Source organism: Flavobacterium johnsoniae, from assembly GCF_030388325.1.
Taxonomy (GTDB): Bacteria; Bacteroidota; Bacteroidia; order Flavobacteriales; family Flavobacteriaceae; genus Flavobacterium; species Flavobacterium johnsoniae_C.
Genome location: NZ_CP103794.1, coordinates 1,730,148 through 1,960,833 on the forward strand (window position 1 = coordinate 1,730,148; position 230,686 = coordinate 1,960,833).

At 32.9% G+C, this 230,686-nt stretch carries 200 protein-coding genes and 7 tRNA genes (2 of these 207 only partly in view); 118 read left to right on the top strand and 89 right to left on the bottom strand.

Translation table 11 applies throughout. The features are described 5' to 3' along the window. The 3 genes from NYQ10_RS07645 to NYQ10_RS07655 all read left to right on the top strand — a co-directional run. Positions 1–123, top strand: the 3' portion of a protein-coding gene (locus tag NYQ10_RS07645) for a hypothetical protein (RefSeq protein WP_184157847.1). It extends 66 nt beyond the left edge of the window; only the last 123 of its 189 coding nucleotides appear in the window; the start codon falls outside the window, past its left edge; the stop codon is at positions 121–123. Between the two features lie 163 nt (positions 124–286). Continuing rightward, a complete protein-coding gene (locus tag NYQ10_RS07650; RefSeq protein ID WP_289879706.1) occupies positions 287–1,522 on the top strand; it encodes a metallophosphoesterase in 1,236 nt (411 codons plus the stop codon). Between the two features lie 73 nt (positions 1,523–1,595). Beyond that, positions 1,596–1,898 carry a thioredoxin family protein gene (locus NYQ10_RS07655; protein WP_184157845.1) on the top strand — a complete coding sequence of 101 codons (303 nt, stop codon included), beginning with the start codon at positions 1,596–1,598 and terminating at the stop codon, positions 1,896–1,898. Between the two features lie 21 nt (positions 1,899–1,919). Here NYQ10_RS07655 and NYQ10_RS07660 read toward each other — a convergent pair whose 3' ends face one another. Both NYQ10_RS07660 and NYQ10_RS07665 read right to left on the bottom strand, forming a co-directional pair. Next, positions 1,920–2,561, bottom strand: a complete 642-nt coding sequence (locus NYQ10_RS07660) for a polysaccharide deacetylase family protein (RefSeq protein WP_229354738.1) — start codon at positions 2,559–2,561, stop codon at positions 1,920–1,922. Positions 2,562–2,656: 95 nt separating this feature from the next. Beyond that, positions 2,657–5,935 carry a glycosyltransferase family 117 protein gene (locus NYQ10_RS07665; protein WP_289879707.1) on the bottom strand — a complete coding sequence of 1,093 codons (3,279 nt, stop codon included), beginning with the start codon at positions 5,933–5,935 and terminating at the stop codon, positions 2,657–2,659. A gap of 245 nt (positions 5,936–6,180) precedes the next feature. On the opposite strand from NYQ10_RS07665, the gene NYQ10_RS07670 reads away from it, so the two are divergent. Then, a tRNA-Gln gene (locus tag NYQ10_RS07670) sits at positions 6,181–6,251 on the top strand. Positions 6,252–6,360: 109 nt separating this feature from the next. Next, positions 6,361–6,431: transfer RNA gene (locus NYQ10_RS07675), tRNA-Gln, on the top strand. 63 nt (positions 6,432–6,494) lie between these two features. Here NYQ10_RS07675 and NYQ10_RS07680 read toward each other — a convergent pair. Then, the gene (locus NYQ10_RS07680) at positions 6,495–7,319 is read right to left on the bottom strand and encodes a universal stress protein (protein ID WP_289879709.1); all 825 of its coding nucleotides are present in this window, start codon (positions 7,317–7,319) and stop codon (positions 6,495–6,497) included. Positions 7,320–7,493: 174 nt separating this feature from the next. Here NYQ10_RS07680 and rimP point away from each other — a divergent pair, with 174 nt between their 5' ends. The 4 genes from rimP (at position 7,494) to NYQ10_RS07700 (ending at position 12,802) form a co-directional block, all read left to right on the top strand. Then, positions 7,494–7,958 carry a ribosome assembly cofactor RimP gene (gene rimP / locus NYQ10_RS07685; RefSeq protein WP_057117677.1) on the top strand — a complete coding sequence of 155 codons (465 nt, stop codon included), beginning with the start codon at positions 7,494–7,496 and terminating at the stop codon, positions 7,956–7,958. Positions 7,959–7,977: 19 nt separating this feature from the next. After that, a complete protein-coding gene (gene nusA / locus NYQ10_RS07690) occupies positions 7,978–9,231 on the top strand; it encodes a transcription termination factor NusA (RefSeq protein ID WP_223707140.1) in 1,254 nt (417 codons plus the stop codon). A gap of 59 nt (positions 9,232–9,290) precedes the next feature. Next, on the top strand, positions 9,291–12,167 hold the full coding sequence (gene infB / locus NYQ10_RS07695; RefSeq protein WP_289879711.1) for a translation initiation factor IF-2: 2,877 nt from the start codon (positions 9,291–9,293) through the stop codon (positions 12,165–12,167). Positions 12,168–12,292: 125 nt separating this feature from the next. Then, positions 12,293–12,802 carry a DUF4920 domain-containing protein gene (locus NYQ10_RS07700; protein ID WP_289879713.1) on the top strand — a complete coding sequence of 170 codons (510 nt, stop codon included), beginning with the start codon at positions 12,293–12,295 and terminating at the stop codon, positions 12,800–12,802. Positions 12,803–12,869: 67 nt separating this feature from the next. On the opposite strand, the gene NYQ10_RS07705 is transcribed toward NYQ10_RS07700, so the two are convergent. Further along, the gene (locus NYQ10_RS07705) at positions 12,870–13,259 is read right to left on the bottom strand and encodes an SPOR domain-containing protein (protein ID WP_289879714.1); all 390 of its coding nucleotides are present in this window, start codon (positions 13,257–13,259) and stop codon (positions 12,870–12,872) included. A 219-nt stretch (positions 13,260–13,478) separates the two neighbouring features. Between NYQ10_RS07705 and NYQ10_RS07710 the strand changes: the two genes are divergently transcribed. The 31 genes from NYQ10_RS07710 to NYQ10_RS07860 all read left to right on the top strand — a co-directional run bounded on the left by NYQ10_RS07710 (position 13,479) and on the right by NYQ10_RS07860 (position 61,525). Further along, positions 13,479–14,813 (top strand): c-type cytochrome, encoded by a 1,335-nt coding sequence (locus tag NYQ10_RS07710; RefSeq protein WP_289879717.1) that lies wholly within the window; start codon positions 13,479–13,481, stop codon positions 14,811–14,813. Positions 14,814–14,845: 32 nt separating this feature from the next. Further along, complete coding sequence (locus NYQ10_RS07715; RefSeq protein ID WP_289879720.1) at positions 14,846–17,902, top strand: TAT-variant-translocated molybdopterin oxidoreductase; 3,057 nt, start codon at positions 14,846–14,848, stop codon at positions 17,900–17,902. A gap of 34 nt (positions 17,903–17,936) precedes the next feature. After that, complete coding sequence (nrfD, locus tag NYQ10_RS07720) at positions 17,937–19,340, top strand: NrfD/PsrC family molybdoenzyme membrane anchor subunit (protein ID WP_109191792.1); 1,404 nt, start codon at positions 17,937–17,939, stop codon at positions 19,338–19,340. After that, positions 19,333–19,857, top strand: coding sequence for a DUF3341 domain-containing protein (locus NYQ10_RS07725; protein ID WP_229354752.1), 525 nt, complete (start codon positions 19,333–19,335; stop codon positions 19,855–19,857). The genes nrfD and NYQ10_RS07725 overlap by 8 nt, the downstream gene beginning before the upstream one ends. A gap of 8 nt (positions 19,858–19,865) precedes the next feature. After that, positions 19,866–20,411 carry a c-type cytochrome gene (locus NYQ10_RS07730; protein ID WP_057117453.1) on the top strand — a complete coding sequence of 182 codons (546 nt, stop codon included), beginning with the start codon at positions 19,866–19,868 and terminating at the stop codon, positions 20,409–20,411. Positions 20,412–20,438: 27 nt separating this feature from the next. Beyond that, positions 20,439–21,833, top strand: coding sequence for a quinol:cytochrome C oxidoreductase (locus tag NYQ10_RS07735; protein ID WP_289879722.1), 1,395 nt, complete (start codon positions 20,439–20,441; stop codon positions 21,831–21,833). Positions 21,834–21,852: 19 nt separating this feature from the next. Beyond that, on the top strand, positions 21,853–23,043 hold the full coding sequence (locus NYQ10_RS07740) for a cytochrome c oxidase subunit II (RefSeq protein ID WP_289879724.1): 1,191 nt from the start codon (positions 21,853–21,855) through the stop codon (positions 23,041–23,043). 30 nt (positions 23,044–23,073) lie between these two features. Further along, the gene (locus NYQ10_RS07745) at positions 23,074–24,876 is read left to right on the top strand and encodes a cytochrome c oxidase subunit I (protein WP_289879725.1); all 1,803 of its coding nucleotides are present in this window, start codon (positions 23,074–23,076) and stop codon (positions 24,874–24,876) included. A gap of 110 nt (positions 24,877–24,986) precedes the next feature. Continuing rightward, positions 24,987–26,009 (top strand): Holliday junction branch migration DNA helicase RuvB, encoded by a 1,023-nt coding sequence (ruvB, locus tag NYQ10_RS07750; RefSeq protein ID WP_289879727.1) that lies wholly within the window; start codon positions 24,987–24,989, stop codon positions 26,007–26,009. Between the two features lie 11 nt (positions 26,010–26,020). After that, positions 26,021–27,367, top strand: coding sequence for a cytochrome P450 (locus NYQ10_RS07755; protein ID WP_289879729.1), 1,347 nt, complete (start codon positions 26,021–26,023; stop codon positions 27,365–27,367). Next, positions 27,367–28,290, top strand: a complete 924-nt coding sequence (gene queG, locus NYQ10_RS07760) for a tRNA epoxyqueuosine(34) reductase QueG (RefSeq protein WP_289881014.1) — start codon at positions 27,367–27,369, stop codon at positions 28,288–28,290. The genes NYQ10_RS07755 and queG overlap by 1 nt, the downstream gene beginning before the upstream one ends. A gap of 504 nt (positions 28,291–28,794) precedes the next feature. Beyond that, positions 28,795–34,035: an HYR domain-containing protein gene (locus NYQ10_RS07765; RefSeq protein WP_289879731.1), complete on the top strand. Its 5,241-nt coding sequence runs from the start codon at positions 28,795–28,797 to the stop codon at positions 34,033–34,035. Between the two features lie 325 nt (positions 34,036–34,360). Further along, positions 34,361–38,320, top strand: coding sequence for a gliding motility-associated C-terminal domain-containing protein (locus tag NYQ10_RS07770; RefSeq protein ID WP_289879732.1), 3,960 nt, complete (start codon positions 34,361–34,363; stop codon positions 38,318–38,320). A gap of 48 nt (positions 38,321–38,368) precedes the next feature. Further along, positions 38,369–39,280 carry a PorP/SprF family type IX secretion system membrane protein gene (locus NYQ10_RS07775; protein WP_289879734.1) on the top strand — a complete coding sequence of 304 codons (912 nt, stop codon included), beginning with the start codon at positions 38,369–38,371 and terminating at the stop codon, positions 39,278–39,280. Positions 39,281–39,288: 8 nt separating this feature from the next. Beyond that, entirely contained in the window at positions 39,289–41,298 is a 2,010-nt protein-coding gene (locus NYQ10_RS07780; protein WP_289879736.1) for an OmpA family protein, read from the top strand. Positions 41,299–41,569: 271 nt separating this feature from the next. Further along, on the top strand, positions 41,570–41,995 hold the full coding sequence (locus NYQ10_RS07785; protein ID WP_276175220.1) for a CBS domain-containing protein: 426 nt from the start codon (positions 41,570–41,572) through the stop codon (positions 41,993–41,995). 154 nt (positions 41,996–42,149) lie between these two features. Beyond that, positions 42,150–44,441: an NADP-dependent malic enzyme gene (locus tag NYQ10_RS07790; RefSeq protein WP_289879738.1), complete on the top strand. Its 2,292-nt coding sequence runs from the start codon at positions 42,150–42,152 to the stop codon at positions 44,439–44,441. A 77-nt stretch (positions 44,442–44,518) separates the two neighbouring features. Next, complete coding sequence (gene ruvA, locus NYQ10_RS07795) at positions 44,519–45,100, top strand: Holliday junction branch migration protein RuvA (protein WP_276175217.1); 582 nt, start codon at positions 44,519–44,521, stop codon at positions 45,098–45,100. Positions 45,101–45,124: 24 nt separating this feature from the next. Beyond that, positions 45,125–52,375, top strand: coding sequence for a cell surface protein SprA (gene sprA, locus NYQ10_RS07800; RefSeq protein ID WP_289879739.1), 7,251 nt, complete (start codon positions 45,125–45,127; stop codon positions 52,373–52,375). Positions 52,376–52,460: 85 nt separating this feature from the next. Further along, positions 52,461–52,841: a glycine cleavage system protein GcvH gene (gcvH, locus tag NYQ10_RS07805; RefSeq protein WP_276175215.1), complete on the top strand. Its 381-nt coding sequence runs from the start codon at positions 52,461–52,463 to the stop codon at positions 52,839–52,841. Beyond that, a complete protein-coding gene (locus tag NYQ10_RS07810; RefSeq protein WP_289879741.1) occupies positions 52,834–53,217 on the top strand; it encodes a VanZ family protein in 384 nt (127 codons plus the stop codon). The genes gcvH and NYQ10_RS07810 overlap by 8 nt, the downstream gene beginning before the upstream one ends. A 114-nt stretch (positions 53,218–53,331) precedes the next feature. Next, positions 53,332–54,075, top strand: a complete 744-nt coding sequence (deoC, locus tag NYQ10_RS07815) for a deoxyribose-phosphate aldolase (RefSeq protein WP_289879742.1) — start codon at positions 53,332–53,334, stop codon at positions 54,073–54,075. 16 nt (positions 54,076–54,091) lie between these two features. Further along, positions 54,092–56,215 (top strand): energy transducer TonB, encoded by a 2,124-nt coding sequence (locus tag NYQ10_RS07820; RefSeq protein WP_289879744.1) that lies wholly within the window; start codon positions 54,092–54,094, stop codon positions 56,213–56,215. Positions 56,216–56,374: 159 nt separating this feature from the next. Then, on the top strand, positions 56,375–57,277 hold the full coding sequence (cyoE, locus tag NYQ10_RS07825; protein ID WP_289879745.1) for a heme o synthase: 903 nt from the start codon (positions 56,375–56,377) through the stop codon (positions 57,275–57,277). Between the two features lie 2 nt (positions 57,278–57,279). Then, entirely contained in the window at positions 57,280–57,867 is a 588-nt protein-coding gene (locus tag NYQ10_RS07830; RefSeq protein WP_289879747.1) for a cytochrome c oxidase subunit 3, read from the top strand. A 42-nt stretch (positions 57,868–57,909) separates the two neighbouring features. After that, positions 57,910–58,896, top strand: coding sequence for a cytochrome c oxidase subunit 3 (locus tag NYQ10_RS07835; protein ID WP_276175209.1), 987 nt, complete (start codon positions 57,910–57,912; stop codon positions 58,894–58,896). Positions 58,897–58,915: 19 nt separating this feature from the next. Then, positions 58,916–59,266: a cytochrome C oxidase subunit IV family protein gene (locus tag NYQ10_RS07840; RefSeq protein ID WP_276175208.1), complete on the top strand. Its 351-nt coding sequence runs from the start codon at positions 58,916–58,918 to the stop codon at positions 59,264–59,266. Between the two features lie 78 nt (positions 59,267–59,344). Next, entirely contained in the window at positions 59,345–59,986 is a 642-nt protein-coding gene (locus NYQ10_RS07845; RefSeq protein WP_289879750.1) for a hypothetical protein, read from the top strand. An 11-nt stretch (positions 59,987–59,997) separates the two neighbouring features. Continuing rightward, a complete protein-coding gene (locus NYQ10_RS07850; protein ID WP_276175206.1) occupies positions 59,998–60,684 on the top strand; it encodes an SCO family protein in 687 nt (228 codons plus the stop codon). Positions 60,685–60,687: 3 nt separating this feature from the next. Next, a complete protein-coding gene (locus NYQ10_RS07855) occupies positions 60,688–61,272 on the top strand; it encodes a DUF420 domain-containing protein (protein ID WP_289879752.1) in 585 nt (194 codons plus the stop codon). Positions 61,273–61,348: 76 nt separating this feature from the next. Beyond that, the gene (locus NYQ10_RS07860) at positions 61,349–61,525 is read left to right on the top strand and encodes a hypothetical protein (RefSeq protein WP_343593192.1); all 177 of its coding nucleotides are present in this window, start codon (positions 61,349–61,351) and stop codon (positions 61,523–61,525) included. 17 nt (positions 61,526–61,542) lie between these two features. On the opposite strand, the gene NYQ10_RS07865 is transcribed toward NYQ10_RS07860, so the two are convergent. Beyond that, positions 61,543–62,949, bottom strand: coding sequence for a DUF4403 family protein (locus NYQ10_RS07865; protein WP_289879753.1), 1,407 nt, complete (start codon positions 62,947–62,949; stop codon positions 61,543–61,545). Positions 62,950–63,126: 177 nt separating this feature from the next. On the opposite strand from NYQ10_RS07865, the gene NYQ10_RS07870 reads away from it, so the two are divergent. The 7 genes from NYQ10_RS07870 to tsaB all read left to right on the top strand — a co-directional run bounded on the left by NYQ10_RS07870 (position 63,127) and on the right by tsaB (position 71,039). After that, complete coding sequence (locus NYQ10_RS07870; protein WP_289879755.1) at positions 63,127–63,828, top strand: ABC transporter ATP-binding protein; 702 nt, start codon at positions 63,127–63,129, stop codon at positions 63,826–63,828. Beyond that, positions 63,821–65,065 (top strand): ABC transporter permease, encoded by a 1,245-nt coding sequence (locus NYQ10_RS07875; protein WP_289879757.1) that lies wholly within the window; start codon positions 63,821–63,823, stop codon positions 65,063–65,065. The genes NYQ10_RS07870 and NYQ10_RS07875 overlap by 8 nt, the downstream gene beginning before the upstream one ends. 2 nt (positions 65,066–65,067) lie before the next feature. Continuing rightward, a complete protein-coding gene (locus NYQ10_RS07880) occupies positions 65,068–66,333 on the top strand; it encodes an ABC transporter permease (RefSeq protein ID WP_289879759.1) in 1,266 nt (421 codons plus the stop codon). Positions 66,334–66,371: 38 nt separating this feature from the next. After that, on the top strand, positions 66,372–67,493 hold the full coding sequence (locus NYQ10_RS07885) for an efflux RND transporter periplasmic adaptor subunit (protein ID WP_276175199.1): 1,122 nt from the start codon (positions 66,372–66,374) through the stop codon (positions 67,491–67,493). An 86-nt stretch (positions 67,494–67,579) separates the two neighbouring features. Further along, a complete protein-coding gene (locus NYQ10_RS07890; RefSeq protein WP_289879760.1) occupies positions 67,580–69,031 on the top strand; it encodes a TolC family protein in 1,452 nt (483 codons plus the stop codon). Between the two features lie 6 nt (positions 69,032–69,037). Next, a complete protein-coding gene (locus NYQ10_RS07895) occupies positions 69,038–70,330 on the top strand; it encodes an efflux RND transporter periplasmic adaptor subunit (RefSeq protein ID WP_289879763.1) in 1,293 nt (430 codons plus the stop codon). Between the two features lie 37 nt (positions 70,331–70,367). Beyond that, positions 70,368–71,039, top strand: coding sequence for a tRNA (adenosine(37)-N6)-threonylcarbamoyltransferase complex dimerization subunit type 1 TsaB (gene tsaB, locus NYQ10_RS07900; RefSeq protein ID WP_289879766.1), 672 nt, complete (start codon positions 70,368–70,370; stop codon positions 71,037–71,039). A gap of 4 nt (positions 71,040–71,043) precedes the next feature. Here the strand turns inward: tsaB and NYQ10_RS07905 are convergent, their stop codons facing one another. From NYQ10_RS07905 to NYQ10_RS07915, 3 genes are all read right to left on the bottom strand, one after another. Further along, a complete protein-coding gene (locus NYQ10_RS07905; protein WP_289879768.1) occupies positions 71,044–71,856 on the bottom strand; it encodes a mechanosensitive ion channel family protein in 813 nt (270 codons plus the stop codon). Between the two features lie 87 nt (positions 71,857–71,943). Further along, positions 71,944–72,330 (bottom strand): YtxH domain-containing protein, encoded by a 387-nt coding sequence (locus tag NYQ10_RS07910; protein WP_289879770.1) that lies wholly within the window; start codon positions 72,328–72,330, stop codon positions 71,944–71,946. Positions 72,331–72,473: 143 nt separating this feature from the next. Then, on the bottom strand, positions 72,474–73,373 hold the full coding sequence (locus NYQ10_RS07915) for a NifU family protein (protein WP_289879772.1): 900 nt from the start codon (positions 73,371–73,373) through the stop codon (positions 72,474–72,476). 143 nt (positions 73,374–73,516) lie between these two features. Between NYQ10_RS07915 and NYQ10_RS07920 the strand changes: the two genes are divergently transcribed. Both NYQ10_RS07920 and NYQ10_RS07925 read left to right on the top strand, forming a co-directional pair. Further along, on the top strand, positions 73,517–74,506 hold the full coding sequence (locus NYQ10_RS07920; protein ID WP_289879773.1) for a PorP/SprF family type IX secretion system membrane protein: 990 nt from the start codon (positions 73,517–73,519) through the stop codon (positions 74,504–74,506). Positions 74,507–74,516: 10 nt separating this feature from the next. Further along, a complete protein-coding gene (locus tag NYQ10_RS07925; RefSeq protein ID WP_289879774.1) occupies positions 74,517–75,035 on the top strand; it encodes a gamma carbonic anhydrase family protein in 519 nt (172 codons plus the stop codon). Between the two features lie 79 nt (positions 75,036–75,114). Here NYQ10_RS07925 and NYQ10_RS07930 read toward each other — a convergent pair whose 3' ends face one another. The 5 genes from NYQ10_RS07930 to NYQ10_RS07950 all read right to left on the bottom strand — a co-directional run bounded on the left by NYQ10_RS07930 (position 75,115) and on the right by NYQ10_RS07950 (position 79,259). Continuing rightward, positions 75,115–75,828: a LytR/AlgR family response regulator transcription factor gene (locus NYQ10_RS07930; RefSeq protein WP_289879776.1), complete on the bottom strand. Its 714-nt coding sequence runs from the start codon at positions 75,826–75,828 to the stop codon at positions 75,115–75,117. A 143-nt stretch (positions 75,829–75,971) separates the two neighbouring features. Continuing rightward, positions 75,972–77,078 (bottom strand): sensor histidine kinase, encoded by a 1,107-nt coding sequence (locus tag NYQ10_RS07935; protein ID WP_289879780.1) that lies wholly within the window; start codon positions 77,076–77,078, stop codon positions 75,972–75,974. Next, positions 77,079–77,408, bottom strand: a complete 330-nt coding sequence (locus tag NYQ10_RS07940) for a DUF4907 domain-containing protein (protein ID WP_289879782.1) — start codon at positions 77,406–77,408, stop codon at positions 77,079–77,081. Beyond that, positions 77,398–78,405 (bottom strand): Kelch repeat-containing protein, encoded by a 1,008-nt coding sequence (locus NYQ10_RS07945; protein WP_276175187.1) that lies wholly within the window; start codon positions 78,403–78,405, stop codon positions 77,398–77,400. The genes NYQ10_RS07940 and NYQ10_RS07945 overlap by 11 nt, the downstream gene beginning before the upstream one ends. 14 nt (positions 78,406–78,419) lie before the next feature. After that, positions 78,420–79,259, bottom strand: a complete 840-nt coding sequence (locus NYQ10_RS07950; RefSeq protein WP_289879783.1) for a DUF6268 family outer membrane beta-barrel protein — start codon at positions 79,257–79,259, stop codon at positions 78,420–78,422. Between the two features lie 231 nt (positions 79,260–79,490). Here NYQ10_RS07950 and NYQ10_RS07955 point away from each other — a divergent pair, with 231 nt between their 5' ends. Both NYQ10_RS07955 and NYQ10_RS07960 read left to right on the top strand, forming a co-directional pair. Continuing rightward, positions 79,491–80,819 carry a DUF4270 family protein gene (locus tag NYQ10_RS07955; protein ID WP_289879785.1) on the top strand — a complete coding sequence of 443 codons (1,329 nt, stop codon included), beginning with the start codon at positions 79,491–79,493 and terminating at the stop codon, positions 80,817–80,819. Next, positions 80,820–82,055 carry an aromatic hydrocarbon degradation protein gene (locus NYQ10_RS07960; RefSeq protein WP_289879787.1) on the top strand — a complete coding sequence of 412 codons (1,236 nt, stop codon included), beginning with the start codon at positions 80,820–80,822 and terminating at the stop codon, positions 82,053–82,055. It begins immediately after the preceding gene. Positions 82,056–82,058: 3 nt separating this feature from the next. Here the strand turns inward: NYQ10_RS07960 and murI are convergent, their stop codons facing one another. The 8 genes from murI to NYQ10_RS08000 form a co-directional block, all read right to left on the bottom strand. After that, positions 82,059–82,835 carry a glutamate racemase gene (murI, locus tag NYQ10_RS07965; protein WP_289879788.1) on the bottom strand — a complete coding sequence of 259 codons (777 nt, stop codon included), beginning with the start codon at positions 82,833–82,835 and terminating at the stop codon, positions 82,059–82,061. Positions 82,836–82,982: 147 nt separating this feature from the next. Continuing rightward, positions 82,983–83,486 carry an OmpH family outer membrane protein gene (locus tag NYQ10_RS07970; RefSeq protein WP_276175182.1) on the bottom strand — a complete coding sequence of 168 codons (504 nt, stop codon included), beginning with the start codon at positions 83,484–83,486 and terminating at the stop codon, positions 82,983–82,985. Between the two features lie 14 nt (positions 83,487–83,500). Further along, positions 83,501–84,544, bottom strand: a complete 1,044-nt coding sequence (locus NYQ10_RS07975) for an OmpH family outer membrane protein (protein ID WP_289879790.1) — start codon at positions 84,542–84,544, stop codon at positions 83,501–83,503. 42 nt (positions 84,545–84,586) lie between these two features. Then, the gene (locus NYQ10_RS07980) at positions 84,587–87,337 is read right to left on the bottom strand and encodes a BamA/OMP85 family outer membrane protein (protein WP_289879792.1); all 2,751 of its coding nucleotides are present in this window, start codon (positions 87,335–87,337) and stop codon (positions 84,587–84,589) included. Further along, positions 87,270–88,010: an isoprenyl transferase gene (locus tag NYQ10_RS07985; protein WP_289881016.1), complete on the bottom strand. Its 741-nt coding sequence runs from the start codon at positions 88,008–88,010 to the stop codon at positions 87,270–87,272. The genes NYQ10_RS07980 and NYQ10_RS07985 overlap by 68 nt, the downstream gene beginning before the upstream one ends. Before the next feature lies 1 nt (position 88,011). Then, on the bottom strand, positions 88,012–88,704 hold the full coding sequence (locus NYQ10_RS07990; RefSeq protein ID WP_289879793.1) for a DUF6089 family protein: 693 nt from the start codon (positions 88,702–88,704) through the stop codon (positions 88,012–88,014). Positions 88,705–88,877: 173 nt separating this feature from the next. Beyond that, positions 88,878–89,762, bottom strand: coding sequence for an NAD kinase (locus NYQ10_RS07995; protein WP_276175178.1), 885 nt, complete (start codon positions 89,760–89,762; stop codon positions 88,878–88,880). Between the two features lie 97 nt (positions 89,763–89,859). Beyond that, a complete protein-coding gene (locus tag NYQ10_RS08000) occupies positions 89,860–90,519 on the bottom strand; it encodes a CBS domain-containing protein (protein WP_289879796.1) in 660 nt (219 codons plus the stop codon). 116 nt (positions 90,520–90,635) lie between these two features. Between NYQ10_RS08000 and NYQ10_RS08005 the strand changes: the two genes are divergently transcribed. The 3 genes from NYQ10_RS08005 to NYQ10_RS08015 all read left to right on the top strand — a co-directional run bounded on the left by NYQ10_RS08005 (position 90,636) and on the right by NYQ10_RS08015 (position 94,558). After that, complete coding sequence (locus NYQ10_RS08005) at positions 90,636–91,349, top strand: pyridoxine 5'-phosphate synthase (RefSeq protein WP_289879798.1); 714 nt, start codon at positions 90,636–90,638, stop codon at positions 91,347–91,349. Positions 91,350–91,428: 79 nt separating this feature from the next. Beyond that, a complete protein-coding gene (locus tag NYQ10_RS08010; RefSeq protein ID WP_289879801.1) occupies positions 91,429–93,699 on the top strand; it encodes a TonB-dependent receptor in 2,271 nt (756 codons plus the stop codon). A gap of 4 nt (positions 93,700–93,703) precedes the next feature. Further along, positions 93,704–94,558, top strand: coding sequence for a DUF4249 domain-containing protein (locus NYQ10_RS08015; RefSeq protein ID WP_289879802.1), 855 nt, complete (start codon positions 93,704–93,706; stop codon positions 94,556–94,558). A gap of 48 nt (positions 94,559–94,606) precedes the next feature. Here NYQ10_RS08015 and NYQ10_RS08020 read toward each other — a convergent pair whose 3' ends face one another. Beyond that, positions 94,607–95,956: a hypothetical protein gene (locus NYQ10_RS08020; RefSeq protein WP_289879804.1), complete on the bottom strand. Its 1,350-nt coding sequence runs from the start codon at positions 95,954–95,956 to the stop codon at positions 94,607–94,609. Positions 95,957–96,167: 211 nt separating this feature from the next. On the opposite strand from NYQ10_RS08020, the gene NYQ10_RS08025 reads away from it, so the two are divergent. The 6 genes from NYQ10_RS08025 (at position 96,168) to NYQ10_RS08050 (ending at position 101,774) form a co-directional block, all read left to right on the top strand. Next, the gene (locus tag NYQ10_RS08025) at positions 96,168–96,932 is read left to right on the top strand and encodes an alpha/beta fold hydrolase (RefSeq protein ID WP_289879805.1); all 765 of its coding nucleotides are present in this window, start codon (positions 96,168–96,170) and stop codon (positions 96,930–96,932) included. A gap of 54 nt (positions 96,933–96,986) precedes the next feature. Further along, complete coding sequence (locus NYQ10_RS08030; protein WP_276175174.1) at positions 96,987–97,331, top strand: phage holin family protein; 345 nt, start codon at positions 96,987–96,989, stop codon at positions 97,329–97,331. Positions 97,332–97,444: 113 nt separating this feature from the next. Further along, positions 97,445–98,767, top strand: coding sequence for a trigger factor (locus tag NYQ10_RS08035; RefSeq protein ID WP_289879807.1), 1,323 nt, complete (start codon positions 97,445–97,447; stop codon positions 98,765–98,767). 320 nt (positions 98,768–99,087) lie between these two features. Then, entirely contained in the window at positions 99,088–99,762 is a 675-nt protein-coding gene (gene clpP / locus NYQ10_RS08040) for an ATP-dependent Clp endopeptidase proteolytic subunit ClpP (protein WP_276175172.1), read from the top strand. A gap of 171 nt (positions 99,763–99,933) precedes the next feature. Next, on the top strand, positions 99,934–101,166 hold the full coding sequence (gene clpX, locus NYQ10_RS08045) for an ATP-dependent Clp protease ATP-binding subunit ClpX (protein WP_276175171.1): 1,233 nt from the start codon (positions 99,934–99,936) through the stop codon (positions 101,164–101,166). 161 nt (positions 101,167–101,327) lie between these two features. After that, the gene (locus NYQ10_RS08050) at positions 101,328–101,774 is read left to right on the top strand and encodes a hypothetical protein (RefSeq protein ID WP_289879809.1); all 447 of its coding nucleotides are present in this window, start codon (positions 101,328–101,330) and stop codon (positions 101,772–101,774) included. Positions 101,775–101,865: 91 nt separating this feature from the next. On the opposite strand, the gene NYQ10_RS08055 is transcribed toward NYQ10_RS08050, so the two are convergent. Further along, positions 101,866–102,831, bottom strand: coding sequence for a GlxA family transcriptional regulator (locus NYQ10_RS08055; RefSeq protein WP_289879812.1), 966 nt, complete (start codon positions 102,829–102,831; stop codon positions 101,866–101,868). A gap of 141 nt (positions 102,832–102,972) precedes the next feature. On the opposite strand from NYQ10_RS08055, the gene NYQ10_RS08060 reads away from it, so the two are divergent. The 7 genes from NYQ10_RS08060 (at position 102,973) to serB (ending at position 107,096) form a co-directional block, all read left to right on the top strand. Next, complete coding sequence (locus NYQ10_RS08060; protein ID WP_289879814.1) at positions 102,973–103,383, top strand: VOC family protein; 411 nt, start codon at positions 102,973–102,975, stop codon at positions 103,381–103,383. Positions 103,384–103,397: 14 nt separating this feature from the next. Then, entirely contained in the window at positions 103,398–103,802 is a 405-nt protein-coding gene (locus NYQ10_RS08065) for an SRPBCC domain-containing protein (protein ID WP_289879819.1), read from the top strand. Between the two features lie 33 nt (positions 103,803–103,835). Continuing rightward, positions 103,836–104,240 carry an SRPBCC family protein gene (locus tag NYQ10_RS08070; protein ID WP_289879820.1) on the top strand — a complete coding sequence of 135 codons (405 nt, stop codon included), beginning with the start codon at positions 103,836–103,838 and terminating at the stop codon, positions 104,238–104,240. Between the two features lie 134 nt (positions 104,241–104,374). After that, positions 104,375–104,785 (top strand): VOC family protein, encoded by a 411-nt coding sequence (locus NYQ10_RS08075; protein WP_289879822.1) that lies wholly within the window; start codon positions 104,375–104,377, stop codon positions 104,783–104,785. Between the two features lies 1 nt (position 104,786). Then, positions 104,787–105,224 (top strand): SRPBCC domain-containing protein, encoded by a 438-nt coding sequence (locus tag NYQ10_RS08080; RefSeq protein ID WP_289879823.1) that lies wholly within the window; start codon positions 104,787–104,789, stop codon positions 105,222–105,224. 48 nt (positions 105,225–105,272) lie between these two features. Continuing rightward, a complete protein-coding gene (locus NYQ10_RS08085; RefSeq protein ID WP_289879825.1) occupies positions 105,273–105,713 on the top strand; it encodes a VOC family protein in 441 nt (146 codons plus the stop codon). 153 nt (positions 105,714–105,866) lie between these two features. Beyond that, positions 105,867–107,096 (top strand): phosphoserine phosphatase SerB, encoded by a 1,230-nt coding sequence (serB, locus tag NYQ10_RS08090; RefSeq protein ID WP_289879827.1) that lies wholly within the window; start codon positions 105,867–105,869, stop codon positions 107,094–107,096. Between the two features lie 265 nt (positions 107,097–107,361). Here the strand turns inward: serB and NYQ10_RS08095 are convergent, their stop codons facing one another. From NYQ10_RS08095 to NYQ10_RS08105, 3 genes are read right to left on the bottom strand one after another with little or no spacing between them, the layout of a single operon-like run. Continuing rightward, positions 107,362–107,763 carry a hypothetical protein gene (locus NYQ10_RS08095; RefSeq protein WP_289879829.1) on the bottom strand — a complete coding sequence of 134 codons (402 nt, stop codon included), beginning with the start codon at positions 107,761–107,763 and terminating at the stop codon, positions 107,362–107,364. Positions 107,764–107,775: 12 nt separating this feature from the next. Further along, complete coding sequence (locus NYQ10_RS08100; protein ID WP_289879831.1) at positions 107,776–108,018, bottom strand: redox-active disulfide protein 2; 243 nt, start codon at positions 108,016–108,018, stop codon at positions 107,776–107,778. Positions 108,019–108,039: 21 nt separating this feature from the next. Beyond that, the gene (locus tag NYQ10_RS08105; protein WP_289879833.1) at positions 108,040–109,551 is read right to left on the bottom strand and encodes a GH3 auxin-responsive promoter family protein; all 1,512 of its coding nucleotides are present in this window, start codon (positions 109,549–109,551) and stop codon (positions 108,040–108,042) included. 242 nt (positions 109,552–109,793) lie between these two features. Between NYQ10_RS08105 and NYQ10_RS08110 the strand changes: the two genes are divergently transcribed. Together NYQ10_RS08110 and NYQ10_RS08115 are read left to right on the top strand one after the other, a co-directional pair. Further along, entirely contained in the window at positions 109,794–110,588 is a 795-nt protein-coding gene (locus NYQ10_RS08110; protein ID WP_289879835.1) for a DUF2797 domain-containing protein, read from the top strand. Positions 110,589–110,756: 168 nt separating this feature from the next. Continuing rightward, positions 110,757–111,803, top strand: a complete 1,047-nt coding sequence (locus NYQ10_RS08115) for a glycosyltransferase family 9 protein (RefSeq protein WP_289879836.1) — start codon at positions 110,757–110,759, stop codon at positions 111,801–111,803. Positions 111,804–112,173: 370 nt separating this feature from the next. On the opposite strand, the gene NYQ10_RS08120 is transcribed toward NYQ10_RS08115, so the two are convergent. The 3 genes from NYQ10_RS08120 to sppA form a co-directional block, all read right to left on the bottom strand. Further along, on the bottom strand, positions 112,174–114,777 hold the full coding sequence (locus tag NYQ10_RS08120; RefSeq protein ID WP_289879837.1) for an AsmA-like C-terminal region-containing protein: 2,604 nt from the start codon (positions 114,775–114,777) through the stop codon (positions 112,174–112,176). A gap of 167 nt (positions 114,778–114,944) precedes the next feature. After that, positions 114,945–115,892: an alpha/beta hydrolase family protein gene (locus tag NYQ10_RS08125; RefSeq protein WP_289879840.1), complete on the bottom strand. Its 948-nt coding sequence runs from the start codon at positions 115,890–115,892 to the stop codon at positions 114,945–114,947. A gap of 8 nt (positions 115,893–115,900) precedes the next feature. After that, the gene (gene sppA / locus NYQ10_RS08130) at positions 115,901–117,658 is read right to left on the bottom strand and encodes a signal peptide peptidase SppA (protein WP_289879842.1); all 1,758 of its coding nucleotides are present in this window, start codon (positions 117,656–117,658) and stop codon (positions 115,901–115,903) included. A 138-nt stretch (positions 117,659–117,796) separates the two neighbouring features. Here sppA and folK point away from each other — a divergent pair, with 138 nt between their 5' ends. Further along, positions 117,797–118,930, top strand: a complete 1,134-nt coding sequence (gene folK, locus NYQ10_RS08135; RefSeq protein ID WP_289879843.1) for a 2-amino-4-hydroxy-6-hydroxymethyldihydropteridine diphosphokinase — start codon at positions 117,797–117,799, stop codon at positions 118,928–118,930. Between the two features lie 93 nt (positions 118,931–119,023). On the opposite strand, the gene NYQ10_RS08140 is transcribed toward folK, so the two are convergent. The 3 genes from NYQ10_RS08140 to NYQ10_RS08150 all read right to left on the bottom strand — a co-directional run bounded on the left by NYQ10_RS08140 (position 119,024) and on the right by NYQ10_RS08150 (position 123,125). Beyond that, entirely contained in the window at positions 119,024–121,969 is a 2,946-nt protein-coding gene (locus tag NYQ10_RS08140; protein WP_289879845.1) for a T9SS type B sorting domain-containing protein, read from the bottom strand. Positions 121,970–122,075: 106 nt separating this feature from the next. Next, positions 122,076–122,618, bottom strand: a complete 543-nt coding sequence (locus NYQ10_RS08145) for an RNA methyltransferase (protein ID WP_289879847.1) — start codon at positions 122,616–122,618, stop codon at positions 122,076–122,078. A 75-nt stretch (positions 122,619–122,693) separates the two neighbouring features. Continuing rightward, positions 122,694–123,125 carry a DUF1573 domain-containing protein gene (locus NYQ10_RS08150; protein WP_289879850.1) on the bottom strand — a complete coding sequence of 144 codons (432 nt, stop codon included), beginning with the start codon at positions 123,123–123,125 and terminating at the stop codon, positions 122,694–122,696. 157 nt (positions 123,126–123,282) lie between these two features. On the opposite strand from NYQ10_RS08150, the gene mutS reads away from it, so the two are divergent. The 4 genes from mutS (at position 123,283) to NYQ10_RS08170 (ending at position 126,746) form a co-directional block, all read left to right on the top strand. Continuing rightward, positions 123,283–125,889 (top strand): DNA mismatch repair protein MutS, encoded by a 2,607-nt coding sequence (mutS, locus tag NYQ10_RS08155; RefSeq protein ID WP_289879852.1) that lies wholly within the window; start codon positions 123,283–123,285, stop codon positions 125,887–125,889. Between the two features lie 160 nt (positions 125,890–126,049). After that, positions 126,050–126,122 (top strand) — tRNA-Gly (locus tag NYQ10_RS08160). A gap of 14 nt (positions 126,123–126,136) precedes the next feature. Further along, a tRNA-Leu gene (locus NYQ10_RS08165) sits at positions 126,137–126,222 on the top strand. A 140-nt stretch (positions 126,223–126,362) separates the two neighbouring features. Continuing rightward, positions 126,363–126,746, top strand: coding sequence for a DUF1508 domain-containing protein (locus NYQ10_RS08170; protein WP_289879853.1), 384 nt, complete (start codon positions 126,363–126,365; stop codon positions 126,744–126,746). A 120-nt stretch (positions 126,747–126,866) separates the two neighbouring features. Here the strand turns inward: NYQ10_RS08170 and NYQ10_RS08175 are convergent, their stop codons facing one another. Next, positions 126,867–127,082, bottom strand: coding sequence for a PG1828 family lipoprotein (locus tag NYQ10_RS08175; protein WP_091492463.1), 216 nt, complete (start codon positions 127,080–127,082; stop codon positions 126,867–126,869). A gap of 354 nt (positions 127,083–127,436) precedes the next feature. Then, entirely contained in the window at positions 127,437–128,666 is a 1,230-nt protein-coding gene (locus NYQ10_RS08180) for a 3-deoxy-D-manno-octulosonic acid transferase (protein WP_289879856.1), read from the bottom strand. Between the two features lie 134 nt (positions 128,667–128,800). Here NYQ10_RS08180 and NYQ10_RS08185 point away from each other — a divergent pair, with 134 nt between their 5' ends. Both NYQ10_RS08185 and galE read left to right on the top strand, forming a co-directional pair. Then, positions 128,801–129,931 carry a DegT/DnrJ/EryC1/StrS family aminotransferase gene (locus NYQ10_RS08185; RefSeq protein ID WP_289879857.1) on the top strand — a complete coding sequence of 377 codons (1,131 nt, stop codon included), beginning with the start codon at positions 128,801–128,803 and terminating at the stop codon, positions 129,929–129,931. Positions 129,932–129,976: 45 nt separating this feature from the next. Next, positions 129,977–130,990: a UDP-glucose 4-epimerase GalE gene (galE, locus tag NYQ10_RS08190; protein WP_289879859.1), complete on the top strand. Its 1,014-nt coding sequence runs from the start codon at positions 129,977–129,979 to the stop codon at positions 130,988–130,990. 224 nt (positions 130,991–131,214) lie between these two features. Here the strand turns inward: galE and fabD are convergent, their stop codons facing one another. Beyond that, a complete protein-coding gene (gene fabD / locus NYQ10_RS08195) occupies positions 131,215–132,087 on the bottom strand; it encodes an ACP S-malonyltransferase (RefSeq protein ID WP_289879861.1) in 873 nt (290 codons plus the stop codon). A 73-nt stretch (positions 132,088–132,160) separates the two neighbouring features. Then, complete coding sequence (locus tag NYQ10_RS08200) at positions 132,161–132,523, bottom strand: DUF983 domain-containing protein (RefSeq protein WP_289879864.1); 363 nt, start codon at positions 132,521–132,523, stop codon at positions 132,161–132,163. Between the two features lie 95 nt (positions 132,524–132,618). Here NYQ10_RS08200 and NYQ10_RS08205 point away from each other — a divergent pair, with 95 nt between their 5' ends. Next, complete coding sequence (locus NYQ10_RS08205) at positions 132,619–133,479, top strand: helix-turn-helix domain-containing protein (RefSeq protein ID WP_289879865.1); 861 nt, start codon at positions 132,619–132,621, stop codon at positions 133,477–133,479. 166 nt (positions 133,480–133,645) lie between these two features. Here the strand turns inward: NYQ10_RS08205 and NYQ10_RS08210 are convergent, their stop codons facing one another. From NYQ10_RS08210 to NYQ10_RS08225, 4 genes are all read right to left on the bottom strand, one after another. Further along, on the bottom strand, positions 133,646–134,179 hold the full coding sequence (locus tag NYQ10_RS08210; protein WP_289879866.1) for a YceI family protein: 534 nt from the start codon (positions 134,177–134,179) through the stop codon (positions 133,646–133,648). Between the two features lie 252 nt (positions 134,180–134,431). Beyond that, a complete protein-coding gene (locus NYQ10_RS08215; RefSeq protein ID WP_289879868.1) occupies positions 134,432–135,148 on the bottom strand; it encodes a pirin family protein in 717 nt (238 codons plus the stop codon). A gap of 440 nt (positions 135,149–135,588) precedes the next feature. Next, on the bottom strand, positions 135,589–135,948 hold the full coding sequence (locus NYQ10_RS08220; protein ID WP_289879869.1) for a hypothetical protein: 360 nt from the start codon (positions 135,946–135,948) through the stop codon (positions 135,589–135,591). Positions 135,949–135,954: 6 nt separating this feature from the next. Continuing rightward, positions 135,955–137,436 (bottom strand): helix-turn-helix domain-containing protein, encoded by a 1,482-nt coding sequence (locus NYQ10_RS08225; RefSeq protein ID WP_289879871.1) that lies wholly within the window; start codon positions 137,434–137,436, stop codon positions 135,955–135,957. A 209-nt stretch (positions 137,437–137,645) separates the two neighbouring features. Here NYQ10_RS08225 and aceB point away from each other — a divergent pair, with 209 nt between their 5' ends. Further along, positions 137,646–139,247 carry a malate synthase A gene (gene aceB / locus NYQ10_RS08230; RefSeq protein WP_289879874.1) on the top strand — a complete coding sequence of 534 codons (1,602 nt, stop codon included), beginning with the start codon at positions 137,646–137,648 and terminating at the stop codon, positions 139,245–139,247. A gap of 213 nt (positions 139,248–139,460) precedes the next feature. After that, the gene (aceA, locus tag NYQ10_RS08235) at positions 139,461–140,741 is read left to right on the top strand and encodes an isocitrate lyase (RefSeq protein WP_289879875.1); all 1,281 of its coding nucleotides are present in this window, start codon (positions 139,461–139,463) and stop codon (positions 140,739–140,741) included. 120 nt (positions 140,742–140,861) lie between these two features. Here aceA and NYQ10_RS08240 read toward each other — a convergent pair whose 3' ends face one another. The 9 genes from NYQ10_RS08240 to NYQ10_RS08280 form a co-directional block, all read right to left on the bottom strand. Next, entirely contained in the window at positions 140,862–141,437 is a 576-nt protein-coding gene (locus NYQ10_RS08240; RefSeq protein ID WP_289879877.1) for a Crp/Fnr family transcriptional regulator, read from the bottom strand. After that, a complete protein-coding gene (locus NYQ10_RS08245) occupies positions 141,437–141,757 on the bottom strand; it encodes a DUF6370 family protein (protein WP_289879879.1) in 321 nt (106 codons plus the stop codon). Before NYQ10_RS08245 ends, NYQ10_RS08240 begins: the two co-directional genes overlap by 1 nt. Positions 141,758–141,760: 3 nt before the next feature. Continuing rightward, entirely contained in the window at positions 141,761–142,921 is a 1,161-nt protein-coding gene (gene purT / locus NYQ10_RS08250; protein WP_289879881.1) for a formate-dependent phosphoribosylglycinamide formyltransferase, read from the bottom strand. Between the two features lie 483 nt (positions 142,922–143,404). Further along, entirely contained in the window at positions 143,405–145,273 is a 1,869-nt protein-coding gene (locus tag NYQ10_RS08255; RefSeq protein WP_289879883.1) for a peptidase U32 family protein, read from the bottom strand. Positions 145,274–145,419: 146 nt separating this feature from the next. Next, a complete protein-coding gene (locus tag NYQ10_RS08260; RefSeq protein ID WP_289879885.1) occupies positions 145,420–146,466 on the bottom strand; it encodes an RHS repeat domain-containing protein in 1,047 nt (348 codons plus the stop codon). A 54-nt stretch (positions 146,467–146,520) separates the two neighbouring features. Next, on the bottom strand, positions 146,521–147,096 hold the full coding sequence (locus NYQ10_RS08265; protein WP_289879888.1) for a hypothetical protein: 576 nt from the start codon (positions 147,094–147,096) through the stop codon (positions 146,521–146,523). Between the two features lie 131 nt (positions 147,097–147,227). Next, positions 147,228–147,683, bottom strand: a complete 456-nt coding sequence (locus tag NYQ10_RS08270; protein ID WP_289879891.1) for a ferritin-like domain-containing protein — start codon at positions 147,681–147,683, stop codon at positions 147,228–147,230. 479 nt (positions 147,684–148,162) lie between these two features. Beyond that, positions 148,163–149,353, bottom strand: a complete 1,191-nt coding sequence (locus tag NYQ10_RS08275; protein ID WP_289879893.1) for a pyridoxal phosphate-dependent aminotransferase — start codon at positions 149,351–149,353, stop codon at positions 148,163–148,165. 75 nt (positions 149,354–149,428) lie between these two features. Further along, positions 149,429–150,526: a fatty acid desaturase family protein gene (locus NYQ10_RS08280; protein WP_289879895.1), complete on the bottom strand. Its 1,098-nt coding sequence runs from the start codon at positions 150,524–150,526 to the stop codon at positions 149,429–149,431. A 107-nt stretch (positions 150,527–150,633) separates the two neighbouring features. On the opposite strand from NYQ10_RS08280, the gene rsmG reads away from it, so the two are divergent. After that, a complete protein-coding gene (rsmG, locus tag NYQ10_RS08285) occupies positions 150,634–151,263 on the top strand; it encodes a 16S rRNA (guanine(527)-N(7))-methyltransferase RsmG (protein ID WP_289879897.1) in 630 nt (209 codons plus the stop codon). Between the two features lie 74 nt (positions 151,264–151,337). Here the strand turns inward: rsmG and NYQ10_RS08290 are convergent, their stop codons facing one another. The 7 genes from NYQ10_RS08290 to map form a co-directional block, all read right to left on the bottom strand. Beyond that, a complete protein-coding gene (locus NYQ10_RS08290) occupies positions 151,338–152,069 on the bottom strand; it encodes a hypothetical protein (RefSeq protein WP_289879899.1) in 732 nt (243 codons plus the stop codon). Between the two features lie 265 nt (positions 152,070–152,334). After that, positions 152,335–153,960, bottom strand: coding sequence for an L-glutamate gamma-semialdehyde dehydrogenase (gene pruA / locus NYQ10_RS08295; protein WP_289879901.1), 1,626 nt, complete (start codon positions 153,958–153,960; stop codon positions 152,335–152,337). Between the two features lie 219 nt (positions 153,961–154,179). Further along, a complete protein-coding gene (gene apaG / locus NYQ10_RS08300) occupies positions 154,180–154,566 on the bottom strand; it encodes a Co2+/Mg2+ efflux protein ApaG (protein ID WP_110348906.1) in 387 nt (128 codons plus the stop codon). 80 nt (positions 154,567–154,646) lie between these two features. After that, the gene (locus NYQ10_RS08305; RefSeq protein WP_289879903.1) at positions 154,647–155,900 is read right to left on the bottom strand and encodes a DUF5103 domain-containing protein; all 1,254 of its coding nucleotides are present in this window, start codon (positions 155,898–155,900) and stop codon (positions 154,647–154,649) included. Between the two features lie 74 nt (positions 155,901–155,974). Continuing rightward, positions 155,975–158,878, bottom strand: a complete 2,904-nt coding sequence (locus NYQ10_RS08310; protein ID WP_289879905.1) for a DEAD/DEAH box helicase — start codon at positions 158,876–158,878, stop codon at positions 155,975–155,977. 122 nt (positions 158,879–159,000) lie between these two features. Beyond that, positions 159,001–159,774 carry a class I SAM-dependent methyltransferase gene (locus NYQ10_RS08315; protein ID WP_229354420.1) on the bottom strand — a complete coding sequence of 258 codons (774 nt, stop codon included), beginning with the start codon at positions 159,772–159,774 and terminating at the stop codon, positions 159,001–159,003. A 19-nt stretch (positions 159,775–159,793) separates the two neighbouring features. Further along, positions 159,794–160,612: a type I methionyl aminopeptidase gene (gene map / locus NYQ10_RS08320; protein ID WP_289879907.1), complete on the bottom strand. Its 819-nt coding sequence runs from the start codon at positions 160,610–160,612 to the stop codon at positions 159,794–159,796. Between the two features lie 234 nt (positions 160,613–160,846). On the opposite strand from map, the gene NYQ10_RS08325 reads away from it, so the two are divergent. Continuing rightward, positions 160,847–162,097 carry a DUF445 domain-containing protein gene (locus NYQ10_RS08325; protein ID WP_289879909.1) on the top strand — a complete coding sequence of 417 codons (1,251 nt, stop codon included), beginning with the start codon at positions 160,847–160,849 and terminating at the stop codon, positions 162,095–162,097. Between the two features lie 238 nt (positions 162,098–162,335). On the opposite strand, the gene gpmI is transcribed toward NYQ10_RS08325, so the two are convergent. Together gpmI and NYQ10_RS08335 are read right to left on the bottom strand one after the other, a co-directional pair. After that, positions 162,336–163,853 (bottom strand): 2,3-bisphosphoglycerate-independent phosphoglycerate mutase, encoded by a 1,518-nt coding sequence (gpmI, locus tag NYQ10_RS08330; protein ID WP_289879910.1) that lies wholly within the window; start codon positions 163,851–163,853, stop codon positions 162,336–162,338. Between the two features lie 140 nt (positions 163,854–163,993). Further along, the gene (locus tag NYQ10_RS08335; RefSeq protein ID WP_289879913.1) at positions 163,994–164,161 is read right to left on the bottom strand and encodes a DUF5916 domain-containing protein; all 168 of its coding nucleotides are present in this window, start codon (positions 164,159–164,161) and stop codon (positions 163,994–163,996) included. Between the two features lie 377 nt (positions 164,162–164,538). Here NYQ10_RS08335 and NYQ10_RS08340 point away from each other — a divergent pair, with 377 nt between their 5' ends. After that, positions 164,539–165,264 (top strand): murein L,D-transpeptidase catalytic domain family protein, encoded by a 726-nt coding sequence (locus tag NYQ10_RS08340; protein ID WP_289879914.1) that lies wholly within the window; start codon positions 164,539–164,541, stop codon positions 165,262–165,264. Here NYQ10_RS08340 and NYQ10_RS08345 read toward each other — a convergent pair. Then, on the bottom strand, positions 165,253–166,836 hold the full coding sequence (locus NYQ10_RS08345) for a L,D-transpeptidase family protein (protein WP_289879916.1): 1,584 nt from the start codon (positions 166,834–166,836) through the stop codon (positions 165,253–165,255). The two genes, NYQ10_RS08340 and NYQ10_RS08345, sit on opposite strands and share 12 nt — an antisense overlap. Positions 166,837–167,411: 575 nt before the next feature. Here NYQ10_RS08345 and NYQ10_RS08350 point away from each other — a divergent pair. Continuing rightward, positions 167,412–167,484: transfer RNA gene (locus NYQ10_RS08350), tRNA-Gly, on the top strand. Between the two features lie 71 nt (positions 167,485–167,555). Continuing rightward, a tRNA-Gly gene (locus NYQ10_RS08355) sits at positions 167,556–167,628 on the top strand. A gap of 137 nt (positions 167,629–167,765) precedes the next feature. On the opposite strand, the gene pepE is transcribed toward NYQ10_RS08355, so the two are convergent. After that, positions 167,766–168,473: a dipeptidase PepE gene (pepE, locus tag NYQ10_RS08360; protein ID WP_289879919.1), complete on the bottom strand. Its 708-nt coding sequence runs from the start codon at positions 168,471–168,473 to the stop codon at positions 167,766–167,768. A 163-nt stretch (positions 168,474–168,636) separates the two neighbouring features. Here pepE and NYQ10_RS08365 point away from each other — a divergent pair, with 163 nt between their 5' ends. The 8 genes from NYQ10_RS08365 (at position 168,637) to NYQ10_RS08400 (ending at position 175,493) form a co-directional block, all read left to right on the top strand. Next, the gene (locus tag NYQ10_RS08365; protein WP_289879920.1) at positions 168,637–169,404 is read left to right on the top strand and encodes a carboxypeptidase-like regulatory domain-containing protein; all 768 of its coding nucleotides are present in this window, start codon (positions 168,637–168,639) and stop codon (positions 169,402–169,404) included. Beyond that, positions 169,391–170,155 (top strand): carboxypeptidase-like regulatory domain-containing protein, encoded by a 765-nt coding sequence (locus NYQ10_RS08370; RefSeq protein ID WP_289879922.1) that lies wholly within the window; start codon positions 169,391–169,393, stop codon positions 170,153–170,155. Before NYQ10_RS08365 ends, NYQ10_RS08370 begins: the two co-directional genes overlap by 14 nt. Further along, positions 170,142–170,870, top strand: a complete 729-nt coding sequence (locus NYQ10_RS08375; protein ID WP_289879924.1) for a carboxypeptidase-like regulatory domain-containing protein — start codon at positions 170,142–170,144, stop codon at positions 170,868–170,870. The genes NYQ10_RS08370 and NYQ10_RS08375 overlap by 14 nt, the downstream gene beginning before the upstream one ends. Beyond that, positions 170,860–171,615: a hypothetical protein gene (locus NYQ10_RS08380; RefSeq protein ID WP_289879925.1), complete on the top strand. Its 756-nt coding sequence runs from the start codon at positions 170,860–170,862 to the stop codon at positions 171,613–171,615. The genes NYQ10_RS08375 and NYQ10_RS08380 overlap by 11 nt, the downstream gene beginning before the upstream one ends. Continuing rightward, a complete protein-coding gene (locus NYQ10_RS08385) occupies positions 171,612–172,118 on the top strand; it encodes a DUF6702 family protein (RefSeq protein ID WP_289879926.1) in 507 nt (168 codons plus the stop codon). The genes NYQ10_RS08380 and NYQ10_RS08385 overlap by 4 nt, the downstream gene beginning before the upstream one ends. A 66-nt stretch (positions 172,119–172,184) precedes the next feature. After that, positions 172,185–174,428: a M1 family metallopeptidase gene (locus tag NYQ10_RS08390; RefSeq protein WP_289879928.1), complete on the top strand. Its 2,244-nt coding sequence runs from the start codon at positions 172,185–172,187 to the stop codon at positions 174,426–174,428. A 154-nt stretch (positions 174,429–174,582) separates the two neighbouring features. Beyond that, a complete protein-coding gene (locus tag NYQ10_RS08395; RefSeq protein ID WP_229354399.1) occupies positions 174,583–174,930 on the top strand; it encodes a Sec-independent protein translocase subunit TatA/TatB in 348 nt (115 codons plus the stop codon). Further along, the gene (locus tag NYQ10_RS08400) at positions 174,930–175,493 is read left to right on the top strand and encodes a phosphatase PAP2 family protein (protein ID WP_289879929.1); all 564 of its coding nucleotides are present in this window, start codon (positions 174,930–174,932) and stop codon (positions 175,491–175,493) included. The genes NYQ10_RS08395 and NYQ10_RS08400 overlap by 1 nt, the downstream gene beginning before the upstream one ends. 261 nt (positions 175,494–175,754) lie before the next feature. Here the strand turns inward: NYQ10_RS08400 and NYQ10_RS08405 are convergent, their stop codons facing one another. The 6 genes from NYQ10_RS08405 to NYQ10_RS08430 all read right to left on the bottom strand — a co-directional run bounded on the left by NYQ10_RS08405 (position 175,755) and on the right by NYQ10_RS08430 (position 180,495). Then, positions 175,755–176,396 (bottom strand): O-methyltransferase, encoded by a 642-nt coding sequence (locus tag NYQ10_RS08405; protein WP_289879931.1) that lies wholly within the window; start codon positions 176,394–176,396, stop codon positions 175,755–175,757. 115 nt (positions 176,397–176,511) lie between these two features. Beyond that, positions 176,512–176,877, bottom strand: coding sequence for a hypothetical protein (locus tag NYQ10_RS08410; protein ID WP_276175108.1), 366 nt, complete (start codon positions 176,875–176,877; stop codon positions 176,512–176,514). Positions 176,878–177,042: 165 nt separating this feature from the next. Beyond that, positions 177,043–177,594, bottom strand: a complete 552-nt coding sequence (locus NYQ10_RS08415) for a YceI family protein (RefSeq protein WP_289879934.1) — start codon at positions 177,592–177,594, stop codon at positions 177,043–177,045. Positions 177,595–177,605: 11 nt separating this feature from the next. Then, positions 177,606–179,057, bottom strand: a complete 1,452-nt coding sequence (locus NYQ10_RS08420; protein ID WP_289879935.1) for a hypothetical protein — start codon at positions 179,055–179,057, stop codon at positions 177,606–177,608. Between the two features lie 5 nt (positions 179,058–179,062). Then, positions 179,063–179,629, bottom strand: coding sequence for a YceI family protein (locus tag NYQ10_RS08425; protein WP_289879939.1), 567 nt, complete (start codon positions 179,627–179,629; stop codon positions 179,063–179,065). A gap of 305 nt (positions 179,630–179,934) precedes the next feature. Continuing rightward, the gene (locus tag NYQ10_RS08430) at positions 179,935–180,495 is read right to left on the bottom strand and encodes a YceI family protein (protein ID WP_289879941.1); all 561 of its coding nucleotides are present in this window, start codon (positions 180,493–180,495) and stop codon (positions 179,935–179,937) included. Between the two features lie 330 nt (positions 180,496–180,825). Between NYQ10_RS08430 and rlmN the strand changes: the two genes are divergently transcribed. Continuing rightward, positions 180,826–181,872, top strand: a complete 1,047-nt coding sequence (gene rlmN / locus NYQ10_RS08435; protein ID WP_289879942.1) for a 23S rRNA (adenine(2503)-C(2))-methyltransferase RlmN — start codon at positions 180,826–180,828, stop codon at positions 181,870–181,872. 167 nt (positions 181,873–182,039) lie between these two features. Here the strand turns inward: rlmN and NYQ10_RS08440 are convergent, their stop codons facing one another. Beyond that, positions 182,040–182,900 carry a hypothetical protein gene (locus NYQ10_RS08440; RefSeq protein ID WP_289879944.1) on the bottom strand — a complete coding sequence of 287 codons (861 nt, stop codon included), beginning with the start codon at positions 182,898–182,900 and terminating at the stop codon, positions 182,040–182,042. A 158-nt stretch (positions 182,901–183,058) separates the two neighbouring features. On the opposite strand from NYQ10_RS08440, the gene NYQ10_RS08445 reads away from it, so the two are divergent. Continuing rightward, the gene (locus NYQ10_RS08445; RefSeq protein ID WP_289879946.1) at positions 183,059–184,036 is read left to right on the top strand and encodes a polyprenyl synthetase family protein; all 978 of its coding nucleotides are present in this window, start codon (positions 183,059–183,061) and stop codon (positions 184,034–184,036) included. Positions 184,037–184,040: 4 nt separating this feature from the next. Here NYQ10_RS08445 and NYQ10_RS08450 read toward each other — a convergent pair whose 3' ends face one another. Further along, positions 184,041–184,598 (bottom strand): hypothetical protein, encoded by a 558-nt coding sequence (locus NYQ10_RS08450; RefSeq protein ID WP_289879949.1) that lies wholly within the window; start codon positions 184,596–184,598, stop codon positions 184,041–184,043. Positions 184,599–184,924: 326 nt separating this feature from the next. Between NYQ10_RS08450 and NYQ10_RS08455 the strand changes: the two genes are divergently transcribed. From NYQ10_RS08455 to dnaG, 4 genes are all read left to right on the top strand, one after another. After that, on the top strand, positions 184,925–185,485 hold the full coding sequence (locus NYQ10_RS08455; protein ID WP_276175100.1) for an RNA polymerase sigma factor: 561 nt from the start codon (positions 184,925–184,927) through the stop codon (positions 185,483–185,485). Continuing rightward, entirely contained in the window at positions 185,472–186,212 is a 741-nt protein-coding gene (locus NYQ10_RS08460) for a hypothetical protein (protein ID WP_289879952.1), read from the top strand. The genes NYQ10_RS08455 and NYQ10_RS08460 overlap by 14 nt, the downstream gene beginning before the upstream one ends. A gap of 110 nt (positions 186,213–186,322) precedes the next feature. After that, on the top strand, positions 186,323–187,351 hold the full coding sequence (locus NYQ10_RS08465) for a hypothetical protein (protein ID WP_289879953.1): 1,029 nt from the start codon (positions 186,323–186,325) through the stop codon (positions 187,349–187,351). Between the two features lie 127 nt (positions 187,352–187,478). Further along, on the top strand, positions 187,479–189,545 hold the full coding sequence (dnaG, locus tag NYQ10_RS08470; RefSeq protein WP_289879955.1) for a DNA primase: 2,067 nt from the start codon (positions 187,479–187,481) through the stop codon (positions 189,543–189,545). Positions 189,546–189,638: 93 nt separating this feature from the next. Here dnaG and NYQ10_RS08475 read toward each other — a convergent pair whose 3' ends face one another. Then, complete coding sequence (locus tag NYQ10_RS08475) at positions 189,639–190,268, bottom strand: response regulator transcription factor (protein ID WP_008467169.1); 630 nt, start codon at positions 190,266–190,268, stop codon at positions 189,639–189,641. Between the two features lie 92 nt (positions 190,269–190,360). After that, positions 190,361–191,167: an NAD(+) synthase gene (nadE, locus tag NYQ10_RS08480; RefSeq protein ID WP_289879957.1), complete on the bottom strand. Its 807-nt coding sequence runs from the start codon at positions 191,165–191,167 to the stop codon at positions 190,361–190,363. A gap of 99 nt (positions 191,168–191,266) precedes the next feature. Between nadE and gldB the strand changes: the two genes are divergently transcribed. After that, positions 191,267–192,226 (top strand): gliding motility lipoprotein GldB, encoded by a 960-nt coding sequence (gene gldB, locus NYQ10_RS08485; protein WP_289879960.1) that lies wholly within the window; start codon positions 191,267–191,269, stop codon positions 192,224–192,226. Next, a complete protein-coding gene (gene gldC / locus NYQ10_RS08490; protein ID WP_289879962.1) occupies positions 192,226–192,558 on the top strand; it encodes a gliding motility protein GldC in 333 nt (110 codons plus the stop codon). The genes gldB and gldC overlap by 1 nt, the downstream gene beginning before the upstream one ends. Positions 192,559–192,644: 86 nt before the next feature. Here the strand turns inward: gldC and yihA are convergent, their stop codons facing one another. Beyond that, positions 192,645–193,265 carry a ribosome biogenesis GTP-binding protein YihA/YsxC gene (gene yihA, locus NYQ10_RS08495; RefSeq protein WP_276175093.1) on the bottom strand — a complete coding sequence of 207 codons (621 nt, stop codon included), beginning with the start codon at positions 193,263–193,265 and terminating at the stop codon, positions 192,645–192,647. A 39-nt stretch (positions 193,266–193,304) separates the two neighbouring features. Continuing rightward, complete coding sequence (locus NYQ10_RS08500; RefSeq protein ID WP_276175092.1) at positions 193,305–194,069, bottom strand: alpha/beta fold hydrolase; 765 nt, start codon at positions 194,067–194,069, stop codon at positions 193,305–193,307. A gap of 378 nt (positions 194,070–194,447) precedes the next feature. Here NYQ10_RS08500 and mraZ point away from each other — a divergent pair, with 378 nt between their 5' ends. The 15 genes from mraZ (at position 194,448) to NYQ10_RS08575 (ending at position 211,325) form a co-directional block, all read left to right on the top strand. Further along, complete coding sequence (gene mraZ / locus NYQ10_RS08505; protein WP_184157698.1) at positions 194,448–194,921, top strand: division/cell wall cluster transcriptional repressor MraZ; 474 nt, start codon at positions 194,448–194,450, stop codon at positions 194,919–194,921. Continuing rightward, positions 194,896–195,804 (top strand): 16S rRNA (cytosine(1402)-N(4))-methyltransferase RsmH, encoded by a 909-nt coding sequence (rsmH, locus tag NYQ10_RS08510; RefSeq protein ID WP_289879964.1) that lies wholly within the window; start codon positions 194,896–194,898, stop codon positions 195,802–195,804. The genes mraZ and rsmH overlap by 26 nt, the downstream gene beginning before the upstream one ends. A gap of 21 nt (positions 195,805–195,825) precedes the next feature. Further along, positions 195,826–196,173: an FtsL-like putative cell division protein gene (locus tag NYQ10_RS08515; protein ID WP_289879966.1), complete on the top strand. Its 348-nt coding sequence runs from the start codon at positions 195,826–195,828 to the stop codon at positions 196,171–196,173. Next, a complete protein-coding gene (locus tag NYQ10_RS08520; protein WP_289879968.1) occupies positions 196,164–198,173 on the top strand; it encodes a penicillin-binding protein in 2,010 nt (669 codons plus the stop codon). Before NYQ10_RS08515 ends, NYQ10_RS08520 begins: the two co-directional genes overlap by 10 nt. Continuing rightward, positions 198,170–199,633, top strand: a complete 1,464-nt coding sequence (locus NYQ10_RS08525) for a UDP-N-acetylmuramoyl-L-alanyl-D-glutamate--2,6-diaminopimelate ligase (protein WP_289879970.1) — start codon at positions 198,170–198,172, stop codon at positions 199,631–199,633. The genes NYQ10_RS08520 and NYQ10_RS08525 overlap by 4 nt, the downstream gene beginning before the upstream one ends. Before the next feature lie 78 nt (positions 199,634–199,711). Continuing rightward, on the top strand, positions 199,712–200,944 hold the full coding sequence (mraY, locus tag NYQ10_RS08530; RefSeq protein WP_289879972.1) for a phospho-N-acetylmuramoyl-pentapeptide-transferase: 1,233 nt from the start codon (positions 199,712–199,714) through the stop codon (positions 200,942–200,944). Beyond that, positions 200,945–202,276 carry a UDP-N-acetylmuramoyl-L-alanine--D-glutamate ligase gene (murD, locus tag NYQ10_RS08535; RefSeq protein WP_289879973.1) on the top strand — a complete coding sequence of 444 codons (1,332 nt, stop codon included), beginning with the start codon at positions 200,945–200,947 and terminating at the stop codon, positions 202,274–202,276. Positions 202,277–202,364: 88 nt separating this feature from the next. Further along, positions 202,365–203,675: an FtsW/RodA/SpoVE family cell cycle protein gene (locus NYQ10_RS08540; RefSeq protein WP_289879975.1), complete on the top strand. Its 1,311-nt coding sequence runs from the start codon at positions 202,365–202,367 to the stop codon at positions 203,673–203,675. Between the two features lie 45 nt (positions 203,676–203,720). Further along, positions 203,721–204,815 (top strand): undecaprenyldiphospho-muramoylpentapeptide beta-N-acetylglucosaminyltransferase, encoded by a 1,095-nt coding sequence (gene murG, locus NYQ10_RS08545; protein ID WP_289879977.1) that lies wholly within the window; start codon positions 203,721–203,723, stop codon positions 204,813–204,815. Between the two features lie 105 nt (positions 204,816–204,920). Beyond that, positions 204,921–206,270, top strand: coding sequence for a UDP-N-acetylmuramate--L-alanine ligase (gene murC, locus NYQ10_RS08550; RefSeq protein ID WP_289879978.1), 1,350 nt, complete (start codon positions 204,921–204,923; stop codon positions 206,268–206,270). Next, a complete protein-coding gene (locus NYQ10_RS08555; protein ID WP_276175081.1) occupies positions 206,257–206,979 on the top strand; it encodes a cell division protein FtsQ/DivIB in 723 nt (240 codons plus the stop codon). Before murC ends, NYQ10_RS08555 begins: the two co-directional genes overlap by 14 nt. A gap of 6 nt (positions 206,980–206,985) precedes the next feature. Beyond that, on the top strand, positions 206,986–208,398 hold the full coding sequence (gene ftsA, locus NYQ10_RS08560) for a cell division protein FtsA (RefSeq protein ID WP_289879980.1): 1,413 nt from the start codon (positions 206,986–206,988) through the stop codon (positions 208,396–208,398). Between the two features lie 87 nt (positions 208,399–208,485). Further along, on the top strand, positions 208,486–210,462 hold the full coding sequence (gene ftsZ, locus NYQ10_RS08565; RefSeq protein ID WP_276175079.1) for a cell division protein FtsZ: 1,977 nt from the start codon (positions 208,486–208,488) through the stop codon (positions 210,460–210,462). 266 nt (positions 210,463–210,728) lie between these two features. Then, complete coding sequence (locus tag NYQ10_RS08570; RefSeq protein WP_289879982.1) at positions 210,729–211,178, top strand: GatB/YqeY domain-containing protein; 450 nt, start codon at positions 210,729–210,731, stop codon at positions 211,176–211,178. Between the two features lie 73 nt (positions 211,179–211,251). Beyond that, positions 211,252–211,325, top strand: a tRNA-Arg gene (locus tag NYQ10_RS08575). 115 nt (positions 211,326–211,440) lie between these two features. On the opposite strand, the gene NYQ10_RS08580 is transcribed toward NYQ10_RS08575, so the two are convergent. The 16 genes from NYQ10_RS08580 to NYQ10_RS08655 form a co-directional block, all read right to left on the bottom strand. Beyond that, positions 211,441–211,812, bottom strand: coding sequence for a hypothetical protein (locus tag NYQ10_RS08580; RefSeq protein ID WP_289879986.1), 372 nt, complete (start codon positions 211,810–211,812; stop codon positions 211,441–211,443). Between the two features lie 56 nt (positions 211,813–211,868). Beyond that, positions 211,869–212,234, bottom strand: a complete 366-nt coding sequence (locus NYQ10_RS08585; protein ID WP_289879988.1) for a hypothetical protein — start codon at positions 212,232–212,234, stop codon at positions 211,869–211,871. 8 nt (positions 212,235–212,242) lie between these two features. Next, positions 212,243–212,665, bottom strand: coding sequence for a hypothetical protein (locus NYQ10_RS08590; RefSeq protein WP_289879989.1), 423 nt, complete (start codon positions 212,663–212,665; stop codon positions 212,243–212,245). Positions 212,666–212,704: 39 nt separating this feature from the next. Next, positions 212,705–213,385 carry a 3-keto-disaccharide hydrolase gene (locus tag NYQ10_RS08595; protein ID WP_289879990.1) on the bottom strand — a complete coding sequence of 227 codons (681 nt, stop codon included), beginning with the start codon at positions 213,383–213,385 and terminating at the stop codon, positions 212,705–212,707. Next, positions 213,382–213,564 (bottom strand): hypothetical protein, encoded by a 183-nt coding sequence (locus NYQ10_RS08600; protein ID WP_289879992.1) that lies wholly within the window; start codon positions 213,562–213,564, stop codon positions 213,382–213,384. Before NYQ10_RS08600 ends, NYQ10_RS08595 begins: the two co-directional genes overlap by 4 nt. 42 nt (positions 213,565–213,606) lie before the next feature. After that, a complete protein-coding gene (locus NYQ10_RS08605) occupies positions 213,607–214,467 on the bottom strand; it encodes a hypothetical protein (protein WP_289879995.1) in 861 nt (286 codons plus the stop codon). A gap of 129 nt (positions 214,468–214,596) precedes the next feature. After that, positions 214,597–215,085 (bottom strand): hypothetical protein, encoded by a 489-nt coding sequence (locus NYQ10_RS08610; RefSeq protein ID WP_289879996.1) that lies wholly within the window; start codon positions 215,083–215,085, stop codon positions 214,597–214,599. Between the two features lie 58 nt (positions 215,086–215,143). Next, entirely contained in the window at positions 215,144–216,988 is a 1,845-nt protein-coding gene (locus tag NYQ10_RS08615; protein ID WP_289879998.1) for a TlpA disulfide reductase family protein, read from the bottom strand. A 154-nt stretch (positions 216,989–217,142) separates the two neighbouring features. Continuing rightward, a complete protein-coding gene (locus NYQ10_RS08620) occupies positions 217,143–218,009 on the bottom strand; it encodes a class I SAM-dependent methyltransferase (protein ID WP_289879999.1) in 867 nt (288 codons plus the stop codon). 6 nt (positions 218,010–218,015) lie between these two features. Beyond that, the gene (locus NYQ10_RS08625; RefSeq protein WP_289880001.1) at positions 218,016–218,480 is read right to left on the bottom strand and encodes a DUF962 domain-containing protein; all 465 of its coding nucleotides are present in this window, start codon (positions 218,478–218,480) and stop codon (positions 218,016–218,018) included. A 94-nt stretch (positions 218,481–218,574) separates the two neighbouring features. Continuing rightward, positions 218,575–219,804, bottom strand: a complete 1,230-nt coding sequence (locus NYQ10_RS08630) for a TMEM143 family protein (RefSeq protein WP_289880003.1) — start codon at positions 219,802–219,804, stop codon at positions 218,575–218,577. Positions 219,805–219,980: 176 nt separating this feature from the next. After that, positions 219,981–220,826 (bottom strand): hypothetical protein, encoded by an 846-nt coding sequence (locus NYQ10_RS08635; RefSeq protein WP_289880005.1) that lies wholly within the window; start codon positions 220,824–220,826, stop codon positions 219,981–219,983. A gap of 99 nt (positions 220,827–220,925) precedes the next feature. Next, entirely contained in the window at positions 220,926–221,771 is an 846-nt protein-coding gene (locus tag NYQ10_RS08640) for a hypothetical protein (RefSeq protein WP_289880007.1), read from the bottom strand. A gap of 448 nt (positions 221,772–222,219) precedes the next feature. Next, complete coding sequence (locus NYQ10_RS08645) at positions 222,220–222,684, bottom strand: hypothetical protein (RefSeq protein WP_289880010.1); 465 nt, start codon at positions 222,682–222,684, stop codon at positions 222,220–222,222. A 354-nt stretch (positions 222,685–223,038) separates the two neighbouring features. Next, positions 223,039–223,752, bottom strand: a complete 714-nt coding sequence (locus tag NYQ10_RS08650; RefSeq protein ID WP_289880012.1) for a LytR/AlgR family response regulator transcription factor — start codon at positions 223,750–223,752, stop codon at positions 223,039–223,041. Next, on the bottom strand, positions 223,725–224,723 hold the full coding sequence (locus NYQ10_RS08655; protein ID WP_289880013.1) for a sensor histidine kinase: 999 nt from the start codon (positions 224,721–224,723) through the stop codon (positions 223,725–223,727). The genes NYQ10_RS08650 and NYQ10_RS08655 overlap by 28 nt, the downstream gene beginning before the upstream one ends. 340 nt (positions 224,724–225,063) lie before the next feature. Here NYQ10_RS08655 and NYQ10_RS08660 point away from each other — a divergent pair, with 340 nt between their 5' ends. Both NYQ10_RS08660 and NYQ10_RS08665 read left to right on the top strand, forming a co-directional pair. After that, on the top strand, positions 225,064–225,309 hold the full coding sequence (locus NYQ10_RS08660; RefSeq protein ID WP_289880016.1) for a hypothetical protein: 246 nt from the start codon (positions 225,064–225,066) through the stop codon (positions 225,307–225,309). A gap of 243 nt (positions 225,310–225,552) precedes the next feature. Then, positions 225,553–227,082 carry a SulP family inorganic anion transporter gene (locus NYQ10_RS08665; RefSeq protein WP_289880018.1) on the top strand — a complete coding sequence of 510 codons (1,530 nt, stop codon included), beginning with the start codon at positions 225,553–225,555 and terminating at the stop codon, positions 227,080–227,082. A 158-nt stretch (positions 227,083–227,240) separates the two neighbouring features. Here the strand turns inward: NYQ10_RS08665 and NYQ10_RS08670 are convergent, their stop codons facing one another. Next, positions 227,241–229,619: a hypothetical protein gene (locus NYQ10_RS08670; protein WP_289880020.1), complete on the bottom strand. Its 2,379-nt coding sequence runs from the start codon at positions 229,617–229,619 to the stop codon at positions 227,241–227,243. A 373-nt stretch (positions 229,620–229,992) separates the two neighbouring features. Between NYQ10_RS08670 and NYQ10_RS08675 the strand changes: the two genes are divergently transcribed. Further along, a protein-coding gene (locus NYQ10_RS08675; RefSeq protein ID WP_289880022.1) for a helix-turn-helix domain-containing protein crosses the window boundary here: on the top strand, positions 229,993–230,686 show its 5' portion. 215 nt of this gene lie beyond the right edge of the window; the window shows 694 of its 909 coding nt (coding positions 1–694); the start codon lies at positions 229,993–229,995; its stop codon lies off the right edge, out of view.

Consider the following 230,686-nt stretch of genomic DNA (forward strand, 5'->3'; position numbering starts at 1 on the left):
ACTCCAGCAGCAGCGCCAGCAAAAGAGGTAAAAGTCGCTAAACACGATAAAAAAGGAAATAAAAAAGCAAAAGGAGAGAAAAAAGCTGAAGCTGTGAAAGCTGAAGCTCCAAAAGCAAAATAAAAACAACATTACTTGTTGAAGATTAAATAGTTTTAAAAAGGTTGGTAGGGAAAAAGCTAAAAGAGTATTCTTTTGGCTTTTTCTATTTAATAGCGTTAAATTTTTTATAATAATAAGCGATAGGATTTTCATTCTTTGTTACTTTTGTTTAAAACTATAACAAATGATCTTTCGTTTTGTAATTCTATGCGCTCTTTTTTTATTTATTGAGTTATATTCTTATCAAGCTTTTCGAACCTTAATTAAAGTAAGGTGGGCCTTGGTAAGTTATCAGATTATTAGCTTACTGCTTTTAATTTTTATCATTTATTCTTTTACGCAATTTGACAGATCTGTTGGGCAGACCAAACAAACCATGTTTACTATGGGGCTAATGCTTTTGGTTTATGTACCAAAGATTGTGCTTACATTGGTGATGTTTGGAGAAGATATTTTTAGAATAGGGGCGAGTCTTTTAAATTATTTCATGTATAATACTCCTAGAAAAGAAATGATGCCTGACAGAAGGCGATTTATTAGTCAGGTTGCACTAGGATTGGCGGCAGTTCCGTTTTTGTCTTTGATTTACGGAATTTTCGAAGGAAAATATAACTTTAAAGTTTTTAAACAAACTATCTTTTTTCCAGATCTTCCAGATGCATTCGATGGCTTTAAAATCACGCAGATTTCGGATGTTCACAGCGGAAGTTTTGACAATCCAGAGAAAATAAATTATGCGATTGATTTGATAAATAAACAAGAATCTGATTTGATTTTATTTACTGGAGATATCGTAAATACGCATGCAAAAGAAATGCATCCTTGGTTGGAGACTTTTAATCGTATTAAAAATTATAAATACGGGAAATTTGCAGTTTTAGGAAATCACGATTATGGAGAATATGTAACGTGGCCTTCTGAAAAAGAAAAAGATGAAAATTTCCAGCAAATTAAAAAACTTTATGGTCAAATTGGTTTTAAACTTTTGTTGAATGAACATACTTATATTCAGAAAGGCGATGATAAAATTGCACTTATCGGAGTAGAAAACTGGGGTGTAAATTTCAAGAAAGCGGGAGATTTAAATAAAGCTTCAGAAAATGTACATCAAGACGATTTTAAAATTTTGATGAGTCACGATCCAAGTCATTGGGATGCCGAAATTAAAGAACATCCAAAGAATTTCCATTTAACATTTGCAGGCCATACGCACGGAATGCAGTTCGGAATTGAAATTCCAGGATATTTCAAATGGAGTTTAGCGCAATATATTTATAAACAATGGGCGGGCTTGTACGAAAACCTCGGAAGATACGTTTATGTTAACCGTGGGTTTGGTTTTCACGCTTATCCAGGACGAGTTGGAATTATGCCTGAAATAACAGTCATTGAACTAAAAAAAGGCCGTAATGTCGCTTAATTCGTTAAAAATGCTAAATTTGTATTATATTTAATTCTATTAATAGATTTAAAAACTTAAAATTTTTGGTTTTATGTCAAAATTTGGAGAACTAATAAATGCTCAAGTTCCAGTGTTAATTGATTTTTACACCGATTGGAATGAATCTTCAGTTTCTATGCATCCTGTAATTAAGGATGTTGCTGCGGCGCTTGGTGATAAAGCCAAAGTGATTAAAATTGATGTAGATAAAAATCAGGAACTAGCAGAAGCGCTTCGTATAAAAGGACTTCCGACTTTAATGATTTATAAAGATGGACAAATGATCTGGAGACAATCTGGAGAACTCGACGCGAATACTATTATCGGAATTGTTCAAGATCAATTCAACGTTTAAATGACTTCTTATTGATGTTATTTAGTGAATAATATCAAACTTATATCCGTTTTCTTTTAAAAAATGCAGTGTTCTAGGTAAAGCGAATCTCAAATTTGGAGAAGCTTTAATGCTGTCATGAAAAACAATTACGCTTCCCGATTTTACATTTTTTGTTACGTTTTCTAAACACTTTTCTGGAGTAATGCTTTGATCAAAATCAGCGCTCAAAACATCCCACATTACTATTTTATAGCCTAATTTTCTAAGAACCTTAGATTGTGCTTTTTTGATTTTCCCGTAAGGAGGACGAAATAATAAACGGCGTGGGGCTTTTTCTTGTTCGTCTAAAACTTCAGCGCAATTTTTTACGTTTTCGATATAATCATTAGTATGGATTTTCCATCCGTTTACATGATTCATCGTGTGATTGCCAATAGAATGTCCTTCAGTTATTAGTTTTTCGAATAAAGCTAAGTTGGCTTTTATATTTTTTCCGATGCAGAAAAAAGTGGCTTTTGCATCAAATTTTTTCAATTCAGATAAAACCCAGTCTGTAATTTCTGGAGTTGGGCCGTCATCAAAAGTTAGGTATATTTTCTTTTCATTGTTAGGAATGTCCCAGCAATATTTAGAAAATACCCTTTTAATAAATGAGTTCGTTTTTACCCAATAAAAGCTCATCTTGAATTGAATTTAATTGTATGCATAAAATTAAAAAATGCAGCGCTATTTATCAAACAGTGCTGCATTTTTTTAATTGTTAAAAATTCAGTATATTATTCTTTCTCACGTCCAAAACGCTCAAAAACATTTACATAAGTGTTAAACGTTGTTTTGTGTTTGTTGTAGAAAGCATTGTCTTTGTTTTCCTGCATTACATGCAACAAACTTCTGTAACGCTCAATATCTGTAATAATATCAATTGCCAAATCAGATTGATCAGAAGGAGTTAGTGTACTGTAATAGTTTAGGTTTTCCTTGTATTTTTCAACTAATTTATTCAAAAGATCTTGCGCTTTAGCAGTTTCTCCAACTTTATAGTAACCGCCTGCAAAAGGTTCAACTAGAGAATAATAGCCATACTTGTCTAAAGGCATTTTTGTCATCGCTAAATTGATTACATTTTTAGCCTTGTCAATTTTACCTTCTTCAATAAGCTGATTCATTAATCTAGAAAGATTAGTGCGGTATGTAATGCTGTTTCTTCTTGTTTCTGGATCGTGATAGATATTTCCGTTGCTATTTCCCCAATCCCATTTCATTACAATGTCATACATTTTTTCCGAATCAATTTGTCCCATATCTAATGGACCGCCATCTTTAGAAGGAGTAGTTTTTATAGGAACCAATTTGTAAACCATTCCATCTAACTGTAAATAGTCTTTTAGCCATAAATAATCCTCATCGTCAAACGCACCTCCGCTAAAGTAAATTGGTCTTTTCCAATTATTATTAGCTAAGATATCCAGCATCATCAAGCGGTTTTTGTATAAAGCGCTTCCTTTGATGTCAATATCTAAATAAGGAACAATAGAATCATTGTATTTAGGATTAACAATTTTATTTTGAATGATGGCATTCTTGTCAACATTCACTCTAATTTTATTTGTTGGATAAAAATGAATTGTTTGTCCATTTTGTAATCCAACTGTAGATTTAGGATTTTTAATAAAATCAATAAAGTCCTTAATATTCCAACGAGTATCAATTTTTTGAATGTAAGCTGTATAATCTAAGTTGTCTCCTACGTATTGCTTGTGTTCAAAAGAAATAGGAAGTGGATTAGATTCGTATGATTTAGCTTTCATTTGATCGATATACCAATCTGTCATAAATAAACTCGTATTTACAATCTTAACATCCGTTCTAAAATGCTCAATTTCTTGTGCATACCAAAGCGGGAAAGTGTCATTATCTCCGATTGTAAATAGAATCGCATCTTTATCGCAAGAGCTTAAATAAGCTTTTGCCATTGCAACAGCTGTGTACCTGCCAGATCTATCGTGGTCATCCCAGTTTTGAGAAGCCATTAAAATAGGAGCGGCCAACAAACTTCCGGCAATAATAACTGGACCTGCGATTTTTGGAGCGACATATTTCTGGAAACTTTCGTAAAGCGAATAAACTCCAAAACCAATCCAGATGGCAAAAACATAGAACGAACCTACAAGTGCATAATCTCTTTCGCGAGGCTCAAAAGGTCTTTCGTTTAAGTATATTTTTAATGCAATTCCTGTAAATAAAAACAGCGCTAAAAGCACATAGAAGCTTTTCAAATCTTTATTTGCGTGATACATTAAACCAATTAAACCTAAAATGAAAGGAAGGAAATAATAAACGTTTCTTCCCTTATTATTCAATACGTCTGCTGGTAAATTATCCTGAGAACCTAAATGAATTGAATCTAAAGGTTTGATACCGCTAATCCAGTTTCCATCCAGATTATCATATTTGCCCTGAATGTCATTCTGACGTCCAACAAAATTCCACATTAAATATCTCCAATACATATATCCGAACTGATATTCGAACATAAAACTAAAGTTGTCTCCTGCAGAAGGTTTTTCAATAATTAAATAATCTTTATAACTGCTTAAGAATTTAACATAACCTTCATTGTCGATTTGTTTTTGAGCGTAAGCTTTTCTAAATTCAGAAACCGTTTTTTCAACTTCGTTACGTAATTGAGCTGTAGCTTTATTGTATTCGTCTTCGCTTAATTGACTTGCATCAATTCCGTATTTTGCCAATTCTTCATCATAATTGTAATTTGGGTTGATTCGGAATTTAGGAGGACTTGTAAAGTTGATGTAATTTTGAATATGGGCTGTTTCGGTGCTCCATAATCTAGGCAAAAATGTTTTTTGATTGTCGTCAGAATTCTGATCTGCATTTTTGTAGTTATTGGTAATAACATATTTGCCAGTTTTATAATCTCTTTCGTAGTTTGGTTTTTTGTCTAAATATGGCGTTTTAGCATCAAGTCCTGCGTAAACCTCAGTATATTGTGGGCCATAAAATAATGGATTAACCCCATATTGCTCACGATTGTAATAAGCCAAAACCTCTGTGGCGTCAGAAGGTTTGTTTTCATTAATAACTGTATTGGCGTTTGCACGAACTGGAAGCATTAACCAAGTTGAGAAACCGATCAGAATGAATAAAATACATAATATAATAGTATTGTAGAATATTAATCCTTTTTGTTTAGTGTATTTTAATCCAAAATAGAAGAAAGCAATAAAAAGCAAGGCAACGAAAATAGTTCCTGAATTAAAAGGAAGTCCCATGCTATTTACCATGAAAATTTCGGTTTTTCCGAAAAATGCCATAGTTAATGGAAGAAGTAGAATGAAAATAAACAATAAAATTCCAACAACCACAAGGTTTGCAATGATGAAATTTTTAATTGTAACTTTTTCGTAGTGCTTAAAATAGTATAAAAATCCGATTGAAGGAATTGTTAGTAGAGCCATAAAGTGAACTCCAAAAGAAAGACCAACAACTAAAGAAATAATCAAAAGCCATTTGTTGCCTTTCGGTTTGTCCATGTCTTGTTCCCAACGTAAACCAAGCCAGAAAAGCAATGCAATTAATAAAGAAGCCATCGCGTAAACTTCAGCTTCAACTGCATTAAACCAGAAACTATCAGAAAATGTGTAAGCTAAAGCTCCAACAAAAGAACTTCCTAAAATAACAATAGAATTGTTTTGGTCAATTTCTGCAAAACGAGCCACAATCTTTTTTAAGATCATAGAAGAAGACCAGAACATAAATAATATGGTAAATGCACTAGAAAAAACAGACATCATGTTAACCATAAGAGCGACATGTTTGGCATCTATTGCAAACATTGCAAAAAATGCACCCATCATCTGAAAAAGTGGAGCTCCTGGAGGGTGACCTACTTCAAGTTTGGCTGCGGTTGCAATATATTCTCCGCAATCCCAAAAGCTCATTGTAGGTTCAACTGTTAATGTGTAGGTAATTAAAGCGATTGCAAATGCAAACCAACCAATAATTGTATTCCATTTATTGAAATTGAATTGTGCCATATTTAGGTGTTAAAAATTTGAAAGTTTTCTATCCTACAAAGAAAATGTTTTTTTATGTAAAGAATAGAGCATTAACAAAAAATTCTATAAAAGTATCTAGCGATAGTAATTTATTGTGTATGAAGTGTTTTGCATGTTGAAGAAAATTTGAAAGTAAAAAAAAGCTAAAAAAAATATTTTTTTTAGCTAAAAAGTTTGCGAAAACTAAATAAAGCCTTAAATTTGCACTCGCTTTACAGTACTGCTGGTCTATGGTGTAATGGTAACACTACGGTTTTTGGTGCCGTCTTTCTAGGTTCGAGTCCTAGTAGACCAACAGAAAAGTCTCTCAGAAATGAGAGACTTTTTTTTATGCAAAAAAAGTTGTTTTAAAATTTGCATAAACTAAATAAAGTTTTAATTTTGCACCCGCTTAACCGCACTGCTGGTCTATGGTGTAATGGTAACACTACGGTTTTTGGTGCCGTCTTTCTAGGTTCGAGTCCTAGTAGACCAACATAAAAAGCCTCTCAGAAATGAGAGGCTTTTTTTTATGTGCTAAATTTGGTTTTTTATTCCTTTATATTTTTAAAGTGATCACTGGTCTAACGGCATGATTAACTAGTCCTTCACTAATACTTCCGTTAAAGAAATGCGCAAAACCAGTTCTGCCGTGTGTACACATTCCGATGATGTCGGCATTTATTTTATTTGAGAAATTTATAATTCCTTTTTCGATATTAGTGTCATTATAAATTTGAGTTGTATAATTGCTGATGTCAAAATGAGAAGCGAAATCATTCATTGCTTTTTCTGCAATATGAGTAGGTTTAAAGCTGTTTGGAGTGCAAATGTTTACTAAGTGTAGTTTTGAGTCAAATAATTGAGTAAAATTTAAAAGTTTTTTAAACGGTTTTTTTGCTTCTTCAGAAAAATCAGATGCAAATACAATATTAGCGGCGTCGAAATTTGAAATGTTTTTCTTTATGATTAAAACAGGAATTTCAGAATTGCGGACAACTTTTTCGGTGTTAGAGCCAATAAGTAATTCTTCGATGCCAGACGATCCGTGAGATCCCATTATGATTAGGTCAACTTCGTAATCTTTGCTTATTTGTGTTATACCGTGTATTGGTTTGTCCATTTTTACAACTTCTGTTATCGATATTCCGTCAAGATAAGATCTTGAAGAAACTTCGTCAAGCATCTCGTTTGCTTTCTTCATAAAAAGCATGCTTTCAGGAATGCTGATTCCGCCCATAATAGCATCGTTTGATTGATGCGGTAATTCAAGCATGTGTAGGATGATGATCTCAGAATTATTTTTTTTTGCGATTTGGGCGGCAACTTTTAAAGCATCTTCTGCGTGTTCTGAGAAGTCGGTAGGTACTAAAATTCGTTTCATAATTTTAAAGTTAAATAATATGAATAATTCTCTGTTTTAATGCTCTTATAAAGGTAAGAAATATTTTTAGAGCAATCTATTTATTTGATTTATAAAAAAAACACTATATTTGCACAGTTATTTATTAAAATCTAAATAATGAGGGGACTAAGTGTCCCCTCTTTTTATAAAATTATGACATTCAAAGAAAAAGTAAACGGATTAATTACAGAAGCTCTTCTGGAAAAGCCATCAATCTTTTTGATTGATCTTGCTGTTTCGGATTCTTTTAAAATTAGCGTTGGTTTAGACGGAGATAATGGAGTGGCACTGCAGGATTGTATTGATATTAGTCGTGCAATCGAGAATAATCTAGATCGTGAAGAACAGGATTTTTCGCTTGAAGTAGCGTCAGTTGGAGTAGGATCGCCTTTGAAATTGATAAGACAATACAAGAAAAATATTGGTAGAACGCTGATTGTTACTACAAATACTGAAAAAATTGAAGCAGAATTGATAGAAGCTAACGATGTTTTTATAATTTTGTCTTGGAAAGCAAGGGAGCCGAAAAAAGTAGGAAAAGGAAAAGAAACAGTTCAAAAAGAGCAACAAATACCTTATACAGAAATTAAAGAGGCAGTTGTTACAGTAACATTTTAATTTTAATTAAAGAATTCGCATGGAAAATTTAGCATTAATCGATTCATTCTCAGAGTTTAAAGATAATAAACTTATTGATCGTGTAACGCTTATGGCAATTTTAGAGGATGTGTTTAGAAATGCATTGAAGAAAAAATACGGATCTGATGATAACTTCGATATTATTATAAATCCTGATAAAGGAGATATGGAGATATGGAGAAGAAGAGTAATCGTTGCTGATGAAGATCTGGATTTTGAAAACGAAGAAATTACCTTGACCGAAGCAAGAATGATTGAGGCGGATTTTGAAATTGGCGAAGAAGTTTCTGAAGAAGTTAAATTGATTGATTTAGGAAGAAGAGCTATTTTAGCGCTTCGTCAAAACTTAATATCTAAAATTCACGAACACGATAATACTAATCTTTACAAACAGTTTAAAGATATTATCGGTGATATCTATACTGCAGAAGTACACCACGTGCGTCCAAGAGTTGTTATTTTGGTGGATGATGAAGGAAATGAAATTGTTCTTCCAAAAGAAAAACAAATTCCATCTGATTTCTTCCGTAAAGGAGATAATGTTCGTGGAATCATTGAAAGTGTCGAATTAAAAGGAAATAAACCTCAAATTATTATGTCTAGAACTTCAGAAAAGTTCTTAGAAAAATTATTTGAGCAAGAAATTCCAGAAGTTTTCGACGGACTGATTACAGTTAAAAATGTAGTTCGTATTCCTGGAGAAAAAGCAAAAGTAGCTGTTGATTCTTATGATGATAGAATTGATCCAGTTGGAGCTTGTGTGGGAATGAAAGGTTCTCGTATTCATGGAATTGTTCGCGAGTTAGGAAATGAAAATATTGACGTTATAAACTATACAAACAATATTCAATTGTTTATTACAAGAGCATTAAGCCCTGCAAAAGTTTCTTCTATTAAAATTGATGAAGAAAATAAAAGAGCTGAAGTTTTCTTGAAATTAGAAGAGGTTTCTAAAGCAATCGGTAGAGGAGGTCACAATATTAAATTAGCAGGTCAATTGACAGGTTATGAATTGGATGTAATCCGTGAAGGTGATGTTGCTGGTACAGTTGCAGATGAAGATGATGTTGAATTAACAGAGTTTTCAGATGAAATCGAAGAATGGGTAATTGAAGAGTTTGCTAAAATAGGTTTGGATACTGCAAAAAGTATCTTGAAGCATGACGTAGAAGATTTAGTAAGAAGAACAGATTTAGAAGAGGAAACTATTCTAGATGTTATGAAGATACTAAAAGAAGAGTTTGATAGTTAAGCAATAGCTGAACATCTGCTCTAACAACACAACGAAAAAGGTAATAATAAAAAGGTTATATGTCTGAAGAGAGAGTAATAAGAATAAACAAGGTTTTAAGGGAATTAAATATTTCGTTAGAAAGAGCTGTAGATTATCTAAAAGATAAAGGAATTGCTATTGATGCAAATCCAAATGCAAAAATTTCTGATAGTGAATTTAATATCCTTCAAAGCCAATTTGCGGGCGATAAGGGGAATAAAGAGGCTTCTAAAGAGGTTGGAGAAGAGAAAAGAAAAGAAAAAGAAGCATTACGTGTAGAACGTGAGAAAGAGATTGAAGACAAACGCAGACAAGAAGAAGAGCGTCAAAAACAGCAAGAAATAATCAAAGCGAGAGCGGTTGTTTCGGGACCTGTGCAAGTTGGAAAAATTGACTTAAATCCAAAAAAACCTGCGATTACTCCTTCTGAAGAAACAGTTAAGGCTGAAGAACCAAAAGCTGTTGTTGCACCTGTGCAGCCAGAGAAACCTGTTCAAAATGAAACGGTGAAGTCGGAACCGGTGGTAACTCCAGTTCCAGAAGCCAAAAAAGAAGAACCTGTTATTACTGAGAAAAAAGAAGCTAAAGTTGAATCTTCTAAAGTAGCACAAGAACCGATTGTGTCTACTGATCCAACAACTTCGGAAGAAACGATTACAACGCAATATCAAAAACTTTCTGGAACTACTCTTACTGGACAGACAATTGATTTGTCTCAATTTAATAAGCCTAAGAAAAAGAAAGAAGATCCTAAAGCGGCTCAAAACAATAAGCCTGGAACTCCTGGAGTAGGCGGTAATAACGCAAATAAAAATAAGCGTAAAAGAATAGCTCCAAAACCAGGTACGCCTGGAGCGCCAAAACCTGTTGGGGGTAATAACGCGCCGGGAACGCCAAATCCAAATAAAATTACGCCAAATAATAATGGTGGAGGCTTTAATGCAAACAGAAGCCAGAGACCAGGTTTTGTAAAAGGAAACCGTCCTGCAATTGTTGCTAAAGTTGAGCCGACAGAAGAAGAAGTAAAAAACCAAATTAGAGAAACTCTTGAGAAACTTCAAGGGAAAGGAGGTAAATCTAAAGCGGCTAAATATAGAAGAGATAAAAGAGAAACACACCGTCAGAAATCTGATGATGAGCAAAGAGCTCTTGATGAAGGAAGTAAAACTATTAAAGTTACAGAATTCGTTACAGTTGGTGAAATTGCTATTATGATGGATGTGCCGATTACTAAAGTAATTGGAACTTGTATGTCTCTTGGAATCATGGTTACCATGAACCAACGTTTAGATGCTGAAACGTTAACGATTGTGGCAGATGAGTTTGGTTATGAAGTTGAATTTATCACAGTTGATATCGAAGAAGCTATTGAAGTAGTTGAAGATAGAGAAGAAGATTTAGTAACTAGAGCGCCGATTGTTACTGTAATGGGTCACGTCGATCACGGTAAAACATCTTTACTGGATTATATTCGTAAAGAAAATGTTATCGCTGGTGAGTCTGGAGGTATTACACAGCACATTGGAGCTTATGGTGTAACTTTAGATAATGGTCAAAAAATTGCATTCTTAGATACACCAGGTCACGAGGCGTTTACCGCGATGCGTGCACGTGGAGCTCAAGTTACGGATATTGCTATTATTGTTGTTGCGGCGGATGATGATATCATGCCACAAACGAAAGAAGCAATTTCTCACGCACAAGCTGCGGGAGTGCCAATTATATTTGCAATCAATAAAATTGATAAACCAAACGCAAATGTTGATAAAATTAAAGAGCGTTTGGCTGGTATGAATTTACTTGTTGAGGATTGGGGTGGAAAAATTCAATCGCATGATATTTCTGCAAAAGTCGGAACAGGAGTAAAAGAATTGTTAGAGAAAGTTTTATTGGAAGCTGAAATCTTAGATTTAAAAGCAAATCCAAATAAAGCGGCTCAAGGAACAGTTGTTGAAGCTTTCCTTGATAAAGGAAAAGGATATGTTTCTACAATTTTAGTTCAACAAGGGACATTGAAAATTGGTGATTACATGTTGGCTGGAAAACACCATGGAAAAGTTAAAGCAATGCATGATGAAAGAGGACATACAGTTTTATCTGCAGGTCCTTCAACTCCAGTATCGGTTTTAGGTTTAGATGGGGCTGCAACAGCTGGTGATAAATTCAATGTTTTTGAAGATGAAAAAGAGGCTAAACAAATTGCTTCTAAGCGTTCTCAATTAATGCGTGAACAATCAGTTCGTACACAAAGACATATTACTCTTGATGAGATTGGTCGTCGTATTGCTCTTGGACAGTTTAAAGAATTGAACGTAATTCTTAAAGGAGACGTTGATGGATCTGTTGAAGCATTATCAGATTCGTTCTCTAAACTTTCTACTGAAGAAGTTCAAATTAATATCATCCATAAAGGAGTTGGTGCAATTACAGAAACCGATGTTAACTTGGCTTCTGCATCAGATGCAATCATTATCGGATTTAACGTTCGTCCTGCAGGAAATGCTAGACAACTTGCTGATAAAGAAGAAATCGATATTCGTTACTATTCTATTATCTATGCAGCTATCGATGATTTGAAAGATGCAATGGAAGGAATGTTAGCGCCAGAAATGAAAGAAGAAGTTTTAGGTAATGCAGAAATTCGTGAGATTTTCAAAATTTCTAAAGTGGGTTCAATTGCTGGATGTATGGTTACAGATGGTAAAATCTTAAGAACTTCTAAGATCAGAGTTATTAGAGACGGAGTGGTAGTTCATACAGGTGAACTTGTGGCTTTAAAACGTTTCAAAGACGATGTTAAAGAGGTAACGAAAGGTTACGATTGCGGTATTCAAATTAAAGGATTTAATGATATTGAAATTAATGATGTTATTGAAGCATACCACGAAGTAGCAATTAAAAAGAAATTGAAATAATATTCAATAAGCATATAAAAAGAGTCTCAGTGAAAATTGAGACTCTTTTTTTTGTTAAAGAATTTGTTTTGAGTGATTACTTTGGACTTTTAATTCTATTTTTGATATAACTAAATTAATATAAGATGAAATTAGGAATATATTCAGTTGTTTTGCTTTTAAGTTTTTCTTCTTTTTGTTTTGGTCAAGAAGATGTAGAAAAACCTGCTCCGCCTAAAGGAGATGCTTTGGTGGGAGATTACTATGGGACGGATGTTTCGGCATCTTCGGTAGGTAATGCTATTTCGGTTAGTGAGCTAGATGATAAGTTGAAAAAAGATGATAAGATTGAAAATGTCATTGTAAAAGGAGAGGTGACAGGTGTGTGTCCAAAAAGAGGCTGTTGGGTAAGTATTAAGACGGAAGATGGTTCTTCTTTCTTTGTTAAGATGAAAGATTATGCTTTTTTTGTGCCTACTGCTGCGAAAGGAAAAAATGTTGTTTTAGAGGGTGTAGCGGAGAAAAAAGTTACTTCTGTCGAGGAATTAAAGCATTATGCAAAAGATGCTAAAAAAACAAAAGCAGAAATTGATGCGATCAAAGCGTCAAAGGAGGAAATACGATTTATGGCAAGTGGTATAAAAGTTGTGAATTGATCACTTTTGGCTATGTTTAAAATAAAAAAAGCGGGATAATTTCCCGCTTTTTTTATTTTAGAATATTTTATCTTCCTGGTTTAAGTAGGAAAACAGTTTTGTATCTTTTTTTAATTTCGGCTAAATTTCTTTCTGCTTCAATTCGAGTTTTGAAATTACCTACAATTACCTTGTAGTTTGGTGTGTTAAAAATTATTGTCCCATCGATATTAGAATTTTCTCGTTTAAAATCTGAAAGTGTTTTCTTGGCTTCGTCGCTTTTGCCGCTAAAGATTTGAATTCTGTAAGTATCGTTTGTATTTATTGACGTGTTAATTTTACGCTTCTCATTTAACAATTGCTCAAATTTGGTGTCTTGGTTCAATGTTAAATTTTGGTCTTGTGCGTTAATATTGTGTGAGAAAGCAATCGTTGTAATTGCTAATAACATTTTTTTTGAAGGACTTAAAATTCTCATAATGTGATGGTTTTTATGCAAAAATACTATTTAAAGTTTGAGTGTAAAATTTTAATATTATTTAGAATTGATATAAATTGATATTTAAGGGTATTTTAAGGTTTTGAGAATAGTTCATAAGTCGTATTTTTGTGCAAGTTTTAAAAGAGGGTGTGTGTTTTTACTGCTTTAGTACAGAAAAAATCATACCAAAAATTAGTAGACAATTATTTATACTATATGAAAAAGGTGGGTAACCATAATTCGATCTCAAGAAAATTGCTGTTTGGCTTATCGCTGACGTTAATTTTCTCCCTAACTTCATTTGCTCAAGATGCTGCTGCTCCGGCGGCGCCTGAAGCTGCGGCTGCTGCTCCAGCTGCGGGAGGCGGTGATCCAGTAAAAGGGAAGGAACTTTTTAATGCAAATTGCGCTGCATGTCACAAATTAGATGCTAAATCAACAGGTCCTGCTTTAAGGGGTGTTGCTGCTAAGCATGATATGGCTTGGATTTACAAGTGGGTGCATAACAGTTCTGACATGATTAAGTCAGGTGATCCTGTTGCTGTTAAACTTTTTGAGGAAAATAACAAATCTGTTATGACTTCTTTTCCTCAATTGTCTGAAGGTGATATTGATAATATTATCGCTTATACTTCTGAAGTTAAAAAAGATCCAGTTCCAGCTGCTGGTACAGCTGCAACTCCTCCTGGTACTAATGTTGAAGGTGGCGGAATTTCAAACAATATTATTTTAGGAGCTCTTGCTCTGGTAATGGCTATCTTAGTTGTGATGTTGTTCATGGTGAACAAGGTTTTAACTAAGGTTGCAAATAAGAATGGTATTGAGGTTGCTCCTAAAGAGGCTAGAACTCCAATCTGGAAAGCTTTCGTTAAAAATCAATTTTTGGTTTTAGTAACTTCTATCTTTTTGCTTTTGGCAAGTGGTTATTTTGTTTACGGTTACTTAATGCAAGTAGGTGTAGATCAGAATTATGAGCCAATTCAGCCAATTCATTATTCTCACAAAATTCACGCTGGTGATAACGAAATCAATTGTAAATATTGTCACTCTGCTGCACGTGTAAGTAAAACAGCTGGTATTCCTTCTTTAAATGTTTGTATGAACTGTCATAAAAATATTTCTGAAGTTGCTGAAACAACTGCTACTCCTGAGTACAGCAAAGCTTTTTACGATGCGCAGATTCAAAAATTATATGATGCTGTTGGATGGGATAAAGCAAAACAAGCTTACACTGGAAAAACGCAGCCTGTTAAATGGGTTCGTATTCATAACCTTCCTGATTTTGTTTACTTCAATCACTCACAGCACGTTTCTGTTGCTGGAATTGAATGTCAAACTTGTCACGGACCAGTTCAGGAATTTGAGATCATGAAGCAATACTCTAAATTAACAATGGGATGGTGTGTTGATTGCCATAGAAAAACTGATGTTAAGATGGAAGGTAACGCTTACTATGACAAAATTCATGCTGAGCTTTCTAAAAAATACGGTGTAGAGAAATTAACTGCAGCGCAAATGGGAGGTTTAGAATGTGGTAAATGCCACTATTAATCGATTTATTAAGATTTTAATATATATATACAATGTCATCAAACAAAAAATACTGGAAAAGTGTTGAAGAGCTAGAAAATAGCTCTATTGTTGAGGCGCTTAGAAATAACGAATTTGTTGAAGAAATTCCTACTGATGAGTTTTTAGGTAATGCTGATGCTTTATCTACATCAGGAACTTCACGTCGTGACTTTTTAAAGTACGTAGGGTTTAGTACTGCAGCTGTTACTTTGGCTGCTTGCGAAGGTCCAGTTCACAAGTCTATCCCTTATGTTTTACAACCAGAACAAATCATTCCTGGTGTTGCGGATTATTATGCAACTACTGTTTTTGATGGTTTTGATTTTGCTAACCTTTTGGTTAAAACTCGTGAGGGTCGTCCAATTAAAATTGAAAACAATACAATTGCTGGTGCTAAATTTGCAGCGAATGCAAGAATTCATGCTTCTATTTTAGGATTGTATGATAGTGGTCGTTTAAAAGAGCCTAAAGTAGATGGTAAAAATTCTACTTGGTCAGCAGTTGATTTAAAAATTAAATCAAGCTTAGCTGATGCAAAAGCTAAAGGAGGACAAGTTGTATTATTGACTAATACTTTAGCTAGTCCATCTACAGAAAAGTTAATTGCTGAATTTATTGCTAAAAATCCAAATGCAAAACATGTGGTTTATGATGCAGTTTCTTCATCAGAAGCTTTAGATGCTTTTGAATCAGTTTATGGTCAAAGAGCTTTAGTTGATTACGATTTTTCGAAAGCTTCATTAATCGTATCTGTTGGTGCTGATTTCTTAGGAGACTGGCAAGGTGGTGGATATGATTCTGGATATGCAAAAGGCCGTATTCCTCAAAATGGAAAAATGTCTCGTCATTTTCAGTTTGAATCAAACATGACATTGTCTGGAGCGGCTGCTGATAAGCGTGTTCCGATGACTAGTGCTGTTCAAAAACAGGCTTTAGTTCAAATTTATAATATTATTACAGGTGCTTCTGTTCCTGTTGCTTTAGACGGAAACGTTAAGGCTGAAGTAGTAAAAGCTGCACAACAGCTTAAAGCTGCTGGATCAAAAGGAGTTTTAGTATCTGGAATTGAAGATAAAAATGCTCAATTATTAGTTTTAGCTATCAATCAAGTATTAGCTAGCGAAGCTTTTAGTACTGCAGGAGCAAGACAAATTAGAAAAGGTTCTAATGCTGTTGTTTCGCAGTTGATTAAAGATTTGAATGCAGGAAGTGTTCATACTTTAATTATGAGTGGTGTTAATCCGGTTTATACATTAGCTGATTCTGCTGCTTTTGTTTCTGGATTGAAAAAAGTTAAAACTTCTGTTGTTTTTGCATTAAAAGAAGATGAGACTGCATCAATTGTAAATGTTGCAGCTCCAGCTCCTCATTATTTAGAGTCTTGGGGTGATGTTGAAATTACAAGCGGAACTTATAGTTTAACTCAACCAACTATCCGTCCTATTTTCAATACAAAACAATTTCAAGATGTTTTATTGTCATTAAATGGTGCTGCTGGTACTTTTTATGATTACTTAAAAGCTAACTCAGGAATATTTACTGCAGGTTCTTCTTGGAATAAAGTTTTGCATGATGGTGTAGCTGTTGTAGGATCTACAGCATTATCTGGAGGAGCTATTGATGCTGCTTCTGCTGCAAATGCTGTTGCTAAATCTAAATCAGCTGGAGAGTATGAGTTAGTGTTATACACTAAAACAGGTTTAGGAGACGGACAACATGCAAACAATCCTTGGTTGCAAGAGTTTCCAGATCCAATTACAAGAGTTTCTTGGGATAACTATGTTACAGTTTCTAATGCAGATGCTAAAAAACTTGGTTTGTCAAACGAAATTGTTGCAAACGGAGGTTTAAATGGTAGTTATGCTACTATTACTGTTGACGGAGTTAAATTAGAAAATGTACCGGTTATCGTTCAGCCAGGTCAAGCGGTTGGTACTGTTGGTCTAGCTCTCGGATATGGACGTAAAGCTTCTCTAAAAGAAGAAATGCAAGTAGGTTTAAATGCTTACGCTTTATATAAAGGATTTAATGGAGTACAATCTGTATCTATAGTAAAGGCTGGAGGAGAACATGAATTTGCTTGTGTTCAAGGTCAGAAAACATTAATGGGTAGAGGAGATATCATTAAAGAAACTACTTTAGAAGTATTTAATACTAAAGATGCAGAACATTGGAATGAAAAGCCAATGGTATCTTTAGATCACCAAGAAGTTGAGGCAACAACTGTTGACTTATGGGAATCCTTTGATCGTACTACGGGTCACCACTTCAACTTATCAATTGACTTAAATGCTTGTACTGGATGTGGTGCTTGTGTTATTGCTTGTCATGCTGAAAACAACGTTCCAGTTGTAGGTAAAGCTGAAGTTAGAAGAAGCCGTGATATGCACTGGTTGCGCATCGATAGATACTATTCTTCTGAAAGTACATTTGAAGGTGATAATGAAAGAAAAGAAGGAATCGCTGGTTTATCAAGTTCATTATCTACATTTAATGAAATGGAAAAACCTGGAGATAATCCACAGGTAGCATTCCAACCAGTAATGTGTCAGCACTGTAACCACGCACCTTGTGAAACAGTTTGTCCTGTTGCTGCTACATCTCATGGTCGTCAAGGTCAAAACCATATGGCATACAACAGATGTGTTGGTACTCGTTACTGTGCAAATAACTGTCCTTATAAAGTACGTCGTTTTAACTGGTTCTTGTATAACAAAAACAGCGAATTCGATTATCATATGAATGACGATTTAGGTCGTATGGTGTTAAACCCAGACGTAAACGTTCGTTCTCGTGGAGTTATGGAAAAATGTTCTTTCTGTATCCAAAGTACTCAAGCTGTAATTCTTCAAGCAAAACGTGAAGGTAGAGTAGTGGCAAAAGATGAGTTCAACAATGCTTGTGCTTGTTCTGCTGCTTGTTCTTCTGGAGCTATGGTTTTTGGAGATGTTAATGATAAAGAAAGTGAAGTTGCTAAACTTGCTGAAAGCGAAAGAGCTTATCACTTATTAGAGCATGTGGGTACAAAACCAAATGTTTTCTATCATGTAAAAGTTAGAAATACTTAGAAAAATTATTAATTAAGAAACAATATAAAGGATTATGTCGTCTCATTACGAAGCACCCATTAGAAAACCTTTAGTTATAGGTGATAAATCATATCACGATGTAACTGTAGATGTGGCAGCGCCTGTTGAAGGACCTGCAAATAAACAATGGTGGATTGTATTTACAATCGCATTAGTAGCCTTCCTTTGGGGGTTAGGTTGTATAATTTACACCGTATCTACCGGTATCGGAACATGGGGATTAAATAAAACAGTTGGTTGGGCTTGGGATATCACTAACTTCGTTTGGTGGGTAGGTATTGGTCACGCCGGAACATTAATTTCTGCGGTATTATTACTTTTCCGTCAACGTTGGAGAATGGCTATTAACCGTTCTGCAGAAGCAATGACTATCTTCTCGGTAGTTCAAGCGGGGCTATTTCCAATCATTCACATGGGACGTCCATGGTTAGCATACTGGGTATTGCCTATTCCAAACCAGTTTGGATCTCTTTGGGTAAACTTTAACTCACCATTACTTTGGGACGTATTTGCGATTTCAACGTATCTTTCAGTATCATTAGTTTTCTGGTGGACTGGTTTATTACCTGACTTTGCAATGCTTCGTGATAGAGCTATAACTCCATTTAACAAAAGAGTTTATTCTATTTTAAGTTTTGGATGGAGCGGTAGAGCAAAAGACTGGCAGCGTTTTGAAGAGGTGTCTTTAGTGTTAGCTGGTTTAGCGACTCCACTTGTACTTTCTGTACACACAATTGTATCTATGGACTTTGCTACTTCTGTAATTCCTGGATGGCATACAACAATTTTCCCTCCATACTTCGTTGCTGGAGCGGTTTTCTCTGGATTCGCGATGGTAAATACATTGTTGATTGTTATGAGAAAAGTTTCTAATCTTGAAGCATACATTACGTTACAGCATATTGAGTTAATGAATATCATTATCATGATTACTGGATCTATTGTTGGTGTAGCTTACATTACTGAGCTGTTCGTAGCTTGGTATTCAGGAGTAGAGTATGAGCAATATGCATTTTTAAACAGAGCTACTGGACCTTACTGGTGGGCATATTGGTCGATGATGACATGTAATGTGTTCTCTCCTCAGTTCATGTGGTTCAAAAAATTAAGAACAAGTATCATGTTCTCATTCATTATTTCGATTGTTGTAAACATCGGTATGTGGTTCGAAAGATTTGTAATTATTGTTACTTCTTTACATAGAGATTACCTTCCATCTTCGTGGACAATGTTCTCACCAACATTTGTTGATATTGGAATTTTCATTGGAACAATTGGTTTCTTCTTCGTATTGTTTTTATTGTATTCAAGAACTTTCCCTGTAATTGCTCAGGCAGAGGTTAAAACAATTTTGAAAGGAACAGGAGATAATTATATTAGAGAAAGAGCAAACAGTAAAGATTCACATCATGAGTAATAAAGTTATATACGCCATTTATAATGACGATGACGTTTTGATGGATGCAGTAAAGAAAACTAGAGCTGCTCATCATCATATTGAGGAGGTTTTTACTCCATTCCCAGTTCACGGATTGGATAAAGCAATGGGATTAGCACCAACAAGATTAGCAATATGTGCTTTTTTATATGGATGTGTTGGTATCTCTGTTGCAACAACAATGATGTCTTATATCATGATTCATGATTGGCCTCAAGATATTGGAGGTAAACCAAGTTTTAGTTTTATTCAAAACATGCCTTCATTCGTGCCAATTATGTTTGAGATGACTGTATTTTTTGCAGCTCACTTAATGGTAATTACTTTTTACATGAGAAGTAGATTATGGCCATTTAAAGAAGCAGAAAATCCAGATGTAAGAACAACGGATGATCACTTCTTAATGGAAGTTTCAGTAAATGATAACGAGACAGAATTGGTTTCTTTTTTCGAAGCAACTGGTGCTGTTGAAGTTAAAGTAATAGAAAAGAATTAATTGTAGCTATGAAAAGGATATATAAAATAACACTTTTAGTTGGTATAACTATTTTAGTTTCTTCTTGCCACAATAATTCGGCACCGAACTATCAGTATTTTCCAAATATGTATGAGTCTGTTGCTTATGAGCCATACACAGAAGCAAAAATATTTAAAGGAGGAAAAGAAGGACAGCTTCCTGTTGCAGGAACTATTAATAGAGGTTTTGAGCCTTACGAATATGAAAATTCAACTGCTGGTTACGAATTAGCAAAAGCTAATTTAAAATCTCCTTTGGATTCTATTGAGAGAAATTCTGGAAAAGGAAAAGAACTTTTCGAAATTTACTGTATCAGCTGTCATGGTGCAACTGGTAACGGTAAAGGTAAATTGGTTGAAAGAGAAAAATTTCTTGGGGTACCTAGCTATAAAGACAGAGAAATCACTGAGGGAAGTATCTTTCACGTTGAGACTTATGGTTTGAATGCAATGGGTTCACATGCAAATCAATTAAGTGCTCACGAACGTTGGTTAGTTGCTGACTATGTTCTGAAACTAAAAAGCCAATTATAATTGTTGAACAAACTGATCGTAATAGATATGTATACATTTTCAAGTAAATTAAAAACTTTTTCTATCATCTTAATGGCCGTTGGTTTATTAGGAATTGGGTATGGTTTTTTAAGTGCACCAAAAGATATTCAAGAAGTTGAAAAAATACTAGCTGCAGATGAACATGGTTCTCATGGTGCTGCACATGAAGAAAAAGCGGAGGCATCTCACAAAGAAGCAGGTCATCATGAGGCTGCTGAAGCATCACATGATTCTCACAAAGTTGCTGAGCATGCTGAAGTTTCTGGTGCAAATGAGCACGAAAAACATTTAGAGCATGTACTGCACCAATTACAAAATAAACCTTGGTCTGCAGTTTATGTTGCTTGTATTTTCTTTTTACTGCTTTCTATGGGAGTTTTAGCTTTTTACGCTATTCAACAAGTTGCTCAGGCAGGTTGGTCTCCAGTTTTGTTTAGAGTTATGCAAGGTATTACAGCTTACTTGCCAGCTGGTTCTGTAATTTTCTTTATACTTTTAGTATTATGTGGATTACATTTTAATCATATTTTCGTTTGGTTAGGTGAAGGTGTAACAGATCCTAAGAGTCCAAACTACGATGCTATTATTGCAGGTAAGTCAGGGTATTTGAACTTTCCTTTTTGGATTGCAAGAGCTTTCATCTTTTTATTAGGATGGAATATTTACCGTCATATTTCTAGAAAAAACTGTTTAGCACAAGATGAAGCAAATGATGATCTTTACTACAAAAAGAATTTCAAAGCTTCTGCTGGATTTTTAGTTTTCTTTATCGTTTCTGAGTCTATTATGTCTTGGGATTGGATTATGTCTTTTGATCCACACTGGTTCAGTACGTTATTTGGATGGTATGTATTCGCCTCTTTCTTTGTAAGTGGTATTACTACTATTGCTTTGGTAACTATATATTTAAAATCAAAAGGATATTTAGAGTATGTAAATACAAGTCATATTCACGATTTAGCTAAATTTATGTTTGGTATTAGTGTTTTCTGGACTTATTTATGGTTCTCTCAATTTATGCTAATCTGGTATGCTAACATTCCAGAAGAGGTTACTTATTTTGTAACAAGAATTCAATTGTATAATTTGCCTTTCTTTGGAGCGGTTGTTATGAATTTTGTTTTCCCATTATTAATATTAATCAATACTGACTTTAAACGTCTTAGCTGGGTTATTGTTATGGCGGGTGTTGTAATATTATTAGGCCATTATGTTGATTTCTTTAATATGATTATGCCTGGTACAGTTGGAGACAAATGGTTTATTGGAGTTCCTGAAATTGCATCGATTCTTTTCTTCTTAGGGTTGTTTATATTTGTTGTATTTACTGCATTAACTAAATCTCCTTTGCTAGCAAAAAGAAATCCTTTCATCGAAGAAAGTAAACATTTTCATTATTAATATTTAAAGAAATAAACAGATGACAAGTTTGTTGGTAATTATAGTTGTAGTTTTATTAGCAGTTGCATTATGGCAATTGACCAAGATATTTGATCTTACTCAAGTAGGAGCATCTTCGGACGATTCTCAAGTTGCATCGGATAATGATAATAATATTCAAGGATATGTTATGTTTGGCTTCTTGGCATTCATATATATATTTACTATTTATGGTTTGCTAAAATGGGGTGGTTTAGCGCTTCATACTCCTGCTTCTGAGCATGGACTTTTAGTAGATAATTTAATGAATATTACTTGGGTTTTAATTTTTGTAGTTCAATTTATTACTCAAGGTCTACTATATTGGTTTTCTTTTAAAAATAGAGGAAATAAAGATAAAAAAGCATTGTTTTTTGCAGATAGTAATAAGTTAGAAGCAATTTGGAGTATTATTCCTTCAGTAGTTTTAGCATGTTTAATTCTTTATGGATTATATGCTTGGAATAATATTATGTTTGTTGATAAAGATGAGGATGTTATTGAAATTGAACTATATGCTCAGCAATTTAAATGGACTGCAAGATATGCAGGTGCAGATAATACTTTAGGTAAAGCAAACGTAAGATTAATTGAGGGTGTAAATACTTTAGGAGTTGATATGTCTGATAAAAACTCTCAAGATGATATTGTAGTTTCTGAATTACATATTCCTAAAGGAAAAAAAGTTCACTTTAAAATGCGTTCTCAAGACGTTTTACACTCAGCATATTTTCCTCACTTTAGAGCACAAATGAACTGTGTTCCTGGTATGGTTACTGAATTTGCTTTCGTTCCAACTTACACTACAGCAGAGTATAGAGAATTACCATTTATGGTTGAAAAAGTTGCGCACATCAATAAACTTAGAGCTGAAAAAAGCGTTGAGTTAGTTGCAAAAGGTGGTACAGCTTTAGATCCTTACACATTTGATTACTTGTTATTATGTAATAAAATCTGTGGAGCTTCTCATTACAATATGCAAATGAAAGTTGTTGTTGATACTCCAGAAGACTATAAAAAATGGTTAAGTGAGAAAACAACTTTAGCTCAAGATATTAAAGCGGCAGCTGCTGCTGAGAAACCAGCTGAAGGAACTGCACCAGCTACAGATAGTGCTGCAAAAGTAATCGATACTGTTAAGGCAGTTGTTGATACAGTAAAAGCTGCAGTAGCTAAAGTTGCAATGAAATAATATTATTTAGAAAATTTAAAGTACACATATATGTCAGCAGAAGCGCACGATCACGATCACGGACACGATCACGAGCACGAACATCATCATAAAGATACGTTCATTACTAAATATATTTTTAGTATTGATCATAAAATGATTGCTAAGCAATACTTGATTACTGGTATTATTATGGGGATCATTGGTATCGCAATGTCTTTGCTTTTCAGAATGCAATTAGCGTGGCCAGAAGAGTCTTTTAAGATATTTAATGTTTTATTAGGAGATAAATTTGCACCTGATGGTGTAATGGCAAATGATATTTATTTAGCTTTAGTTACAATCCACGGTACCATCATGGTATTCTTTGTACTGACAGCGGGTTTGAGCGGAACTTTTAGTAATTTACTTATTCCACTTCAAATTGGAGCAAGAGACATGGCTTCAGGATTTATGAATATGATTTCATACTGGTTATTTTTCTTATCAGCAGTTATCATGTTATGTTCTTTATTTGTTGAGTCAGGACCAGCTTCTGCGGGATGGACAATTTATCCTCCTTTAAGTGCATTACCACAAGCAATTCCAGGATCTGGAACAGGTATGACTTTATGGTTGGTTTCAATGGCAATTTTCATCGCATCTTCTTTGATGGGATCTTTAAATTACATTGTTACAGTAATCAATTTAAGAACTAAAGGAATGTCTATGACTAGACTTCCATTAACTATCTGGACATTTTTTGTAACAGCTATTATTGGTGTTATTTCATTCCCAGTATTATTATCTGCAGCTTTATTATTAATTTTCGACAGAAGTTTTGGTACTTCATTCTTCTTGTCTGATATCTATATTGCTGGAGAGGTTTTACATTACCAAGGTGGTTCTCCTGTATTGTTTGAGCACTTATTCTGGTTCTTAGGTCACCCTGAGGTTTATATCGTAATCTTACCAGCGATGGGTCTTGTTTCTGAAATTATGGCTACGAATGCTCGTAAACCAATTTTCGGATATAGAGCGATGATTATGTCTGTTCTTGCAATTGCATTCTTATCAACTATCGTTTGGGGTCACCACATGTTTATCTCTGGTATGAATCCTTTCTTAGGATCTGTATTTACATTTACAACTTTATTGATTGCAATTCCATCTGCTGTAAAAGCATTTAACTGGATTACAACTTTATGGAAAGGTAACTTACAATTCAACCCTGCAATGTTATTCTCTATCGGAATGGTTTCTACTTTCATTACTGGAGGTTTAACAGGAATCATTTTAGGAGATAGTACTTTAGATATTAACGTTCACGATACTTACTTCGTAATTGCTCACTTTCACTTAGTAATGGGTATTTCTGCACTTTATGGAATGTTTGCTGGTATTTACCACTGGTTCCCTAAAATGTACGGAAGAATGTTAAACAAAAATTTAGGTTATATTCACTTCTGGATTACAGCAGTTTGTGCTTATGGAGTTTTCTTCCCAATGCACTTTATCGGATTAGCTGGTTTACCAAGACGTTACTATACAAATACTAACTTCCCATTATTTGATGATTTGCAAAATGTGAATGTTTTAATTACAACATTTGCTCTTGTAGGAGGTGCATTCCAATTAGTATTCTTATACAACTTCTTTAGTAGTATTTTCTACGGTAAAAAAGCAATTCAGAATCCATGGAAATCTACAACTTTGGAGTGGACTACTCCAGTTGAACATATCCACGGAAACTGGCCAGGAGAAATTCCTCATGTATATCGTTGGCCGTATGACTACAGTAACCCAAATCATGATGTAGATTTTGTCCCTCAAAATGTACCTATGAAAGAAGGTGAAGAAGTTTTACACCACTAAAATATTTTCAAAGAGACCGTCAGATATGACGGTCTTTTTTGTTTAGTTAAAGTTTTAAACGTTCAGTTTTACAATTTTACAAAACTAATTAGTTTCTATATCTTTGTAGAATGAATGAAAATTTAGATCCTACAACAAAAGGATATAATTCGGAAGAATTAGATCTTGAGAAAAGACTGCGTCCACTGTCATTTGATGATTTTGCTGGACAAGATCAAGTTTTGGAAAATTTGAAAGTATTCGTTGCTGCCGCTAATCAAAGAGGTGAAGCACTTGATCATGCTTTATTTCATGGTCCTCCCGGTTTAGGAAAAACGACTTTGGCAAATATTCTTGCGAATGAATTAGAAGTTGGAATAAAAATTACTTCTGGTCCTGTTTTAGATAAACCAGGAGATTTAGCTGGTCTACTAACCAATCTAGATGAAAGAGATGTTTTGTTCATTGATGAGATTCATCGTTTAAGTCCTGTTGTAGAAGAGTATTTGTATTCTGCAATGGAAGATTTCAAGATTGATATTATGATTGAATCGGGGCCAAATGCGAGAACTGTTCAAATTAATTTGAATCCATTTACATTGATTGGTGCAACAACTAGATCTGGATTATTAACAGCACCTATGCGTGCGCGTTTCGGAATATCTTCTCGTTTGCAATATTACACTACAGAACTTTTAACTACGATTGTAGAAAGAAGTGCTTCTATATTGAAAACACCTATAGATTTAGAAGCTGCAATTGAAATTGCAGGAAGAAGTCGTGGAACTCCTCGTATTGCAAATGCATTGCTAAGAAGGGTTCGTGATTTTGCACAAATTAAAGGAAATGGTAGAATTGATTTAGAGATTGCTAGATATGCTTTAAAGGCGCTTAATGTAGATGCTCATGGCCTAGATGAGATGGATAATAAAATTTTATTAACCATTATCAATAAGTTTAAAGGAGGTCCGGTTGGACTTTCAACTTTGGCTACAGCAGTAAGTGAAAGTAGCGAAACTATTGAAGAAGTCTATGAACCATTTTTGATTCAAGAGGGTTTCATTATGAGAACACCTCGCGGGCGAGAAGTCACAGATAAAGCCTATAGGCATCTGGGAAAAATAAACACTAATATTCAGGGTGGATTATTTTAATTTGTAATAGAATGTCTGCTACCAAAAAATACAATTATCCTCCAAAACTTTCTATTTTTAGATTTTTTGTTGATGCGGAGGGTATTCGTAAAAATCCGATACCTTATCATAAAAGATATTTTGAAAGTTTTGGTGATTCTTTTTCTATAAGAATTGGAAAGTCACAACATATTATTTTGTCGAGAGATAATGAAGTGGCGCAATATATATTGCAGAAGAATCAGAAAAATTATTATAAGTCTAAATTTCAATCTGTTTATCTTTCTAAATATTTAGGAAAAGGGCTTTTGACTGTTGATGGTGAATTTTGGTTAAAACAGAGAAGACTTATTCAGCCTGCTTTTCATAAACAAAAAATGAATCAGTTGGTCGAAAATATGAAAGCGACTATTATCGGTGAGTTAGATGAACTTATTGTAGATAAAGAAATAGATCTTTTTCCTGTAATGAGTGAATTGGCGTTTAATGTTGTGGCTAAATCTTTGTTTCAATTTTCTATTGCCCAAGAAAAACTAAATCGGATTAAATATATAATTGAAGCTGTCCAACAATTTTTGATCAAAGAAATTAGACTTCCTCACAAAGGATGGTGGTTTTCAATTAGTGGTCAAGTGAAAAAACATCTTGAACTCGCTAAAGAAAATGATGAAATTATTAAAGAAATTATTTTAGAGCGTGTTGCTTCAAAAGATGAAATAAATGATTTGCTTAATATGCTACTCGAAACTCGTTATGATGATACTGGTGAGGGAATGTCGGTTGAGCAATTGATCGATGAAATAAAAATTCTTTTTATCGCAGGTCATGAAACTACTGCAAATTCTTTGACCTTTACATTGCATTTATTAGGAAATCATCATGATGTGCAACAAAAGGTTTTTGATGAGATTAAAACAATAGAATCAGAAACTGATGATGTTGTGGAACAGCTTCAAAAAATGATTTATACGAATGCTGTTTTAAATGAATCTATGAGATTATATTCGCCTGCATGGATTACAGATAGACAGAATGTTAAAGATGATAATTTGGGAGAGTTTAACATAAAAAAGGGAACATTAATTGGTGTTTCTTTTTACGAATTGCATCGAAATCCAAAATATTGGGAATCTCCAGATAGTTTTAACCCAGAGAGGTTTTTAGGAGAACAGAAAAAACACTCTATGCAATACTTTTATCCATTTGGAGCTGGACCTAGAATGTGTATTGGAGCAGGTTTTGCTATTTATGAAATGTCACTTGCAATTGCATATATTATTAAAAAATATAAAATTAAATCTGTCAATTCCGAAGTTGATTTTAATCCATTAATTACATTGAAACCTGTCGGTGTTAAAGTGGTATTTTCCGAAAGATGATGATTAATTCTAAAGAAAAATATTCGAAATTTATTAAAGAAGAAGCTAAAAGACTTGGTTTTCTATCTTGCGGAATATCGAAAGCAGGTTTTTTGGAACAGGAAGCGCCAAGACTTGAAAATTGGCTTAAGAATAATCGTAATGGACAAATGGCTTATATGGAAAACCATTTTGATAAACGATTAGATCCGACTTTATTAGTGGATGACGGAAAAAGCGTAGTTTCTCTTTTGTTGAACTATTTTCCTCAAGTTTCTCAAAATGAAGAAAGTTTTAAAATATCAAAGTATGCCTATGGGCAGGATTATCATTTTGTTATTAAAGATAAATTAAAAGAATTTTTACATTCTATTCAGGAAAATATAGGAGAGGTTTCGGGCCGCGCTTTTGTTGATTCTGCACCGGTTTTGGATAAAGCTTGGGCAGCGAAAAGCGGTTTGGGATGGATAGGAAAAAACAGTAATTTAATTACTCAAAAAGTCGGCTCTTTTTACTTCATAGCCGAGCTAATTATAGATTTAGAATTAGAATATGATTATGCTGTTACTGATCATTGCGGTTCTTGTACAGCTTGTATTGATGCTTGTCCAACAGAGGCAATTGTGGCGCCCTATATTGTCGATGGCAGTAAATGCATTTCTTATTACACTATTGAATTAAAAGAAAATCTTCCTTATGAAATGAAAGGAAAATTTGATGAATGGATGTTTGGTTGTGATACTTGTCAAGATGTTTGTCCATGGAATAGATTTTCTAAACCTCATTCAGAACCTCTTTTTAATCCAAATCCCGAGTTGTTTTCTTTTGGCAAAAAAGATTGGATAGAAATTACAGAGGAAACATTTAAACTTGTTTTTAAAAATTCTCCAATTAAAAGAACAAAATTTGACGGATTAAAGCGGAATATCAAATTTTTACAATAATTTACTTATATCGTAACTTGTTGTTTGTTAGTTATTTGTGTTTTAAATTATAAGTTTAAACTTATTTTTTAGTCTTCTGTTTTATTGAGTATTTGTCAATAAATACTGTCAAAATTACTTTTATTCATAATTCTTTAAGAATTTATGACCTCTTCATTATCAAATAATTATATTTTTTTGTTATAAATAACACTGAACAGTTGTTAAATACTGCTTTTTGACGAGTTTATATGCATTTTATCGACTAATGTATCTGATAGTTGATGATTTATCTACTTTCGTTTCTCCAAAACTACATTTTATAAACTTAAAACACGATTTTGTGTATTGAACCTATCATGACTATGGTCCAAGCGCTACTATGTTCATTTAGAAATCATTCCAAGATTTCTAATGATTTTTCGAAAACCAATTATTTGAATTTTTCGTATTTCACCAATACGCTAAAGATGATCATCCATTTTTTAGTGTATTGTTTTTCTGTTCCACAAACTCAAGTTGTCTATGCGTAACTTTACTTTTAAAAAGTTTAATTTATTTAAACTGTTTTTACTTATTTCATTATTTTTTATCACGGCTCAAACTAGGGCACAATTTCCTTATTCACAATCATTTAAAAATTCTACAGCTCCAGGTGTTTTGTTTGGAGGTGAGCCAATAGCTTTTTTAACTGGCGGAGCTGGCCTTAGAGACGGTTATAATGATGCAAATGGCTCTGGATATTTGCGATTAACAAATAGACAAGGTAGCCAGAAAGGAATTGTTTATTCGGATATGTATTCATTTCCGTCTGCTTATGGAATGACTATTACATTTGAATACTATACACATAGTGGAAACGGTGCCGATGGTATTGCTTTTATTTTGTTTGATGCTACGGCTTCTCCAGTTGCGGCAGGTGCTTTTGGAGGTTCCTTAGGTTATGCACAACGAAATTCTGAGACGGGTTTCTCTAAGGGGTATCTAGGTATTGGAATTGACGAGTATGGAAATTTTTCTGCAAATAATGAAGGAAAGAATGGTGGGGCGCCAGGTGGTGTTTTACCTAGTAATGTTACTTTGAGAGGTGCAGGAACAGGTACAACGGGATATCCGCATTTAATTTCGGTTAGAACAACAGATTTAGCAAGTTCTTTCAATGTTGCAGGTGGGGATAGAGATGCTACGGACAATTCTAAATCTGGTTTTAGAAAAATGGAAGTTATTTTAAAACCGAGATCTGGCGGTGGTTTTTTTATTGATGTTTACTTAACTCATGGTACAGTAAGAGAGTTAATCATTAACAATTATGAATATAAAGTAGGAGCACCTTCTAATCTAAAATTTGCAATTTCTTCTTCTACAGGAGGATCTAATAATTTCCATGAGATTAGAAATTTAAATATTACAGTTGATAAATCAACGCTTTTAACTCCTGTTGCTAATGCAGATACCTTTACAGGTTGTATCGGATTAGCAGCTACTTCTGGAGATATTACTGCAAATGATAACGGATCAGTAAATACTTTAGGTACAATTAATAAATCTACAGTTGACTTAGATCCTGCGCTGACAGGAATTCAAACTTCCAAGACAGTTGCTGATAAAGGGACTTTTACCTATAATTCATCAACTGGAGCTGTAACTTTTACTCCGCTAAACAATAATGTTGTTGGTCCTGTTCAAATCAATTATACTTTTAATGATACTTATGACAAGACTTCTAATTCTTCAACAATAACATATAACACATATACAGCTATTGCTAATAATGCGATTACGGCTCCTGCAACTAGTACTTTTTGTACAGCACCGCATGATCCAGGTGTTATAACAGGTTCTACAGCTACTGGTGGAGGTTCTGGATTAACTTACCAATGGGAAAGCAGTATAAATAATATAGATTTTAATCCTATTTCAGGAGCTACAAGTATAAGTTATGATCCGCCTAGTACAAGTACAACTGCTTATTACAGAAGAGTTGTTTCTTCTACAACTTGTAAAGACGTAAGTAATACAGTTTCTATTGTTTTTGGACAAGCGAGTACTCCAACTGCAACAGCAGCTACAGCGGTAACATGTAATAGTTTTACAGCAAATTGGAATGCTGTTGCTAACGCAACTTCTTATGGATTAGAGGTTTCTAGCAATTCAAATTTTAATACTCACGAAGGAAATTTAGATGGAAGAAATCTTAATTCATCTTCAACTTCTTTTAATGTTACAGGTTTAACTTCTGGACAAACTTATTATTTTAAGGTTTGGTCTTACAATTCTTGTGGAGTTGGACCAACAGCCTCTAATGTAATTACTGTAACTGTAGGAAACGGCTCAGTAGCTGGAACAGTATCTTCTGCGCAAACAATTTGTTCAGGGACTGCTCCACAAGATTTAACATTAACAGGTTATACAGGAACTATTCAATGGCAGTCATCTACAAATAATAGTACATTTAATGATATTAATGGAGCTACAAATGCTGTTTTAACAAGTGCCCAAATGGGAACACTTACTGCAAATACATATTATAGAGCAGTTGTAAAAAGTGGCTCATGTACGGCAGCAAATTCAGCATCAGTTTTAATTACAATAAGTCCAGTTCCAAGTTTGGGAACGATATCGCAATTTGCAACAACTTGTGAAGGTGCTCCTGCTAGAATAAACTTAAAAGGATTATTGCCAAATACAACATCTACTATTGCATATTCTATTGATGGAGTTGCACAAACACCTGTAACTGGTGTTGCAGCAGACGGATCTGGGGATGGATTTTTTGAAACTGTAAATTTAACGGCAGCAAATAATGGAAAGACATTAAGAGTAACAACTGTTACTAGAACAAATGCAACTCCAAGCTGTACTAGTACTGTTAATAAGGATGTTACATTAAGTGTAAATGCTTCTTCAGTTGGAGGAACAATTGCTTCAGTAGCAGCGATTTGTTCTGGAACTTCGCCTGCTAATTTGGTATTAAGTGGTAATAACGGTTCAGTTTTAAGATGGCAAAAATCAACAGATTCAGGTTTTTCAACTCGAACGGATATTAATATAACTTCAACAACATTAACAAGCGCTAATATCGGAAACTTAACAGCAAGCACTTATTTTAGAGCAGTTGTTCAGAATGGAGATTGTGCTGCTGTTTTTTCAGATGCTGTTTTGGTAACTGTTAACGCTTTGCCAGCAGTTCTTTCTTTAACAGGAAGTACTATCTGCGTTTTACCAGGAGGAAATGGTACTATCGCTTCTTCAACTTCAGCAAGCGGAATAAGTTATCAATTATATAATTCAAGCAATACAGCTGTTCAATCTGCAAAATCAGGAAATGGATCTGCATTAACTTGGACTAATCTTGTTGCAGGAAATGGTTATTATGTAATTGGAAGAAACACGACAACTTCTTGTACATCTACAAGTGCTACAGTAAATGTTGCTACCAATCCTAATCCAGACGCTCTTGTTTTAACAGGAAGTACAATTTGTGTTTCGCCAGGCGGAAATGGAACGATTACGTCTTCAACTTCAGCAACAGGAATAAATTATCAATTATATAATTCTAGTAATACAGCAGTTCAGTCTGCAAAATCAGGTAACGGATCTGCATTAACTTGGACAAATCTTGCAGCAGCAACTGGCTATTATGTAATTGGAACAAATACTACAACTACTTGTTCTTCTACTAGTAATAGCGTGAACGTTGCTACTACTTCAAACCCAACAGCACTTGCATTAACAGGAAGTGTGATTTGCGTTTCACCTGGAGGAAATGGAACTATTTCTTCAACAACTTCAGTAAATAATGTAAATTATCAGTTATTTGATTCAAATGATACTGCTGTACAATCAGCAAAATCAGGAAACGGATCTGCATTAACATGGACTAATCTTAATGCAGGAAATGGATATTATGTAATTGCAACCAATGCGGCCAATTGCACTGTAAAAAGTAATGTAGTTAATATTACAACTAATGCAAATCCGACAATTTCTATTGGAGGTACATTAACGGCTTGTTTAACAACTACTTTAACTACCACAACTAATGCGAGTTCGCCAACTTATGTTTGGTATAAAGATAATGTTGCAATTTCTGGACAAACTTCATCTTCATTAGTGGTAAATTCTGATGGAGATTATAAAGTAAAAGTTACGAATACTTCAACAGGATGTGAAGCTACTTCTGCTGCTTCAACAGTAAAAGTGAGTGATACTGAAAAACCAGTTAAACCAGTTCTAGCTGATATTACAGCAGAATGTTCAGCAACAGTAACAGCTCCAACAACAACAGATAATTGTAGCGGAACTGTAACAGGAACAACCAGCGATCCATTGACTTATTCTGCTCAAGGTACTTACACTGTCAATTGGAGTTTTAATGATGGAAATGGAAACACAGAAACTGCAACTCAAAAAGTAATAATTAAAGACACTCAAAAACCATCAATTACCTGCCCTGCAACGGTTACAGTTTCTGCTGATGCAAATTCATGTACAGCAACAGGTGTAATTTTAGGAACTCCTGTAACTTCGGACAACTGTAGCGGAACTGTGACAGTGACAAATAATGCACCATCAAGTTTTCCAATCGGAAACACGACAGTAACTTGGACTGCTACTGATGCAGCAGGAAATACGCAAACTTGTACGCAGACTGTAACAGTAAATGATACTCAAAAACCATCAATTACTTGCCCAACAACAGTTGTGGTTTCTACTGATGCAAATTCATGCGTTGCAACAGGCGTAACTTTAGGAACTCCTGTAACCTCAGACAATTGTAGTGGAACTGTAACAGTGACTAATGATGCGCCGTCAAGTTTTCCAATCGGAAACACGACAGTAATTTGGACAGCGACAGACGCAGCAGGAAACACTCAAACTTGTACTCAAGTAGTAAAAGTTGTAGGTCCGATTATAGCTAATAAAGATACAGCTTCGATAAATGGATATAGTGGAGGAACTGCGGTTTCAAATGTTTTATCAAACGATTTGCTTAATTGTAATCCAGTAGTTAGAAATGAAGTTGTTTTAACTTTGGATTCTACTTTACCTTCAGTTTTAACTTTTGATACTGCAAGTGGAGAAGTTAAAGTCAAACCAAATACGCCAGTAGGAAAATATACATTTGATTATAAAATTTGTGAAGTTGCAAATACGTCAAATTGCAATTCTGCAACTGTAGAAATTACAGTAACTGCACCGGCAATTTTAGCTGTAAAAGAAAATTTAGGTCCGATTAACGGAAGCATCGGCGGGACAACAGCATCGCTTATCGCTTCAGATAAACTGAACGGAGTTCAGGCAGTTATCGGAACAAATGCTGGAGAAGTTGCCTTAACGGGAACAGCGCCTTCAGGATTAACGGTCAATTCAGACGGAACGGTAACGGTAAGCAAAGGCACAAAAGCGGGAGACTACGATGTTGAATATACAATCTGCGACAACAACAATGCAGGAAACTGCTCAACTGTTACTTCGACTGTAACTGTAACAGCGGCTGTTTTGGTTGCGAACTTGGACAATGCAGGTTCGGTAGTGGGAGGAAATTCATCCCAAACCCTTATCAATGTTTTTGACAATGACACTAAAAACGGAGCAAAGTTAGATCCGTCAGAAGTTAAGCTTACGCCGGGCACAGATCCGAAAGGATATTTAACGATTGATGCCGACGGAAAAGCGGTTTTGGCAGCCAATGCACCGGCAGGAAATTATGAGATCACTTATGAAATCTGCGAGCTTCTGAATCCAGGAAACTGGCACAAATAAAGTTCAGGTTACAGTTACGGCACCGGTAATTTTAGCTGTAAAAGAAAATTTAGGTCCGATCAACGGAAGCATCGGCGGAACAACGGCATCGCTTATCGGTTCAGATAAACTGAACGGAGTTCAGGCGGTTATCGGCACAAATGCTGGAGAAGTTGCCTTAACTGGAACAGCGCCTTCAGGACTGACAGTCAATTCAGACGGAACGGTAACGGTAAGCAAAGGCACAAAAGCGGGAGACTACGATGTTGAATATACAATCTGCGACAACAACAATGCAGGAAACTGCTCAACGGCTACTTCAACTGTAACCGTAACGGCAGCTGTTTTGGTTGCGAACTTGGACAATGCAGGTTCGGTAGTGGGAGGAAATTCATCCCAAACCCTTATCAATGTTTTTGACAATGACACTAAAAACGGAGCAAAGTTAGATCCGTCAGAAGTTAAGCTTACGCCGGGCACAGATCCGAAAGGATATTTAACGATTGATGCCGACGGAAAAGCGGTTTTGGCAGCCAATGCACCGGCAGGAAATTATGAGATCACTTATGAAATCTGCGAGCTTCTGAATCCAGGAAACTGCAGCACAAATAAAGTTCAGGTTACAGTTACGGCACCGGTAATTTTAGCTGTAAAAGAAAATTTAGGTCCGATCAACGGAAGCATCGGCGGAACAACGGCATCGCTTATCGGTTCAGATAAACTGAACGGAGTTCAGGCGGTTATCGGCACAAATGCTGGAGAAGTTGCCTTAACTGGAACAGCGCCTTCAGGACTGACAGTCAATTCAGACGGAACGGTAACGGTAAGCAAAGGCACAAAAGCGGGAGACTACGATGTTGAATATACAATCTGCGACAACAACAATGCAGGAAACTGCTCAACGGCTACTTCAACTGTAACCGTAACGGCAGCTGTTTTGGTTGCGAACTTGGACAATGCAGGTTCGGTAGTGGGAGGAAATTCATCCCAAACCCTTATCAATGTTTTTGACAATGACACTAAAAACGGAGCAAAGTTAGATCCGTCAGAAGTTAAGCTTACGCCGGGCACAGATCCGAAAGGATATTTAACGATTGATGCAGACGGAAAAGCGGTTTTGGCAGCCAATGCACCGGCAGGAAATTATGAGATCACTTATGAAATCTGCGAGCTTCTGAATCCAGGAAACTGCAGCGCAAATAAAGTTCAGGTTACAGTTACGGCACCGGTAATTTTAGCGGTAAAAGAAAATTTAGGTCCGATCAACGGAAGCATCGGCGGAACAACAGCATCGCTTATCGGTTCAGATAAACTGAACGGAGTTCAGGCGGTTATCGGAACAAATGCTGGAGAAGTTGCCTTAACTGGAACAGCTCCTTCAGGACTTACGGTCAATTCAGACGGAACGGTGACTGTAAGCAAAGGCACAAAAGCGGGAGACTACGATGTTGAATATACAATCTGCGACAACAACAATGCAGGAAACTGCTCAACGGCTACTTCAACTGTAACCGTAACGGCAGCTGTTTTGGTTGCGAATTTGGACAATGCAGGTTCGGTAGTGGGAGGAAATTCATCCCAAACCCTTATCAATGTTTTTGACAATGACACTAAAAACGGAGCAAAGTTAGATCCGTCAGAAGTTAAGCTTACGCCGGGCACAGATCCGAAAGGATTTTTAACGATTGATGCAGACGGAAAGGCGGTTTTGGCAGCCAATTCACCGGCAGGAAATTATGAAATCACTTATGAAATCTGCGAGCTTCTGAATCCAGGAAACTGCAGCACAAATAAAGTTCAGGTTACAGTAACTGCACCGGCAATTGATGCAGTTGTAGATTCAATAAATTCAATTAACGGAAATATTGGCGGAACAACAATCTCATTAATTGCAAATGATAAATTAAATGGAAATCCGGTAATTGCAGGAACAGCTCCGGGAGAAGTTACATTTAATATTATAGGAACACTTCCAACAGGATTAACATTAAATCCAGATTATACTATTACTGTTGCACCAAACACACCAGCAGGAAATTATAATGTAGAATACCGTATTTGCGATAATATTAATTCAGGAAATTGCGATTCAGTGATTACAGTAATCACAGTAACAGGTTCAAATTTAGTAGCAAATCAGGATATTGTTCCTTCAGCAGTTGGTTCAAATGTTCCTCAAACATTAATTAATGTTTTTGCAAATGATACTAAAAATGGAAATGCTTTAGTTCCTTCAGATGTAAATCTTACTGTAACAACAGCTGATCCAAAAGGATATTTAACAGTTGATGCAGACGGAAATGTAATTCTAGCTCCAAATGCACCGGCAGGAGATTATGAATTGACTTACACAATTTGCGAAAAATTAAATCCATCAAATTGTAATTCAAATATTGTAAAAGTAACTGTTGATATGCCAGTTATTGATGCAGTTGTAGATTCAGTAAATCCAATTAACGGAAATATTGGAGGAACAACAATATCATTAATTGCAAATGATAAATTAAATGGAAATCCAGTTGTTGTTGGAACTGCTCCAGGAGGAGTAACTTTTGGATTAATTAGTACGCTTCCAACAGGATTAACATTAAATCCAGATTATACTATTGCTGTTGCGCCAAACACACCAGCAGGAAATTATAATGTTGAATATCGTATCTGCGAAAATACAAATCCATCAAATTGCGATTCAGTGATTACAGTAATCACAGTAACAGGTTCAAATTTAGTAGCAAATCAGGATATTGTTCCTTCAGCAGTTGGTTCAAATGTTCCTCAAACATTAATTAATGTTTTTGCAAATGATACTAAAAATGGAAATGCTTTAGTGCCTTCAGATGTAAATCTTACTGTAACAACAGCTGATCCAAAAGGATATTTAACAGTTGATGCAGACGGAAACGCAATATTAGCTCCAAATGCACCGGCAGGAGATTATGAATTGACTTACACAATTTGCGAAAAATTAAATCCATTAAATTGTAATTCAAATATTGTAAAAGTTACGGTTGCAGCATCGACAATGATAAAAGCGAATGATGATGAAGCTGGACCAATAAATGTGAAAAAAGGAACAGATACTTCACTTAATATCTTTAATAATGATATTTTAAACGGAGTAAAACCAACGCCATCAAGTGTTGTTTTATCAACTGTTGTAGCAAATCCGAATTTAATTCTAAATGCTGATGGTTCAGTAAGTGTTGTTGCAAATACGCCAAGCGGAATTTATGAATTGACATATCAAATTTGTGAAGCAGCAAATACATCAAATTGCAGTCAAGCTGTAGTTAAAGTTACAGTATTAAATAGCGCTGATCCTGCTCCTCCAACAACAAACGGAATTACATTAGTAGATGACATTAATGTTATTGCTGACGGAATCAATGGTGATATTGAGTTTGTAAATGTTTTAAATAATGATTTAATCAACGGACAGCCAATCAATCCGGCAGATGTTACGATCAAACCATTAGGAAACAATTCTTATTTTGAATGGAATGCAGACGGAACTGTAAATGTTAAGCCAAATACACCTGGAGGAAATTATGCAATTACTTATCAGGTTTGCGAAAAAACAAATGCATCAAATTGTTCAACAGCAGTTTTAAATGTTTTTGTTGAAGTTCCAGCAATAGCTATTATCAAAAAAGCAGAATTTAATGATGAAAACAATAGTGGTTTTGCTAACGCAGGAGAAACAATAACGTATACGTTTACCATAACAAATACAGGAAATGTTCCGCTAAATAATGTAATAGTAAAAGATCCATTAACAGGAGTAGTGGTTTCTGGTCAAGCAATTTCTTTAGCAGTTGGAGAATCTAACAGTTCTAATTTCTCAGCAAAATATACGATAACGCAAGAAGATATTAATCTTACTAAAGTAACAAACCAAGCTACTGCGCAAGGAAGCAGTTCAAAAGGAGTTGTGGTTGAAGATTTGTCTGACCATTCAAGTAATACTGGAGATAATCCAACTGTAACAGAATTAGACGGTTGTGCAATCAAAGTATTCAAAGCTTTCTCTCCAAATGGAGACAACAAGAATACAAGATTCTACATTAGAGGTATCGAATGCTATCCGAATAATACAGTCGAAATTTATAACCGTTGGGGAGTATTGGTTTACAGTGTAGACGGATATAATAACAATGACAGAGCTTTTGTTGGATATTCTAACGGACGTTCTACAATCAAACAAACAGAAGGTCTTCCGGTGGGAACTTATTTTTACATCTTGAAATATCAAGATAATGCTAATGCACCACATCAGGAATCAGGATATTTATACATCAACAAATAATATAAGATTACGGCTTAGTAAAGCTAAGCCGTTTTTAAAGCTTTAAAAATGAAAAAATTAATCATATTTTTTATGTTTTTTTCGATTGTGTCAAATGCGCAGCAAGATGCACAGTTTACGCAATATATGTACAACACAATCGAAGTCAATCCAGCTTACGCAGGTTCGAGAGGAGTTATGAGCGTTTTTGGTTTGTACCGTACACAATGGGTTGGGTTAGAAGGTGCGCCTCAAACAAGTACTTTTTCTGTAAATACACCTTTAAATAATAGCGATTTAGGACTTGGAGTTTCTTTGGTTAATGATAAAATCGGACCAACAACAGAAAACACTTTATCTGCCGATTTATCGTATACAATTCCAACTTCAGAATCATGGAATTTGTCTTTTGGTATAAAAGGAACAGCAAACCTATTCAATTTAGATGTAAATAAATTGAGTATGGAAGATCAAGACGATCAGCAATTTCAGAATCTAAAAAATAAGTTTTCTCCAAATGTTGGTGCAGGGCTTTATTTTCATTCAGATCGCGCTTATATCGGATTATCTGTTCCAAATTTTATCGAAACAAACCGTTATGATTCAGATGACACAGCTATCTTCAAAGAAAAAATCAATTATTATTTAATAGCAGGTTACGTATTTAATCTAGATCGATTAGAATACATTAAATTCAAACCAGCTTTAATGACCAAAATGGTCGAAGGAGCTCCTTTGCAAGTTGATGTTTCGGGTAATTTTATGTTCAATGATAAATTTGTTTTAGGTCTTGCTTATCGTTGGAGCGCTTCTGTAAGTGCAATGGCAGGATTTCAAGTTACAAAAGGAATGTATTTAGGTTACGGTTACGATCATGAAACAACTCAATTAAAAAAGTACAATTCTGGATCTCATGAAATCTTTCTAAGATTCGATTTCTTTAATAATTATAATAAAATGATATCTCCAAGGTTCTTTTAATGAAAACTATGAAACTCAAGAAAATAATTTTAATCGTTTTACTGTGTAACTTTTTTTCAAATGTGAATGCTCAAAATCCATTCACAAATATGAACGTAAAATATGCAGACAAAAAATATGAAGAATACGCTTACGCGGATGCTATAAAAGCGTATGAAAGTGTTATCGAAAAAGAAAGTGCAAACGAAGGAGTTGTAAAACGTCTGGCAAATTCGTATTATTTTAATGGAGAATTGACAAGTGCCTTAAAATGGTACGATCAATTATTTCAAATTAATGCAGACCAAGAAGCAGAATATTTTTATCGTTATGCACAATGTTTAAAATCTTCTGGCAATTATCGTAAATCTGACGAAGTTTTAGAGAAATTCAATCAAAAAGCAACTTTAGAAAAAAGATCTGATTTAATCAGAAATGATAAAAATTATCTTGAAGTAATAAAAGAGAACTCTGGAAGATTTCAAATAGCAGATGCAGGAGTTAATTCTCGTTTTTCAGATTATGGAAGTACGGTTTATAACAACAAAATAATTTTTACTTCTGCGCGTGATACAGGCGGAGTTGTAAAAGCTAATTTTCAATGGACAAACAGATCTTTCTCAAGATTATACAGCGCTGTCTTATTGCCTGATGGAAGTGTTGGAACGCCAGAACTTTTTATAAAAAGAAAAAAAGATAAGTTCAATGAATCTACTCCAATTTTTACAAAAGACGGAAGAACAATGTATTTCACGCGAAATAATTTCACTGATGGAAAAAGAGGACAGAATGATAAAAATGTTACGCTTTTAAAATTATACAAAGCAGATTTAATTGATAACGAATGGAAAAACATCAGAGAACTTCCTTTTAATAGTGATCAATACAGTACCGCACATCCTGCTTTAAGCGTTGATGAGAAATTTTTGTATTTCGCATCAGATATGCCTGGAACATTTGGTCAGTCTGATATTTATAAAGTTGCAATTAATGAAGATGGCACTTTTGGTAAACCAGAAAACTTAGGTCCAGAAATTAATACAGAAGGCAGAGAAACCTTTCCTTTTATTTCTGGCGAAAATGAACTTTATTTTGCTTCAGACGGACGTCCAGGTTTAGGAGGTTTGGATATTTTTGCTTCTAGAATAAAAGCAAACGGAAGTTATGATGAAGTTTTAAATGTTGGTGAACCTGTAAATAGTAAACAAGATGATTTTGCTTTCAGTATAGACAGCAGAAGCAGAAGTGGTTATTTTTCTTCAAACAGACAAAATACTTTAGGTTTAGACGATATTTATAGATTTACAGAAACTAGAAGATTAATTTGTGAGCAAAATTTATCAGGAACTGTTACAGATGCTGAAACAAATGCTGTTTTAGCAAATACATCTTTGACTTTGTTTAATGAAAAATTTGATCCAGTTGGAACAATTGTTACAGACGAAAAAGGAAATTATGTTTTTCCAACCGTAAAATGTGGCAAAAAATATACTATCAGAACTTCTAAAACAGATTATAATGCCAAAGAAGCTTCAGTAAACATTTTAAGAGATCAAGAAACAACTTTAATGATAGCATTAAATAAAGTATTTGTTCCTTTAACCGCAAAAACAATAGCAATCAAAAAAGTGGCTATTAGTCCCGTAAAATTAGGTTCGATGAAAGTTGGAGTTGACATTGCTAAACTTTTAAATCTTCCTATGAACTTTTTTGATTTAGGAAAAGCTACTATCAAAAAGACATCAGAACCGCAATTGATGAAAGTAGTAAATCTTTTAAAAGAATATCCAGACATGAAACTTGATATTCGTTCGCATACAGACAGCCGTTCTTCTTCAGAAAGCAATCAAATTCTTTCGGACATGAGAGCGTTGTCAACAAAAAAATGGCTAGTGCAAAAAGGAATTAGCGAAGACCGATTATCAGCAAAAGGTTACGGAGAAACACAATTAGTAAATAAATGTGCAGACGGCGTAAAATGTACCGAAAAACAACATATGCAAAATAGAAGAAGCGAGTTTATAATTGTAGCAATGTAAAATGACTTTTTTTAAAATTATAAAAACCCTTTTCTAAATTTTAGAAAAGGGTTTTTTTTTGAGGTTATATTTTTGTTTCTCAAAAAGTTAAAAAACCAAATTTTCATCAAAAAACAATTCTAAATGATTTGATTCTTTGCAGTATAATTTTGAATTTTTATTTTTTGTTTTATTATGTTTAAAATGAGTGAGTTGTGTTTTTAAAAAATCGATTTCGTTGCAAATTGTGTTTGTTTTTGTTTTAACTTTATAAATCTAAAAATTTTTCATTATGACTGTAGATCAAATACTTAAAGCAAAAGGAAGAAATGTTTATTCGATTTTCTCTAATTTAACAGTTTATGATGCCTTAAAGGTAATGGGAGAAAAGAATATCGGAGCAATTTTAATTATTGATGATAATGTTTTAAAGGGAATATTGTCGGAAAGAGATTATGCTCGTAAAATCGTTCTAAAAGATAAATCTTCTAAAGAAACTTTGGTAAATGAGATTATGGAAAGCAATGTTTTTACAGTAAAACTTTCAGATAATCTTGAAGATTGTATGCAATTGATGAGTGAAAAAAGAATACGACATCTGCCTGTTGTAGAAGATGAAACAGTTGTTGGAATAATTTCAATCAGCGATGTAGTGAAGGCGATTATAGAAACTCAAAAAGATACTATTCAGCATTTGAATTCTTATATTTCTCAATAAAAAGGATATAAAAGCAATAAAAATTTAAAAGGAGTCCAATTTTTATTGGACTTTTTTTATTTCTGAGAATGGATTTTCAGAAAAGAAAATACTAAAAATACGCCTTTTTAAAACAAGACTTATATCTTTGTAAGCTAGAATAAAAGCTAAAATAATGAACAAAGAGAGTAAAAAAAGAGAAGCGTTACTGTACCACGCAGAACCAACTCCAGGAAAAATTCAGGTAGTTCCAACAAAAAAATATGCAACCCAAAGAGACTTATCATTGGCTTATTCGCCAGGAGTTGCAGAACCATGTTTAGCAATTGCAGAAAACATTGATGACGTTTATAAATATACAGCAAAAGGAAATTTAGTAGCAGTAATTTCAAACGGTACAGCGGTTTTAGGACTTGGGAATATAGGACCTGAAGCAGGAAAGCCAGTGATGGAAGGAAAAGGTTTATTGTTTAAAATTTTCTCTGATATTGATGTTTTTGATATCGAAATCGGTACCGAAAATGTTGAAGAATTTATTCAGACTGTAAAAAATATTGCTCCAACTTTTGGAGGTATTAATTTAGAAGATATTAAAGCTCCAGAATCTTTCGAAATAGAAAGAAGATTGATCGAAGAATTGGATATTCCAGTAATGCACGACGATCAGCACGGAACTGCAATTATTTCTTCGGCAGCTTTAATTAATGCTCTTGAATTGGCAGGAAAAAAAGCAGAAGATGTAAAAGTAGTAGTTTCTGGCGCAGGTTCTGCAGCAATTGCTTGTACAGATTTATATGTATTATTAGGCGTAAAAGTAGAAAACGTTTTAATGTACAACAGTAAAGGACTTTTAACAAAAGACAATCCTTCACTTTCAGATTTACAATTAAAATATGCTATTGACGGACCTAAAATTGCTTTGACAGATGCTGTAAAAGATGCTGATGTTTTCATCGGATTATCTTCTGGCGATATTCTTTCTCCAGAAATGTTACTTTCAATGGCAAAAAGCCCGATTGTTTTTGCAATGGCAAATCCGAATCCGGAAATCGATTATAATTTAGCTGTAGAAACTCGTAAAGACGTTATTATGGCGACAGGACGTTCGGATTTTCCTAATCAGGTAAATAACGTTTTAGGTTTTCCATATATTTTTAGAGGAGCATTAGACGTAAGAGCGACTAAAATTAACGAAGAAATGAAAATGGCAGCTGTAAAAGCTTTAGCCATTTTAGCAAAAGAACCAGTTCCAGAGCAAGTTAATGTTGCTTACGGAGCTACAAAATTAGGTTTCGGACAAGAATATATTATTCCAAAACCATTCGATCCTAGATTAATTACAGTCGTAGCGCCTGCAGTTGCAAAAGCGGCAATGGAATCTGGAGTTGCAAAAAATCCAATTACAGACTGGGCAGCTTATGAAGATGTGCTTCGTGAGCGTATGGGGAATGATAATAAAATGGTTCGTTTAATTACAAACCGCGCTAAACTTGATCCAAAACGAATTGTTTTTGCAGAAGCAGATCAATTAAATGTGTTAAAAGCTGCTCAAATAGTTTACGAAGACGGAATCGGTTTTCCGATTTTATTAGGAAACAAAGAACAGATTTTAGAACTAAAAGAAGAATTAGGTTTTGATGCTGATCTAGAAATCATTGATCCTAAAACAGATGAAGAATCAGAAAGAAGAAATCGATTTGCAAAATCATTCTGGGAAACAAGAGGACGCAGAGGCGTTTCGAAATTAGACGCTGAGAAATTCATGCGCGAAAGAAATTATTTTGCGGCAATGATGGTTAATGAAGGAGAAGCAGATGCATTGGTGACGGGACATTCAAGAAGTTATCCTTCTGTCGTAAAACCAATGATGCAGCTTATTCCAAAGGCACAAAATGCCTCTCTTATTGCAACGGCAAACATGATGCTAACTTCACGCGGTCCAATGTTTTTATCAGATACTGCAATCAACATTAATCCATCTGCTCAAGATTTGATTAATATTGCAATTATGACTTCTAAAACGGCAAGAATGTTTGGTATTGAGCCAGTTATTGCAATGGTTTCTTTCTCAAACTTTGGTTCTTCAACTAGCGAAAGTGCTTCAAAAGTTAGAGAAGCGGTAGCTTATTTGCATAAAAATCATCCAGAAATGATTGTTGATGGAGAGATTCAGGCGGATTTTGCTTTAAATCAAGAAATGCTTGAAGAGAAATTCCCATTCTCTAAACTGGCAGGTAAAAAAGTAAATACATTGATTTTCCCTAATTTAGAGTCGGCAAATATCACTTACAAATTATTGAAAGAACTGTATAAAGTAAATTCAATAGGACCAATTATGATGGGAATGGGCAAGCCAGTTCACATTTTTCAATTAGGTGCAAGTGTTGAAGAGATGGTAAACATGGCTGCAATCGCAGTTATTGATGCACAGGAAAAAGAAAGTAAAAAGAATAAAATAGTTCAATAGACGTTCTAAAAGGATTGAGCAAATTTGTCGTAGTTTTATGGCATTTTTGTTATATTTGATACTAAGAAATTACATTTATGATAGCACATTTGCAAGGCAAATTAGTAGAAAAAAATCCTACGGAGGTTGTAATTGATTGTGGAGGTGTTGGTTATCAGGTGAATATATCCCTGCATACCTTCTCCTTAATTCCAAATTCTGAAAATATAAAACTGTATACGCATCTTCAAATCAAAGAAGATGCGCATACTTTATACGGTTTTGCCGAAAAATCAGAAAGAGAGATTTTCAGAATGTTGCTTTCTGTTTCAGGAATCGGAGCAGGAATTGCCCGAACGATGCTTTCGTCGATCGAGCCAAAACAAATTATTAATGCCATTGCGTCGGGAGATGTTGGTATAATACAATCTATCAAGGGGATAGGAAACAAAACAGCACAAAGAGTTATACTTGATTTAAAAGATAAAGTGTTAAAGTTGTACGATTTGGACGAAGTTTCGGTAGTTCAAAACAATAGAAATAGAGATGAAGCGTTATCTGCTTTGGAAGTTTTAGGTTTTGTTCGAAAAGCTTCTGAAAAAGTAGTAGAAAAGATTGTAAAAGAAGATCCAGAAGCTACTGTAGAAACAATCATTAAAAAGGCTTTAAAAAGCTTATAAATTCATTTTATATAAAAGAATTCTATGCGTAAAATTTGTATTTTGTTGCTGGTTTTGCTCTGCGGTACAGTTTTGCGTGCGCAGGTAAACCCGCCAACTCAAGATACAACTAAAACTCAGTTTTCAGTTGGTAAAATTGAGCTTGAAGATCCTCCAAGTGTAATGTCGGCTTACCGATACGATCCAATTACAGATCGTTATATCTACACCAATTCAGCTGATGGTTTTTCTATAAACTATCCTTTAATTTTAACTCCAAAAGAATATGAAGATTTAGTTCTAAAAGAATCCAGAAGGAATTATTTTAGAAAAAAATCGGATGCAATTGATGGTAAAAAAACAGGTGCCGAAGCTGCAAAAAAAGATTTGCTCCCAAGATATTATGTGAATTCAAGTTTGTTTGAAAGCATTTTTGGAAGTAATACAATAGACGTAAAACCTACAGGATCAGTAGAAATGGACTTAGGTTTACGGTATACTAAACAAGATAACCCTTCTTTTTCTCCTAGAAACAGATCTAGTCTTACTTTTGACTTCGATCAAAGAATCAGTATGAGTTTGATGGGTAAAATTGGAACACGTCTTGAAGTTAATGCCAATTACGATACCCAATCAACATTTGCTTTTCAGAATTTATTTAAACTAGCTTACACACCTTCAGAAGATGATATTGTTCAGAAAGTAGAAGTTGGTAATGTTAGTATGCCGTTAAATAGTACCTTGATTCGAGGTGCACAAAGTTTATTTGGAGTTAAGACACAATTGCAATTTGGTAAAACAACTATTACGGGTGTTTTCTCAGAACAGAAATCTCAAACCAAAAGTATAGTCGCAGAAAGTGGAGGAACAGTTCAAAACTTCGATTTGTTTGCATTAGACTATGATAATGACCGTCACTTTTTCTTGTCTCAATACTTCAGAAATAAATACGATGCTTCCTTAAGAAACTATCCTTTAATTGACAGCCGAGTTCAAGTAACAAGAATAGAAGTTTGGGTAACTAATAAGCAAAATAGAGTTACAACTAGTAATAATAACTTAAGAAATGTTATTGCACTTCAGGATTTGGGAGAAGGACAAGTTACTGGTGTTCCTGATAACGAAGTGGTTGTAATAACAAATCCGACAGGTTTTTTTAATAATCCAATAGATTCTCCTACAGATAATACCAACAATAAATACGATCCTGCGTCGATTGGAAAAGCAGGAAGCTATTTGAATAATAATATTAGAGAAATTGTTACTGCAAAAACTGGATTTAATAATGCAAACGTTGCAGAAGGTACAGATTATTCTGTTTTAGAAAATGCTAGAAAATTAACCACACAAGAATATACTTTTAATCCGCAACTAGGTTATATCTCATTGCAGCAGCGTCTGGCAAATGACGAAATTTTAGCTGTAGCTTTTGAATATACGGTTGGAGGTAAAGTTTATCAAGTTGGAGAATTTGGTAGCGATGGTGTAGACGCAACCGTAGTTACTGGAAGTAATACAAATGGAAACCAAGCGATTGTTACACAAAGTTTAGTTTTAAAAATGCTGAAAAGCAGTTTGACAAACGTTAATAATCCAGTTTGGAACTTGATGATGAAAAACGTTTATCAGATTCCGCAAGCTTATCAAATTAAACAAGAAGATTTTAGACTTAATATTCTTTATACAGATCCTTCGCCAATAAATTATATTACGCCAGCAACAGGAAGTGCTTTTCCGCCAAATCCTGCACCGAATGATGTGGTAGAAAATACACCTTTACTTAATGTATTTAATTTAGATCGTTTAAATTACAATAACGATCCGCAGACCGGCGGTGATGGTTTCTTTGATTATGTTCCGGGAGTAACTGTAGATGTTCAAAATGCACGAATTATTTTTACCACAAAAGAGCCTTTTGGTGAGCTTTTATTTAGAAAATTAAATACAGGATCTGGAGAAAATTATAACGATCCAGCAACATACAACGCGAATCAGCGTAAATATGTATTCCGAACCATGTATAGGAGTACACAAGCTGGCGCATTACAAGATAGCGATAAAAACAAATTTTTATTAAGAGGAAAATACAAATCGTCGGGCAGTAATGGTATTCCAATTGGAGCATTTAATGTTCCTCAAGGATCTGTTGTCGTAACCGCAGCAGGAAGAGTTTTGGTTGAAGGAATCGATTACAGTGTCGATTATCAATTAGGAAGAGTACAGATTTTAGATCCTTCGCTGCAAGCTTCAAATACGCCTATTGAAGTTTCTTTGGAAAACAATTCAATTTTTGGACAGCAGACTAGAAGATTTATGGGATTGAATGTTGAGCATAAAATTTCAGATAAATTTGTTGTTGGAGGAACTTTCTTAAAAATGACAGAGCGTCCGTTTACACAAAAATCTAGTTATGGACAAGAGTCTGTAAATAATACTATTTTTGGTTTCAACGGAAATTACGCAACTGAAGTTCCATTTTTGACAAGGTTGGCTAACAAGCTTCCAAATATTGATACCGATGTTCCTTCGAACCTTTCTATTCGTGGAGAAGTTGCCTTTTTGAAACCCGATGCGCCAAAAGCTAGTGATTTTGAAGGAGAAGCAACTATTTATATAGACGACTTTGAAGGTTCTCAGACAACAATCGATATGCGATCTGCTTATGCTTGGAGTTTGGCTTCAACACCTTTTATAAATTCTGCTACAGATAATACTTTTAATGCAGGTTCAAATACATTAGCATACGGTTACAAACGCGCAAAATTAGCTTGGTATACCATCGATCCAATCTTTTATACGTCTAAGCCATCTGGAATTTCAAATGATGATTTGTCTCTTAATACAACAAGAAGAATTTATAGCAGAGAACTTTATCCTAATACAGATATTGCTCAAGGACAGATTCAGGTTGTAAATACGCTTGATTTATCTTATTATCCATCAGATAGAGGGCCTTACAACAATAATCCAGATTTTGCGACAATGAGTCCTTCTACAAACTTTGGAGGTATTATGCGTGCTTTGAATTCGACAAATTTTGAACAAGGAAACGTTGAGTACATTCAGTTTTGGGTATTAGATCCTTATGTTGGAAATGGAGAAGCTCAAGCAAGCAATACAGGAAAAATCTATTTTAACTTAGGTGAAATTTCTGAAGATATTTTAAAGGATGAGAGAAAACAATACGAAAACGGATTAGGACCAGGTCAAATTATGGTAAATCCGCAGCCGCAATGGGGAGATGTGCCAGCGTCGCAATCTCTGATTTATGCATTTGATACAAATCCAGAAAACCGTAGAAATCAGGATGTTGGTTTAGATGGTCTTCCGAGTTCGAGAGAAGGAGCAATCTATACCAATTATGCTGGTGAAAATGATCCTGCAGCTGATGATTATACTTATTATCTAAATACAGACGGTGGTATTTTAGATCGTTATAAAAATTACAACGGTACAGAAAACAATTCAGCAGTTAGTGTAGATGATCCAAATCGTGGTTCTACAACTCTTCCAGACGTAGAAGATATTAACCGTGATAATACCATGAGTACAATTAATGCTTATTATGAATATAGTATTGATTTAAGGCCAGGTATGCAGATTGGAGACAATTATATTACAGATATTCGTGAGCCAGAAGATGTTGGAAATGTAGAATTGCCAAACGGATCGACTACACGCGCAAGATGGATTCAGTTTAAAATTCCGGTTTCTCAGCCTAAAAATACAATTGGAAATATTACCGATTTCAGATCGATTCGTTTTATGAGAATGTTCATGACTGGATTTAACGATCAGATGACGGTTCGTTTTGGAGCATTGGATTTAGTAAGAGGAGAATGGAGAAGATATACAGGTACATTAGATGCTAATGATACAACTCCAGATGATGACGGAACTGAATTTGATGTTGCAGCAGTTAATATTCAGGAAAACGGAACAAAATGTCCTGTAAATTATGTTATTCCGCCAGGAGTACAAAGAGAACAGCTTTATAATAACAACACGATTATTAATCAAAATGAACAATCTTTAGCAGTAAGAATTGCAGGTACAGGATTAGAATATCGAGATTCGAGAGCAGTTTTCAAAAATGTGAGTGTTGATATGCGTCAGTATAAGAAATTGAAAATGTTTCTTCACGCAGAATCACTTGTAAATGAAACTCCGCTTGAGAATGACGAAATGGTAGGTTTTATTCGTTTTGGTAACGATTTTACCCAAAACTTCTACCAAGTTGAGATTCCATTGAAAGTTACAGCAACTGGAGGTTCTTGTACAATAAGTCCGGATCAGGTTTGGTTAGATCAAAATAATATTGATTTGGCATTGTCTTTATTAACAGCAATGAAAATTAAGGCGATGACAATAGATCCTACTTCTTCAAAAAGAGATATTAACGGTATCTATTATCCTGATGATGATCCAGAAGCAAGCGGAGGTGATGGTGACAGTAAATTAAGATTAGGTATTAAAGGAAATCCGAATTTTGGTTTAGTTCGAAATTTAATGGTCGGAGTAAAAAGTACGGCCGAACATAAAAATATCAAAGGGGAAGTTTGGTTCAATGAACTTCGTATGTCCGATTTGGAAAACAAAGGCGGTATGGCGGCGCTATTAAATATTGATACCAATATGGCTGATTTTGCAACTTTGTCTGCTTCTGGAAAAAAGAGTACAATAGGTTTTGGCTCTCTAGAACAAGGCGCAAATGAAAGAGATAGAGAAGATATTCAGCAATATAATATCGTTACCAATATGAATCTTGGAAAATTGCTTCCTAAAAAATGGGGAATCAATCTTCCGTTTAATTATGCAATTGGAGAAGAAGTTATTACGCCAGAATATGATCCGTTTAATCAAGATATTAAGCTAAGCCAATTAATAGCTGAAACTACAGATCCAGCCGAAAAAGATAACATAAGAACTCGCGCGGTTGATTATACAAAACGTAAAAGCATCAATTTTATCGGAGTTCGAAAAGATAGAGCTTTAGAGCAAAAACCTCATGTTTATGATGTAGAGAATTTCACATTCTCGCAATCTTACAATCAGGTAGAACGACATGATTATGAAGTGGAAAATTATAACGACGAACAATCGAGCACGGCTGTAAACTATGCTTACACATTCCAGCCGAAAGAAGTGGTTCCGTTTAAAAATAACCAATTCATGAAAAAAAGTGATTATTGGAAAATGTTAAGTGACTTTAATTTTAATTATTTGCCATCAAATATTTCCTTTAATAGTAATATTTTAAGACAAAGTAATCGTCAGCAATATAGACAGGTTGAATCTGTAGAAGGAATTGCATTAGATCCGCTTTACAGAAGAAATTTTGCATTTAATTATCAATATGGTTTTGGATTTAATTTGACAAAATCATTGAAATTGAATTATACAGCAGCTTCTAATAATATTGTAAGAAACTTTTTGAATGATGATAATACGCCAAAAGAAGACTTTAATATTTGGGATGATTATTTTGATATTGGAACACCAAATCAGCATTTACAGCAATTGATTGTCAATTATGATATTCCAATTAATAAAATTCCAATTTTTAGTTTTATAAAGGCAAACTATTCGTATACCGCAGATTACAACTGGCAGCGTTCTTCTACTGCATTTTCTCAATATGTAGAGGATGATACGACATATAATTTAGGAAATACAATTCAAAATGCCAATTCGAATACTTTTGCGGCAACTTTGAACATGAATTTGCTTTATAAATATTTAGGTCTAACTCCTGGCGCAAAACCTGCAAAAGCAAAACCTGCAGCGCCGCCAAAACCAGGCGAGAAAATTGTAAATACAGCTAAACCAACGGTAAGCAGAAGTCCTTTTTATGATGGAATGATTGGAGTTCTGACAAGTATCAAAAATGTTCAAATTAATTATACTGAAAATAGCGGAACGGTTCTGCCAGGTTATATACCTGGAGTTGGTTTCTTCGGAACATCAAAACCTTCGTTAGGATTCGTTTTTGGTAGTCAAGATGACGTTCGTTATGAAGCAGCTAAAAATGGTTGGTTAACCGATTATCAAAATTTCAATCAAAACTTCTCGCAAGTAAATACTAAGATGTTAAAAGTGACTGCCAATCTTGATGTACTTCCCGATTTGAAAGTAGATTTATCAATGGATCGTTCTTATTCTGAAAATTCTTCAGAACAATATACAGTTAGAGATTCTATTGGAAGATTGTTTTATCAGCCATTATCTCCTTATACTTATGGAATGTTCTCTATTTCTACGGTATTGATAAAAACTGCTTTTTCAACAAGTAATGAAACACAGTCGGCAGCCTTTGAGGATTTTAGAAATAATCGTTTGATAATAGCAAATCGCTTGGCAGAAGAACATTATGGAGCGGGAATGCCAATTCCGAGATACGATGCATCGACTCTTCCTCCGGAAGATACTTCTGTGCCAGTAGATAATATTGCAAATCCTAATAATACGGAAAGAAAGTTAATTCAGTCTAATGATGGTTATCCGATTGGTTTTAGTAAAAGTAATCAGGCCGTATTGCTTCCTTCGTTCTTAGCAGCGTACACAGGAAGCGATGCTTCTAATGTTTCAACGGGTATTTTTAGAAGTTTCCCTATTCCGAACTGGTCGATAAAATATAACGGATTAATGCGCTATAAATATTTTAAAGATCATTTTAGACGTTTTTCATTACAGCATAATTATAGAGCTTCTTATACTGTTAGCCAGTTTAGATCGAACTTTGATTACCTTGAAAATCCAAATGGACAAGATGTAAATTCAAATTTCTTCAACAAAACAGTGATGTCAAATGTTAACTTAGTGGAGCAATTTAGTCCGCTTATTCGAGTTGATTTTGAATTGAAAAGTTCGCTTCGATTGCTGACAGAAATTAAGAAAGATCGAGCTTTATCAATGAGTTTTGATAATAATTTGTTGACAGAAGTAAAAGGAATAGAATATGTTGTCGGATTAGGATATCGTTTTAAAGACGTCATTATATCTTCTCGACTTGCAGATAATCCAACAGGAATTATTAAAAGTGATATTAATATAAAAGCAGATTTTTCATATAGAAATAATGAAACATTAGTTCGTTATTTAGATTACGATAATAATCAGCTTGCAGCGGGACAAAATATTTGGACATTAAAGCTAACAGCAGATTATGCTTTCAGTAAAAACTTAACAGCAATATTCTACTACGATCATTCGTTCTCGAAAGCAGTTATTTCAACTTCATTTCCTTTAACGAATATTAGATCTGGTTTCACACTTCGTTATAATTTCGGAAATTAATTTTTAGTTTCTAAACTAGATTTCATTAGAAGATTATTACATTTGTGGCTTAAATTTTAAATTATCAATTTTCAAACATACTATTATGAGCATACCAGCAAATTTAAAGTACACAAAAGATCACGAATGGGTTAGCATCGAAGGAGATGTTGCGACTGTAGGAATTACTCATTTTGCACAAAAAGAGTTAGGAGATATCGTGTATGTTGAGGTAGAAACTTTAGATCAGACACTTTCAAAAGATGAGGTTTTTGGAACTGTTGAGGCTGTAAAAACAGTTTCAGATTTATTTTTACCATTAACAGGTGAAATCATTGCTTTTAATGAAGATTTAGAAAGTGCTCCAGAAACTGTAAATTCTGATCCTTATGGAGCAGGATGGATGATTAAAATTAAAATTTCAGATGCATCAGAAATTGATTCTTTATTGTCTGATGAAGCTTATAAAGAATTAATCGGTGCCTAAACAACTGCTATTAATTTGGGCAATTATCTGCTCTGGAATTATTGCTTATCTGTGTCTAACAGATTCGGGCAATTTGCCAGCAGTTAATTTTCCAAGTTTAGATAAAATTGTACATTTCTGTTTTCATTTTGGATTTACAATTTCTTGGATTTTGTTTTTCAAAAAAGAATTGAAAGGAAAAGAAGCAGATGATTATAAGGCTTATTTGATTTCGTTTATATTCTCTGTTTTTTTTGGAATTACAATCGAGATTATGCAAAATGCTCTTACAGTTACCAGAGCGGCAGATATATCAGATGTTTTAGCAAATGCTCTTGGAGCGTTTACGGCAGTTTTTTCTGCTATTGCTTTTAAAAAGCAGATGGATAAGATATAAATATTGAAAACCCACTTCGGTGGGTTTTTTTATACAATAAATCAAGCTTTTAAAATCTGTTTTTTTTGAATATAAAATGTACTTTTGTGCTGGTTTTCTGCAATTTCGATCATTATGAATGTAAAACAATATTTAGATTCTACTTATTTAAAAACTGCTTCTCAAGCTGGTCTCTCTGATGCAGAAAATGTTTTGGTGGTAAAAAACACCATTGTTGAGGCAATTAAGGAAGAATTTAAATTGGTAATGATTCGTCCTGAATATGTTGCAATGGCGAAAGAAATGATCACAGAAGCTAAATCTGTTTTGTTGGTCGGAACTGTAATTGATTTTCCAGAAGGCAAGTCAAGTCTTGAAACTAAAATAAAAGAAGCCAATGAAGCTATTGCAAACGGAGCCGACGATTTGGATTTTGTTTGTAATTATGAAGCTTTTAAAAATGGGGAAATAGATTTGGTGAAAAATGAAATCTTAATAGGAACTCAGATTGGCTTGGCTCACAACAAAACAGTAAAATGGATTATAGAAGTTGCGGCTTTGACTGATAAAGAAATCATACAATTATCTGCTTTGATCAAAAATGTTGTGGTATCTCATTTCGATGAAGAAGATTTTTCTTCTGTGTTTGTTAAGTCATCAACAGGATTTTATAAAACAGAAAACGGACTTCCGAATGGAGCAACTGTCTCTTCAATAATTATAATGCTTGAAAATGCTTCCCCTTTGCCAGTAAAAGCAGCGGGTGGTGTTCGTTCGTATGGGGAGGCAATAGAAATGATTAATTTAGGAGTACAGCGAATTGGCACTTCGGCGGCGAAAGCAATTGCAAACGGACAAATTTCCCCAAATCAATATTAAATAAATACCTGTTTTAGTGAATAAGTTTTTTTTATCCCTTGTTTTAATTTTTTTGTTTTTAAATGCTTCGGCACAGCAAAATGGCAATCCTTCAATTCAGCCTGGTTTTACTGCTGAGATGTTTCCTGTTTTTCCAAATTGTGAAAATTTAGATGGCAAAAAACTAGAAAATTGTTTTTATAAAGAAGTTCAGGATTTTGTGTTTGGTAATTTTCAAGTTCCTGAAAACTTAAAAGAAAAAAAATACAAAGGAGAAGTAAAAGTTCTTTTTGAAGTTGACGCGACTGGTGAATTTAAAATAATTTATGTTTCGGCTGTAAGCGAAGAATTATCAACAGAAGCAAAACGTGTTTTTGGAAAATTTCCTAAAATAAAACCCTCAACTTATAATGGAAAACCAACATATTCAAAATATACTATTTCAATTGATATACCTTTAAAAAGTTCAGAACAAATTGCGGCTGAAGCTTTGGCTGCGTCAGAAATTTTAAAACCAATTGAAAAACCAATGACAGAATTGGATAGCATTGTTTATAAAAAATACAATAATCCAGAATTCGACAGTCATTTAAATATTCCGTTTTCACATAGTTATTACGCTCAGTTTGATGGCGCAATGAATCAGGTTGGAAGTAATAACCATACTGCTTCTAAACCTTTTACTTACGAAGAAGTTTCGAAATATTATAATTTGAAAGCAGTTAACCAATCATTACAGAAAAATGTTTCGAGTTGGTTAGGAAGAAAATGGTGGAATGAAAACATGGTGCAGATTCAAGGCGAAGGATATTGGCTTGCTTTAAATCCGATTGTGGATTTGCAATTAGGAAAAGCTTCAGATATTGATGCTTCTTACACTTACGTGAATACTAGAGCGTTGAATTTTAGAGGAGGCTTAGGGAAACAAATCAATTTTACGACAACATTTTTTGAAAGTCAAGGAAGATTTGCTGGATATTTTAATGATTATGCAGAATCTATAAAACCTTCTGGAGGAAATCCGGCGATAATTCCAGGTGTTGGAATTGCGAAAAGATTTAAAACCGATGCATATGATTTTCCTTTAGCGGAAGCTAATATTACTTATACGCCAAGTAAAATCTTTGACTTGCAATTGGGTTATGGAAGAAACTTTATTGGAGATGGATATCGTTCTCTTTTGGAAGGAGATGGAGCAAGTCCATATCCTTACTTTAAAATTAATACCAAATTTTGGAAAATCAAGTACACGAATACCTATATGTGGCTGAAAGATGTTCGTCCGGATGTGACGGTAGATAGGACCTATGCAACTAAATTTATGGCGAACCATTATTTAAGTTGGAATGTTTCGAACAGATTAAATTTAGGTTTCTTCGAATCGGTAGTTTGGACAGATACAAATAATAGAGGTTTTGATATTAATTTTGTGAATCCGATTATTTTTTACCGCGCCGTAGAATTCGGTTCTTCTTCTAGAAGCGGAAATGCTCTTTTAGGAATTACAGGAAAATATAAATGGAATAACAGCATTAATTTGTATTCGCAATTTTTGATTGATGAATTTTCGGTTTCTGATGTTGGAGCAGGAAACCAAAGCTGGAAAAATAAATTCGGATTTCAGTTAGGAGCAAAATATTTTAATGCATTTAATGTAAAAGATTTATTAGTTCAAGTAGAATTTAATCATGTGCGTCCGTATGTTTATTCGCATAGTGCCGTTATTACAAATTACGGACATAATAACCAAAGCATTGGACATCAATGGGGAGGCAATTTTAAAGAGCTTTTATTAATCGGACGTTATCACAAAGGGCGTATTTTTGGAGACGCAAAGTTCACGATTGGTACAAGAGGTTTAGATTTTGATACTGCCGAAGATTCATATAATTATGGAGGCAATATTTATAAAAGCTACGACGAAAATCGTCCGTATGATACAGGTGTAAAAGTAGGGCAGGGAAACAAAACAAGTGTTTTTATTGCAGATATTCAAGGCGGTTATCTGATAAATCCAATGACTAATTTAAAATTATTTGGAAGTCTTATTTACCGAAATTTTGATCCGACGCAAGAGACGGCATCTACTTTTAAGCAAAGTACAACGTGGTTTAGCATTGGTTTGAGATCTGATATTTTTAATTGGTATTTTGATTACTAGGATTTTTAATAAGATTTTTCGAAATAATAGTGTTAAAGAATGCTGAGATCTTAGTTTGTAAAGGTTTTATTGAAAAAAATCTAATTTTATAGGCCTAAATTCTACAATCTAATTTGTACATTTGCACCACTCAAAAAAAATACACAAATATCAACGATATTGAACGCTGCAAAAAATACATTATCAATCAAATCAATATTTCTAGACTTTAAAGAGATTACTAAAGCCGGCTTGGCTATTAGTGTTTTGTTCTCTTCTATTGCAGGATATTTATTAGGTGTTGATTCTGAACACCCATTTAGTTGGAGTGTTTTGGCAGTTTTAGCAGTTGGGGGATATTGTATGGTTGGGGCTTCAAATGCTTTTAATCAGGTAATTGAGAAAGATATTGATTCTTTAATGGATCGTACTAAAAATCGTCCAGTTCCTTCAGGACGTATGAGTCCAAAAGTTGCTTTATTAGTTGCAAGTTTGCTAACTATTATCGGTATAGCGCTGCTTTATACTATAAATGCTAAGTCGGCAATGTTTGCGGCAATTTCTATATTCTTGTATACAAGTGTTTACACGCCATTAAAAACAGTTACTTCGCTATCAGTTTTTGTTGGAGCATTTCCTGGAGCAATTCCTTTCATGTTAGGTTGGGTTGCGGCAACTGGAGAATTTGGTATTGAAGCTGGGACTTTGTTTTTGATACAATTTTTTTGGCAATTTCCACATTTTTGGTCTATTGGATGGTTCTTGTATGAAGACTATGAAAAAGCAGGAATTTTTATGTTGCCTACAGGCAGAAAAGATAAAGGAACTGCATTACAGGTTATTTTGTATACAATTTGGCTGATAATTGCTTCATTGTTGCCAGTATTAGGTTTTACTGGGCAATTGTTCATTTCGCCAATTGCAGCAGTTTTAGTATTTCTTTTAGGAATCTGGATGCTTTTTTATGCAGTGAAACTGTATAAATTGAGAACAGCAAAAGCAGCAAGAACATTAATGTTGGTAAGTGTTTCTTATATTTCGCTTTTACAGATTGTATATATAGTAGATAAATTTTTAAGATAGTTATGGAAATGACGTTGAAAACAAATGATGAACAAGCACAAAAGTCAAAATCAGCAAAACTGATTCTGCTTTTTGCAATGGTTAGTATGACCATGATGTTCGCAGGATTAACAAGTGCATTTGTAGTAAGTAAATCAAGAGCGGATTGGTTGAAGAATTTTGAACTTCCTTCTGCATTTTATTGGAGCACAGCAGTAATTATTGCCTGCAGTGTTACTTTTCATTTAGCAAAGAAAGCCATTCAGAAAGATAATAGAAGCGCAGTTACAAGCTTGCTTTTAGGAACTTTGGCTTTAGGGATTTTATTTATTGTACTTCAATTTCAAGGATTTGGACAAATTGTTGAGCAAGGGTATTATTTTACAGGACAAGGTAGCTCAATTACTACAACTTTCCTTTATGTGGTAACAGTTACACACTTGTTGCACTTAGCTGGCGGATTAATTTCACTTTTAATTATAATTTATAATCATTTTAAACAAAAATACAATTCGACTCAAACTCTTGGTATAGAACTAGGTGCGATGTATTGGCACTTTTTGGATTTATTATGGGTATATTTATTTTTATTTTTATTTTTCTTTAAATAAGAAAAAAACGTAAATTTGGGAACTTTTTAACGAATATCTTTTATGGGAGCGACAGTTACTACTGCAAACAACGACGAAAAAACTTGGGGAGGCGGTCATGAGATCCAGCCACTAGGATCAAGTTATGGTAAAATGATGATGTGGTTTTTTATCGTATCAGATGCCTTAACATTCTCTGGATTTCTAGGAGCTTACGGTTTTTCTAGATTTAAATTTATTGAAACTTGGCCTTTGGCTGATGAAGTGTTTACTCACTTTCCATTTATGCATGGTGTTGCGGCTCCAATGTATTATGTAGCATTAATGACTTTTATTTTGATCTTTTCATCTGTAACAATGGTATTAGCTGTTGATGCAGGACACCAATTGAAAAAGACAAAAGTTGCTATTTATATGTTCTTAACTATTATTGGAGGTCTTATTTTCGTTGGTTCTCAAGCTTGGGAATGGAAAAACTTCATTAAAGGTGAATATGGAGCAGTTGAAACAGTTGGAGGAAGTTTACTTCAATTCGTAGATAAAGACGGAAAAAGAGTTGCTTTAGCTGATTTCGCTGTTAAATTGCCAGAACAAAGAGAAGCTTTAACAAGAAGCCATTCAACTTGGTTTATGGAAGATGCTCAATCACTTCCAACTTATACAGTTGCTGAAGTTCAAGCTGGATTTAAAGCACATCCTGAAATTTTAATTAGAACAGAAAAACTTACTGATAAAAAGAAAAAAACAGTATTATCAAGAGAAGAGTCTGAAGCGCATTTAGCATCTGCTAAATATGTTGTAGAAGGAGCTAACTTGATCAGAAACGAATACGGTAATAAATTATTTGCTGATTTCTTCTTCTTTATTACAGGTTTCCACGGATTCCACGTATTCTCTGGAGTTATCATCAATATCATCATTTTCTTTAATGTATTGTTAGGTACTTATGAGAAGAGAAGAAGCTACGAAATGGTAGAGAAAGTTGGTTTATACTGGCACTTCGTAGATTTAGTTTGGGTATTTGTATTTACAGTTTTCTACCTAGTTTAATTTTTAGCATTTAATTATTATGTCACACGAGCACGTATCAAATACAAAAAGAATCTGGTTTGTTTTTGGATTACTTTCATTAGTAACTACAGTAGAAGTTATTTTAGGTATCTACAAACCTGCATCATTAGAGTTTACGCATTTTATCGGTTTGAATTTGTTAAACTGGATTTTCTATATCCTAACAGTTTTCAAAGCATACTATATTGTATGGGCATTTATGCACATGGAAGGTGAAAAAAGCAGCCTTAGATGGTCTGTTGTTTCTCCTGTTATCTTCCTAGTTTTATATTTATTGTTTATTCTGTTGACAGAAGGACATTATATTTATGGGGTTTTTAAAGATTCTACTATTAAATGGAATTTTTAACATGATATTAATTCGAAAAGAGTCCCGATAACATCGGGATTTTTTTATTTTTGTACCTCAATTATTTCCGTTAATACAATGAAAAAAAATATAGTTCTATTTGTACTTTTTGTTCTTCCAATTGTAGCTTATTTATTTTTTGCTTCTGGTGTAAATAGTTTTACGACACTTCCTGTAATAACACCAAAAGTTGCTGACTTTGGAAATTGGGAATCCCTAAACGGAAAAAAAATCTCATTAGATAAAAAAATAACTGTTCTTGGTTTTGCAGGTTCAAATATTTTAGAAAATCGAGGAAACTATTTCAACTTAAATGAGAAAATCTACAAGCGTTATAATGGCTTTGAAGATCTTCAGTTTGTAGTTTTGTGTCCACTTGGAACAGAAGCTGAAGCACAGAAAATAGTTGATGCCTTGTCTCCTTTTACAGATGTAAAAAACTGGAACTTCGTATTTGCATCGAAAGAAGAAATTCAGAAATTTTATGATGGGCTTCATTTAAAAGAAAAACTAAATGAAAATCTTGGCACCTCAAATGTTTATATCATTGATAAAGAACGTAATTTAAGAGGAAGAAAGGATAAAAAAGAATATAAAGAAGGTTATGATACTTTTCACCCATCAGAGTTGAGCAATGAAATGTTGGATGATTTTAAAATTATCCTGTATGAATACCGTGCAGCTTTAAAGAAGAATCATAATGCTACAAAACAACTTTAAAATCATTTATAATGTTTAAGAATAAATCATATATAGGAATCTCTTTTATCATTTTGATTTTTGGGATTTACGCCATTCCTAAAATTGTTGATCGTGTTAAAAATGGTGATGTTGTTAAGGGAAATCGTTTGGATAATGTTGGGGCTAAAACTCCAAAAGACACAAAGCTTTTGACAATTGGTCCAGCTCCAAAATTCGAATTAACAAATCAGGATAACGCAAAGGTTTCTAATGAAACGTATAAAGGAAAAGTATATGTTTTAGAATTTTTCTTTACAACTTGTCCATCAATCTGTCCAAAGATGAATATGAGTATGTTGGAGATTGAAAAGACTTTTTTTGGAAATCCTAACTTTGGTATTGTTTCGATAACTATTGATCCAAAACACGATACTCCGCAAGTTTTAAAGGACCACGCTAAATTATTGGGCGCGAAATCGTCAAATTGGAACTTTTTAACAGGTGATAGAGATGTAATAATGGATTTGTCTAATAAAGGATTTAATCTATATGCAGGCGCAAATGATAAAGTAAGCGGTGGATTTGAACATTCAGGTTTGTTTGCTTTGATTGATAAAGAAGGTAATATTCGTTGCAGAAAAGATGAATTTGGGAATCCGAATATTTATTATGATGGTTTAGACAAAAAAGGTGTACGCGATATTCAAGAGGATATTAAAATTTTATTAGCAGAATAAGTGATGGAAGATAATTCTTTAGAAAAAAAATATAATAAATTAATTGTTGCAGTTTCAATTATAATACCGGTTGTCGTTGCAATTTTGTTTGGAGTTAAGCTTAAAGATTTCGGTTTTAATGTAGAACCATTATCATTTTTACCGCCAATTTATGCTACCACAAACGGAATAACTGCTGTAGTATTAGTAGGGGCAGTTTTAGCAATTAAAAACGGAAAACAAAAATTACATGAAAGGTTGATGACTTTTGCAATTGCATTGTCTGTTGCTTTTTTGATTATGTATGTTGCTTATCACATGACTGCAGATTCTACTAAATTCGGAGATTCGAATCATGATGGGGTTCTTGATGCTGTAGAAAGCGCTAAAGTTGGATCACTGCGATTAGTGTATTTTATTATTTTGATCACGCATATTTTGCTTTCGATAGCAATTATTCCGCTTGTTTTAATTACTTATGTTAGAGCACTTGGGCAACGATTTGATAAACATAGAAAAATAGCTAAAATCACTTTTCCAATTTGGCTTTATGTAGCTGTAACAGGAGTTGTGGTATTTTTAATGATTTCTCCTTACTATGCACACTAAAAATAATATTCAAAAGTCAAAAGTCAAATTTCAAAGTTTTGTTTTTGGAATTTGTTTTTTCTTCATTGGAATTTCAATGAATGCGCAATGTGCGATGTGTCGGGCAGCTTTATCTGGAGATTCTAATATTAAAAAAGCTGAAGCAGTAAACGATGGAATAGTTTATTTAATGGTAATTCCTTATCTATTGGTAGCAGTAATTGGCTATCTGATTTATAAAATGTATACATCTAAAAAGAAAAAAGCAGTGTAATTTTACACTGCTTTTTTTTATTTCAATCCATTTACAGAAACATTGACCGTTCCATTTATTTTGATGAAAGCGATAATGGCCTGATTAGTTAACTGAATTTTATCAAACTGTATATCTTCCATTTTTCCATTTACAAAAACACCTGGCATTGGAGAATAATTTTTCAAGTAACCTGCCATGCTTTTTTTGCCTTCTTCTAAATTGGGTTGAATGGAATATCTGCAGCTTTCTTCCATTTTTCGTAAAATGTATCCTTGTCCGAGCCAGCTTGCAGTTCTCATTAATTTACTTTTGGTATCTAACACATAATCTAGTTTGTCAAAATAAATTTCTTTAGTTTGAGGATTATATTGTGGAAATCCATTTAAGTAAAGTGTTCCGTTTATTGATCCTAAAACATCAAGCGCAATAACCATTTTTCCGTTTTTATGCCAAATCGATACATTTTTCACTGTTACTTTTTTGCTGCCAGATCCAAATTCTTGTCCGGCAAAATTCTTGGTCATAATCTTCGAAGCATCTACATAACTTGAAATTGCGGCAATGTTGGCGGAAATTTGGTTTGGAATTTTCGTAGCAGGTTTTAAAACAATTTTATTTGCATTAAATTTTGATTCCGGTTGTTTGCCAACAATTGTTTCCATGTTGCACTTCATTCCCATGTCTAATAAAAATGAATCGTTTTTAAGTTTGGCATTAGTCGAATAAATTTCGATAGGAACAATTCTTAACCAGCTTTCGTAAGTCTCGCTCATTTGAAAAGGAGTGCAAATTTTTTCGACAGCCTGAAGAACATTCGGTTTGAAATCCATTGATTTTTCAATTGCTTCATCAATTTTCTTTTCTAATTTATTTTTAAAAATAGAAATTGCTGGATTAATTAAATAGGTAATCGGCATATTTTTACCAAAAACGTTCATAGTTGGGCTTTCGCTCCAATCGATAGATTTAAATTCAGTTTTTGTGGTAAGTTTCCAATTTGTCAAAGCAGCTTCGCTAGACAATGTGATAGTTCCATTTAAATTAAACTCTCTAACATCGTACAATTCTACGCCTAGTTTTTTGGTTCCGATTCGATATTTAATATTCGCTTTAAGCGGTAAAATCGTTTTAAGTTTTTTATCTGGATTTGAAGGATCGTTTTGAATTTTGATTGGAGCTTGTTTCCAAATTTTCATTTCGATATCATCATCATCAATCGTATTGTCTTCATAAATCAATCCGTTTAAAACTGCATTGGTTTGGTTTTCAATATCAGTCAATTTTATAGTAATCGGCAGATTGATAAATGAAGGGCTAATGTCGTAAATCAGCGGACTTGCATCGTCTGGTTCTGGCTTTAATGTTTCTAATTTTTGAGAGGAAGAACAGCCTATAAGCAAGATATAGGCAGTAAGTATTGTAATGATTGAAGTAAGTTTCATTAATATGAATTTTTAATACTGGAGTAAAATTACAAAAACATTCATATTTTCTTAAAAAAGTGTAACATTTAGTAAAGATTGAAGTCTTATACAAAAATGCTAACGAAAGTATTAACTTTTTATTATCATAAATTACTTAATAAAAATGTTATTATTGTCTAAAAATTTAACAATACCATGATTGAAATTAAAGATTTACACAAGTCCTACAAAATGGGAAGTTCCGAATTGCACGTATTAAAAGGTATAAATTTTAATATCGAAGAAGGTGAATTAGTTGCAATCATGGGTTCATCTGGTTCTGGTAAATCGACACTCTTAAATATCTTAGGAATTTTGGATGAAGCAGATTCTGGAAGTTATATTTTAGATAAAACACCAATTAAAAAATTAAACGAAACCATTGCTTCAAGATATCGAAACAAATTCTTAGGTTTTGTTTTTCAGTCTTTTAATTTAATCAATTATAAAAGTGCATTAGATAACGTTGCAATGCCTTTATATTATCAAGGTATAAAGAGGAAAGAGCGTTATGAGATTGCCATGAAATATTTAGAAAAAGTGGGTTTAGGAACTCATTCGCATCATTTACCAAGTGAACTTTCTGGAGGACAGAAACAGCGTGTGGCTATAGCTAGAGCATTGGCTTCGAATCCGAAAGTTTTGTTGGCAGATGAGCCTACAGGAGCTCTTGATACGAAAACTTCTTACGAAGTAATGGAACTTATTCAGGGAATTAATGATGAAGGAAAAACAATTCTGATTGTTACACACGAACCTGATATTGCTGCAATGTGCAAAAGAAACGTAGTCCTGAAAGACGGACTTATTATTGACGATAAAAAAGTAGAACAAGTTAGAGCTTCGTCTTATGTTTAATATCGAACGTTGGCAGGAAATATTTGAAGCCATTTCTAAAAACCGTTTAAGAACGTTCTTAACCGGAATTTCTGTGGCTTCGGGAATCTTCATTTTAGTGATTTTACTTGGAGCGGGTAAAGGTCTTCAGAACGGAATTGAAAAACAATTTGAACGTGATGCTGCCGGAATTATTGAAGTTTGGTCTGGAACAACAACTAAAGAGTATAAAGGATTAAATCCTGGACGTCAAATTCAGTTTAGAAATAGCGATTACAATCAATCTGTTCAAAAGTTTGAAGATAAATTAGATTTGAGAGCTTCGACACAGAATTATTGGGGGCAGTCTTTTGCTTATGGTAAAGAATCTGGTAATTATCAGTATCGTGGCGTTAATCCAGATTATGGCGGAATTGAAAATTTAACCATTGTTCAAGGTCGTTATGTAAATGCTAAAGACATAGAAAGTAATGCAAAAGTGGCTGTTATCGGAATGAAATTGAAAACAGATTTGCTTAAAGATAAAAATGCTATCGGAGAAGAAATCTTAATCAATAATATTAGTTTCAAAGTAGTGGGAGTTTTTACCGATCCAGGAGGAGAAAGAGAAGAAACTCGTGCGTATCTGCCATTGACTACTGTTCAGAAAACGTTTGGTGCGGGAGATAAGATTAGCAATTTGTTTTTTACATTAAAAAAGACAGATAACTATGATGAAGCATTGGCGCAATCTGAAAAGTTTACACAAGACTTAAAAAACCTGCTGAAAAGCAAAAACATGGTTGCTCCTGAAGATGATAGTGGTATTGGTGCGTATAATTCTGTTAAAGATGCCAAACAGTTTTATGACTTGAATTTATATATCAGACTCTTTTTCTGGTGGGTTGGTATTTGTACCATTATTGCTGGAGTTGTAGGAGTTAGTAATATTATGCTAATTATAGTGAAAGAACGTACAAAAGAAATTGGAATTAGAAAAGCACTTGGCGCTTCGCCATTTTCTATCATTTCTATGATTCTTCACGAATCGATATTTATTACAACAATTGCTGGTTTTGTTGGTTTACTTGGAAGTTTGCTATTGTTAGAATTTGTTGGGCCAATGGTTCAGAGCGAATTTTTTAGAAATCCAGAAGTAGATTTTAGTGTGGCATTAACCACCTTAGTATTGCTTGTTTTTGCAGGCGCAATGGCTGGATTTTTCCCAGCTTACAGAGCGGCCAAAATTAAACCTATTGTAGCACTTAGAGACGAATAATTATGTTTAGTAAAGATAATTGGGACGAAATTTTACAGGCTTTAACAGCAAATGTATTCAGAACGATACTGACTGCTTTTGGTGTGTTTTGGGGAATATTTATTTTGGTAATATTACTTGCAGCAGGAAATGGTCTGGAAAATGGTGTGAAAAAAGGATTTGATGGAATTGCCACAAATACAATGTTTATGTGGAGTCAGACAACGTCTAAAGCATACAAAGGTTTGCCAAAAATACGTCGTTACGATTTTAGAAATAGCGATGTCGCAGCGTTAAAACAAGCGATACCTGATTTGTTGTATGTTTCGCCGAGAAATCAACTTGGAGATTTTAACGGAACAAATAATGTTGTTAGAGGAACAAAAACTTCTGCTTTTACAATTTATGGCGATTATCCAGAATTGATTAAGCAACAGCCAATGGACATTATTAAAGGGCGTTTTGTAAATCAGCAAGATATTAATGAACGAAGAAAAGTAGCTGTAATCGGGAAAGGCGTTATTAGCGAACTTTACGGAAAAGAAGAAGAAGCTGTTGGAACTTATATAAAGATTAATGGGATTAATTTTATGGTTGTTGGAGTTTACAGGTCTAAACAGCAAGGAGGAAATGCCGAACAAGAGCAAAAGAATATTTTTATTCCATTTACAACCTTTCAGCAGGCTTTCAACTATGGAGATAAAGTTGGTTGGATGGCATTGACGGCAAAAGATGAATCTTCTATAACAGAGTTAAAACCAAAAATTTTAGAGATTATTAAAGCTTTACATTCAGTTAATCCGACGGATGAGCGTGCAGTCGGGAATTTTGACTTGTATGAGCAATTTAACAAAGTGCAAAGTCTATTTAATATCCTAAAAGTGATTGCTTATTTTGTTGGAACCTTAGTTCTGATTTCTGGAGTAATCGGAATTTCTAATATCATGCTTATTGTGGTTAAAGAACGTACAAAAGAAATTGGAATTAGAAGAGCTTTAGGAGCAACACCAGCAAATATTAGAGCGCAAATATTATCAGAATCTATATTTTTAACCATTATTTCTGGAATGCTAGGAATAGCCGTCGCCACAGGAATCATTGCACTTTTAAACATGGCGTTAGATTCCATGCCCCCCGGCGGAGACACTATGTTTGCAAATCCGAGTGTAGATTTAAGAGTAGTGTTTGTGGCGTTATTAATATTAGTAGGTTCAGGATTGCTTGCCGGATTTATTCCAGCCCAGACTGCCATTAATGTTAAACCAGTAGATGCTTTAAGAACAGAATAAAATTATCAATCAAAATAAATCGATTAAACCAAAAACAAATGAAAAAAGGAGTAACGGTAACCATTTTAATATTTATTGCAATTGTATTTTTTGGCGCACTTTATTATTTGTATGCTAAAAATCAAGAACCGCCAGTTGTATTTAAAACGGAGAAAGCAGAAATTAAAACTATCGTAAAGAATACCATTGCGACAGGAAATATTCAGCCTGATGAGGAAGTTCTAATCAAACCAAATATCTCAGGAATTATTGAAGAAGTTTATATTAAAGCGGGAGAAAAAATCAAAGCGGGAGATATGATTGCTAAAATTAGAGTTGTAGCAAATGTTTCTAATGTAAGCAGTACTCAAAATCAAGTTACAACGGCAAAAATTGCTTTAGATAATCAAGAAAAACTTTATAAAAGACAAAAAACATTGTTTGAAAAAGATGTTATTTCTGCAAATGATTTTGATGCCGCTCAAGTTGCTTACAATCAGGCAAAACAAACTTACTTGGCTGCAAAACAAAGTTTAGATATTGTGAAAACAGGAACAACTTCTTCATTCGGAACTTATGCAAATACTTTGATTCGTTCGACAGTAAACGGAATGGTTCTAGATGTTCCAGTAAAAGTTGGGAATCAGGTAATTGAAAGTAATAATTTTAACGAAGGAACAACAATTGCTAGTGTTGCAGATGTTGGAAGAATGATTTTTATTGGAAAAATCGATGAATCTGAAGTTGGAAAAATCAAAGAAAAAATGCCAATTGAAATCACAATTGGAGCTATCGAAAATAAAAAATTTGAAGCAGTTTTAAACTACATAGCACCAAAAGGAGTAACTGAAAATGGCGCAATTCAGTTTGAAATAAAAGCGCAGATGATCAATAGAGATGATACTTTTATCAGAGCTGGATTGAGTGCAAATGCTTCTATTATTTTAGAAAAAGCAGATAAAATTCTAGCTATTAAGGAATCATTGGTTCAATTTGACAAAAAAACACAAAAGCCTTATGTGGAAATTGAAACAGCTCCGCAAAAATTTCAGAGAAAAGATTTGGTTCTTGGAGTTAGCGACGGAATCTACGTTCAAGTTAAAAGTGGGATAAAAGATACAGATAAAATTAAAATCTGGAATCAAGGCTTAATTAATGAAACGGATAAGGAAAAAAAATAAGCTAATTTGAAAGTTTAAGGATCTTTTTGGTTTTAAAAAATGTTAAATTTGCGTGGTTCGGTTTACTGCGCTTTCATTAAAAAAATATGAAAATAAATAAATATAATAGTCTGGTTTTTGCGATGTTATTCGGTTTCGGATTAACTAGCCAAGCGCAATCAAAAAAATGGACTTTGGAAGAATGTGTTCGATACGCATTAGAAAATAATATTACGATAAAATTGACAGAGTTAGATTTGAAATCTGCTGCAATTGATAAAAAAGGTGCAATTGGAAATTATCTTCCGGCTGTAAATGCAAATGCATCTCACTCTTGGAATATCGGTTTGAACCAGAATATTACCACAGGTTTACTTGAAAACCAAACTACACAATATTCTTCTGTAGGAGCTTCTGTAGGAGTTGATATTTACAAAGGACTTCAAAATCAGAATAATTTAAGAAGAGCAAATCTTTCTATTGTCGCTTCAAAATATCAATTGTTAAAAATGCAAGAGGATATTTCTTTGAATGTTGCAAGCGCATTTCTACAAATTTTATCTAATAAAGAAGATTTAAAAGTTAAAAAAGAACAATTAGCGATTGATGAAAAACGCTATACACGTTCTGAAGAAATGGTAAATGCCGGAACAATTCCGCGTGGAGATTTGTTCGATTTAAAAGCAACGGTTGCTACTGACAAGCAAAATATTGCAGTTTCTGAAAATAACTTATTGATTTCGAAATTAAGTTTAGCGCAGCTTTTGCAATTAAAAGAATTTGCTGATTTTGATGTAGTTGAGGATAATAAATTGGATGATCAAAATAATATTTTATCGCAATCTCCAATTGAAATTTATGATAAAGCGAAAGAAATTAGAACAGATTTAAAATTAGCACAAACCAACCTTGAAATTGCAGAAAAAAATGTCGCTATAGCAAAAGGAGCTTATCAACCAACATTAAGTGCTTTTTATAATTTTAATACCAGAGCGAGTTATTCTGATATCATAACAGGTTCTACTTTAAACACAGCAAATCCAACGACTCAGATTGGATATGTAGAAGGAACAAATCAGCCAGTTTTAAGAGATAATTATTCGTCTGTTTTAGGTAATGCACAGCCTATTTTGGATCAGTTTAATGATAACAAAGGACAATCTTTTGGATTACAGCTTTCTGTTCCGATTTTTAATGGTTTTTCGGCACGAAATAATGTTGAAAGAAATAAGGTAAGTTTAGAGAAATCTAAAATAGATTTAGAACAAAAAAGTTTAGATTTACAGCGTAATGTTTATACTGCATTTACAGATGCAAAAGCAGCTTTAAACACTTACGAGGCTTCGACAGTTACTTTAGAAGCTAGACAGCAAGCATATAATTTCGCTAAAGAAAAATATGATGTAGGTTTGATGAACGCATTTGATTTTACGCAAGCGCAAACATTGCTGACTAATGCACAATCTGATGTAATTCGAACAAAATACGATTACATGTTTAAAATTAAAATACTTGAATTTTATTTCGGAATTCCAATTGTTCCAATTATTACAAAATAATTTATTATGTCAAAAAAAACAATTTATTTCTTAGTAGGTGGAGCTGTAGTGCTCATTATAGCTTTAATCGGTCTTTCTAAGGCAGGAGTAATAGGAAATAAGGAAGAAGGAAAAGAAGTAGAAACAGCAAAAGTAATGGCTTCAACAATTGTTGAAACGGTTTCTGCAACAGGTAAGATTCAACCAGAAATTGAAGTTAAAATTTCGCCAGAAGTTTCGGGAGAAATTATTTTGCTAAATGTAAAAGAAGGACAAGTTGTTAAAAAAGGAGAATTATTAGTAAAAATTAATCCTGATTTATATACTTCTAGCTATAATCGTTCAGTTTCTAATTTATCTGGTTCTAAAGCTGGCTTAACACAGTCTGAGGCGAGCTTTAAAGAAGCTAAAGCTAATTATGATCGTAATAAAACATTGTACGACAAAGGTGTAATTTCGAGATCGGATTGGGATAAGGCAATCGCATCTTTTGAAGTAGCAAAAGCAACAAAGCAGAATTCCTACTATAATGTTCAAAGTGCTTCTGCTTCGGTAAATGAAGCCAGAGATAATTTAGGTCGTACAACTATTTATTCTCCGGCAGACGGAACAATTTCTGTTTTGAATGTGGAATTAGGAGAAAGAGTTTTGGGAACACAACAAATGGCAGGAACAGAGCTTCTACGTGTAGCAAACCTTAATAATATGGAGGTTGAAGTAGACGTAAACGAAAATGATATTGTAAAAATTAAAATTGGAGACGAAGCAAATGTTGAAGTAGATGCCTATTTAAAAAAGAAGTTTAAAGGAATTGTAACTAGCATTTCTAACTCAGCAAGTACAACACTTACTTCAGATCAGGTAACTAATTTCAAAGTAAAAGTTCGTATTTTAAAAGAATCTTATCAGGATCTTTTGGAAGGAAAACCAAATACATATTCGCCTTTTAGACCAGGAATGACCGCAACGGTTGATATTATTACAACAACAAAATCGAATGTTTTGGCAGTGCCTATCAGTTCTGTTGTTGTAAAATCGGATACTACAGCGGTAAAAGAAATTACCATAGAAGTTCCAGACGATGAGAAAAAAACAGCTCCAAAGAATGATAAAAAATTCGAGTGTGTTTTTGTGAAAGTGGGTGACAAAGCTCAAATAAGAGTAATTAAAACAGGAATTCAAGACGATACAAATATTGAGGTAATGTCTGGATTAAAAGCTGGCGATGTTGTTATTACTGGACCTTATACAACTGTTTCTAAAGATCTTAATTCTGGAGATAAGGTAAAACTTAAAAAAGCAGAAGCTCCTAAAAAATAATAAAAAGAATTCAATAATATTTTAAAAATTTAATACTTTGTCTTTTATTCTCAACATCGAAACTGCTACTAAAAATTGTTCTGTATCTGTCGCAAAAGATGGAAAAACAATTGCTTGCAACGAGCTAGCTGACGAAGGATATTCGCATGCAGAAAAACTTCATGTTTTTATTGAAGAAGTAATTGCAAAAGCAGAAATTTCAGTTCAAGATTTAGTCGCAATCGCTGTAAGTCAAGGTCCAGGATCTTACACTGGATTGAGAATTGGTGTTTCGGCTGCAAAAGGTCTGTGTTATGCTTTAAATATTCCTTTAATTGCTGTAGATACACTTCAAACGTTGGCTTCTCAAGCTGAAGTTACAGATGGAAAAATTATTCCGATGTTAGATGCTCGCAGAATGGAAGTTTATAGCGCGATTTTTAATTCAGATTTGACAATCGATAGAGCTATTAAAGCGGAGATTATTGATGAAAATTCATTTCAAGAATTTAATGATAAACTCTATTTTGTTGGAGATTGTGCAGACAAATGTAAAGCTGTCTTAACAAAAGAGAATTTTGTGTTTTTAGAAGATGTAAAATACCCTTCAGCAAACGCGATGAGTAAAATCAGTTATGATAAGTATCAAAAAAGCGACACTGTAGACGTCGCTTATTTTGAACCTTATTATTTAAAAGATTTTATGATTGCTCCTCCAAAAAAGCAATAATATTTTATTTCTGTATCGTATACGGCTGGATCGAAATTCCAGCTTCATCCAAAGCAGTTTTGCAGTTTTCTAAGGTTTCAGAAAAAACAGCTCCGTAATTGGCATTTTTAGCCCAAGGACGAACTGCAAAATCTATTGAACTTGCAGATAAATTTTTTACAAAAACTTCTGGTGCAGGCGTTTTCAATATTTTTGGATTCTTATTTAAAACATCCAAAAGAACATCTTTAGCTTTTTTAATATCTGAGTCGTATGAAATTGAAAAGGTCAAATCAGCTCTTCTTTCTCCCTGCATAGAATAATTGATAATATTTCCGTTTGATAAAGCACCATTTGGAACAAAAACAGTTTGGTTATTTCCAGTTAGCATCTTGGTTACAAAAATCTGAATTTCAAGAACTGTAGCAATAACGCCTTGCGCTTCTATTGTATCACCGACTTTAAATGGTTTAAAAACAATAATAAGCATTCCGCCCGCAAAGTTAGAAAGCGAACCTTGCAATGATAAACCAACTGCAAGTCCCATTGCTCCTAAAATAGCTACGAAAGATGAAGTTTCAATACCTAATTTAGAAATAAAAGTGACAAATAATAATATTCGTAAAGCCCACAATAAAATATCGGCTAAGAATTTTGTTAGCGTTGGATCCAGATTTCGCTGAATCATTACTTTTCTCATAATGCGATTAATCAATCTGATGGCGTATAAACCAACAAATAAGATGATGAATGCAGAGATTAATTTTGGTGAATAATCAACTAAAATGTCAATAAATCTGCTAATGTATTTACTGACTTGTTCGGGATTAAGATTCATGATTTTAAAATAAAAAAACCTTCTCAAAAGAGAAGGTATATTAGAGCTGCAAATATAAAAATATTTACATTATAAGAAAATTGTGTTTTATGCTTTACCGTCGTCTTCGTCGCCAATTTCGCTTGCATCGACTACAGTTTCTGTTACAACTTTTGGACTTTCGTCACTAGTTAAAGCTGCTGCTTTTTCTTTAACAGTATCAATAACATCGCTTACAGCTTCAGTTGCTTTTTCGGCGTATTCTGTTACCGTTTCTTTTGCCTTGTCTGCATATTCTGAAGCGCGATCAATAATTGGCTCAGACACTTCTTTTACCTTATCAATCGTTTCTTCTGCAAAAGTTTCTACTTTTTCGATGTACGGAGCAGCAGCTTCTTTTGCTTGTTCTAAAGTGCTTTCTGTACTATTAGCCAATTCTGTTGCAGACTCTTTTGTTGAGCCAAATAAATTTTTAAAAAATGAAGATAATCCCATGGTTATTAATTAATTGGTTATAAGTACAATATTAATTAATTTTATAGAATTAGTCCTTTTTTTATTGGTAAATAATTGATAATAAGTAATTAAAAACAAAAAGCGCCTTAAATAAGGCGCTTTTTGTTTTATAAGATCAACATTTATGCATTAGAAGCTTCAACTTTAATAGCTTCATCATTCAACATGCTTTTTAGCATATTTTCAATTCCGCTTTTTAAAGTAAATGTTGAAGAAGGACAACCGCTACATGCACCTTGTAAAAGTACTTTTACCGTTTTATCCTCTTCATTATAAGATTCAAAAGCAATGTTTCCACCATCTGCGGCTACAGCTGGTTTTACATATTCTTCTAAGATATTAATGATTTGTTGAGAAGTAACATCCAATTTATCAAATGCTTCGTCTTTTGTAACTTCATTTTTAGTAGCAGTTTGGATAAGACTTTCGTCTAATACTGTTCCTCCGTTTTCGATAAACTGTTTAATGAAAGTTCTTAATTCTAAAGTAATCTCAGACCAATCGTTGATTTCGTATTTGGTAACTGAAATATAGTTTTCATCAATAAAAATTTCTTTTACATAAGGAAATTTGAATAATTCCTGAGCTAATGGAGAAGAAGCCGTTTGATCGATATTTTTATATTCTACAGCGTTGCGAGTCAACATTCTGCTTACGACAAATTTCAATGCAGAAGGATTTGGAGTTGTTTCTCCATAAACCGTAATAGGCTGTTTTTTTGCTTTGTTTTCGTCAACTTTAATAATCACGCCACCTTTTTCAACAAAAGCGCTAATTTGTTCAGCTACAGCATCTTTTACATCATCCCAATCTACAATACTATATCTTTCTATAGCGATAAAATTTCCAGAAATGTAAACAGTTTTAACAAACGGTAAGTAGAATAACTGCTGCGCTAGAGGAGAAGCTTGAGCTTCATCAATGTTTTTAAATTCAAAATTTTGATTCTGTGTAATAAAGTCTTCAAATTCAAACTTTAAAATAGTTGGATTTTGAGTCTCTTTTATAGTGATTTTTGTCATGATTGTATATTTTTTGCAAATTTACTAAAGTTATTTTCTACTAATAACTATATTTGATTTTTTAATGAAATAATTAAGACTCTTCTCAAAGAAATCGTGTTAAATTGCAGGAGTGAAAATTATATCGATACAAAATTGTCTTTATGAAATTAAAAATCAGGGTTTTATTAATTTTTCTCATTACAACATTTTATTCTTACTCTCAAGAAGGAATACCTGTTTATTCTGATTATTTGTCTGACAATTATTACTTAATTCACCCGTCTATGGCTGGTGCGGCGAACTGTGCTAAAGTTCGATTAACTGCCAGAAAACAATGGTTTGGGCAAGAAGATGCTCCAACTTTGCAGACTTTAAGTTTTAACGGAAGACTTGGTGAACGTTCTGGAGCTGGTATAATTATTTTTAATGATAAAAATGGGTATCATTCTCAAAAGGGAGTAAAATTAACTTACGCTCATCATATTATGTTTTCTAGAGATGAAGTTGATTTGAATCAGTTGTCTTTTGGAATTAGCGGCGGTTTGATACAAAATCAATTGGATGAAACTAAATTTGGAGGAACTTTTGATCCTGCGGTTTTCGGTTCAATTCAAAAAGATTCTTATTTTAATGTAGACGTCGGAGCTTCTTATAATTATCTGGATTTTTATGCACATGCAACAGTTCAGGGATTGTTAGAGACTAGAAGAGAGTTGTATACAGATTATGAAAGCGATAATCTAAGAAAGTTTTTATTGAGCGCAGGTTATGTTTTTGGTAAAAATGATAATTGGACTTGGGAGCCTTCTATTCTTTTTCAGTTGTTTGATCAAACGAAAGAGAAAACGCTCGATTTGAATATGAAAGCCTACAAAAACATGGATTTTGGAAGTCTTTGGGCTGCATTATCTTATAGAAGAAGTTTTGATGGCGCTCAATACGTTTCGGGAACGGGAGTGGCATCTCAAAAATTACAATATTTTACTCCGATTGTTGGAGTTAACTTTAAGAATTTCATGTTTGCTTACACTTATTCTCAAGTAACGGGAGACGTGAAATTTGATACAGGCGGTTACCATCAAATTACTTTAGGAGTTAACTTATTCTGTAGAAAAGAACGTTACGATTGTAACTGTCCAGCAATTAATTAAATTTTATTTTATGCTGATTAAATCTGTAAACGGAAAATCACCTTCAATTCCAGAAGATTGTTACGTTGCCGAAAATGCAACTATTGTTGGAGATGTAACTTTTGGAACATCTTGTAGTGTTTGGTTTAATACCGTTATTCGTGGAGATGTTAATTTTATTAAAATTGGAAATAAAGTAAACATCCAAGACGGTGCTGTTGTTCATTGCACTTATCAAAAACATCCAACTATTATTGGGAATAATGTTTCAATCGGACATAATGCAATTGTTCACGGTTGCACAATTCATGACAATGTTTTAATCGGAATGGGCGCGATTGTTATGGATAATTGTGTTGTCGAAAGTAACGCTATTATTGCTGCTGGAGCTGTAGTAACTCAAAATACAGTTGTAGCTTCAGGAAGTATTTATGCAGGCGTTCCGGCTAAAAAAGTAAAAGATATCGATCAGTCTGATTTTGCAGGAGAAATTGAGCGTATTTCAAATAATTATGTAATGTATTCTGGTTGGTTTAAAAACGAAGAATAATTATAAAAAAATAAAGAAATTCCAAATTCTGAAAAGTTTAAACTTATCGGAATTTGGATTTTTTTTTGGAATTTAAAAACTAAAGGTTGATTTTTTCAAAGAAAGTGTTTTTATAACTTTCACTAATTGGAATTCTCTTATCGCTTATCAAAACCTTATTTTTCTGAATCGATTTTACATGTTTGATATTGATAATATACGATCTGTGAATTCTAGCAAAACCTTTACTAGAAAGTAGATTTTCAAGTTTAATCAAGCTAATTAAAGTTAGCGTAAATTTATTATCTGTTGTATATATTTTTACGTAATCTTTTAATCCTTCGATAAAAAGAATATCAGCAAAGTTTAATTTTACATTTTCATATTCGGCTCTCACAAACATGAAATCTTGTTCGATTTCTGGTGCATTTGTATTCTCAGAAATAACCTGAGGAGCTGATGGCTGCAGAGCTTGCTGCGCTCTAACAACTGCTTTTAAAAAACGATGAAAAGGAATTGGCTTTACTAAATAATCAACTGCACCAAGATTAAACCCTTCAACGGCATAATCAGAATAGGCAGTAGTAAAAATTACCAAAGGCTTTTTTTCGATTGTGTTTAGAAAATCAATTCCTGAAAAATGTGGCATCTGAATGTCCAAGAAAACCAAATCAACATTATTCTGATTGATAAATGAAACCGCGTCAATTGCATTATTAAAAGAATTGATCAATTCTAATGAGTCTACTTTCTTGACAAAATCCTGCAATAATTCTACTGCTAAAGGTTCATCATCAATAATTACACATTTCATTTTTTCAGAATTAGGTTTATAATTTGTTTCGGCATTCAAAAGTAATTTTAAACCAGTGAATTAAGTTTTAAAATTTTCATAAAATACTGATTAAGAAATTAAAATTATGCATTAATGTTAATAGTTATCTTAATTAGTTTTGTTTAATGCATTGAGGTCTTTATTTCATCCAATTTTAAATTCAAATGAACTCGATAATAAGCACTATCTTGAGTAATCGTTAGTTCGTGCGCGTTTGGATAAAGCAAATCAAGACGATTTTGGATATTTACTAATCCGATTCCTGAATTTTCAGGATCTTTCACATAATTTTCGATAGAATTTTCAATCCAAAAATCAAGATTGTTATCAGTAATCAGGATTTTAATTTTTACGTGAGCAGCGCCTTTGTAGTCAGTTCCGTATTTAAAAGCATTTTCGACAAAAGAAATCAGTAATAATGGTTCAATAAACTTGTTTCTAGTATCGCCGTGCACATTAATCACAATGTCTTCAATATTGTTTAATCGTAGTTTTTGTAATTCTATATAGTTCTGAATATAATTGACCTCTTTTTCTAAAGCCACCGTTTTATTGTCTGTCTCATAAAGCATGTAGCGCATAAGCTCAGACAAAGTCACGATGGCATCAGGGACCAAATCAGATTTTTTGTGTGCCAAGGAATAAATACTATTTAAAGAATTGAATAAAAAATGCGGATTGGTTTGTTTTCGCAGATAAATTAATTCAGTATTTGTTCTGTGCGTTTCGGCAATCAGTTTATTTTGCTGATTATTATAAAATTCAGTTAATGTTCTGATAATCGCAGAAATGGTAATAATCAAAATATAGAAAAATGACGGACCAATTTTAAAGAAAAGCGGTTGTCGCATTTCGATTCTTCTGTGCGGACCTTTATCAAAAATCCTCACATCGGTTGGCATCATTCTTGGCGTTATATTTTCAGGTCTTAAATGTCTAAACTCTGGAATAAAATAATTCAGTCGAATAATCATAAATACAGCAATTAGGATAAAGACAGATGAAAAGTAAAGCCAATATTTTTTTTGCAGTAAATAATTTGGAACCAAATAAAAATAGTTCAAGTAAAACAATACAATTCCTGTTGACCATTGAGCGTAGAAGTCATTATTTATCTTAAACGGACTTTCGTAAAATTGAATTAAAGAAGTTAAAATAAAGAATATCCAAATGGCGCAGTGGAATAAAATTTTGTTATAGCCAGTATTTTTAATGGTATCGATCTGCATTTAGAATTTTATTTTTAATAAAATTAAGTCATTTTTGGTTACCGTTGGAGATAAGTTTTGTTTGAGTTTTTGCTTTACAAAATCGGCTACTTTTAGAGCGTCGCTTTCTGTTTCAAAACTTTTATTATCGCTTATTACCGGAATAACCGATTGCTTAATTAGAACTTTTTCTTTGTAAGCAATTGTATATCCCCATCCTGAATTTATTTTAAAAACATTAGTTTTTAGAGCCTCTTTTTTAGTGCAAGAAGCAAAAATTACAAGGATCGTAAAAATCATTAAATTCTTCTGGATTTTACTCCAGAAGAATTGTTTGGTATTAGTTGTCATCGTCATTTTGCTCTTCCAGTGGTTTAAATTCCCAAGCGTCATCAAAGTAAGTAGAACCAACTCTTCCTAACATATAAAAACCACGATTATTGATTGCAAAACCAACAGCATCGGTTCTTGTAGCGCCTTCCATTGGAGTTCTTTCAGTCCATAAGTCAGTTGTTGGATTATATTCCCAAACAGTTTTGATGTTCTCTCCACCAACAATATAACCTAAACCGCTCATAGAAAAACTTGAAGCATTTGCACGAACAATTGCATATTCGTCATTGTAAGTGTAATCGTCGTCGGTATCTTTATCAACATCTCTTTTTCTTGTCCAAGTATCATTTGAAGGGTCAAATTCCCAGAAATCTTCTTGATAAGTTCCGTTGTTTACACCCGTTACTAAGTATGCTTTGTCTGCAATTACAAAAACGGTAGCGTTACGTCTTTTGTTTCCGCTAAAGCCGTTTACAAGTGTCCAAGTGTTGGCTTGATCATCGTATTGATAGAAATCTTTAAGATAATTTCCGTCATAACCCGTTCCAAAATAGGCTTTTCCTCCAACTTGAAAACCAACAGCAGCATAACGAGCTGTTCCGCCAAAATCTGCTTTTTGTGTCCAGCTGTTTGCAGAAGGATCGTACTGAAAGAAATCTTTTAATTTGTTTGTTCCATCATAACCAAGTCCTACGTAGCCTTTTTCGTTTAAAGCAAAACTAGAAGCAGAACTTCTTCCTACGCCTGTAAAATCGGCCTTTTGTTCCCAGTAATCGCCATTTGAATTATAAATCCATAAATCTTTTAAATAGACATCTCCTGTATAACCGCCAACAATGTAAGCGTAATCTCCAATAACAAAACTTGTTGCACTAGATCTTGCTGGGCCATCAAAAGCTGATTTTTTTATCCAGTTCCCAATTAAATCATCGTCATCATCGTCATTGCTGCAGCTTACAAAAAAGAGGCACGAAAAAAGCGCTGTGAATAAAATTCCTTTTTTTAGATTAATCATAGTGTATTTAATATTTATTGTTTGTATTTGATCCCTATTCCTAAAACGTAACCATTACCGCTATTATAGTCGTAAACTTTGTGGTCACTACTGTCTAACAAATTGTATTTTTTATTAAAATCATAACCAGCTTTAAAATTTAAAAACCAATTATTGCTTACATTTCTTTCGTATTCTAACGCTGATGTCATTTGAGACAAAACAGCTTTTTCTGCTTTGTCGGTATTGTTTATTTCATTTAAATGATAAAAATTTCCATTAAAACTATTTGTCAAACTGAACTTGTTTCTTTCATTGTTTGAATAAGAAACTTTCGAATCTGGAAATCCAATTCTAAAATTTGTTTTCTCATTCATTTTATAATCAAAAGCTGCAATTGGAGTAAATTTTGGTGCTCCAAAAACTGATGTTCTTCCGGCTCCAAGTATTACTTTTATTTTAGAACTTAATTGTTGTTCAACTTCTAGATTTCCTAAAACGGTTATATCTTTAAAATCTAAATTTTCCTGAAAATTTGCTGTCGGTATAACCGAGATTCTCAGTTTTGTTTTTTCTAATAATTGATTCGAATATTGAAAGTTGTTTTGAATTTGAGTGAATCGTTCCTGATCTGCATAAAAATCATATTGATTTAAATCATAATTTACTTTCAGACTAGAATATTCTAATGTATTCGAGATTTGATTTTTTGTTCCCAGTTTTTTTTGATAGAAAATACCAATGTTGGTTTCGCTGAAATTTATTTTTTCTGTTGGCTCCATTTTGATGTTCGCGTAAGCGGCAAAATTTTCCTGAGCCTTGATACTTAAAACAGAAATCAAAAAAAGAGAACAAATTAAAAACCTTACTTTCATTATTTATTTTATTGGCTCAAAATTAGGCGTATGACCGTCTTAAAAAAAAGAAGATATATATATGACGTGTTTTGATAGACAAATCAGGCTTTTTTAAGGTCGAATTAATTTTTATAAACGCAATACCGCTCATAGATGGTTTTCTATGATTTATAGCCAGAAAAAGGGCGGTAGTATATGTTATAGTGTGTCACGAAAGCTTGCATTTTATATTTGCTCAAAAAATAAATTATGCACAAGTTTATATTGATATTGCTTTTTGTACTAACACTATTTTCATGTGGTACAGACACCGATACAGGTGAGTTTACAGTTGGATCAGATTATTTGGCGTTAAGCAATAAAGTTATTATGATTGATACCGTTACGGTAGAAATGTCAACAATTAATTTTGATTCGCTCGTAACCTCAAACCGATCAAGAATTTTAATTGGTAATTATGAAGATCCTGTTTTTGGAAAAGTAAAATCAGATAGTTATTTCCAACTTTCTACAACTACTTATGCCTTAAATAATACGGGTTCAGATACCCAGGCAGTAAATTATGTTTTCGATTCAATTTCGATGATTCTTAAATATGATAATTATTATTATGGTGATACAACAAAAGTGCAAACTTTTAATATTCATAGATTAACGCAGAAAGTTAAGCCTAATACCGATGATAGTAATTTTTATAATAATTCGACTTTAGCATACGATTCTCAAAGTTTAGGAACTATATCTTTTAAACCTAGACCAACAGAAAAAGATTCGATTAATATTAGAATGAATGACGAATTTGGATCGGCTCTTTTTCAAAAAATAAAAAAAAGGGAAATTACAGATTTTGACAGTTTTACCGAATATCTAAAAGGATTGGTTTTAGTGCCAGAAACTTCTAATTCTGCTAATGTTATTGGTTTTAGCGTTTCTACAAGCAAAGTCAGAATGTATTATTCAAAATATCAGGCAGAGGCAGATGAAGTTCCTTTTATAATCGATTTTACTATTGCAGACGTGGCAAAACAGTTCAATTCGATTTCTCTGGATAGGACGGGAACAATTCTTCAAAATCTCCCCATTTCTAGTAGTAAGTTATCCAGCTCATTGACAAATAATCAAGGATTTATTCAATCTGGAACTGGTGTAGCCTGTAAAATAGAATTTCCAAACATTAAACAGTTTAAAAACATTGCCACCAATGGAGCTATTGTTGATGCGCAGTTAATTCTGAAGCCCGTAAATAATTCTTATTCAGATCAATATCCGTTGGCGGATTCTTTAAGTGTTTATGTTGGAGACAATTTAAATAGGATAAGTTCAACATTAGTAAATTCTGCGAATTCTACAGTTTATGGAATATTAAATAAAAAAAGTGACGAATTTAATGAAAACATCGGCTACACAATTCCGATCGGAAATTTTCTGCAGAAAGAAATGCTGAAACAGTCAGATTCAAGGTCTTCACTTATACTAACCTTGCCATCAATTTCTAAATCAGTCAATAGAATTGTTTTAGGCGATCAGAAACATTTGAACAATAAAATTCAGCTCAAAATTTATTACATCTCTTATTAAATGAAAAATAAAATTGTCTTATGGAGCTGCTTCATCTTGATGTCGCTGACTTCGTTTTCTCAAAGTATTTCCAGTTCGCCATATTCTTTATACGGTGTCGGAAGTTTATACGATTCCAATTTTGGATATTTATCTTCAACCAGTTTTTCTGGAATGGCTTTGCCTTCGGATAGTTTTATTAATAATTTGAATCCAGCATCGCTTGGGTTTATGTATCAAAATCATTTTCTTTTTGATATTGGTGGAAAAGCTATTGCAACTACATATCAGAGTAGTTCGCGTACAGAAAAACGAAATAATTTTCAGTTTTCGCATATAGCTTTAGCGTTTCCTGTAACTAAAAATTCTGGTTTCAGTTTTTCGCTTCAGCCTTATTCTAGTTCTGTTTTTAAAATTTCAAATTTGAAATTGCCAATAGCAGACAGTCAGGAATATTATTATGTAAGCGCACAAGGTTCAGGAGGGTTGAATAACTTGGATTTTTCATACGGTTATCGATTTGGAAAAAAATTAAGTTTAGGAGTAACGGCAACAGCACTTTTTGGGAATACCGTTGACGAACGTGCTTTTTTAATTTCAAATGCGATTACTACAATAAATAAAAAAACAAACTATTCAGGGGTTCGCGCTACTTTGGGAACGCAGTTTAAAATAGATTCAACCTTTATTATTGCATCAACTGTTAAGGCTCCAACAAGAGTAAGGGCGTCCAAAATTCAATCGGTAACCAGCATTGCTGATGAAGTTGAAACAACTGTAGAGTCTGAACAGCCTTCAGATACCGATGATTATTACATGCCGCTTGAGATAGGTTTTGGAGTTAGTAAAAGATTCAAAAACAACTTAAATGCAACATTGGATTATGAGAAAAGTTTTTGGAACGATACAAAACAATCTGAATTGTACGGTAATTTTGTAAACCAAGATCGTTTTGCGCTTGGATTTACGTATAGTGCTAAAAAGAATGTTCGAAAATATTGGGATAGAGTAGGATATGCCGCGGGTATAAGTTATGATACAGGATATCTTGAAGTGAATAAAGAACGTATCAATAATGCTTCATTTTCGATTGGACTTAATCTACCAATTGACAACACTTTTTCTTCTCTAAATGTTTCCTATTCATATGGACAAAAAGGAAGAATAGCTAATGATTTAATAAAAGAGAATTATCATAAAATATCCCTCAATTTATCTTTAGACGGAATTTGGTTCGTCAAGCGAAAAATTGAATAATAATTAAAAGTCCTTTTTGATTACCGAATATTTATGTTCTAAAATTGATTCTAAAACAGCTGGATTAGAATTGACATAAAAAACGGGATTATTTTCTAAACTATCTGAAAAACCAACTTTATCTCGAAGTAAATTTTTAGTTTGTCTTGCAACAGCTTCTCCTGAATCTATTATTTTAATATGATCTGGGAGAATTTTTTTTATCTGCGGAATCAAATACGGATAATGACTGCATCCTAAGACAAGATAATCGATATTGGCATCAATCATTGGCTGTAAATAAGACTCTAATAATTGCGTCATTTCTGGAGAATATAGATTTCCGTCTTCAATAAGTTGTACAAGACCATAACCAACTTGCTCAATAATTGTGGTGTTTTGGAACATTTCTGCAGTCTTATTAAACAGCTCACTGTTTAAAGTTCCTTTCGTAGCCAAAATTCCAATAACTTGTGTCTGTGAATTATTTGCAGCAGGCTTTATAGCGGGTTCAATTCCAACAAATGGAATATCATAATCAGCACGTAATTCTCGTATTGCATTTGTTGTCGCAGTATTACAAGCAACAACAATTAATTTACAATTATTATCGAGTAAAAACTCAACATTTTTTTTACTCAATGCAACAATTTCATCTTTGCTTTTTTGCCCATAGGGAGCATTTTTGCTGTCAGCCAGATATATAGTTTTTTCGTTTGGAAGCAAGTCATGAATGGCGCTCCAAATGGAAGTTCCTCCAATACCAGAATCAAAAACGCCTATAGGATTGTTGTTTGTCATAAAGCAAATTTAATATTTTTTACAATAATTTTTTACTCTAAGTTAATTCAAAAATTGAAATATTATTGTAGCTAAGTTTTAATTTTTTGTAAAAAAAAACTGCTCAAATTATAAAATTGAGCAGTTTAATTATGAGGATTTAATTTCTTAGAATCCTAAATCTTTTTTAACATCAGCAGTAATGTTTGGACCATCAGCTAATAATAAAGTAGAACCATCTAAAACATATTGGAAACCTTTAGCTTTTCCAACTTTTTGGATAGAAGCTCTTACTTTTTCCATTAATGGTTTTACGATATCAGTTTCTTTTTGTTGTAGCTCTTTTTGTGCATTGTCTCTGTAGTCAACAATTCTTTTTTGCATGTCTTGAGCTTCTTTAGAACGATCATTATTAACCGCTTCTGTTACAGTAGTAACTTCAGCTTCATACTTTTTCATTTTTGTTTGGTACTCATCAACCATTTTTTTGTATTCAGCATCGTATGTACCACTTAATTTTTGCAGTTGATTTTGAGCATCTAGCATAGCAGGCATTTTCGACATGATCTCGCTTACATCAACATGAGCTACCTTCGCTTGTGCGTTCATTGTGTTACTTGCTCCTAAAATAAGAATTGCAGCAATTAGTAAAGTTTTGATTTGTTTCATCATTTTTAAAATATTAATTAATTATTGGTCGTATTTGTTTTTTGTGTTTCGGCTTCTTTTGCTTTTTTAGCCGCTTCTCTTTCTTCTAAAATTTTCTTTCTTTTCTCTTCCAACTCTTTTTTACGCTGTTCATAAAGCATCTGTCTTTCTTCTGCCTTAGTCATTGTTGGCTCAGCGGTTGGCGCTTGTTCAGTGCCATTTGTGCTAGGTGCGGCTGATGTAGCGGCAGGTTTAGCAGTTGTACATGTTTTTGCAGCTTCTGTTGTTGGCGTTTCTGTTGTTTTAGCTGTTCCAGAAACCGTGCCATTTTTTTTAGCTTCTCTTTCTGCTGCTAAAGCATTTCTTCTATCCTCATATTCCTTTCTCTTAGCTTCCTGCTCAAGCTTTCTATCTTGAATCAATTTTTCTCTAGCCGCTTTTTTCTCGTCTAGTGCTTTTTGACGATCTGCCATTGCTGGATTTTCATCAATTGCATTTTCAAGATTTTCTTTTGCTTCCTGATCTTTTAATTGTTTTTTAGTAAGCTGTTCACGTTTTTCAGAACGATTTATAACTCTTAAAACTTGATCACTGATGTCAAATCTTTTATTGCTAAAAAGCATCGTCAAATCTGATGACTTATCAAAAATGAAATCGTAATTTTTAGCTTCCGCAATATCTTGAACAGCAGTAAAAACTTGATCTTGAATTGGTTTTGCTAAAGCTGCTTTTTGTCGCATCAAATTACCGTCAGAACCAAATTGCTTCTGCTGATAATCTATCATTTCCTGTTCAAGAAACTTGATCTCAGTTTCTCTTTCTTCTATTAATTCTTTGGTAAGTAAAGCTTTTTCTGTTTTTAAGCTTTCCTTTAAAGTATTTATATTTAATTTTTTAGCCTCAACTTCCTGTTTCCACTTTTGAGCTTTTTGCTCTAATTGTGATTTAGCTTCTTTGTAATCGGAAACATTTTCTAAAATATACTCCATGTCGATGTAGCCAATTCTAGTCGTCTTACCTTGTGCCTGACTTGTATTTGCTACAATCAAGGCTAAAAATATAAATAAAAATTGTTTTCTCATAACATAACTTTATTTGATGATTTTTAACCAAACGTAATTTCTTTAAAATTGTTGTCCAATAATAAAGTGTGTTTCCCAACCATTAGGTTTTGTTTGTCCTGGAAGAGCGTCAAATCCGTAACCAAAGTCAATTCCTAATAATCCAAATGCAGGCATGAATACACGTAAACCAGCACCAGCAGAACGATTTAAGTCAAACGGGTTGTAATCTTTAAAATTAGGATAAGATGAACCTGCTTCTAAGAATGTTAATGCATAAATAGAAGCCGATGCTTTTAAAGTAATTGGATAACGAAGCTCCATAGAGAACTTGTTGTAAACAGTTGCTCCAATTGGATCTCCAGCTGCGTTCACAGGAGTCAAAGAGTTGTTTGGATAACCTCTCAACTGAATAGTCTCTCTACCATCCATTGAGTACTGTGCCATACCATCACCTCCTAAATAAAAACGTTCAAAAGGAATTACACCCCTATCCTGATTATAAGCTCCTAAGAAACCAAATTCTGTAAGGGTTCTTAATACTAACTTACCGTATACTTTAGTATACCAATCTGCTTTAAATTTAACTTTATAATATTCTAACCAATTGTATTTCTTCTGATCGACTTTTGCAATATCTGTATCTGCACTTGAAAAATCTGATCCAACACTTACAGTTCCCGATTGACCATTTACTGTTTCAGTCTTGGTGTAATCACCTGGATTTATTGCCTGTCCGTCAATACCAGTTGTAGTTGTTGTTCCTGTATATTTTGTTTTATATTCTTTTTGGTTCTGCAAATCAGCATAATCAATTCCGTTAAACAATGAGTAAGGCGGAGTAACTTTAGCAGAAATACTGAATTCAGATCCGTAAGTAGGGAAAATTGGATTTACACCTTTATTACTTCTTGAAAGCCCAATAGTGTATGCTAAGTTTCTAGATGCACCATTACCAAAAGTAAATAGACCTGTATTATAATTGTTCAAATCATAATGCTGATAACTTACAGATTGTGAAAGTACAAAATAATCATCTGGAACAGTTAATCTTTTTGCTAAACCAACTTGTAATGTAAGAATGTTAAAACTTCTGGTTTTATCAACAGTTCTAGTGACGAAATTGTTTAGAAATTGCTTACTGTACGAAATTGATGAACTAAATTGGACTGGTTTTTTTCCTCCAAACCAAGGCTCTGAAAATGATAAACTATACGTTTGGAAATAGGTACTACCTTGTAAACGAAGTGCTACTTTTTGCCCGTCTCCCATTGGTAAAGGTTTGTAGGCTTCTTTATCAAACATCTTTCTTGCGGAGAAGTTGTTAAATGAAAGTCCTAATGTTCCAATGAAACCTCCACCGCCGTAACCTCCTTGGAGCTCTACTTGACTAGATCCTTTTTCTACTACGTTATATTCAATATCAACCGTTCCTGCCCCAGCATCAACATTTTTAAACTTAGGATCAATTGCCTCTGGATCAAAGAAACCTAATTGTCCAATCTCACGAATGGTTCTTACTAATTGTTCTTTGCTGTATTTTTCTCCTGGTTTTGTTCTTAATTCACGATAGATTACATGGTCATTTGTTTTGTCATTTCCAACAACAGTAATTTTGTTGAAATATGCAATTGGCCCCTCTGTTACTCTAATTTCAAAATCGATAGTATCATTAACCGTTTTTACCTCCACAGCGTTAATGTTTGAGAACAAATAACCGTTGTTTTGATATAAGTTGGTAATGTCTTCTGCGTCTGGTTTTGACTTGTCTGCAATTCTTTTTTCTAATAAAACTCCGTTGTAAGTTTCTCCCTTTTTAATACCTAAATAACGGCTCAAAAGTTGATCTGAATAAACGGTGTTTCCTAAGAACTTAATATTTCCGAAGTAGTATTTGTTTCCTTCTTCTACATTAATTTTGATAGCAAGAGTGTTTTTTTGCTTGTTGTATTTAACAGAATCGTAAATAATACGAGCATCACGATATCCTTTTTCCTTGTACGCTGCAATTACCTTTTCTAAATCGGTTTTGTATTTTTCTGGTATAAATTTCGAAGCTTTAAAAACACGAATGAAATTCTTTTGCTTAGTGTCTTTCATGGCCGCGCGTAACTGAGTGCCAGTTAGCTGTTTATTTCCAGTAAAATCAATACTGCTAATTTTAACTTTATCTCCTTTATCAATTCTCACAAGCATATTAACTTGGTGCCCATTGATGGTATCTGGAGTATTAGTTATGGTAACTTTTGTGTTATAAAAACCTTCTTTTTTATATTTATTTTCAATGTAATTTTTTGTCGTAGTAATTAAATTTTCGTTAACAATCTTGTTCTTTGTCAGGTTGTTGTCTTTAATTAAGCCTTCTATTTTGCTCTTTTTAACACCAACGATTTTAACTTCGTTTAATTTTGGAAGCTCAACTATATCTAAGTCTAAATAGATACTGTCATTTTCTACCTTATTAACGTAAAAAGAGATTTCGTCAAAAAGTCCTAGTTTGCCTAATTTCTTAATTGCACTACTGATCTCTTCTCCAGGAACTGTAATTTCCTGACCTTTTTGCAGACCAGAAAAAGTTACAACCGTCTGCTCGTTAAAGCTTATTTTACCAACAACAGAAACTTTGGCTAGAATATATTTTTTCCCTTGATCAAAAGGAACTCTTTCTTGTGCTTTAATTTGTGAAAAACTACCCAAAAGTAAAAGGGTAAGGACTATTTGTATTTTTTTTTGCAACACTAAAAAATTATTTAATTTGTTCACTGGTTTTTCCAAATCTACGTTCTCTTTTTTGATAACTAATAATAGCCTCATATAAATCTTGGTCTTTAAAGTCTGGCCACAAGACATTAGTAAAATATAATTCTGCGTAAGCTATCTGCCACAGCAAAAAATTACTTATTCTATGTTCTCCACTTGTTCGTATTAATAAATCTACGTCTGGTAAATTTTGCGTGTAAAGATGCTCATTTATAATTGAATCGTCAATAGTGTCTATTGAAATTATATTATTTTTAACTTTATCGCTGATGATTTTCACGGCATTTACTAATTCTTCTCGTGATCCGTAACTTAAAGCCAGTGTTAGTGTTAATCTCGTATTATTTTTGGTTTTTTCAATTACATCCAAAAGTTCTTTTTGAGCTGTTTTTGGCAATTTTTCAAGATTTCCAATTGCATTAAGTCTTATATTGTTTTCTTGAAGGGTAGTTAGTTCTTTTTTTAATGAATTAATCAATATTTTCATCAATGCCTGAACTTCTAATTTAGGGCGATTCCAGTTTTCTGTAGAAAAAGCATATAGCGTTAAATATTCAATTCCGAGCTTTGCAGAGGTTTTGATTATTTCTTTTACAGATTTTGTTCCATTTTCATGGCCAAACGCACGCAAAAAGCCTTGCTGTTTTGCCCATCGTCCGTTACCGTCCATAATAATGGCTAGGTGTTTAGGTAAGTTCGTGTGATCTATTGATTCTAGTAAATTCATTTTATTCTGCGCAATAGCAAGGTTTTTTTCCAAAGGTATACGTTAAGGTAAGACCCGAAAAAACGTACCAGTCATTGTTGTTTAGATTTCCAAATTTTAAAATATTCGTATTACTCGTCTTCGGATTGCTTCCGTCTATGTTATCTGTAAAAGTATAACGTACTCCAGCTTCGGCTGCTAAAATAAGACGTGGCGTTATATTCGATTTTATACCTAATATAATAGGTATAGCAAAAGAATGCGTATTCTTTTGAGAATATATTACATCCGGAGCTGTGTCGAATCGATATAAATTATCGTAGAGAAAGAAACTTAATCCAGAGAATATATAAGGTGTTATTTTTGGATGATAATCGTGCAAGTTGAAATCAAAGAAATTAAATTCTAAACCAGCAGAAAGCTCTTTAATGTCATTATCAAAACGGTATCCTCTTTGGTTTCTTCCAGTTTCATCCGATTTAAAATCATTTCCGCTAACATTTGACTGTGTGTAAGAGAAGCGCCATGAGTGTCTCGGACTTCTATTCCATTTGTAAAGAACACCAAAAGCTAGTTTTTCTGGGGCAATGTAAGTTGTTTTACCTACGTCACCAACAACGTTGCTTCCGCCAAGAAAAACACCTATCTCGTTAATCTGAGCGTTAAGTGTAATAAAGGGGAAAAAACATAACAATAAATTAAAAATTTTCTTCATTTAATTCAAAATTGCGTGCAAATATAATAATTATCAATACGAATCAAAGTTCCTTTGGTTAAATGTGCTTTTTTTTCAATTTATAATATGATTTTGAGCCATTTAATGATGATTCACTACAAGCAGAACGAGAAAATGTGCTATTATCGTATAGTGGGTATTCAGAAAAGATTTTAATTTCTTTTATCCTCTCCCCAGAGCAATTTATTTCTTAAAGTTTTTAGGAAAGTTTCGCCTGGTATTTCGACCATTTTAATTTTGTAATCGGTCTTTTTTATTTTTAAAATAGATTCGTTTTTTACCGAAGAAATTCTAGAGTCTAAAGAAACTAAATATTGATCTTCTCTTCCTGTTACACGCAAAGTAATTTCGGTGTCATCTGGAATAACAAGTGGTCTGGCAGTTAAATTATGCGGGGCAATAGGCGTAATTACAAGGCTTTTTACATCTGGAGTCAGAATAGGTCCGCCGCAACTTAAAGAATATCCTGTAGAACCAGTTGGCGTTGAGATAATTAGTCCATCTGCCCAATAAGAATTTAAATATTCATTGTTTAAATAAGTCTCCACAGTAATCATCGAAGTTGTATCTTTTCTACTTACGGTAACTTCATTCATTGCAAAATTAAGTTCTTCAAAAGCATCATTTTTAGGATCAGCGGTTAATCCTAACAAGGTGCGTTCCGAAGTAGTGTAATTTTGATCAATAACATATTGAAGTAAAATGTCGATATTTTCCTTTTGAACTTTGGCAAGAAAACCCAGTCTTCCTGCATTAATACCTAACAAAGGAACGCCCGAATTACGAACAAAAGCTGCGGCTCTCAAAATAGTACCGTCGCCACCAATACTAATAAGCATTTCGAAACTATTGTCTAAAGCAGAATTGGAAGGAAATGTTTTGTATTCTTTTTTTACCAGCTGCTTTTCATAAAGCATTTTCAGAAAGTTTTCTTCAATTACCATTTCTACATTATTGGAATTGAAAAACTTGAAAATGTCTTTTATAATAGGTTCTGTACTATTTTGATAATATTGTCCGTAAATGGCTATTTTCATTAGTTTTAAATTAGATAATTTGTCAATGTGTCGATTAGATAATTGGAAATGCGAAAATTGTCTAATTAACTAATTTTCTCATTGGCACATTCATAACTTATATATTAAGGTATTTGTCTAAATAATCTGAACGTTCTTTTAAACTATTAATATAGGTGTCTTCTTGATGTTCTGAAATAATTTCATATCCATATCTTCTATAGGTCTGAATAATTTCATTTATTGCTCCTAGACCAATTTTTACAGTAATTTGAACATTTTCTGTATCTGCCTCAGACACGAAACACCCTAAAACCCTTCCATTATTACTTTCTACAATCTGATTTACTTCGCTCATAGAATAATCTAAAAGACCTTTTTGTACAATAATAATAGCTCCGGGTTCTTTTAAAAATGGAGTTTCCTGAAAAAACTTCATAATGTCTTCCATTTCATAGTAACCAACATAAAGGTTGTTTTCGTCAAGAACAGGAATTGTATTGGTGTGGTTTTTTGAGAAAACCTCCAAAACGTCTAGCCAAATCATAGATTTTCTGGCAAAAAAACGTTCTAAAGTATATTTGTAGTCAATCGCTTTTTTGTCGACATCAAATGTTTCAACATCATCAGAAGAAATGCTTCCGATAAAAATCCCATCTTCTAAAATCGGAAAATGAGAAAAATTTACATCAATAAAAAAGTCTTGAATCGATGCTATCGTTTCTTGACTATCAATCGCTCTGAAATCGTTTGTGATATAGTTCGTAATTTCTGTCATAAATCAATTGAAGATATTTAGATGCAAAATAATCAAAAAATACCGAAAACCGCTCTGTTTTACTTTGTATTTTTGTCGTAACAAATATAAGTTACTAGAATTAATTATCTATTTATATGACAAAGTTAAGTGTAAATATCAATAAAATTGCAACCCTTAGAAATGCTAGAGGAGGAAATGTTCCTGATTTATTAAAAGTAGCTGCAGATATTCAGCGTTTTGGTGGGCAAGGAATTACGATTCACCCGCGTCCAGACGAGCGCCATATTCGTTATCAGGATGCGCGAGATTTAAAATCGGTTGTTACAACAGAATATAATATTGAAGGAAATCCGCAGCATAATTTTATTGATTTGGTTTTAGAATGCAAGCCAGATCAAGTAACCTTGGTTCCAGATGCAATTGGTGCAATCACTTCTTCTGCTGGTTGGGATACGATTAAAAATCAAGAATATTTAACAGAAGTTATTCAGGAATTTCAAAGAAACGGAATCAGAACTTCAATTTTTGTTGATCCTGTTTTAGAAATGATCGAAGGTGCAAAAAAAACGGGAACAGACAGAATTGAGTTATATACTGAAGCTTTTGCGCAACAATATGATTTAGGAAACAAAAAAGGAATTGAACCTTATACAAAAGCTGCCGAATTGGCAAATGAATTAGGTTTAGGAATAAACGCTGGACACGATTTAAGTTTGGATAATATTCAGTTTTTTAAACAAAATATTCCAGGATTATTAGAAGTTTCGATTGGACACGCTCTAATTTCAGAGGCGCTTTATCTTGGTTTAGATAACGTTGTAAATATGTATTTGAATAAATTGAAGTAACAATAAAGTTAAAACAATTATAACCTGATGCAATTGGGTTATAATTGTTTATTTTCGCACTTTTCTTATTAAAATTTAAGTGTCGAAATCTGCCATTATCTTTTTTTTATTGTGTTTTTCTAATATTTTTGCTCAGTCAGATGTAAGGATAACAGGAATTATAACATCTTCCGATAATCAAAAGCTCGCTAGAGCAAGTGTCTCTTTAGAGATTAATAAAAAACATTTTTATACAGTTGCTGATAGTTCAGGAAGTTTTTCTGAAGTCATACCTTCAGGAAATTTAGTAATTAGAATTACTCATTCTGATTTTTTACCAAAAACACTTTACTGCAATGTTATAAAAGACACCTTAATTTCGATTTTTTTAGAAAAAGATGTTTCGGAATTAAAAGAGGTAATTGTTCCAAATGGTAAAAAAAGCGCTATAAAAACTTTATCCGCAGGAAAGCTTTCTCTTAATTTGAAAGAATTAAATGCTGTGCCAACAGTTTTAGGAACTACAGATGTTATAAAATTACTGCAATTAATGCCTGGGGTTCAGAACTCAGGAGATGCAAATGGATATTTGTACGTTCGTGGAGGAGATCCAGGTCATAATGCAATTCTTTATAATGAAGCGCCTATTTATGGGATGTCTCATTTGTTAGGAATCTTCCCTTTTTACAATACAGATCATATTAAAGATGTAGAATTTGATAAATCGAGTTCCAATCCAAAATATGGTGGTCGTTTAAGTTCTACGACACTTTTGAATACCAATAAAAAAGTACCATCCGAATTTTCAATTCAAGGAAATGCTGGTGTTTTGGCTTCGCAATTGACTTTGGCAGTTCCTTTAAATGATAAGGCAGGATTCTATCTTTCTGGAAGAAAAACATATATCGACGAGGTTATGGGACCAATGTTAAAATCGGGTTCAAACAATGATGTTCAAAATATGAAATATGGTTTTTCTGATGCTAATTTTACTTTTCTATTTCAGATTTCTAAAAATAATTTACTTTCATTAAACGGCTTTGTGAGCGGAGACGAATTAAAAATAAAAGATGGAAATCTTGCACTGAAAACCGATTTAAAATGGAGTAATTTTACCGTTTCACCATCTTTAAATACTGTTTTTTCTCCTAAAGTAAGTATGTCTAATTCTTTTTACTTTAGTCAATATTCGAATAAACTGAATATGGAACAGGCAACAATTCAATTTGGAGTTTCTTCGTTTGTGAAAGATTTTGGTTTTACAAATTCTATAAAATTTTCAATAGGAAACATTCCGTTTGAGTCTGGATTGCAATATGTTTATCATGATTTGCAACCTCAAAAAGTAAACGTAGAAAATCTGACAACGGCTGATAATTATTCGCAGAGAACAATTTCTGCAAATGAAGCTGCAATTTTTGTGAGTGCTAACCCTAAATTATTTGAAAAGATTACTGCAGATTTAGGACTTAGGATTAATTATTATAATGCAAAATCAGATTCTTATTTGCATTTTCAGCCTCGCATGGTTTTGAACTATTATGCAAATGAAAATTATTCGTTTTATGTTTCTTATAACAGACAATATCAATATTTAAGTTTAATTACGACTTCAAGCGTTGGTATTCCTACTGATTTCTGGATTGCAAGTTCTGATGGGATAAAGCCGCAATCTTCGAATGAATTTTCTATAGGTTCAAATCAAAATATTACTAGACAATTTTCTTCATCTTTTGGTGGCTTTTACCGTTCAATGAAAAATCTTCTTGAATATCCTTATGGAATAACTCAATTCAATGAAATTACCACTCTTAAAAATGATTTGTATGTTGGAGAAGGAAAAGCTTATGGATTTGAATTAATGTTGAAAAAAAACAGCGGAAAATTTAGCGGTTGGCTTAGTTATACTTTAAGCTGGTCTGATCGCAATTTTGACGAATTGAATGGCGGGAAAACTTATTTTGCAAAATATGACAGAAGACATAATCTTTCTGTAGTTGGAATGTATGATTTAAATGCCAAATGGAATTTTGGAATAACGCAGATATTTGGTTCCGGAAATAGATTTACAATGCCGACTTCTTGGTATTTTATAAATAATAATCCAGTCAAAGAATATTCAGGATATAATAATGCGCAAATGCCAAACTATATTAGAACAGATCTTTCTGCAAATTACTATTTCGTGAAAACTTCCAAGAAAGAAAGCGCTTTGAATTTTTCAATCTATAATACATTTAATATCTCAAATCCTATTTACGTAGTTTTAGATGTGGAAGTAAACGAAAACAAGGATAAAGTTGTTGTAAAACAAGAAGAGAAAGTATTATACAGAATTCTTCCATCTGTAAGTTGGAGATTTAAATTTTAGAAAGATGAAAAAATATTTATTGTTTCTTTTCGGTTTAACGATAATCAGTTGTTCAAATGATAATTTTAGTGAGCAAAAAAATCTAGAATCAAAAATAGTGGTCGAAGGCTGGATTGAAGAAGGTGATTTTGCTAATGTTTTATTGTCAAGTAGTATTCCGGTAGCCGATGTTATTGATTCTACAAATGTCTTAAATCATGTTATTAGATCTGCAAAAATTACAATTTCGGATGGTCAGAACTCAGAAGTTTTAAGAGTGAAAAATGATAAAAACAGGATTCCGCCTTTTGTGTATTTTGGTTCAACTTTAAAAGGAGAAGCTGGGAAAGAATATACCATTAAAATTGAATATTTAAATCGTATAATTGAAGCTGTAACTTCAATTCCAAAATCAGTGCAGTTAAAAAGTGCCGAATATATAAAGAAGAATGCAACGGATACAACGGGTTATGTTTTTGTGAAATTTGATGATCCTGTAAATGAAAAAAACTACTATCAAATCGCTACTAAGATTGATGGAGAAGAGCCGATTTTTGTTCCTTCTTTTTATGGGAATTTAGATGATAAAAATTTCGAAAGTGCTTCTGTTTCAGTACAGATAAATAGGGGAGTTCTATTGTTTCCTAAAACAAAATTTACACCTTATTTTGCTGACGGAGATTTGATTTATGTAAAACTAAGAACCCAAACTAAAGAAGCGTTAGATTTCTGGAACAGCTGGCAGAACGAAATTGTAAATAGCAAAAATCCTATTTATCCATCCAACACTAGCTTAAAATCGAATATAAAAGGAGGAATTGGTATTTGGGCAGGATACGGTCAGAGTACTATAATTGTAAAAACTCCTCCAAAAAAATAAGCCGATTTGAATATTTCAAATCGGCTTTAAGAATAATTTTAAAGGCTATTATTTTTCGAAAGCTTTAATGAAATCTTCAAATTTAGTTTCAAATGTTTCAAAACCTTTAGAGAAATAAACACTCATTTCTACTTCAGTGTTATCGTTGAATTTTAGGTAATAAGCTTCGTAAAGATATGGCTGTGTGAAAGATTCTCCATTGCTATTCCATGAACTCCAATAGCCGTTTTGAGCATTCCAAGTAGGTAAATTAAATGTATATTCACCATCTTTTTCTGAATGTTGAATGATATCAGCGATTTTGGTTCCGTCTTTCTTAGAAACTAAAATTAACTTCATGTTTTTGTTGAAATTAGCAGCGTTTCCGTCAGATATTTTTTTCTCGTATGCGTTCGAAGCAGTGTAATATGCTTTGTAATCACTTTTTGGATTGCTAGAATCTAAGTAAGCAGGAGGAGTGTTGTTTTTGTATAGAGCATTCTTATCAGCCGCTTCAGTTGCTAAATCCATATCTGCAATAATAACAAAGTTCTCCATTAATTTAAACAATCCGTTAGCTTTTCCTCTGTATTGGATTAGCTCCTTGTTGTCTAATAATTTATCAATTTCAGAATTACTTCCTCCATTAAAATCGATTAAGGTCTTTCCGTTATAAGTTAAGGTTGCTTTTGCGTTGTTTGTTGCGGCTTTTAAGCTGCTCATTTCCCAAGTGTAGCCATCATTTAGAATCAGTTTGAAAGCAGATTCTGTAGGTATTTCTTTTCCGTTAGAATATTTTGCAGTTTGTGTAAATGTAGCGGCTTCTTTGTTGTCAATTGTTAGGATTGCATCTGAAGAAGTTGGAAGGAAAATCCAATCATTTACATCTACAGTCGCATTACCATTATAGACATAACTATCATGATACTTTACTTTAATGTCAGAAGAAATACTTTTAGAAGTAAAAACTGCATTATTTGCTGTTTGAGATTTTTTCGCAGGAAAAACAAACTTTAATTCTGTACTTGAAGCAGTTTTAACCCAAATTTGATTTGTATTATTCCAAGTGTATACTCCGTATACTCCAGAAATATTCAAAATGTCTTCTACTTTGTTACTGTTTTTTCCACTAAAAATATCAATTTTGTTAACACCTAACAATCTTGATAAATTTTCTAAAGCCTCAATGGCTCCAGAAGTTTTTGTTTTTTCTAATTGTGTAAGCATTTCATTAGCTTCAGCTTCTAATTTTGTTTTTTGCTGGGCTGGAGTAAGACTTGAGTAAGGCTGTTTTAATAATTCAGCAATTTGTTCTTCAATGGTTTGTTCTGTTTCTGGCTTATCATTACTGTCGTCGCTAGAACATGAAATCATAAGTTGTGAAGCAACTAAAGATAACAAAATGAATTTTTTAATCATGATTTAAGGTTTTTAATTGTTTTTTAAATAAAGATTTTTCTGACTTTATTTTCTGTTGCAAGATACATTTTAAGTTTGAAAATGGATTACGGGAAACCGTAAAAATGTAGAATATTTTTTGTTAAATATGTTAACTTGCTGACAATGTGTTTTGTTTATTAATTGGGATAAGTTTTCTACTTTTGTAATGTTTTAAAATCAAAATATATATATGCTTTACTCAAAAATAGAAGGCGAAGGAAAACCATTTATCATCATGCACGGATTTCTAGGAATGTCTGACAACTGGAAAACTTTAGCAGGTCAATATGTAGAAGCTGGATTTCAGGTTCATATTTTAGATTTAAGAAACCACGGACGCAGTTTTCATTCGGATGAATGGAGTTATGAAGCGATGGTTCAGGATGTATACGAATATTGTCAAGCTAATAATTTAACTAGAATTGATATTCTCGGACATTCGATGGGCGGAAAAGTTGCCATGCTTTTTGCAACAACACATCCTGAAATTGTAGATAAATTGATTGTGGCAGATATTGGTCCGAGATTTTATAAACAACATCATCAGGATATTTTGGCAGGATTAAATGCTGTCGATTTTTCGGTAAAACCAAGCCGAAATGATGTAGAAGAAATAGTGTCGCAATATGTTTCAGATTTTGGAACACGTCAATTTTTATTGAAAAATCTATATTGGAAAGAACCGGGACAATTGGCTTTTAGATTTAATCTGGAAGTTTTCAATAATAATCTCGATGCGATTGGTAAACCTTTGCCTGAAGGTTTAGTTTTTGATAAATCTACATTATTTATTCGTGGAGGAAATTCGGGTTATATTCAGGATTCAGATTTAGATGAAATTCGTAAGCATTTTCCAAGTTTTAAATTAGAAACAATTCCAAACGCTGGGCATTGGCTTCATGCCGAAAACCCAAAAATCTTTTTTGAACTAACAACAGAGTTTTTAAAAGAATAATCAAATTTGATAAAAATTTTAGTATTTTTAAATAAATTTTAAACCTGAATAACCATGAAATTATTACTTAGACTCCTTGTTACTGCTGCCCTCGTTTTATTGTTGTCTAACATTTTAACTGGAGTGCATGTTGCAAGTTTTGGTACAGCTGTAATTGTTGCAGTAGTTTTAGGATTGCTGAATGTTTTTATAAAACCAATTTTAGTATTGCTGACCTTACCGGTTACCTTCGTAACGCTTGGATTATTTTTATTAGTAATCAATGCTATAATTATTTTATTATGTACTAAAATTGTTGGAGGCTTTGAGGTCAATTCTTTCTGGACAGCATTGATTTTTAGTGTTATTTTGTCGATTCTGCAATCTATCACTTATAAAATACTGGGAGACGATAAATAAGACAAATCGAGCAGATTAAAACTGCTTCAAATACAATAGATTAAAAACTTGGTTGGGTTGCAAAAATTTTATAATTTTGCAACCCAATTTTATTATGTAAATTAAAGAAGAAGATGGATATTAAAAGAGTAGCAATAGACGCTGTTAACGAGACAATTGTATTGAACGTTGTTCATATGGATTACAAAGGTCAGGTAGCAAAAAGAATTAACGAAAAAATGCCTTTAGCGCAAGTAAAAGGATTTAGAAAAGGTGCTGTGCCTAAAGATCTTGTTGAAAAACAATACGGAAAAGCTATTAAGCAAGAAGAGATCAAAAAAGTAGTTGATTTGGCTTTAGAGCGTTATATTCAATCTGAAAGATTAAATCTTTTAGGAACTCCTCTTGCTAAAGAAAATGAAAACCTTGATTGGAATGCAGAAGAATTAACTTTCGAATATGAAATTGGTTTAGTGCCAAACTTCGAAATTGATCTTGAAGCTAAAAATAATATCGTAAAATATATCGTTACTGCTGACGATAAATTAATCGACGGACAAGTTGAGCGTATCCAAAAGCAATTTGGAAAAGCAATTCCACAAGAAGTATCGGATGCAAAATCTGACTTAACTGGAACTTTCTCAAGCGAAGCAAACGGAATCAATAATACAACTACAATCTCTGTAGATGCATTCAGCAAAAAAGCTCAAAAACAATTCACAGGTAAAAAAGTTGGAGATGTTGTTACAGTAAGCACAAAAGGTTTATTTGAAGACGATCACCAATTAATGGATTACCTAAAAGTTGGTCACGAAGGTGTTCACGGTTTAGATGTTGAAGTTAACTTTACTATCGAAGCTATCAACGGTTCTGAGCCAGCTGAATTAAACCAAGAATTATTCGATAAACTTTTTGGTGAAGGAAAAGTAGCTTCTTTAGAAGATTTAAAAGCTAAAATTAAAGAAGATGCAGAATCTCAATTCGCACAACAAGCAGACCAAAAGTTATTATTAGATGTTCAAGATTTCTTAATCGAAAACACAAAATTCGATTTGCCAGCTGAATTCCTTAAAAAATGGTTGCAAACTGTTGGAGAGAAAAAACTTTCTGCAGAAGAAGCTGAAGTTGAATACGCAAGATCTGAAAAAGGTTTACGTTTCCAATTAATCGAAGGAAAAGCATTGGCGCAAAGCAATATCCAAATTACATTTGAAGACTTAAAAGAGTTTACATCAAACGCTATCAGACAACAAATGGCTCAATTTGGACAAACAAATCCAACTGACGAAGAAGTTCAAGGAATCGTGGCTAGAGTTTTATCTAACCAAGACGAAGTGAAAAGACTTTCTGAGCAAGTTGTAGCAGCTAAAATGTTAGATATCTTCAAAGAAAAAGCTAACCCAACAACTAAAGAGGTTACTTACGAAGAATTTATTGCTGCTTCTTACGGAGAATAAATTTAAGTCTGAAAGTCAAAAGTTGTAAAGTCGAAAGCTAAGAAGTATACTTTTTAAAAATTAAGATTTTATTACAGAAACTGAAAGATAAAAATAATTATATTTGAACGTCAATGGAATTTTTTATTCTGTTGACGTTCTTTTTTGTTTCAAGTTTAAGGTTTCAGGTTTCACGTTTTCTTCAGTTAACTTGAAACCTTAAACTTGAAACAAAAGAAACGTTTCAGACAAATTGGCATCCTTTATAAAAAGGTATGAACTTTGTTTAATTTGTTTAGGTCACTTGTTGGCTTTAGACTTTTCAACTTTAAACTAAAAATATGAACTACGGTAAAGAATTCAAAAATTTTGCTACAAAGCACCATGGAGTAAATAGCTTATATTATGATAAAATCATCAGCGCAATGACGCCGACGAATTTAACTCCAAATATTATTGAAGAACGTCAATTAAATGTTTCAATCTTAGACGTTTTCTCAAGATTAATGATGGACAGAATTATCTTTTTAGGAACTGGTATCGATGACCAAATTGCAAATGTTGTACAAGCGCAGTTATTGTTCTTAGAAAGTGCTGATGCATCAAAAGATATCCAGATTTATTTAAACTCTCCTGGAGGAAGTGTTTACGCTGGTTTAGGAATTTACGATACAATGCAATACATTAAACCAGATGTTGCTACAATCTGTACAGGAATGGCAGCTTCTATGGGTGCAGTCTTATTATGTGCAGGTGCAGCAGGAAAACGTTCGGCTCTGCCGCATTCTCGTGTAATGATTCACCAACCATCTGGAGGAGCACAAGGAGTTGCAACAGATATGGAAATCAACTTACGCGAAATGTTGAAATTAAAAGATGAACTGTATCATATTATTTCACAACATTCTGGCCAGTCTTTCGAAAGAGTTCACAAAGACAGTGAGCGTGATTACTGGATGATTGCTGACGAAGCAAAAGAATACGGAATGATTGATGAAGTATTAAGAAGAAGTTAAAAAAGTTTCAGGTTTCAGGTTTCAAGTTATAGCGATTAACTTGAAACCTGAAACAAATAAAACTTGAAACAAAAAAATAAATATTAAGCTGTAAAGATACTAAGTTTTTAAGTTTTAGATTAAAAAGCTTAGAAACTTAGTATCTTTGCAGCTTAGTAACTTAAATAAAGAATGGCAAAAGTAGTATTAGAATGTTCGTTTTGTGGAAGAAAGAAGCCAGAAACTAATTTATTAATTGCAGGTATCAATGCCCACATTTGTGATAAGTGTATTGAGCAGGCGCACGGAATTGTTTTAGAAGAATTAAAATCTAGCGGAAGCACAAAATTAGTTGGCGACTTAATCTTAAAGAAACCAAAAGAAATTAGGGCTTTTCTAGATCAATATGTTATTGGTCAGGACCAGACTAAAAAAGTGATGTCGGTTGCGGTTTACAATCACTACAAACGTTTAATGCAACAGCAATTAGACGATGAAGTGGAGATTGAAAAAAGTAACATCATCATGGTAGGTCAAACCGGAACAGGAAAAACGTTAGTAGCAAAAACTATTGCAAAAATGTTAGACGTTCCTTTGGCTATTGTTGATGCAACTGTATTAACAGAAGCAGGTTACGTTGGAGAAGATGTTGAAAGTATTTTGACTCGCTTGCTTCAAGCTGCAGATTATGACGTAGCTAAAGCAGAAAGAGGAATCGTATTTATTGACGAAATTGATAAAATTGCGCGTAAGAGCGATAACCCATCAATTACACGTGACGTTTCTGGAGAAGGAGTTCAACAAGCTTTATTGAAATTATTAGAAGGAACAGTTGTAAACGTGCCGCCAAAAGGAGGACGTAAGCACCCGGACCAGAAATTTGTTGAGGTAAATACTCAAAATATCTTGTTTATTGCAGGTGGTGCTTTTGATGGAGTTGAGCGTATTATTTCTAAACGTTTAAATCGTCAGGCAGTTGGTTATTCAACTTCTAAGAATGTTGATAATATTGATAAAGACAATTTACTGCAATATATCATTCCAAAAGATATTAAAGATTTCGGATTGATTCCAGAAATTATTGGGCGTTTACCAGTTTTAACGCATATGGATCCTTTGGATAAAGAAACGCTTCGTGCCATTTTAACACAGCCTAAAAATGCTCTAATAAAACAATATCAGAAATTATTTTTAATGGATGATGTTGAGTTTACTATTACTGATGAAGCTTTAGATTTTATTGTAGATAAAGCTTTAGAATACAAATTAGGAGCTCGTGGATTACGTTCTTTATGCGAAGCAATCTTAACAGATGCGATGTACGAATTGCCAACTTCAGATGATACAAGTTTGTCAATTGATAAAGAATACGCAGAACATACTTTGAGTAAAAATTTATTGAAGCGAATGGAAATTGCTTCTTAAAACTATATTTCACTTTGTCAAAGTTTTAAACTTTGACAAAGTTTACTTCTAAAAACCTGTTCATTTTTGAGCAGGTTTTTTTATGGATGACAGTAATTGATTTTAAGCGAAATAGATTACGAAAAATTAAAAAATATCTATATTAGTTTAAAAATAGAATTATGAAAAAAATAAAATTACTGCTTTCATTTTTAGTTATGTTTTCTACAATATCTGTTTTCGGTCAGGAGAAAACGGCTGTAATCAATGATTTTGTAAAGGCAGTGTTTATTGAAAATAAATCAGCGCAGTTTATTGCCGATCAATATATTTATTTTGAGCCCGCTACTGATTCTAAAGTTTCTATTGCTGAAAGAATAAATTTTATCGAAATGCTTTTATCGAATTTAAGGACGGAAAAAAGTAAAGCATTTGATCCTTCTAATTTTCAAATTGTAAATTACAATGATTTCAGGGGAGATAAGGTAAAGTTTTTGCATGAAACGAACGATTCTTATATTGTTATCACTAAAAATTTTCCTCTAATTTATATTTATTTAAAGGAAAATAAAATCTTCTCTTTTAATTATGTTTTAAAAGGAGGAGAGGCACTCTTTATAACTTACTAGAAAAACGTTCTGTTTGAATGTTCACAACAAAAAATATTGTGCAGAGCAGGACGAAATGTTCTTTTAAAAACAGAATTTCTGGTTCTGAAAATTACTGAACCCTAAATTTTTCTCGATATTCAATAGGTTTCATTCCAACCATTTTATAAAATACTTTTCTAAAAGCTTTTGGATCGTTATAACCTGTTTTTTCTATAATTTCTGAAATTGAAAGTTGTGTTTGTTCCAGATATTTCTTCGAACTTTCAACTCTTATATTTTGCAGATATTCAATTGGCGGAATTCCTGTCACTTGTTTAAAACGGCGTGTCATGTTTCTGGCGCTAGTCGGAATATCTTTGGTAATTTCTTCCAGCTTTTCTATAGAATGATATTGGCTTTCAATTTTTTGTTGCAACATGGCGACCAAAGAATCATTGTGCAAATGATTCGGTCTAAAAGTGCTGAAATAACTTTGTTTATAACGATTCAAATCAATAGAAAATATCTTGGCAATATTAACCGCCATTTCATTCCCGCAGAATTTTTGAACCAAAAGAATCAATAAATGAAAAGTTGAGGTCGATCCGCCGCTAGTATATAAACTTCCATCGGCTGTTAAGGTTTCTTCCGCTTTTAATTTTACCATTGGAAAAGCTTTCGTAAAAGCACTGCAAGCGTCGACATGCGTTGTGGCTAATTTTTCGTTTAACAAACCAGAAGCGGCAAACAAAAATGCTCCCGTACAAAAACTTGCCAATTCGGCTCCGTTTTTATGCTGTTTTTGTAACCACGGAATGAAATTTCGATTCTTCTTTATCATTTCGCTCATATTATCAGTCGTAAAAGCTGGAATCAAAATCAGGTCTAAAACAATATTTGAAGTTTCAATTTCGTTAGAAGTATAACCAAAAACACTTCCTTGATCCGATTGTTCTTTAGATTGAAAAATCATAATTTCAAATGGTTTTTCGGTTCCAGAACTCAATTTATTGGTAGTTTCAAATACTTCTAAAATGGCTGCAATACTTAATAATTTGTAGTCGTGAGGCACGATTAATCCTAACTTCTTGCTCATGATTTTTGTGGTTTTTGAAAATTTACTGCCTAACAAAAATAAACATTTTGTCTTAAATGCCCCTAAAAATGACTTTTATTGTCGTTTTAAACTAATCTTAAAAAATTAAATTTGTTTTAATTAATTCGTAATTTTATAAAGATGAAAACAAAAATCTTCTTAAATCTTGCCGTAAAAGATTTAAACAAAGCAGTGTCATTTTATAACGGACTTGGTTTTTCGACCAATCCAAAATTCACAAACGATAAAGGAGCTTGTATAGTTATTGACGAAAATATATTTGTAATGATTTTGGTAGAAGAGTTTTATCAAACTTTTACAAATAAAAAGATTTGCGATTCTGCAACAACTAGCGAAGTTCTTATTTCAATTTCTCTGGATTCTCGCGAACAAGTTGATGAAATGATTGATAAAGCTGTTAAAGCAGGCGGAGCAGATTATATTCCTGCAAAGGATTATGGATGGATGTATCAAAGAACTTTTCTCGATTTAGACGGACATCATTGGGAAGTTTTCTATATGGATGAAAGTCAGATTCCTCAGGATATGTAATTTAAGTTAAAGACATGATAAAAGTTCAAAACACTATAAATGCCTCAATAGAAAAAGTTTGGAAATTGTGGACATTACCAGAACATATTATGAATTGGAATAATGCTTCTCAGGATTGGCATACTCCATATGTCGAAAATGATTTGAAAGTAGGGAGTAAATTTAAATTTACTATGGCTCTTAAAGACGGTAGCGACAGTTTTGACTTTGAAGGTATTTATACTAAAATAGAAAAGTTTTCATTAATCGAATATAAACTTTTTGACGATAGAATTTCAAGCGTGCGTTTTGAAATCGACAATGATGTTGTAAGAATTACGGAATCATTTGAACCAACAACATCGGAAAACGCAGACATGGAAAAACAATTTTGTTCTGCAATTATTCAAAATTTTAAAAACTACGTCGAATCATTTTAAGGAATAAATTTTATAAACATAAAAACAAGAATAATGATAACAATAAAAAGTACTGTAAAAACTTCATTAGATAAAGTTTGGAATTTCTGGAATGCGCCTGAACATATAACAAAATGGAGTTTTGCTTCACCAGATTGGCATACGCCTTATGCAGAAGCTGATTTAAGAGAAGGAGGAAAATTCAAATCGACTATGGCGGCGAAAGACGGAAGCATGAGTTTTGACTTTGAAGGCGAATTTACTTTGGTAAAACCAAATGAAGCGCTTTCGTACGTTATGGCAGACGGAAGAAAGGTTGAAATTACTTTTAATGAAACTGCAGACGGAGTTGAAATAATTGAAAGTTTCGATCCAGAATCGCAAAATCCAGAAGAAATGCAACGCGCAGGCTGGCAAGCAATTTTGGATAATTTTAAAAATTACGTAGAGAATAATTAATATCCTATAAACTCTAAGTTGCAAAGAAGCAAAGTGACAAAGGTTCAAAGATTAAAAACTTAAAATAGCTTACATTATTTATATGGTTTAAAAAAGAAAAAAATAAATATCTAACCCAACAAAAAAAACAAAAAATGACAAAGCAAATATGGTTGAATCTTCCTGTAAAGGATGTAGCAAAAGCGAAAGATTTTTTCTGGAAAATAGGTTTTTCGTTTAATGAACAGCATGACACACCAAGTTCTACGTGTATGGTTGTAGGTGAAGGGCATTTTGTGGTAATGCTTTTTGAAGAAATGCTTTTTTCTAGTTTTTCGCAAAACAGTATTACAGATACCAAATCAAGTTCTGAAGTATTGATTTCGATTGATGCAGAAAGCAGAGAAGAAGTAGACGAATTGGCAGAAAAAGTCAAAGAAGCGGGCGGAACTGTTTTTGCTCCTCCTGCAGAAAGCCAAGGCTGGATGTACGGCTGTGGTTTTACCGATTTAGATGGTCATCGTTGGAATGTTTTATTTATGGACTTTAGTAAATTACCAAGTTAAAATGGAAAAATTAGTATTTAATATAGATATAAAAGCTTCTAAAGAAAAGATTTGGAAGGTTTTATGGGATGACGAAACGTACAGAAAATGGACAAGTGCTTTTTGTGAAGGAAGTTATGTGGAAACGAGTTGGAACGAAGGAGATAAAATTTATTTTTTAGGCCCAACTGGAGAAGGAATGAATAGTATTATTGAAACTAAAATTCCAAATGAATATATGGCATTTAAGCATGTTGGCGAAATCAAAGATTTTAAAGAAGTGCCGCCCACAGAAGAAACCTTAAAATGGGTAGGAGCAATGGAAACTTACAGATTGACTCAAAAAGGTGATGTCGTAGATCTTCAGGCAGAAGTAGATGTAATTGAAAAACACATCGATTATTTTAAAGAAGCTTTTCCAAAAGGAATGGAAAAAATAAAGGAATTATCTGAAGAATAGAATTCCAAGACATTAACAATTTATAATCAACAACTAACAATTAAAAAAATGGCAGCAATTAATCCTTATTTAATGTTTAACGGAACTTGCGAAGAAGCATTTTTGTTTTACAAATCAGTTTTTGGTGGAGATTTTCCATATATGGGAAAATATAAAGATGCGCCAGCAGAAGAAGGAGAAGTTCTTTCTGAGGAAGCTCTAAACCGAATTATGCATGTTTCACTTCCAATTGGAAATACTATTTTAATGGGAAGTGACAGTCATCCAAGATACGGAGACGTAGGTTTTGGAGATAACTTTTCTATTTCTATCAATACAGAAAGCAGAGAAGAAGCAGATAAAATCTTTAGCGGACTTTCGGCTGGAGGACACGTAGAAATGGCGATGGACGATACTTTCTGGGGATCTTATTTCGGAATGTTTAAAGACAAATTTGGTGTAAATTGGATGGTAAGTTTTGATAAAAATCCGCCAGCAGGAGAATTTTAAAGTTAAGTTATTTTAATACTAAAGCATAATTGTTAAATTACTCAAAAAAGCACATGAAAATGTGCTTTTTCGTTTTAAAAAAACAATGATTATTCTTTTTTATCAACAAGAGATTGCCGATTTTTGTCGCTTCATAAAATCAAGAAAGATAAAATGGCAGCAGAAGATAAAGAGATAATTTTATTAAAAGTTTCAGGACACGATAAAATTGGGGTTACGGCAGGTTTAACAGCTGTTTTGGCAGCTTACGACGCTAATATTTTAGATATTGGTCAAGCCGATATTCACGACACACTTTCTTTAGGAATCTTGTTCGAAATTGAAGCTGGATCTTCCTCTGCACCAGTCTTAAAAGATTTATTGTTTAAAGCCTACGAATTAGAAATCAAAGTAAAATTTATTCCGATTTCTATCGAAGATTACGAAAAGTGGGTAAAATCACAATCTAAACAGCGCTACATCATCAATATTTTGGGCGAAAAACTGGCGGCTTCTCAATTGTCAGCAGTAACTCAAATAATGTCAGATCAAAACTTAAATATCGATTCGATTATTCGTTTAACAGGAAGAACTTCTGTTGTCGAAAAAGAAGAATATCCGCGTTCTTGTATCCAATTGTCTGTAACGGGCGAAATTGTAAACAAGATCATTATGACAGCGAGTTTTATGGAAATTTCCAGAACACTTAATGTTGATATTTCTTTCCAAGAAGATAATATTTATAGAAGAAACCGCCGTTTGGTTTGCTTCGATATGGATTCTACTTTAATCCAAACCGAAGTAATCGATGAATTAGCAGAACTTAATGGAGTAGGAGATCAAGTTCGTGCTATAACAGAATCTGCTATGAACGGTGAAATTGATTTCAATGAAAGTTTCAAAAAACGTATGGCGTTACTTGAAGGTTTAAGCGAAGAAGTTTTGCAAAACGTTGCGATTAATTTACCAATCACACAAGGTGCGCATCGTTTGATGAAAGCCTTAAAATACTACGGTTATAAAACCGCAATTCTTTCTGGAGGATTTACTTATTTTGGAGAATACCTTCAAAAAGAACTCGGAATAGATTATGTTCACGCCAATAAATTAGAAATAAAAGACGGAAAACTAACTGGTAAATATATCGGCGATATAGTTGATGGTCAGAAAAAAGCAGAATTCTTAAAAGCAATCGCCGAAAAAGAAGGAATTCATATCAACCAAACCATTGCAGTTGGAGACGGAGCAAACGATTTGCCAATGCTAAATTTAGCTGGTCTTGGAATCGCTTTTCACGCAAAACCAAAAGTAAAAGAAAGCGCTTCAACCTCAATCTCAAGTTTAGGTCTTGATGGTGTTTTATATCTTTTAGGCTACCATGACCGATATATTGATATGATGTAAATCTAGTTTGTCACCCTGAGCGAAGTCGAAGGGTTCAACACAATATTGTCATTTCGACGAAGGAGAAATCTCCACAAGAAACTCGACAATCAAAATAAAAACAAAAACCTCAGTCTTTCAAATTAAGAGCTGAGGTTTTTTTTATGGGCATGTCCCGCCAGAAAAAGGCGGGTCGGGCTATCCGTTCCAATCTTTTTGTCCGCCGCGGCGGACAAAAAGGATTTTCACTGCTATCCCTCATGCGGATTTAGTGGAATTAGCGTTATTAAATTATATCAATAGTAAAATCAACTTTAGTTCTAACGTGATATCCTTCATGTTCTCCACAAAGCCATTTTGGAGATTTCAAAATCACATTTTTAAGATCTTGTTTTACTTTGTTTTCAATCTTTTTATTAAAAACAATATTGGTTAGTGATCCATCAATCTCAACAATAAAGTTTAAAGAAATTGATCCTTTGAAATTTTTACCAGCTTTTGTCTTTTTAAAGTTTTCTAAAATATATGCTGTAAATTTATCTTTACCACCATTAAATTCAGGCTTTACTTGAACTGTTTCAAAATCATAAAGTTTTTTCTGAATCGGACTTAATGGTTCAATCTCTTGAGAAGTTGATTTGTGTGCTAAAAAAACAAAGAATAAAAACAACAAGATTCTTTTAGTCATGAAGATTAATTTTTATTTTCTCGATTCCAATTCTTTCTTAATCTCCTTTAAATTGCTCAAATTCAAAAAAAGTATCGGAAGCAAAGCAATCGGAACAACATTCATTGCGCTAAAACCTTTCATAAAAACAATGAAAATATTAAGAGCAAAAAGCATAAATAATACAACAGCAAAAATAGTATTCACCGTTTTCAATGTTTTCTGGTTTTTAATGAGTTCTTCAGTGCTCATATCGCTGAATTTGGTATTTTTCATATTTCTAATAAATATAATTGTTTAACACATTTCCTTCAATTGCTCCAAATAATCTCTCTGATTTGAAAGTCTCGGAATTTTATGCTGTCCGCCTAATTTGTCTCTTTCTTTCAGCCAATCATAGAATAAATTCTCACGTGCAACATTAATTACCAAAGGATTCAAGGTCATATTATTGTAGCGTTTTGCTTCGTAATCAGAATTTAAAGTTTGCAAAGTTTCATCGAGAACTTTTTGAAAAAGACCAACATCAGCTGGTTTTTTCTTGAATTCGATCATCCATTCATGCGCACCTTTTTCTTTGTCTTGCATAAAAATAGGGGCAACCGTATAATCTATAACTTCTGTTTGAGTAACCTGACACGCTTTTGCAATTGCCTGATCGGTGTTTTCAACCATTAATTCTTCGCCAAAAACATTAATATGGTGTTTAGTTCTTCCTGTAACTCTAATTCTATATGGATTTAAAGAAGTAAAACGAACCGTATCTCCAATTAAATAACGCCATAAACCAGAATTTGTAGTAATTACAATAGCGTAATTCTTGTTTAATTCAACATCCGCCAGACGAACGACTTTTTGGTTTGGAGTTCCAAAAGTATCCATTGGAATAAATTCATAGAAAATTCCATAATCAAGCATTAACAATAAATCACTAGAATAATTTAAATCCTGAATGGCAAAAAAGCCTTCAGAAGCATTGTAGATTTCGTAATATTTAAAATCTGAACTTGGCAGAATTTTTTTGTATTGTTCTTTGTACGGAGAAAAACTCACGCCACCATGAAAATAAACTTCAAGATTTGGCCAAAGTTCCAGTAAGTTTTGTTTGCCAGTATTTTCTAAAACTTTATTCATTAAAACCAGCATCCAAGATGGAACGCCTGCAAAACTTGTTACATTTTCATTCTTAGTTTCATTAATAATAGCAGCAATTTTAGTTTCCCATTCGCTCATTAACGAAGTTTTGCTGCTTGGTGTACTGCTGAATTCAGCCCAAATTGGCATATTTTCAATCAAAATTGCCGATAAATCACCAAAGAAAGTATTGTTGTTTTCGTAAATCTGAGAGCTTCCTCCCAAGCGAAGACTTTTTCCTAAAAACAATTCAGAATCTTCATTATTATTCAAATAGAGACATAATAAATCTTTACTTCCTTTATAATGACAATCTTCCAAAGCTTCATTACTTACAGGAATAAATTTACTTTTTGCGTTTGTTGTACCGCTCGATTTTGCAAACCATTTAATTGGCGTTTCCCAAAAAACGTTTTGTTCGCCCAAACGCGTGCGTTCAATTAGCGGTTGTAATTCTTCGTAAGTCGAGATTGGAACTCTTTCTGCAAATGTCTGATAGGAATTGATACTTGAAAAATCGTATTGTTTTCCTATAATTGTATTTTCAGATGCCGTCAATAAGTTGTGCAATAATTCTTCTTGAACTTCATTTGGGTATTTTAAAAAAAGCTCTATTTGATGAATTCTCTGTTTAAGAACCCAAGATGCAAACGAATTGATTATTGATAAAGGCATGAATTTGGTTTTTAGTTAACTGATTTTAGGTTTTTAAGTCACGCAATAAATGCAAAAACAAAAAACTTAAAATTTGAATATCGATAGACAAATAGTAACTTTGTCTTCATATCAAAAATAATGTTTTTTTGTAAAAAACAATTCTATTTAGAACAATTATTCTAGTCGATAAGTAGAATTTTAACACTAAAATTTTTAATTCTTTGATAAATCTAAATCAGCAATAATAAATAAAAATACGAATGCAATATCAAGGTGTCCTGACAAAAATGCAAACCGAACTTGGAAGTCCAATTCAATATTATTTGGTTTTCGAAGATAGTTTTTTAAATGTCAATCAGTTATTAGATAAAGAAATTGAAATTAACTTTATTGGATATCAATGTTTGAATTGCAATAAAAAGAAAAAAATATACCGACAAGGTTTTTGTTACGACTGTTTTTATTCAAGTCCAGCAGTTGGAGACTGGATTATGCGACCAGAATTGAGTACGGCGCATTTAGGAATTGCGGATAGAGATTTAGATTATGAATCTAAAGTTCAATTGCAGCCTCATATTGTTTATTTGGCGGCGGCATGCGAAATAAAAGTTGGTGTTACGCGCAAAACGCAAGTTCCAACACGTTGGATCGATCAGGGCGCTTCGCAAGCAATTGCGGTTGTAGAGGTTCCAAATCGATATTTGGCAGGAATTACAGAGGTTGCTTTAAAAAATCATTATACCGATAAAACCAATTGGAGAAAAATGCTGCAGAATTCAGTTGAGGTTTTTGATTTGGTTGCCGAAAAAGTCAAAATTGAAAGTTTAATTCCAGATGAGGTTAAAGAATATTTCTACTCGCAAAAGAATGACCTTTATGATTTACAATATCCAGTTTTGAGTTATCCCGCAAAAGTAAATAGTTTGAATTTGGATAAAATGCCTTCTTTCAGCGGAAAATTAACTGGAATTAAAGGTCAATATTTGCTTTTTGAAAACGGAACAGTGTTTAATGTTCGTGGTTCCGAAGGATATGTTGTTACGGTAAACGTGTAAGGTTTTATTACTAAATTGTTATCTTTTTTTAGATTAAAATTATTTTAATTTAAAAATTACAATTTATTTGATGGTTTTGTGTTAATTAATTGATGAATAATTATAGCTTTGGGTTGCTAAAGCAAATAAAGTTTTCAAAAAACAATTAGTTTAAAAAACAAATACCACATGAGCAGCAAAAAAAAGGTCAACGCTTTTAGGCGTTCTCTAATGCAGAGTTTAACCAAGAATGTTGGGAATTTAGACATTAGAAATATCGAACCAATTGATAAAAGCAAGATAAAAAAAGTTTTAATCTGTAGACCAAACGGCAGATTAGGAAACATGCTGTTAATTACTCCTTTGGTCGAAGAAGTGACGAAAACCTTTCCAGGATGTACAATTGATGTATTTGTAAAAGGTTTTTTGGCTCCTATTGTTTTTGAAAATTACGACAATGTTGATAAAATTATTCCACTTCCAAAAAAACCTTTTAAAGAACTAGTAAAATACTTTAAGGTTTGGACTTTGATTAGAAAACAAAATTATGATCTCGCTATAAATGTAGATCAGAATTCTTCTTCTGGAAGGCTTGGAGTAAAATTTTCAACTGCTAAATATAAGTTTTTCGGAAATCTGCCTGAAGGAGTTAATTTAAATCATGAAGATTACGAACACATTGCAAAATATCCAGTCTACAATTTGAGGTATTTTTTAAGTCAGGTTGGAATCGAAGATAAAAATGAGCCTGTTGCTCTAATTGATTTAAAATTATCAAAAGAAGAAATTGCAAACGGCAAACAAATTTTAGATAAAATTATTGATCCAAACAAAAGGTCAATTGCGATTTTTACCTTTGCTACAGGAGAAAAATGCTACAGTACAGATTGGTGGGCAGAATTTTATACCGCTTTGAAAAACGAATTTCCAGACGAAAATATTTTTGAAGTTTTACCAGTCGAAAATGTTTCTCAAATCAATTTTGAAGCACCTACTTTTTATAGTAAAGATATTAGAGAAATTGGTTCTGTTTTAGCAAATGTAGATGTTTTTGTCGGAGCAGATAGCGGTATTATGCATCTTTCAAGTGCAGCAAAAGCGCCTACATTAGGTTTGTTTTCTGGTTCGAATATTAAAAAATATGAACCTTACGGAAACGGAAGCAAAGGTTTAGATACAAATGTTTTAGGTGTTTCAGATTTTATAAAAGCGATAAAAGAAGTTCTAAATAAATAAAATTTAAATAAACCAAAAAGAAAATCCTGTTCGAAAGAACAGGATTTTTTTATTAATATAAAACTGATTTTAAAAAAGCTTCGGAGAAGCAAAATGTTTATAGATGTCTAATGTAAAAGTTAAAAAAGCTCCAGAGGATCGAAATATTATAGATAAGGGGGATTATGTACCGCTCCGCTGGAGCTTATATTGTACATGCGAATTCTTTTTCTATAAATATTTTGCTTCTCCGAAGCATTTAAAAAATAAAATGGGAACTAAATTTGTTTAGTTCCCATTTTATTAAGTTCAAAATGAGCCGAAACATTAGTTGAATTTGGTCAAAAAAACTTAGAATCTTAGCCTCTTAGAACCTTAGTATCTTAAAAAATTACGGATTCTTTTTCTTGAAAAGACCATTTAACAAGTCGCTTGCTTTTTTAGTCGCTTCTTGAGTTTTTTGCTCTTTCTCTGTTTTTGCTGCCTGAGTTGTATCTTTTGCTTTTGTGTTTTTGTTTATTAAATCCGTAAGTGCTGAAGTTCCTTTTTGAGTCAGTTTTTCTTTCTGCTGATTTACCAATTGCGTGGTTAAATTACTTACAGCAGTTTTCATGTCAGTACTTATTTTAGGATTCGAAAAGTTTCCAGTCAAAGTCGCATTAATCGGAATGTTATCTAATTTTGCTGCATCTGCAGGAGATAATTTTGCGATTAAATTATTGGCTTCCGTACCTAAATATTTCGCAGGAACATCAAATTTTAAATTGTAATTCATCGTTTGGTCAAAACCGTGAGTTCCGCCAACTGTTACTTTAATGTCTTGGTATTTAATGTCAAAAGGTTTGATATTTACTTTTCCGTTATCAAAAGTTAAAGCTGCTTTTATGTCGTTTAGATTTACTTTATTTAAATCAACAAATTTCACATTTGAACTTAAAGCTTTCAGTAAAGTTGAATTTTGAGAATTTACAGTTGTAGAAAGCAATTGACCAATTAAATCTCCAGAAATCGATTTTAAATCTGGCGTTAATTCTTTTGCGTCCAGATTTCCATTCAATTTAATAGTCGAATTTAATTTTCCGTTAATGATTCCAGCAATTGGAGCAATTTTTTTCATCATGTCCAATTGCGTAAAAGTTTGTGCAATATCAACTTGATTAAAGCCTAAATTCATGTCAAACGTTGGCACTTTTTCTTTTGTAGAAACCGCTCCGTTAAGACCAATTGATCCTCCAAAAATATTGGTTTTGAAGTTTTCTAAAGTCGCTTTTTCGTCTTTAATAAGCAGTCTTCCAGAAACATCTTTCAGTTTTAAATTGTCATATAAAACCGTTGTCGCTTTTGCATTTAAAGTACAATTTAAGAAAGCTGGAATTTTCATTGCTTCTGCCGGTTTTGCAGCAGTTTTGGTTTCTGCTTTTGCAGGTTCTCCAGCGGTCATGAAATCGTCAACCGCCAATTGATTTGAACTCATATTGAAGTTTCCTCTCAATTCTTGTTTTTTAAACATAAAACCATAGAAATTCTCCAAAACTCCATTAATGCTAATGTCACTTTTTCCAGTTGTAGCATCAAATTGTTTTAAGTTGATTCTACTCGGATTGAATTCTACCAAAGCGGTACTGATGTTCATTGATTTGTTGTTTTCATCAGTATATTTAAATCCTGACAAACTCATTGTACCCGCATTTTTGATGTTTTGGTATTGACTTTTTTCTACAGAAGCCATATCAAAATTTGTAGTAACATCGGCTTTTAAAATACCTGCCAAAGGTTTGTCCATTTTAATTGGATATGCTTTTGAAAGATTCGCCAAGTTGATTGTTCCTTTTAAAGCTGCATCAACAATCGGATTTACGGTAATATTTTTAATATTCGCTTTAGCGTTAAAAACATCTTGATCAATTCTAAAAGACAGCTTATCTAAATTCACATAAGTGTCATTTAAAATTCCAGTTTCGTTAATGATTTTAGTGTCAATAACAATATTCTGAACTGATTTTGGAAGATTCGGATATTGGAAAGAAGCATTGTTTGATGCGATTTCTACATTAAATTTCGGAACCGTAGTTTCTGTTAATTCTCCTTTTGCAAAACCTTTTACCGTAAAATCTCCAGTCGTTTTTACGCCATCTAAGCTAGAAGAATAAGCAGAAGGAATCAAACCTAAAAAGTTTGTAAAAGAAGAAGTCGGGGTTTTAAATTTCAAATCGTAAATCTGTTTGTTATCAGCCATTTGAATAAATCCGTCGAACTCTAAAGGCAATTGGTTGATTAAAGCTTTATTTTCCTTAAAAGTATATTTGCTTTTATCTAAATCAATTCCAAGAATAGCGTCTAAAGTAAGTTTTACATTTTTCATGTAATTCATTTTATCCATGTCTAATGAAACTTTTGCAGTAGTTTTTGTATTCAAATCTAATTTTGAATTGGTAAAATCTCCAGTTCCTTCGTGGTTTAAACTGTCAATTACCATTTTAATTTTAGAACCTTGATCGATGTATCTAAAAGTAAAATTCTCGATTTTATAATTCTGGATTTTTAAAGAAAGCGGTTTGCTTGCTTCGTCTTTTTTGTCTTCTTTTTTATCTTTTAATGCGATATCAAAGTTTCCAACACCGTCTTTATTGAAAATAATATTTACTAATCCGTTTGTAGAACTAATTCCTTGAATGTTTAATGGTTCGTCTTTTCCTTTAAAAAGTTCTTTAACACTCATTTTTAAGTTTAATTCGCCTAGCGAAACCAAAGTGTCCCCTTCAAAAGGCGCTTTGTTTATAATAACAAGTTTTTCAATCCCAACGGTTGCGTTCGGGAAATTTTTAAACAAACTTAAATCAGCATCTGTAAAACTAACTTTAGCATCAACACTTTCGTTAATAGCTTCGACAATTTTGGCTTTGATCTGATCTTTAAATAAAAAAGGTAAGGCAAATAATGCGGCAACAAGAACCACAATTACAATGGCGCTTATTTTTAAAACTTTCTTTAGCATATAATTAGATTTGAGGGTTTCTTAAAATCGACCTTGCAAAAATAGTTTTTTTTACAAGAGTCTCAAGATAAAGTTTTCTTAAATTGTAAGAATATTACTTTATTTTGTTAAATAAAAAAATCCGTTTGAAACTACTTCAAACGGATTTTACATCTTGTTTATTTTAATTATTTCTTAATAAATGAAACAATTTTCTCTATGAGTGTTTCCGAAAGCGGAAGTGTTTCATTATTATAACTTGCCATATTTGCATTTTGATCGCCGTCAATAATTTTCATCATATGATTCATTTTATCAATAATTGCCATTTCAGCACTTTTATTGGCTTTAGATAAATTTTCAGCGTCTTTAACAGCAATCTGCAAATCATTGTTTCCCTGTAAAATTAAAATCGGAATAGTCAATTTACTAATTTCTGTTTGCGGATTGTATTTGAACCATGAAATTAAATAAGGTTGCACACTTGGTCTGAAAAGAGCATTCAGCATTGGATCTACTTTTTTTACTTCAAATCCGTTTTTTAAACTATCAATAATTGGAAAAGTCATGTCGTCCAATTGTTTCATTTTTTTTGCAGCAATCTGCGTTTTTATAATCTGATCTGCTGGTTCGCCCGCGCCTGCAATCGAAACAAATTTATCGGCTTTTGCACTGGCAACCATTCCGATTAACGAACCTTCGCTATGACCAATTATAATGATTTTTGAAAAACGTTTATCTAGTTTTAAATAGTTTATCCAGCTTTTTGCGTCTTGAATATAGTTTTCGAAAACCAAACTACTCTCAGAACCTCCAGCAGCTTTACTTTCTCCAATTGCTCTTTTATCATATCTTAATGATGCAATTCCGTTTTTAGCTAACGCTTCTGCCAACATTTTTAACGAATTGTTTTTCATCATCGGATTATTTCCGTTTCTGTCTGTTGGTCCAGAACCTGCAATAATCAAAGCAACGGGAACTCTGCCAGTTAAATCTGGCATAGTCAATGTACCAAATATTTGGTCATTATTGATTTTAAGTATCGCTGGACTTTCCTTAAAAGTGATTTCTTTTTTGGTTTGAGCATTTAAAACGCTCAAAAACAAAACCGTCAAAAAAAGAATTATTTTGTTCATTTTTTTACTTAATAAATATTAATTCCGTACGGCATAATCGCTTGAACGCCTTTTTGTTTCTGAAATTTCTTTACTTGTTCAATTAGAAGATAATTTTCCTCTCCAATTTCTTCTTTCAAAAAAGCTTCTTTAGACTTCGCAAAAGGTAAACCTGAAAGCAAATCATTAAAAGTCTTTTCGTATTCTGGGTAATTTTGAGTGCTGTAATTTTTTACTTTAGCAATTCGAGCAGCTTCTGTAATGGCATCATTTAATCCGCCGATTTTGTCTACTAAACCTAATTTTAAGGCTTCAGTTCCAGACCAAACTCTTCCTTGAGCGATGGCGTCAACTTGGTCGAAAGTCATTTTTCTGCCTTCCGCTACATGCGTAACAAAAGTGTGGTAAATTTTTTCAACTCCTTCTAAAGTAAAAGCTTTAAATTTTTCATCAACAGCCACAAACGGACTGTAATTTGCTGAATTCTCGTGAGTTTTAACTTGTTCGGAATTAATTCCTAATCTATTCGCAAGCGGACTAAAGTTCGGAAGCATTCCGAAAACCCCAATAGAACCTGTAATTGTATTATTTTCAGCAAAAATTGTATTGGCATTGCAAGCAATGTAATAACCTCCAGAAGCTGCATAATTTCCCATAGAAACCACAACTGGCTTTACTTTTTTAGTAATTTCAATTTCTCTCCAAATCAAATCAGAAGTTAGAGCGCTTCCACCTGGACTGTCAATTCTTAGCACAATTGCTTTTACATCGTCATTTTTTCTTGCTTCTTGCAAAGAACGGCGCATTGAACCTTCACCAATAGTATTTACATCGCCTTCGCCGCTTCCGATTTCGCCTTGAGCGTAAATAATCGCGATTTGATCGGTTGCTGTGTTGGCTAAAGCTGTAGTAACATTATTTTGAGTGTAATCTGAGATTGAAATTTTATTGTAATCTTCATCTTCTTTTACTTTCAGCGCTTTTCTGATTGCATTATGATAAACATCTTCATAAGCTATAATATCTACTAAATGCTGTTGTTTTGCCATTTCTGGAGTTCTAGCAAGAAGTCCGTTTGCGATTTCGTTTAATTTTGGCAATGGAATATTTCTACTTTTTGAAATATCAGTTGAAACGGTTGTCCAGATAGAGTTCAAAAGAGCTGTCATTTGTTCTCTATTGGCGTCGCTCATTTTATTTTCTAAGAAAGGTTCAACGGCACTTTTGTATTTTCCATGACGAATAACTTCCATATGAATACCAGATTTATCCTGAAAATCCTTGAAAAACATTACTTCAGAAGAAAGACCTTTAAAATCTAAATCTCCCGCTGGATTGATGTAAATCGTGTTGGCAACAGAATTTAAATAATATTCTTTCTGCGAATAAGTATTCGCGTAAGCCCAAACAAATTTTCCTGATTTTTTGAATCTTTCAAGTGCATTTCTCAAGTCTTTATATTGAGCAAGACCAAGAGAAGATTCGTCATTTAAAATTGAAATTCCTTTGATGTTGTCATCCGTTTTAGCGGCATCAATTGCATTGATTACGTCGGTTAAACCGATGCCTTTTTTATCTGAGAAAACACTTACCCACGGATCTTTATATTTTCCTGCGTAATCGTTCTTGATTTCTTTTAAATTCAATTCAATAACCGAATCAGATTTGACAGAAACGGTGTCATCGCCACCAAAAAGAGCGCCGATAAAAATTACTCCAAAAAAGAAGAGCATCATAAAAACAAAAATACCAATAACGGTGGCAAGTACATTTCCTAAAAACTTCATATGTATATTTTTTTAATAAGTCGTGAAAAATGGTAAAATGTTACAAATTAGAAATCTAAAATTTATGATTAAATCTAGACGTCGTTTCACAAATATATTGGTTAATTCTAAAATAGTTTTAGTTAATTTGCATTAATTATGAAATTACAGCATCAAGTCGTTTTATCGATAGGCAGCAACCAAGGCAGCAGACTAGAAAACATCCAAAATTGTATTGATTTAATTCATCAAAAAGTTGGATCTGTTGTAAAAGTTTCTAAACTTTATGAAACTCCCGCGTGGGGTTTTGAAAGTGATGCTTTTTATAATTGCGCACTTCTCTTATACACGAATTCATCTGCGCAAAAGATTCTAAATCAGATTTTAAAGGTTGAAAAAGAATTGGGTAGAATCCGCTTGAATCAAGAAGGTTATCAATCTAGAATTATAGATATTGATTTGATTGTTTTTGATGATGAAATTATTGATTCAGAAAAATTGAATGTTCCGCATCCTTTAATGCAGAATAGAAATTTTGTTTTGCTTCCGATGCAGGATTTGAAATTAAATTGGAAACATCCCATTCTGCAAAAAACAATTTCTGAGCTAATTGCAACAACACCAGACGAAAGTGTTTGCGCAATAGTTCAAGATTTGAGAAGTCCGTTGGATGAAATTCCGTTAAACCAATTTAATTATGTTGCTTTTGAAGGAAATATTGGTGCGGGAAAAACCACTTTAGTTCATAAAATAGCAGAAGATTTTAATGGAAAAACCGTTTTAGAAAGATTTGCTGATAATCCGTTTTTGCCTAAATTTTATAAGGATCAAAATCGATATGCTTTTCCTTTAGAAATGTCTTTTCTGGCAGATCGTTACCAGCAATTGTCAGATGATTTAGCGCAGTTTGATTTGTTTAAAGATTTTATTGTTGCCGATTATCATATTTTTAAATCTTTGATTTTTGCTAAAATTACGTTGCAGGAAGATGAATATCGATTGTACAGAAATCTTTTTGATATCATTTACAAAGAAATGCCAAAGCCAGATTTGTATGTTTATCTGTATCAGAATACAGAACGTCTTTTGCAAAACATCAAAAAACGCGGACGTTCTTACGAGCAAAATATTGAAGCTGCTTATTTAGAAAAAATTAATAACGGATATTTAGAATACATAAAATCGCAAACAGATTTAAATGTTCTAATCATTGATGTTTCTGATCGCGATTTTGTAAAAAAACACGAAGATTACATTTTTATCTTAAACGAAATCAAGAAAAAGCTATGCTAATGTGTTAATTAGAAAATGAGTCAATTAGATAATTTCCTAAAAACACTGTTTGAATTATCTAATTATTAAATTGACATATTCTCTCATTAAAAACTATCTTTTTAAAGTAAAATGTCCTCTTAAAATAGGCATGGAATCGTCTACTTTTAAAGCATACCAATAATCTGAAGAGGGAAGCGGAACTTGGTTTGAAGTACCATCCCAGCTCATTTTAGATTTGCTTAATACTGCAACCAATTTTCCGTATCGATCAAAAATGGTTACTTGTGCTTGCGGATAATTTTCCATTCCAGTTACTTCCCAAACGTCATTGAAGGTGTCATTGTTTGGAGTGAAAAATGGAGGGAAAACAAGAACAACAAACTGTTTGGTAACTTCTCCGCATCCGTTTTTTTCTCTTATATATGCAGTTTGCAATCCCGCAGGAACATCATAAAAAACATTATAAGCTTGGTAGTTAATTCCATCTACAGAATATTCAAAGTATTCCTCTGCTTTTACAGGAAAAATAATGGCTCTTGTTCCTTCAACATTTATGCGGTCTATTTGCGGAATTTTATGTTCTTCAACAACGATCGTTTTTCTGCTCGTACAATTTTCTGGTGATGGACTTGTTACATCAACGGTATAAGTTCCTCCAGTATTTATGGTTGTAGTTTGAGTTGTTGCTCCATTAGACCATAAATAATTCATTCCCGAAATTCCAGCATCGAGTGTTATCGTTTCAAACTCGCATAAAGTCAAATTTTCATCTGTAACAACAGGCGGCGTGTAAATAATAATATTTACAGCGGTTCTATTAGGATTTATGCATCCATTACTCGAAGCTTCAGCATAATAAGTTGTATTCGAAGAAATAGAAGGAGTTGTGAAATTGCTTCCTGTAAAAATACTGGTTCCGCCAGTTGGGGCAGTAAACCAGTTAATTGTTCCAATATTCGATGTTGCTTCTAAAGTTACTGTTCCTGCTCCGCATCTTGAAACATTAGCGTTGGCAACAGTTGGATTATTTGGCGTTTGATTTATTGTAGCAATAACAGGTTTACGATTTGCTTCGCAGCCAGCATCTACGTAATAAGTTGTTGTTGTGGTTATTGTTGGAGTTGTGTAAGTATTTCCAGTTCCTAATAAATTTCCTCCAGTTGCAGCGTCGTACCAACTAATTGTTGCTCCAGCAGTCGCAGTTGCACTAAGATTAAAGCTTCCAAAATCACAAAGCGGACTCGGATTTGCAGCAGGCATTGCAACTGGAATTGTGATTTTGGTGCTCGCGGCAATTTTCAATGGAGCTTCGCCTGGCATTCCTCCAAACTCAACTACATAACCTTTTGGCTGGTAATTATCTCCAGGAATCAATGATCCTGTATCTGATAAATCGTTCCACGAACCTTTTATTCCAACTCCGGGCTGAGTAATGTGTGCGTAATCTTCATTGCCTTGATTATTTGGTTCTCCAGTATTCCAAAAAGTATAACTCATTACAGTTCCTGCTTCAGGACCGGTAACCCATTTCCAAACACCTTCAGTTTCGGCATCACTTCCGCCAATCCATCCAGTTCCAGAGGCTTGTTCTCCAACTAGTTTTGCTTCATCTGCAGATAAAATTGTTGCCAAATATCCTTTAAGTCCGTAATATACTAGGGTTTCTGCTTCTGCTTTTGCAGTTGTCCATCTAATGCCAACCGTTGGTATGTACATATAGAAGTGACCTGTAGAAGCTAAATAATTTGCTTTTCCAATTGTTATTGAAAAAGTTTTTACTCCAGATATTGTTGCAGAAGGATTTGAAAACACAACATCTTTTATAATCGATTCTAAATCAGAGTATAATATTTCGCTTCCGTTTGATTTGGTAATTGTTAATTTTCCAGCAACCGGATCCCACTGCGTTACGATTGTTGGATACGCAGTCGAATTTGAAAGCGTAAGCAGATCTCCGCTAGAATAACCAGAAGAAATTTGAACATAACCAGCTGTTGTTCCTGTTTCATTTGGATCATGAGTAACAGAAAATGTTTCTACAATTTTTATTTCAGAACCAGGACAATATGTTTGGTCTCCTGTAGCGTTTAATTCTGGTATGCTATAAATAACTTTGCTGCAATCGTTAGAATAAAAAGAAGTTGCATCTTTATAGGTTGACCAATTCGTCATAGAATAAATCTCGTTATCAACATCTATACAGGTAAGGGAACTATTTATTTTAAAATTACCAATAGAAAGCAACGTGTTTTTTCCGTTTCTTAAATCCAATTTAGTAAGCTGATTGTCATCTATTAATAAACGTTCAATAGCTATGTTTTTAGAAAAATCTAACTCAGTTATTTGGTTGTGACTACAATAAATGTTAATTAAATTAGGGCTGTTAGTAACGTCTAAGCTTGATAATTTATTATTACTGCATTCTAAATTGGTTAAAATTGTGCTCGAACTTAAATTGAGACTTGTTATTAGATTATCGCCACAGCTTAAACTATTTAAAACGGCACAAGTCGAAACATCTAAGAAGGTTATTTGATTTTTGTTACATTGAACAAAATCTAGCAATGTATTTTTAGATAAATCTAAAGAAGTTAATTTATTCTCTGCGCAATATAGTTTTGTAAGGGCAATATTTTTTGAAAGATCTAAACTGGTTAAATTGGTCTTTTCACATTCAAGTTCTTTTAATAAAATATTATTAGAAAGATCTAAACTCGACAACTGAGTTAGACTGCAACTCAAATTGGTTAAAGCGATATTTTTAGAAAGATCTAAAGTAAATATCGGATTTTGAACACAATACAATTCTTTTAAAGAAATAAAATCTTCTATACCGCTTAAGTTTGTAATTCCTCTATTAGAAATATTTAAGCTAATTACGCTTGCTGCACTTGATGTTAAAACTCTACCGTCTCTAGGAGCAGAATCAATTCCGAAATCAATTAAGGCTTGCTCAAAGTTGACATCAGGAATGGAAGTATATTGTGCGAATCCAACAGTGCTGGAAAGCAGTAAGATAAATAAAGTTGATATTTTTAAGAAAATGTATTTTTTCATTTTATAAAAGTATCAATTTTATAATAATAAAAAAATATTTTTATATTTCTAACATTTAATGTATTAGAAATATGTTAAAATCACATTTATAATGTAAAAATATTCTTTAATTGTTATTTGGCCAATTTATTTTTTGAAACAAATCCCAAACTACAATTCCTGCACTTACAGAAATGTTAAGAGAGTGTTTAGTTCCTAGCTGCGGAATTTCGATGCATCCGTCGCAAATTGCAACTGCTTCTTGAGAAACTCCAAAAACTTCATTACCAAAAACTAAAGCATATTTTTGGTCTTTTTTAATTTCGAAATCCTGAAGAAAAACCGAACTTTCAACTTGTTCAATTGCCATTGTCAGAACATTTTCTTTTTTCAGATTTTCAATTACTTCCAAAACATTTTCATGATGTTCCCAAGCAACAGTTTCTGTAGCGCCAAGTGCGGTTTTGTGAATTTCTTTATTGGGAGGAGTTGCAGTGATTCCGCATAAGATTATTTTTTCAATCAAAAACGCATCTGCTGTTCTAAAAACAGAACCAATATTATGCAGGCTTCTAATATCGTCTAAAACTAATATTAAAGGTGTTTTTTCAGATTTCTTAAAATCTTCAATTGATTTGCGGTCTAGTTCACTATTTTCGAGTTTTCTCATTTGTTTTGAATTCTAGTCATAAAAAAAGCTTCCAAAGGTAAGGAAGCTTTTTGATTATTTTAAATGTTTTTCAGATTAGCTTTTTACTGGATCTGGTAAAACAGTACCTTTAATAGTAAGGATTTTTGTAGGTTGTCCTTCAGCATTAGAACTAACAGTTACCGTTTTTGTAAATGCACCAACTCTGTCAGTAGCATATTTTACACCAATAATACCTTTAGCTCCTGGAGCGATTGGTTCTTTTGGAATAGATGGAACTGTGCATCCGCAAGATCCTTGAGCGTTAGTAATGATTAACGGTTTTGTTCCGTTGTTTACAAGAACGAATTCACGTTTTCCATCAGCATTGTGAGCGATAGTTCCGTAATCGATAGTTTCGTTTTCGAAAACCATTCCAGCTCCTTCAATTTTAGCCACTTTAGTAGCTTTAGCTTTTTTAGTTGTTTGCGCATTAGTAGCTGTGATACCAGCAACAGCTAACATAGCGAATAAGATTATTTTTTTCATCTTTAAGGGTCTTTTTTTAAATGATAAACAAAGCTATGTAAAAAACTTAAATCACAACCTAAAAATATCTTAAAATATTTTAATTTTTGAAGCTTTCCATATTCCTCCAAAAAATCATAAATTCGCTGTCTTAATTTTTCATTTAAAACATAATAATTTGGCAGCTAAAGAGAAAGTGGTGAAAGAAACACCTTTAATGAAACAGTACAATGAAATCAAGGCAAAATATCCTGATGCATGTCTGCTTTTCAGAGTAGGAGATTTTTATGAAACCTTTGGAGAAGACGCCATTAGAGCTTCTAAAATTTTAGGTATTACTTTAACTAAAAGAGGGGCGGGGTCTGATACTGAAACGGCTTTGGCTGGTTTTCCTCATCATTCTGTAAATACTTATTTGCCAAAATTGGTAAAAGCGGGACTTCGTGTTGCAATCTGCGACCAATTAGAAGATCCAAAAATGACAAAAACAATCGTAAAAAGAGGCGTAACGGAGCTTGTAACTCCTGGAGTTTCTTTGAATGATGAAGTTTTGCATTCTAAATCAAATAACTTTTTAGCATCTGTTTATTTTGCTAATAAAAATATCGGAATTTCTTTTTTAGATGTTTCAACGGGAGAATTTTTAACAGCTCAGGGAAATGCAGAATACATTGATAAATTATTGCAGAATTTTAACCCGAGCGAAGTTCTAGTTCCAAAGAATAATAAAGGTGATTTTAAAACTGCTTTTGGAGAAGATTTTCATAGTTTTTACTTAGAAGATTGGATTTATAAAGAAGATTATGCTTTAGAAACCTTGACAAAGCATTTTCAAACCGTTTCTTTAAAAGGATTTGGAGTTGAAGAATTAAAAGAAGGAATCATTGCTTCTGGTGCAATTTTGTATTATCTGTCAGAAACACAACATAATCGCGTGCAGCATATTACGGCAATTCAACGCATTGCAGAAGATGCTTATGTTTGGATGGATCGTTTTACAATTAGAAACTTAGAATTATATCACAGTTATAATCCGAATGCGGTTACGCTTTTGGATGTTATTGATAAAACGCTTTCTCCAATGGGAGGACGTTTGTTAAAACGTTGGTTGGCATTGCCTTTAAAAGATGCAAATAAAATAAAAAGCCGTCATGAGGTTGTGGCGTATTTAAAATCGAACCCTGAAATTCTGCATAATATTCAATACCAAATTAAGCAGATTTCAGATTTAGAACGTTTAATTTCTAAGATTGCGGCTGGAAAAGTTTCGCCTCGAGAAATTGTTTATTTGAAAGAATCTTTGGATGCAATTATTCCAATAAAAACTCTAGCGCTTCAAAGTCCGCAAGAAGCTGTAAAAGTAATTGGAGATAGTTTGCATGCTTGCGATTTGCTTCGCGAAAAAATTAAAAATACACTAAATCAAGACGCGCCTGTTGCCATTGCAAAAGGAAATGCGATCGCAAGCGGAATTAGTGCAGAATTAGATGAATTGCGCGCTATTTCAACTTCTGGAAAAGAATTTTTAGAAGGAATTGAAAGAAGAGAATCAGAAAGAACGGGAATTTCTTCATTGAAAATTTCTTTTAATAATGTTTTCGGATATTATATTGAAGTTAGAAATACGCATAAAGATAAAGTTCCAGAAGAATGGATTCGTAAACAAACTTTGGTAAATGCAGAACGCTATATTACAGAAGAGTTAAAAGAATACGAAACCAAAATTTTAGGTGCTGAAGAAAAGATTTATAAAATCGAATCTGAACTTTTCGAGCAATTAGTAGCTTGGATTTCAACTTATATCAAACCAGTTCAAATGAATGCGTATTTGGTTGCGCAATTAGATTGTTTGTGTTCGTTTACGCAAATGGCTGTGGAAAATCAATATGTGCAGCCTGAAATTGATGAAACTTATGAATTAGATATTAAAAACGGAAGACACCCCGTAATTGAAAAACAATTACCAGTTGGAACTCCATATATTGCCAATGATGTTTTCTTGGATAGAGAAACTCAGCAAATTATCATGATTACCGGTCCTAATATGTCGGGTAAGTCGGCTATTTTGAGACAAACAGCGCTAATTGTACTTTTGGCTCAAATGGGAAGTTTTGTTCCTGCGGATAGTGTTAGAATGGGAACTGTGGATAAGATTTTTACCAGAGTTGGAGCTTCGGATAATATTTCGATGGGAGAATCTACTTTTATGGTCGAAATGAATGAAACGGCTTCTATTTTGAATAATATTTCAGACAGAAGTTTGGTTTTATTGGATGAAATTGGAAGAGGAACCAGTACGTATGATGGAATTTCGATTGCTTGGGCAATTGCGGAGTTTTTGCACGAGCATCCTTCGAGAGCCAAAACATTATTTGCAACGCATTATCATGAATTAAATGAGATGACCGAATCGATGCCGAGAATTCAGAATTTTAATGTCGCGGTAAAAGAATTAAAAGATACAGTTCTTTTTGTTAGAAAGCTTGTAAAAGGTGGAAGCGCACATAGTTTCGGAATTCATGTTGCTAAAATGGCGGGAATGCCTCAGCTTGTGATAACTAAAGCTCAGAAACTTTTGAAAAAGCTAGAGAAGAATCATTCAAGTGATGCTTTGAACGGAATAAAAGCAGCTAACGATGAAATGCAAATGAGTTTCTTTAATCTTGATGATCCTTTGTTGGAAGAAATAAAAGAAGAAATTTTAAGTCTCGACATTAATGCCATCACTCCGGTAGAAGCGTTAATGAAATTGAACGAGATTAAAAGAATGTTGGTTAAAAAATAAATTCTAGAAAATTTAAATTTTAAAGTTTTTGTTATCAGAATGTTATAAAATAAGTCGATTTTTTTTTCGAAAAACGCTTGTGTAATTGAATAAATGTCCTAAATTTGCACTCGCAATACGAAACAAATCAAGTGTTGCGAGTTCTTTTAAGATTTAAAATGCGAAAATAGCTCAGTTGGTAGAGCGCGACCTTGCCAAGGTCGAGGTCGCGGGTTCGAGCCCCGTTTTTCGCTCAAAACCATATAATGCTCGGATGGTGAAATTGGTAGACACGCTGGACTTAAAATCCAGTGAACAGCAATGTTCGTGCGGGTTCAAGTCCCGCTCTGAGTACTAAAGCCTCTTCTTTTGAAGAGGCTTTTTTTATTTGCGGACTTGCAGAAAATAAATTTACGCAGTAAATTTATTAGAATCTTGGAGTTTAAGAATCTCGAAAAATCTAAAATCAACAATCTAAAATCTAAAATTTATAAATGGGTGCTTTTGTAATTAGCAGGCGATTTAATGACGAATATAAATTTACTTTTACTTCGCGAAGAGGTAAAATTATTTTTACGAGTTTGAGTTATGAATTAAGGTTTGAATGTGAAGAGGATATTGAAAAGTTTAAAGCGAATATTGAACTTGCGAAATTCTTGAAATTTAAAGGCTCTGGAGGAAAGTATTTTTTTAAATTGATGCTTGGGGATGTGCATTTCGCAACAAGTCGAAAATACAGTACAGAATTGCTTTTGCAAAAAGGGATAAAAGAAATTGTAACTTATGCTTCGAGATCGGAAATTTTAGATTTCTCGTCAAATGAATTGATTTTTGACGATGAAGAATCTGAAGAAGAGTTGGAGGAAGCAGTAGAGTAATAAAAAAAAGCGTTTACAATTTGTAAACGCTTTTTTTATTTGAAGTTGACTTATTTTGCAATTAGTCAAAAAAAAACCATCTCAATGATGGTTTTAAAATCGTTAGAACTTAGGTTCTAATTATTTTTTTACTTCTTCTACTTTAGCAGCAGCAGAATCAACTTTAGCAGCAGCAGAATCAACAGTTGCAGCAGCAGAATCAACAACAGCAGCAGCAGAATCAACAGTTACAGCAGTAGAATCTACAGCAGCTTCTGTAGCAGCAGCGTCAGCTTTTTTACAAGATACAACAGTTAAAACAGCAACAACAGCTAAACTTAAAAATACTTTTTTCATCTTACTTTATTATAAAAGGTTAATTATTAATTCGTGGCAAAGATATAAATTTTTTAATATGTAAAATATTTTTTCACTTTTTTTTTAAAATATTTTCCTTGCTCACGATTATCTTATTTATCAAATAATATGCCAAAATAGGAAAAATAATTGATATTGCGGTATGTTTTGTCAATTTTATTTTTCATTGAAAATTCTATGGTGTTTTTGGCTCTTTGAATGTATTTGTTGTAGTTTGTTTTGTTTTTTGGGAATTATTTCGATTTGTAAATAATTACAGAATGATGGTTTTAGGTTATTTAAATAGACGGAAAAAGTCTTTCAAATGATTTATAAATCAAAATTTACAAGTAATTATGAAATGTTTTTCATAATTGTTTCTGTTGCACCTTTATTATTTTGGATAAAAGAACGGCAAATTTCGCTCTTTTCTGCAAAGTAAGAATGGTCAGATAAAAGTTTGTCTAGAGCATTTTTCAGCTCTTCGCTATTTGTAATTACATTACAGCCTTTTAAATCGACAAGAGATATTGCTTCGGCAAAATTAGAGTAATTAGGTCCAATTACAATCGGAATTCCAAATGTTGCTGGTTCTAGAATATTATGAATACCAGGGTTTCCAAAACCGCCTCCAACATAGGCGATAGTTCCATAACTGTATATTTTAGTTAATAAGCCAACAGTATCAACAATCAAAACATTGTATTGCGCTAAGTCTTTGTTTTCTTTTTCAGAATATAATATAGTAGATTTTTTTATCTGAGATTTGAGATTTGAGATTTGCTCGTCTTTAATATTGTGCGGCGCAATGATGAATTTTACGTTTTCTGTTGCTTGATTAATATATTCGGCAAGAATAGCTTCATCTTTTGGCCATGAACTTCCAATAACAATTACGGGTTTGTTGTTTTTGAAGTTTTCTATAAAATCTAGCGTATTGTCGCGTTCTAAGATGGCATTCACTCGATCAAATCTTGTGTCGCCAGAAAGAATTACATTATTAAAACCTAAACTTTCGACTTTTTGTTTCGATTTTTCGTTTTGTACAAAGAAATAAGTAAATGCTTTTAATGCTTTTCTGTAGAATCCGCCATACCATTTAAAAAACATTTGATTGTCTCTGAAAATTCCAGAAATCAGATAAGTTGGCGTTTTTTTGGTTTCTAATTCTTTTAAATAATTTAGCCAGAACTCATATTTAATAAAAAAAGCAATTTCAGGATGAACTAATTTGAAAAATTTTTTCGCATTCTTTTTTGTGTCCAAAGGAAGATAAACAGTAACATCTGCAACTGTGTTATTTTTACGCACTTCATATCCAGATGGCGAAAAAAAGGTTACAATTATTTTGTGTAAAGGATATTTTTCTTTGATTTTTTCTATAACAGGAAGTCCCTGCTCATATTCGCCTAATGAAGCCGAATGAAACCAAATTGTTTTGTCTTCTGGTTTTATTTTTTGTTCTAAAATTGAAAAAACGTTTTTTCGGCCTTCGACAAAAAGCTTAATTTTCGGACTAAATAAGGCTGTGATTCTTAAGAAAAATCCTGCGACGTGTATGGCTAAATTGTATAAAAAAAGCATGTAATTTTTTTTGCAGCTAAATTACATTTCTTTCGACTATTTTCATTGGTTTGAAGCTATTAATAACTATTTTTGTTCCTCCTTTTAGAGATTTCTGTATGAAAACGGTGTCTTTAATTTAAAATAAATTCAAAATGAAAAAAATTCAAATGGTTGACTTAAAAAGTCAATATGAAAAAATAAAATCTACTGTAGATGCTTCTATTCAAGAAGTTTTAGACACAAATACTTATATTAACGGACCTTTAGTTCATCAGTTTCAAAAAAATCTTGAAGATTATTTAGGTGCAAAACATGTTATTCCATGTGCAAACGGAACTGATGCTTTACAGATTGCAATGATGGGGCTTGGTCTTCAGCCAGGAGATGAAGTTATAACTGCCGATTTTACTTTTGCGGCTACAGTTGAGGTTATTGCTTTACTGCAACTAACTCCAGTTTTGGTTGATGTTGATATGACTAATATGAATATCGATATTGACGCAGTAAAAAAAGCAATTACACCAAAAACAAAAGCGATTGTTCCGGTGCATTTATTTGGTCGTGCTGCTAATATGGACGCGATTATGGAAATCGCCGCGCAATATAATTTATATGTAATTGAAGATAATGCGCAGGCAATTGGAGCAGATTATATTTCTAAATCTGGAACAAAATCAAAAGTTGGTACAATTGGTCACGTTGCGGCAACTTCATTCTTTCCATCTAAAAACTTAGGTTGTTATGGAGACGGAGGAGCAATTTTTACAAATGATGATAATTTAGCTCATATCATCCGCGGAATCGTAAATCACGGAATGTACGAGCGTTATCACCACGATGTTGTAGGAGTAAATTCGCGTTTAGACAGTATTCAGGCAGGTGTATTAAATGCTAAATTGCCATTATTAGACGAATACAATGCAGCGCGTCGTTTAGCGGCAACAAAATATAATGCAGCTTTTGCTGGAAATGCAAAAATTATAACCCCAGATTTTGATGCAAACGAAAATGATCACGTTTTTCATCAATATGTATTAAGAATTATCGATGCTGATAGAAATGCTTTAATGCAGCATTTATTAGATAAAGGAATTCCATGTGCGATTTATTATCCAATTCCGTTGCATTCGCAAAAAGCTTATTTGGATCCGAGATACAAAGAAGAACAATTTCCTGTTACAAATCAATTAGTTCAAGAAGTAATTGCGTTGCCAATGCATACAGAACTTGATGATGAGCAGATTAAATATATTACAGACAGCGTAATTGAATTTTTGAAATAATAAAAAGCTTATTAGCCGAAAAATAACCACAAACAAACCCATAAAATGAAAGTATTAGTAACAGGAGGATTAGGATTTATAGGTTCTCACACCGTTGTCGAATTGCAAAATGAAGGCTTTGAAGTTGTGATAATTGATAATCTTTCAAACTCTTCAGAAGATGTTTTAAAAGGAATTACAGCGATTACAGGAAAAACGCCTTTATTCGAAAAAATTGATTTAAGAGAAAAAAGTGCCGTTCGGGATTTCTTTAAGAAACACAATGATGTTACTGGTGTGATTCATTTTGCAGCTTCAAAAGCGGTTGGCGAAAGTGTTGAACAACCTTTGTTGTATTATGAAAACAACATTAGCAGTTTGGTTTATCTTTTACAGGAATTACAGCAAAAACCTGAGGCAAGTTTTATTTTCAGTTCTTCTTGTACGGTTTACGGTCAAGCCGAAAAAATGCCGATTACAGAAGATGCACCAGTTCAAACGGCGATGTCTCCTTACGGAAACACAAAACAGATTGGTGAAGAAATTATTACCGATACTGCAAAAGTTACCAATATCAGTGCAATTTTGTTACGTTACTTTAACCCAGTTGGAGCTCATGAATCAGTTCAAATTGGAGAATTGCCTTTGGGAGTTCCTCAGAATTTGGTTCCGTTTATAACGCAAACAGGAGTAGGATTACGTCAGGAATTATCTGTTTTTGGGAATGATTATCCAACGCCAGACGGAACAGCAGTTCGCGATTATATTCACGTTGTCGATTTAGCAAAAGCACACGTAATTGCTTTGCAGCGTTTGTTGAACAAAAAGAATTTGGAGAAAGTAGAAACTTTCAATTTAGGAACAGGAAAAGGAAGTTCTGTGTTAGAAGTAATTAATAGTTTCGAAAAAGTAAGCGATAAAAAATTACCATACGTAATCAAACCACGTCGCGAAGGTGATATTACAGAAGCTTACGCAAACACAGATAAAGCAAACAATGTTTTAGGCTGGAAAGCAGAACTAAGTTTAGACGAAGCAATGGCTAGCGCGTGGAAATGGGAGCAGAAAGTTCGTTCTTAAATAAAATACACAAAGATATTTCGTAGAGACGCGCTGCAGTGCGTCTAACCTATGTGAAAAAATCCCAAATAATCAATTTAGATTGTTTGGGGTTTTTATTTTGATTTAAGATTATTTTGTAAGATAATATAAAAGCAAAATCCTCATAAACTGATTAAAGTCTATGAGGATTTTTTTTATTGATATAGTTTTTAACTGATTACTAAAAACTGAATACTTAAAAATTAAGCATTCGCAGTAACCGCTTCTTTATCGATTTTATTAATCAAACCAGCTAAAACTTTTCCTGGACCAACTTCAGTAAACAAAGTAGCGCCGTCGGCGATCATTTGTTGTACAGACTGAGTCCATTTTACAGGAGCTGTTAATTGAATGATTAAATTCTTTTTAATTTCATTTGCATTAGAAACTGCATTTGCAGTTACGTTTTGGTAAACTGGACAAATAGGAGTAGAGAAAGTAGTTGCTTCAATTGCTGCAGCCAATTCTTCTCGTGCAGGTTCCATCATTGGTGAATGAAATGCTCCACCAACAGGTAAAATTAAAGCACGTTTTGCTCCAGCTGCTTTCATTGCTTCACAAGCTTTTTCAACAGCAGTTGTTTCTCCAGAAATCACTAATTGTCCTGGGCAGTTATAATTTGCCGCAACTACAACACCGTCAATAGAAGCACAAACTTCTTCAACAACATTATCAGCTAAACCTAAAACGGCAGCCATTGTAGATGGAGTAATTTCACAAGCTTTTTGCATTGCAAGAGCACGTTGAGAAACTAATTTTAAACCATCTTCAAAAGATAAAGTTCCGTTGGCAACCAAAGCAGAGAATTCTCCTAAAGAGTGTCCTGCAACCATTTCTGGTTTGAAATTTTCTAAAGTTTTAGCTAAAATAACAGAGTGTAAAAATACAGCTGGTTGTGTAACTTTAGTTTCTTTTAGTTCTTCGGCAGTGCCTTCGAACATAATATCTGTAATTCTGAAACCTAAAATTTCATTGGCTTTTTCGAATAATTCTTTGGCTAAAGCCGAGTTTTCATAAAGGTCTTTGCCCATTCCTGTAAACTGTGCGCCTTGACCTGGAAATACGTATGCTTTCATTTGTCTAATTTAATTTTTTATTTTTTTTAAAATTGAAAATTAGTTTCAATTGGAAGGCAAAAGTACTATTTTTTTATTTCGAATAATCCTTAAACATATAAATCCATGCTAATCTTGAAAATCGGAGATTAAAAGAGGTCAGTAAAGTAATGACAACAGCAATAATTGGAATGATTCTCAAATCGAAATTTTTCTCAAAGAAAAACTGTGCTACACAATAAGTTGCAATTCCCTGAGCTACTGTTAATCCATAATTTACATACATGGCGCCGAAGAAATAACCAGGTTCTTTTTGAAATTTGTAATGGCAATGACTGCAGTATTCATTCATTTTTGGAAGACCGAAAGTCAGAAAGATATTTTTATCTGTAAAAACTTTTCCTTTGTGACAAACAGGACATTCGTTCTTAAAAATATGAGTTAATGCGTGTGACATGATCTTGCTATTTTTTGTTTATACAAAGGTAAATCAGAGTGTTGTAAAAGTCTTTTTAGTATCTTCGCTTATTATAGCACAATAAAGACATTTTTATGAAAAGATATCCTATTTATAGTGTTCAGAATTTCAGTTGTAATGATATTCACAGGGATTTTTATGTCAATACATTTAAAGAACATTTAAAAAACCACAGTTTTGTCGAAGAACCGCATCGACACGATTCTTATTTGATGGTGTTTTTCACAAAAGGTTCGGGATTGCATGAAGTTGATTTTGATCAATTTGATATTAAAAGAGGAAGTCTTTTTGTGCTTCAGCCAGGACAAATGCATCATTGGAGTTTATCCGAAGACATTGAAGGTTTTGTAATTATCTTTTCGCAGGAATTGTACAATTTATATTTCGGACAGAAAAATATAAATGATTATAATTTTTACCATTCCATTCATAACCGACCAGAAATGGTTTTTGAAGAAAATGAAATTCCGAAAATCCAGCCTTATTTCGATTTGCTGATTCAAGAAAATATTCAAAATAATAAATATCAATTAGATAAATTGTTGAATTTATTAGACTGCATTCACATTGAAGTAGCAAGGAAATATGGAGAAACCTATTCGCATCAAACGCATTCGTACAATATTAAAATCAACAAGTTTGAATCGCTTCTAGAAGAATATTTCAGAACCGAAAAATTGCCGTCATTTTATTCAGAAAAACTAAATATCACGTTGAAGCATTTAAATAGAATCTGCAATGAAATTCTCCAAAAAACAGCCACAGAAGTAATTACAGACAGAGTAATTCTAGAAATAAAAAGAATGTTGATGGATAAACAATTAGCAGTAAACGAAGTAGCCTTTAAAGTTGGTTACGAAGATTACTCGTATTTCTCCCGTTTCTTCAAAAAACAAACGGGAATGTCTCCAACAGAATTTAGAAATATAAAGTAAAAAAGGGACTTCGACTTCGCTCAGCCTGACAATCGTATTCTTAAAGATATCGTATGTCAGGCTGAGCGAAGTCGAAGCCTCCGCTCCTAAAAGCAAAAAAGCCTGCACTCCCGAGAAAAGATGCAGGCTTCTTAACCAACTAAATTAAAACCTAATTTATAAAGTATTAAGCTTGTTTTACAAATTGTAATTCAATGTTTAATTTTACTTCTTCACCAACCAAAACACCACCAGTTTCAAGAGCTGAGTTCCAGTTTAAACCCCAATCTTTACGATTGATTTTTCCTTCTATGCTTAAACCTACTTTTGTATTTCCCCAAGGATCAGTTAAGATTCCGCTATATTCTACAGGAAAAGTAACGCTTTTAGAAACACCTTTAATGTTTAAATCTCCGGTGATTTCATAGCTTCCTTCGTTGATTTTTTTGAAAGAAGTAGCTTTGAAAGTTAATTTTGGATGATTTTCAGCATCAAAGAAATCGCCGCTTCTTAAATGTCCGTCTCTGTCTGCGTTTGCAGTATCGATTGAAGCTACGTCAGCAGAAAATTCGATTGCTGCATTTTCAAAATTATCTCCGTCTGTAGTAATTGTAGCATCGTAAGTTCCAAATTTTCCTGAAACATTTGTAAACATCATGTGTTTAACTTTAAAACCAATTTCTGAGTGAGTTGGGTCAATTGACCATTTTGTAGTTGCCATAATTTTATTTTTTAATAATTAATTTATTTCATTTTGATAGGACAAAGTTACGCTGACAGTTGTCCTGGAGCACTTAACCTAGATTAAGAAATGAAAAATTTAGATCTCTTTAAAAGAAACTTATACCTATAAATTTAAGTTTTCTTTTTCGGTTTAGTGTAAAGTTTAAGTAAAAAAATAAACGATAACTATCTGATAAACAGATTTATTATCGTTTCGGCATACAGGTATTAATTGTTTTTTGTTTTCGAATTAATAATTCATCGGAATATCCATTAATAAAAATTCAGCATCTGTGTTGGCTTTAATGTTTAAAGTATCAGTTCCTGAAATTCCAACTGCATCACGAGAATTTAATTCCTGACCGTTGATCGTAACATTTCCTTTTAAGATGAAAGCATAAACTCCGTTTCCTTCTTTTTTGATTTTATATTCGGTAGTAACACCAGCATCAAAATTCCCCATGTTAAACCACGCATCTTGATGAATCCAAACTCCTTCATCATCCGCATTTGGAGATAAAACTTGTGCCAATTTATTATGTCTGTCAGCAACATTTAAAGTAATTTGCTGATAACGTGGCGTTACATTTCTTTTGTTTGGAAACAACCAAATTTGCAATAATTTAGTCTGCTGATCTGCATTCGGATTAAATTCGCTATGCTGAATTCCAGTTCCCGCACTCATCACCTGAATATCCCCATTTTTAATAACTTCAGTATTTCCCATGCTGTCTTTGTGAGCCAAATCACCTTCAAGCGGAATCGTAATAATTTCCATATTATCGTGAGGGTGAGTTCCAAAACCCATTCCAGCTGCAATCGTATCATCATTCAAAACACGAAGCGCTCCAAACTGAATTCTGTCTGGATTGTACCAGCTCGCAAAACTAAAACTGTGATAAGCGTTTAACCATCCATGATTTGCATTTCCTCTTGTGTCTGCTTTGTGCAATACTATATTTTCCATGATTTTGTCCTTTTGTTAATTTTATAGTACAAAGATACAGCCGAGGTAAAGGAAAAGCACTTAATGTAGATTAAGAAAAGATTCTAAGCTGAGACGTTAAGTTTTTTCTGGAGCAGAAATTTTGGTTTTCAAAAGACGTCTAGTCCCGCTATCCGTTGCAATCTTTTGTGCCGAACCCCGTCACAAAAGGATTTCCACTTCTATCGGGGCTAAATTAGAAGTTTTTGTTTTCAGAAGAAGTTCCGAAGGAACGAAAGATATTGTAGGGATGGATTTCAATCCATCATATGTTCAAAGTAACCACACAGTTTTGTCATTCCGAGGAACGAGGAATCTCCGCAAGTAACTCCGAATAGCATGTCGCCAATCTTTGTCGAGCCTCTCACGAAGATTCCTCGTTCCTCGGAATGACAAGATTGTGTAGAATAATAAAAAATAAACTATTTAATCCTAACCAATTTCCCTTTTCCTATTATTACATCAAGATAATTCGCAGCTGGACTTTGTTTATCGTGCATATAAAAAGGAATAGTATCTTTTGTAATTTGATCTTTTGGAATGCTGATAGTCAAATCAGTATTAATGAAGTTATCCAATAATATTACATTGCCATATGAAATTTTTCCTTTTGGCAGATATTTGTTATCAAACTTAAAAACGCTATCGCTAAAAGTAATTTTATCTTTCAGAATATAAGAACCTTCGTCTTCAATCAAATAATTGTAACGGCCAGTAAGTTTATCTGTTTTTTGATTAAAGTTGATGAAAAACAGAGTCATTATTAAAGCAAAATATTTCATAAGATTCTAACTATATTGATTGATAAACTGCTGCACCACCAAATCGGTATTCTCATGACGTTTCTTTCTTTCTAGAACAATTGGCGGAGCAGCTCTTTCTAAACAATCCTGAACAGCGCAAGTTTCGCAAGTTACACCAACAATTCTTTTCACTAAAGGTTTTCCTTCAATAAATTTAAACTTCTTTTTCATTGTTGGATTGATTAAAATTCCAACCGAAATACTCCGAATAGTATCTTGCAAAAAAGGATCTTTTGTGGCCGATGAAAAAACCAAATATTCGTTTCCGCTATTGGCGTAACTAGATATTTGCGCATCAAAAAAATGAGATTTATTTTGTTTGATCGCTTCGTCAATTGTTTTAACCGAAACCCATCTTCTGCAATAATGTTCGTTAGTTTCGTTGGCGTGCGGTTCTTGCTGATGCGTGATGTGTAATTCTTTATTTATTTGATAAAAATCAGAACCAATTTTATGCGATAATCTTAAAAAGAATAAGTTTTTCAATTGAAAATCTTTTGGCAATAAATTAGTCAATCGCTGATAAAAAGATTCAGGCGAAACTTCAAAACTTTCAATTAATTGAACAAATTCCTCAGGTTTTGGATTTTCATTTTCTAAAAAAGAATTGATTTTATCGACTACTAATTTTCTAGGCAATATTAAAGCACCAGCAAAATAAGAAGCGTAAAAATTGTTTAAAACCTGATCAAAATTGTCAAACTTAATCCAGCTAAAAGTTAGCAGGCGATCGGAAATTTTTAAATAATTATAAGCAATTTCTTTAGCTAAAATAAAAGCTTTCTGCGGATCATCTAATTCGGTAGAAAGTAATAAAGTTTTGCTTTTCGGAACGTAAATCGAACGTAAATCTCCCAATGCTTCCTGATCGGTAAAAGCAATTTCTTTAATAATATACTCGTATTCTTCTTTTAAAATAGCTTCCAATTCTTCAACGCTGATTTTGGAATCGAGATTAATCTGAAAAGACTTCGAAAACGCAATGGCTTTTTCTTCTAAATCTTCAAAATAATTGCTGTGCGCTTCCTGATATGAACGCAGAGAAGCTAAAAAGAAACTTTCGCGACTTAAATTATAATGCTGGGCGATTTCGAAAATCGTGCTGATAAACGCATTAACTTTTGCTGGAGCATTCGCAATAATATCAATTAAATCAGCTTCCTGAATTCCGAAAAGCTCTAGCGGAATCTCTTTTAAAATGCCTGATTTTAAAATTTCGCCAATCGGAGCGAGGTTATTATCAAGTTTTAAAGACACCATTTGGTCGTAAGTCACGTCCAAATGTTCACAGAGAAGCAAAATTTTATCTGTTTTTGGATATTTTTTTCCCTTTTCAATCTCGTTTAAATACGATTTTGAAAGATTAGTCAATTTGGCTAAGCCAAAAAGCGAAAGATTTTTTTGTGTTCTGACTTGCTTCAATTTTAGTCCGAAGATCAGCTTTATATAGTCTTTTTCGATATCCATGAACCAAATATAGTTATTCTAAAAATAATCGCCAAAAAATTATTTTTCATTTTTAGCGAACGTTCGCTTGTTTTGTAAAAAACTTTTTTCTAATATTGTGGTGTAGAAAATATTAAAAATCAAATTGTTACGGTTTTAATGTTCTAAAATGAATAGAAGATAAGTAAACAATCAGATTTTTTTTCTTATAAAAATTAAAAACCACAGCTATGAAAAACCAATTAGAAATTACCGAAACGGCAATGGAATTTTTAGCCGAAAAGAAGCTTCGTTATCCAAAAATCTGGACAGAAGAGGCGATTGTTTTTATAACTGAATTGCATAGAAAATTCGAATCACAGCGAAAACTATTGCTTTTACAGCGCGAACAGAAACAAGTCACTTTTGATCAGGGAATTATGCCGGTTTTTATTCCTGAAACTAAAAGCATCAGAGAAGGAAATTGGACAGCTGGTGAAATTCCGAAAGATTTATTAGACAGAAGAGTAGAAATTACTGGACCAGTTGATCGTAAAATGATTATTAATGCGTTGAATTCCGGAGCGAAAACTTTCATGGCAGATTTTGAAGACAGCACTTCTCCAACTTGGCAAAATTTAATGGACGGACAAGTGAATTTAATCGATGCGGTGAACAAAACAATTACGTTTACCGACTTGGTTAAACAAAAATCATATCATTTAAATGAAAAAATAGCAACGTTAATTGTACGTCCGAGAGGTTTGCATTTGCCGGAAAAACATGTTCTAGTTGAAGGAAATGAAGTTTCGGGTTCTTTGATAGATTTTGGGTTGTATGTTTTTCATAATCATAAACGACTTTTAGAAAACAATTCAGGACCATATTTCTACATTCCGAAATTAGAACATTATCTGGAAGCGCGATGGTGGAATAATGTAATTGATTTTACTGAGGATTATCTGAATCTAAAACGCGGAACTATAAAAGTGACGGTTTTAATTGAAACTATAACGGCAAGTTTTCAGTTAGACGAAATTATTTATGAATTGAAAGAACATATTGTTGGCTTGAACTGCGGACGCTGGGATTACATTTTCTCTTACATCAAAAAGTTCAGAAAAAATCCAAAATTTATTGTTCCAGATCGTGATCAAGTAAATATGATTTCGCCTTTTATGAATGCTTATTCAAATCTGGTAATTCAAAGATGTCATAAAAGAGGAATTCATGCTATTGGCGGAATGGCAGCGCAAATTCCAATCCGAAATAACGAAGAAGCAAATGCAGTCGCTTTCGCGAAAGTAAAAACCGATAAAGAACGTGAAGTTAGAAATGGTCATGACGGAACTTGGGTAGCGCATCCAGATTTAGTTTCAATTGCAAAAGAAGTTTTTGATAAAGGAATGCCGACTCCAAATCAGATTCATATAAAAAGAGAACATCGAAAAATTACGGAAGCCGATTTAATCGAACCGCCAATTGGACTTATAACTGAAAATGGCGTTAGAAAAAATATCAATGTAGCCGTTCTATATCTGGCCTCATGGCTAAACGGACAAGGCGCCGCAGCTTTACACAATTTAATGGAAGATGCTGCAACGGCCGAAATTTCGAGATCACAATTGTGGCAATGGCTTCAGAATAAAGTGATTTTGGATAATGGTCGAAAATTAGATTTGGCTTATTATCACAAATTAGCTTTAGACGAATTCAGAAAAATCAAGGAAGAATTAGGTGAAGAAAACTATGAAAAACAACAGTTTCCATTAGCAGAAAAAATGCTGGAAAGATTAGTGGTAAACCTGCACTTTGTAGATTTTCTAACGATTCCTTGCTATAAGTATTTATAATAAACAGATGAGTTTAATCTCGCAAAGACGCAGAGACGCCAAGTTTTTTTATTCTTTTCAGTACAATTTTGCGACTTGGCGACTTTGCGAGCAATTTTCGTTCGTAAATAAATCTTTTAAAATCATTTCGTAGCACAAAAGCGAAATATGTTTAAAAATCTCGGTTTAAACCGAAAACTATACACTTACTAACCACTTTAACTAAACTATATTATGAAAACAACAGAAGACAGAATTCAGGAATTGATTAACGATTGGATTACAAACCCGAGGTGGAAAGGTGTTGAACGTCCTTACACTGCGAGTGAAGTAGTAACGCTTCAAGGGTCTTATAAAATTGAGCATTCTATTTCAAAAATAGGTGCAGAGAAATTATGGAGAAAGTTAAAAAGTCAGGATTATGTTGCGGGTTTGGGAGCGTTGACTGGAAATCAGGCGATTCAGGAAGTTGATGCAGGTTTAGAAGCGATTTATTTAAGCGGATGGCAGGTTGCAGCTGACGCAAATCTGGCGGGAGAAATGTATCCTGACCAATCGCTTTATCCAGTAAACAGCGTTCCGATGGTGGTAAAAAAAATCAACAACGCTTTATTGCGCGCCGATCAGATTCAGACTGTAAATAATATTGAAGATAAAAAAGATTATTTGGTTCCGATTGTGGCCGATGCCGAAGCAGGTTTTGGGGGAAATCTAAATGCTTTCGAATTAATGAAATCTATGATTGAAGCAGGAGCTTCTGGAGTGCATTTTGAAGATCAATTAAGTTCTGCTAAAAAATGTGGGCATCTGGGCGGAAAAGTTTTAGTTCCAACGCAAGAGGCGATTAATAAATTAATTGCAGCGCGTTTGGCTTCAGATGTTATGGGAGTTTCAACTTTAATTGTTGCCAGAACAGATGCCGACGCTGCAAATTTATTGACGAGCGATGCAGATCCAAGAGATCATAAATTCTTAACGGGAGAAAAGACTACTGAAGGTTTCTTCTACGTAAAAAACGGAATCGACCAAGGAATTGCGAGAGGTTTAAGCTACGCGCCTTATGCCGATTTAATTTGGATGGAAACCAGTAATCCAGATTTAGATTATGCGAGAAAATTTGCAAAAGCAATGAAAAAAGAATTCCCAGATAAAATGCTGGCGTATAATTGTTCTCCATCTTTTAATTGGGCAGCAAAATTATCTGTTGCTGAAATGGAAACATTTAGAGAAGATTTGGCCGCAATGGGATACAGTTTCCAATTCATCACTTTGGCAGGATTCCACGCTTTGAACACAAGTATGTTTGAATTGTCTAAAGCCTACAAAGAACGAGGAATGGCTGGTTATTCTGAATTGCAGGAAAGAGAATTTGCTTTACAGCAAAATGGATTTAGAGCGGTAAAACATCAAGCTTTCGTTGGGACTTCTTATTTCGACGCTGTTCAAAATACAGTAATGTTAGGAAAATCAGCAATAACTGCAATGGAACATTCTACTGAGGTTGAGCAATTTTAATTTTTTTTTTTTTTTTTTTTTTTTACCATTAAGATATTAAGAAAGTTAAGCTTTATATCCTTAAACGATAAGAAAAATTAAGTCTAGCTTAATGAATCTTAATATCTTAATGGTTTAATTTTACTTTTTCAAAAGTCTAGCTTTCATTTTACTGAAGAATTCTGGTGTTACACCAATGAAAGAAGCGATTTGTTTTTGAGGAACTTTGTGAACCAATGTTCCGTATTTTTTTGTGAATTTTTCAAAACGTTCTTCCGCAGGCAAACTCAAGTTATCCATTAATCGCTGTTGGTTGGCAACTAAAGAGTTTTCAATTAAAATTCTGAAAAAGCGTTCCAGTTTTGGGATTTCAAGATACAATTGTTCCTGATTTTCTTTGGATAAAGAAACAACTTCAGCTTCTTCTAAAACCTCAATAAAAAGCTGACCTGGTTTTTGCGAAAAATAACTATACATATCGCTCATCCACCAGCCTTCGCAGGCAAACGATAAAACATGCTCCACAATATTATCGTTAATATTGAAGCTTCGTAAAATTCCTGAGTTCACAAAATAAGAATGTTTACAGACTTCTCCAGCATTTAATAAAAGCGTTTTGGCTTTGTATGTATGAGTTTCTAATTTAGATAAAAAAAGTGCTTGTTCTTCTGGTGTCAGAGAAACGTGTTTAGCAATGTTTTCAAGAATTAATGCCATTATTTTTTATCGTCGATTAAGGTAAATGAAGTTGCTATAAATCGGTTTCCTTTGATTTCGCCAGTAACAGAAGCTTTTCTGATAGCATTGCAGAATCCGTCTTCGGCATGTGCGTCACCATGTTCGTCAATTTTTGTTCCATCAACAAAATACGATTTTCCATCAATACGAATGGCTAAATCACAGCTTTTACCTTTCATCCCAAATTTACATTCTCCGCAAGAAGCTTCTACGATTGTTGGTTTGTCAAATTTCTTTTTAGACTGAGCTTGTACCGCAATTCCAATAAAAAGGAAAGTTGCTAATATTATATTTTTCATAATTTAAGAATTTACAGTTATTAATTTTGCAGTTTCTTTGGCGCGTTTTATTACTTCGTTAATTGGGGTTGAAAGTGCATCATGACTTAAAACAACTCCCATTCTTCGGTAAGGTCTTGAAGTTGGTTTTCCGAAAATCCTAAAATCGGTTTTGGGTAAAGCTGCTACTTTTTCGATTCCGCTAAAAGTTGGATTTGTTGAATCTTCTGAAGCTAAAATTACAGCACTTGCTCCAGCTTTTTCTAAAGTAATTTCGAAAATAGGAAGACTTAGGATCGCTCTTAAATGCAATTCGAATTCGTTGAAATTCTGAGTTCCAGCTAAAGTTACCATTCCAGTATCGTGAGGACGCGGAGAAAGTTCGGAGAAATAAACGCCTTCTTTCGTTAGGAAAAATTCAACACCAAAAAGTCCAGCGCCTCCGAGTGCTTCGGTAATTTTTTCGGCCATATCCTGTGCTTCGTATAAATCAGCTTCAGAAACTTGTGCCGGCTGCCAGCTTTCCTGATAATCGCCACGTTCTTGTCTGTGTCCAATTGGTGCGCAAAATAAAGTTGGATTGTTATTTTGAGTAATCGTTAAAAGAGTAATTTCTGAATGGAAATCGACAAAAGCTTCAACAATAACTTCAATAACATCGCCACGGGAACCTGCAACAGCATACTGCCATGCTTTTTCTATATCGCTTTCTGTTTTGATTGTTGATTGTCCTTTTCCTGATGATGACATTAAAGGTTTCACTACGCACGGAATTCCAACTTCCTGAACAGCTTTTTGCAGTTCTTCGGCTGAAGTTGCGTATTCATATTTTGCTGTTCTTAATCCCAATTCTTTTGCTGCTAAGTCACGAATGGCTTTACGATTCATAGTAAAGTTTGCCGCTTTCGCTGAAGGAACAACAGTGATTCCCTGTTTTTCATAATCGTAAAAACGTTCGGTGCGAATGGCTTCTATTTCTGGAACTATAAAATCAGGTTGGTGTTTGGCTACGATTCTGTCAAGCGCTTCGCCGTCAAGCATATTGATGACTTCAAAACCGTGCGCGACTTGCATTGCCGGTGCATTTTCGTAACTATCAACTGCGATTATGGTTTGTCCGATTCGTTGTGCGGCAATGACAAATTCTTTGCCTAATTCGCCTGAACCTAGGAGTAATATTTTCATTTTGGAGTAGTGTATTGTTTGAGTAGTAAAAGTAACGAAAAAGGTTTTTTTAACCGCAAAGTTCGCAAAGAATTACGCAAAGAGCGCTAAGTTTTTGCTTTTAAGTTAAAGAAAGGTTTCTCGCAGATTTTGGAGGTTGAGCAGATTTAATTTTGTTTGGAATTTTAATTTTAAGACAAAGTAACCTTACAGTTTGTCATTTCGAGGAACGAGAAATCTCCATGAGTAGCTCTACAAAGATTGGCTTATTGGAACGGAGTTACTTGCGAAGATTTCTCGTTCCTCGAAATGACAAGATTTCGGAAAGTTTGAAATGAAATTATAAACGTAAAAGTTCTTATGAAACTGTTTGCGTGAGGGATAGAAGTGGAAAGCCCGGAGCCTGACGAAGGAAGTGCGAGGACTTGCAACGGATAGCCCGACCCGGAGGGGCACGCCCAAAATAAAAAACCGATACTTCTTTTTAAAGTATCGGTTTGTCTATTAATGAAAATGATCTTCTTCAATTTCGAATTCAGCATCTTTTTCCCAGATTTCCATTTCGCAGGGTTTGCAGTTGAATTTTAGTTTGTATTCTAATTCTCCCTGTTTTAAAACCAATGGTTCTTTTACTTTAACGCCTACGATATCTTTTTGGTGTATCGGGCATTTTTTCAATTCGTATTTGATGCAATATTTGGTTGTCATTACACGAGATTTTCCTGGATCCCATTGTAATTCGAATGCTTTTTCGATTTCGGTAACACCGTGGCGTTCGTAGAATTTACGAGCGGTTTTGTTTGAAACGTTGTACATGAAATCCAGTTTTGTTTCTGGATAAGGATGTGATGTTTTTACTAATTGATGCTCTTCGCGAACGTAATTTGCTAAACGAATTTCTGATAATTGTTCGAAGACATTTCTTCTCATTTCGTTGATTTTTGAAATAGGAAGGAACCAGTTTTGAGAAAACATAATGTTGATTTCGTCAGCGCTGTAAGGTGTAAAACCTGTTTTGGCCAATTGAACTTTTATGTTTTCTTCGATAGATTCGCCGGTTTTTGTCTGTTCTTTTGTGTGCTCTAATTTTACTGTACTTACGTTTCCGTCTTCGTCGGTTGCGATTAACTCAAAACCGTTTTCGTTTTCAGTAAGTAATAAAGTAGTTCCGATTTTACGGATTGCACTGTCTTCTCTTTCAACAATTTTGATAAAAGCAATGTCGTTGTTACGGTAAATGAAAGTTCCGTCTTTGATTTCTTTTAGAACGTTTGGATATACTTTTCCGTTTTCGGCTTTGTTTACGTAAATTCCGTCAGCTTCGTTATTTTCGTTGATGAAGCAAAGTCCGTCACCGTTGTTTAATAATTGGCCGTTTTCGATTTCGTAAGCGTTTCCAACAGTTCTAAGTAATTTACCAATATATTGACCTTTTGATTTTGGACTTTCCCAAGAACCAATCGAACTGTGTCTTTCGTTTACGAAATAATCGGTGTAACCTCGATTAAAAGTTCTGTTTAAAGTAGAGTCAAAAGTATAAGTGCATTTTCCAGAAGAAGCTTTTGTGTATTTATCGCTTCCTTCTAAATAACTGTCTAATTTTTGACGTAAATAAGAAACGTTATTTTTAACGTAAGCCACGTCTTTTAAACGTCCTTCGATTTTAAAAGAAACAATTCCTGCTTCAATCAAATTCGGAATCTGATCTGAAACGTCTAAATCTTTAATTGAAAGCAAGTGACTGTTTCGGATTAAAGTATCTCCGTTTCCGTCAATTAAATTATAAGGTAAACGACAGTTTTGCGCGCAAGAACCACGGTTTGCACTTCGTTCTCCGTTTGCTACACTCATATAACAGTTTCCGCTGAAAGAAACGCATAAAGCTCCAGTTACGAAAAATTCTAGTTCAACATCAGCGTGGTCGTATATTGTTTTAATTTGATGCAAGTTCAATTCACGTGCTAAAACGACACGTTTGATTCCTGCATCTTTTAAGAATTTAATTTTATCGGCATCACGATTATTAGCTTGTGTACTGGCGTGAAGAACGATAGGAGGCAAGTCCATTTCCATAATCGCCATATCTTGAATAATCAAGGCATCAACACCAATATCGTATAATTCCCAGATCATCGCACGACAAGTTTCTAATTCGTTGTCGTACAAAATGGTATTCATAACTACAAAAACCTGTGCGTTAAATAAGTGAGCGTATTTTACAAGTTCAGCAACATCTTCAATTGAGTTGTTGGCATTAGAACGTGCTCCAAATTGCGGTGCACCAATATATACAGCATCGGCACCACTATTTATGGCTGCGATTCCTCCAATTAAATCTCTAGCAGGAGCTAATATTTCGATTTTCTTCTTCATTTCTAAAACTTTAGACTTTTGTGGTATTCCCGAAAAAAAGTGTGCAAAGGTCTAATAAATTATTCGAGTTTGCTAGCGATAAAGCGATTTTTTTGAATTTGTTAACTTAATATGGAATGAGTTAATTTTAATTTACAATATCAAGTTTATTCATACTCAAATAATGTTATTGAAGATGCAATACCATTGGTATAATTGGTAGTTGTTATTTGCTTGATAAGGTAACCTTCTTTATCATAGATATAATATTCTTTTATTGGTCTGCTGGCATACCATAACCAATCTTTTATATGAGTTGTAGGGGTGCATAAGTACGTATTGTAGTCTTCACCCTGAGTTTTCATGTAAAACAAAATCGGATAACCAGAAATTTTATACCAAGCTTCATTTGCATATATTCCTGGTTTTGTTGTGTCAATATTATATTCGTCATTATTTAGATTATAATGTTCCTGTCCTGGTACAAGATGGCCTGATTTATCATAGGTAGCCATCCAATAAACCGCAACAACCCTTGTTGTGCTTTCGTCAATGTTTACATATGCAAAATCAATTGTATATCTGTAGCCAGAAATGTTTGGGAAATTGACATTATCATAAGGGACATAACTTTCGGCTTTTTTTAATCGGTCTAGATCGTCATAAGAATATTGTACACTTACACCATTACTTACCTTTTGATCGGTAATGTTTCCTCTAGCATCATATAAATATTTATTTTCGGTAGTGGTGCTAACTTTACCGTTAGAATAGGTAAAAGTATCCATGAAATCAACTTTTGTACTGGCTTGGTTTCCATTAAAACCAGCAGAATATTTTTTTGTAGATTTTAATTGTTTCAATTCATCATATTCATAATCAGTTCTGCTTCCCCACCAACGAGTCAAGGTGTCTCTAAATGTGTTTAATGAATCTCTGATTGCTGCTTCTTGAGATAAATTAGCTACGTTTTTATAATAGTATACTTTTTTAACTAATTTTAAAGGGGTTTCATCCAGTTTTTTTCCTGTTGTTGATTTTATATTATTAGTAATTGCTGGTTTGAGTTTTACTTTTATGACTGGAGGAATACTTGGCGTAATTGGTGTCACAGTCCCAGGAACGGTAACTTCAGGAGTTGTAGTAGGAGATTCTTCGCTCGCGCAACTAATTATGTTAAATGTTATTAAAAGTCCGAGTATAGTTTTCTTCATTTAGAATTAATTTTTTGGGGTTGAATATGTTTTTTATTTTTCTTATATTAATTGTTAATCCAAAGGAAAAGTATAACCAGCGGTAAAACCTCCGAAAGACTGTTCGGTAGATAAATTGGAATAAAAAGAAACTCCAAGTTCTATATTGTTTTTTCTACCAACAGCAAGTCCGAAGCTAATAGGAACGTGTGCTACAACGCCACTTTTTTTCTCATTTACATATTCTGTGTAGGTTTCGAAAGAGCCAATAGAAGCGCCAATGCCAGTTTCTACAAAAGGAGCGACCCACGGAATTGGAGCACACAAACGGACTTTTCCACCAAGAAAAAAGGCTTTAGTTTCTACTTTGTAATTTTGCGGATTTCTTATTTTATCTTCGTCAGTAGAGGTTATAATTAATCCGGCATAAGGCCTGACACTAAACCATTTTTTTATTCCAATTATATATTCTGCTTGTGTGTAAAAACCAAAACCATCAATAATTTCGGGATTTTCTTCTTCATAATGTGAGGTGCTTGATCCAAATCCGATAGAAGCTTTAATGAATTTGCCTTCTGTTTGTCCTTGAATTAAGGATGAAAATAAGCAAGCAAATAACATTATTATAAAACCGCGTAAATTTAGATTCATATTGTTTTTTTGGGTTAAAAAATTGGTTGAGGCGAATGTAAGAATTATTCTTTTATTTTAGCAAATAAAAAAACTGCTCAATCCGAAGACCGAGCAGTTCTCAAAAAAAAAAGCATGAATCGATCGATCGATTAATTCACTCTCATTTTAATTTGTGATAAAGTGTTTTGAATACTGTTTAATTGTTTAGAAACAACATAAACTTGGCTGTGTTCCAATTCATTTTCTTCGAGTGCTTTTTTGTATTTTTCAATTGCAGCTTCTTCTCCTGTAATACATGCATTAATGATAGCTTTTGTATCGCCACCCGTAAATGATGATTTAATGTCAATCCAAGTTCTGTGCAAAGCTCCTAATGGTCCTCCGCCAGAAGTATCTGTTGATTTTCCCAGTTTGTTGATTTCGTCTTGTAATTCTACAATAAATAAAGCTCTTTCTCGTGCATATTCTAGAAAATCAGTTTTCATTGCAGGATTTTCTACATGTTCTGCTGCATTTGTATATCCTAGTTTTCCATCTTCAAGAATTGAAATTAATCCTTCTAAAGTTTTAACCGCTTCTTTTGTGGTTTCATCTGTATGTATCATGACTAATAGTTTTAAAATTAATACATTACAAAGTTGGCGATTTCTAAAGTGTTATGTTTTACAGGATTACAATTGTTGTTTTATAATATTGTAGAATGGGAATTTTGAAAGTTGTATTTTATTCATACGTTCTTAAGTTTCAATTTCCTCCAGCTTTAGCTGCAGGAAGTTAAAATGGATCAAGTTCATGGCTTTAGCCGAATGCATAGTTTGGCTAAAGCCTTTATAGAAGTTTGATTATAATCTCCAGCTGAAGCTGGAGGCAATTGATTAGATTTTGATTTCTTTTGAAAATGATTTTTCTCGTTTAACGTTTTGCGTGAGGGATAGGAGCGATATCCTTTTGTGGCGGGGTTCGCCATAAAAGATATAGCGGATAGCCCGGCCGTAGGACACGCCCACATAAAAAAAACAGCTTAAAGTATAAAAGTGATGAAACTTTTGAACCTTAAGCCGTTTTAATAAAACTTAGAATATTGTTATGCAGTCAAAGCTTCTTTGATTCTGCGTAATGCTTCTTTTAAAATGTCGTTGCTTGTTGCATAAGAGAAACGAATACAGTTTGGATTTCCAAAAGCGTCTCCAGTTACTGTTGCAACGTTTGCTTCTGCCAAAAGATACATTGAAACATCGTTTGCATCTTTAATTTCGTGTCCTTTTAAAGTTTTTCCGAAGAAAGAAGAAACGTCTGGGAATACGTAGAATGCTCCTTCTGGAACATTGATTTTTACTCCTGGAATTTCTTTTAATAATCCAACAACTAAATCTCTACGTCCGTGGAAAGCTTGAACCATTTCGTTTAATACACTTGGATCTGCATCTACAGCTGTAATTGTAGCACGTTGCGCAACAGAATTTGCACCAGATGTTACTTGCCCTTGAATTTTTGTACACGCTTTTGCGATAAATTCAGGAGCTCCGATGTAACCAATTCTGTATCCTGTCATTGCGAATGCTTTTGCAACTCCGTTTACAGTGATTGTTTTTTCTAACATTCCTGGAATTGAACCGATACTGCAAAAAGTTCCAGAGAAATTGATGTGCTCATAAATTTCGTCTGCAACTACGTAAATATTTGGGTATTTTTCTAAAACTTTTGCTAAAGCTGTTAATTCTTCTCTGCTGTAAACAGATCCAGATGGGTTACAAGGAGAAGAAAACCACATCATTTTTGTTTTTGGTGTGATAGCCGCTTCTAATTGTTCTGGTGTAATTTTGAAATCTGTTTCAACAGAAGTTGGAACTTCAACAGGAACTCCGCCAGAAAGTTTTACGATTTCGAAGTAAGAAACCCAGTAAGGTGCTGGTAAAATAACTTCATCACCGTCGTTTAACATTACTTGTGCAATGTTGTATAATGATTGTTTTGCTCCTGTAGAAACTACGATTTGAGATGGTTTGTACTCTAAATCATTGTCTCTTTTGAATTTTCTGCAGATAGCTTCTTTTAAATCTTGGTATCCATCAACTGGAGAATATGTGCTATAATTATCGTCGATTGCTTTTTTTGCAGCTTCTTTAATAAAGTCTGGTGTATTGAAATCTGGCTCACCTAAACTTAAACTGATAATATCTTTTCCTTGTGCTTTTAATTCTCTTGCCAAAGCGGCCATTGCTAATGTTTGTGAAGTAGCAAGATTGTTGATTCTGTCCGAAAGAATATGATTCATTATAAAAATTTTGAATGTCCTTAAATTTGCTGTGTTGTTTAAGGAAGGTTATTATTAATAGATTTTTTTTAGTTTTTAAACTGATAATTCTGGTTTCATTCCCAATTCACGTAAATGCTTAAAGTGAGCTACAATGGCACTTCTCATTGTTTTATATTCGTAATAGGGTAAATTACATTCTTTTGCCGTTTCCTTCACGATTTTTGCAATTTTACCATAATGAATATGACTAATATGTGGGAAAATATGATGCTCGATTTGATGGTTTAATCCGCCTGTATACCAATTTACAATTGCATTTTTTGGCGCAAAATTAGTTGTAGTGTACAATTGGTGGATAGCCCAAGTATTATCCATTTCGCCTAATTCATTAGGTGCTGGATTTGTTGTGTGTTCTACAACGTGCGCTAATTGAAAAACAATGCTTAAAATTAAACCTGTTGTATAGTGCATTACAAAAAATCCAAGAAGCACTTTCCACCAAGTAATTCCAATTACCATTGGTAAAACAATCCAGATTGAAACGTAAATGATTTTTGTAATAATTAAAGTTGTCCAAAGAATTTTTGGGCTTTTTGGTTCTCCGTAAGATAATTTTCTTCTTAGATAATTACGCATTTGCTTAAAATCGGTTGTAATTGCCCAATTGAAAGTCAATAATCCGTATAAGAAAACAGAATAATAATGCTGAAAACGGTGAAAACTATGCCATTCTGCATGTTCTGTAAAACGAATAATTCTTCCTGCGTCTAGATCTTCATCATGCCCAGGAATATTGGTGTATGTATGGTGCAATACATTATGTTGAACTTGCCAGTTGTAAACATTTCCGGCTAAAACATAAATGGTACCGCCCATAAATTTATTGATCCAGTTTTTGTTAGAATAAGAACCGTGATTTCCATCGTGCATTACGTTCATTCCAACGCCAGCCATTCCGATTCCCATAACAATAGATAAAAGTAACATTACCCAAAAAGGCATATTAAGTGTAAGAATCAAAAAATAGGGCGTAAGGAAAACCGCAAAAAGAATAACAGCTTTTAAATGTAACTTCCAGTTTCCAGTCTTCTGAATGTTGTTCTCCTTGAAGTAATTGTTTACCCGTGAGTTAAGTGTTCTGAAAAACTTCAGATTGTCTTGCCTAGCAAAAATTGGAGCGTTGTTATTCATAATTAATTTAAATAGTTTTCAAAGGTAATTATTATAAATTTTCAATTTGCAAAATTGAGTTAAATATTTCAATCGTAAAGTAGTACTTTTGTTAAAAATTTACAGCAATGGATGAGATATTGAAATATTTTCCCAATTTGACCGATCTTCAAATCGAACAATTTCAAAAATTAGACTTTTTATACCACGATTGGAATGAAAAAATTAATGTGATTTCACGCAAAGACATTGATTCTTTATATACAAAACACATTTTGCATTCGTTAGGAATCGCAAAAATCATGAAGTTCGAACCTGGAACAACTGTTTTGGATGTTGGAACCGGAGGAGGTTTTCCTGGAATTCCGTTAGCCATTCTTTTCCCAGAAACGCGTTTTTATCTAATTGATGTTATTGCAAAAAAGATAAAAGTGGTGCAAGGTGTTGCCGATGCTTTGGAATTAAAAAATGTAAAAGCAGAACAAAAACGTGCAGAATTGGTAAAGGGTGATTTCGATTTTATCGTAAGTCGCGCCGTAACCAATATGCCTGATTTTGTTTCTTGGATTAAAGATAAAATCAAAAAACAGCATAAACATAAATTGAAAAATGGAATTCTTTATTTAAAAGGTGGAGATTTGACTGAGGAATTGAAAGATTTTCCAAATGCTACTTTGTATGATTTGGCTGAAATATTTGATGATGAATTTTTTGAAACTAAAAAAGTGGTCCATCTTCCTTTAAAGTTTAGACCTTAGATTTTATATAAAAAAAATAACCCGATCAGAAATTTTTTGATCGGGTTATTTTTTGAATTAATAAACAATTATAATTATGATGCTTTTTTAGAAAAATTTAAAAACGTATTTGCTTTGTGATCTAAATTATCAATAAAATTATGGATTGCATTTTCTGATGCTTCAACTGTATATTCAAATTCTGAGTCGAAGAAAAATTCGCGTGAAATTACAGGTTCGTTTGAAGAATCATAAACAGCTTCATCTGTTTCGTCTAATTCCATATTCTTATAAGGGCATGGATATAAGTGAATTAATTCTGCTGCAATCTGACTGAACCAATTATCAAATTTTTTCTTTCTAGGTGTAATATGACGTGCTAGTAAAACCAACCCGAGAAGCTCATTTTGTAAAAAATAAGAACCTTTTCTGTATCTCACATCAATCATTCTAACATTCATTAAAGCAATCCATAAAGCTCCGTTTACAGAACCAGATGCTGGAATTTCAAGATCTGTATCAAATAATAAAGGGTTTGTTTGTTCGCGATCATTAATAGAACACCAAAGCGCTTCGATACGTTTTTGAGTGTCGTTTGTTGCCTGAGTATATCCTGTAAAACGCCAATAAACCCATTCTAATAATGCGGCAGTTAGACCAATAGAGCCTTTATGATTAATTTGCATCAATAAATTTTCTAAATCTTCATTTCTTTCAATAGGGTCTAAAAGTTGATCTATTTTTTTCTTTGTCCATTTAAAATCAATTGCATGTCCAATACTTCTTGACTCCATTATAACTTTTGGAACATTGTTTAAATTTCTCATATTTTTATTTTTTTGATGACTTTTAATTTATGTGACAAATGTAAAAGGGTGATTTTTTTTTTTAAGCCGCCAAAAGTTTTTAAAGTATTAGAATAAGCTTTTTGCAATTTGTATTTAATTGAAAATCAGCAAAATAAGAAAAGTACTACAAAATATAAAATGATAGAGAAATCTTTTTTGAGTAAGAAGAATGACATTATAAAATGAAAAGCCGGAAATCTCATTTCGAAATTTCCGGCTTTAATATAATTTAAGAATCAGATTGTTATCCTAAGAAAGGGTATCTGTAATCTTCTGGAGTTACAAAAGTTTCTTTGATAGTTCTTGGAGAAGCCCAACGTAGTAAGTTCAATGCAGAACCTGCTTTATCGTTAGTTCCAGAAGCTCTTGCTCCACCAAATGGCTGCATTCCAACAACTGCTCCAGTTGGTTTGTCATTGATGTAGAAGTTACCAGCAGAGTTTTGCAATTTAGTTGTAGCAACTTCAATAGCATAACGATCTTGGCTGAAAACTGCTCCAGTCAAAGCGTATTCAGAAGTAGTATCAACTAATTCTAAAGTTTCTTCCCATTTAGCATCTTCGTAAACATAAATAGTAATGACTGGTCCAAACAACTCAGTTTCCATTGTAGTGTATTTAGGATTTGTAGTTACAATAACAGTTGGCTCAATAAAATAACCTACAGATTTATCATAATTTCCTCCAATAATAATTTCTGCGTCAGCATCTTTTTTAGCTTGGTCGATATAACTAGCTAATTTGTCAAAAGAACCTTCGTGAATAACAGCTGTGATAAAGTTTCCAAAATCTTCTGGAGAACCCATTTTCATAGATTTTACATCAGTGATTAACTGTTCTTTTACAGCTGGCCATAAACTTTGTGGAATATAAGCTCTAGATGCAGCAGAACATTTTTGACCTTGGAATTCAAAAGCTCCACGAGTAATTCCGGTAACTACTTGTTTTACGTTTGCGCTTGGGTGAGCAATGATAAAATCTTTACCTCCAGTTTCACCAACGATTCTTGGATAAGTTTTGTAATTGTGAATGTTAGCTCCAATTTTAGCCCAAATATCTTTAAATACGTGAGTTGATCCTGTAAAGTGAACACCAGCAAAATCACGGCTTGCTAAAACAGTATCTGTAATCATTAAAGCGTCTCCGAAGACTACGTTGATAACTCCGTCTGGAACTCCAGCTTCTTTGAATACCTCTAAAATGATTTTAGTAGAAAATACTTGACTATCACTTGGTTTCCAAACTACAACGTTACCCATCATAGCAGCACTTGCAGGAAGGTTTGCAGCGATAGCAGTAAAGTTGAATGGAGTAATTGCATAAACAAAACCTTCTAAAGGTCTGTATTCTACACGATTCCAAACAGTAGAATCAGATTTTGGCTGATCGTTGTAGATTTGAGTCATAAACTCAACATTGTAACGTAAAAAGTCGATTAACTCACAAGAAGCGTCAATTTCTGCTTGATGAATATTTTTAGACTGACCAATCATTGTTGCAGCGTTGATACGTGCTCTGTATGGTCCTGCAATAAGTTCTGCGGCTTTTAAGAAAATAGCAGCACGTTGTTCCCATGCCATATTTGCCCATGCTTTTCTTGATTCAAGTGCATTTGCAATTGCTTTTTCGATATGTTGTTTTTCAGCCAAATGATATTTTCCAACAACATGCTGATGATCATGTGGCGCGGTAATGTTTCTTGTGTTTCCAGTTCTAATTTCTTCGCTTCCAATATGCAAAGGAACGTCAATTTGAGAATTCCACATTGTGGTGTAAGCTGCTTGAACAGCTGCTTTTTCTGGCGAGTTCGGTGCGTAGCTTTTTACAGGCTCGTTTACCGCTTTAGGTACATGAAAGAATCCTTTTAACATGGGATAAGATATTTTAAAATTACGATTTGTTTAATTTTTTACAAAAGTACAAATGATAATTTGAATATATCACAATACAATATTAAAAAGTTGTATTTTATTGTATCGTGAGTGTATGTGTGTAATAAATTAACAAATTGACTGCAAATAGTCAATGCGATTTATAGAAAACGATACGGTAAATGAAATAATAAAAAGAAAGTGCTGCTTAAATATAAATTAGTTTAAAGCAAAAGGAGCACACATTCTAAAAGTAGGAACAATTACTTTGAATATTTTTGTTGTAGTAAAATTGATCATATTAAAATGACCTTTCATTGCTCCATAAGGAGATGATAATAAACAGCCAGAACTGTAAGTATGATTTTCTCCTGGTTTTAAAACTGGTTTTTTACCAATTACACCTTCGCCGTCTACAACTTCTAAATCGTTAAGAGAATCGAAAATTTCCCAATGACGTGAAGTTAACTGAACAGAATCTTTACTATGATTTTCGATTGTAACTACATAACTAAAAGCAAAATGAATCTTGTAGTTTTTGAAGTAAGTGCCTTCAAAACTAGTCAAAACAGATATTTTTATGCCTCGTGTTATCTGAGAAACCATACTAACGTAGTATATATGTGAGTGTTATAGTGGCAAAGCTACAAAAAAAAATCGTTTAATCTAGAACCTTAACATTTGTTTTAGTTGACTATATTAATAGAGTTTGCATTTCCTTTTCCAATTACGCGCTGATAGCGGTCTGTAGCTTCTTTATAATAAACTAAAATGGTGTATTCATTTTCAGTTTGATAGAAGTTTCCATCAATAGCATTTTCATAATCAATAACACCTTTTTTGTCGGCAACTGTGTACTGAAAATTGGTGAAACCCTGTTTAATCATAATCGCTTTTTCAAAAACGCCTTTATCTGTGTTGTAATCCATTTTGTATTCTGGCGAAAGGCTATAATTATTAAACATTCCCGTAATATAAATGTCTTTGTTTAATCTAAAGGCGGGTGCAGAAAGCGTAAAATAAACCCAAGCATAATCAGCTTCAATATCATTGTTAGAACCATTGATGTTTTTAACGACAAAATTTCCGTTTACATCTTCATACAAAGTATAAATCTGGTTTCCTCGTGCCGCATTTGTGTACAGATAAGCATTATAAATGTCATTATTTGAACCTATACGCGCAACAAAATTGTTTGCTGCTCGAATATCTTTATTTTCAAAATATAAAAATTCATTTCCAGCCCAAAATTGTGTTTCTTGATCATATTTATAAATTAACTGATTGCCAAGCGTGTATTGCGGAACAACATTTTTTATTGCAGAATTAAAGTTTCCGTTTTGCATCAAAAGCACTTTTACATTTTGCAAAGGTGTTTGAAAAACGATATCATTTGAAAATATTGCAAAATCAAGATTTTGTTTAAAATTGATATTGTTTAAATTTCGTGTTCTTTTTACTTGAGCTGTAACGGTTGAATGATTTTCATACAAAACAAATTTTCTTGAAAGAATTACTTCTTTATCTTCATTTAGAATTCGAAGCATGTAATTTCCCGAAAGACGCAACTGTGTCGTAAATTGATTTGGAAATGAAAGATTGTAATGAGAATAAACCTGTAAAGTATTAAACGAATTAGAATAGTCCATAATTCGCTGATTATCCTGACCGTAAATATAATCTGTTTTCGGAATCTCAGTTGGTTTCCAATTGTAATCACAATGAATCACTTCAAAATAGTAATTTGCTTCGCTTCCAAATAAATCATCAAACTGAAATGTAAAACTAGAACCTAATTCGAAAATTGGAACTACGTTACTGCCATTCTGAACAAAAGAAACGGTTTTAATATTATAAGGCGGATCAATTTCTTTTTCTTGCGCTTTCGCGAAAGTGATAATGCAAAGAAAAATAAAGCTTGTATATAAAAATTTTGACATCTTATTACGTTGAAAGATTGTAAATATAACAATTTTATATAACGAAAAAGATGCCAATCTATTGGATTTAACTATTAAGAACCCAAAATATATTCAAGATTACTTTCGATTTCATCGTTAATATAACTTTCTTCTAAAAGCGAATCTGATAACAATTTTTTGTTTTCCTGCAGTTTAATGATTTTTTCCTCAACCGTATTTTTAGAAATAAAACGAATCACATTTACTTTGTTCATTTGTCCAATTCTATGCGCTCGTCCAACTCCTTGTTTTTCTGCAAAAGGATTCCACCAAGGATCTAAAAATAAAACGTAAGAAGCTTTCGTAATATTTAAACCAACTCCTCCCGCTTTAAGCGAAATAAAAAACAACAATGGATTTTCTTTTTCCTGAAAACGTTTCACTTCTTGTTCTCGCTTGCTTGCTTGCGTTTCGCCAGTAATTTCGCAAAACTCTATTTTGTTTTCTTTACACCAGTCTGTGTAGAAATTTAAATTCGTAACAAACGAACTGAAGATTATTACTTTTTGTTTCGCTTTAATTAAGTTTTCAAGATAATTGGTAACCGCAATATATTTTCCAGAATCAATTTCCGACTCTGCGTCTACCATTTTTGGATGATTACTCAACTGACGCAATTTCATTAAAGTATTAATAATGCTGATTTTATCAGGAGATCCGTCAGTTTTAAGCAAGAAATTACGAGCTTTGGATTTTTCTTTTTCGTATAATTTTTCCTGTTCAGGATCCATATCGCAATAATAAATCTGTTCGGTTAATTCGGGTAAGTCTTTTAGAACCTGTTCTTTAGTTCGTCTTAAAATATAAGGTTGAATAAGATTTTTTAATTCTGCTAAAACTTCTTCATTCTGTTTTTTCTCAATCGGATTTTTGAAATTTTCCATAAAGAAAGCGTAGCTTCCTAAAATCTCCGGGTTAATAAACTGCATTTGCGACCATAAATCGTCAAGCGAATTCTCGATTGGTGTACCACTCAAAGCAATTTTATGTCCAGTGCTTATTTTATTGATGGCTTTAAAAATCTTAGAATTTTTATTTTTAATGTATTGGCTTTCGTCTAAAATCAGATAACGGAAATCGTATTTTTCTAAAATGGAAATATCACGATGAACAATACTATAACTTGTAAAAATTAAATCAGTCGAATCTAATCTGCTTGCCAGTAATTTTCGATCATTTCCAACATATTGCATTCTAGAAAAGTGAGGCGTAAACTTTCCAGCTTCATTAAACCAGTTAAAAACCAAAGAAGAAGGTAAAACGATTAAAGCTTTAAGCGGTTCTCTCTCAATTGTAGTCTCATTTGCAAACAAATCAAAATTGGTGGTTTTGGTAGTAAAACCCAATTGTTCTTGCACAGAAACCAGAACAGATAAAGTTTGCAAGGTTTTTCCAAGTCCCATATCATCAGCAAGACACGCGCCCATATTGGAGTTAAAATGACCTAAAAGCCATTTTACTCCATCAATTTGATAAGGTCTTAAAGTTGCTTTTATAAGATCTGAAGCGGTAAATTCAGCTTTGTGAATTTGATCTAAATCATTGTCAATCTCTGAAATTCCGTCTAAAGCTGTAAAATTGCTTTTGCGTAAAAGCAAAGCTCCATTTTCTGTTTTGGCTAATTTTGCCAAAGAACCATATTTACTAAACCATTCTAACGGAATTAAAAAGTAGTTTCCGTCAGGCAATGCAAAAAGCCTTTCTTTGCTTTTTATGTTCGGGATAGTTTCACTGAAATTAATCTTGTAATTGCCAACCGTAATTATAATTTTAATATCAAACCAATCGGCTTTTGTTTCTTTTGCAATCGAAATTGTATTGCTTTCTGTAATGATTTCTTTGCTTTCTAGTTTTAAATTTTCAATAGTAAAACCTAAACTTTCCAATTTCTCTTTATGATCAATAATCAATTGAATATTAACGTAAGGATCGGAAGTTTCTGTTTCAGAATTCAATCCAAACAATTCATTTTTGATTTTTTCTAAACCAATTTCGAGTAATTTCTCAGTATATGAATTTTCTTCGTGACTTCTCTTAAATTGAATGATTTTAGGTTCATTCGCTACAGCGAAATCAACAAAAGAATGCGTTTTTTTAGTTTTGCTTCCATCAAAAATATATCCGTTATAATCAAAATAAAGATTGAGATAATAACAGTTTTTAAAAAAATCAAAAATAGGTTGAATCGTGCACGAAACAATCTGATCGCGAAGTTCAATTTCAAAACCATTTGCTTCAATATCAATTTTTTTAGCTATCGCTGGAATAAAATTTTTAAAATAATCATCAACTAATTTTGAAGGAATTTCAATTGATTTTTTCTTCAAAAAAGGAGTTAGTTTTTTAGCATTCAATTCTTTTAATCGCCCTAATTTTTTGTCAATAATTAGCCAGCCTGGTTCGTCTAAAAGAATCTCAGCGGTTTTATCCATTGGCGAAAATATATTTTCATTTTCTTTTAATGAAAGCGTATATGTGATGCCATCTGTGTGTTTGTCAAATTGAATTTGAGGTTCAAAATCCAACGGATCAATGCTTATTCTAGATCGATAAAAATCCTTTTCTGGACCTAAATTTAAAGAAAGCGGAAATTGTTCCTTTACAATCAAATCGTAAAACGGACTTAAATTAAATTGTAAATGCTGGCGAATCGCAAAATCAATTTTTGAATCTTTTTTTAAATCGGCAATCGTTTTAGCCGATTTAATTTTTGCACCAAATTTTTTAAAAATAAATTCAGGTTTTAAAGATTCGCAAATAGTGAGAATCCTTTTAGAATTAGAATCTAAATCTTCGAAATCAATTCCGAAACTTTCCAAAACACCTTTAGTTGCTTTTTTGTCTAGATATTTGATTTCAATAGTATTTTCAACAATATATGCTGTTGGAATATAGGCATTCAGATTTTTTTCAAAACTGATGTCAAAGCAGAACTGAAATGATTTTGTAGGTTGCAAAATTTAAAAATTTGGTTAGGCTTATAATTTAGGTTTGGGCAAAAAACAAAAGGAGTTTTCAAAATAATAATAATTTGAAAACTCCTTTTAAATGAACTTATATCACTTATATGTTGAAAAAATTAGTTTTCCTGTTTAAAGCAAAGCGGAATAATTTCGCCTTTTGCTAAACAGTATTTTTCAACCAATTCTGGTGCAATTTTATTTGTATAATCTTCTTCAATAACAATAAAACCTATGCTTCTTAATTTGTCGAAATAATCGCGTCCATAAACACGAACGTGATCGTATTGTCCGAAGATTTTTGCGCGTTCTTTCTGGTCTGTAATTGAATCATCTGCAAAAGTAACTTCGCGAGATAAGTCTTGTGGGATTTGCAAAATTGCCATTCCGCCAGGTTTTAAAACGCGATATAATTCTTGCATCGCTTTTGTATCGTCTGGAATATGTTCTAAAACGTGATTACATAAAATAACGTCGTATTCGTTGTCTTTGAAAGGTAAATTACAGATATCTGCTTTTACATCTGCCAATGGTGAAAGTAAATCGGTTGTTGTGTAATCAAGATTTTTTTGCTTGCGGAATCTTTTGTAAAAAGCTTGTTCCGGAGCAAAATGCAGTACCTTTTTTGGTGCTGTAAAAAAATCTGTCTGATCTTTTAGATATAACCAAAGCAAACGATGTCTTTCTAAAGAAAGCGTGCTTGGCGAAAGCACATTATTGCGTTGTTTTCCGTATCCGTAAGGTAAAAAAGATCTAAAACTTCTCCCGTCAATAGGATCAGTGTATTTATTTCCTTTTAAAGATAATGCTAAAATCGGACGCGCCACATAACTCAAACGAATTAATAATGGACGTGGTATTGTATTAAGGACTAATTTAAATAGTTTCTTCACAGGTTTGATTCGGGTTGTATTATAATACTAATGGCACTTTTCTAAATTCGTCTTCTTCATTGCTTTCGATTCCTAAAGCTTTGTAGATATATTGGAAAGTAGATAATAATTCTGGTTTTCCATCTACTAAAGCTACATCGTGCTCGAAATGCGCGCTTGGTTTTCCGTCAGCAGTCAAAATTGTCCAGCCGTCTTTTAGTTGTTTGATGTTTCTTGTTCCCATATTAATCATCGGTTCGATGGCAACAACCATTCCTTCAACAAACATTTTTCCACGTCCGCGTTTTCCGTAGTTTGGCATTTCTGGTTCTTCGTGCATTTTTTGCCCAACACCATGTCCGACCAATTCACGAACAACTCCGTAACCGTGAGCTTCTGTATATTTCTGAATCGCATTTCCAACGTCTTCAACGCGATTTCCAGCTTTAAATTCTCTAATTCCAACGTAAAGAGATTCTTTAGTAACACGCAAAAGTTTTTTTACTTCTGGTGCAACTTCTCCAATTTCGAAACTGTATGCGTGATCTCCGTGGAAACCATTTTTAAAAGCACCACAGTCAACCGAAATTACATCTCCATTTTTAAGAGGTGTATTATTAGGAATACCGTGAACAACCTGAGCATTTGGACTCATACAAAGCGAATTCGGGAAATCGTACAAGCCAAGAAAACTTGGAACTGCACCGTGATCACGAATAAATTCTTCGGCTAATTTGTCAAGATATAATGTTGTAACTCCTTCTTTAATTTCAGAAGCAATCATTCCTAATGTTTTTGATACGATTAAAGCACTTTCGCGCATTAATTCGATTTCCTCTCTAGTTTTTTGGATAATCATATTTTTTCCATTTTTCAGTTCGCAAAAGTACAATTTTTAATATTATTTTTTAAGTTATTTTTTTGCCGTGAAATGTAGTTTTTGCCACGAATTTTACGAATTATCACTAATTCCATTGTGCTGAATAATTTTTTTTAAATTAAAATTCATGCTAATTCGTGAAATTGGTGTTAGATTTTTTAATTTAATATCTCGCCAAAAAGCCCTAAATTAGTAGTAAAAACGATTATAATCATGGAAACTATTATAGATCAAGATATATCTAAAGTAAAGGCTCTTAAGAAAATGAAGAGAAATTCTTTGGCTCTTTTAGGTTTTGCAGTGCTACTGTTTATCATTGCTATTTATTTTAAAATCCCGATACTTCAGGCTTTTAGCGAAGCGGCAATGGTAGGCGGAATTGCTGATTGGTTTGCTGTTGTGGCTTTATTTCGTCATCCGATGGGAATTCCGATTTGGCATACGGCAATTATTCCAACCAAGAAAAATGAAATAGGGGAAAATCTTGGGAATTTTGTTTCAGAAGAATTTCTAAATCGTGAAAAATTAGAAATTAAATTGGACGAATTTAACTTTGCAACTAAAGCTTCAGATTGGCTTTCGCAAAAAGAAAATGCAGATAAAATTGCGAATGCTGTTGCTGTAAATATTATTCCTGGAATTTTACGAACCATAAAAGATGAAGATGTAAAAAGATTTATTCAGGTTCAGTTTGCAGCAAAAATGGAAGGGATAAACTTTGGGAATTGGGTTGCTGTTGCTTTAGAACCTTTGCAGAAAGGCGATTTGAAAAATCAAATGCTGACAAATCTTCTCGAAGTAATGAGTGCTGAATTGACTAATAATAAAGATTTAATAAGGCAGAAAGTAAAAGCATCTACTCCGTTATTGAGTTTTGGATTGGCTGATAAAAAAATCACTGAAGGGGTTTTTAATGGTTTGCAGGATTTTCTAAATGAAGCTAAAAAGCCAGAAAGTGCTGTTCGCTTAAAAATTGATGAATATATTTTTAATTTCTTAGAAAAAGTAAAAAACTCTGAAGAAATGAGAGTTAAAATAAACGATATAATTCTAGGTTTTGTTGGAAAAAAAGAAGTTCAAGATTACATCAATGGAATATGGGACGAAATAAAGCTTTCAATTACAAATGATTTGGATAAAGGAGAAGGGTCTTCAATAAAAAATAGTATTTCAAATTTAATTCAAACTTTTGGAAACGGAATTAAAGAAGATTCCGTTATGATTGACAAAATCAATAATTTTATTAAAATTGATTTACTGTCGGTTCTTTTAAACAATAAAAAAGTGATTGGAGATTTAATTTCTTCAACCGTAAAAAGCTGGGATGGAAAAGAGGTTTCGGAAAAATTAGAATTAGAAATCGGAAAAGATCTTCAATACATTAGAATCAACGGAACTTTAGTTGGAGGTTTTATTGGACTTGTAATTTATGGAGTTGAACAATTGTATCATTATGTTTTTTAAACCATATAAGTGATATAAGTAAATATAAAGTTTGGGGGTTTTCTTTGTGGAAATAGAAATCATATAAGAAATATAGGGTAACTCAAACATTTTTAAGTTTTACATTCTGCTACAATATAGTTCTCGCAAAGTCGCAGAGACGCAAAGTTTTTAAATTTCTTTGCGACTTAGCGTCTTTGCGAGATTTTTTTAAGTTCAGTTTAAATGAACTTATATTACTTATATGGTTTGAGAAATTTTATAATAATGAATGACAAGTCATTGCGTTTGGCTGTTGCACACCCATCAATTCTAAAATTGTTGGAGCGATATCACCTAAAACACCATCTTGAATGCTTTTTAATTCTTTGTCAACTAAAATAATCGGCACTGGGTTTGTGGTGTGTGCTGTATTTGGAGATCCGTCAGGATTAATCATAGTTTCGCAGTTTCCGTGATCCGCAATTACGATTGTCGTATAATCGTTTGCAAGAGCGGCTTCGATTACTTTTTTCGCGCAAGCGTCAACAGCTTCACAAGCTTTAATTGCAGCTTCCATAATTCCGGTGTGACCAACCATATCTCCGTTTGCGAAGTTTAAACAAACGAAATCAACTTCGCCTTTGTTTAATTCAGGAACAAGGGCATCGGCTAGTTCGTAAGCGCTCATTTCTGGCTGTAAATCGTAAGTCGCCACTTTTGGAGAGTTTCTTAAGATTCTTTCTTCGCCCACAAAAGGAGTTTCTCTACCTCCAGAAAAGAAGAAAGTTACGTGAGGATATTTCTCAGTTTCTGCAATTCTGATTTGTTTTTTACCTGCTTTTTCTAAAACCTCACCAAGTGTTTCAGTGATATTATCTTTATTGTAAACCACTTTTACGTTTTGGTACGTTTCGTCGTAGTTTGTCAATGTTACATAATATAGGTTTAGTTTATGCATGTTTTGCTCGTGGAAATCCTGTTGCGAAAGTGCTTCAGTAAGTTCACGTCCTCTATCTGTTCTAAAGTTAAAGAAAATAACAACATCGCCTTCAACAATTGTAGCAAGCGGTTTTGCATTTTCATCGACAATAACAACAGGTTCGATAAACTCATCCGTTACGTCTTTTGCATAGCTATCCAAAACACTTGCAACAGCATTTGTTGATGGAGTTCCAACGCCGTTAACTACTAAATCGTAAGCTAATTTTACACGCTCCCAACGTTTGTCGCGATCCATTGCATAATAGCGTCCAATGATAGAAGCTATTTTTACTGGAGTATCTTTAATGTAATCTTGTAAATCGTGAATGTATTTTCCTCCAGATTTAGGATCAACGTCACGTCCGTCTGTAAAAGCGTGAATATATACCTGATCTAAACCATATTCTTGAGAAGCATCGATTAATCCTCTAAGATGTGAAGTATGTGAGTGAACACCACCGTCTGAAACTAATCCTAAAAAGTGTACTTTTTTATTATTGTTTTTAGCGTAAGTAAAAGCATCAATTAACACTTGTTCTTTTGCTAATGTTTTGTGCTCTACCGCTAAATTTATTTTGGCTAAATCCTGATATACAATTCTTCCAGCACCAAGGTTCATGTGTCCAACCTCGCTGTTTCCCATTTGACCTTCAGGCAAACCAACATTTAATCCGTCAGTTCTCAGTTGAGCACTTGGGTAATTTTTGTAAAGACTGTTTATAAAAGGAACATTTGCATTGTCTATTGCAGATACTTTAGGGTCAGGAGATTTTCCCCAACCATCTAAAATCATAAGGATAACTTTTTTGTTCATTACTTTTTGTTTTCTACAAAGATAAGTCATTTCTAAACTTTGAAGAGAAAGCTTTGTTACATTTATATTTTATAAAATGAAGTGTAGCAAAAAATATTAAATTAATTATAGAAATCTTTATTTATTAAAATTTATTCACGCTAAGCTCTTTTTCGGACTTTATTTTTGACAGCATTATAGTCAATAAAATATTTTACGCTAATAGAAAAAATGTGTTTTAAGGCATCATTGTTTAAAAGTCCAGATACATTGTGTTTAAAATCTTTGTCTATAATGCGTTCAAAATTAGCGGCATTATTTCTGTACATGGCCTGAATTGTTTTTTTTCTGGCCGTAATTCCAAGTTGAGAATAAAATAAAATACATGAAAATTACTTTTTTCATTAAAGTTTTTGATGTAAAATACATTCAAAGGCACATTAATTTATAAAAAATAGACTTGACTTTCTTTTATTTGTTATGGTTTAAGTTTCAAAATCCCCACTTTTTTTTGAATTTATTAAGAAAATTCCTCGAAATGTTAAGTTTTTAACCATAAGAAAAAATCTTACAGAATCGGCATATTTATGTTAATAATGTTAAAGTTTAGGCAAAAAATGCCTGAAAATCAGGCTTGTATTTTGCAAGGAGTGAATTTTTTCTACTTTTGCCTTACCCAAATTTTTGTTTAACCTAAAGAATTTCAATGATTTACAAGATTTATCCGTTATTTGTGTTTTTACTATTGTCTTTTACAAAAGATTCGAAAAACACTGCCGATCTAAAAAAGAACGCGACTGAAAAAACGATTGCTAAAGTTGAAAAAGTAACTGTTGATTCAAAAATCGAAAGCGTTTACAGTGCCCTAAATTCAAACAATTTTAAAATGCCTGAACTTAAAACTTTTTCGGAAGCTTTAAAAGGATTTTATTTGTTGAAAGAGAGAGGAGTTATCAAGAAAAATATCTTGACTCTTATTGATTTTAGTATGTCATCAAATACAAAACGTCTGTGGGTTATTGATTTGACAACAAATACTATTTTATACAATTCGCTTGTTGCACACGGAAGAAATACTGGAGAAGAATTTGCTTCAGCATTTTCAAATCTTAATTCTTCTTTCAAAAGCAGTTTAGGATTTTATGCAACTGGAGAAATTTACCAAGGTAAACATGGTGCTTCATTACGTCTAGATGGTCTAGAAAATGGCGTAAATGATAATGCTCGTGAAAGAGGCGTAGTTATGCACGGTGCAGATTACGTATCTGAGTCTTTTATCAGAGATCATAAAAGATTAGGTAGAAGTCAAGGTTGTCCTGCGCTTCCAGTTGGATTGACAAACGAAATCATTCAATTAATAAAAGATAAATCGTGTTTATATATTTATCATCCATCAAGAAGTTTCGCGATGGAAGAAAGACTAATTTCTTAGTTTAGCATATAAATCCGAATCTAAATTATAAATATCAGCTCTGAAAAGGAGCTGATTTTTTTTGCTCCAAGCTGTCCAATACCATTGATATAGCGCGTACTTTTTAGTGATTTTAAAGCTCATTGTTTTTTTACTCGCTATGATAGTGTCAATTCTGTCTTGTGGCCAGTTGCCGTCTACATCTAAAATGTGTTGCGCCAACTCCAACGGATTTTCAACGCGTACACATCCAGAACTCATAGAACGATTATTTCTTCCAAAAATATTACGATGATTGGTATCGTGCAAATAAACGCTATGATGATTTGGGAATAAAATTTTCATTAAACCCAACGAATTAGAATATCCGGGACTTTGTACATAACGATAATTGTTCGGTTTGTTCTCATTCCAATTAACTGGATCGACAACATTTCCAGAAGAATCATAAATAGTGATATTCTTTTTGCTTAAATAATTTCGATTTCGTTTCATTGCAGGAACAACATCTTCTTTCAAAATTGTTGGAGGAACCGTCCAAGTCGGATTAAAAACGACCGTTTTTAAAACCGAAGTAATAATAGGCGTTCTTCTTTTGCTTGTTCCAACAACAACATTTCGAACTAAAGTAGTATCTTGATTTTCTACAACATTAAGACTGTAATCAGGAATATTTATAATGAAATAATTCTCTGCAAATTCATTTGGATACCATCTCCAACGCTCTAAATTGGCAATAATTTGCTCTTTTCTTTTTTCTTTAGAATAATTTAAAGCTTTAATAGTTCCCACACCAATAACGCCATCAGCAGCTAAACCGTGTCTCTCTTGGAATTTTTTAATAGCTTCAAAAGTTTTACTGTCGTATATCTTTGTAAGACTATCTCTTCCGGTAAGATCGTTCCAATAGCGTAATCTTTTTTTAATATTGATTAAAGCGGAATTGGTATCATTTAAAACAATTTTTTCTACCGATTCGATTGTTTTAATCTCATCGTCAGGAAAAGTATTTATAAGTTCAAGCGCTTTTAATAGTTGCTTATAAGTTTGGGTTTTAGGCTGAATATTGTCAACAATGCTATCTAATTTGTTCTTATTAAAAGCTTTAATTAAAACATTATTTACGTCAAATGCCTTTTCATCGAGATCCCAATTGTCATAAAGCTTCTTAGGATCTAGTTTTCCTCTATATAGATCATTTAGGTATTTTTCAAAATTATAAGTCAGCAAAATATCATAAGTTGCTAAATCTTTATCACTTAGAGAGCTTATTCTGGTTTCAAATTTTTTCAGTTGAGATGCCTTATAATCTTCAGGATTTAAACCTAATTCTTCTGATTTTTCTAATTGAGATAAAACATATTTTCTTTTCTGAAGATTTCCCCAAACGGTTTGATTTTCAGAAGCGATATAAAATTGTTTCAGAGTTTCGCTTTTATAAGCGCCAATTATAGCGGTATCAATATCTACTTTTCTTTCATCAGTAAGTATAATTGCTGGTGCTTTTTTAGGGGCAGCAGGAACTGGTTTGGGAGTGTCTTTTTTACAGCCCACAACAATGCATATTACCAATAAAAAGTAAAGTTTTTTCATTCTTGTAATTTTTTAAACATCAAATAATGTTCGCCAACGTCTTTGATATCAAATGATTTATCTAGGGGGTGATAATTCAATTTTTGATAAAAGCCAATAGCTGCCGTTCTGGCGTTAAACCAAATCAAATCAACTTTGTTTGCATTGTAGTAGGTTTTACAATGTTTGATTAAAGTCTCTCCACATATCGTTTTAATGCGTTTCTTAAACTGCCATCCCACGAATTTGGTCTTGATTTTTGCTCGGCAAATATAGTGCTGATTTTTTGAAACAAGGAAATAATTCCTATTAATTTTTTATTAACAAATTATCCGCAAATAATGCTCTGTTTATAAATCGTCTCCTTCGAAGATACGGCTTTCTATTGGTTTTTTCGCTCTTAAAACTGACTAACGAATGATAAAATTTTCTTTTGATGTAATTTCTTCAATTGTAATCATGATTTTTTTGAAAAATATTACTTTTATAACTTTTTAATTTTAAATAAGTTATAAATAATTGTTGTTTTTTCTTGAATTTTTTTGCGAAAAAGCTTGTTTTGAACTGAACTTTCTTTTTATATTTGCACCACCAATGCGAAAGTAGCTCAGTTGGTAGAGCTCCAGCCTTCCAAGCTGGTTGTCGCGAGTTCGAGCCTCGTCTTTCGCTCTAGAAATAAATAATTTTTAGATTTTTATTTTTTTAAAGATTAAAATTGTTTATATTTGCACCCTGTTAATGCGAAAGTAGCTCAGTTGGTAGAGCTCCAGCCTTCCAAGCTGGTTGTCGCGAGTTCGAGCCTCGTCTTTCGCTCTTTAGAAGCCTCAAACATTGTTTGAGGCTTTTTTGTTTTTTATCATTTTTAAACCATATAAGTGATATAAGAAAATTTAAGTTCTTTTATTTGAGTATTTTTTAAATGAACTTATATCACTTATATGGTTTATAAATTAGTTCAGATTGCTTAAATCGCTTTCTGTTTCTAGTTCGATTGGAGTTTTATTTTGCTGGAATAAGCGAGCAGATAAATCTCCTTTCAGAGTAATCTTATCTCCTTTTACTTCTAGCCAGCTTCCTTCTCTTAAACCTAAAACCGGAATCGAATTAAAAGCATGAAACTCTTTAATTCTTGTTTCGCGAGTTTCTCCCATATGTTTAGATTGCAAATCTGCGTCTAAATAATGCGGATTTAAGTTGAAAGGAATTAATCCTAAAGTTTGGAAACTTGGCGGATAAATGATAGGCATGTCGTTTGTCGTCTGCATCGATAATCCGCATATATTACTTCCGGCGCTTGATCCTAAATAAGGCGTGCCATTTTTTACAGTTTCAGAAAGTAACTGCATGATATTGTTTTTATAAAGCTGCGTAACTAATAAAAAAGTATTTCCGCCTCCCGTAAATATTCCTTCTGCATTTTTTACAGCATCCTGCGGATTTTCAAATTCGTGAATTCCTTTAACTTCTATGTCAATTTTTACAAATGCTTCTTTGGCTTTCTGTGTGTATTCGTCGTGCGAAATGCCGCTTGGACGCGCGTAAGGAATAAACAAAATGCTTTTGCAATTTTTAAAATGCGATTGTAAAACAGGTAAAATGTATTCTAAATATCCGCCTCCGTGCAAAGTTGAGGTGCTTGCGATGATAATGCTTTTCATGATTATAAAAATGGTAATTTGTTTGTTAAAGGTATTAAAAAGTCTGTTTTTATGTAGATTTTTAAAATTTTAATTAACATTTTTTTACCAAGTCGTTAATATTAAATTTGGAGCGGATTGAGATATTTTTACCCTTTTAAGAATATTTTTAATTTATTTCATTTTGATTCAGAAAATTACTTGTTTTTTAGTTGTTTTAACGGTTCAAACTTGCTTGTCTCAAGTGCAGGACAGGTCTATTATAAACGGTAAAGTCGAATCAAATACTTCAGATTTGAGTGGTATTTATGTTATTAATGCTCAAACAGAAGAAACGGTTACAACAAACACTTCTGGATCTTTTTCGATTTTAGCAAAACCAGATGATATTTTGGTTTTTTCTTCAATAAGTTATAAAGAAAAAAGAATTTCACTGAAAGCAGAAGATTTTTCAAATCTTAATTTTACTGTGAAATTGAATATGGTCATGTATCAATTGCAAGAAGTTGTAATCAAAAAATATGATAATATCAATGCAGAAAGTTTAGGTGTAATACCTTATGGTCAAAAAAAATATACTGAAGCAGAAAGAAAATTGCATACGGCAACGGCATTGAATGCAACTGCAAATGGAGGCGGAATGGTGGGTGGATCTATTTCTGCTGATCCTTTACTTAATTTTTTCTCAGGAAGAACAGCGATGTTAAAAAAGGAAGTGGCTGTAGAGAAAAAAGAGTTTTTAATGAGACTTTTAGAAAATATGTTTAGTTTGGAACATTTTATTGACAGATTAAAAATTCCTGCGGAATATGTAAAAGGATTTGAATATTATGCAATAGAAAACGACAAGTTTACAGTAATTTTAAATTCGAAAAATAAGACTTCGACAGAATTCTTGTTGGGCGAGTTAGCAGTAAAATATAAAGAAATGCTTGCTGTTGGAAACAAGTAAAGCCATATCAGCACTATTTCTTCTGATTGTTCAAACAGGTTTTGGACAGACAGAATTAAAGCTGTTGCATGGAAAGATAGTTTTAAGTTCTAAACCAGTTGAAGGAGTTAATGTAATCAATAATAATTCGCAAATATCTACGATTTCAGATTCGCAAGGCAATTTTTCAATTCCAGTAAAAGAAAATGAAATTTTGGTTTTTTCGGCGGTTAATTTAAATCCTTTAAAAAGACGAATTGTAAAAGATGATTTAAGATCTTCAGAATTGTTAATCGAAATGACAGTAAAAGAACTTGAATTGCAAGAAGTTATTGTTGACGAAAATACAGCTATTACAGCTGAAAATTTAGGTATAATTCCTAAAGGTCAGAAAAAATATACGCAGGCAGAAAGACAATTAGCGACAGCTGGAGATTTTAAACCAATAATGTTGTTGGGTCTTTTAGGAGGTTCGATGCAGCTTGATCCGTTAATCAATAAAATTAATGGGAGAACAAAACGATTAAAAGCAAATGTTGAAATTGAGAAAAAGGAAAAAAATCTCCTCAAATTAGGTTATTTGTTTGATGATGTCTACTTTGTTCAAAAGTTGCAAATAGCCAAAGAAAATGTAAATGAATTTAAACTTTTTGTGATTGAAAACAACGAATTTTGCACGGTTTTAAATTCAAAAAATAAAACTTCGACAGAATTTCTTTTAGGAGAATTGGCTGCAAAGTATAAAGAAATAATTTCTAGTGAAAATAACTAAAAACATATCTATAATTGTTCTGGTTTTATTTGTTCAAATTTGTTTTGGACAAAAAAATGATTTAAAACAATTGATTGGAAAGGTGATAGAGCATTCCACACCAATAGAAGGAGTTAATATTATCAATAATGCAACTCAAGTAGCAACTGTTTCAGATTCTGAAGGTAATTTTTCGATGCAGGTTAAAGAAGGAGATGTTTTGGTTTTTTCTGCTGTAAACCTTGAGCCATTGAAACATAGAGTTGTATCTGGCGATTTTTATCCTAACATTTTAATTGTTAAAATGACTGCGAAAGAAGTCGAATTGAAAGAGGTTGTGGTTAATGAAAATGCGAATATTACAGCCGAAAATTTAGGAATAATTCCGTACGGACAAAAAAAATATACTCCAGCAGAAAGAAAAGTTTATACGGCAACTTCGACTTCCGTAGATAAGCTTTTGAATGCTATTTCAGGTCGAACTACTATGCTGAAAAAAGAAGTAAATGTGGAGAAAAAAGAAGCGCTTTTTAGAAAACTAGAATATCTTTTTGAAGAGAATTATTACACAGATAGATTGAAGATTCCGGTTGATGATATTAAAGGATTTCAATTATTTTGTGTGGATGATGCTGATTTTGCTGTATCTTTGAATAGTAAAAACAAAACAATGAGTATGTTTTTAATCACAGATCTAGCAAGAAAATATCTAACAATTCTCGAAAATGAAAAATAAATTAGGAGTACTCGTTGTCTGCTTATTTTGTCAAATTGTATTAGGGCAAAACGATTCAAGGAAGCCATTACATGGTCAAGTTTTAAATGACTTTTTAGCCATTGAAAGTGGTTATGTAATGAATATTAATGCCAATGTCAGAACATTTATTGGTTCAGGCGGTTTGTTTGATATTATGGCGCGACCAAAAGATACGTTGCTGTTTTCTGGTTTGGCATTTCAATCAAAAAAAATCATTTTAACAGAGAAGGATTGCGCTGAAGTGCTTTTTAAGGTAAAATTAGATTTAGTAAATAATCAGCTTAAAGAAGTTGTTGTTCATAAAGAATTAAAAGTCAAAGCTCTTGGAGGCGGTTCGCAAGGTATTGTAGATATGCAGTTTGAAGATGATAAGCAATCTACAGCAAAAAATACGGCAATGATGTCGGATCAAACGATAAAATACGGAATGGATTTTGTTCGTATTTTTAAAGATGTCAAAAAACTTCTTAAGAAAAAAGACGATATAAAAGACGAAGAAATAACGGATATCGCTTTTGTGGAATATGCGAAAGATAATTTTACAAAAGACTTTTATACCAATACATTAAATCTTAAAGAAGATGAAATCGAATTGTTTTTAATGTATTGTTCCAATGATCCGCACTCAAAACAAATGGTTAATCCTGATCAGAAATTTCAATTGATAGATTTCATGATTAACAAGAATAAAGAATTTAAGAAAGCGGCTGCTGCTCAAAAATGAAAAATAAATTAGTTTACTGTTTTCTGGCGGTCGTATTTGTATTGTCTTCCGCATTTACTTTTCATAAATTTTATGTTGGAGTTTTTCAGGTAAATTATGTTGCCGAAAAAAAGATGATTCAGATAACTTCGCGCATTTTTATTGATGATTTGAATAATGCGATGGAAAAAAAGTACCATAAAAAAACTTTTGTAGGTACCGAAAAAGAAACGCAGGCAGATCTCGATTTATTCGAAAAATATCTTTCAGAAAACTTTTTGATAAAAGTAAACGGTCAGTCAAAAAAAATAACTTTTTTGTCTAAAGAAGTCGAAGCGGGAGATGTTCTAGTTTGTTATTCTAGAATTAAGGATATTGATAAGTTTAAAACATTAGAAATTTCGAATACAATCTTAGTGGATTGGAACTCAGAACAGCAAAACATTACACATATTTCAGTATTTGATACCAAAAAGAGTGTTCTTTTTACACAATCTTCAAGGAAAGAAGTGTTAAAATATTAAATCAAGTCTTGAAATTATGTATTAATTACTATTTTCACAGCCTGACAAATTACCATTTAACTTTTTATGAAAAAACTTTCATTATTATTGCTTTTTCCTGCATTTTTAGTTGCACAGGAAAACGCAGGAACTGCCCCTGTTAGGCAACAAGGAAAATACGATACCAATAAATTTAGCCAGATGTACGATTTATTGGCTACTCCAAATATGTTTCGTACTGCTTCTGGTGCTCCAGGACCAGCTTATTATCAACAACAAGCCGATTACAAAATTGATATTGAATTAGACGATAAAAATTCAAAATTAAGCGGATCTGAGGTTATTACTTATAGCAATAATTCTCCAGATTCTTTGGAATATTTATGGATTCAATTAGATCAAAATCAGGCTAGAGCCAATACGCAAACTTCATTAGCAGAAAGTGATAAAATTAGTCAGGTTCTACCACTTGATGGGTTTTCTTCTAAATATTTGAAGAAAGATTTAGAGCGCGGTTTTAATATTGAGCAGGTAAAAGATGCAAAAGGTAATGCAATGTCGTATACCATCAACGAGACCATGATGCGTATTAATTTGACTTCACCTTTAAAACCGGGAGAAAAAATCTCTTTTTCAATAAAATGGTGGTACAACATCAACAATTATAGAAAAGAAGGCGGTCGTTCTGGTTATGAATTATTCGAGAAAGACGGTAATAAATTATATGTAATTGCGCAATTCTACCCAAGAATGGCAGTTTATAATGACGTTGAGGGATGGCAGAATATGCAATTCTGGGGAAGCGGAGAGTTTGCTCTTCCTTTCGGAAATTTTGATGTAAATATTACTGTTCCTGCAGATCACGTAATTGATGCTACTGGAGAATTAACAAATAGAAGCGAAGTTTTTACAGCAGAACAAGTAAAAAGATACGAACAAGCTCAAAAATCATTTGACAAACCTGTTGTTATTGTAACGCAAGCAGAAGCAGAAGCAGCTGAAAAAGGTTTTTCTGAAAAGAAAAAAACTTGGAAATTCAGCGCTAAAAATGTTCGTGATTTCGGAATTGCTTCTTCAAGAAAATTCATTTACGATGCAATGGCTGTAAAAATCGGAAACAGAACTGTTATGGCAGAATCTGTTTATCCAAAAGAATCAAATCCGCTTTGGGGAGAAACTTCTACAATGGTTGTGGCGCATACTTTAAAAAGTTATTCATCTCATACTTTTGATTATCCTTATCCAAAAGCGGTTTCAGTTTCAGCGGAAGATCAAGGAATGGAATATCCAATGATTTGCTGGAATTACGGTCGTCCTGACGAAAATGGTGTAACGAGCAAAGAAGTTAAAAACGGAATGATTGGTGTTGTAATTCACGAAGTTGGACATACTTTCTTTCCAATGATTGTGAATTCGGATGAGCGCCAATGGACTTGGATGGATGAAGGTTTAAATTCATTTTTAGAGTATTTAGCAGAACAAGAATTAGATTCTAATTTTCCTTCTAGAAGAGGACCAGCAAAAAATATTGTTCCTTACATGAGTGGTGATCAAAAGTTTTTGGAGCCGATTATGTCGAATTCAGAAACAATTCATCAGTTTGGAAATAACGCTTACGGAAAACCGGCTACAGGTTTAAATATTTTGAGAGAAGTCGTTATGGGAAGAGAATTGTTTGATCACGCTTTTAAAACGTATGCAAACAGATGGAAGTTCAAACACCCAACTCCAGAAGATTTCTTTAGAACGATGGAAGATGCTTCGGCAGTAGATTTGGATTGGTTTTGGAGAGGTTGGTTTTACTCAACAGATTTCGTAGATATCGGAATTAAAGAAGTAAAACAATATTATGTTTCAGAAACGCCAACTGCTGATCTTAAAAATGTAAAAGTTAGAAAAGGACGTTTTGGTTTTGAAAAAGGCCCTTTTGTTTATTTAGTTGCTGGAGATAATGCAGAAGTAAAAGCGTCTTCTAAAAAGGCATTAGAAGTTGAAGAATTTAAAACTTTAGCAGATTATGTAGATCAGACTTTTACGGCTGAAGAAAAAGCAAACATCAAATCGCCTAAATATTTCTATGAAGTAGAATTTAATAAACCAGGCGGAATGATTATGCCGATTTTAGTTGAAATCACATACGAAGACGGTTCTAAAGACAATTACAAATATCCAGCGCAAATCTGGAGAAAAGGTAATGAATCGGCTAGAAAAGTATATGCTACAACTAAAGCAATTAAAAGTATTCAGGTCGATCCAAAATTGCTTACAGCAGATATTGATGTAACCAATAATTCTTGGCCAAAAGTAGAAACGAAGTCAAAATTTGACTAAATAAATAAAAAGTTAGAGAAAAGTTCATTGGGAATAAAAGCCTAATGAACTTTTTTCTTTTTTTTAATAAATGCATTTTAAAGGACTTTTTAAGTTAATTTTAAAACTCTAAGGTGCAAAATTTAATATCTTTGCGTCAACAAAAATAAAAGTTATGTTTGGTATAGGAGGAGGAGAATTAGTTTTTATACTGTTTATAGTACTAATGCTTTTTGGTTCAGATAAAGTTCCAGAAATTGCTCGTACAATGGGAAAGGCTATGGCTCAGTTAAAAAATGCAACTAATGATATTAAAAGTGAAATTCAAAAAGGAGCTGAGGCCAACGGTCTTGACTCTAAATCTTTGACTGATATCACAGGAAATATCAATGCAGAAATTAATAATGCAAAATCTAATTTACTCGGAGATACAGGAAATCTTTTAGGAGATACAACCAATGAAATTGAAAAAGTAAAAGAAGATATTGACACACTTTCTGGACCTATTAAACGCCAAAGATAATGCTTGAAACAATAAAGGAATTAGATGAAAATCTCTTAATATATCTTAACGGATTAGGTTCTGAAACATATGATAAACTTTGGCTGATTATAACGAATCAGTTATATTGGACACCATTTTTTCTATTACTTTTTTATCTTATTTATAAAAAAATAGGAGGTAAGCAGACTTTGTATTTATTGCTTTTTATAGCAGTTCTGATTGCTTTTACAGATCAGACTTGTAATTTATTCAAGCATATTTTTCAGCGTTTACGTCCTTGTAATGATCCAGAAGTAAATACCATTATTCGAGTTGTTCAGGTTAGAAAATCATTTAGTTTTTTCTCTGGGCATGCTGCTAATACAATGGCGGTTGCAACTTTCTTATTTTGGGTTTTAAGACGTTATTTTAAATACATAGGTTTCTTATTCTTATGGCCTTTAATATTTGCTTACAGCCGAATTTATTTAGGATTACATTTTCCAGGAGATATTCTTGCAGGGTATTTCTTTGGAGCACTTTTCGGATCGCTTATTTATTTAGTGTACAGAAAATTGAAACCACAATATTTTCCAGAATAGAGTTTTTAGGAAAATGCTAAAGTTCTGAGGCACTAAGATTTTAAGATTCTTTTTGTAGAGATGCGTCTCAGTGCGTCTAGCATTAGATTCGAAAAAAAATAAAATTATAATAAATTGCCTCCAGCTTTAGCTGGAGGTTTTTTTTATGGAAAAGGAAAAGGCTTTAGCCAAATTATAGATTGTTTAATTTGGCTAAAGCCTTTAATGTTGCTAAGATTATGTTCCTCCAGCTAAAGCTGGAGGCAATTCATTTTACTGCTTTTATAAAACCCTACTAACGGTCAACCCATCACGAATCGGCAATAAAACCGTCTCCACTCTAGGATCATCTTTTAAAAGCTGATTGTATTCTAAAAGCACTTTTGTACTAACATCATTTGGGTGAACTGGTTCCAGAATTTTTCCGCTCCATAAAACATTATCCGATAAAATAATTCCGCCTTTATTCATTTTTGGAACAATCATTTCCCAATAATTAAGATAGTTTTCTTTATCAGCATCAATAAAAACCAAATCAAATTTTACGTCTAAATCTGGAATAATATTTACAGCTTCTCCCAAATGCTGAAAAATCTGTTTTCCCCAAGGTGATGCATCAAAATATTTTCTTTGAAAATCTACTAATTCTTCTTTAATATCAATAGTATGCAATTGTCCAGTTTGCTGCATTCCCTCACATAAACACAATGCTGCATAACCTGTGTAAGTTCCGATTTCAAGAATATTTACAGGACGAATTAATTTAGATAACATACTCAAAACGCGTCCTTGAAAATGACCGCTTAACATTCTTGGCAATAATATTTTTTGGTATGTTTCTTTATTAAGTTTTGCTAGTAATTCTGGCTCATTTTCTGAGTGCTGTTCGATGTAATCTTCTAATTCTTGTGATATAAAATGCATGTTGTAGTATCTTGTAATTTCAGATGCAAAAATACAAAAAATATTGGCGAACTATTTGGCATAAAAAAACCATTCGTTTTTGGCGAATGGTTTCCGTTTTTACTTTTTAATTTGCTTATTTTTTCAAAGCTTCATTTACTTCTTTAGCTGTTTTTACAGTTCCGTCTTTGGCAGCTTTAGCAGCATTTTCAACTTTTTCTGCACCTTTTTTAGTTGCATCTTTTACATCTTCAGCAGCTTTTTTAGTAGCGTCTTTTACATCTTGAGCTGCAGTTTCAGTCGCATCTTTAGCTTTAGTAGCAGCGCTTTCAGCTTTACTTACAGCGCTATCTTTAACTTCTTCGATATCTGTTGTTAGAGAGTCAACTTTGTTTCCAAGAGTTAATTCGTCTTCAGCAGGTTTTGTTTCTTTTTTTTCGCAAGATTGAACCGCGAATGCTAATAAAGCGATAACAGCTAAACTTAAAATTTGTTTTTTCATAATTTCAATTTTTTTTAGGTTGATAAAACTTAAAGGTTAAATGGCTGAAAAATAAAAATACAAATTTTAAAATGATTGAGCTCTTTGTAAGATTATTTTTCTTTCGAGAGCAAGACAATTCTTATGCCAAAAATTTTGAATTTTGAAGAGAGAAGATATTTTTTTTTAATTTTTATATAAACTGAAATTTATAATAATATCATCTTTTACTTTTATAAGTCCAGCCATTTTTACTGGAGCTTCTAATTCAATATCGGAGAATTTTAAATTTAAAGTTCCTTGAATTTTTTCATCAGAATTGTATAAGGTAAAATCTTTGTATTTCAGTGTTTTGTCTGTAATGTAAAAGTTGAGTCTGCATTTGTAATTTTTGCCGTCTTTTTTAATATCGGTAATGCTTACTGTACTGTTTGGAAATTTTTTCACCTTTACAGTTCCTTGCAAATCCTTTGTCATTATTTTGTTGCCACAATCAAAATTTGACATTTTAATGTCGGTATTGAAAGTGTTCTTTTTAGTACAATTTACATAAACCGTGTCCTTTATATTAAAGGTGTTAGAGCAATTGTATTTACCAACTGTAGATAGTCCTGTGATTTCTATTTTAATTTTATTTATTACCACAGCCGTATCTTCTGGTAAAAAAGTGGGTTTAGCACTTCCTAAGAAAAAGAAAATTGCTAAACCCATAATTAATATTGAAAATCTCGTTTTCATTTTTGTTTATATTAAAATGCAATTACTGCTTCGAATACTAAACCGTTAAATTTACCACCATAAAAGTTATTTACGTTTCCAGTAGCAGGATCTCCTGTAAATTGTGAGTAATTTTTATAGTTTTGATTAACGTAGTTTAATTTAGCTAAAATGTTTTTAGTCATAAACCAACCAGCACTTGCTTCAAATTTATCAACTGTAACTTCTTTGGCATCAGCATTAGATAATTTTCCAGATACGGTATTGTATTTTCCTCCAAGATAGAATTGTTCAGTTTTTCCAAATCTGTAAATAAGCTCTGAAGCATATTGATTAGCAGTACGTTTGTCGTCAGTTCCAGCTTTATCTCCTCCTGAAGCTAATTCGATTGTCCCGAAGAATTCAAGTCCTTTATATTTTACAAAAGGGTTAATCATGTAAGTAGTAGCCCAGTTTTTGAAATTAGGGTTGAACGTTGCTTCTGGAGTAGATGTTTTACTAAAACTAGTAGCAACATCAGTAGTAGTTGTAGAAATAACATTTCCGTTAGCATCGGTCTTAGTAATAGTATTTTTATAAGCATTATTATTCAAGATACCCCAATAACCAAATCCTGATCTATTTGCAGAATAGATGTTTGCGTTACCAAGATTTGCATTATGGTAGTAAGAACCAGTTAATCTTATTCTTAAATCTTCATTAATCTGTTTGTCATAACCAAATTTAGCTAAGATTGAAGGGCTGTGTGTTGTATTTGCGTTCGGACCAGAAGGGTAAAAAACTTCTTCATTACTTTGGTTTAAATTACCATTTGTAACACCTAACATGCTTACCCATCCGCTTCTGTTGTAGTAAACCTCCATACCCATTTCTGTAGAGAAAGAATACATGATGTTGTTTCCAACAAATGCATTTCTGATTGTATTACCATTATCAGAACCTCTAAAGTGAGCATCACCAAAATTGTTCTCCATTTGCCCAATTTTAATTGTAGCATATTTCATTACATCAGCCAAGAAATCTTTTTTGATGAAGTCTAACTTATCAATTTGTAAATAGCCACCTTTTACATAAGAATCATTGTGGTGTCTAGAAGCCAAATAAATATCTAAATTTACTCTTACTCCGTCAAACAATTGAGCACCAATATACATATCAGCTGCAGGAAGCGTAAAATTGTTTTCAGTATTCATTAAACGATATCCAGTAATTGTTCTAGTTGTAGTACCAGTAGGTGTTGTAGTAATAGTAGTAGAACTAGCGGGTTGGTCGTTGAATGAATTTGTTGCTTGGAAATCCATGTTGAAAGCACCTCCAAGGTCGATACTTAGGCCTTTAAATTCTCTAGTGTCTTTTTGTACGTCGAAAACATTGATACCGTCTTTCCCTCTAGAAATTTGGTTTTGCATATTTCCAAAGCTAACTTGTGCCTCAACAGCAAACGTACTTATTAATGTAATAAAAAGGATATAAATCTTCTTCATGGCAATTATAAATTAAAGTTTAAATTAAATTTTATGGTTAGGTCTTGTCCTGTTTTAATGGTGCCAAGCATTGCAGTTGGCGATTTCATTCCGAAATCTGTAAAAGTTATTTTATTTGAACCTTGCAGATTTAAACCATCTTTTGTAAGGGCTGTTTTTGCAGTTGTTTTGTATACTTTGCTAACACCAGCAATCGTATAAGTTCCTGTAAGTTCCCAAGTTGTTTCGTTTACTTTTTCGGCAGATTTTAAGACGTATTTTATGTTTTTGTTTTTATCTGTTTTTAAAGTTTCGTAAGCTACTTTGTCCATGCTTTTTTTCTCGCTTTTTACAGTTTCAGCTGGAAGATTTATTGTCAATGCTTCGATATCTGTTAGTTTTCCGTTAGCAATATTTAACGAAGCAGTTCCAGTTCCAGAAGCCGATTTCATTTCCCAGTCATGTAGTGTTGAGGTTCCAGCAACAGAAAAAGTAGATTTGTCTAAAGTGTATGATTTTTGTGCTGTAGCAATTGTAGTTATTCCTAAAAATGCAGTAACAACGGCTAAAAATTTTAAGGTATTTGTTTTCATTTTGTCATGTTTTTTATTTTAAAAAATAAGTTAATGTGTCGGCCAGTTTCTATTTAGTACTAAGAATGTTGTTTTAACTTGTATCAAAGATCCTTCTATAAATCAGTTGAATACATGATAAAAATCATTGTTAAAATTTTATTAAATAGGTATTTAATAACTACAACGTTTTCATTTTTTATTAAATCGATCAATAAGGCAAAAAGTGGTGTTTGATTTTATTAAATTGTCAGTTTTTAACATTTAGTTAGAAAAAATAAAAACTTAAAAAGTGTATTTATTTTAACATTAGAAATCGATTCTCTTTAGCTTAAAATAATGTTGAAGATTACAGTCAAATCTTTTCCAGCTTTTACAACGCCGAGAGCAGCTTTTGGAGGAGTCATTTCGAAATCGCCAAACGTGATTTGGTTAGACCCTTGTAAAGTCAAAGTTCCATTAGAGAATGTTATTCTTACTTGAGTTGCAAATTCTTTACTTACGCCAGCAATAGTATAGATTCCAGTTAAGTTCCAAGTTGTTTCGTCTACTTTTACCGCAGATTTTAAAGTGTATTCAATACTTTGATGATTTTCAGTGTCAAGGGCTTCATACGCTACTTTGTCCATACTTGTTTTATAGCTTTTTAAGCTTTCTGCCAATAATGAAATGTTTAAGCTGTTAATTCCAATTAGTTTAGAATCTTTTATGGTCAGATTCGCTGTGCCTGTTCCTTCTGTAGATTTCATTACCCAATCGTGAACTGTAGAAGTTCCGGCTACTTCAAAAGTGGAATTTGTAGTTACATTGTAAGTTCTTTGGGCATTTATCTGTAAAGAAGCGGTTGTAAAAATTGCCATTAATAGGATTGATTTAATTTTTTTCATCTTGATTATGTATAGGTTAATTTTAATCAGGTGAGTTCGATAGTGGTTGAGAACTAACCTTGTTTCTTGGATCAAAATTAGAATGGACATAAAAGAAACGGAATGATAAAAATCATGGCAAAAGTTTTATTAAATCTTTACTGTAAAGGATGAAGCGATCAATTCAAACTCAATTCATTTTTTGTGAAGAATAATTCGATTGTAAATATTTGTTCTTTATTGTGTTGTGTGTTTTTTGCGAAAGCTGTAATGATTCGTCTTTTTTCAAGTAGATTTTAAGAATGTATTTAAAAAGCTAAGAAAAATGACAAAAGTGATTAACTTTGCAGCATGCAAATGGAGAAAAAAGACATACGCGCCTTATCAAAAGATCAGCTTCGCGATTTTTTTATTGAAAATGGAGATAAAGCTTTTCGCGGAAATCAGGTTTATGAATGGTTGTGGAGCAAAGGAGCTCACAGTTTTGAGGATATGACAAACGTAGCAAAATCTACGAGATCAATGCTTGAAAACAGTTTTGTAATCAATCATATTAAGGTTGATACGATGCAGAAAAGCAGCGACGGAACTGTAAAAAATGCCGTTCGACTTCATGACGGACTTGTGGTTGAATCAGTTTTAATTCCAACTGATACACGAACGACAGCTTGTGTTTCTAGTCAGGTTGGATGCAGTTTAGATTGTAATTTCTGCGCGACTGCAAGATTAAAAAGAATGCGTAATCTAGAACCAGGCGAAATCTACGATCAGGTTTTAGCTATCGATAAAGAAAGTCGTTTGTATTACAATCATCCACTTTCTAATATTGTTTTTATGGGAATGGGAGAACCTTTAATGAATTATAACAACGTCATTAAAGCGATCGATATGATTACTTCGGAAGAAGGTTTAGGAATGTCTCCAAAAAGAATTATGGTTTCTACTTCTGGAATTCCGAAAATGATTAAGAAAATGGCAGATGATGATGTGAAGTTTAAACTTGCCGTTTCTTTACATTCTGCAATTGATGAAACTCGTGCTCGAATCATGCCTTTCAGTAAAAATTTCCCTTTAAAAGATTTACGAGAAGCATTAGAATATTGGTACAGAAAAACAAAAAGCAAAATTTCATACGAATATGTAGTTTGGAAAGGAATCAATGATGATAAAGCTTCAGTCGATGCTTTGGTAAAATTCTGTAAATATGTTCCATGCAAAGTCAATTTGATTGAATATAATCCAATTGATGACGGAGAATTCCAGCAAGCTTCAGAAGAATCAATAATGGCTTATATAAAAGCTTTAGAAAATATTGGAGTAGTGGTAAAAGTGAGAAGAAGCCGAGGAAAAGATATCGACGCAGCTTGCGGACAACTGGCAAATAAAGAAGCAGAATAAAAATCTACTAAAAATATTCCGTTAGGAATATTTCGTCAGTAGAAAAAAAATATTGACAATGATGAATAGGTCCCTTCGGGGCATTTGAACATAAACAAAATAAAAAAAGCATTAAAAACGAGAAATAATTCTTGTTTTTAATGCTTTTTTGTTGGGCAAAAAGGATATTATTTTTTCAAATCTATTTCTTCCGTAACTCCGTCTTTTGTTACTTTCGCGAGTGTATCGCAATCTCCGTTTCCGTAATCTATAGTTGCCGAAGCACCATTTTTGGTAATAGAAACAATTCCTTTTACTGCAAAAGATTTTCTGCATGAAGCGTTAAATTCTAAAGGAGTTGTGATTTCTGCAGTAAAAGTATCACCATTTGGGAAAGTTGTAGAACCACTTCCAGTTACTACAAATGCGTTGTCATCCCAATCAAACCAAGTATCGTAACCAGATGTCATTTCTTTTACCAAAGTTCCTTTTCTAGTATAAACTTTACCGTCATCAAAAGTAATAGTTAAATCTATCGAAGCTGTTGAAACTGGATGCGCAGTCACTAAAATATTGGTTTCTTTAATTGTTCTCACAATACTTTTGCTTCCCTGAATTTTTTTACCATTATGATAAAAACCATCAAAAGTGTAGCTTATTGTTTGTGTAGAAGAACTAAAATCATTCGAAAAAGAAACAACCATTTTTCCTTTTACGGTATTTCCGTTATTCAAAGTACAGCCTTCAACTCCAAAATCAACTGTTTTTGTCCAAGTATTATTGGTTAAAACGGTTGTAATTGTGGCGCAACTTGGCAAGAAATTTTTGATTGGTCCGCCTGGTTTTGCATTTACATTGAGTTGCGCACTAAATTGATCTTCAGCAATATTTGTAACATCTTCAACAGAAGCGTCGATTTTAGAATTGGTTATAATTTCTTCGTTCGTAATCGCTTTTCCTGATCCATCATTTGTTTTTTCATCAGAACTACAGCCGATAAAAAAAGACATTGTAATAAAAGTACCAATTAATAAAAATTTTGTTTTCATAAATAAATAGTTTGGGTTATTTTTTTAATTAATGAATTCAAATCAGTATTAGTTAGAACTATTTTTGGTGTTTTTTTCAGGTTCTCGGATAAATTATTTAAATCCTAACCTAAAATACACAACGTTTTTTTATTTAAAATAGTATATTTGGTGTTTAAATGAATATTACGTCTCAAATAAAGCAACCTATTTTTAACGAAATGGAACTTTTCGAAAAAAAGTTCCATGAATCGATGACTTCAAAGGTTGCATTACTAAACAGAATCACTTATTATATCGTAAACCGAAAGGGAAAACAGATGCGTCCGATGTTTGTTTTTCTGACTGCAAAAATGGTTTCTGGTGGTACTGTAAACGAAAGAACGTATCGTGGAGCTTCGGTAATTGAATTGATTCACACGGCAACTTTAGTTCATGATGACGTAGTTGACGATAGTAATCGCCGCCGCGGATTTTTCTCAATCAACGCACTTTGGAAAAATAAAATTGCCGTTTTGGTTGGAGATTATTTACTTTCAAAAGGTTTATTGCTTTCTATAGATAATGGCGATTTCGATTTATTGAGAATCATTTCTGTAGCAGTTCGCGAAATGAGCGAAGGAGAATTGCTTCAAATAGAAAAAGCAAGAAGACTTGACATTACAGAAGACGTTTATTACGAAATCATCAGAAAGAAAACCGCAACACTTATTGCAGCTTGCTGTGCGCTTGGCGCGAAAGCCGTAATCGAAGACGATATTCAGGTTGAAAATATGCGCAAATTCGGCGAGTTGATCGGAATGGCATTTCAAATTAAAGACGATTTATTTGATTACAGCGAAGAAGCCATCGGAAAACCAACAGGAATAGATATTAAAGAGCAAAAAATGACTTTGCCTTTAATTCACGTTTTAAATACTTGTACTCCGCAAGAAAAAAAGTGGTTGATAAACTCCATCAAAAACCACAACAAAGACAAAAAACGCGTAAAAGAAGTAATTGCCTTTGTAAAAAATAATAATGGTTTGGCTTACGCCGAAAACAAAATGGTCGAATTTCAGCAAGAAGCACTTTCTTTACTTCAAAACTTCGAAGATTCTGAGTTTAAAGACGCTTTGATTTTGATGGTGAATTATGTGATTGAAAGGAAGAAATAAGATTTTACCATCCATCAAATTCATGAAATCTTAATCTATCATGAGAAATTGATGATTCAAAATCTTTTACATCTTCAAAAGTTTGATTCACAATATTCTTATTTTCATACCAATAATCATCAACAGGATAATATCTAACTCCATTTGTAATTTCGGTAATTATTGCGCTAGTTAATAATGCGAATCTTAATTCAAAAGTGTTATCTAAGTGCCAGTTAAAATTTAAAAATTTAGTGCATTTTGATAATCTTTTCTCTGTTTCAGTTTGTTTATTAAAAGCTTTTTGAAAAATATTTTTCTTAAATCGATGATGTTTTTTCTCTTCTTCAAAATTGTAATCATCAATATATAATTCAAAACCACTCAAAAGCTCTTTGTCTTTTAAAATATCAAATTTGCTGTTTTGTAAAGTAAATTTGAACGGAAGAAAACCTGTTTGTGTTTGAAATGAAAAATCAGGATGAATTTTCACTTTCATATCAAAATCATTTAATCTTTTTAAAATTTCTGGAATTATGCTATCTGATAAATCTTCCACATAAACATTTATGTCTAAACTCATTTCTCTATTTTTTAAAATATAAATAAAAGCTTACAAATTAATAGAATTAAAATCGATTATTTTTATATTTTCTTTACTTTACAAAAAATAAAACTTCTAAACTCAAAAAAGAGTAATGTTTTATCTTGAATTAAGATATTAAAATTAAAAAAAAATAAATGTAAATATTGTATTCATTTGTTTGAAATACAGTTGTTTGTATTTGTGTTTTGATTTTTAAATTTAAAATTTGATATTTTTTTTCACCTTCATGCAACCATTTTAAATCGACAATCGTCTATGCTAATAGAAGTCTGCTTCTAAAACCAAAACCGAAAAGCTTATTAATGAAAATTATTCAGTTACATCAAGAAGAAACCAAAATCATAAAGTTGGCTGTCGAAAATAATCGTCAGGCACAGCAGCAGATTTATAGTAAGTTTTCTTCAAAAATGTTGAGTGTGTGTCGTCAATATATAAAAGACATTCAATTGGCAGAAGATGTAATGATAACCGCTTTCATGAAAGTGTTTACAAATTTGAAAAACTTCGAGCACAAAGGAAGTTTTGAAGGCTGGATCCGCCGAATTATGGTTAACGAATGCATTTCGTATTTACGAGTTCAGAAAAAAGTAAAATTTGCCGAAGATGAATTTTTTGTTGAAGAAAGCTTCAATGAAATCGATAGTCAATTTACAGTAGAACAAATTCAGTATTTAATTGATGCTTTGCCAGATGGCTACAAAATGGTTTTCAATTTATACGCCATTGAAGGTTACAAACACAATGAAATTGCCAAGATGTTAGGAATTAATGAAGGAACATCAAAATCGCAATTATCGCACGCTAGAAAAATGCTGCAAACACAAATTACTATTTTAAAAAAACAAGATAATGGAACCGAATAATTTTGAAAAGGATTTCCGTGAAAAACTGAACGAACGCAAAATTGAACCAAGCAACAAAGCCTGGGATCGATTGGATGCAATGTTGAGTATAGTCGAAGAAAAGAAACCAAAGAAAAAGTCAAAAAGAAAATGGCTTTACATCGCCGCAAGTTTCATCGGATTCTTATTGGTTGGAACAATCTTTTTCAATCAAAATAAAAATAATGTAGAGCCAACAGAAACAGTTGTTGTAGAAAAAGAAACTGAAAAAGATTCGATTTCAAAACCAATTTTAAACAAAGTTGATTCGATAAAATCGGAAAGTGTTATTGCCGAAAAAACTTCAGAAGAAACTTTAATTAAAAAAGAAAAAACTAATCCCGAAGCTTCGGGACATATTTCAAATAAAAGTATTAATAACCAATCAAATCAAATAGCGGAGTCTTCAATCATCATCAAAAACAATCAAGAAAAACAATCAACAAACAATCAAAATGCAATTGCTGAAAATTCTAAAAAAGAAAATGTCGACCAATTATTAGAAAAAGCCGAAGAAAAAGTTTTGGCTCAAGGAACAACCAAAAAGGCGAAAATAAAAATTAATGCTAATGAGCTATTAAATCAAGTAGACGGCGAACTGGAACTTTCTTTTAGAGAAAAAATGATCACAAAAGTCAACAAAAACTTTCAAGAGGTTAAAGTGGCTTTGTCCAACAGAAATCAACAAGAAACGAATAAAAGCAATTAACAATTAACAATTATCAATTATCAATTATCAATTATCAATTATCAATTATCAATTATCAATTTTCATTCATTAATCATCAATCATAATCAAATATTTTAAATCAATCAATCATGAAAAATTTTACCATTTATGCCATCCTTTTCTTTTTCCTTTTGGTAAACAAAGTAATTGGCCAAGAAACTTTTGAATCTGAAACAAAAAGAATTGCCAATAAAATAGAACAGATTACAAAAGAAGAAAAAGAAGCTTTAAAAGAAGAAGTCGAAGCAGTAAACGTGCAATTGTCTGAAGGAAAAATTACGCAGGAACAGGCTGAAAAACGTAAAAAAGAACTAGCAGAGGCAAGAGCTGTAATTATGGAAGAAAAAATTACTTTGGCTCAAAATGAACTAAATGATTTGGTTCAGAAAAAAGTAGACGGAAAAATAAAGGAAGATTCATCTAAAGTATATAAAATAAGCTGGAAGGTTGTTAAATATCATAGAGATTCTATTCGTGGTGAAAAAAGAACAACTTCTCAATTTGTTTTCGCAATGGGGTTAAACAATATAATGACCGATGGAAAACTTCAAGATTCAAATTATCGTTTCATGGGCTCGCATTTTTACGAATGGGGTTTTACTTATAATTCAAGATTAATGAAAAACGATAATCTGCTTCATGCTAAATACGGTCTTTCGTTAATGTATAACAATATTCGCCCGACAGATAATAGAAGTTTTGTGGTAGATGGCGATCAGACAAATTTAGAAGTAAATCCGGTACATTTAACAGAATCTCGTTTTAGAAATGTGTATTTGGTTGCGCCAGTTCATTTAGAATTTGATTTTTCTAGACCAACAGAAAAAGATGGTGTAAAATATTTTAAAACACATAAAAGTTTCCGTTTCGGAATTGGAGGTTATGCTGGAGTGAATGTAAAATCGAAACAGATTTTAAAATTTGAAGAAGACGATTTAAAATACAAAACCACTATAAAAGGAGATTACAATGTAAATAATTTTGTTTACGGTCTGAGTTCGTATATCGGTTATAGAGAATTGAGTTTATATTTTAAATATGATTTAAACCCATTGTTTCAGAATAATCTAGTAAAAGAGAATAACGTTTCGTTAGGACTTAGATTAGATTTGAACTAAAATACTGGTCGTTTAGTTAGTGAAAAAAGCATCTCCATCAAGATGCTTTTTTGTTTTAAAAATCATTAAAATTACGATAGGATTTACGTATTTTTGCAAGCTCTCAACTCTTAAAATTTAGTTCACTTTGATTTCACAAAATACCATAGATTCTGTTTTTGAAACTGCTCGAGTAGAGGAGGTTATTGGCGATTTCGTGAATTTAAAACGTGCAGGAAGTAATTTTAAAGGTCTGAGTCCGTTTTCAGATGAGCGTTCTCCTTCGTTTATGGTTTCGCCCGCAAAAGGAATATGGAAGGATTTTAGTACGGGAAAAGGCGGAAATTCTGTGAAATTCTTAATGGAGCATTCTCAATTTACCTATCCAGAAGCTATTCGGTATTTAGCCAAAAAATACAATATCGAAATCGAAGAAACCGAACAATCTGAAGCAGAAAAAGCAAATACAGATATTCGAGAAAGTATGTATCTGGTTTCTGAATTTGCAGCCAGATATTTTCAGGATGTTTTGGTAAATTCTGAAGAAGGAAAAGCAATTGGTTTGTCTTATTTTAAAGAAAGAGGATTTACAAACGAAACCATCAAAAAATTTAATTTAGGATATTCTCCAGAAACTTGGGATGCTTTGACGAAAGAAGCCTTAGGAAAAGGATATAAATTAGAATTTTTAGAAAGCACAGGTTTAACCATTGCAAGAGAAGATCGTCCGTTTGACCGATTTAAAGGACGTGTGATGTTTCCAATTCAAAGTATGTCAGGCCGTGTTTTAGGTTTTGGAGGACGTATTTTAACCAATGATAAAAAAGCAGCAAAATACCTGAATTCGCCAGAAAGTGATATTTACCATAAAAGTAAAGTCCTTTACGGAATTTATCATGCCAAACAATCTATTGCCAAACAAAACAATTGTTATTTGGTTGAAGGTTATACAGATGTTATTCAGTTCAGTCAAGCCGGAATCGAAAATGTTGTGGCTTCGTCTGGAACAGCTTTAACGCCAGATCAGATTCGTTTAATAAATCGTCTAACAAGAAATATTACTGTTCTTTTTGATGGAGATGCGGCTGGTTTGCGAGCTTCTATTCGTGGAATCGATTTAATTCTGGAAGAAGGAATGAACGTAAGAGTTTGTTCTTTTCCTGACGGAGAAGATCCAGACAGTTTTGCGCGAAAAAATTCTCATGATGATTTAGTTTCTTATTTAGAAAATAACAGTAAAGACTTTATACAGTTTAAAGCTTCGATTTTAATGGGCGAAGCGAAAAACGATCCGATTAAAAAAGCCGACTTGATTCGCGACATGGTTACGAGTATTTCTAAAATACCAGATCGTATTCAACGCGAAGTTTATATTCAGGAATGTGCTCGAATTATGGAAATTTCAGAGCAGGTTTTGGTGAGTACTTTGGCGCAATTAATTCAGAAAGATATTGCTGAAGCAAATAAAAAACAGAAACAAGAACAAAAACCTTTTGAGGTTCATAGAAATCAGCCTCCGCAAGCAGGTACATTTTCTGGAGGAGATCCAGAAGATCCGAGAACGGGGCCGCCAGATGATTATCCTGGAGATCCTGGATATTATCCGCAAGAACAAACTCAAAAAGTTGATATTCTATATGGTTTTGAAAGAAAAGTTATAGAGATTCTTCTTTTGTACGGAAATGTTGTTGAAAATTTTGAGGACGTTTTTCTAAAAGCCGACGAAGAAGGAAACGTAAAAGAAGTTTCTGAAAAAAGAGAATATAAAGTATTCCAAAAAATATATTTAAGTCTGCAAGAAGATGAGGTTCAATTATCGAATATCTTATTTCAGAATATCTATAATAATATTATTGACTTTTATAATCAAAACGAAACTTTTAGTTTAGATAAATATTTAATGCATCTTGAGCCTGAATTTGCTCAGGAAGTAACCAATATTTTAATGGAAGATGAAAGATTGACCATTCATAATTGGGAAGGACAGAATATTTTTCCAAAACACAAAAGCGAAACAATAGAACAGAATGTTTCTGATACTATTTTTTCGATGAGATGGTATTTGGTTTCAGGAATTATTGCAGAATTAAAAAATTCTCTGATGACTGATCCGCAAGAAGATAATTCGGAAGTTTTGAGTATGGTTATAGATTATTCAAAATTGCTGAATAATTTTTCGAAAAAGTTAGGACGAGTAGTTGTCCCGTATCACTAAAAAGGAAAAAACTCTATCTTATCTGATAAATCAAAAAAGATAGAGTTTTATAGTTTCTCGAATTTCTTAAAGATTAAGGTTTTCGAATTGTAATTAAATAATTTCTAAAGTCTTCGCTTTGTTAACCAAGTCTACTAAATTAGTAACATTCAATTTAGTTAATAATCTCAGTTTGTAAGTACTGATCGTTTTTTCGTTCAGATTTAAGATTTTAGAGATTTCATTGTTTTTCTTACCATCACTTAAATAACGTAAAACCTCGATTTCACGGTTAGAAAGTTTTCTGTACAGACGCTCGCTTTTGCTTTGTTTCGCAATAAGTGCCATGTTTTTGCGTACTGTTTCGTTGATGATAATTTTTCCTTCGTGTACTTTAATAATAGAATGACCTAATGTTTCAAGTTTTTCTGTTTTGTGTACATACCCAGAAACTCCTGCTTTAATTGCGTTTGGAGCGTACATTTGCTCAGCAAGATCACTGAAAATAACAATTTTTGTTTTTGGGAAATTTTTCAAGATAGATTTGATCTCAAAGATACTTGAAAGACCTTCTAACTCTAAATCTAAGATTAGAATGTCGATTTCCTTCGTTTGAAGAATATCTCTAACCATTGAAAAATTGCCTACGTTGGCAACAATTGAAATTTGATCGTGGTCTTTGAAATAAGACTTAACGCCAAAGTGCGTAACAGGATGATTGTCTGCTAGACATACTTTAATCATAATTTTTACCTTTTTTAGAATTGTTCATGTTTTTGGAGTGGTAAAATTAATAAATAAATTCTGTAATATCTTTCTTAGAATGTTAAAATCTTTTATTTTAACGTTTTTGGTATTAAACAAACCGGAATTGGATCCATTTTATGCTTGTTGCTGGTGTTTAATCGTTTATAAATTTCGAAGACAGATTTTTCTCTCTCTTCGAAGTCAGCTGCCGTATTTCCTGACTCCGCGGCCAACATTGCCCATTCTAATTCGTCGTAACTTGCTCCTAATTGATCTTCATCTGTACGATTATCTCCAAATAATCCATCTGTTGGTGCAGCTGTTAAAATTGATTGTGGAATTTGCAAAAATTCTCCTAAAGCATAAACGTCAGATTTCATTAAATCTGCAATCGGACTCAAATCGACACCGCCGTCTCCATATTTTGTATAAAAACCTACACCAAAATCTTCGACTTTGTTTCCAGTTCCGGCAACCAATAAACCGTGAATTCCAGCTAAATAATATAAAGATGTCATTCTGATACGTGCCCGAGTATTTGCTAAGGCTAAATTTACTTTCGCTTCGTCGTCTGTTTTTGGAACAGCGCTTTTAAAAGATTCGAAAACGGCAGTTAAATCTGTTTGAACTTCAGAAACATTTGGGAAACGATTCTTTAATTGCGAAATATGTTCTTTTGCTCTATTTACTTGACTTTCTGCCTGATGAATAGGCATTTCTACACATAAAACTTTCAGTCCTGTCTGCGCGCATAAAGTTGAAGTTACTGCAGAATCTACACCTCCGGAGATTCCTATTACAAAACCGTTTACTTTTGCATTGTTAGCGTAATTTTTTAACCACTCTACAATATGCGTATTTACTTTTTCTGTCTGAATTGTGCTTTTTTTAGCCATAATAGTTTAAGTTTTAAAGTACAGGGATGTATATTTGCAGAATTATTTTGAGTATACAACTACTTTAAATTCTGATAACACAAATCTAATTAAAATAAAATGAAAATTTATCGCTTTGCAGTGGTTCTATGCCTGTTTTTTTTGTCCTGCAACCAAAAAAGTAAGGTCGAAAAAGCAGTAGAAGAAATCCCTGTTGATATTAAAGTAGAGCGTTTTGATAAGGTGTTTTTTGAAACGAAACCTCAAGACCTCGCACAGGTAAAAAAACAATATCCGTTCTTTTTTCCTGCGGGTAATGATGATAACGTCTGGTTGCAAAAAATGAACGATCCGATTTGGAAAGAAGTTTATGATGAAGTACAGAAAAAGTACAGTAATTTTGAGCCTGTTCACAAAGAATTTGATGCGCTTTTTCAGCACGTAAAATATTATTTTCCTAAAACTAAAATTCCAAAGGTAATTACCGTAATTGGAGAAATGGATTATAATGCAAAAGCAATTTACGCAGACAGTCTTGTTATTGTGGCTCTGGAATTGTATTTAGGAAAAGAACATAAGTTTTATGAATTTCCTAATTATCTAAAACAGAATTTCGAAGAAAGACAAATTATGCCAGACGTGGTTTCTAGTTTTTCTTATCGTAATATTCCAGATTCTCCAGATAGGAGTCTGGTGGCGCAAATGGTTTTTGAAGGAAAACAGCTTTATGCTAAAGATTTATTGCTTCCAGATTACACCGATGCAGAAAAAATGGGCTACACGCCTGAGCAAATAAAATGGTGTGAAGAAAATGAAGCTTACATCTGGAGGTATTTTATAGAAAATGAAATGCTTTACAGCGATGATCCTAAATTGAGAACTCGATTTATGACTCCTGCACCTTTTTCCAAATTCTTTTTAGAAATTGACAACGATTCTCCTGGCCGAATTGGAGCTTGGATTGGCTGGCAGATGGTACGTTCTTACATGAAAAATAATAGTGAAGTTTCTTTAGCAGAATTATTTAAAACAGATGCAAAAGAAATATTCGAAAAATCAAAATATAAACCTAAGAAATAATGGCAAATATAAACTCAGAGATTAAATTCAATATAGAATTAGATGAAAACCGTGTTCCAGAAAAATTAACATGGAGTGCACAAGATGGCGGTGTTCAGGCAGAAGAAGCAAAGGCAATTATGTTGTCTATTTGGGACAGTAAAGCGAAAGAAACAATGCGTATCGATTTATGGACAAAAGATATGCCTGTAGACGAAATGAAAATTTTCTTCCACCAAACTTTAGTAGCAATGGCAGATACTTTTAAACGTGCAACAGACGACGAAAAAATGTCTGATACTATGAAAGATTTCTGTGACTACTTCGCAGAAAAATTAGAGCTTACAAAGTAAGAAGCTTAAAAAAAAAATCAATAAAAAAATCCCAAAATCCAATTGTTATAGTTGGAATTTGGGATTTTTTTATTGGTTATTTATTTTTAAAAACCTGAATTATTTTTAAATACTTCCTGATTTACTTCGTCAATATAAGATAGAACTTGTTCTTTTCCGGTTAATTCTGTAGATGAGGTTACGAAATATTGAGGCATTTCAGCCCAATTATTAGCGTACATTTGTTTTTTGTAAGCTGCAATATGAGAGTCAATTTTTGTTCTGCTAATCTTGTCAGCTTTTGTAAAAATAATGCAAAACGGAATTTCGCTTTCTCCCATATAAGACATAAATTCAATGTCTATTTTTTGAGCTTCATGACGAATATCAATTAAAACAAAAGCACAAACTAATTGTTCTCTATTTTCAAAATAATCAGTAATAAATTGCTGAAAAACAGATTTTGTTTTCTTAGAAACTTTCGCATAACCATAACCAGGCAAATCGACCAAAAACCAATTATTATTGATTTTAAAATGGTTGATTAATTGTGTTTTTCCAGGTCTGCTAGAGGTTTTTGCTAAATTTTTATTGTTGGTAAGCATATTAATCAAAGATGATTTACCAACATTAGATCGGCCTATAAATGCATATTCCGGCAAGAATTCAGTCGGGCATTTTGAAGCATCAGAATTACTGATAATAAATTCGGCGGTATTAATTTTCATGTCTTTTGTTTTTAAAACCTCCTTAAAATCGAAAGTTTACTATAATTTCTGCTCAGTAAGCCATTTTTCCAGAATTTCATTAAATTCATCTGGATGTTCCATCATTGCAGCATGTCCGCATTTGTCAATCCAGTACAAAGTAGAATTCGGTAATAATTTATCAAATTCTTCGGCAACATTTGGCGGTGTTACAGAGTCATTTTTACCCCAAATAATGCAGGTTTCTACATTCATTTTTGGTAAATCTTTGGCCATATTATGACGAATTGCGCTCTTAGCAATCGTCAAAGTTTTGATTAATTTTATTCGGTCATTTGCTGTTGCATAAACTTCATCAATCAATTCAGGAGTAGCGATTTTAGGATCGTAAAATACATCTTCAGCTTTCTTTTTGATGTATTCGTAATCGCCTCTTCTTGGGTAACTATCTCCCATTGCACTTTCGTAAAGTCCAGAGCTTCCGGTTATTACAAGTCCGGCAACTTTCTCAGGATAAAGTTTTGTGTGATACAAAGCGATATGTCCTCCAAGAGAATTTCCTAAAAGAATTACTTTGTCAAAACCTTTAAAAGTGATAAAGTCTTTTACGTATTTTGCGAAACTTTTTACGTTCGTTTTTAAAATGCTTTGCGTGTATATTGGCAAATCAGGAATAACAACTTTATATCCTTTTGTCGGGAAATATTGTGCTACACCATCAAAGTTACTAAGACCTCCCATTAATCCATGCAGAATAACAATTGGAGTTCCTTCTCCAGCTTCAAAATAGCTGTATTTGCCTTCTTTTTTATAGTGTTTGTCCATCTAATCTAATGCCAATTTCAATTTCGACAAATATAGGGTTAAATAAATAAAAATGAATTTTTGCTGCCATTTTTTAACTAGATAATTTTAGTAGAAGTTGTAAGGGGTTAAAAATCAGTAATTAATGCTGTTTTTGGTAAATTATGTAAATGTTAAGAAAACTGCATTATAATCAAATTTTTAAGAAAATTAGCGCATTATTTTTTTGAATAATTAACGTATTTGTAAATCTGTTAATTTATAGTTAAGGTATTGATTGATTGTGAATTATAGAAAGTGGTAGCAAAGTGGTTAAACTTATTAACAAAGTGGTATAAAGTGGTAAAATGTGGTATTTTTTTTTATATTTTTGCTGTATAACATGTTAACTAGTTTTTTTTGAACACAATTGTTGGAACATATGAGTGTAAAGTCGATGCTAAAGGGAGGCTAATGATGCCTGCGCCTTTAAAAAAGCAATTGACGGCTTCTCTTCAAAGCGGATTCGTTTTGAAGCGTTCTGTTTTTCAGCAGTGTTTAGAATTATATCCTATGGAAGAATGGGATTTAATGATGAAAAAAATTAACAAGCTTAATCGCTTTGTAAAAAAGAACAACGATTTCATTAGAAGGTTTACGGCTGGTGTTAAAGTGGTTGAGGTTGATGCATTAGGAAGATTGCTAGTTCCAAAAGATTTGGTAACGTTTGCGAGTATTTCTAAAGATGTAGTTTTTTCATCGGCGGTTAATATAGTAGAAATCTGGGATAAGGATTTATACGAAAAATCAATAAGCGGCGAAGATATGGATTTTGCAGATTTAGCCGAAGAAGTAATGGGAAATATTAATGACGACGAAGATGGAATATCATAATCCGGTTTTGCTTCATCCAACTGTAGATGGTTTAGATATTAAACCTGATGGTGTGTATGTAGATGTTACGTTTGGAGGCGGTGGTCATTCAAAGGAGATTTTAAGAAGATTAGGGCCAAACGGAAGGCTGTTTGCATTTGATCAAGATGAAGATGCGCTTGCTAATGCTTTGCCAGACGAAAGGTTTACTTTGATAAACGAAAATTTTAGGTTCATAAAAAGATTTTTACGTTTTCACGGAGTAAAAGCAGTTGATGGAATTTTAGCAGATTTAGGCGTTTCATCACATCAGTTTGATGTTCCGGAAAGAGGTTTTTCTACAAGATTTGATGCCGAATTAGATATGCGGATGAGTCAAAAAAATGATTTAAATGCTTATCGAGTGGTTAACGAATATGAAGAACAGGATTTACGTCGTGTTTTTTTTGATTATGGGGAGTTGAAAAATGCGCCAGTTTTAGCAAGAACAATTGTTGAGGCAAGAAAAGATTCTCCTATCAAAACAACAGATGAATTAAAAGAGGTTTTGAAGAAATATCTTCCTGAGAAAGTTCGAAACAAAATTCTGGCTCAGATTTATCAGGCAATCAGAATTGAGGTAAATCAGGAAATGGATGTTTTAAAAGAATTTATCGAGCAATCATTAGAGATTTTAAAACCAGGCGGAAGATTTTCAGTAATCTCATATCATTCTCTAGAAGATCGATTGGTAAAAAGATTTATAAAAAACGGAATGTTTGAAGGAGAGCCAGAAAGAGATTTTTACGGAAACTTTTCAGTTCCATTTAAAACTATCGGAAAACTGATTGTTCCAGATAACGAGGAAATCAAGATAAATAATAGAGCAAGAAGTGCCAAATTAAGAATAGCTGAAAAGATATAATATATATTAAGGTAGGAAATAATGAAAAGTGGTGTATTTAGCATATTGAAAGCGAGATTCCTGATTCATGAGGATGCAGTAAAAAACTGGCGATTTATTGTTTTTATAATTCTGCTAGCCATTTTGATGATTGCCAACACACAGCGATACGAACAAAAGGTTTTTGAAATTGCGAAATTGAATAATGAAACCAAAGAACTTAGATCTGAATTTGTAGATCGACGTTCAGAATTGATGAAGTTAAAAATGGAGTCAACGATCTCGGATAAAATGTTAGAAAAACAAATTTTTCCGTCGACAGTTCCTCCAGTGAAAATAGAAGTTAAAAAAGAAGAAGAGAAAAGTTTCTTTAAAAGAATATGGCAGTAGAAGATAAACATATATCCTACAGAATTTACCTCGTAGCAGTTTTCATCTTTGTGATGGCAATTGCTATTGTCGTTAAATTGACCAATATTCAATGGGTTCAGGGAGATTATTACAGAAAACTAGCTAAACAGCGAACTGTAAGAAACTTTGTGATTCCAGCCAACAAAGGAAATATTTATTCTGCAGACGGAAGTTTGTTGGCAACTTCAATTCCTAATTACGAGATTCGTTTTGATGCCAAAGCGCCAAAAACAGAAACTTTTGAAAAGTATGTAAAGCCATTATCAGATTCTCTTGCGAAAGTTTTAGATAAGCCAAGCAGTTATTTTCAAAAAGAATTAAGAAAAGCTCGAGAGAATAAAAACCGTTATTATTTAATCGCTCGCAAGTTAAGCTATACAGAATATGTAAAAATAAAAAGTTTTCCATTATTCAGTTTAGGAGCTTTTAAAGGTGGAATTATAGTGGAGCAAGAAACTGTTAGAAAGCATCCTATAGGTAAAATTGCAGAAAGAACCATTGGTTATGATCGTATTGATCCAGAAACAGGAGTAGAAGTAGGGAAAGGAATCGAATGGGCTTTTAAAAATTATTTGAACGGAAAAGATGGTAAAATTCTAAAACAGAAAATTGCAAAAGGGCAGTGGAAACCTATTCGAGATGTTAACGAAGTGGATCCAATTGATGGTTATGATGTTATTTCGACTATAGATGTTTTTATTCAAGATATTGCGCATCACGCTTTATTGAAGCAATTACAAGATTATGAAGCAGATCACGGTTGTGTGGTAGTAATGGAAACAGAAACAGGTCATGTGAAAGCGATTTCGAATTTAGGAAGAGCAGAAGACGGATCATACTATGAAACAACAAATTACGCAATCGCAGAATCTCATGAACCAGGATCAACTTTTAAATTAGTTGATTTAATGGCGATTTTAGAAGATAAAGTAGCAGACACAAGTACAGTTTATGACAGTCACAATGGTGTGGTTAAATATTATGGGAGATCTGTGCGAGATTCTCATCATGGAGGTTATGGAAAAGTGTCGCTAGCACGAGGTTTTGAACTTTCGTCTAATACGGTTATGGTTCAGGCAGTTTATGAAAACTATAAAAGTAATCCATCCAAGTTTGTAAATCATATCAAAAGTTTTGGTTTGAATAAACCTTTAGGATTGCATTTTAAAGGAGAAGGAAGGCCAATTGTTCCTCAGCCAGGAGATAAAAGCTGGTCGGGAATTTCACTTCCGTGGATGGCTTTTGGATACTCCGTTTCGGTTACACCAATGCAGACTTTGGCTCTTTATAATTCAGTGGCAAATAACGGGGTAATGGTAAAACCACAATTTGTTTCAGAAATTAAAGAATGGAATAAAACGATTAAAAAGTTTGATGTAGAAGTAATTAATCCAAAAGTTTGTTCGCCAGAAACACTTAAAAAAGTAAAAGCAGTTTTAGAAAATGTGGTTAAAAAAGGAACCGGATCTAAACTGTATTCAAAAGATTTTTCGATGGCAGGAAAAACAGGAACGGCTCAAATGAATTATGGAGGAAAGGAAGGAAAATCAGCATTGTATTATGCGTCTTCTTTTGTTGGATATTTTCCAGCAGACCATCCAAAATATTCTTGTATTGTAGTGGTTCATAAACCAAATACAGCTAAGAATAATTATTATGGAGCAGACGTTGCAGGGCCAGTTTTTAAAAGAATTGCCCAAAAGATTTTTACAGATGCGCCTTCGACAAATAAAATTAAAAAATTAGATACTAGAGTTCCAAAACAAGACGCTAGTTATGATAAATATACGGTTGAGGCTAATAAAAAAATCAACCAAATTCCGAATTTAAAAGGAATGCCAGGAATGGATGCAATTGCTTTACTAGAGAATTTAGGTTTGAAAGTAAAAGTAAATGGAATGGGGAAAGTGAAGAATCAATCAATTCAAGCTGGAGCCAGTATAAACAAAAACACAACAATTGTATTAGAATTATCGTGAAAGTATTAAAAGACATATTATATAAAGTAGCTATCGAATCTGTAAAGGGTTCTACGGATATTGCTATTTCTAAAATTGAATTCGATTCACGTAAAGTAGAATCAAATGATGTTTTTGTAGCTATTCGTGGTTCACTTTCAGATGGACATGATTACATTGAAAAAGCGATTCAGCTTGGAGCAAAAGCTATTATTTGTGATACGCTTCCAGAAAATACTATTGCTGAAGTAACTTATATTCAAGTTAAAGACACCAATACGGCTTTGGCTTTTATGGCGGCTAATTATTTTGAAGGTCCGTCTTCGAAATTAAAATTAGTTGGTGTAACAGGAACAAACGGTAAAACAACAATTGCGTCATTATTGTTTCAATTGTTCGAAAAAGCAGGTTTTAAAGTTGGTTTATTATCAACTGTAAAAATTGTAGTAGATAAAACAGAATACCCAGCAACGCATACAACGCCAGACTCTTTAACAATCAATCATTATTTAAATGAAATGGTTGAAGCAGGAGTTACACATTGTTTTATGGAAGTAAGTTCGCATGGAATTCACCAAAAACGTACAGAAGCTTTGCATTTTGTAGGCGGAATTTTTACGAATCTTTCTCACGATCATTTGGATTATCATCCAACATTTGCTGAATATAGAGATGTTAAAAAGTCATTTTTTGATTCATTGCCAAAATCAGCTTTTGTTTTATCAAACATAGATGATAAAAATGGTTCTGTGATGCTTCAGAATACAGCGGCTAAAAAACTAACCTACGCTTTAAAATCTTATGCAGATTACAGAGCGCAGATTTTAGAAAGCCAATTATCTGGTTTATTATTGAAAGTTAATGATAATGAAGTTTGGGTAAAACTGATTGGTACTTTCAACGCATACAATGTTTTAGCTATTTATGGAACGGCTGTAGAGCTCGGAATTGATAGTCTTGAAGCGTTGCGTTTATTGTCTGATTTAGAAAGTGTTTCAGGTCGTTTTCAGTATATCGTATCAGATGGCGGAATTACGGCTGTCGTAGATTACGCCCATACGCCAGATGCGCTAGAAAATGTTTTGAAAACTATAAATGACATTCGTACAAAAAATGAACAGTTAATTACTGTTGTTGGATGTGGAGGAAACAGAGATAAAACAAAACGTCCTATTATGGCAAAAATCGCTTCAGATTTAAGTGATAAAGCGGTTTTGACTTCCGATAATCCGAGAAATGAAGATCCAGAAGTTATTTTGGATGAAATGGAACAAGGAGTTGAGCCTCAGAATTACAAAAAAATGCTGCGAATTACAGATAGAAAGCAAGCTATTAAAACCGCTTGTCAATTGGCTCAGCCCAAAGATATTGTTTTAATTGCAGGAAAAGGACACGAAACATATCAAGAAATAAATGGTATTCGCCATCATTTTGATGATATGGAAACAATAAAAGAGATTTTAGAACAACTAAATAAATAATAAAAAGATTTTTAAGTTCAAATACCACAGAATTGGAATTTGAAATTTCAAAATTAGAATTTAAAAAAACAAGGAAATATGCTGTACTATTTATTCGAATATTTTGATAAAACATTGGATCTTCCTGGAACGGGAGTTTTCCAGTACATCACATTTAGATCAGCTTTGGCATTTATGCTTTCATTGCTTTTGTCGACTATATATGGTAAAAGAATTATTAACTTTTTACGTCGTCAGCAAGTAGGAGAAACGGTTAGAGAACTTGGTCTTGCAGGTCAAAATGAAAAAGCTGGTACGCCAACAATGGGTGGATTGATTATCATTTTTGCAACCTTGCTGCCTGTTTTGTTGTTTGCTCGATTGCATAATATTTACATCGTTTTGTTAATTGTTACTACGCTATGGATGGGAACAATTGGTTTTGTGGACGATTATATCAAAATATTCAAAAAAGATAAACAAGGACTTAAAGGTATTTTTAAAGTAATTGGTCAAGTTGGTTTAGGAATCATCGTTGGAGCAGTTCTTTATTTTAATCCTGCGGTTACGGTAAGAACAGATACAGGTCGTACAGATGTTTTTAGAACAACAACAAATACTACTGTTGTACTTCCAGCTCCAGTTGAGGAGAAATCTACAGCAACAACAATTCCTTTCGTAAAAAACAACGAATTTGATTATGCTGAAGTATTATCTTTTATGGGAGATGGATATGAAAAATGGGCTTGGTTGATTTTTATTCCAGTTGTTATTTTCATCATCACTGCGGTTTCAAACGGAGCAAATCTTACAGACGGAATCGATGGACTCGCCGCAGGAACATCTGCAATCTCTGTCCTCGCGCTCGGAATATTTACGTTTGTTTCTGGTAATATCATTTTCTCGAATTATCTAAACATTATGTATATCCCTAATTCGGGAGAAATGACGGTCTTCATATCGGCATTCGTAGGAGCGCTAATTGGTTTTCTTTGGTACAACTCTTATCCGGCATCGGTTTTTATGGGAGATACAGGAAGTTTGACAATTGGAGGAATTATCGCGGTTTTAGCAATTGCAGTTCGAAAAGAAATATTGATTGTTTTATTCTGTGGAATTTTCTTGGCAGAAAGTGCTTCAGTGGTTATACAGGTATTTTATTTTAAATATACAAAGAAACGTTTTGGTGAAGGAAGAAGAATCTTTTTAATGGCGCCTCTTCATCATCATTACCAGAAAAAAGGATATCACGAAAGTAAAATCGTAACCCGTTTTTGGATTGTTGCCGTAATGTTAGCCATTTTATCAATCATTACTTTAAAACTAAGATAGATGAGGCTAGTAGTTTTAGGAGGAGGAGAAAGTGGTGTAGGAACCGCGATCCTCGGAAAGAAACAAGGATACGAAGTTTTTGTATCTGATTTCGGAAAGATAAAAGAGAGTTACAAAGAAGTTCTTATCATTAATAAAATTCCTTGGGAAGAAGAGCAGCATACAGAAGATTTGATTCTTAATGCTGATGTCGTAATGAAAAGTCCAGGAATTCCAGATAAATCTCCGATAGTGAAAAAGCTTATTGCTGCTGGAATAAAGGTGATTTCGGAAATTGAATTTGCAATTCCTTACACAGAAGCAATGACAATCGGAATAACTGGAAGTAACGGAAAAACGACCACGACAATGCTAACACATCATTTGCTGAAATATGCAGGATTGAATGTTGGACTTGGAGGAAATATCGGAAAGAGTTTCGCCTGGCAGGTTGCAGAAAATAAATATGATGTTTACGTTCTTGAATTGAGCAGTTTTCAGTTAGACGGAATTATAGATTACCGACCGGATATTGCCATAATAACAAACATTAGTCCGGATCATTTAGATCGATACGAATATAAATATGAAAATTATATCAATTCGAAATTTCGAATAACGATGAACCAGACCGAAAGCGATTATCTTATTTATGATGCAGATGATGAAGCGAGTACAGAATGGTTAAAAAAGAATAAAACAAAAGCAAAATTAATTCCTTTTTCATTGACAAAATCATTCAATGAAGGGGCTTCTATAAATAACAACAAAATGGAAATTAAGATCAACCAAGAAGAGTTTACAATGGACACAGAACACATTGCGTTAGAAGGAAAACATAATATGAAAAACGCAATGGCAGCAAGCTCTGTAGCGAAATTGATGCAAATTAGAAATGCAACAATCCGCGAAAGTTTATCTAATTTTCAAGGTGTTGAACACCGTTTAGAAAAAGTATTAAAAATACAAAACGTTCAATATATCAACGATTCAAAAGCTACTAACGTAAATGCAACTTTCTTTGCTTTAGACAGTATGAATGTTCCAACAGTTTGGATTGTTGGAGGTGTTGATAAAGGAAATGATTACAACGAATTAATGTCTTTAGTTCGCGAAAAAGTAAAAGCAATTATCTGTTTAGGAGTTGATAATCGTAAAATTATAGATGCTTTTGGAAACGTTGTTGATATTATGGTTGAAGTTAACAATATGAATGACGCTGTAAAAACGGCTCAAAGATTAACAGAAAAAGGTGATGCGGTTTTATTGTCTCCAGCTTGCGCAAGTTTCGATTTGTTCGAAAATTACGAAGATCGTGGAAAACAATTCAAACAAGCAGTTCACAACTTGTAGATAAAAGTTTAAAGTTTCACGTTTCAGGTTTCAAGTTCGACACCTGAAACGTGAAACCTGAAACAAAATAAAACCTGAAACAAAAAATATGAAAGAACTAGTAAACAAACTAAAAGGAGATAGAGTAATATGGTCATTCGTGGCTTTATTAGCGCTGTTTTCGTTTATGCCTGTTTTTAGTGCGAGTAGTAATTTGGCATACATTGGGCACGGAACAGGAAATACTTTAGGGTATTTGCTAAAACACTTGGCTCATATTTGCATCGGTTTCTTGATTATTTATTGGGTTCACAAAGTGCCTTATCATTATTTTAGAGCTATTTCTAAAATTGCGTTGCCTATTGTTTGGTTCTTATTGCTTTATACCTTGTTGAAAGGAACTGTTATCGCAGGAGCAAATGCAAGTCGTTGGATTCAAGTTCCTTTTATTGGAATCACGTTTCAGACATCAACATTAGCGTCAATCGTTCTTTTTATTTATGTAGCACGATATTTATCAAAAACCAAAGAAGAAAATGAACCTTTTCAGACTTCATTAATTCAACTTTGGATTCCGGTGTTTATCACTTTAATGCTGATTTTACCGGCAAACTTTTCGACTACAGCGTTGATTTTTGCAATGGTTTTGATGCTAACGTTCATCGGGAAATATCCTTTAAAATATATCGGATTTATTATTGGTTCAGGAATCGCAATGCTGGCATTTTTCCTTTTGGTTGCAAAAGCCTTTCCAGATTCGAGATTCTTTAGCAGGGTTTCAACTTGGGAAAGTCGTATTACCAACTTTACAACAGATAAACCAGACGAAGACGATTATCAGATAGAAAAGGCAAAAATTGCAATCGCATCAGGAAAATTAGGAGGATTAGGACCGGGAAAAAGCGTTCAGAAAAATTTCTTGCCACAATCTTCTTCCGATTTTATTTACGCCATTATTGTTGAAGAATACGGTTTGGTTGGCGGGGTTGCAATCGTAATTCTGTACTTATTGCTTTTATTCCGATTTGTAGTGGCTTCTCATAAAGCGCCAACATTATTTGGAAAATTAGTCGTCGTTGGAGTTGGGTTTCCGATGATATTTCAAGCAATGATCAATATGGCAGTTGCAGTTGAATTATTGCCAGTAACCGGACAAACATTACCATTGATAAGTAGTGGAGGAAGTTCAATCTGGATGACCTGTTTAGGACTTGGAATCATAATCAGCGTGACGAAAAAAGAAGAAGAGATTGCTGAAGAAAAACTAGAAAAAGAAAAGAGAAAAGAAGCTTTACAGCGATTGATCGATAGAGAATTGGCAGAAGATGATGTAATTCCTCAAGAAATATATGATGCAGAACCAGCTTATTCTATAGAAGATAATTCGAGAAATCCGATGAATGCGGTTTTAAATAAATAGAGTTAAAATATAAAAGTTTTTTAAAAAGTTGTAATTTTTAGAAAGATGACAAAGTATAAATTCATACTTAGCGGAGGAGGAACAGGAGGGCATATCTATCCTGCAATTGCTATTGCAAATGAATTGAAATTACAATTCCCAGATGCTGAATTTCTTTTTGTAGGCGCCAAAGATAAAATGGAAATGCAAAAAGTACCTCAGGCAGGTTACGAAATAAAAGGTCTTTGGATTGCGGGTTTACAACGTAAGTTGACATTACAAAATTTAATGTTTCCATTAAAATTGGCAAGCAGTTTATTGGAATCAAAAAGAATAATTAAAAAATTTAAACCGAATGTAGTAATTGGAACTGGAGGTTTTGCCAGTGGACCTTTATTACAGGCGGCAGGTTCGGCAGGAATTCCGACAGTTGTTCAAGAGCAGAATTCTTTTCCTGGAATTACAAATAAATTGCTGAGTAAAAAAGCAAATGCAATTTGTGTGGCTTATCAGAATTTAGAGCGTTTTTTTCCAAAAGAGAAAATTGTTTTAACGGGAAATCCAGTTCGTCAGGATTTAATTGATATTGAAAGCAAACGTGAAGAAGCAATTGCTTTTTACAATTTAGATCCCAATAAAAAAACATTATTGGTTTTAGGAGGAAGTTTAGGCGCAAGAAGAATCAATCAGTTAATTGAAAAAGAATTGCAAAATTTTCTTTCGCAAGATGTTCAGGTAATCTGGCAATGTGGGAAATTATATTTTGAAGATTATAAAAAATACAATCAGCCCAATGTAAAAGTGGTCGATTTTATTGAAAGAATGGATTTTGTTTACGCAGCATCAGATGTAATAATTTCACGTGCAGGAGCTTCATCAGTATCAGAATTATGTATTGTTGGAAAACCAGTGATTTTTATTCCATCTCCGAATGTAGCTGAAGATCATCAAACCAAAAATGCGCAAGCAATTGTTGATGCGAAAGGTGCCATTTTGTTGAAAGAATCTGAGCTGAACGAACAATTTAGTATCGTTTTTGAAGCGTTGCTAAAAGATTCAGGAAAACAAAAACAATTAAGTGATAATATTAAAAAACTAGCAAGACCAAAAGCGACACAGGATATTGTAGCACAAATTGTGAAGTTAATTAATAGGCAGTAAGCTATAGGCAATAAGCTTTAAGCTTGATGCGCTGTCTAAAGGAATGTAATAGAATTAGAAAATAAAGACAAAAGTTAAAGGCTTACGGCATAAAGCAAGAAAAAAATGAATTTAAATCAAATACAAAACGTTTATTTTATTGGTATCGGAGGAATCGGAATGAGTGCCTTAGCTCGTTATTTCAAGTTTATTGGAAAACAAGTTTCAGGTTACGATAAAACGCCTTCTATGCTAACTGATGAATTGATTGAAAGCGGTATTGATATTCATTTTGAAGATGATATTAATTTAATTCCAAAAGATTACTATGTAGAGAATACGCTGGTAATTTATACGCCAGCTGTTCCGAAAACACATTCAGAATGGAATTATTTTATAGAAAGACATTATGAGGTTAAAAAACGTGCTGAAGTTCTTGGAATCATAAGTAAAGACACTTTTTGTTTTGCGGTTGCAGGAACGCACGGAAAAACTACAACATCTAGTATTTTGGGACATATTTTGTTTCAAAGCGGCGCTGATGTAACAGCTTTCATTGGTGGAATTGTAGAAAATTACAATTCAAACTTAATTGGAAGCGGAAAAACGGTAACTGTTGTAGAAGCAGATGAATTTGATAGATCGTTTTTGCACTTGCGTCCAGATATTGCTTGTGTGACATCAATGGATGCAGATCATTTGGATATTTACGGAACAAGTGACGCAATTGAAGCTTCTTTTAGAGAATTTGCTTCCAAAGTAGAAGATAAAAATAATCTCTTCATTACAAAAGAATTGCCTTTAGAGGGAGTTCAATGTGCTGTAAATGAAGATGCTGTTTATAAGGCTTTTAATGTTCGCATTGAGGATGGGGCTTATGTTTTTGATGTGCAGACGCCATCAGAAATTATGAAGGATTTGCGTTTTGGATTGCCTGGAAGACACAATTTAATGAATGGATTGATGGCTATTGCAATGGCTAAGACATTCGGCACCCCGACCGATTCTATTGCAAAAGCCATTGCTTCATTCAACGGAATTAGAAGACGTTTTTCGTACCAAATTAAGAGCGAAAATTTAGTTTATATTGATGATTATGCACATCATCCAACAGAAATTAATGCTGTTCATCAGGCAGTTAGAGAGTTGTATCCAGGACGTAAAGTTTTAGCAATTTTCCAGCCGCATTTATTTAGCAGAACAAGAGATTTTGTTGACGGATTTGCGGCAAGTTTATCGCAGTTTGATGAAGTGTTTTTGATGGATATTTACCCTGCAAGAGAGCTTCCGATGGAAGGTGTTACTTCTGAGTGGCTTTTGGGTAAAATGACAAATTCGAACAAAAAAATTGTTGCAAAAGAAAATTTATTAGGTGAAATCAAAGCCAGTGATGCGCCTATTATTGTAACAATTGGAGCTGGTGATCTGGGAGAAATGGTTCCGTCAATAAAAAAGGTTTTAAATGAAAATATTTAATTGGACAAATATTCGATTAGTACTCATTATTGGACTTGTTCTTTTTCTATATTCTTTCGCACAACATCGAAATGGAGATAGAAAACTGAAAAAATCTATGGTTGTTTTTGTAGGAGAAAATACGCTTTTTGTGAAACCAGAAACGGTTAATAAATTGTTGATAGAAAATAAAAGAGACGCTTCCAGTATTAGAAAAGATGAACTAGATTTGAATAAGATAGAGAAAACCCTCGATACGCAAGAGATGATTGAAAAGTCAAATGTTTTTGTAAGTATCGATGGAGTTCTAAAAGCAGTAGTAAAACAGAAGACGCCCATAGCAAGAGTTTATGACGGCGGTTCTTCTTTTTATATTGATTACGAGGGTAATAAAATGCCCTTGTCGGACAATTTCACTGCGAGAGTTCCTCTTGTTTCAGGGGCAATTAATGAAAAAAATAACGAAGATTTAGCAGCTTTATTTCGCACAATTTATGACGATGCGTTTTTGAAAAAAAACATCATTGCTATAGAGATTATGCCGAATGGAAGCTTAAAAATGTTTAACCGTAACTATGATTACTTCATAGATTTTGGTAGAACAATGAATGTTGATAAGAAATTTAGAAACTATAAAGCGTTTTTTCAAAAAGCAGTTTTAGATAGTTCGTTATACAAATACAAAAAAATTGACCTTAGGTTTACGGAACAAGTAGTTTGCACTAAATAATAGAAAATGGAAAAAGATAATATTGCAGTAGGTCTAGATATTGGAACAACCAAAATCGTTGCCATGATCGGCAAGAAAAATGAGTATGGTAAGTTGGAGATTTTGGGCATTGGCAAATCCAAAAGTTTGGGTGTTGCCAGAGGAGTAGTAAACAACATTACGCAGACGATTCAGTCTATACAACAGGCTATAATCGAAGCAGAAAATAATTCGGGTTATAAAATTAAAGATGTGGTCGTGGGTATTGCCGGACAGCACATCAGAAGTATTCAGCATACAGATTACATCAGCAGAAATAATCCTGAAGAAGTAATTGGCGAAAATGATATTCAACTTCTAATTGATCAAGTAAACAAACTTGCGATGTTACCAGGAGAAGAAATCATTCACGTTTTACCACAAGAATTTAAAATCGACGGGCAATCTGAAATTAAAGAGCCAATCGGAATGTACGGCGGAAGATTAGAGTCTAGTTTTCACGTTGTGGTTGGTCAAGCATCTTCAATCAGAAATGTCGGAAGATGTATTCAGAGTTCAGGAATTGAATTGTCAGGATTGACATTAGAACCATTGGCTTCGGCAGATGCTGTTTTAAGTCAAGAAGAAAAAGAAGCTGGTGTAGCGCTTATCGATATTGGTGGCGGAACAACAGATTTGGCTATTTTTAAAGATGGCATCATTCGTCATACAGCTGTAATTCCTTTCGGAGGAAATGTAATTACAGATGATATTAAAGAAGGATGTTCTATTATTGAAAAACAAGCTGAACTTCTAAAAATAAAATTCGGATCTGCTTGGCCAGGAGAAAATAAAGACAACGAGATTGTTTCTATTCCAGGTTTAAGAGGAAGAGAGCCAAAAGAGATTTCGTTAAAAAATCTTTCTAAAATTATTCACGCAAGAGTTGTGGAAATTGTAGAACAGGTTTTTGCAGAAATTAAAGCATACGGTCACGAAGATCCTCGCAAAAAACTAATCGCAGGTATTGTATTAACGGGTGGTGGAGCTCAATTAAAGCACATCAAACAATTAGTTGAGTACATTACTGGAATGGATACTAGAATTGGATATCCAAACGAGCACTTAGCTGGAAATTCTGGTGAAGAAATTTCTAGTCCTTTATTTGCAACAGCAGTTGGATTAGTGATGAACAGTATCGAAAACAGCTCACAAAGTGCTGTTAGAATGGAATTGGTGAACGAACAGCCAAAAGTGGTTTACAGAAACGCTCCTCCAAATCCAGTACAGCGATACGAAGTAGAAGAAAATTACGTTGAGAAAGTAGAAACAATCGAAGAAGAAAGAGAAGTTGTTGGTCAGAAAGCTTCTAAAGATGAATCTACAGAAACAAAAATAAGACGATCATTTTTTGATCGTTATGTCGACAAAATCAAAGAATTTTTAGACAACGCAGAATAATTAGAATAACAAGAAGAAGGAAATTACTTTTTGCCCCAAGTCAAGAAGTAAAAAATGTACTTAATAAGAATTTCAAAAACCAAAAAGATGATGAGCAACTCAGAATTTGGAAGTATTTCATTTGATTTACCAAAAAATCAATCAAATGTAATCAAAGTCATAGGTGTTGGTGGAGGCGGTAGTAACGCAATTAACCACATGTTTAAACAAGGTATTAAAGGCGTAGATTTTATCGTTTGTAATACCGATTCACAAGCGCTTCAAAATAGTTCAGTTCCAAATAAAATCCAATTAGGAGTTAATTTGACTGAAGGATTAGGAGCGGGAGCAAACCCAGATGTAGGACAGCAGTCTGCGATCGAAAGTATTTCTGATATTGAAAAAATGTTGGATAGAAATACTAAGATGGTATTTATTACTGCAGGTATGGGTGGAGGAACTGGAACTGGTGCAGCTCCGGTAATTGCTCAATTAGCAAAAGAAAGAGAAATATTAACTGTTGGTATCGTGACTATTCCGTTTCAATTTGAAGGGAAAGTACGCCAGGAGCAAGCGATTATTGGAATCGAGAAATTGCGCAAGCAAGTAGATTCCCTAATCGTAATCAACAACAATAAATTAAGAGAAGTATACGGAAATCTTGGTTTTAAAGCAGGATTTTCTAAAGCGGATGAAGTTTTAGCAACTGCCTCAAGAGGTATTGCCGAAGTAATTACGCACCACTATACTCAAAATATCGATTTACGTGATGCAAAAACTGTTTTATCAAACAGCGGAACTGCTATTATGGGATCTTCTGTGGCAGCAGGTGAAAACAGAGCAAAAGATGCAATTATCTCAGCTTTAGATTCTCCGTTGTTAAACGATAATAAAATTACAGGTGCCAAAAACGTATTGTTGCTTATCGTTTCTGGAACTAATGAGATTACTCTTGATGAAATCGGAGAAATCAACGATCACATTCAAGCTGAAGCTGGTTACAATGCAAATATTATCATGGGAGTTGGTGAAGACGAAACTCTTGGTGAAGCAATTGCTGTAACTATCATCGCTACAGGATTTGATGTAGAACAACAAAATGAAATTGTAAATACAGAACCTAAAAAAATCATTCATACGTTAGAAGATGAGCAAAGAAGCGTTCATAATTTAACAAACAAACCACTTTCTTCTTTCGACTTAACAGTAGATACGCCTACTGCAAAAGTTGAAGATAAAGTAGTTTTTGATTTAACGGATGATGAAGACGAAACATTTGCTCCAACTCCGGTTCAAGCTGTTGCTCCAGCAATCAATCAGGAAGAATTGGTGGTAATGTCTGAGTTTATCAAAAATCTAGATGTAACTTTCGAAATTGTTTCGCCAATTACAGATATTGATTTTACAATTTCTGCTCCAGAAGTGCCTGTTCAGCAAATTCAGCAGCCAGTACAGCAACAAAGAGTATTTGAAAAAGAAGAACAAACAACTTTTTCTTTTGATCTTCCTTTGTTTAAACAAGAGCCTGTAAAAAGAGAGCCAGTTGTTGAAGATAATAGAGTTTTATTCGAATTGACAAATGAAACTCGCGAAATAAAAGTTAATGATCCTGTTCAGTTTGTACCTGTAACAGAAGTTTCAGATAACGGAGTTGTTAGATATTCTCTAGAAGAATATATGGAAGTAGAAAACGATTTATTGGCTTCTAAACCAGTTGAAAAAGTGGTTGAAGATGTTGTTCCAGAAGAATTAAACATCACTTTGAAACCAAGAGTTGATTTTGCTAGTCAGCCAGATTTTTCTACAACTTCTGAAGTTTCTCCTTTAGAATTAACTATTGAAGAAACATTACGTCTGAGAGCTGAAGAAAGAAGAAAGAAACTAAAAGAGTTTAACTATAAATTCCATAATAATGTTTCTAGAATTGATGAGTTGGAAAAAGAACCTGCTTATAAAAGATTAGGAATTGATTTGTCTAATTCTCAATCTAATAATGCAAATTCTAGAATCTCTGTTGGAACAGACAGTAACAACGATTTACAAATACGTTCAAACAATTCGTTTTTGCACGATAACGTAGATTAGTTTTTAAAATCATAATATTAGGATGGCCCGAAAATTGGATTTAATTTTCGGGTTATTTTTTTTATCTTCGCACAGAATTTTAAAATTTGACTTTTAAGATAGTATTTTAAAAACAATATTGTCACCCTGAGCGAAGTCGAAGGGCTTTTTGTCGGAAAGGGCTTCGACTTCGCTCAGCCTGACAAACTAGAAATATTAGTTTTAATTTAAACACCTAGTTCATACATCAATTAATAAGCATTGCTTATTTTAAATACAACATAAACATGAGTTTACAAACACAAATCATGGACGAGATTAAAAACGCCATGAAAGCAAAAGATACTGTTGCTTTAGAAGCTTTAAGAGCAGTAAAATCTGAATTGTTATTAGCTTCAACAGCTTCAGGTTCTAAAGAAGAATTATCAGAAGACGAAGAAATTAAATTACTTCAAAGATTGGTTAAAACTCGTAAAGAAAGCGCAAGAATATTTACAGAACAAAACCGTCCTGATTTAGCTGAACCAGAATTGGCTCAAGTTGCGGTAATTGAGAAGTTTTTACCAGCTCAATTAAGCGAAGAAGAAGTAGAAGCTGTAGTAGCAAAAATTATTGCTGAAACGGGAGCTTCAGGAATTGCTTCAATGGGTAAAGTTATGGGATTGGCGTCTGCTCAATTAGGCGGAACTGCTGAAGGAAAAACCATTTCTACAATTGTAAAGAAATTACTTTCGTAAATATAATTTTAGATTTTAGAATGTAGATTTTAGATTAAATTTGCATTCTAAAATCATAAATCAAAAATAAACTGACCGCGTAGTTCAACTGGATAGAATATCAGATTTCGGCTCTGAGGGCTGGGGGTTCGAACCCCTCCGCGGTCACTATAAAATAAAAAAGCTTGAGAATATTTATTCTCAGGCTTTTTTTTATTTATTACAGTGGATTTAGAACTAAAATAAACTGGTAATTCGGGTTTGTTAAATAGGAAACTAACTATTATAGCTTTTCCATTTCAAAATTTAATACGATGTCAGGCAGACTTTCCAAAGTAGATTTGCAAATAGCTTTTTTTCCTTCAATTTTGATTATTTCAACGCTAACTTTTTTTCCATTCATTTCTGGTGAAGCGTTTAAGTATATTAATTCATAATTGCATTCAGAAATCCATTTGATTGTTCCTTCCAAATCTTTTAAATCAGCGTTAGATTCTTTTTGAATTTTCTCTGTTCTGGTTAGAGTTGTAATTGGCAGTTTATAGTTAGTACATTCTATTTTAAATGTCCCGGTTTTAAAATCGACACATTTTAAATTTTGTGATTTGGCAAAACTAGCAATCATTATGAATGTGAAAATAAAAAGTGTTCTCATTTATTTTGTTTAGGTTTAAATCAATGTTTACAGTGTTTTTTTGATATTAGCAATGATTACTTTAAGTCGTTTCTAAACCCCATAGGAATTAAATCTTTTTCTATTCGATTTAAATCTTTTGCTTTGAATTCTTTGAATATTGATAAAGCACTTTCAACACTTTCAATTCCAAGTTCAGCATTTGCTTTTCCCCAGCTATATAAAGCTATTTCTAGATTTGTCATAATGAGTCCTGGTTTTACTTGTGATCCATTATATTCTTTTCCTTTAATTTTTGTAAAAAAGTCCAATTTTCCACCTTCTTTTGTTTCATTAAGAATGAAAGTTTTGATTTCTGCCTGTGATTTTTTTTCTTGATTTGAGTTTTGCGAAAAGCTGTAAGTACTAATAAGAAGTAAAAGGAGTAAAATGTTTTTTTTCATAAGTTTTTTTATTTTCTTTTATATATTAATACTTTATACCACATTTCTTTAGATATAGGGTTTTCCATATCCCATTCTCTATATAAATATTCATTATCTGTCCAGACTCCTTTTGTTTCAGGATTTTCTCTTGCGCTTTCAAGTATGATTTTATTATTCTCTTTATTTTGAGTAGAAATAATTAGAGCTAATTTATAATATTGATTGTCATTTTTATTTCCAGTTGGTTTTATGTAAAGACAACCTTTACTTTGTGCAAAAATAGATTCAGATATCGAATCAATTTCAATTCTTAAACCAACCGATTCGGCATATTTTACAAATTCTACTTTATCTAATTTTAATAGCTTTTCGTATGTTTTTTTGTCAAATGATTGAGAGTGTAAATTTTGAGCAAAGACAATTATTATAAATGTGAGTAATATTTTCATTTGTTGTTGCTTTTTTTATGAAAATTACACAAAAAGGGTTTACTGTTTTATCACAATATTGCGAAACCAAACATCATTTCCGTGATCTTGAAGAGCAATTTTTCCTTTTTTGAATGTTCCAAAATCTGGCCAAGTGGCGAATTTACTTTCAGCGATTAGTTTTTTAAAATTATCATCCCAAAGTGTCGTTTCAACTACTGTCACGCCATTTAGAATTAGTGTTAATTTTCCATTTTTACTGATGATTTCGGCAGTATTCCATTCTCCAACAGGCTTTACAGGTTCAGAATTGCTTTTAATCAAATCGTATAAATCGCCAGCACGGTGTTTTGTGATTTTTCCATCGGCATGACCGTCATTGTCTAAAACTTGCATTTCTAAACCAGTGCTGTATGTGTTTTTATATTTCTGAAGATTTTCATTAACATAAAAAATAATTCCGCTATTACCGTTTTCAGAGATTTTCCAATCTAATTTTAAATGAAAATTTTCAAATTCAGCGTCTGTTACCAAATCACCGCCTTTTCCGTTTTTGATGGCTTTCGGATCAAAATGCAAAACACCGTCTTTTTCTACTTTCCATCCAGAATCGGCAGATTTTTCGCCATATGTATGCCAGCCTTTTAATGTTTTTCCATCAAAAAGTGGTTTAAAACCTTTTTGCGATTGAATAGTATTCGAAAGCAATAAAATCAAAAGTGCAGTTATAAACTTCGTCATTTTTTTTTAGAATTTTTGATGATCATATACACTGAAAACAGAAACACAACAAGATAGATAATGTCTAGTTCTGGTTTTTCAAATTTAAATGTTTTAAAATCAAATTGTTTGAACAGCGTTACGCCCAAAATAATAGCGATTACCCAAAAGATAAACAGCATTGGTTTTTTATTTTCCATGGTTTTAATTTAAAGAATATTGGTTAATAGATTATTCGTTTGTTACAATTTATCTTGCGCCGCACGCAGCATTTCGGCTATATTTTCGTTTTTGAAATTTTCCATAAAAGTATGAATTAATGGAACGGTCGGACTGTTTGGATATTTTTTCAGAAAACGGTTAAACTCCTCAATATTTTCCGGATAAATGTATTTTTCGTCAGCTGCTCTTTCATAAGTTGGAGTATTATCTTCGCCTATTAAATAATCTAGCTGATACATTTTATAATCTTCTTTTACCGATTTCATCAGTTTTGAATTTGGATATTTATTCATGAAATTTTCCCAAGAAACCACTCGATCTCCTAAATCTTTAAAAGAAATAATAAGTCCGGCATCTGCAGAATAAGGCTGTTTGTTTTCTTCACTTTGCATGAACAAATATTCTTTGTAATCGCGCGTTACATAGTTTTTAAAAAGCGTATAATAAAAATCGGGTTTGGTTGTAATTTCAACAATACCTTCTCCTAATTCATCAAACTGAAGTTGGTGTTTTAAAAGTTTATCATTTAAAGATTTGATTTCCTTTTTATCTGCTTCTTTTTCGCTGTAAAAATTTTGCAGTAAACGATCTTCTTTTTCGTCTATCTTGTGCAGTAAATAACCATTTTCTTCATGATATTTTTCATACAAAACATTGGCTTCTTCAGCAGAAATAGATTTTAATTTTAAGACAATTTCGTCTTTCTTTTTAGTGAATAAATCCAAAAGTGATCCAGAATTAGAAATCACTTCAGATGCAGAATGATCGGCAGAAATACTGTCATTTTTTATTTCCGACGAATTTGTAACTGTTGTGTTTTCAGTTTTTTTGCAGGCAGAAAATAAAATGATTATGGCTAATAAAGTAATAAGTTTTCTCATTTATTTATTAATAAGTATTGATAATGATTTTAGTTTTAAAAGGGATGAGTTTACATTAAAAAAGGACAAAAAAAAGATAGAATTCTTCTTTGTCCTTTTGAGAATCTGTTTGAAAGAAAAGAATACAGTTTATTTAGGTTTAAACTCTTTTACTCCTCTAAATTGTTTAAATTCTGAATATATTTCGATACCGAGAATTTTCCATTTTCTTGTGCCGGTAACTGAATATTGATAAATATTTTTTTTCTCCAATTTATCTAGAAATATATTTTGAGTCTTCCATTCTGTACCACTTAAAAAACCGCTTCTGGTAACAATTGCCGAAATTGCATTTTCATCATCATGAACCACATTCAATTCAATTTTTGTTGCTAAATCATCTTCTAGCGTAATCTCTGAGAAAAACGTATTTTGATTTACTTTCTTTTTATGAAATTCAAATTTTTTATCTTCTAAACTCTTGCTCGGTTTTGTGATGAAAGATAAAGCAAAGAAAGAAAAAAGGATAGCAACAAAAAGTCCAATTTTTTGACGGATTTCGACAGCTTTATTAATACAAAAAGTAATAAAAACCAGAAATGTAAAAACATTTAGTATACCCCAGATTAACTGTATCATAAATTTAATTTTGGTATATCAAAAATACATTTTTTTTGTTTTAAAAATAAGAGAATACTTATTTTAATTGTTCTTCAATAATCTTTCCTATGTCGGTATTTGAATTGTCATAAGCTAGAATGTCGCCTTTTTTATCAATAACGATACGTGTTGGGATAGCTTGAATTTTATAATTGCCAACTACTTCTTGTTTGAGATCAAAAACAACGTTAAAGTCAAATTTTTTCTCTGTAATATAAGAACTTACTTTTTTTAAAATCTCGTCTTCTTTACCATTTTCCCAAGTGTTAACAAACAGGAAAGCAACATCTTTATCTTTGTATTTAGTCACTAAATGCTGCATTTTTGGAAAAGAAGCTTTACATGGTCCGCACCAAGTTGCCCAGAAATCAAGAACAACTATTTTTCCTTTATAATCTGAAAGTTTTGTGTCTTTTCCGTCTAGATTTTTCAAGGTAAAGTCAAAGGCATTTTTACTTCCAAATTTTTCAAGAAGATCTTTGTTTTTGTTTTCTTGTGCTAACAAATCTGTTTTTTGCTGAATGGCATCAAATTCAGCCATAGGCAATTTCTTTTCAATGTAAATTTCTTTAAGTTTAGAAAGAAATGCAGGTGAAGTATTGCCTTTACTGATTTCATCTTCAATATAAGCTTTTACTTCATCTTTACTTTTTACCTTATCCAACATTGCTAAATAGCGTTCTTTTCCGCCAGCGTCCAATCCGTCAAGAGCTTTAACTCCGCTTTGGTATTTAAAAGCTTCATCATATTTGCCTTGTTTATAAAGCAGAAGTGCATAAGTATCAGCAAACATATTGAATTTGCCATTATAATCAGGCGTGTAACATTCTTTTCGTTTTGCTTCAATAATGTCTACTGATCGTTTAGAAACTTTTGTGGCAAAGTCAATATCTTTTACAGGCATTGTTAAATCACCGCCAGATTGGCCCCAAGCAAAATTGTTATATGTGTCTTCTGGAAGATTTAAATAAGGTTCGCAGGCTATAGCCTTTTCCAATTCTCCTTTATCTAAATATATAGGCACCAAAGCAGAATAAAAATAACTTAGTGATCTCTTAGAAGTATCGTTAGGATATTTTGTTTTAAAAGCATTAAGACTTTCTAAAATAGAAGCTTCTGTTTTATCAGGCTGATCAAAGAATTTTCGAATAAAATCCATTGCATCAATTCTATTTGCAGGAAACTTTTCTGAAATTTCTGTTTTTAATTTTTTTGCTTGATCTTGCGTCTCATTATTAGAACTATAGATGTAATACGCAGAAGTTAAATATTCTTCAGTATTTCTTTTTACACATTTATCGGCAAAAGCTAGAAGGTCTTTTTCTCCTTGTTCTCTGTTGAGAGACTTTTTAGTATATAAATATTCTAAAGAAACGATATCATCTCTTAATTTTGGATATTTTGCAAATACAGCATCATATTCAGCAATTAAATCTTCTCTTTTTGGATCTGATTTTAGTCTAAAAAAGTACCCCCCATTACTTCTAACAGAAATTTCGTTTATCAAACTTTTTCTTAATTCAATATCATTTTGTGTTTTTAAAAGTACAGAATAACCTTTTTCATTATTGCTATCTGCAATTTTTTGTGAATCGTTTATAGTCGCTAGAATAACTCTAACAGAATCAGGAACTTTTGCGGTAAACTCATAACGTTTTCCACTTTTTTTCAGCGGACTTATGTCAGAAGAAAAATCAGTAGGAGTAATATAGAGAAAATTTACTTTAGCGTTGTCTTCAATAACAAGACCTTGCGGAGGTTCATAAACATACGTATTGGGTTTGCCAATGTTGAATTTTGAGTTTTTTAGATAGATTTTTCCGTTTTGAGAAAATAGATTGCTAACAACGGCAAAGAATAACAAAAGGTAGATTTTTTTCATCTGTTTGTGGTTTTTTGTTTGTTTATTTCTTAATTGTTTAACGAATTGTAAAAGTAAATATTATATCATCCATTGTTTTTTTATTAAGAAAATATTAGCAAAAACGACAAAATTATTTTGAAATTTTTAGCGTAAGTATATCTTTTTAAATAGTTTACTTTTTTATACCAATTGCGGTTCTGTAAAATTCATAACCTTTTTCAGATCGGTTAAGAAGATACTTTTTACGATAATCATCAGCTCCTAAATCTTCACGAAGCTCAATATTAAACTGATTTAAGTAATCTGAAAGGTCTTCTGGAAAAAAGCCAAATGTCCAGTGTTCTTCTAAATTTTCAAGATCTTCCAGAAGTTTTTTACCGCCTAAAAAAGATTCTGGATTTAAGAGAATATTTTTATGTACGTAAGTAAAAATAATATGACTGTTTGCAGCGAATTTTGAAATAAAGGCAAAAGTGCTTTTTACAGCATCTTCGGTTAGATAATTCGTTACGCCTTCCCAAATTATGGCAGTTGGTTTAGAAAAGTCTAAATTATTCTCCGAAGCCAGTTGTTCTAAATTTTGCTTGTTAAAATCAATCTGAAGAAAATGAATATTTTGAGGAATTTTTCCGATTCTGTTTTTATAAACTTCAGCTTTGAAATTTGATGTATTCGGATGATCAATTTCTATTACAGGAATTTCTTTTAGTAAATCAAGGCGTACAGCTCTCGTGTCAAAACCCGCGCCTAAAATTATAACTTGTTTTATGCCGTTTGAAACCGCATTTTTAAGTAAATCATCAATGTATTTTGTTCTGGCAATTCCAGAAGACAAAGCTCCTGGAATCTTTTTTTGTATAATATTATCAATATATTTTGCAGCAATTGGATATTTATATAATTGAGTTGCAAGTCTTAATTTTGAATCTATAAAATGAATGGCATAAGGATCTGAAAACAATCTTTCTTTACGTTGTGTTTCCAATGCACGAAAGAACGCCATATATTGTGCCGTTCTGCTTGTTTTTTCTGCTTTCATTTTAATCTATTTTCTAGAAAACAAATTCTCAACAACCCAAGCTGGTCCAATTAATAAAAACTGAAGATCTTTAAGAAAAGATGGTTTTTTTCCTTCAATATTGTGTCCATAAAATTGTCCGATCCAGGCAATAACAAATACGCCAATCGAGAAAGCCCATAAAGTAACAAACTGTCCGATGTAGTAATTTGCAAATAAACAAAGCATAGAAAAAACAGCAATTTTAATTGCCATAGAAATTGATAATCTGATGTAGAAAATAAGAACAAAAAGCAAAACTATGAAAGCCCAATTTTCGATAATTGGCGCATTTAGTTTTAACGTATTTGAAATTATCGAACTCGGAATGCTCATTAATAATCCGACGATAGAAAAGAAAATGGCTGGTACACAAATGTAGTGTATGGCTTTGTTTTTTGGGTTTTGGTGACTTATTGCATATTCTGCAAACCATTGGTCTAATGTTCTCATTTTTGTGGTTTTATAGTTAGGTTGCAGTAAATCTAATGAAATTTCTTTTACGTTAATCGGAGAACCATAAACGAAAAACTAACTAGTAAAAAAACTATTTCTGATTATATTGAAAAACATTATCCCATAGTTCGTCAATTGTAATAAGAGCTTCGTTTAAAGATAAAACGGACCATTTTCCATTATTTTCTAAACCAAGTCCGATACTTTTTAATTTTAATAGAGCGTCATTTACGTCAAAATCGAAATCGGTATTTAATTTTGTTTTAAACCAAGATTCGATTTTATTGTCAAGTTCATCAGCTGTTAATGATTTTTCACTTTCGTGTAAAAAAGTATAAGCTAGAATGGTTTCTTTTAAAGCTTCTTCTTCAGACGAATTTAAAAGCGAATAGAAAGCTCCACTGTTATTTCCAACATTTTTAAAGTACAAACTATCAGAGAGAGTTTTAGAATATCTGATTTTCTTGTTTATAAAATTATTGTACTGACGAAAGCAATAAACTGCTAAGATTCCTAAAGCAATTAAACCTTGATTTAAAGATGTTTTGCTGTTGAGTAAATCGATTGTTTCGCCAGTTTGATATGCGTCGTACATATTAATCAAAGCCGGAATTACTTTCGCGCTCAATAATGAGATTCCACCAAAAACAGCCGGAACCCAAAGTAGCATTTTGTCTTTTAAAGACATTTTAGGAATTGCATTCGGAAAAATCGTCTCGAGATCATTTTTAGGAACTCTTTTGAAAATTTTCAATCCAATAGAACCTGGGTCAATTGGCATTTTTCCTAATTTGACTTTCTTACTTTTAAGATAATCTGCGTCGCTGTAATTTAAATAAATTAAGACACGATCGTAATATTCTATTTCTACTTCTTTTGTCCAAAAAAAGTATTTTTTGACTTTTTCTTTGCTTTTATGATGACCTCGTGCGTAGAGTTCGAAATCTTTAAATGCATTAAAATCGATAGAAAGATTTAAGCCAATCAAATCAGATTCTTTAAAAGCTTTATCCAAAGCATTCTGATCAATTCTGTAATAATTTCCACGTTCTAAAACCTTCAAAAGTGTTTCTTTAAAAACTGGAAAATCACTTTTATTGATAAACTGCTCGCGTTCTTTTTCGCTTAAATCTGGATCGTAAAGCGCATAATTCTGTTTAAGATTTCGATTAAGATTAAAAGATTCATAATGATAATAATGCTCGATAATATCGAAAAGTTTCTTAAAATCTTCTGTTTTTTTAGCATCTTCAGCGAAAGCGGCAATTTGCTGTTCGAGTAAAAATTCTTTGTTAAACGGAATATAATGTTCTCGCTTCATGTCGATTTTGGGCTTTAATTTCGTGGCGTTTATTGAGCGCAAAAATACGGCTTTTTTCTTAGAGGCAAAGTTGCATTATTATAAAGAACTAGAACAAAAAAGCATTTAAAAATATAAAAGCCGTAAAGAATTTCTTTACGGCTTTTTGTTTGCAAAGCAAATGTGTTTTTAAATTATTAATAAAGCTTTTGCGCAACCAAAGCTCCATACGCAGCTGAAAATACAACTCCTGTTCCATTATAAATACGTGGAGTATTAGTTGTTACATTACCCATTATTTGATACCATAAATAAATAGTATCTACTGGTTTTGTTACATTTACTACAAATACATAATTCCAGTTAAGAAGTTTGTTTGCAGGTATAACTTGAGTTGATATGCTTGTATGCCCTCCATTCCCAAAAATAGTCGAGGGAGTAAAAACACTAGAACTTGAAGACCATCCCGCAACTAATTCGGCGTAGTTTAATGAAGTGGAATTAGAGGGAGTCCAGTTGCTAGTTCTGTCTGTTAAATAAATTATCCAGCTCCCTTTTCCTAATGTTAATGAACGTCCTGAATAAATAAAGCGATTATAAGCTAAATTCATTGCCGAACCTTGAGGTGCCATAAATGATGCTGCTGCAACTGGCGCAACCCATTTAGCAACACCATTAGCATCAGATGTTAATATTTTACCAGCGCCTTGTGTTCCGTCAACAATTTGTAAAGCACCATTAGTTGTTCCATTATTAATCTGAAGTTTTGCGTTATCTCCTCCTGTCAATGATTTATTAGTATTAATGAGTACCTGACCGTTGGTTGTAATACGCATTTTTTCGTTATCTTTAGTTAAAATCGGAAGGTCAAAAGCATCTTTTGTACCTAAATTTTCAACTGCATTGTTTGTATTTCCATTCAGCTGCCATTGTGGAGTTGTATCTACTTGTACTTTTTTTCCATTAGGACTCACTAAAGTTTCTGTTTGCGCAGAAACTAACATGCATTGTGTTAATAGAAATGATATTAAAAGTTTTTTCATTTTTTTAAACGTTTTTTACTAGGTGTTTTTTTGTGTCAAAAACCTATTAATAAAATGGTGTGAAAAATTAGTATCAATCACAAAATTTGTTCTTAAGAATTAATAAAGTTTTTGTGCAATTAAACTTCCATACGCAGTTGAAAATGAATCTCCATTTCCATTATAAATAAATGGAATATTAGTTGTTACATTGCCCAAGATCTGATACCATAAATAAATGGTATCTACTGGTTTTGTCACATTTACTACAAATACATAATTAAAATTAAGGAATTTGTTTTGCGGGATAATTTGAGTAGATACACACGAGTGCCCTGCATTTGCAAAGATAGATGAAGGTGTAAAAACGGTAGAACTTGAAGACCATCCTGCAACTAATTCGCCGTAGTTAAATTCGTTGGCAGTAGAAGGAGTCCAATTACCGGTTCTGTCTGTCAAATAAATTATCCAACTTCCTTTTCCTAAGGTTAATGAACGCCCAGAATATGTAAAATGATCATAAACTAAATCCATTTGTACACCAGGAGGCGCCATAAAAGAAGCGGCGGCAATTGGAGCAACCCATGTAGCAACACCATTTGCATCAGAGGTTAGTATTCTGCCTTCGCCTTGCGTTCCGTCTACAATTTGTAAAGCACCATTAGTTGTTCCGTTGTTAATTTGAAGTTTTGCGTTATTTCCTCCGTTAAGTGATTTGTCGGTATTAATTAAAACTTGTCCATCGGTTGTAATACGCATTTTTTCGGTATCATTGGTTATAACCGGAAGATCAAAAGCATCTTTTGTACCTAATTTTTTAAGTTCATTGTTGGTATTTCCATTCAGTTCCCATTGAGGAGTTATATTTACTTTTACTTTTTTACCGTTGGGAGTAACTAATGTTTCTGTTTGCGCAGAAACTAACATGCATTGTGTCAATAAAAATGACAATAACAGTTTTTTCATTTTTTTTTGTTTTTTGAAATTTGTTTTTGAGTATTTTTCAATATTAAATGCCATTTATAAAAAGGCAGACAAAATTATGATGAATGAAAAATATTTATAGCTCTCCAAAAGTTTTGTTTATATCAGATTAGGGTAAATTTTACTTGATGTAGTTAAATCTCTGTTATATAGGAGAAAAGATATTGGAAAATAAAAGAATTTGATAAAATGAGGTAATTACGAATGCAAAAAAAAGTGGGATTTCTAATCGGTACCAGCGATTTGAAATCCCACTTCTGTGTTCCAAAAAAAGTGACAAAAAATTTAAAAGCCTTCTAGGAGAAAACCTTATTCTAACTAAAAATTATTCACAGCAAGTTTACGCCAAAATAAAATCATGGCTATACGTATTTATACCTGTTTTTTTGAAAGGTGTAAAGTTGCAAAGTGACAAAGTTGCAAAGGTTGTTTAGTTTAAAGTCGACTTTTTGAGATTGATAACTCCTTGAATATATTTTATTAATTCTTCTTTTGTTACCGAAAAATTGGCTTTTTCAGCTTCAGTATTTAAGTATAAAGTAGCAATACTTTCGGCATCCATATTCTGAGACAGATAGTGATGTTCTGCATATTGTATTAGAGAATCAACAAAAATTTCGCGTTGTTTGCCTTTTTCAATTGTTTCCTGATCGCCATCTTTTATTTTGTCGATTACAGATTCTGGTAAATCTATCGTAAGATACATGCAATCTACGGCAACTTTATTAAGTATTTCTTTTTCGACTCTTCCAGTTGCATTGCAGTAAGCGCATGGAGCAGGAACCCATTTTAATTGTCGATTCAATCGAATGATATCTTCCCAGTCAACAAATCCTTTTCCAAGACATCTCGGACATTCTAAATCTGATTTTCTAAAAAAATTAAAAATGCGCATTGGTTATAAAATAATCTTAGTAGTTGTGTCGCGCGAATTTAAATAAATAAGTAAGAAAAATTACTCGTATATGTACATTTTTTAAGAAAATAATTCGCAAAATTGCGTTTAAGTATATTTTTGTTTGATTTAAATTAATGACATATAACGTTTTCGTAAATTTGAAACCCCTTGTAATTATTGGGAATACGAGATTTTAATATTGTATTAGATTTAGTACAAAAAGAATTTATTTTTTCAAATTCAATAACGTAAGAAAAAACTTCTTTTGTTTAATTGAAAGAAATGAGTTTAATTTTTTGTTTAATATTCGTTAGACAAAAAATAAACAAAAGATTTTAAAAATTTCTTCAATTACCTAATCGGCAAATTATCCAACAAAATCTGATATTTTCTTCCCACAGGAATAACTTCGCCGTTACTGATCGTTAAAGTTTTATTGACAACCGAAGTAATTTCGCGTGTATTTACAATAAACGAACGATGCACCTGAACAAAATGCGAACAATCAATCTCAGTAGAAATGCTAGCAAGCGAACCGTAAATAATAATTGGAGATTTCAGTTTTCGGCTGTATAATTTCATATAATTACCAAGACTTTCAATATATAAAATATCAGTCAGTGGCGTTTCAATCACTTGACCATTCGAGCGATACGAAAGCACTTTTTCGTTGCTGTTGTCTTCCTTTTTTAGGTTATTTCCAGAATGATAGGTTTTGGCTTTTTCTATTGCTTTGGCAAATTTATCGAGAGAAATAGGTTTTAGAAGATAATCGATAGCATCGTTTTGATAAGCAGAAAGTGCAAAATCTGAGTACGCTGTTGTTACAATTGTAAGCGGGCGATTGGGTTGTAATTCCATTAATTCTACTCCCGAAATTACAGGCATATTAATGTCGAGAAAAATAATATCGTATTGGTTTTCGTTCAGTAGTTTAATAGCTTCCATTCCATTAAAAGCACTTCCGGAATGTTCCAGTTCGTCAAACTTTGAGATGTGAGAAATCAAGGCTTTGTGTGCCGGCGATTCGTCATCAATTATAAGACAGCGGTAGGTAAGTGCCATATGGATAATTTTACGGTAAACATATTTTTCTCTTTTTTACAGCTTAAGTCGTGTTTTAAGCCATAAACTTCTAAACGTCTTTTTAGATTTTCAATTCCAATCCCAGTGCTCGAAAGACGCGATTCTGAATCCAAACAATTGTTTTTCAAAGTAAAAATTACACTTCGGCATTTTACTTTTAAATCTAAATTGATGAAAGGTTCAGCAGTTTCAGCAGAAAATTTTACTGCATTTTCAACTAAAGGTAAAAAGAACAATGGCGGAATTTCGATTTCATCATGTAATCCTTCGATATTTTGACTTACAGTAAGTCTTTCGTTTCTAAAGGTATAATATTCGATATATTTTTTTATGAAAGCAATTTCCTCTTCCAATAAAACATAATCTTTTTTTGAAGCCTCAATCTGATAACGCAGCATGTCTGAAAGATTAAGGATTCGATCTGGAACTTTATCTGGTTCTGCCAATGCTTCTCCATAAAGATTATTCATCGCATTCAGCAAAAAATGCGGATTTAATTGTTGTTTTAAAAACGAAAGTTCCGACTTGAAATTCATAATATCTTTATCGGCATCCATGATTTTTTTTGTAATCACAACATGAATAAAATAGAAAAACATTCCATTAATAAGAAGCGATAAAATCTGCAATGTTTTGAAATTTCCGAAACCAACCAATGGGAAAAACCAATTAATAAAAAAATAAAAAGAAGTCCAGTAAGTCAAAAACAGGAGGAAAAATACTTTTACCTTTCTTTTGAATAATAACTTTTTAATTACAAATAGATTAAAAACAGTAATCCAAAGAATACATGGAAAATATCCTATTGCAATTTTACTGACCATATAACAAAAGTCATGACCGGCCAAACGAAGTTCATCATAAACACAGGCAAAAATCACCAATAGAATAAAGGTGTGTACGATGAGATTTCTGAGAAAGAAATTTTGGTAAATTTTGAGAATTTTCATGACGGCAAAAATAATATAATCGTATAGTTTTTAACCATTTGTAAAGAATAATTTATACCAACGCCATTCGTATAAATCATACGCCGTTGGTATAAAATTGCTGTTGTAATAAAGGTTTGTGCTATATTTTTGAATGGTGTTTTGATGATAAATATATAAGTAAAATTCAGGTTTTAAAATTTTTAAAAAAAGAAGAATTTACTTAAATTTAAAATGCTTTATTGAAAGTTTTTACTTAATTTTAAACCTTTCAAATCTAAGCAGAATTTATGATCAAGAAGAAAACCTATAAAATATTTTAACCCTAAAAATATTGTATAATCTTTTTAATCAAAGTGATATGTACCAGTTTAAAGAATTAAAAGAGGCAGATATGGTTGTGGAGATTTTTAAAACAAATGTTCAGAAAGAATCTGATAAAAATTATGTAGTTGCAGTTATACAATCTCAATTTCCTGATTATAAAATTAATTTTGATTTAGAAGATTGCGATAAAATACTCCGAGTAGAAGGTATTGATTTGCAATGCGAAAATATCATGGATTATGTGCATTGTTTAGGTTATACTTGCGAAAGAATAGATTAATAAAATAAAAAACAGGTGTAAATACGCTACGATATATAATTTATTTGTAGGTATTTTGTGTGAAATTTATTTATAGAATTAAATTCATAAAATGACTAATATTATTCTTTCGATTTTTCTTTTTCTTTTAAAACAGTTAAGTTAATTTCTTCTGTTTTCTACTTCTTCTATTGCGAATGATACTTTTTTATTACGAAAAGGTTTGTCCTTTTTTTGCATATAATTTTTCTAATTTTGTGCCTTATGAAAAAAACATTCCAACTCTTTGATTTCTCTCAAAAGGTAAATTATAAAAACGAAATTTTAGCAGGTTTAACCGTTGCAATGACAATGATTCCTGAATCTTTATCTTTTGCAATTTTGGCAGGATTTCCGCCATTAGTTGGATTATATGCTGCTTTTATTGCAGGATTGGTAACAGCTATTTTTGGAGGAAGACCTGGAATGATTTCGGGCGGAGCGGGAGCAACCGTTATAGTTCTCATTGCTCTCATGAAATCTCACGGAATAGAATATGTTTTTGCAGCCGTTGCGCTCGGCGGTGTGGTGCAAATTTGTATCGGACTTTTTAAACTCGGAAAATTTATTCGTTTAGTGCCACAGCCTGTTATGTTTGGTTTTGTAAATGGTTTGGCAGTTGTGATTTTTATGTCGCAATTAGAACAATTTAAAACCATTGTAAACGGACAAGTTTCTTGGCTTCAGGGAACTCCTTTATATATTATGCTAGGTTTGGTTGCGCTTACTGTTGCTATTGTTTTGTTTTTTCCTAAAATCACAAAAGCGGTTCCAGCGTCTTTAGTTGCAATTATGGTTGTTTTTGCCTTAGTAATTATTTTTAATATCGAAACTAAAACAGTCGAAGATATCGCTTCTGTTCAAGGCGGATTTCCTCCTTTTCATATTCCGAATATTCCTGTTTCTTTTGAAACTTTAAAAATCATATTCCCTTATTCAGTAATTGTCGCGGCCGTTGGTTTGACCGAAGGTTTGCTTACGCTGAATTTAGTCGACGAAATCACGGGAACTCGTGGCAACAGTAATCGCGAATGTATCGCGCAAGGAAGTTCGAACATTCTAAACGGATTTTTCTACGGAATGGGAGGCTGCCCGATGATTGCACAAACTTTAGTAAATCTTGGCGCGGGTTCTAGAGCTAGACTTTCTGGGATTATTGCAGCTTTAACTATTTTAGTAATTATACTTTTTGGTGCGCCAGTAATTGGAAAATTGCCAATGGCAGCTTTGGTTGGTGTTATGATGATGGTTGCGATTACCACTTTCGAATGGGCAAGTTTCAGGATTATTAATAAAATGCCTAAACATGATATTTTCGTTGGAATTCTGGTTGCTTTAATAACAATTGTATTGCATAATCTTGCGTTGGCGGTTTTAATTGGCGTAATTATTTCAGCTTTAGTTTTTGCTTGGGAAAGTGCAAAAAGAATTCGCGCCCGACATTTTATTGATGAAAACGGAATTAAGCATTACGAGATTTATGGACCATTATTTTTCGGTTCTGTAACTGCTTTTATTGAAAAATTTGATATTCAGAACGATCCAAATCATGTTATAATCGATTTTAAAGAAAGTAGAGTTTCTGATATGTCGGCAATTGAAGCTTTGAATAATCTCACTAAAAAATACAATCAGGAAAATAAAACAATAGAATTACAGTATTTAAGCGCAGACTGTAGGAAATTACTAAAAAATGCTGGCGCTGTTATTAAGGTAAATATTATTGAAGACCCTACTTACAAAGTTGTTTCTTGAATTAGATAATTAGATAATGATATTGGCTGTAAAGGCACACGGCAGTGCGTCTACGCAATGCATAAACCCGACAGGTTTTTAAAACCTGTCGGGTTTACTATTTTGTTGAATAAACTCCAGATTTATCAGGAGGTTGTTCAAATTATCAAATTGACAAATTAAAACGATCCTCCAATAGGAATTTTTTTGACTTCCGATATTAAATATCCTTCATCAGTAAAACCTTCTAATAAGACATTTATTTCTTTTTGGCCATTCTTTGGTATTTTAATTTGATAATCTGAACCATTATTTAGTTCGATGTTTGGAGACCAATTTAAGGTGCCGAAATAATTAAATTCTTCCTGATTTTCTAATAGTGCCGTTTTGTAAGTGAAGTTTTGTGCAAAACCTTTTGTTACGACTAGTGTCGTATATTTTTGTTTAAATAAATCGTTGTTTTTCCCGATTTTCATGAAAATTTTAATTGTTCCTTGTGCATTAACAATTTTTCCTTCTGAATGAATCCCGGAAATACTGGAGATTCCATTTCTATCAATATAGATTTCATCTGTTTGGTTTAATGTCATATTTAAAAGCTGTTCGAAGTTGTAGATCAAAGTATTGTCAATATAGATACTTGGACTAGTAGGTTGGTCTCGAGATCGACGGTCATATATAGCCACTTTACCATCCATTGAATTAGATACAAGATAACCGTTAATAGAAATAAATTCCAATACTGTTCTGTAATCTTTGTCGTCAGATTTAAATGCTCTGGCCATAGGGCTCACTTCGGCTTTATGAATAAAAACCTGTTTTTTAAAGGTGTTTTTTATAGCTACTTCTTTTAACTCAGAAACTTTTGCTTTAGGTGGTGGGAAATTAAAAATAGGATTAGCATCTTTTTTTATTATAGGACAAATTATTTTTTCAAATGAAGGCTCCAAAACAAATCTAGGCTCAGTTCGGGCAATTCGTGCTTCTAGTTTGGTAGTTAGAGGAGCATTTTGTTCATTAGTCATCTGAAAACCTAAAACAGTCGAATCCTGAACAAAAAAATGTTCAAATTTAAAATCATTATTTTGATCAATATCAGTTGCTTCAAATAGATTGTTTTTTGCCGAAAAAAGAGAAATTTTATATTTAGAATTTGTTTTTTGTTCTTTCTCAACTTTTCCATTTATGGTAATTCCCTTTTCAGATTCGTAGGTAATTTTTGGCGGACCTGCTTTAATATTTTCCCATAAGTATTTGCTTTTAGGTTGTGTGACCAATAAGAGTTCTATGTCTTGTAATCGAGTTTTATTTTCTGGATTAAAATAAAAATAATTATCGTTTACGGGTTTGTCTAAATAGGCATTTAAATAAAAAGTACCCAAAATTGATTTTTTTTGAGTGCCGGAAATGATTTTTTCAGGAAGAATACTAATGCTCAAATGTCCTTTGCCAGCTTCCGTTTTTCCAGACAAGATAATGCTGTCGTTAGCAGTTGTCTTTGTTTGAATTATTGTGGTTGGAGTCACGTCGTGTTCAATATAAGCCAATCTTTGGGTAATTTCATTCAAATCTTCATCTAATACTCTGGCAGTATTGATGCCATTTGGTAAAAAACTTTTATCAAAGAAAATGGGCTGTTCAGTTTTGTTATTATTGAAGGTGACCTCTTGTTGCATCGAATTTCCATTTTGCTGAATGAGCACAATGAACTTTTTGTTTTGATAAACTTGAAGCCCTTTTTTATTGGTTTTAAGAACAACAATCAAATTGTTTTTGGTCGGATAATTATGTTCTGTTAAGATCAGTCCAGTTTCTGAAATCTTGTCTAATGGATGTTCTATTTCTAGTTTATCGGTATTTATTTTTAGAGTGTATTTTTCATTCAAATTGGGTGTAAAATAAAAAACACCATTTCCCATTTGATTGGTGTGAAAGCTCGCGACTTCATTTGATTTAGAATCCAAAATAACACCATTTGTTATTTCAATTCCCTTTTTATTGCAATCTGTAATCTTAACTCCTATGGTATTAACGATATCATTTAGTATAATTCCTCCTTCAGGGAATAAGCGTATTTCTGCTGTTTTCCAATTCGGTTCATTGGTTTTAAAAGTATAGGGCTCTTTTGTGTCAATAATTTCAATAGTCTGATTAAAGGAGTCATCTTCTTTGAAATTATTCATCCAGTTAGTATAAAAATGAAAATGATAATTACCACCTTTAAATTTTTCGTTTAAATGAATGCCGCCAGAAAAAATGCCACCTTGTGCATAAAGTAATTGTTTTTGAACTATTTGATTTTCGTTATTATAAACGATTAATTGAACATTTGTCGTAGTGCTATTTGGGATATTATTGTTTTTGCTGAAAATGTATCCTTTGAAACCAATATCTTCATTATTTGTATAAATATTTTTATTGAATTGAACGTGAATAATCTCCCGGTCTTCTGAAAAATAATCAGTAAGGTACTTGGTGATTTTATCTTGATTGCTAATTGCCTGTGAAAAGGATTGTAGGCAGAATAAAAAACTAAAAAACCGGATGATTAATTTCATATAATTGAGAGTTTTTGGTTGATTGTATTATTTATAGGATAAATTAAAATTTAATTACAATACTAATCTGAAATAGTTAAAAAATAATAATTCTCTTAAAGGGTATACTAAAGTAAGATAATTAATCATAAATTATGCCAAATTTCTAATTCTATTTATAATTTATGTTCCTGAAATGCAATGCTTTTGAATTGATAGATATAATATATGTTTTTTCTTCTTAAGTACTTTAGTTTGTCAAGCTGAGCGAAGTCGAAGTCTATAAGAGACACTGCGGTGTATCTCTACACATATGCGTTGTGCTTACATTATCTTATTTTCTAATTAACAAATTATCCAATTTTAGAAAGATTGATTTTTGTAACTTTACGAAATGAAACTCACAGAAACTTTAGAAGATTTTTACAAAGTAAAAATAAATGGAATGCCTGAAAATCTTAAAAAAGAGATTGGACATTTTAATGTTTTTAAGCTGGATGATTATATAGGGAGCACTTGTAACCCTTTGCCTTACACGAGAAAAGACTTTTACAAAATTAGCTTAATCATTGGGAAGAACAAAGTGCATTATGCTGATAAAGTTGTGGCTATTGAAGATCAGGCTTTGTTCTTTGCAAATCCGCAGATTCCTTACAGTTGGGAACATATTGATGAAAACCAAACTGGATTTTTCTGTATTTTTACAGATGCTTTTTTTAGTCAGTTTGGAAATTTAAAAGAATATCCGCTTTTCCAACCAGGAGGTAATCCAGTTGTTCCAATTTCTACAGAGTTAGCAGAATCTTTGAAAACGGTTTATTTAAGAATGCTTGATGAAATAAATTCTGATTATGCTTTTAAATATGATGTGCTTCGAAATTTAGTTTTTGAAATTATTCACCTAGCTTTAAAAACGCAAACTGTAACTGCTTCATTATACAGTAAATCGAATGCTACAATTCGTGTTTCTTCTTTATTTATGGAATTATTAGAACGACAATTCCCAATTGAATCGATTTCTCAACAAATTAATTTCCGTTCGCCTTCAGAATTTGCAAATCAGTTAAATGTACATGTAAATCATTTGA

What these genes read in the sequence shown, in the direction of transcription:
- NYQ10_RS07680 (WP_289879709.1), bottom strand. Translation starts at nt 7,319, where the DNA reads ATGAAACGAATTTTAGTACCTACCGACTTCTCAGAACACGCAGAAGAT.
- NYQ10_RS08055 (WP_289879812.1), bottom strand. Translation starts at nt 102,831, where the DNA reads ATGAGCAAGAAGTTAGGATTAATCGTGCCTCACGACTACAAATTATTA.
- NYQ10_RS08065 (WP_289879819.1), top strand. Translation starts at nt 103,398, where the DNA reads ATGATAAAAGTTCAAAACACTATAAATGCCTCAATAGAAAAAGTTTGG.
- NYQ10_RS08405 (WP_289879931.1), bottom strand. Translation starts at nt 176,396, where the DNA reads ATGCATTTTATATCACAAGAATTAGAAGATTACATCGAACAGCACTCA.
- deoC (WP_289879742.1), top strand. Translation starts at nt 53,332, where the DNA reads ATGAATGTAAAACAATATTTAGATTCTACTTATTTAAAAACTGCTTCT.
- murC (WP_289879978.1), top strand. Translation starts at nt 204,921, where the DNA reads ATGAATTTAAATCAAATACAAAACGTTTATTTTATTGGTATCGGAGGA.
- aceA (WP_289879875.1), top strand. Translation starts at nt 139,461, where the DNA reads ATGAAAACAACAGAAGACAGAATTCAGGAATTGATTAACGATTGGATT.
- NYQ10_RS07755 (WP_289879729.1), top strand. Translation starts at nt 26,021, where the DNA reads ATGTCTGCTACCAAAAAATACAATTATCCTCCAAAACTTTCTATTTTT.
- NYQ10_RS08430 (WP_289879941.1), bottom strand. Translation starts at nt 180,495, where the DNA reads ATGAAAAAAATTAAATCAATCCTATTAATGGCAATTTTTACAACCGCT.
- NYQ10_RS08605 (WP_289879995.1), bottom strand. Translation starts at nt 214,467, where the DNA reads ATGAGAAAACTTATTACTTTATTAGCCATAATCATTTTATTTTCTGCC.
- NYQ10_RS08570 (WP_289879982.1), top strand. Translation starts at nt 210,729, where the DNA reads ATGAGTTTACAAACACAAATCATGGACGAGATTAAAAACGCCATGAAA.
- nrfD (WP_109191792.1), top strand. Translation starts at nt 17,937, where the DNA reads ATGTCGTCTCATTACGAAGCACCCATTAGAAAACCTTTAGTTATAGGT.
- infB (WP_289879711.1), top strand. Translation starts at nt 9,291, where the DNA reads ATGTCTGAAGAGAGAGTAATAAGAATAAACAAGGTTTTAAGGGAATTA.
- NYQ10_RS08095 (WP_289879829.1), bottom strand. Translation starts at nt 107,763, where the DNA reads ATGACTAAAAGAATCTTGTTGTTTTTATTCTTTGTTTTTTTAGCACAC.
- NYQ10_RS07845 (WP_289879750.1), top strand. Translation starts at nt 59,345, where the DNA reads ATGAAAAAAAATATAGTTCTATTTGTACTTTTTGTTCTTCCAATTGTA.
- NYQ10_RS08395 (WP_229354399.1), top strand. Translation starts at nt 174,583, where the DNA reads ATGTTTGGTATAGGAGGAGGAGAATTAGTTTTTATACTGTTTATAGTA.
- gldC (WP_289879962.1), top strand. Translation starts at nt 192,226, where the DNA reads ATGGCAAATATAAACTCAGAGATTAAATTCAATATAGAATTAGATGAA.
- NYQ10_RS08150 (WP_289879850.1), bottom strand. Translation starts at nt 123,125, where the DNA reads ATGAAAAAAATAATCTTATTCGCTATGTTAGCTGTTGCTGGTATCACA.
- NYQ10_RS07970 (WP_276175182.1), bottom strand. Translation starts at nt 83,486, where the DNA reads ATGATGAAACAAATCAAAACTTTACTAATTGCTGCAATTCTTATTTTA.
- NYQ10_RS08615 (WP_289879998.1), bottom strand. Translation starts at nt 216,988, where the DNA reads ATGAAAAAAATCTACCTTTTGTTATTCTTTGCCGTTGTTAGCAATCTA.
- NYQ10_RS08585 (WP_289879988.1), bottom strand. Translation starts at nt 212,234, where the DNA reads ATGAAAAAAAACATTTTACTCCTTTTACTTCTTATTAGTACTTACAGC.
- ftsZ (WP_276175079.1), top strand. Translation starts at nt 208,486, where the DNA reads ATGATGAGCAACTCAGAATTTGGAAGTATTTCATTTGATTTACCAAAA.
- NYQ10_RS08215 (WP_289879868.1), bottom strand. Translation starts at nt 135,148, where the DNA reads ATGGAAAATATAGTATTGCACAAAGCAGACACAAGAGGAAATGCAAAT.
- NYQ10_RS08000 (WP_289879796.1), bottom strand. Translation starts at nt 90,519, where the DNA reads ATGACAGAAATTACGAACTATATCACAAACGATTTCAGAGCGATTGAT.
- NYQ10_RS08385 (WP_289879926.1), top strand. Translation starts at nt 171,612, where the DNA reads ATGAAAAATAAATTAGTTTACTGTTTTCTGGCGGTCGTATTTGTATTG.
- NYQ10_RS08445 (WP_289879946.1), top strand. Translation starts at nt 183,059, where the DNA reads ATGAATATTACGTCTCAAATAAAGCAACCTATTTTTAACGAAATGGAA.
- pepE (WP_289879919.1), bottom strand. Translation starts at nt 168,473, where the DNA reads ATGAAAAGCATTATCATCGCAAGCACCTCAACTTTGCACGGAGGCGGA.
- NYQ10_RS07865 (WP_289879753.1), bottom strand. Translation starts at nt 62,949, where the DNA reads ATGAAACTTACTTCAATCATTACAATACTTACTGCCTATATCTTGCTT.
- mraY (WP_289879972.1), top strand. Translation starts at nt 199,712, where the DNA reads ATGCTGTACTATTTATTCGAATATTTTGATAAAACATTGGATCTTCCT.
- NYQ10_RS08200 (WP_289879864.1), bottom strand. Translation starts at nt 132,523, where the DNA reads ATGTCACACGCATTAACTCATATTTTTAAGAACGAATGTCCTGTTTGT.
- NYQ10_RS08665 (WP_289880018.1), top strand. Translation starts at nt 225,553, where the DNA reads ATGAAAAAAACATTCCAACTCTTTGATTTCTCTCAAAAGGTAAATTAT.
- NYQ10_RS08390 (WP_289879928.1), top strand. Translation starts at nt 172,185, where the DNA reads ATGAAAAAACTTTCATTATTATTGCTTTTTCCTGCATTTTTAGTTGCA.
- NYQ10_RS08185 (WP_289879857.1), top strand. Translation starts at nt 128,801, where the DNA reads ATGAAAAAAATTCAAATGGTTGACTTAAAAAGTCAATATGAAAAAATA.
- NYQ10_RS07705 (WP_289879714.1), bottom strand. Translation starts at nt 13,259, where the DNA reads ATGAGAATTTTAAGTCCTTCAAAAAAAATGTTATTAGCAATTACAACG.
- NYQ10_RS08210 (WP_289879866.1), bottom strand. Translation starts at nt 134,179, where the DNA reads ATGGCAACTACAAAATGGTCAATTGACCCAACTCACTCAGAAATTGGT.
- NYQ10_RS08280 (WP_289879895.1), bottom strand. Translation starts at nt 150,526, where the DNA reads ATGAATAACAACGCTCCAATTTTTGCTAGGCAAGACAATCTGAAGTTT.
- NYQ10_RS08060 (WP_289879814.1), top strand. Translation starts at nt 102,973, where the DNA reads ATGAAAACAAAAATCTTCTTAAATCTTGCCGTAAAAGATTTAAACAAA.
- NYQ10_RS07710 (WP_289879717.1), top strand. Translation starts at nt 13,479, where the DNA reads ATGAAAAAGGTGGGTAACCATAATTCGATCTCAAGAAAATTGCTGTTT.
- NYQ10_RS08635 (WP_289880005.1), bottom strand. Translation starts at nt 220,826, where the DNA reads ATGAAAAAACTTTTAATATCATTTCTATTAACACAATGCATGTTAGTT.
- fabD (WP_289879861.1), bottom strand. Translation starts at nt 132,087, where the DNA reads ATGAAAGCATACGTATTTCCAGGTCAAGGCGCACAGTTTACAGGAATG.
- NYQ10_RS08455 (WP_276175100.1), top strand. Translation starts at nt 184,925, where the DNA reads ATGAAAATTATTCAGTTACATCAAGAAGAAACCAAAATCATAAAGTTG.
- NYQ10_RS08660 (WP_289880016.1), top strand. Translation starts at nt 225,064, where the DNA reads ATGTACCAGTTTAAAGAATTAAAAGAGGCAGATATGGTTGTGGAGATT.
- NYQ10_RS08440 (WP_289879944.1), bottom strand. Translation starts at nt 182,900, where the DNA reads ATGAAAACAAAATTTTTATTAATTGGTACTTTTATTACAATGTCTTTT.
- NYQ10_RS08500 (WP_276175092.1), bottom strand. Translation starts at nt 194,069, where the DNA reads ATGGACAAACACTATAAAAAAGAAGGCAAATACAGCTATTTTGAAGCT.
- NYQ10_RS08340 (WP_289879914.1), top strand. Translation starts at nt 164,539, where the DNA reads ATGATTTACAAGATTTATCCGTTATTTGTGTTTTTACTATTGTCTTTT.
- NYQ10_RS07725 (WP_229354752.1), top strand. Translation starts at nt 19,333, where the DNA reads ATGAGTAATAAAGTTATATACGCCATTTATAATGACGATGACGTTTTG.
- NYQ10_RS07985 (WP_289881016.1), bottom strand. Translation starts at nt 88,010, where the DNA reads ATGAATTTACTAGAATCAATAGATCACACGAACTTACCTAAACACCTA.
- sprA (WP_289879739.1), top strand. Translation starts at nt 45,125, where the DNA reads ATGCGTAAAATTTGTATTTTGTTGCTGGTTTTGCTCTGCGGTACAGTT.
- NYQ10_RS07885 (WP_276175199.1), top strand. Translation starts at nt 66,372, where the DNA reads ATGAAAAAAGGAGTAACGGTAACCATTTTAATATTTATTGCAATTGTA.
- NYQ10_RS08450 (WP_289879949.1), bottom strand. Translation starts at nt 184,598, where the DNA reads ATGAGTTTAGACATAAATGTTTATGTGGAAGATTTATCAGATAGCATA.
- NYQ10_RS07860 (WP_343593192.1), top strand. Translation starts at nt 61,349, where the DNA reads ATGAATGCGCAATGTGCGATGTGTCGGGCAGCTTTATCTGGAGATTCT.
- NYQ10_RS08245 (WP_289879879.1), bottom strand. Translation starts at nt 141,757, where the DNA reads ATGAAAAATATAATATTAGCAACTTTCCTTTTTATTGGAATTGCGGTA.
- NYQ10_RS08425 (WP_289879939.1), bottom strand. Translation starts at nt 179,629, where the DNA reads ATGAAAACAAATACCTTAAAATTTTTAGCCGTTGTTACTGCATTTTTA.
- NYQ10_RS08175 (WP_091492463.1), bottom strand. Translation starts at nt 127,082, where the DNA reads ATGAAAAAAGTATTTTTAAGTTTAGCTGTTGTTGCTGTTTTAACTGTT.
- NYQ10_RS08075 (WP_289879822.1), top strand. Translation starts at nt 104,375, where the DNA reads ATGACAAAGCAAATATGGTTGAATCTTCCTGTAAAGGATGTAGCAAAA.
- NYQ10_RS08105 (WP_289879833.1), bottom strand. Translation starts at nt 109,551, where the DNA reads ATGCCTTTATCAATAATCAATTCGTTTGCATCTTGGGTTCTTAAACAG.
- NYQ10_RS07850 (WP_276175206.1), top strand. Translation starts at nt 59,998, where the DNA reads ATGTTTAAGAATAAATCATATATAGGAATCTCTTTTATCATTTTGATT.
- NYQ10_RS08205 (WP_289879865.1), top strand. Translation starts at nt 132,619, where the DNA reads ATGAAAAGATATCCTATTTATAGTGTTCAGAATTTCAGTTGTAATGAT.
- purT (WP_289879881.1), bottom strand. Translation starts at nt 142,921, where the DNA reads ATGAAAATATTACTCCTAGGTTCAGGCGAATTAGGCAAAGAATTTGTC.
- gpmI (WP_289879910.1), bottom strand. Translation starts at nt 163,853, where the DNA reads ATGAACAAAAAAGTTATCCTTATGATTTTAGATGGTTGGGGAAAATCT.
- NYQ10_RS07925 (WP_289879774.1), top strand. Translation starts at nt 74,517, where the DNA reads ATGCTGATTAAATCTGTAAACGGAAAATCACCTTCAATTCCAGAAGAT.
- NYQ10_RS08475 (WP_008467169.1), bottom strand. Translation starts at nt 190,268, where the DNA reads ATGATTAAAGTATGTCTAGCAGACAATCATCCTGTTACGCACTTTGGC.
- NYQ10_RS08025 (WP_289879805.1), top strand. Translation starts at nt 96,168, where the DNA reads ATGCTTTACTCAAAAATAGAAGGCGAAGGAAAACCATTTATCATCATG.
- NYQ10_RS07935 (WP_289879780.1), bottom strand. Translation starts at nt 77,078, where the DNA reads ATGCAGATCGATACCATTAAAAATACTGGCTATAACAAAATTTTATTC.
- NYQ10_RS08170 (WP_289879853.1), top strand. Translation starts at nt 126,363, where the DNA reads ATGGGTGCTTTTGTAATTAGCAGGCGATTTAATGACGAATATAAATTT.
- NYQ10_RS07730 (WP_057117453.1), top strand. Translation starts at nt 19,866, where the DNA reads ATGAAAAGGATATATAAAATAACACTTTTAGTTGGTATAACTATTTTA.
- NYQ10_RS07745 (WP_289879725.1), top strand. Translation starts at nt 23,074, where the DNA reads ATGTCAGCAGAAGCGCACGATCACGATCACGGACACGATCACGAGCAC.
- gldB (WP_289879960.1), top strand. Translation starts at nt 191,267, where the DNA reads ATGAAAATTTATCGCTTTGCAGTGGTTCTATGCCTGTTTTTTTTGTCC.
- NYQ10_RS08610 (WP_289879996.1), bottom strand. Translation starts at nt 215,085, where the DNA reads ATGATACAGTTAATCTGGGGTATACTAAATGTTTTTACATTTCTGGTT.
- NYQ10_RS07950 (WP_289879783.1), bottom strand. Translation starts at nt 79,259, where the DNA reads ATGAAAGTAAGGTTTTTAATTTGTTCTCTTTTTTTGATTTCTGTTTTA.
- NYQ10_RS07740 (WP_289879724.1), top strand. Translation starts at nt 21,853, where the DNA reads ATGACAAGTTTGTTGGTAATTATAGTTGTAGTTTTATTAGCAGTTGCA.
- NYQ10_RS08120 (WP_289879837.1), bottom strand. Translation starts at nt 114,777, where the DNA reads ATGCTAAAGAAAGTTTTAAAAATAAGCGCCATTGTAATTGTGGTTCTT.
- aceB (WP_289879874.1), top strand. Translation starts at nt 137,646, where the DNA reads ATGAAAAACCAATTAGAAATTACCGAAACGGCAATGGAATTTTTAGCC.
- NYQ10_RS08125 (WP_289879840.1), bottom strand. Translation starts at nt 115,892, where the DNA reads ATGAACAAAATAATTCTTTTTTTGACGGTTTTGTTTTTGAGCGTTTTA.
- rsmH (WP_289879964.1), top strand. Translation starts at nt 194,896, where the DNA reads ATGACGACGAAGATGGAATATCATAATCCGGTTTTGCTTCATCCAACT.
- NYQ10_RS08400 (WP_289879929.1), top strand. Translation starts at nt 174,930, where the DNA reads ATGCTTGAAACAATAAAGGAATTAGATGAAAATCTCTTAATATATCTT.
- NYQ10_RS08100 (WP_289879831.1), bottom strand. Translation starts at nt 108,018, where the DNA reads ATGAAAAATACCAAATTCAGCGATATGAGCACTGAAGAACTCATTAAA.
- NYQ10_RS07960 (WP_289879787.1), top strand. Translation starts at nt 80,820, where the DNA reads ATGAAAAATAAAATTGTCTTATGGAGCTGCTTCATCTTGATGTCGCTG.
- ftsA (WP_289879980.1), top strand. Translation starts at nt 206,986, where the DNA reads ATGGAAAAAGATAATATTGCAGTAGGTCTAGATATTGGAACAACCAAA.
- murI (WP_289879788.1), bottom strand. Translation starts at nt 82,835, where the DNA reads ATGACAAACAACAATCCTATAGGCGTTTTTGATTCTGGTATTGGAGGA.
- galE (WP_289879859.1), top strand. Translation starts at nt 129,977, where the DNA reads ATGAAAGTATTAGTAACAGGAGGATTAGGATTTATAGGTTCTCACACC.
- NYQ10_RS08410 (WP_276175108.1), bottom strand. Translation starts at nt 176,877, where the DNA reads ATGAAAAAACAAATTTTAAGTTTAGCTGTTATCGCTTTATTAGCATTC.
- NYQ10_RS08520 (WP_289879968.1), top strand. Translation starts at nt 196,164, where the DNA reads ATGGCAGTAGAAGATAAACATATATCCTACAGAATTTACCTCGTAGCA.
- ruvB (WP_289879727.1), top strand. Translation starts at nt 24,987, where the DNA reads ATGAATGAAAATTTAGATCCTACAACAAAAGGATATAATTCGGAAGAA.
- NYQ10_RS08380 (WP_289879925.1), top strand. Translation starts at nt 170,860, where the DNA reads ATGAAAAATAAATTAGGAGTACTCGTTGTCTGCTTATTTTGTCAAATT.
- NYQ10_RS08345 (WP_289879916.1), bottom strand. Translation starts at nt 166,836, where the DNA reads ATGAAAAAACTTTACTTTTTATTGGTAATATGCATTGTTGTGGGCTGT.
- NYQ10_RS08290 (WP_289879899.1), bottom strand. Translation starts at nt 152,069, where the DNA reads ATGAGAAATTTAAACAATGTTCCAAAAGTTATAATGGAGTCAAGAAGT.
- NYQ10_RS08260 (WP_289879885.1), bottom strand. Translation starts at nt 146,466, where the DNA reads ATGAAGAAAACTATACTCGGACTTTTAATAACATTTAACATAATTAGT.
- clpX (WP_276175171.1), top strand. Translation starts at nt 99,934, where the DNA reads ATGGCAAAAGTAGTATTAGAATGTTCGTTTTGTGGAAGAAAGAAGCCA.
- serB (WP_289879827.1), top strand. Translation starts at nt 105,867, where the DNA reads ATGGCAGCAGAAGATAAAGAGATAATTTTATTAAAAGTTTCAGGACAC.
- queG (WP_289881014.1), top strand. Translation starts at nt 27,367, where the DNA reads ATGATTAATTCTAAAGAAAAATATTCGAAATTTATTAAAGAAGAAGCT.
- NYQ10_RS07910 (WP_289879770.1), bottom strand. Translation starts at nt 72,330, where the DNA reads ATGGGATTATCTTCATTTTTTAAAAATTTATTTGGCTCAACAAAAGAG.
- NYQ10_RS08645 (WP_289880010.1), bottom strand. Translation starts at nt 222,684, where the DNA reads ATGCGCATTTTTAATTTTTTTAGAAAATCAGATTTAGAATGTCCGAGA.
- rsmG (WP_289879897.1), top strand. Translation starts at nt 150,634, where the DNA reads ATGGATGAGATATTGAAATATTTTCCCAATTTGACCGATCTTCAAATC.
- NYQ10_RS07790 (WP_289879738.1), top strand. Translation starts at nt 42,150, where the DNA reads ATGAACAAAGAGAGTAAAAAAAGAGAAGCGTTACTGTACCACGCAGAA.
- NYQ10_RS07650 (WP_289879706.1), top strand. Translation starts at nt 287, where the DNA reads ATGATCTTTCGTTTTGTAATTCTATGCGCTCTTTTTTTATTTATTGAG.
- NYQ10_RS08220 (WP_289879869.1), bottom strand. Translation starts at nt 135,948, where the DNA reads ATGAAATATTTTGCTTTAATAATGACTCTGTTTTTCATCAACTTTAAT.
- NYQ10_RS08460 (WP_289879952.1), top strand. Translation starts at nt 185,472, where the DNA reads ATGGAACCGAATAATTTTGAAAAGGATTTCCGTGAAAAACTGAACGAA.
- NYQ10_RS08625 (WP_289880001.1), bottom strand. Translation starts at nt 218,480, where the DNA reads ATGAGAACATTAGACCAATGGTTTGCAGAATATGCAATAAGTCACCAA.
- NYQ10_RS08115 (WP_289879836.1), top strand. Translation starts at nt 110,757, where the DNA reads ATGAGCAGCAAAAAAAAGGTCAACGCTTTTAGGCGTTCTCTAATGCAG.
- NYQ10_RS08600 (WP_289879992.1), bottom strand. Translation starts at nt 213,564, where the DNA reads ATGGAAAATAAAAAACCAATGCTGTTTATCTTTTGGGTAATCGCTATT.
- NYQ10_RS07940 (WP_289879782.1), bottom strand. Translation starts at nt 77,408, where the DNA reads ATGACAACTAATACCAAACAATTCTTCTGGAGTAAAATCCAGAAGAAT.
- NYQ10_RS08540 (WP_289879975.1), top strand. Translation starts at nt 202,365, where the DNA reads ATGAAAGAACTAGTAAACAAACTAAAAGGAGATAGAGTAATATGGTCA.
- NYQ10_RS07915 (WP_289879772.1), bottom strand. Translation starts at nt 73,373, where the DNA reads ATGACAAAAATCACTATAAAAGAGACTCAAAATCCAACTATTTTAAAG.
- NYQ10_RS07665 (WP_289879707.1), bottom strand. Translation starts at nt 5,935, where the DNA reads ATGGCACAATTCAATTTCAATAAATGGAATACAATTATTGGTTGGTTT.
- NYQ10_RS08630 (WP_289880003.1), bottom strand. Translation starts at nt 219,804, where the DNA reads ATGAAGCGAGAACATTATATTCCGTTTAACAAAGAATTTTTACTCGAA.
- NYQ10_RS07880 (WP_289879759.1), top strand. Translation starts at nt 65,068, where the DNA reads ATGTTTAGTAAAGATAATTGGGACGAAATTTTACAGGCTTTAACAGCA.
- NYQ10_RS07660 (WP_229354738.1), bottom strand. Translation starts at nt 2,561, where the DNA reads ATGAGCTTTTATTGGGTAAAAACGAACTCATTTATTAAAAGGGTATTT.
- folK (WP_289879843.1), top strand. Translation starts at nt 117,797, where the DNA reads ATGAAATTACAGCATCAAGTCGTTTTATCGATAGGCAGCAACCAAGGC.
- NYQ10_RS07765 (WP_289879731.1), top strand. Translation starts at nt 28,795, where the DNA reads ATGCGTAACTTTACTTTTAAAAAGTTTAATTTATTTAAACTGTTTTTA.
- NYQ10_RS07780 (WP_289879736.1), top strand. Translation starts at nt 39,289, where the DNA reads ATGAAACTCAAGAAAATAATTTTAATCGTTTTACTGTGTAACTTTTTT.
- NYQ10_RS08555 (WP_276175081.1), top strand. Translation starts at nt 206,257, where the DNA reads ATGAAAATATTTAATTGGACAAATATTCGATTAGTACTCATTATTGGA.
- NYQ10_RS08005 (WP_289879798.1), top strand. Translation starts at nt 90,636, where the DNA reads ATGACAAAGTTAAGTGTAAATATCAATAAAATTGCAACCCTTAGAAAT.
- NYQ10_RS07870 (WP_289879755.1), top strand. Translation starts at nt 63,127, where the DNA reads ATGATTGAAATTAAAGATTTACACAAGTCCTACAAAATGGGAAGTTCC.
- NYQ10_RS07930 (WP_289879776.1), bottom strand. Translation starts at nt 75,828, where the DNA reads ATGAAATGTGTAATTATTGATGATGAACCTTTAGCAGTAGAATTATTG.
- NYQ10_RS08590 (WP_289879989.1), bottom strand. Translation starts at nt 212,665, where the DNA reads ATGAAAATATTACTCACATTTATAATAATTGTCTTTGCTCAAAATTTA.
- nadE (WP_289879957.1), bottom strand. Translation starts at nt 191,167, where the DNA reads ATGGCTAAAAAAAGCACAATTCAGACAGAAAAAGTAAATACGCATATT.
- NYQ10_RS08620 (WP_289879999.1), bottom strand. Translation starts at nt 218,009, where the DNA reads ATGAAAGCAGAAAAAACAAGCAGAACGGCACAATATATGGCGTTCTTT.
- murD (WP_289879973.1), top strand. Translation starts at nt 200,945, where the DNA reads ATGAGGCTAGTAGTTTTAGGAGGAGGAGAAAGTGGTGTAGGAACCGCG.
- NYQ10_RS08180 (WP_289879856.1), bottom strand. Translation starts at nt 128,666, where the DNA reads ATGCTTTTTTTATACAATTTAGCCATACACGTCGCAGGATTTTTCTTA.
- NYQ10_RS08655 (WP_289880013.1), bottom strand. Translation starts at nt 224,723, where the DNA reads ATGAAAATTCTCAAAATTTACCAAAATTTCTTTCTCAGAAATCTCATC.
- apaG (WP_110348906.1), bottom strand. Translation starts at nt 154,566, where the DNA reads ATGGTTTCTCAGATAACACGAGGCATAAAAATATCTGTTTTGACTAGT.
- NYQ10_RS07775 (WP_289879734.1), top strand. Translation starts at nt 38,369, where the DNA reads ATGAAAAAATTAATCATATTTTTTATGTTTTTTTCGATTGTGTCAAAT.
- yihA (WP_276175093.1), bottom strand. Translation starts at nt 193,265, where the DNA reads ATGAAAATTAATACCGCCGAATTTATTATCAGTAATTCTGATGCTTCA.
- NYQ10_RS08030 (WP_276175174.1), top strand. Translation starts at nt 96,987, where the DNA reads ATGAAATTATTACTTAGACTCCTTGTTACTGCTGCCCTCGTTTTATTG.
- NYQ10_RS07840 (WP_276175208.1), top strand. Translation starts at nt 58,916, where the DNA reads ATGTCACACGAGCACGTATCAAATACAAAAAGAATCTGGTTTGTTTTT.
- NYQ10_RS07995 (WP_276175178.1), bottom strand. Translation starts at nt 89,762, where the DNA reads ATGAAAATAGCCATTTACGGACAATATTATCAAAATAGTACAGAACCT.
- rimP (WP_057117677.1), top strand. Translation starts at nt 7,494, where the DNA reads ATGACATTCAAAGAAAAAGTAAACGGATTAATTACAGAAGCTCTTCTG.
- gcvH (WP_276175215.1), top strand. Translation starts at nt 52,461, where the DNA reads ATGAGCATACCAGCAAATTTAAAGTACACAAAAGATCACGAATGGGTT.
- nusA (WP_223707140.1), top strand. Translation starts at nt 7,978, where the DNA reads ATGGAAAATTTAGCATTAATCGATTCATTCTCAGAGTTTAAAGATAAT.
- ruvA (WP_276175217.1), top strand. Translation starts at nt 44,519, where the DNA reads ATGATAGCACATTTGCAAGGCAAATTAGTAGAAAAAAATCCTACGGAG.
- NYQ10_RS07830 (WP_289879747.1), top strand. Translation starts at nt 57,280, where the DNA reads ATGGAAATGACGTTGAAAACAAATGATGAACAAGCACAAAAGTCAAAA.
- NYQ10_RS08595 (WP_289879990.1), bottom strand. Translation starts at nt 213,385, where the DNA reads ATGACGAAGTTTATAACTGCACTTTTGATTTTATTGCTTTCGAATACT.
- NYQ10_RS08305 (WP_289879903.1), bottom strand. Translation starts at nt 155,900, where the DNA reads ATGTCAAAATTTTTATATACAAGCTTTATTTTTCTTTGCATTATCACT.
- NYQ10_RS07920 (WP_289879773.1), top strand. Translation starts at nt 73,517, where the DNA reads ATGAAATTAAAAATCAGGGTTTTATTAATTTTTCTCATTACAACATTT.
- NYQ10_RS07955 (WP_289879785.1), top strand. Translation starts at nt 79,491, where the DNA reads ATGCACAAGTTTATATTGATATTGCTTTTTGTACTAACACTATTTTCA.
- NYQ10_RS08465 (WP_289879953.1), top strand. Translation starts at nt 186,323, where the DNA reads ATGAAAAATTTTACCATTTATGCCATCCTTTTCTTTTTCCTTTTGGTA.
- NYQ10_RS08225 (WP_289879871.1), bottom strand. Translation starts at nt 137,436, where the DNA reads ATGGATATCGAAAAAGACTATATAAAGCTGATCTTCGGACTAAAATTG.
- NYQ10_RS08270 (WP_289879891.1), bottom strand. Translation starts at nt 147,683, where the DNA reads ATGATACATACAGATGAAACCACAAAAGAAGCGGTTAAAACTTTAGAA.
- clpP (WP_276175172.1), top strand. Translation starts at nt 99,088, where the DNA reads ATGAACTACGGTAAAGAATTCAAAAATTTTGCTACAAAGCACCATGGA.
- NYQ10_RS07905 (WP_289879768.1), bottom strand. Translation starts at nt 71,856, where the DNA reads ATGAATCTTAATCCCGAACAAGTCAGTAAATACATTAGCAGATTTATT.
- rlmN (WP_289879942.1), top strand. Translation starts at nt 180,826, where the DNA reads ATGCAAATGGAGAAAAAAGACATACGCGCCTTATCAAAAGATCAGCTT.
- NYQ10_RS07835 (WP_276175209.1), top strand. Translation starts at nt 57,910, where the DNA reads ATGGGAGCGACAGTTACTACTGCAAACAACGACGAAAAAACTTGGGGA.
- NYQ10_RS08110 (WP_289879835.1), top strand. Translation starts at nt 109,794, where the DNA reads ATGCAATATCAAGGTGTCCTGACAAAAATGCAAACCGAACTTGGAAGT.
- NYQ10_RS07895 (WP_289879763.1), top strand. Translation starts at nt 69,038, where the DNA reads ATGTCAAAAAAAACAATTTATTTCTTAGTAGGTGGAGCTGTAGTGCTC.
- NYQ10_RS08415 (WP_289879934.1), bottom strand. Translation starts at nt 177,594, where the DNA reads ATGAAAACGAGATTTTCAATATTAATTATGGGTTTAGCAATTTTCTTT.
- NYQ10_RS07945 (WP_276175187.1), bottom strand. Translation starts at nt 78,405, where the DNA reads ATGATTAATCTAAAAAAAGGAATTTTATTCACAGCGCTTTTTTCGTGC.
- NYQ10_RS08580 (WP_289879986.1), bottom strand. Translation starts at nt 211,812, where the DNA reads ATGAGAACACTTTTTATTTTCACATTCATAATGATTGCTAGTTTTGCC.
- NYQ10_RS07975 (WP_289879790.1), bottom strand. Translation starts at nt 84,544, where the DNA reads ATGAGAAAACAATTTTTATTTATATTTTTAGCCTTGATTGTAGCAAAT.
- NYQ10_RS07980 (WP_289879792.1), bottom strand. Translation starts at nt 87,337, where the DNA reads ATGAGGCTATTATTAGTTATCAAAAAAGAGAACGTAGATTTGGAAAAA.
- NYQ10_RS08080 (WP_289879823.1), top strand. Translation starts at nt 104,787, where the DNA reads ATGGAAAAATTAGTATTTAATATAGATATAAAAGCTTCTAAAGAAAAG.
- NYQ10_RS08515 (WP_289879966.1), top strand. Translation starts at nt 195,826, where the DNA reads ATGAAAAGTGGTGTATTTAGCATATTGAAAGCGAGATTCCTGATTCAT.
- NYQ10_RS08325 (WP_289879909.1), top strand. Translation starts at nt 160,847, where the DNA reads ATGGAAACTATTATAGATCAAGATATATCTAAAGTAAAGGCTCTTAAG.
- NYQ10_RS08145 (WP_289879847.1), bottom strand. Translation starts at nt 122,618, where the DNA reads ATGAGAAAACTCGAAAATAGTGAACTAGACCGCAAATCAATTGAAGAT.
- NYQ10_RS08140 (WP_289879845.1), bottom strand. Translation starts at nt 121,969, where the DNA reads ATGAAAAAATACATTTTCTTAAAAATATCAACTTTATTTATCTTACTG.
- NYQ10_RS07855 (WP_289879752.1), top strand. Translation starts at nt 60,688, where the DNA reads ATGGAAGATAATTCTTTAGAAAAAAAATATAATAAATTAATTGTTGCA.
- NYQ10_RS08085 (WP_289879825.1), top strand. Translation starts at nt 105,273, where the DNA reads ATGGCAGCAATTAATCCTTATTTAATGTTTAACGGAACTTGCGAAGAA.
- NYQ10_RS08050 (WP_289879809.1), top strand. Translation starts at nt 101,328, where the DNA reads ATGAAAAAAATAAAATTACTGCTTTCATTTTTAGTTATGTTTTCTACA.
- murG (WP_289879977.1), top strand. Translation starts at nt 203,721, where the DNA reads ATGACAAAGTATAAATTCATACTTAGCGGAGGAGGAACAGGAGGGCAT.
- map (WP_289879907.1), bottom strand. Translation starts at nt 160,612, where the DNA reads ATGATTATCCAAAAAACTAGAGAGGAAATCGAATTAATGCGCGAAAGT.
- NYQ10_RS07715 (WP_289879720.1), top strand. Translation starts at nt 14,846, where the DNA reads ATGTCATCAAACAAAAAATACTGGAAAAGTGTTGAAGAGCTAGAAAAT.
- NYQ10_RS08015 (WP_289879802.1), top strand. Translation starts at nt 93,704, where the DNA reads ATGAAAAAATATTTATTGTTTCTTTTCGGTTTAACGATAATCAGTTGT.
- NYQ10_RS08275 (WP_289879893.1), bottom strand. Translation starts at nt 149,353, where the DNA reads ATGAATCATATTCTTTCGGACAGAATCAACAATCTTGCTACTTCACAA.
- NYQ10_RS08240 (WP_289879877.1), bottom strand. Translation starts at nt 141,437, where the DNA reads ATGGCATTAATTCTTGAAAACATTGCTAAACACGTTTCTCTGACACCA.
- NYQ10_RS08420 (WP_289879935.1), bottom strand. Translation starts at nt 179,057, where the DNA reads ATGAAGAAGATTTATATCCTTTTTATTACATTAATAAGTACGTTTGCT.
- NYQ10_RS08070 (WP_289879820.1), top strand. Translation starts at nt 103,836, where the DNA reads ATGATAACAATAAAAAGTACTGTAAAAACTTCATTAGATAAAGTTTGG.
- NYQ10_RS08255 (WP_289879883.1), bottom strand. Translation starts at nt 145,273, where the DNA reads ATGAAGAAGAAAATCGAAATATTAGCTCCTGCTAGAGATTTAATTGGA.
- sppA (WP_289879842.1), bottom strand. Translation starts at nt 117,658, where the DNA reads ATGAAGTTTTTAGGAAATGTACTTGCCACCGTTATTGGTATTTTTGTT.
- NYQ10_RS07700 (WP_289879713.1), top strand. Translation starts at nt 12,293, where the DNA reads ATGAAATTAGGAATATATTCAGTTGTTTTGCTTTTAAGTTTTTCTTCT.
- NYQ10_RS08265 (WP_289879888.1), bottom strand. Translation starts at nt 147,096, where the DNA reads ATGAATCTAAATTTACGCGGTTTTATAATAATGTTATTTGCTTGCTTA.
- NYQ10_RS07785 (WP_276175220.1), top strand. Translation starts at nt 41,570, where the DNA reads ATGACTGTAGATCAAATACTTAAAGCAAAAGGAAGAAATGTTTATTCG.
- NYQ10_RS07875 (WP_289879757.1), top strand. Translation starts at nt 63,821, where the DNA reads ATGTTTAATATCGAACGTTGGCAGGAAATATTTGAAGCCATTTCTAAA.
- NYQ10_RS08640 (WP_289880007.1), bottom strand. Translation starts at nt 221,771, where the DNA reads ATGAAAAAACTGTTATTGTCATTTTTATTGACACAATGCATGTTAGTT.
- NYQ10_RS08670 (WP_289880020.1), bottom strand. Translation starts at nt 229,619, where the DNA reads ATGAAATTAATCATCCGGTTTTTTAGTTTTTTATTCTGCCTACAATCC.
- NYQ10_RS08650 (WP_289880012.1), bottom strand. Translation starts at nt 223,752, where the DNA reads ATGGCACTTACCTACCGCTGTCTTATAATTGATGACGAATCGCCGGCA.
- NYQ10_RS07735 (WP_289879722.1), top strand. Translation starts at nt 20,439, where the DNA reads ATGTATACATTTTCAAGTAAATTAAAAACTTTTTCTATCATCTTAATG.
- NYQ10_RS08020 (WP_289879804.1), bottom strand. Translation starts at nt 95,956, where the DNA reads ATGATTAAAAAATTCATTTTGTTATCTTTAGTTGCTTCACAACTTATG.
- NYQ10_RS07655 (WP_184157845.1), top strand. Translation starts at nt 1,596, where the DNA reads ATGTCAAAATTTGGAGAACTAATAAATGCTCAAGTTCCAGTGTTAATT.
- NYQ10_RS08335 (WP_289879913.1), bottom strand. Translation starts at nt 164,161, where the DNA reads ATGTACAGAAATAATGCCGCTAATTTTGAACGCATTATAGACAAAGAT.
- NYQ10_RS07890 (WP_289879760.1), top strand. Translation starts at nt 67,580, where the DNA reads ATGAAAATAAATAAATATAATAGTCTGGTTTTTGCGATGTTATTCGGT.
- pruA (WP_289879901.1), bottom strand. Translation starts at nt 153,960, where the DNA reads ATGTTAAAAGGATTCTTTCATGTACCTAAAGCGGTAAACGAGCCTGTA.
- NYQ10_RS07990 (WP_289879793.1), bottom strand. Translation starts at nt 88,704, where the DNA reads ATGAAGAAAATTTTTAATTTATTGTTATGTTTTTTCCCCTTTATTACA.
- NYQ10_RS08035 (WP_289879807.1), top strand. Translation starts at nt 97,445, where the DNA reads ATGGATATTAAAAGAGTAGCAATAGACGCTGTTAACGAGACAATTGTA.